This is a genomic window from Spiroplasma endosymbiont of Halictus nicosiae, from assembly GCF_978018445.1.
The window spans coordinates 1326444-1557129 of record NZ_OZ389573.1 but is presented as its reverse complement, the minus strand read 5'-3'; the positions used below and the strand labels follow the sequence as shown (position 1 = coordinate 1557129).

Annotated in this window: 271 protein-coding genes, 7 pseudogenes and 1 riboswitch (1 of these 279 running past the window's edge); of the genes and pseudogenes, 148 read left to right on the top strand and 130 right to left on the bottom strand. The window is 25.2% G+C overall.

The window, feature by feature from the left end; genetic code table 4:
* The 8 genes in view from ACZ91P_RS10610 to ACZ91P_RS10575 are tightly spaced (at most 36 nt apart) and all read right to left on the bottom strand, a layout consistent with a single transcriptional unit that may run on beyond the window.
* Positions 1 to 262 carry the 5' portion of a hypothetical protein gene (locus ACZ91P_RS10610; protein ID WP_465155836.1) on the bottom strand. The gene continues 8 nt to the left of window position 1, outside the view, so only the first 262 of its 270 coding nucleotides appear in the window; its start codon is at positions 260 to 262; its stop codon lies beyond the left edge, outside the window.
* Positions 263 to 277: 15 nt separating this feature from the next.
* Positions 278 to 1213, bottom strand: a complete 936-nt coding sequence (locus tag ACZ91P_RS10605; RefSeq protein ID WP_465155834.1) for a hypothetical protein — start codon at positions 1211 to 1213, stop codon at positions 278 to 280.
* A gap of 12 nt (positions 1214 to 1225) precedes the next feature.
* Positions 1226 to 2821 (bottom strand): hypothetical protein, encoded by a 1596-nt coding sequence (locus ACZ91P_RS10600; protein WP_465155832.1) that lies wholly within the window; start codon positions 2819 to 2821, stop codon positions 1226 to 1228.
* Between the two features lie 36 nt (positions 2822 to 2857).
* Complete coding sequence (locus tag ACZ91P_RS10595; protein ID WP_465155830.1) at positions 2858 to 4084, bottom strand: hypothetical protein; 1227 nt, start codon at positions 4082 to 4084, stop codon at positions 2858 to 2860.
* A 17-nt stretch (positions 4085 to 4101) separates the two neighbouring features.
* Positions 4102 to 4560 (bottom strand): hypothetical protein, encoded by a 459-nt coding sequence (locus tag ACZ91P_RS10590; RefSeq protein WP_465155828.1) that lies wholly within the window; start codon positions 4558 to 4560, stop codon positions 4102 to 4104.
* 11 nt (positions 4561 to 4571) lie between these two features.
* Positions 4572 to 4970 (bottom strand): hypothetical protein, encoded by a 399-nt coding sequence (locus tag ACZ91P_RS10585; protein WP_465155826.1) that lies wholly within the window; start codon positions 4968 to 4970, stop codon positions 4572 to 4574.
* Entirely contained in the window at positions 4951 to 5442 is a 492-nt protein-coding gene (locus tag ACZ91P_RS10580; protein ID WP_465155824.1) for a hypothetical protein, read from the bottom strand. The genes ACZ91P_RS10585 and ACZ91P_RS10580 overlap by 20 nt, the downstream gene beginning before the upstream one ends.
* Entirely contained in the window at positions 5397 to 5681 is a 285-nt protein-coding gene (locus ACZ91P_RS10575) for a hypothetical protein (RefSeq protein ID WP_465155822.1), read from the bottom strand. Before ACZ91P_RS10575 ends, ACZ91P_RS10580 begins: the two co-directional genes overlap by 46 nt.
* Positions 5682 to 6412: 731 nt before the next feature.
* Between ACZ91P_RS10575 and ACZ91P_RS10570 the strand changes: the two genes are divergently transcribed.
* The 19 genes from ACZ91P_RS10570 (at position 6413) to ACZ91P_RS10480 (ending at position 30480) form a co-directional block, all read left to right on the top strand.
* Complete coding sequence (locus ACZ91P_RS10570) at positions 6413 to 6676, top strand: hypothetical protein (protein WP_465155820.1); 264 nt, start codon at positions 6413 to 6415, stop codon at positions 6674 to 6676.
* Positions 6677 to 6834: 158 nt separating this feature from the next.
* Positions 6835 to 9801 (top strand): chromosome segregation protein SMC, encoded by a 2967-nt coding sequence (locus ACZ91P_RS10565; RefSeq protein WP_465155818.1) that lies wholly within the window; start codon positions 6835 to 6837, stop codon positions 9799 to 9801.
* Positions 9802 to 9890: 89 nt separating this feature from the next.
* Positions 9891 to 11213, top strand: a complete 1323-nt coding sequence (ptsS, locus tag ACZ91P_RS10560) for a phosphate ABC transporter substrate-binding protein (RefSeq protein ID WP_465155816.1) — start codon at positions 9891 to 9893, stop codon at positions 11211 to 11213.
* Between the two features lie 50 nt (positions 11214 to 11263).
* On the top strand, positions 11264 to 13303 hold the full coding sequence (pstA, locus tag ACZ91P_RS10555) for a phosphate ABC transporter permease PstA (RefSeq protein ID WP_465155814.1): 2040 nt from the start codon (positions 11264 to 11266) through the stop codon (positions 13301 to 13303).
* Entirely contained in the window at positions 13303 to 14112 is an 810-nt protein-coding gene (pstB, locus tag ACZ91P_RS10550) for a phosphate ABC transporter ATP-binding protein PstB (protein WP_465155812.1), read from the top strand. Before pstA ends, pstB begins: the two co-directional genes overlap by 1 nt.
* Positions 14113 to 14132: 20 nt before the next feature.
* On the top strand, positions 14133 to 14792 hold the full coding sequence (phoU, locus tag ACZ91P_RS10545) for a phosphate signaling complex protein PhoU (protein ID WP_465155810.1): 660 nt from the start codon (positions 14133 to 14135) through the stop codon (positions 14790 to 14792).
* A 521-nt stretch (positions 14793 to 15313) separates the two neighbouring features.
* Positions 15314 to 16990 carry a phospho-sugar mutase gene (locus ACZ91P_RS10540; RefSeq protein WP_465155808.1) on the top strand — a complete coding sequence of 559 codons (1677 nt, stop codon included), beginning with the start codon at positions 15314 to 15316 and terminating at the stop codon, positions 16988 to 16990.
* 42 nt (positions 16991 to 17032) lie between these two features.
* Positions 17033 to 17761 carry a biotin/lipoyl attachment domain-containing protein gene (locus ACZ91P_RS10535; protein ID WP_465155806.1) on the top strand — a complete coding sequence of 243 codons (729 nt, stop codon included), beginning with the start codon at positions 17033 to 17035 and terminating at the stop codon, positions 17759 to 17761.
* Positions 17762 to 17894: 133 nt separating this feature from the next.
* Positions 17895 to 18212 (top strand): hypothetical protein, encoded by a 318-nt coding sequence (locus ACZ91P_RS10530; protein WP_465155804.1) that lies wholly within the window; start codon positions 17895 to 17897, stop codon positions 18210 to 18212.
* 91 nt (positions 18213 to 18303) lie between these two features.
* The gene (locus ACZ91P_RS10525) at positions 18304 to 18792 is read left to right on the top strand and encodes a 2-oxo acid dehydrogenase subunit E2 (protein WP_465158980.1); all 489 of its coding nucleotides are present in this window, start codon (positions 18304 to 18306) and stop codon (positions 18790 to 18792) included.
* 39 nt (positions 18793 to 18831) lie between these two features.
* The gene (locus ACZ91P_RS10520; RefSeq protein ID WP_465155802.1) at positions 18832 to 19773 is read left to right on the top strand and encodes a 3'-5' exoribonuclease YhaM family protein; all 942 of its coding nucleotides are present in this window, start codon (positions 18832 to 18834) and stop codon (positions 19771 to 19773) included.
* Between the two features lie 236 nt (positions 19774 to 20009).
* On the top strand, positions 20010 to 21368 hold the full coding sequence (locus ACZ91P_RS10515; protein WP_465155800.1) for an FAD-dependent oxidoreductase: 1359 nt from the start codon (positions 20010 to 20012) through the stop codon (positions 21366 to 21368).
* A 5-nt stretch (positions 21369 to 21373) separates the two neighbouring features.
* Entirely contained in the window at positions 21374 to 22360 is a 987-nt protein-coding gene (locus tag ACZ91P_RS10510) for a lipoate--protein ligase (RefSeq protein WP_465155798.1), read from the top strand.
* A 37-nt stretch (positions 22361 to 22397) separates the two neighbouring features.
* Entirely contained in the window at positions 22398 to 23501 is a 1104-nt protein-coding gene (gene pdhA, locus ACZ91P_RS10505) for a pyruvate dehydrogenase (acetyl-transferring) E1 component subunit alpha (RefSeq protein ID WP_465155796.1), read from the top strand.
* A complete protein-coding gene (locus ACZ91P_RS10500; RefSeq protein WP_465155794.1) occupies positions 23501 to 24490 on the top strand; it encodes an alpha-ketoacid dehydrogenase subunit beta in 990 nt (329 codons plus the stop codon). The genes pdhA and ACZ91P_RS10500 overlap by 1 nt, the downstream gene beginning before the upstream one ends.
* Positions 24491 to 24509: 19 nt before the next feature.
* Positions 24510 to 25793, top strand: a complete 1284-nt coding sequence (locus ACZ91P_RS10495) for a dihydrolipoamide acetyltransferase family protein (RefSeq protein WP_465155792.1) — start codon at positions 24510 to 24512, stop codon at positions 25791 to 25793.
* A gap of 16 nt (positions 25794 to 25809) precedes the next feature.
* Positions 25810 to 27192 (top strand): dihydrolipoyl dehydrogenase, encoded by a 1383-nt coding sequence (gene lpdA, locus ACZ91P_RS10490; RefSeq protein WP_465155790.1) that lies wholly within the window; start codon positions 25810 to 25812, stop codon positions 27190 to 27192.
* A gap of 145 nt (positions 27193 to 27337) precedes the next feature.
* Positions 27338 to 29380, top strand: coding sequence for a hypothetical protein (locus tag ACZ91P_RS10485; RefSeq protein ID WP_465155788.1), 2043 nt, complete (start codon positions 27338 to 27340; stop codon positions 29378 to 29380).
* A 425-nt stretch (positions 29381 to 29805) separates the two neighbouring features.
* Entirely contained in the window at positions 29806 to 30480 is a 675-nt protein-coding gene (locus ACZ91P_RS10480) for a hypothetical protein (RefSeq protein ID WP_465155786.1), read from the top strand.
* A gap of 374 nt (positions 30481 to 30854) precedes the next feature.
* On the opposite strand, the pseudogene ACZ91P_RS10475 reads toward ACZ91P_RS10480, so the two are convergent.
* A pseudogene (locus ACZ91P_RS10475) lies at positions 30855 to 31897 on the bottom strand (IS30 family transposase).
* Between the two features lie 298 nt (positions 31898 to 32195).
* Here ACZ91P_RS10475 and ACZ91P_RS10470 point away from each other — a divergent pair.
* A complete protein-coding gene (locus ACZ91P_RS10470; protein WP_465155784.1) occupies positions 32196 to 32546 on the top strand; it encodes a hypothetical protein in 351 nt (116 codons plus the stop codon).
* Positions 32547 to 32554: 8 nt separating this feature from the next.
* Positions 32555 to 33055 carry a lipoprotein gene (locus tag ACZ91P_RS10465; RefSeq protein ID WP_465155782.1) on the top strand — a complete coding sequence of 167 codons (501 nt, stop codon included), beginning with the start codon at positions 32555 to 32557 and terminating at the stop codon, positions 33053 to 33055.
* Positions 33056 to 33099: 44 nt separating this feature from the next.
* On the opposite strand, the gene ACZ91P_RS10460 is transcribed toward ACZ91P_RS10465, so the two are convergent.
* The 8 genes from ACZ91P_RS10460 to ACZ91P_RS10425 all read right to left on the bottom strand — a co-directional run bounded on the left by ACZ91P_RS10460 (position 33100) and on the right by ACZ91P_RS10425 (position 41090).
* A complete protein-coding gene (locus ACZ91P_RS10460) occupies positions 33100 to 34140 on the bottom strand; it encodes a hypothetical protein (protein ID WP_465155780.1) in 1041 nt (346 codons plus the stop codon).
* 13 nt (positions 34141 to 34153) lie between these two features.
* On the bottom strand, positions 34154 to 35266 hold the full coding sequence (locus ACZ91P_RS10455) for a hypothetical protein (RefSeq protein WP_465155778.1): 1113 nt from the start codon (positions 35264 to 35266) through the stop codon (positions 34154 to 34156).
* Positions 35266 to 36519, bottom strand: coding sequence for a hypothetical protein (locus ACZ91P_RS10450; RefSeq protein WP_465155776.1), 1254 nt, complete (start codon positions 36517 to 36519; stop codon positions 35266 to 35268). Before ACZ91P_RS10450 ends, ACZ91P_RS10455 begins: the two co-directional genes overlap by 1 nt.
* Before the next feature lie 13 nt (positions 36520 to 36532).
* Positions 36533 to 36715 carry a hypothetical protein gene (locus tag ACZ91P_RS10445; RefSeq protein WP_465155774.1) on the bottom strand — a complete coding sequence of 61 codons (183 nt, stop codon included), beginning with the start codon at positions 36713 to 36715 and terminating at the stop codon, positions 36533 to 36535.
* A gap of 101 nt (positions 36716 to 36816) precedes the next feature.
* A complete protein-coding gene (locus ACZ91P_RS10440; protein ID WP_465155772.1) occupies positions 36817 to 38067 on the bottom strand; it encodes a hypothetical protein in 1251 nt (416 codons plus the stop codon).
* A gap of 12 nt (positions 38068 to 38079) precedes the next feature.
* On the bottom strand, positions 38080 to 38496 hold the full coding sequence (locus ACZ91P_RS10435; RefSeq protein WP_465155770.1) for a hypothetical protein: 417 nt from the start codon (positions 38494 to 38496) through the stop codon (positions 38080 to 38082).
* A 303-nt stretch (positions 38497 to 38799) separates the two neighbouring features.
* On the bottom strand, positions 38800 to 39363 hold the full coding sequence (locus tag ACZ91P_RS10430) for a hypothetical protein (protein ID WP_465155768.1): 564 nt from the start codon (positions 39361 to 39363) through the stop codon (positions 38800 to 38802).
* 386 nt (positions 39364 to 39749) lie between these two features.
* Positions 39750 to 41090, bottom strand: coding sequence for an Mbov_0401 family ICE element transposase-like protein (locus tag ACZ91P_RS10425; RefSeq protein WP_465155766.1), 1341 nt, complete (start codon positions 41088 to 41090; stop codon positions 39750 to 39752).
* A gap of 299 nt (positions 41091 to 41389) precedes the next feature.
* Between ACZ91P_RS10425 and ACZ91P_RS10420 the strand changes: the two genes are divergently transcribed.
* Genes ACZ91P_RS10420 through ACZ91P_RS10400 form a run of 5 tightly spaced genes read left to right on the top strand, consistent with a single transcriptional unit; the run spans position 41390 to position 48152 of the window.
* Entirely contained in the window at positions 41390 to 41788 is a 399-nt protein-coding gene (locus tag ACZ91P_RS10420; protein WP_465155764.1) for a hypothetical protein, read from the top strand.
* A complete protein-coding gene (locus ACZ91P_RS10415) occupies positions 41781 to 43241 on the top strand; it encodes a PBSX family phage terminase large subunit (protein ID WP_465155762.1) in 1461 nt (486 codons plus the stop codon). Before ACZ91P_RS10420 ends, ACZ91P_RS10415 begins: the two co-directional genes overlap by 8 nt.
* Positions 43214 to 43519: a hypothetical protein gene (locus ACZ91P_RS10410; protein WP_465155665.1), complete on the top strand. Its 306-nt coding sequence runs from the start codon at positions 43214 to 43216 to the stop codon at positions 43517 to 43519. Before ACZ91P_RS10415 ends, ACZ91P_RS10410 begins: the two co-directional genes overlap by 28 nt.
* Positions 43512 to 44903 (top strand): hypothetical protein, encoded by a 1392-nt coding sequence (locus tag ACZ91P_RS10405; RefSeq protein ID WP_465155760.1) that lies wholly within the window; start codon positions 43512 to 43514, stop codon positions 44901 to 44903. Before ACZ91P_RS10410 ends, ACZ91P_RS10405 begins: the two co-directional genes overlap by 8 nt.
* Before the next feature lie 3 nt (positions 44904 to 44906).
* Entirely contained in the window at positions 44907 to 48152 is a 3246-nt protein-coding gene (locus ACZ91P_RS10400) for a hypothetical protein (protein ID WP_465155758.1), read from the top strand.
* A 29-nt stretch (positions 48153 to 48181) separates the two neighbouring features.
* Here the strand turns inward: ACZ91P_RS10400 and ACZ91P_RS10395 are convergent, their stop codons facing one another.
* Together ACZ91P_RS10395 and ACZ91P_RS10390 are read right to left on the bottom strand one after the other, a co-directional pair.
* Entirely contained in the window at positions 48182 to 48691 is a 510-nt protein-coding gene (locus ACZ91P_RS10395) for a lipoprotein (protein ID WP_465155756.1), read from the bottom strand.
* 118 nt (positions 48692 to 48809) lie between these two features.
* On the bottom strand, positions 48810 to 49490 hold the full coding sequence (locus ACZ91P_RS10390) for a hypothetical protein (RefSeq protein WP_465155754.1): 681 nt from the start codon (positions 49488 to 49490) through the stop codon (positions 48810 to 48812).
* Positions 49491 to 49976: 486 nt separating this feature from the next.
* Here ACZ91P_RS10390 and ACZ91P_RS10385 point away from each other — a divergent pair, with 486 nt between their 5' ends.
* The 6 genes from ACZ91P_RS10385 to ACZ91P_RS10360 are packed head-to-tail and all read left to right on the top strand — an operon-like array spanning position 49977 to position 54960.
* The gene (locus tag ACZ91P_RS10385; protein WP_465155752.1) at positions 49977 to 50438 is read left to right on the top strand and encodes a hypothetical protein; all 462 of its coding nucleotides are present in this window, start codon (positions 49977 to 49979) and stop codon (positions 50436 to 50438) included.
* Between the two features lie 17 nt (positions 50439 to 50455).
* Positions 50456 to 51556 (top strand): hypothetical protein, encoded by a 1101-nt coding sequence (locus ACZ91P_RS10380; RefSeq protein ID WP_465155750.1) that lies wholly within the window; start codon positions 50456 to 50458, stop codon positions 51554 to 51556.
* Between the two features lie 6 nt (positions 51557 to 51562).
* On the top strand, positions 51563 to 52501 hold the full coding sequence (locus tag ACZ91P_RS10375) for a hypothetical protein (protein ID WP_465155651.1): 939 nt from the start codon (positions 51563 to 51565) through the stop codon (positions 52499 to 52501).
* On the top strand, positions 52491 to 53942 hold the full coding sequence (locus ACZ91P_RS10370; RefSeq protein ID WP_465155748.1) for a hypothetical protein: 1452 nt from the start codon (positions 52491 to 52493) through the stop codon (positions 53940 to 53942). The genes ACZ91P_RS10375 and ACZ91P_RS10370 overlap by 11 nt, the downstream gene beginning before the upstream one ends.
* Positions 53943 to 53965: 23 nt before the next feature.
* A complete protein-coding gene (locus ACZ91P_RS10365) occupies positions 53966 to 54517 on the top strand; it encodes a hypothetical protein (protein ID WP_465155647.1) in 552 nt (183 codons plus the stop codon).
* Positions 54518 to 54561: 44 nt separating this feature from the next.
* Entirely contained in the window at positions 54562 to 54960 is a 399-nt protein-coding gene (locus ACZ91P_RS10360) for a hypothetical protein (protein ID WP_465155645.1), read from the top strand.
* A 24-nt stretch (positions 54961 to 54984) separates the two neighbouring features.
* Here ACZ91P_RS10360 and ACZ91P_RS10355 read toward each other — a convergent pair whose 3' ends face one another.
* From ACZ91P_RS10355 to ACZ91P_RS10275, 17 genes are all read right to left on the bottom strand, one after another.
* Positions 54985 to 55161 (bottom strand): hypothetical protein, encoded by a 177-nt coding sequence (locus tag ACZ91P_RS10355; RefSeq protein ID WP_465155643.1) that lies wholly within the window; start codon positions 55159 to 55161, stop codon positions 54985 to 54987.
* Between the two features lie 4 nt (positions 55162 to 55165).
* Positions 55166 to 55636, bottom strand: coding sequence for a hypothetical protein (locus tag ACZ91P_RS10350; protein ID WP_465155641.1), 471 nt, complete (start codon positions 55634 to 55636; stop codon positions 55166 to 55168).
* The gene (locus ACZ91P_RS10345) at positions 55621 to 56529 is read right to left on the bottom strand and encodes a recombinase RecT (protein WP_465155639.1); all 909 of its coding nucleotides are present in this window, start codon (positions 56527 to 56529) and stop codon (positions 55621 to 55623) included. The genes ACZ91P_RS10350 and ACZ91P_RS10345 overlap by 16 nt, the downstream gene beginning before the upstream one ends.
* A gap of 1 nt (position 56530) precedes the next feature.
* Complete coding sequence (locus ACZ91P_RS10340; protein WP_465155637.1) at positions 56531 to 57232, bottom strand: hypothetical protein; 702 nt, start codon at positions 57230 to 57232, stop codon at positions 56531 to 56533.
* Positions 57233 to 57234: 2 nt separating this feature from the next.
* Positions 57235 to 57372 (bottom strand): hypothetical protein, encoded by a 138-nt coding sequence (locus ACZ91P_RS10335; RefSeq protein ID WP_465155635.1) that lies wholly within the window; start codon positions 57370 to 57372, stop codon positions 57235 to 57237.
* Positions 57373 to 57374: 2 nt separating this feature from the next.
* The gene (locus ACZ91P_RS10330) at positions 57375 to 57539 is read right to left on the bottom strand and encodes a hypothetical protein (protein ID WP_465155633.1); all 165 of its coding nucleotides are present in this window, start codon (positions 57537 to 57539) and stop codon (positions 57375 to 57377) included.
* A complete protein-coding gene (locus ACZ91P_RS10325; RefSeq protein WP_465155631.1) occupies positions 57532 to 57786 on the bottom strand; it encodes a hypothetical protein in 255 nt (84 codons plus the stop codon). The genes ACZ91P_RS10330 and ACZ91P_RS10325 overlap by 8 nt, the downstream gene beginning before the upstream one ends.
* 13 nt (positions 57787 to 57799) lie before the next feature.
* Entirely contained in the window at positions 57800 to 57958 is a 159-nt protein-coding gene (locus ACZ91P_RS10320; RefSeq protein ID WP_465155746.1) for a hypothetical protein, read from the bottom strand.
* 9 nt (positions 57959 to 57967) lie between these two features.
* Entirely contained in the window at positions 57968 to 58252 is a 285-nt protein-coding gene (locus tag ACZ91P_RS10315; RefSeq protein WP_338991147.1) for a hypothetical protein, read from the bottom strand.
* Positions 58253 to 58771: 519 nt separating this feature from the next.
* Positions 58772 to 59011 carry a hypothetical protein gene (locus ACZ91P_RS10310; protein WP_338988931.1) on the bottom strand — a complete coding sequence of 80 codons (240 nt, stop codon included), beginning with the start codon at positions 59009 to 59011 and terminating at the stop codon, positions 58772 to 58774.
* Between the two features lie 468 nt (positions 59012 to 59479).
* Complete coding sequence (locus ACZ91P_RS10305) at positions 59480 to 59860, bottom strand: hypothetical protein (RefSeq protein ID WP_465155744.1); 381 nt, start codon at positions 59858 to 59860, stop codon at positions 59480 to 59482.
* A gap of 29 nt (positions 59861 to 59889) precedes the next feature.
* A complete protein-coding gene (locus tag ACZ91P_RS10300; RefSeq protein ID WP_465155742.1) occupies positions 59890 to 60696 on the bottom strand; it encodes a hypothetical protein in 807 nt (268 codons plus the stop codon).
* 17 nt (positions 60697 to 60713) lie between these two features.
* Complete coding sequence (locus ACZ91P_RS10295; protein ID WP_465155740.1) at positions 60714 to 61172, bottom strand: hypothetical protein; 459 nt, start codon at positions 61170 to 61172, stop codon at positions 60714 to 60716.
* Between the two features lie 141 nt (positions 61173 to 61313).
* A complete protein-coding gene (locus ACZ91P_RS10290; RefSeq protein WP_465155738.1) occupies positions 61314 to 61580 on the bottom strand; it encodes a hypothetical protein in 267 nt (88 codons plus the stop codon).
* Entirely contained in the window at positions 61580 to 61861 is a 282-nt protein-coding gene (locus tag ACZ91P_RS10285) for a hypothetical protein (protein WP_465155736.1), read from the bottom strand. The genes ACZ91P_RS10290 and ACZ91P_RS10285 overlap by 1 nt, the downstream gene beginning before the upstream one ends.
* Complete coding sequence (locus ACZ91P_RS10280) at positions 61839 to 62333, bottom strand: hypothetical protein (protein ID WP_465155734.1); 495 nt, start codon at positions 62331 to 62333, stop codon at positions 61839 to 61841. Before ACZ91P_RS10280 ends, ACZ91P_RS10285 begins: the two co-directional genes overlap by 23 nt.
* Positions 62288 to 62572, bottom strand: coding sequence for a hypothetical protein (locus ACZ91P_RS10275; RefSeq protein ID WP_465155732.1), 285 nt, complete (start codon positions 62570 to 62572; stop codon positions 62288 to 62290). The genes ACZ91P_RS10280 and ACZ91P_RS10275 overlap by 46 nt, the downstream gene beginning before the upstream one ends.
* Positions 62573 to 63523: 951 nt before the next feature.
* On the opposite strand from ACZ91P_RS10275, the gene ACZ91P_RS10270 reads away from it, so the two are divergent.
* The 10 genes from ACZ91P_RS10270 to ACZ91P_RS10225 all read left to right on the top strand — a co-directional run bounded on the left by ACZ91P_RS10270 (position 63524) and on the right by ACZ91P_RS10225 (position 73974).
* Positions 63524 to 63700: a hypothetical protein gene (locus tag ACZ91P_RS10270; protein WP_465155730.1), complete on the top strand. Its 177-nt coding sequence runs from the start codon at positions 63524 to 63526 to the stop codon at positions 63698 to 63700.
* Between the two features lie 44 nt (positions 63701 to 63744).
* Positions 63745 to 64398: a hypothetical protein gene (locus tag ACZ91P_RS10265; protein WP_465155728.1), complete on the top strand. Its 654-nt coding sequence runs from the start codon at positions 63745 to 63747 to the stop codon at positions 64396 to 64398.
* 319 nt (positions 64399 to 64717) lie between these two features.
* Positions 64718 to 65287: a hypothetical protein gene (locus ACZ91P_RS10260; RefSeq protein WP_465155726.1), complete on the top strand. Its 570-nt coding sequence runs from the start codon at positions 64718 to 64720 to the stop codon at positions 65285 to 65287.
* 12 nt (positions 65288 to 65299) lie between these two features.
* Positions 65300 to 66058: a hypothetical protein gene (locus ACZ91P_RS10255; RefSeq protein WP_465155724.1), complete on the top strand. Its 759-nt coding sequence runs from the start codon at positions 65300 to 65302 to the stop codon at positions 66056 to 66058.
* A gap of 14 nt (positions 66059 to 66072) precedes the next feature.
* Positions 66073 to 66804, top strand: a complete 732-nt coding sequence (locus ACZ91P_RS10250) for a hypothetical protein (RefSeq protein WP_465155722.1) — start codon at positions 66073 to 66075, stop codon at positions 66802 to 66804.
* Positions 66805 to 66833: 29 nt separating this feature from the next.
* Complete coding sequence (locus ACZ91P_RS10245; protein ID WP_465155720.1) at positions 66834 to 69575, top strand: hypothetical protein; 2742 nt, start codon at positions 66834 to 66836, stop codon at positions 69573 to 69575.
* A 90-nt stretch (positions 69576 to 69665) separates the two neighbouring features.
* The gene (locus tag ACZ91P_RS10240) at positions 69666 to 70334 is read left to right on the top strand and encodes a hypothetical protein (protein ID WP_465155718.1); all 669 of its coding nucleotides are present in this window, start codon (positions 69666 to 69668) and stop codon (positions 70332 to 70334) included.
* A gap of 13 nt (positions 70335 to 70347) precedes the next feature.
* Positions 70348 to 71889, top strand: a complete 1542-nt coding sequence (locus ACZ91P_RS10235) for an AAA family ATPase (protein WP_465155716.1) — start codon at positions 70348 to 70350, stop codon at positions 71887 to 71889.
* A gap of 26 nt (positions 71890 to 71915) precedes the next feature.
* Positions 71916 to 73475, top strand: coding sequence for a vWA domain-containing protein (locus ACZ91P_RS10230; protein ID WP_465155714.1), 1560 nt, complete (start codon positions 71916 to 71918; stop codon positions 73473 to 73475).
* The gene (locus tag ACZ91P_RS10225) at positions 73465 to 73974 is read left to right on the top strand and encodes a dUTP diphosphatase (RefSeq protein WP_465155712.1); all 510 of its coding nucleotides are present in this window, start codon (positions 73465 to 73467) and stop codon (positions 73972 to 73974) included. Before ACZ91P_RS10230 ends, ACZ91P_RS10225 begins: the two co-directional genes overlap by 11 nt.
* Before the next feature lie 300 nt (positions 73975 to 74274).
* Here ACZ91P_RS10225 and ACZ91P_RS10220 read toward each other — a convergent pair whose 3' ends face one another.
* Positions 74275 to 74931, bottom strand: a complete 657-nt coding sequence (locus tag ACZ91P_RS10220) for an IS30 family transposase (RefSeq protein ID WP_465155710.1) — start codon at positions 74929 to 74931, stop codon at positions 74275 to 74277.
* A 431-nt stretch (positions 74932 to 75362) separates the two neighbouring features.
* On the opposite strand from ACZ91P_RS10220, the gene ACZ91P_RS10215 reads away from it, so the two are divergent.
* From ACZ91P_RS10215 to ACZ91P_RS10200, 4 genes are read left to right on the top strand one after another with little or no spacing between them, the layout of a single operon-like run.
* Positions 75363 to 75557 (top strand): hypothetical protein, encoded by a 195-nt coding sequence (locus ACZ91P_RS10215; protein ID WP_465155708.1) that lies wholly within the window; start codon positions 75363 to 75365, stop codon positions 75555 to 75557.
* On the top strand, positions 75551 to 75847 hold the full coding sequence (locus ACZ91P_RS10210) for a hypothetical protein (protein WP_465155706.1): 297 nt from the start codon (positions 75551 to 75553) through the stop codon (positions 75845 to 75847). The genes ACZ91P_RS10215 and ACZ91P_RS10210 overlap by 7 nt, the downstream gene beginning before the upstream one ends.
* Before the next feature lie 18 nt (positions 75848 to 75865).
* Complete coding sequence (locus ACZ91P_RS10205) at positions 75866 to 76054, top strand: hypothetical protein (protein ID WP_465155704.1); 189 nt, start codon at positions 75866 to 75868, stop codon at positions 76052 to 76054.
* Positions 75996 to 76562 (top strand): hypothetical protein, encoded by a 567-nt coding sequence (locus ACZ91P_RS10200; protein ID WP_465155702.1) that lies wholly within the window; start codon positions 75996 to 75998, stop codon positions 76560 to 76562. The genes ACZ91P_RS10205 and ACZ91P_RS10200 overlap by 59 nt, the downstream gene beginning before the upstream one ends.
* Here the strand turns inward: ACZ91P_RS10200 and ACZ91P_RS10195 are convergent.
* From ACZ91P_RS10195 to ACZ91P_RS10150, 10 genes are all read right to left on the bottom strand, one after another.
* On the bottom strand, positions 76533 to 76622 hold the full coding sequence (locus ACZ91P_RS10195) for a lipoprotein (protein WP_338989387.1): 90 nt from the start codon (positions 76620 to 76622) through the stop codon (positions 76533 to 76535). The genes ACZ91P_RS10200 and ACZ91P_RS10195 overlap by 30 nt on opposite strands.
* A gap of 52 nt (positions 76623 to 76674) precedes the next feature.
* On the bottom strand, positions 76675 to 76869 hold the full coding sequence (locus tag ACZ91P_RS10190) for a hypothetical protein (protein ID WP_465155700.1): 195 nt from the start codon (positions 76867 to 76869) through the stop codon (positions 76675 to 76677).
* Positions 76870 to 77356: 487 nt separating this feature from the next.
* The gene (locus tag ACZ91P_RS10185; protein ID WP_465155698.1) at positions 77357 to 78271 is read right to left on the bottom strand and encodes a recombinase RecT; all 915 of its coding nucleotides are present in this window, start codon (positions 78269 to 78271) and stop codon (positions 77357 to 77359) included.
* 1 nt (position 78272) lies between these two features.
* The gene (locus ACZ91P_RS10180) at positions 78273 to 78965 is read right to left on the bottom strand and encodes a hypothetical protein (RefSeq protein WP_465155696.1); all 693 of its coding nucleotides are present in this window, start codon (positions 78963 to 78965) and stop codon (positions 78273 to 78275) included.
* The gene (locus tag ACZ91P_RS10175; RefSeq protein ID WP_465155694.1) at positions 78965 to 79126 is read right to left on the bottom strand and encodes a hypothetical protein; all 162 of its coding nucleotides are present in this window, start codon (positions 79124 to 79126) and stop codon (positions 78965 to 78967) included. The genes ACZ91P_RS10180 and ACZ91P_RS10175 overlap by 1 nt, the downstream gene beginning before the upstream one ends.
* Positions 79127 to 79312: 186 nt before the next feature.
* Positions 79313 to 79474 (bottom strand): hypothetical protein, encoded by a 162-nt coding sequence (locus ACZ91P_RS10170; protein ID WP_465155692.1) that lies wholly within the window; start codon positions 79472 to 79474, stop codon positions 79313 to 79315.
* A 3-nt stretch (positions 79475 to 79477) separates the two neighbouring features.
* On the bottom strand, positions 79478 to 79666 hold the full coding sequence (locus ACZ91P_RS10165; protein WP_338988976.1) for a hypothetical protein: 189 nt from the start codon (positions 79664 to 79666) through the stop codon (positions 79478 to 79480).
* A gap of 372 nt (positions 79667 to 80038) precedes the next feature.
* Complete coding sequence (locus ACZ91P_RS10160; RefSeq protein WP_465155690.1) at positions 80039 to 80248, bottom strand: hypothetical protein; 210 nt, start codon at positions 80246 to 80248, stop codon at positions 80039 to 80041.
* A 520-nt stretch (positions 80249 to 80768) separates the two neighbouring features.
* A complete protein-coding gene (locus ACZ91P_RS10155; RefSeq protein ID WP_465155688.1) occupies positions 80769 to 81005 on the bottom strand; it encodes a hypothetical protein in 237 nt (78 codons plus the stop codon).
* A 105-nt stretch (positions 81006 to 81110) separates the two neighbouring features.
* Positions 81111 to 81281 (bottom strand): hypothetical protein, encoded by a 171-nt coding sequence (locus ACZ91P_RS10150; protein ID WP_465155686.1) that lies wholly within the window; start codon positions 81279 to 81281, stop codon positions 81111 to 81113.
* A 207-nt stretch (positions 81282 to 81488) separates the two neighbouring features.
* Here ACZ91P_RS10150 and ACZ91P_RS10145 point away from each other — a divergent pair, with 207 nt between their 5' ends.
* The 5 genes from ACZ91P_RS10145 to ACZ91P_RS10125 all read left to right on the top strand — a co-directional run bounded on the left by ACZ91P_RS10145 (position 81489) and on the right by ACZ91P_RS10125 (position 85581).
* The gene (locus ACZ91P_RS10145) at positions 81489 to 82151 is read left to right on the top strand and encodes a hypothetical protein (RefSeq protein ID WP_465155683.1); all 663 of its coding nucleotides are present in this window, start codon (positions 81489 to 81491) and stop codon (positions 82149 to 82151) included.
* A 16-nt stretch (positions 82152 to 82167) separates the two neighbouring features.
* Entirely contained in the window at positions 82168 to 82836 is a 669-nt protein-coding gene (gene cmk / locus ACZ91P_RS10140; protein ID WP_465155681.1) for a (d)CMP kinase, read from the top strand.
* Positions 82837 to 84153, top strand: coding sequence for a ribosome biogenesis GTPase Der (der, locus tag ACZ91P_RS10135; protein WP_465155679.1), 1317 nt, complete (start codon positions 82837 to 82839; stop codon positions 84151 to 84153).
* An 11-nt stretch (positions 84154 to 84164) separates the two neighbouring features.
* The gene (locus ACZ91P_RS10130) at positions 84165 to 85175 is read left to right on the top strand and encodes an NAD(P)H-dependent glycerol-3-phosphate dehydrogenase (RefSeq protein ID WP_465155677.1); all 1011 of its coding nucleotides are present in this window, start codon (positions 84165 to 84167) and stop codon (positions 85173 to 85175) included.
* 88 nt (positions 85176 to 85263) lie between these two features.
* A complete protein-coding gene (locus tag ACZ91P_RS10125) occupies positions 85264 to 85581 on the top strand; it encodes a hypothetical protein (RefSeq protein ID WP_465155675.1) in 318 nt (105 codons plus the stop codon).
* Between the two features lie 126 nt (positions 85582 to 85707).
* Here ACZ91P_RS10125 and ACZ91P_RS10120 read toward each other — a convergent pair whose 3' ends face one another.
* Together ACZ91P_RS10120 and ACZ91P_RS10115 are read right to left on the bottom strand one after the other, a co-directional pair.
* Positions 85708 to 85890 carry a hypothetical protein gene (locus ACZ91P_RS10120; RefSeq protein WP_465155673.1) on the bottom strand — a complete coding sequence of 61 codons (183 nt, stop codon included), beginning with the start codon at positions 85888 to 85890 and terminating at the stop codon, positions 85708 to 85710.
* A 167-nt stretch (positions 85891 to 86057) separates the two neighbouring features.
* Positions 86058 to 87047 (bottom strand): Mbov_0401 family ICE element transposase-like protein, encoded by a 990-nt coding sequence (locus ACZ91P_RS10115; protein WP_465155671.1) that lies wholly within the window; start codon positions 87045 to 87047, stop codon positions 86058 to 86060.
* A gap of 285 nt (positions 87048 to 87332) precedes the next feature.
* On the opposite strand from ACZ91P_RS10115, the gene ACZ91P_RS10110 reads away from it, so the two are divergent.
* From ACZ91P_RS10110 to ACZ91P_RS10090, 5 genes are all read left to right on the top strand, one after another.
* Positions 87333 to 87731 (top strand): hypothetical protein, encoded by a 399-nt coding sequence (locus ACZ91P_RS10110; protein WP_465155669.1) that lies wholly within the window; start codon positions 87333 to 87335, stop codon positions 87729 to 87731.
* On the top strand, positions 87724 to 89007 hold the full coding sequence (locus ACZ91P_RS10105; RefSeq protein WP_465155667.1) for a PBSX family phage terminase large subunit: 1284 nt from the start codon (positions 87724 to 87726) through the stop codon (positions 89005 to 89007). The genes ACZ91P_RS10110 and ACZ91P_RS10105 overlap by 8 nt, the downstream gene beginning before the upstream one ends.
* Before the next feature lie 149 nt (positions 89008 to 89156).
* The gene (locus ACZ91P_RS10100; protein ID WP_465155665.1) at positions 89157 to 89462 is read left to right on the top strand and encodes a hypothetical protein; all 306 of its coding nucleotides are present in this window, start codon (positions 89157 to 89159) and stop codon (positions 89460 to 89462) included.
* A complete protein-coding gene (locus ACZ91P_RS10095; RefSeq protein WP_465155663.1) occupies positions 89455 to 90846 on the top strand; it encodes a hypothetical protein in 1392 nt (463 codons plus the stop codon). Before ACZ91P_RS10100 ends, ACZ91P_RS10095 begins: the two co-directional genes overlap by 8 nt.
* A 4-nt stretch (positions 90847 to 90850) precedes the next feature.
* Positions 90851 to 94078, top strand: coding sequence for a hypothetical protein (locus tag ACZ91P_RS10090; protein WP_465155661.1), 3228 nt, complete (start codon positions 90851 to 90853; stop codon positions 94076 to 94078).
* 30 nt (positions 94079 to 94108) lie between these two features.
* Here the strand turns inward: ACZ91P_RS10090 and ACZ91P_RS10085 are convergent, their stop codons facing one another.
* The gene (locus tag ACZ91P_RS10085; protein WP_465155659.1) at positions 94109 to 94675 is read right to left on the bottom strand and encodes a hypothetical protein; all 567 of its coding nucleotides are present in this window, start codon (positions 94673 to 94675) and stop codon (positions 94109 to 94111) included.
* A gap of 99 nt (positions 94676 to 94774) precedes the next feature.
* A complete protein-coding gene (locus ACZ91P_RS10080; protein ID WP_465155657.1) occupies positions 94775 to 94942 on the bottom strand; it encodes a hypothetical protein in 168 nt (55 codons plus the stop codon).
* Positions 94943 to 95291: 349 nt separating this feature from the next.
* Here ACZ91P_RS10080 and ACZ91P_RS10075 point away from each other — a divergent pair, with 349 nt between their 5' ends.
* Genes ACZ91P_RS10075 through ACZ91P_RS10050 form a run of 6 tightly spaced genes read left to right on the top strand, consistent with a single transcriptional unit; the run spans position 95292 to position 100275 of the window.
* The gene (locus ACZ91P_RS10075; protein WP_465155655.1) at positions 95292 to 95753 is read left to right on the top strand and encodes a hypothetical protein; all 462 of its coding nucleotides are present in this window, start codon (positions 95292 to 95294) and stop codon (positions 95751 to 95753) included.
* A 17-nt stretch (positions 95754 to 95770) separates the two neighbouring features.
* A complete protein-coding gene (locus tag ACZ91P_RS10070) occupies positions 95771 to 96871 on the top strand; it encodes a hypothetical protein (protein ID WP_465155653.1) in 1101 nt (366 codons plus the stop codon).
* Positions 96872 to 96877: 6 nt separating this feature from the next.
* Entirely contained in the window at positions 96878 to 97816 is a 939-nt protein-coding gene (locus ACZ91P_RS10065; RefSeq protein ID WP_465155651.1) for a hypothetical protein, read from the top strand.
* Entirely contained in the window at positions 97806 to 99257 is a 1452-nt protein-coding gene (locus ACZ91P_RS10060; RefSeq protein ID WP_465155649.1) for a hypothetical protein, read from the top strand. The genes ACZ91P_RS10065 and ACZ91P_RS10060 overlap by 11 nt, the downstream gene beginning before the upstream one ends.
* 23 nt (positions 99258 to 99280) lie before the next feature.
* Positions 99281 to 99832 carry a hypothetical protein gene (locus ACZ91P_RS10055; RefSeq protein WP_465155647.1) on the top strand — a complete coding sequence of 184 codons (552 nt, stop codon included), beginning with the start codon at positions 99281 to 99283 and terminating at the stop codon, positions 99830 to 99832.
* Between the two features lie 44 nt (positions 99833 to 99876).
* Complete coding sequence (locus ACZ91P_RS10050) at positions 99877 to 100275, top strand: hypothetical protein (RefSeq protein WP_465155645.1); 399 nt, start codon at positions 99877 to 99879, stop codon at positions 100273 to 100275.
* A 24-nt stretch (positions 100276 to 100299) separates the two neighbouring features.
* On the opposite strand, the gene ACZ91P_RS10045 is transcribed toward ACZ91P_RS10050, so the two are convergent.
* From ACZ91P_RS10045 to ACZ91P_RS10005, 9 genes are all read right to left on the bottom strand, one after another.
* The gene (locus ACZ91P_RS10045) at positions 100300 to 100476 is read right to left on the bottom strand and encodes a hypothetical protein (protein ID WP_465155643.1); all 177 of its coding nucleotides are present in this window, start codon (positions 100474 to 100476) and stop codon (positions 100300 to 100302) included.
* A gap of 4 nt (positions 100477 to 100480) precedes the next feature.
* On the bottom strand, positions 100481 to 100951 hold the full coding sequence (locus tag ACZ91P_RS10040; protein WP_465155641.1) for a hypothetical protein: 471 nt from the start codon (positions 100949 to 100951) through the stop codon (positions 100481 to 100483).
* Positions 100936 to 101844, bottom strand: coding sequence for a recombinase RecT (locus ACZ91P_RS10035; protein ID WP_465155639.1), 909 nt, complete (start codon positions 101842 to 101844; stop codon positions 100936 to 100938). Before ACZ91P_RS10035 ends, ACZ91P_RS10040 begins: the two co-directional genes overlap by 16 nt.
* Before the next feature lies 1 nt (position 101845).
* The gene (locus ACZ91P_RS10030) at positions 101846 to 102547 is read right to left on the bottom strand and encodes a hypothetical protein (protein ID WP_465155637.1); all 702 of its coding nucleotides are present in this window, start codon (positions 102545 to 102547) and stop codon (positions 101846 to 101848) included.
* Positions 102548 to 102549: 2 nt separating this feature from the next.
* On the bottom strand, positions 102550 to 102687 hold the full coding sequence (locus ACZ91P_RS10025) for a hypothetical protein (protein WP_465155635.1): 138 nt from the start codon (positions 102685 to 102687) through the stop codon (positions 102550 to 102552).
* A 2-nt stretch (positions 102688 to 102689) separates the two neighbouring features.
* Positions 102690 to 102854 (bottom strand): hypothetical protein, encoded by a 165-nt coding sequence (locus ACZ91P_RS10020; RefSeq protein WP_465155633.1) that lies wholly within the window; start codon positions 102852 to 102854, stop codon positions 102690 to 102692.
* Positions 102847 to 103101 (bottom strand): hypothetical protein, encoded by a 255-nt coding sequence (locus tag ACZ91P_RS10015; protein WP_465155631.1) that lies wholly within the window; start codon positions 103099 to 103101, stop codon positions 102847 to 102849. Before ACZ91P_RS10015 ends, ACZ91P_RS10020 begins: the two co-directional genes overlap by 8 nt.
* Before the next feature lie 180 nt (positions 103102 to 103281).
* Complete coding sequence (locus tag ACZ91P_RS10010; protein WP_338991147.1) at positions 103282 to 103566, bottom strand: hypothetical protein; 285 nt, start codon at positions 103564 to 103566, stop codon at positions 103282 to 103284.
* Positions 103567 to 104085: 519 nt separating this feature from the next.
* Positions 104086 to 104325 carry a hypothetical protein gene (locus ACZ91P_RS10005; RefSeq protein WP_338988931.1) on the bottom strand — a complete coding sequence of 80 codons (240 nt, stop codon included), beginning with the start codon at positions 104323 to 104325 and terminating at the stop codon, positions 104086 to 104088.
* A 516-nt stretch (positions 104326 to 104841) separates the two neighbouring features.
* On the opposite strand from ACZ91P_RS10005, the gene ACZ91P_RS10000 reads away from it, so the two are divergent.
* The 14 genes and pseudogenes from ACZ91P_RS10000 to ACZ91P_RS09935 all read left to right on the top strand — a co-directional run bounded on the left by ACZ91P_RS10000 (position 104842) and on the right by ACZ91P_RS09935 (position 115195).
* A complete protein-coding gene (locus ACZ91P_RS10000; RefSeq protein WP_465155628.1) occupies positions 104842 to 105204 on the top strand; it encodes a hypothetical protein in 363 nt (120 codons plus the stop codon).
* Positions 105205 to 105413: 209 nt separating this feature from the next.
* The gene (locus ACZ91P_RS09995; protein ID WP_465155625.1) at positions 105414 to 105653 is read left to right on the top strand and encodes an HAD hydrolase family protein; all 240 of its coding nucleotides are present in this window, start codon (positions 105414 to 105416) and stop codon (positions 105651 to 105653) included.
* A gap of 125 nt (positions 105654 to 105778) precedes the next feature.
* Positions 105779 to 106120 (top strand): HAD family hydrolase, encoded by a 342-nt coding sequence (locus ACZ91P_RS09990; protein ID WP_465155623.1) that lies wholly within the window; start codon positions 105779 to 105781, stop codon positions 106118 to 106120.
* A 44-nt stretch (positions 106121 to 106164) separates the two neighbouring features.
* Entirely contained in the window at positions 106165 to 107739 is a 1575-nt protein-coding gene (gene gpmI / locus ACZ91P_RS09985) for a 2,3-bisphosphoglycerate-independent phosphoglycerate mutase (protein ID WP_465155621.1), read from the top strand.
* A 127-nt stretch (positions 107740 to 107866) separates the two neighbouring features.
* The gene (locus tag ACZ91P_RS09980) at positions 107867 to 108826 is read left to right on the top strand and encodes a lysostaphin resistance A-like protein (RefSeq protein ID WP_465155619.1); all 960 of its coding nucleotides are present in this window, start codon (positions 107867 to 107869) and stop codon (positions 108824 to 108826) included.
* 719 nt (positions 108827 to 109545) lie between these two features.
* A complete protein-coding gene (locus ACZ91P_RS09975) occupies positions 109546 to 109770 on the top strand; it encodes a hypothetical protein (RefSeq protein ID WP_465155616.1) in 225 nt (74 codons plus the stop codon).
* Complete coding sequence (locus tag ACZ91P_RS09970) at positions 109694 to 109921, top strand: hypothetical protein (protein WP_465155614.1); 228 nt, start codon at positions 109694 to 109696, stop codon at positions 109919 to 109921. Before ACZ91P_RS09975 ends, ACZ91P_RS09970 begins: the two co-directional genes overlap by 77 nt.
* Positions 109922 to 110176: 255 nt before the next feature.
* Entirely contained in the window at positions 110177 to 110614 is a 438-nt protein-coding gene (locus ACZ91P_RS09965; RefSeq protein WP_465155612.1) for a DUF3627 domain-containing protein, read from the top strand.
* 146 nt (positions 110615 to 110760) lie between these two features.
* The gene (locus ACZ91P_RS09960) at positions 110761 to 110970 is read left to right on the top strand and encodes a DUF2649 family protein (RefSeq protein WP_465158978.1); all 210 of its coding nucleotides are present in this window, start codon (positions 110761 to 110763) and stop codon (positions 110968 to 110970) included.
* On the top strand, positions 110970 to 111971 hold the full coding sequence (locus ACZ91P_RS09955) for a hypothetical protein (protein ID WP_465155609.1): 1002 nt from the start codon (positions 110970 to 110972) through the stop codon (positions 111969 to 111971). The genes ACZ91P_RS09960 and ACZ91P_RS09955 overlap by 1 nt, the downstream gene beginning before the upstream one ends.
* 3 nt (positions 111972 to 111974) lie before the next feature.
* Complete coding sequence (locus ACZ91P_RS09950; protein WP_465155607.1) at positions 111975 to 112409, top strand: hypothetical protein; 435 nt, start codon at positions 111975 to 111977, stop codon at positions 112407 to 112409.
* Positions 112410 to 112427: 18 nt separating this feature from the next.
* On the top strand, positions 112428 to 112664 hold the full coding sequence (locus tag ACZ91P_RS09945; protein ID WP_465155605.1) for a hypothetical protein: 237 nt from the start codon (positions 112428 to 112430) through the stop codon (positions 112662 to 112664).
* 103 nt (positions 112665 to 112767) lie between these two features.
* Positions 112768 to 112983 carry a hypothetical protein gene (locus ACZ91P_RS09940; protein WP_465155603.1) on the top strand — a complete coding sequence of 72 codons (216 nt, stop codon included), beginning with the start codon at positions 112768 to 112770 and terminating at the stop codon, positions 112981 to 112983.
* Positions 112976 to 115195: pseudogene (locus ACZ91P_RS09935) on the top strand (spiroplasma phage ORF1-like family protein). The gene ACZ91P_RS09940 and the pseudogene ACZ91P_RS09935 overlap by 8 nt, the downstream one beginning before the upstream one ends.
* 25 nt (positions 115196 to 115220) lie before the next feature.
* On the opposite strand, the gene ACZ91P_RS09930 reads toward ACZ91P_RS09935, so the two are convergent.
* From ACZ91P_RS09930 to ACZ91P_RS09915, 4 genes are all read right to left on the bottom strand, one after another.
* Entirely contained in the window at positions 115221 to 115661 is a 441-nt protein-coding gene (locus ACZ91P_RS09930) for a spiroplasma phage ORF1-like family protein (protein WP_465155601.1), read from the bottom strand.
* Between the two features lie 20 nt (positions 115662 to 115681).
* The gene (locus ACZ91P_RS09925; protein ID WP_465155599.1) at positions 115682 to 116545 is read right to left on the bottom strand and encodes a hypothetical protein; all 864 of its coding nucleotides are present in this window, start codon (positions 116543 to 116545) and stop codon (positions 115682 to 115684) included.
* An 88-nt stretch (positions 116546 to 116633) separates the two neighbouring features.
* Entirely contained in the window at positions 116634 to 116777 is a 144-nt protein-coding gene (locus tag ACZ91P_RS09920; RefSeq protein WP_465155597.1) for a hypothetical protein, read from the bottom strand.
* 260 nt (positions 116778 to 117037) lie between these two features.
* A complete protein-coding gene (locus ACZ91P_RS09915) occupies positions 117038 to 117961 on the bottom strand; it encodes a ribosome-inactivating family protein (protein WP_465155595.1) in 924 nt (307 codons plus the stop codon).
* Between the two features lie 219 nt (positions 117962 to 118180).
* On the opposite strand from ACZ91P_RS09915, the gene ACZ91P_RS09910 reads away from it, so the two are divergent.
* Together ACZ91P_RS09910 and ACZ91P_RS09905 are read left to right on the top strand one after the other, a co-directional pair.
* Entirely contained in the window at positions 118181 to 118630 is a 450-nt protein-coding gene (locus ACZ91P_RS09910) for a hypothetical protein (protein WP_465155593.1), read from the top strand.
* 116 nt (positions 118631 to 118746) lie between these two features.
* Entirely contained in the window at positions 118747 to 119265 is a 519-nt protein-coding gene (locus tag ACZ91P_RS09905; protein WP_465155589.1) for a DDE-type integrase/transposase/recombinase, read from the top strand.
* 8 nt (positions 119266 to 119273) lie between these two features.
* Here ACZ91P_RS09905 and ACZ91P_RS09900 read toward each other — a convergent pair whose 3' ends face one another.
* Genes ACZ91P_RS09900 through ACZ91P_RS09885 form a run of 4 tightly spaced genes read right to left on the bottom strand, consistent with a single transcriptional unit; the run spans position 119274 to position 122025 of the window.
* A complete protein-coding gene (locus ACZ91P_RS09900) occupies positions 119274 to 119438 on the bottom strand; it encodes a hypothetical protein (protein ID WP_465155587.1) in 165 nt (54 codons plus the stop codon).
* Positions 119439 to 119467: 29 nt separating this feature from the next.
* Entirely contained in the window at positions 119468 to 120367 is a 900-nt protein-coding gene (locus tag ACZ91P_RS09895) for a hypothetical protein (protein ID WP_465155585.1), read from the bottom strand.
* 6 nt (positions 120368 to 120373) lie between these two features.
* On the bottom strand, positions 120374 to 121474 hold the full coding sequence (locus tag ACZ91P_RS09890) for a hypothetical protein (protein WP_465155583.1): 1101 nt from the start codon (positions 121472 to 121474) through the stop codon (positions 120374 to 120376).
* Positions 121475 to 121491: 17 nt separating this feature from the next.
* Positions 121492 to 122025: a hypothetical protein gene (locus ACZ91P_RS09885; RefSeq protein WP_465155581.1), complete on the bottom strand. Its 534-nt coding sequence runs from the start codon at positions 122023 to 122025 to the stop codon at positions 121492 to 121494.
* Between the two features lie 285 nt (positions 122026 to 122310).
* On the opposite strand from ACZ91P_RS09885, the gene ACZ91P_RS09880 reads away from it, so the two are divergent.
* The 3 genes from ACZ91P_RS09880 (at position 122311) to ACZ91P_RS09870 (ending at position 123591) form a co-directional block, all read left to right on the top strand.
* A complete protein-coding gene (locus tag ACZ91P_RS09880; protein WP_465155579.1) occupies positions 122311 to 122736 on the top strand; it encodes a hypothetical protein in 426 nt (141 codons plus the stop codon).
* 185 nt (positions 122737 to 122921) lie between these two features.
* The gene (locus ACZ91P_RS09875) at positions 122922 to 123062 is read left to right on the top strand and encodes a hypothetical protein (RefSeq protein WP_465155577.1); all 141 of its coding nucleotides are present in this window, start codon (positions 122922 to 122924) and stop codon (positions 123060 to 123062) included.
* Between the two features lie 19 nt (positions 123063 to 123081).
* A complete protein-coding gene (locus ACZ91P_RS09870) occupies positions 123082 to 123591 on the top strand; it encodes a lipoprotein (protein ID WP_465155575.1) in 510 nt (169 codons plus the stop codon).
* A gap of 32 nt (positions 123592 to 123623) precedes the next feature.
* On the opposite strand, the gene ACZ91P_RS09865 is transcribed toward ACZ91P_RS09870, so the two are convergent.
* The 9 genes from ACZ91P_RS09865 to ACZ91P_RS09825 all read right to left on the bottom strand — a co-directional run bounded on the left by ACZ91P_RS09865 (position 123624) and on the right by ACZ91P_RS09825 (position 130091).
* Positions 123624 to 125084, bottom strand: a complete 1461-nt coding sequence (locus tag ACZ91P_RS09865) for a hypothetical protein (RefSeq protein ID WP_465155573.1) — start codon at positions 125082 to 125084, stop codon at positions 123624 to 123626.
* Positions 125085 to 125538: 454 nt separating this feature from the next.
* Complete coding sequence (locus ACZ91P_RS09860) at positions 125539 to 126471, bottom strand: hypothetical protein (RefSeq protein ID WP_465155571.1); 933 nt, start codon at positions 126469 to 126471, stop codon at positions 125539 to 125541.
* Between the two features lie 102 nt (positions 126472 to 126573).
* Positions 126574 to 127722, bottom strand: a complete 1149-nt coding sequence (locus tag ACZ91P_RS09855) for a hypothetical protein (protein WP_465155569.1) — start codon at positions 127720 to 127722, stop codon at positions 126574 to 126576.
* 119 nt (positions 127723 to 127841) lie between these two features.
* Entirely contained in the window at positions 127842 to 127967 is a 126-nt protein-coding gene (locus ACZ91P_RS09850) for a hypothetical protein (RefSeq protein ID WP_465155566.1), read from the bottom strand.
* Positions 127968 to 128237: 270 nt separating this feature from the next.
* A complete protein-coding gene (locus ACZ91P_RS09845) occupies positions 128238 to 128930 on the bottom strand; it encodes a PBSX family phage terminase large subunit (protein ID WP_465155564.1) in 693 nt (230 codons plus the stop codon).
* A gap of 9 nt (positions 128931 to 128939) precedes the next feature.
* Positions 128940 to 129098 (bottom strand): hypothetical protein, encoded by a 159-nt coding sequence (locus tag ACZ91P_RS09840; RefSeq protein WP_465155562.1) that lies wholly within the window; start codon positions 129096 to 129098, stop codon positions 128940 to 128942.
* 125 nt (positions 129099 to 129223) lie between these two features.
* On the bottom strand, positions 129224 to 129580 hold the full coding sequence (locus ACZ91P_RS09835; protein ID WP_465155560.1) for a hypothetical protein: 357 nt from the start codon (positions 129578 to 129580) through the stop codon (positions 129224 to 129226).
* Positions 129581 to 129691: 111 nt separating this feature from the next.
* Complete coding sequence (locus tag ACZ91P_RS09830) at positions 129692 to 129865, bottom strand: hypothetical protein (RefSeq protein ID WP_465155558.1); 174 nt, start codon at positions 129863 to 129865, stop codon at positions 129692 to 129694.
* The gene (locus ACZ91P_RS09825; RefSeq protein ID WP_465155556.1) at positions 129843 to 130091 is read right to left on the bottom strand and encodes a hypothetical protein; all 249 of its coding nucleotides are present in this window, start codon (positions 130089 to 130091) and stop codon (positions 129843 to 129845) included. Before ACZ91P_RS09825 ends, ACZ91P_RS09830 begins: the two co-directional genes overlap by 23 nt.
* 368 nt (positions 130092 to 130459) lie before the next feature.
* Between ACZ91P_RS09825 and ACZ91P_RS09820 the strand changes: the two genes are divergently transcribed.
* Together ACZ91P_RS09820 and ACZ91P_RS09815 are read left to right on the top strand one after the other, a co-directional pair.
* Positions 130460 to 130753: a UPF0236 family transposase-like protein gene (locus tag ACZ91P_RS09820; protein WP_465158976.1), complete on the top strand. Its 294-nt coding sequence runs from the start codon at positions 130460 to 130462 to the stop codon at positions 130751 to 130753.
* A gap of 121 nt (positions 130754 to 130874) precedes the next feature.
* Positions 130875 to 131276: pseudogene (locus ACZ91P_RS09815) on the top strand (IS30 family transposase); the annotation flags it as partial.
* 106 nt (positions 131277 to 131382) lie between these two features.
* Here the strand turns inward: ACZ91P_RS09815 and ACZ91P_RS09810 are convergent.
* From ACZ91P_RS09810 to rsmD, 3 genes are read right to left on the bottom strand one after another with little or no spacing between them, the layout of a single operon-like run.
* Complete coding sequence (locus tag ACZ91P_RS09810; protein WP_465155554.1) at positions 131383 to 131679, bottom strand: transcription antitermination factor NusB; 297 nt, start codon at positions 131677 to 131679, stop codon at positions 131383 to 131385.
* Positions 131663 to 132238 carry a guanylate kinase gene (gene gmk / locus ACZ91P_RS09805; protein ID WP_465155552.1) on the bottom strand — a complete coding sequence of 192 codons (576 nt, stop codon included), beginning with the start codon at positions 132236 to 132238 and terminating at the stop codon, positions 131663 to 131665. The genes ACZ91P_RS09810 and gmk overlap by 17 nt, the downstream gene beginning before the upstream one ends.
* A gap of 1 nt (position 132239) precedes the next feature.
* Positions 132240 to 132833: a 16S rRNA (guanine(966)-N(2))-methyltransferase RsmD gene (gene rsmD, locus ACZ91P_RS09800; RefSeq protein ID WP_465158975.1), complete on the bottom strand. Its 594-nt coding sequence runs from the start codon at positions 132831 to 132833 to the stop codon at positions 132240 to 132242.
* Positions 132834 to 132903: 70 nt separating this feature from the next.
* On the opposite strand from rsmD, the gene ACZ91P_RS09795 reads away from it, so the two are divergent.
* Together ACZ91P_RS09795 and ACZ91P_RS09790 are read left to right on the top strand one after the other, a co-directional pair.
* Positions 132904 to 133068 carry a hypothetical protein gene (locus ACZ91P_RS09795; protein ID WP_465155550.1) on the top strand — a complete coding sequence of 55 codons (165 nt, stop codon included), beginning with the start codon at positions 132904 to 132906 and terminating at the stop codon, positions 133066 to 133068.
* 441 nt (positions 133069 to 133509) lie between these two features.
* Positions 133510 to 135115: pseudogene (locus tag ACZ91P_RS09790) on the top strand (ribonuclease J); the annotation flags it as partial.
* Here ACZ91P_RS09790 and ACZ91P_RS09785 read toward each other — a convergent pair.
* Positions 135115 to 135888, bottom strand: a pseudogene (locus ACZ91P_RS09785) (IS30 family transposase); the annotation flags it as partial. The pseudogenes ACZ91P_RS09790 and ACZ91P_RS09785 overlap by 1 nt on opposite strands.
* A gap of 401 nt (positions 135889 to 136289) precedes the next feature.
* Here ACZ91P_RS09785 and ACZ91P_RS09780 point away from each other — a divergent pair.
* From ACZ91P_RS09780 to ACZ91P_RS09770, 3 genes are all read left to right on the top strand, one after another.
* Complete coding sequence (locus ACZ91P_RS09780; protein ID WP_465155548.1) at positions 136290 to 136418, top strand: hypothetical protein; 129 nt, start codon at positions 136290 to 136292, stop codon at positions 136416 to 136418.
* A 66-nt stretch (positions 136419 to 136484) separates the two neighbouring features.
* Complete coding sequence (locus ACZ91P_RS09775; RefSeq protein ID WP_465155546.1) at positions 136485 to 137114, top strand: hypothetical protein; 630 nt, start codon at positions 136485 to 136487, stop codon at positions 137112 to 137114.
* 93 nt (positions 137115 to 137207) lie between these two features.
* Complete coding sequence (locus tag ACZ91P_RS09770) at positions 137208 to 137696, top strand: lipoprotein (RefSeq protein ID WP_465155544.1); 489 nt, start codon at positions 137208 to 137210, stop codon at positions 137694 to 137696.
* A gap of 14 nt (positions 137697 to 137710) precedes the next feature.
* Here the strand turns inward: ACZ91P_RS09770 and ACZ91P_RS09765 are convergent, their stop codons facing one another.
* Positions 137711 to 138163 (bottom strand): hypothetical protein, encoded by a 453-nt coding sequence (locus ACZ91P_RS09765; protein ID WP_465155541.1) that lies wholly within the window; start codon positions 138161 to 138163, stop codon positions 137711 to 137713.
* Positions 138164 to 138227: 64 nt separating this feature from the next.
* Between ACZ91P_RS09765 and ACZ91P_RS09760 the strand changes: the two genes are divergently transcribed.
* The gene (locus ACZ91P_RS09760) at positions 138228 to 138359 is read left to right on the top strand and encodes a hypothetical protein (protein WP_465155538.1); all 132 of its coding nucleotides are present in this window, start codon (positions 138228 to 138230) and stop codon (positions 138357 to 138359) included.
* 7 nt (positions 138360 to 138366) lie between these two features.
* Here ACZ91P_RS09760 and ACZ91P_RS09755 read toward each other — a convergent pair whose 3' ends face one another.
* From ACZ91P_RS09755 to ACZ91P_RS09735, 5 genes are all read right to left on the bottom strand, one after another.
* Positions 138367 to 138957, bottom strand: a complete 591-nt coding sequence (locus ACZ91P_RS09755) for a hypothetical protein (protein ID WP_465155536.1) — start codon at positions 138955 to 138957, stop codon at positions 138367 to 138369.
* Between the two features lie 2 nt (positions 138958 to 138959).
* On the bottom strand, positions 138960 to 139112 hold the full coding sequence (locus ACZ91P_RS09750; protein WP_465155533.1) for a hypothetical protein: 153 nt from the start codon (positions 139110 to 139112) through the stop codon (positions 138960 to 138962).
* A gap of 83 nt (positions 139113 to 139195) precedes the next feature.
* Positions 139196 to 139657, bottom strand: coding sequence for a hypothetical protein (locus ACZ91P_RS09745; RefSeq protein ID WP_465155531.1), 462 nt, complete (start codon positions 139655 to 139657; stop codon positions 139196 to 139198).
* Positions 139624 to 140007 (bottom strand): hypothetical protein, encoded by a 384-nt coding sequence (locus ACZ91P_RS09740; protein WP_465155529.1) that lies wholly within the window; start codon positions 140005 to 140007, stop codon positions 139624 to 139626. The genes ACZ91P_RS09745 and ACZ91P_RS09740 overlap by 34 nt, the downstream gene beginning before the upstream one ends.
* A 730-nt stretch (positions 140008 to 140737) precedes the next feature.
* Positions 140738 to 142474, bottom strand: coding sequence for a hypothetical protein (locus ACZ91P_RS09735; protein ID WP_465155526.1), 1737 nt, complete (start codon positions 142472 to 142474; stop codon positions 140738 to 140740).
* Between the two features lie 66 nt (positions 142475 to 142540).
* Here ACZ91P_RS09735 and ACZ91P_RS09730 point away from each other — a divergent pair.
* The 7 genes and pseudogenes from ACZ91P_RS09730 (at position 142541) to ACZ91P_RS09700 (ending at position 149865) form a co-directional block, all read left to right on the top strand.
* Positions 142541 to 143518: pseudogene (locus ACZ91P_RS09730) on the top strand (IS30 family transposase).
* A gap of 570 nt (positions 143519 to 144088) precedes the next feature.
* Positions 144089 to 144260, top strand: a riboswitch (cobalamin riboswitch).
* A gap of 399 nt (positions 144261 to 144659) precedes the next feature.
* On the top strand, positions 144660 to 145370 hold the full coding sequence (deoD, locus tag ACZ91P_RS09725; protein WP_338988813.1) for a purine-nucleoside phosphorylase: 711 nt from the start codon (positions 144660 to 144662) through the stop codon (positions 145368 to 145370).
* 19 nt (positions 145371 to 145389) lie between these two features.
* Positions 145390 to 146013, top strand: a complete 624-nt coding sequence (locus ACZ91P_RS09720; RefSeq protein ID WP_465155523.1) for a deoxynucleoside kinase — start codon at positions 145390 to 145392, stop codon at positions 146011 to 146013.
* 46 nt (positions 146014 to 146059) lie between these two features.
* Entirely contained in the window at positions 146060 to 148048 is a 1989-nt protein-coding gene (locus ACZ91P_RS09715) for a transketolase family protein (protein WP_465155521.1), read from the top strand.
* Positions 148048 to 148659 carry a bifunctional 4-hydroxy-2-oxoglutarate aldolase/2-dehydro-3-deoxy-phosphogluconate aldolase gene (locus ACZ91P_RS09710; RefSeq protein ID WP_465155518.1) on the top strand — a complete coding sequence of 204 codons (612 nt, stop codon included), beginning with the start codon at positions 148048 to 148050 and terminating at the stop codon, positions 148657 to 148659. Before ACZ91P_RS09715 ends, ACZ91P_RS09710 begins: the two co-directional genes overlap by 1 nt.
* A 13-nt stretch (positions 148660 to 148672) precedes the next feature.
* Positions 148673 to 149260: a nucleoside 2-deoxyribosyltransferase gene (locus ACZ91P_RS09705; protein WP_465155516.1), complete on the top strand. Its 588-nt coding sequence runs from the start codon at positions 148673 to 148675 to the stop codon at positions 149258 to 149260.
* 101 nt (positions 149261 to 149361) lie between these two features.
* Positions 149362 to 149865, top strand: a complete 504-nt coding sequence (locus ACZ91P_RS09700) for a lipoprotein (RefSeq protein ID WP_465155514.1) — start codon at positions 149362 to 149364, stop codon at positions 149863 to 149865.
* A 14-nt stretch (positions 149866 to 149879) separates the two neighbouring features.
* Here ACZ91P_RS09700 and ACZ91P_RS09695 read toward each other — a convergent pair whose 3' ends face one another.
* Positions 149880 to 151655 carry a hypothetical protein gene (locus ACZ91P_RS09695; protein WP_465155512.1) on the bottom strand — a complete coding sequence of 592 codons (1776 nt, stop codon included), beginning with the start codon at positions 151653 to 151655 and terminating at the stop codon, positions 149880 to 149882.
* A gap of 727 nt (positions 151656 to 152382) precedes the next feature.
* Here ACZ91P_RS09695 and ACZ91P_RS09690 point away from each other — a divergent pair.
* The 9 genes from ACZ91P_RS09690 to ACZ91P_RS09650 all read left to right on the top strand — a co-directional run bounded on the left by ACZ91P_RS09690 (position 152383) and on the right by ACZ91P_RS09650 (position 159144).
* Positions 152383 to 152631 (top strand): hypothetical protein, encoded by a 249-nt coding sequence (locus ACZ91P_RS09690; protein WP_465155509.1) that lies wholly within the window; start codon positions 152383 to 152385, stop codon positions 152629 to 152631.
* Between the two features lie 206 nt (positions 152632 to 152837).
* A complete protein-coding gene (locus tag ACZ91P_RS09685; RefSeq protein WP_465155507.1) occupies positions 152838 to 153200 on the top strand; it encodes a hypothetical protein in 363 nt (120 codons plus the stop codon).
* On the top strand, positions 153200 to 153535 hold the full coding sequence (locus ACZ91P_RS09680) for a hypothetical protein (protein WP_465155504.1): 336 nt from the start codon (positions 153200 to 153202) through the stop codon (positions 153533 to 153535). The genes ACZ91P_RS09685 and ACZ91P_RS09680 overlap by 1 nt, the downstream gene beginning before the upstream one ends.
* 86 nt (positions 153536 to 153621) lie before the next feature.
* Positions 153622 to 154056 (top strand): hypothetical protein, encoded by a 435-nt coding sequence (locus ACZ91P_RS09675; RefSeq protein ID WP_465155501.1) that lies wholly within the window; start codon positions 153622 to 153624, stop codon positions 154054 to 154056.
* Positions 154050 to 155024, top strand: coding sequence for a hypothetical protein (locus tag ACZ91P_RS09670; RefSeq protein WP_465155498.1), 975 nt, complete (start codon positions 154050 to 154052; stop codon positions 155022 to 155024). The genes ACZ91P_RS09675 and ACZ91P_RS09670 overlap by 7 nt, the downstream gene beginning before the upstream one ends.
* Before the next feature lie 371 nt (positions 155025 to 155395).
* Positions 155396 to 155665 carry a hypothetical protein gene (locus ACZ91P_RS09665; protein WP_465155496.1) on the top strand — a complete coding sequence of 90 codons (270 nt, stop codon included), beginning with the start codon at positions 155396 to 155398 and terminating at the stop codon, positions 155663 to 155665.
* A gap of 13 nt (positions 155666 to 155678) precedes the next feature.
* Entirely contained in the window at positions 155679 to 156932 is a 1254-nt protein-coding gene (locus tag ACZ91P_RS09660; RefSeq protein ID WP_465155493.1) for a hypothetical protein, read from the top strand.
* A gap of 353 nt (positions 156933 to 157285) precedes the next feature.
* Positions 157286 to 158419 (top strand): hypothetical protein, encoded by a 1134-nt coding sequence (locus ACZ91P_RS09655; protein WP_465155491.1) that lies wholly within the window; start codon positions 157286 to 157288, stop codon positions 158417 to 158419.
* A 422-nt stretch (positions 158420 to 158841) separates the two neighbouring features.
* Entirely contained in the window at positions 158842 to 159144 is a 303-nt protein-coding gene (locus ACZ91P_RS09650) for a hypothetical protein (RefSeq protein WP_465155489.1), read from the top strand.
* A gap of 133 nt (positions 159145 to 159277) precedes the next feature.
* Here ACZ91P_RS09650 and ACZ91P_RS09645 read toward each other — a convergent pair whose 3' ends face one another.
* The 3 genes from ACZ91P_RS09645 to ACZ91P_RS09635 are packed head-to-tail and all read right to left on the bottom strand — an operon-like array spanning position 159278 to position 160328.
* A complete protein-coding gene (locus tag ACZ91P_RS09645) occupies positions 159278 to 159703 on the bottom strand; it encodes a hypothetical protein (protein WP_465155487.1) in 426 nt (141 codons plus the stop codon).
* A complete protein-coding gene (locus ACZ91P_RS09640; RefSeq protein WP_465155484.1) occupies positions 159693 to 159998 on the bottom strand; it encodes a hypothetical protein in 306 nt (101 codons plus the stop codon). Before ACZ91P_RS09640 ends, ACZ91P_RS09645 begins: the two co-directional genes overlap by 11 nt.
* 27 nt (positions 159999 to 160025) lie before the next feature.
* Positions 160026 to 160328 carry a hypothetical protein gene (locus tag ACZ91P_RS09635; RefSeq protein ID WP_465155481.1) on the bottom strand — a complete coding sequence of 101 codons (303 nt, stop codon included), beginning with the start codon at positions 160326 to 160328 and terminating at the stop codon, positions 160026 to 160028.
* Between the two features lie 91 nt (positions 160329 to 160419).
* Here ACZ91P_RS09635 and ACZ91P_RS09630 point away from each other — a divergent pair, with 91 nt between their 5' ends.
* From ACZ91P_RS09630 to ACZ91P_RS09620, 3 genes are all read left to right on the top strand, one after another.
* Positions 160420 to 161142 (top strand): hypothetical protein, encoded by a 723-nt coding sequence (locus ACZ91P_RS09630; protein WP_465155478.1) that lies wholly within the window; start codon positions 160420 to 160422, stop codon positions 161140 to 161142.
* A 210-nt stretch (positions 161143 to 161352) separates the two neighbouring features.
* Positions 161353 to 161685 carry a hypothetical protein gene (locus ACZ91P_RS09625; protein ID WP_465155475.1) on the top strand — a complete coding sequence of 111 codons (333 nt, stop codon included), beginning with the start codon at positions 161353 to 161355 and terminating at the stop codon, positions 161683 to 161685.
* 48 nt (positions 161686 to 161733) lie between these two features.
* Positions 161734 to 161988: a hypothetical protein gene (locus ACZ91P_RS09620; protein WP_465155473.1), complete on the top strand. Its 255-nt coding sequence runs from the start codon at positions 161734 to 161736 to the stop codon at positions 161986 to 161988.
* Between the two features lie 207 nt (positions 161989 to 162195).
* Here the strand turns inward: ACZ91P_RS09620 and ACZ91P_RS09615 are convergent, their stop codons facing one another.
* Positions 162196 to 162522, bottom strand: a complete 327-nt coding sequence (locus tag ACZ91P_RS09615) for a S1 RNA-binding domain-containing protein (protein ID WP_465155471.1) — start codon at positions 162520 to 162522, stop codon at positions 162196 to 162198.
* Between the two features lie 327 nt (positions 162523 to 162849).
* Here ACZ91P_RS09615 and ACZ91P_RS09610 point away from each other — a divergent pair, with 327 nt between their 5' ends.
* Complete coding sequence (locus tag ACZ91P_RS09610; RefSeq protein WP_465155469.1) at positions 162850 to 163221, top strand: hypothetical protein; 372 nt, start codon at positions 162850 to 162852, stop codon at positions 163219 to 163221.
* 98 nt (positions 163222 to 163319) lie between these two features.
* Here the strand turns inward: ACZ91P_RS09610 and ACZ91P_RS09605 are convergent, their stop codons facing one another.
* The 17 genes from ACZ91P_RS09605 to ACZ91P_RS09525 form a co-directional block, all read right to left on the bottom strand.
* Positions 163320 to 164186: a hypothetical protein gene (locus ACZ91P_RS09605; protein ID WP_465155467.1), complete on the bottom strand. Its 867-nt coding sequence runs from the start codon at positions 164184 to 164186 to the stop codon at positions 163320 to 163322.
* Between the two features lie 299 nt (positions 164187 to 164485).
* Positions 164486 to 165058, bottom strand: a complete 573-nt coding sequence (locus tag ACZ91P_RS09600; RefSeq protein WP_465155465.1) for a hypothetical protein — start codon at positions 165056 to 165058, stop codon at positions 164486 to 164488.
* Positions 165058 to 166311 (bottom strand): hypothetical protein, encoded by a 1254-nt coding sequence (locus ACZ91P_RS09595; RefSeq protein ID WP_465155462.1) that lies wholly within the window; start codon positions 166309 to 166311, stop codon positions 165058 to 165060. The genes ACZ91P_RS09600 and ACZ91P_RS09595 overlap by 1 nt, the downstream gene beginning before the upstream one ends.
* 79 nt (positions 166312 to 166390) lie before the next feature.
* Positions 166391 to 166603, bottom strand: coding sequence for a hypothetical protein (locus tag ACZ91P_RS09590; RefSeq protein ID WP_465155459.1), 213 nt, complete (start codon positions 166601 to 166603; stop codon positions 166391 to 166393).
* A 123-nt stretch (positions 166604 to 166726) separates the two neighbouring features.
* Complete coding sequence (locus ACZ91P_RS09585; RefSeq protein ID WP_465155457.1) at positions 166727 to 166885, bottom strand: hypothetical protein; 159 nt, start codon at positions 166883 to 166885, stop codon at positions 166727 to 166729.
* Between the two features lie 125 nt (positions 166886 to 167010).
* The gene (locus ACZ91P_RS09580) at positions 167011 to 167247 is read right to left on the bottom strand and encodes a hypothetical protein (protein ID WP_465155454.1); all 237 of its coding nucleotides are present in this window, start codon (positions 167245 to 167247) and stop codon (positions 167011 to 167013) included.
* Entirely contained in the window at positions 167247 to 167432 is a 186-nt protein-coding gene (locus ACZ91P_RS09575; RefSeq protein WP_465155452.1) for a hypothetical protein, read from the bottom strand. The genes ACZ91P_RS09580 and ACZ91P_RS09575 overlap by 1 nt, the downstream gene beginning before the upstream one ends.
* The gene (locus ACZ91P_RS09570) at positions 167396 to 167854 is read right to left on the bottom strand and encodes a hypothetical protein (protein WP_465155450.1); all 459 of its coding nucleotides are present in this window, start codon (positions 167852 to 167854) and stop codon (positions 167396 to 167398) included. Before ACZ91P_RS09570 ends, ACZ91P_RS09575 begins: the two co-directional genes overlap by 37 nt.
* A 12-nt stretch (positions 167855 to 167866) precedes the next feature.
* Positions 167867 to 169402, bottom strand: a complete 1536-nt coding sequence (locus tag ACZ91P_RS09565) for a hypothetical protein (protein ID WP_465155448.1) — start codon at positions 169400 to 169402, stop codon at positions 167867 to 167869.
* A gap of 98 nt (positions 169403 to 169500) precedes the next feature.
* Positions 169501 to 170727 carry a hypothetical protein gene (locus tag ACZ91P_RS09560; protein WP_465155446.1) on the bottom strand — a complete coding sequence of 409 codons (1227 nt, stop codon included), beginning with the start codon at positions 170725 to 170727 and terminating at the stop codon, positions 169501 to 169503.
* A 352-nt stretch (positions 170728 to 171079) separates the two neighbouring features.
* Complete coding sequence (locus ACZ91P_RS09555) at positions 171080 to 171202, bottom strand: hypothetical protein (RefSeq protein ID WP_465155444.1); 123 nt, start codon at positions 171200 to 171202, stop codon at positions 171080 to 171082.
* An 11-nt stretch (positions 171203 to 171213) separates the two neighbouring features.
* Positions 171214 to 171612: a hypothetical protein gene (locus ACZ91P_RS09550; protein ID WP_465155442.1), complete on the bottom strand. Its 399-nt coding sequence runs from the start codon at positions 171610 to 171612 to the stop codon at positions 171214 to 171216.
* Entirely contained in the window at positions 171612 to 171872 is a 261-nt protein-coding gene (locus tag ACZ91P_RS09545) for a hypothetical protein (protein ID WP_338989308.1), read from the bottom strand. The genes ACZ91P_RS09550 and ACZ91P_RS09545 overlap by 1 nt, the downstream gene beginning before the upstream one ends.
* Before the next feature lie 111 nt (positions 171873 to 171983).
* On the bottom strand, positions 171984 to 172343 hold the full coding sequence (locus tag ACZ91P_RS09540) for a hypothetical protein (protein ID WP_465155440.1): 360 nt from the start codon (positions 172341 to 172343) through the stop codon (positions 171984 to 171986).
* Positions 172298 to 172462: a hypothetical protein gene (locus tag ACZ91P_RS09535; protein WP_465155438.1), complete on the bottom strand. Its 165-nt coding sequence runs from the start codon at positions 172460 to 172462 to the stop codon at positions 172298 to 172300. The genes ACZ91P_RS09540 and ACZ91P_RS09535 overlap by 46 nt, the downstream gene beginning before the upstream one ends.
* A 1022-nt stretch (positions 172463 to 173484) precedes the next feature.
* The gene (locus ACZ91P_RS09530; protein ID WP_465155436.1) at positions 173485 to 174156 is read right to left on the bottom strand and encodes a hypothetical protein; all 672 of its coding nucleotides are present in this window, start codon (positions 174154 to 174156) and stop codon (positions 173485 to 173487) included.
* A gap of 425 nt (positions 174157 to 174581) precedes the next feature.
* Positions 174582 to 175232 (bottom strand): hypothetical protein, encoded by a 651-nt coding sequence (locus ACZ91P_RS09525; RefSeq protein ID WP_465155434.1) that lies wholly within the window; start codon positions 175230 to 175232, stop codon positions 174582 to 174584.
* Between the two features lie 405 nt (positions 175233 to 175637).
* Between ACZ91P_RS09525 and ACZ91P_RS09520 the strand changes: the two are divergent.
* From ACZ91P_RS09520 to ACZ91P_RS09420, 21 genes and pseudogenes are all read left to right on the top strand, one after another.
* Positions 175638 to 176630 (top strand): annotated as a pseudogene (locus ACZ91P_RS09520) (IS30 family transposase).
* A gap of 402 nt (positions 176631 to 177032) precedes the next feature.
* The gene (locus ACZ91P_RS09515; protein WP_465155432.1) at positions 177033 to 177329 is read left to right on the top strand and encodes a Holliday junction DNA helicase RuvB C-terminal domain-containing protein; all 297 of its coding nucleotides are present in this window, start codon (positions 177033 to 177035) and stop codon (positions 177327 to 177329) included.
* A 65-nt stretch (positions 177330 to 177394) separates the two neighbouring features.
* Complete coding sequence (locus tag ACZ91P_RS09510) at positions 177395 to 177685, top strand: hypothetical protein (protein WP_114565089.1); 291 nt, start codon at positions 177395 to 177397, stop codon at positions 177683 to 177685.
* A 65-nt stretch (positions 177686 to 177750) separates the two neighbouring features.
* Positions 177751 to 180927 carry a protein translocase SecDF, variant type gene (locus tag ACZ91P_RS09505; protein ID WP_465155430.1) on the top strand — a complete coding sequence of 1059 codons (3177 nt, stop codon included), beginning with the start codon at positions 177751 to 177753 and terminating at the stop codon, positions 180925 to 180927.
* A 25-nt stretch (positions 180928 to 180952) separates the two neighbouring features.
* Positions 180953 to 181234, top strand: a complete 282-nt coding sequence (locus tag ACZ91P_RS09500) for a type I phosphoribosyltransferase (RefSeq protein ID WP_465155428.1) — start codon at positions 180953 to 180955, stop codon at positions 181232 to 181234.
* Positions 181235 to 181295: 61 nt separating this feature from the next.
* On the top strand, positions 181296 to 181469 hold the full coding sequence (locus tag ACZ91P_RS09495; protein WP_465155426.1) for a phosphoribosyltransferase family protein: 174 nt from the start codon (positions 181296 to 181298) through the stop codon (positions 181467 to 181469).
* Positions 181470 to 181520: 51 nt separating this feature from the next.
* Positions 181521 to 183770, top strand: coding sequence for a RelA/SpoT family protein (locus ACZ91P_RS09490; protein WP_465155424.1), 2250 nt, complete (start codon positions 181521 to 181523; stop codon positions 183768 to 183770).
* Between the two features lie 93 nt (positions 183771 to 183863).
* Positions 183864 to 185093, top strand: a complete 1230-nt coding sequence (scm1, locus tag ACZ91P_RS09485) for a motility-associated protein Scm1 (protein WP_465155422.1) — start codon at positions 183864 to 183866, stop codon at positions 185091 to 185093.
* A 95-nt stretch (positions 185094 to 185188) separates the two neighbouring features.
* Positions 185189 to 187945 (top strand): alanine--tRNA ligase, encoded by a 2757-nt coding sequence (gene alaS, locus ACZ91P_RS09480; protein ID WP_465155420.1) that lies wholly within the window; start codon positions 185189 to 185191, stop codon positions 187943 to 187945.
* A complete protein-coding gene (gene ruvX / locus ACZ91P_RS09475) occupies positions 187938 to 188357 on the top strand; it encodes a Holliday junction resolvase RuvX (RefSeq protein ID WP_465155418.1) in 420 nt (139 codons plus the stop codon). Before alaS ends, ruvX begins: the two co-directional genes overlap by 8 nt.
* 130 nt (positions 188358 to 188487) lie before the next feature.
* The gene (locus ACZ91P_RS09470; protein ID WP_465155415.1) at positions 188488 to 188844 is read left to right on the top strand and encodes a hypothetical protein; all 357 of its coding nucleotides are present in this window, start codon (positions 188488 to 188490) and stop codon (positions 188842 to 188844) included.
* Between the two features lie 206 nt (positions 188845 to 189050).
* Positions 189051 to 189620, top strand: coding sequence for a hypothetical protein (locus ACZ91P_RS09465; protein WP_465155411.1), 570 nt, complete (start codon positions 189051 to 189053; stop codon positions 189618 to 189620).
* Positions 189614 to 189787: a hypothetical protein gene (locus ACZ91P_RS09460; RefSeq protein ID WP_465155409.1), complete on the top strand. Its 174-nt coding sequence runs from the start codon at positions 189614 to 189616 to the stop codon at positions 189785 to 189787. Before ACZ91P_RS09465 ends, ACZ91P_RS09460 begins: the two co-directional genes overlap by 7 nt.
* 100 nt (positions 189788 to 189887) lie before the next feature.
* A complete protein-coding gene (locus tag ACZ91P_RS09455) occupies positions 189888 to 190115 on the top strand; it encodes a hypothetical protein (protein ID WP_465155407.1) in 228 nt (75 codons plus the stop codon).
* 142 nt (positions 190116 to 190257) lie between these two features.
* Positions 190258 to 190473, top strand: a complete 216-nt coding sequence (locus ACZ91P_RS09450) for a hypothetical protein (protein WP_465155404.1) — start codon at positions 190258 to 190260, stop codon at positions 190471 to 190473.
* Positions 190474 to 190545: 72 nt separating this feature from the next.
* On the top strand, positions 190546 to 190854 hold the full coding sequence (locus ACZ91P_RS09445; protein WP_465155402.1) for a hypothetical protein: 309 nt from the start codon (positions 190546 to 190548) through the stop codon (positions 190852 to 190854).
* 147 nt (positions 190855 to 191001) lie between these two features.
* Entirely contained in the window at positions 191002 to 192435 is a 1434-nt protein-coding gene (locus ACZ91P_RS09440; protein WP_465155400.1) for a hypothetical protein, read from the top strand.
* Positions 192426 to 192647 (top strand): hypothetical protein, encoded by a 222-nt coding sequence (locus ACZ91P_RS09435; RefSeq protein WP_465155398.1) that lies wholly within the window; start codon positions 192426 to 192428, stop codon positions 192645 to 192647. Before ACZ91P_RS09440 ends, ACZ91P_RS09435 begins: the two co-directional genes overlap by 10 nt.
* A gap of 135 nt (positions 192648 to 192782) precedes the next feature.
* On the top strand, positions 192783 to 193178 hold the full coding sequence (locus tag ACZ91P_RS09430; protein ID WP_465155396.1) for a hypothetical protein: 396 nt from the start codon (positions 192783 to 192785) through the stop codon (positions 193176 to 193178).
* Between the two features lie 184 nt (positions 193179 to 193362).
* The gene (locus ACZ91P_RS09425) at positions 193363 to 193719 is read left to right on the top strand and encodes a hypothetical protein (protein WP_465155394.1); all 357 of its coding nucleotides are present in this window, start codon (positions 193363 to 193365) and stop codon (positions 193717 to 193719) included.
* Positions 193720 to 193894: 175 nt separating this feature from the next.
* On the top strand, positions 193895 to 194275 hold the full coding sequence (locus ACZ91P_RS09420) for a transcription antitermination factor NusB (RefSeq protein ID WP_465155376.1): 381 nt from the start codon (positions 193895 to 193897) through the stop codon (positions 194273 to 194275).
* A gap of 208 nt (positions 194276 to 194483) precedes the next feature.
* On the opposite strand, the gene ACZ91P_RS09415 is transcribed toward ACZ91P_RS09420, so the two are convergent.
* Genes ACZ91P_RS09415 through ACZ91P_RS09405 form a run of 3 tightly spaced genes read right to left on the bottom strand, consistent with a single transcriptional unit; the run spans position 194484 to position 195803 of the window.
* Positions 194484 to 194621: a hypothetical protein gene (locus ACZ91P_RS09415; RefSeq protein ID WP_465155374.1), complete on the bottom strand. Its 138-nt coding sequence runs from the start codon at positions 194619 to 194621 to the stop codon at positions 194484 to 194486.
* Positions 194615 to 195040, bottom strand: a complete 426-nt coding sequence (locus ACZ91P_RS09410; RefSeq protein WP_465155372.1) for a hypothetical protein — start codon at positions 195038 to 195040, stop codon at positions 194615 to 194617. The genes ACZ91P_RS09415 and ACZ91P_RS09410 overlap by 7 nt, the downstream gene beginning before the upstream one ends.
* Before the next feature lie 43 nt (positions 195041 to 195083).
* Positions 195084 to 195803 (bottom strand): UPF0236 family transposase-like protein, encoded by a 720-nt coding sequence (locus ACZ91P_RS09405; protein ID WP_465155370.1) that lies wholly within the window; start codon positions 195801 to 195803, stop codon positions 195084 to 195086.
* Positions 195804 to 195894: 91 nt separating this feature from the next.
* On the opposite strand from ACZ91P_RS09405, the gene ACZ91P_RS09400 reads away from it, so the two are divergent.
* Positions 195895 to 196749 carry a hypothetical protein gene (locus tag ACZ91P_RS09400; RefSeq protein WP_465155368.1) on the top strand — a complete coding sequence of 285 codons (855 nt, stop codon included), beginning with the start codon at positions 195895 to 195897 and terminating at the stop codon, positions 196747 to 196749.
* A gap of 126 nt (positions 196750 to 196875) precedes the next feature.
* On the opposite strand, the gene ACZ91P_RS09395 is transcribed toward ACZ91P_RS09400, so the two are convergent.
* The 3 genes from ACZ91P_RS09395 to ACZ91P_RS09385 form a co-directional block, all read right to left on the bottom strand.
* The gene (locus ACZ91P_RS09395; protein WP_465155366.1) at positions 196876 to 197001 is read right to left on the bottom strand and encodes a hypothetical protein; all 126 of its coding nucleotides are present in this window, start codon (positions 196999 to 197001) and stop codon (positions 196876 to 196878) included.
* An 8-nt stretch (positions 197002 to 197009) separates the two neighbouring features.
* Complete coding sequence (locus tag ACZ91P_RS09390; protein ID WP_465155364.1) at positions 197010 to 197810, bottom strand: UPF0236 family transposase-like protein; 801 nt, start codon at positions 197808 to 197810, stop codon at positions 197010 to 197012.
* Positions 197811 to 198101: 291 nt separating this feature from the next.
* Complete coding sequence (locus tag ACZ91P_RS09385; protein ID WP_465155362.1) at positions 198102 to 199079, bottom strand: IS30 family transposase; 978 nt, start codon at positions 199077 to 199079, stop codon at positions 198102 to 198104.
* Positions 199080 to 199497: 418 nt separating this feature from the next.
* Here ACZ91P_RS09385 and ACZ91P_RS09380 point away from each other — a divergent pair, with 418 nt between their 5' ends.
* On the top strand, positions 199498 to 200394 hold the full coding sequence (locus ACZ91P_RS09380; RefSeq protein WP_465155360.1) for a hypothetical protein: 897 nt from the start codon (positions 199498 to 199500) through the stop codon (positions 200392 to 200394).
* Positions 200395 to 200406: 12 nt separating this feature from the next.
* Positions 200407 to 200937, top strand: coding sequence for a hypothetical protein (locus ACZ91P_RS09375; RefSeq protein WP_465155358.1), 531 nt, complete (start codon positions 200407 to 200409; stop codon positions 200935 to 200937).
* A 30-nt stretch (positions 200938 to 200967) separates the two neighbouring features.
* On the opposite strand, the gene ACZ91P_RS09370 is transcribed toward ACZ91P_RS09375, so the two are convergent.
* From ACZ91P_RS09370 to ACZ91P_RS09325, 10 genes are read right to left on the bottom strand one after another with little or no spacing between them, the layout of a single operon-like run.
* Positions 200968 to 203412: a hypothetical protein gene (locus ACZ91P_RS09370; RefSeq protein ID WP_465155356.1), complete on the bottom strand. Its 2445-nt coding sequence runs from the start codon at positions 203410 to 203412 to the stop codon at positions 200968 to 200970.
* On the bottom strand, positions 203412 to 204665 hold the full coding sequence (locus ACZ91P_RS09365) for a hypothetical protein (protein ID WP_465155354.1): 1254 nt from the start codon (positions 204663 to 204665) through the stop codon (positions 203412 to 203414). The genes ACZ91P_RS09370 and ACZ91P_RS09365 overlap by 1 nt, the downstream gene beginning before the upstream one ends.
* Before the next feature lie 13 nt (positions 204666 to 204678).
* Positions 204679 to 204948 (bottom strand): hypothetical protein, encoded by a 270-nt coding sequence (locus ACZ91P_RS09360; RefSeq protein ID WP_465155352.1) that lies wholly within the window; start codon positions 204946 to 204948, stop codon positions 204679 to 204681.
* 15 nt (positions 204949 to 204963) lie between these two features.
* Entirely contained in the window at positions 204964 to 206292 is a 1329-nt protein-coding gene (locus ACZ91P_RS09355) for a hypothetical protein (protein ID WP_465155349.1), read from the bottom strand.
* Positions 206293 to 206304: 12 nt separating this feature from the next.
* A complete protein-coding gene (locus ACZ91P_RS09350) occupies positions 206305 to 207900 on the bottom strand; it encodes a hypothetical protein (protein ID WP_465155347.1) in 1596 nt (531 codons plus the stop codon).
* A 36-nt stretch (positions 207901 to 207936) separates the two neighbouring features.
* The gene (locus ACZ91P_RS09345) at positions 207937 to 209163 is read right to left on the bottom strand and encodes a hypothetical protein (RefSeq protein ID WP_338992628.1); all 1227 of its coding nucleotides are present in this window, start codon (positions 209161 to 209163) and stop codon (positions 207937 to 207939) included.
* A gap of 17 nt (positions 209164 to 209180) precedes the next feature.
* A complete protein-coding gene (locus tag ACZ91P_RS09340; RefSeq protein WP_465155345.1) occupies positions 209181 to 209639 on the bottom strand; it encodes a hypothetical protein in 459 nt (152 codons plus the stop codon).
* A gap of 11 nt (positions 209640 to 209650) precedes the next feature.
* Complete coding sequence (locus ACZ91P_RS09335) at positions 209651 to 210049, bottom strand: hypothetical protein (RefSeq protein WP_465155343.1); 399 nt, start codon at positions 210047 to 210049, stop codon at positions 209651 to 209653.
* Positions 210030 to 210521: a hypothetical protein gene (locus ACZ91P_RS09330; RefSeq protein ID WP_465155341.1), complete on the bottom strand. Its 492-nt coding sequence runs from the start codon at positions 210519 to 210521 to the stop codon at positions 210030 to 210032. Before ACZ91P_RS09330 ends, ACZ91P_RS09335 begins: the two co-directional genes overlap by 20 nt.
* Positions 210476 to 210760, bottom strand: coding sequence for a hypothetical protein (locus tag ACZ91P_RS09325; RefSeq protein WP_338988664.1), 285 nt, complete (start codon positions 210758 to 210760; stop codon positions 210476 to 210478). The genes ACZ91P_RS09330 and ACZ91P_RS09325 overlap by 46 nt, the downstream gene beginning before the upstream one ends.
* Positions 210761 to 211809: 1049 nt before the next feature.
* Between ACZ91P_RS09325 and ACZ91P_RS09320 the strand changes: the two genes are divergently transcribed.
* From ACZ91P_RS09320 to ACZ91P_RS09295, 6 genes are read left to right on the top strand one after another with little or no spacing between them, the layout of a single operon-like run.
* Positions 211810 to 212010 (top strand): hypothetical protein, encoded by a 201-nt coding sequence (locus ACZ91P_RS09320; RefSeq protein ID WP_465155339.1) that lies wholly within the window; start codon positions 211810 to 211812, stop codon positions 212008 to 212010.
* 20 nt (positions 212011 to 212030) lie between these two features.
* Positions 212031 to 212207, top strand: a complete 177-nt coding sequence (locus tag ACZ91P_RS09315; RefSeq protein WP_465155337.1) for a hypothetical protein — start codon at positions 212031 to 212033, stop codon at positions 212205 to 212207.
* Complete coding sequence (locus ACZ91P_RS09310) at positions 212200 to 213660, top strand: PBSX family phage terminase large subunit (protein WP_465155335.1); 1461 nt, start codon at positions 212200 to 212202, stop codon at positions 213658 to 213660. The genes ACZ91P_RS09315 and ACZ91P_RS09310 overlap by 8 nt, the downstream gene beginning before the upstream one ends.
* The gene (locus ACZ91P_RS09305) at positions 213633 to 213938 is read left to right on the top strand and encodes a hypothetical protein (RefSeq protein ID WP_465155333.1); all 306 of its coding nucleotides are present in this window, start codon (positions 213633 to 213635) and stop codon (positions 213936 to 213938) included. Before ACZ91P_RS09310 ends, ACZ91P_RS09305 begins: the two co-directional genes overlap by 28 nt.
* Positions 213931 to 215322, top strand: a complete 1392-nt coding sequence (locus ACZ91P_RS09300; protein WP_465155331.1) for a hypothetical protein — start codon at positions 213931 to 213933, stop codon at positions 215320 to 215322. The genes ACZ91P_RS09305 and ACZ91P_RS09300 overlap by 8 nt, the downstream gene beginning before the upstream one ends.
* A gap of 3 nt (positions 215323 to 215325) precedes the next feature.
* Complete coding sequence (locus ACZ91P_RS09295; RefSeq protein WP_465155329.1) at positions 215326 to 218553, top strand: hypothetical protein; 3228 nt, start codon at positions 215326 to 215328, stop codon at positions 218551 to 218553.
* Positions 218554 to 218584: 31 nt separating this feature from the next.
* Here the strand turns inward: ACZ91P_RS09295 and ACZ91P_RS09290 are convergent, their stop codons facing one another.
* Both ACZ91P_RS09290 and ACZ91P_RS09285 read right to left on the bottom strand, forming a co-directional pair.
* Positions 218585 to 219088 (bottom strand): lipoprotein, encoded by a 504-nt coding sequence (locus ACZ91P_RS09290; RefSeq protein ID WP_465155327.1) that lies wholly within the window; start codon positions 219086 to 219088, stop codon positions 218585 to 218587.
* Positions 219089 to 219093: 5 nt separating this feature from the next.
* A complete protein-coding gene (locus ACZ91P_RS09285) occupies positions 219094 to 220692 on the bottom strand; it encodes a DUF6242 domain-containing protein (protein WP_465155325.1) in 1599 nt (532 codons plus the stop codon).
* Positions 220693 to 221018: 326 nt separating this feature from the next.
* Between ACZ91P_RS09285 and ACZ91P_RS09280 the strand changes: the two genes are divergently transcribed.
* The 5 genes from ACZ91P_RS09280 to ACZ91P_RS09260 are packed head-to-tail and all read left to right on the top strand — an operon-like array spanning position 221019 to position 224789.
* Positions 221019 to 221552 (top strand): hypothetical protein, encoded by a 534-nt coding sequence (locus ACZ91P_RS09280; protein ID WP_465155322.1) that lies wholly within the window; start codon positions 221019 to 221021, stop codon positions 221550 to 221552.
* A gap of 17 nt (positions 221553 to 221569) precedes the next feature.
* The gene (locus ACZ91P_RS09275; RefSeq protein WP_465155320.1) at positions 221570 to 222250 is read left to right on the top strand and encodes a hypothetical protein; all 681 of its coding nucleotides are present in this window, start codon (positions 221570 to 221572) and stop codon (positions 222248 to 222250) included.
* Positions 222251 to 222259: 9 nt separating this feature from the next.
* The gene (locus tag ACZ91P_RS09270) at positions 222260 to 222670 is read left to right on the top strand and encodes a hypothetical protein (RefSeq protein ID WP_465155318.1); all 411 of its coding nucleotides are present in this window, start codon (positions 222260 to 222262) and stop codon (positions 222668 to 222670) included.
* A gap of 6 nt (positions 222671 to 222676) precedes the next feature.
* Positions 222677 to 223615 (top strand): hypothetical protein, encoded by a 939-nt coding sequence (locus tag ACZ91P_RS09265; RefSeq protein WP_465155316.1) that lies wholly within the window; start codon positions 222677 to 222679, stop codon positions 223613 to 223615.
* Positions 223605 to 224789, top strand: coding sequence for a hypothetical protein (locus ACZ91P_RS09260; protein WP_465155314.1), 1185 nt, complete (start codon positions 223605 to 223607; stop codon positions 224787 to 224789). The genes ACZ91P_RS09265 and ACZ91P_RS09260 overlap by 11 nt, the downstream gene beginning before the upstream one ends.
* Positions 224790 to 224947: 158 nt before the next feature.
* Here ACZ91P_RS09260 and ACZ91P_RS09255 read toward each other — a convergent pair whose 3' ends face one another.
* Positions 224948 to 225910, bottom strand: a complete 963-nt coding sequence (locus tag ACZ91P_RS09255; RefSeq protein ID WP_465155312.1) for an IS30 family transposase — start codon at positions 225908 to 225910, stop codon at positions 224948 to 224950.
* Between the two features lie 398 nt (positions 225911 to 226308).
* On the opposite strand from ACZ91P_RS09255, the gene ACZ91P_RS09250 reads away from it, so the two are divergent.
* The gene (locus tag ACZ91P_RS09250) at positions 226309 to 226488 is read left to right on the top strand and encodes a hypothetical protein (protein WP_465155310.1); all 180 of its coding nucleotides are present in this window, start codon (positions 226309 to 226311) and stop codon (positions 226486 to 226488) included.
* Positions 226489 to 226500: 12 nt separating this feature from the next.
* Entirely contained in the window at positions 226501 to 226989 is a 489-nt protein-coding gene (locus ACZ91P_RS09245; RefSeq protein ID WP_465155308.1) for a hypothetical protein, read from the top strand.
* A 57-nt stretch (positions 226990 to 227046) separates the two neighbouring features.
* On the opposite strand, the gene ACZ91P_RS09240 is transcribed toward ACZ91P_RS09245, so the two are convergent.
* Positions 227047 to 228219: a lipoprotein gene (locus ACZ91P_RS09240; protein ID WP_465155306.1), complete on the bottom strand. Its 1173-nt coding sequence runs from the start codon at positions 228217 to 228219 to the stop codon at positions 227047 to 227049.
* Positions 228220 to 228248: 29 nt separating this feature from the next.
* A complete protein-coding gene (locus ACZ91P_RS09235; protein ID WP_465155304.1) occupies positions 228249 to 228644 on the bottom strand; it encodes a hypothetical protein in 396 nt (131 codons plus the stop codon).
* Between the two features lie 244 nt (positions 228645 to 228888).
* On the opposite strand from ACZ91P_RS09235, the gene ACZ91P_RS09230 reads away from it, so the two are divergent.
* Together ACZ91P_RS09230 and ACZ91P_RS09225 are read left to right on the top strand one after the other, a co-directional pair.
* Positions 228889 to 229866, top strand: a complete 978-nt coding sequence (locus ACZ91P_RS09230) for an IS30 family transposase (RefSeq protein WP_465155301.1) — start codon at positions 228889 to 228891, stop codon at positions 229864 to 229866.
* A gap of 228 nt (positions 229867 to 230094) precedes the next feature.
* The gene (locus ACZ91P_RS09225) at positions 230095 to 230667 is read left to right on the top strand and encodes a hypothetical protein (protein ID WP_465155299.1); all 573 of its coding nucleotides are present in this window, start codon (positions 230095 to 230097) and stop codon (positions 230665 to 230667) included.
* Positions 230668 to 230686: the final 19 nt, after the last annotated feature.

Genomic DNA, 230686 nt, shown 5'->3' with positions numbered 1-230686 from the left:
TTTCTTCTTTTTTAATAACATCTTCAATACTATCTTGTTTTTGTTGTTTGTTATGTGTTTTGATAAATCTAATTGTTTCAATAATCAAAACTATAATTCCAGCTCCGATAAGCATTGCTGAAACAATAACATATGCTGGTCAAGAAATACCTAATGTTTTTTCTCCTATAAAACAAATAATAATTCCTGCGATAAAAAACAATAATGAAACTCCAAAGATTTTCAAAAACATAATTACATCTTTAATATTTACTTTTGGCATAAAATCATCTCCTTTCTAACTTACTTTTTTTCTTTCAATAAACACAAATCCCAAAGGTCTAAATGTTGCTGGACCATTGACTCCAATATTAATCAATCCATCAGGATTAATAGATAATGCTAAACATGCACTATTAACACCTATTTGATCATATATAACACCTATTGTTTGTATAAAACTATGCCTTGTTTGCAACATCCCTTGACTCTCTAAATCTCCTTTGATATTTTTTCCTGAGGCTCAAATTCTATAAATATAATTTTCTTTATCAAAATTAGGAATAGTATATCCTTTTTGACCAACTTTAAAATCACTAGTATCAACAATTTCTCAATCTGGAACATTTGGTATAACAATTGATTTTTTTAATTCATCTAAAATTTCTTCTTTTATTTTTGCAAGTTTTTCATCTTTAATTTTTTCTATAACAAGTTTATCTAATAAAGCATCAATTTCTAATTGAGTATAATATGCTTCTAAATCAATCATTGTTAAATCAATACCTTCTTCTTGAAAAGTACGAAACATTTTCTTTAAAGTTGTTAAATTAGCCAATGATTTTGCATAGGTAGGCAATAGACCTTGCCATGTTGCCATAGGGTCATTTTGTGAAGAATAATTAATATCACCAACACTCATATTTGCTGAAGTAAAAAACTCAATTGGAATACGATTAAATGTTCAATGCTCAATCGTAATAAACACCATATTAATACAAATTTTCTTTAATAACGGGTCTTTAAATGTTTCAAACTTTAATTTTGAAAATGGATAGTTTAAGTAAGAATTAATCATATTTTGGGATCTTAAAGCAAATGTTTTAAATCATAATTCTACATCACCTTTAAAGAACTTATTATAACGAACTAAAATTTGTGTAATTTTACCTGTCATTGGATTAAAATTATTATAATTTTCCAAAGTAACATTTTGTCATAATTCATTTAACATTTAATCATCTCCTTATCATTTACTTTTTTTAGAATATATTTTCTTTAATATAAATTTTTTACTATTTAGTAATGTTTTTGTTTTAATTGTTTTGTTTAAATTTTGTTTTGTTATTAGTTGCTTGTATGTTTGAAATACTAGTCCATTACCCAATAAACTAGTAACCACACTATCTTCTAGCGTATTTAACAATTTATCTTTATTAAAGTTATTTTTAAATTGTTCTTGCAACTTTAATATCTTAGCAATTGTTCGATATATTTTAAAACTATCTTTTACTATTTGTTGATAAGCAATCGGGGCAAAAGAAACTAAATTAAACAAACTTGTTTTTTTAAATCCCCAGCCAACAAATCACTCACTGTTCATATATAATTTAAACGGTTCAGGAGCCAAAACAAACTGCTCTGCTTTGATTAAGGTTGTCATAACGACAATAGGGGCATATTTGGGGTTTTTATAATATATTGTTAAAGCAACTTCGCCCGCAACTGATAAAGGAACAATTTTTACTGCTAAAAAAACATCAGAACCATAAGCAAAAGGTAATAATTGGCCTTTTTTAATAGCCTTAGTTTCAAATTTAGACAATATTTTTTTAGTTTTATCAGTAATTTTATTAATTACTTTTTGTTTAATGGCAATTATTTGTTTTTCAATTGGGGCTAATAATTTTTTAGTTACTTTTTGAATATAAAAATTTGGGTTTAAATGATTCAAAATTTTATTTAATTTAATTGGTGTTTGATGCAAAATATTTAATAATTTATTATTATATATTTTACTGCCCCGCATTAAATTAGCATTTAATAGTAGATTTTTACCAACACCTTTTTTATGAAGATTAGTCATAATGTTGTATCATTTATTAGTACTAATTTTGCTTATTTTATCAATATTTAATCCATATTCAGACAATCATTTATTAGCATTTTTTTCATTTACGCGTGGTATTTTTTGAACTAATTTAGGGCTTATTTTTTGAATATTTTTTTCAATTTTTAATAAATTATTAATTGTGTTTATTTTAGAAACTTTAAAACCTTTATAAAAATCATTTCGAGCTAATTTTCCAATTGTATATAATAAAGTTTCATTATTAGCCTGCTTTGTAAAATCAAATATTAATTTATCAGATAAAATTTTTTTACCTGTAACTTGCCTTACAATATCTTCTAAATTATTAGCAGTTATTACACCTAATTTTTCAAGTAGTTTAGTTTCTTTTGCTAATTTTAAAATTCTAGTTGTCCGAGAAGCACGCGTTAATTTACCAATTCAGCCAATTGCCGGTAACAAATTTAAGGTGGTACTTTTTGCTGTTACTTCTGATGTTAAACTATCATATATTTGATTTACGGCAAAATCGGTTGCTGTTTCTACTCCAAATGAAATAAATGCTGCAGCGAAATTAGATAAGCCAGCACCCAACCCAACAGCAGAAGCAAGACCACCAGTCAAAACCGATAAACCGAGGGCTAAAACTTGAATTCCTAAAAATTCTAATAATTGTAAACCAAAATTTTTTTCTTGTTGTTGGATTGACAATCTAGTTGGATTTTTTTTAACAGCATAAATAAGGGCTGTTTTAGATGTTCCAATTGGCATATCTATTAAACGAAAAAGTACTATTTTTTAGTACTATTAAGAATTTTTAATTTTAACATCAATCGGATTTGTTTGACCAATAGCGTTGTTTTTAGCTTCAATTTGAACTGCAACAGTTTTATCATTTGTAATATTAATTGGTCAATCTTCACCTTTACTTTCAATAAAGTAATCAAAATCATTTTCAGTTAAAGAACTATCTACTGCTTTTACCGCTTTTAAAACAACATCTTTAAATTGTGGTTTTAACTGTTCGGCCGTTGCTTTTGTTGGGTCTGCAACATGAATAGTTGGTTTATCTAATTTATTAATTTTACTAATATCAATTTTTGCAATAATATGTTTAATAATTCCCTTAGGTTCAACTATTGCTCCACCTAAATATAAAACTCTTTCCATAATTAAAGTATTACCCATACCAGTACCTAACGCAGCAGCACCAACTCTTAACGGAGTATGGTCTTTTTTGCGTAAAATAAGGGGGTCATATTTTTTACTAAATTTAAAGGCAATTGCATTAACTCCATTTGGTAATAATTCAATTGTTCCTTCTGAACCATCTTTATTAATAATTGGTAATTTTTTAGGAACCATATAGTATGTTGTTCCTTCAACAGTTTTCATTGCTCCGCTCGTTGTTATTACACTATTTATTTGGTCGTTTGCTCCAAGTTGTAACTGTAATTTATTACGAATTTCACGAATAAAATCAGCCGAACCTAAAACAACAGTTTCTGATGGAGTAAAGCCATTTTCATATATTTTATCCATAATTTCATCGTGGATTTGTAAAGCATTTGTATCATCCGCTTTTTTTCCTTGAATAGTTGTAACTGTTCCTTTATTAATAATTTCTAAAATTTTATTGCGTTTATAAGCAACCTCAGTATCCATCGCTTGTTCAATATCAGCAGCCCAAAGATTAGGATTAAAATCACTTTCTACGGGATCTAATTTACGAGCAAAAGTTAAAATTGTATCTAATTCAACAATTCCATCTTCAAATTCCACTGTTGAATATTTTAATAAATTATCATCCGTATTAAATACTTGTCCATCTTTTCCCAAACCTTCATTATATTTAATATTTTTCTTTCTTTTATATGTTAAACCAAATTTATTTGCTTCTTTTCACGCAAATAAAGCTTCTCAACTAAATTTTTGTTGATAAGTTTGTAAATATCATTGTTCAAATGTTTCTAGGTCTTGTTTTGTTGCTTGATTAGCAATATCTCCGAAAATTCTTTGTGGGTTTTGTGACATAATTTATTTCCTTCTTTCTATTTATTAAATACATTGTCTGTATCTAAAATATTATTTTCTTTGCTTTTTACTTTTGGTACACCACCAGTATTAACTGTTTGTACCTTAATTAATTCATCATAGACACTTTGTAAGTGTGTTTTAATTACTTCAATATCATCATTAATATCATAAGACTTTAATAAAACATTTTTAAATTCTTCATTATCAGTTAAAGAATTAATAAAGTCAATTGCTTCAATTTGTTTTAATTGAATTGTTTGTTGTTCAATTTGTGAAGTTAATTCAGTATTTTTTGTTTGTAGTTCGTTGATTTGCTGATTATTATTTTCTAAATTACTTGCATTAAATTTTTCAACTTTAGCAGTATTTTCTAAAATAATTTCAGCAGTTTTAATATCTAAACCACCATCTTCATTTTTAATAGGTTCATTATTTTCATCAATAAGAACATATTTTACATTTTTTAATGCCATTATTTTTCCTCCTATTTTTTAATATTTGTATTTGTTCTTTTTCTAATTGCTTTTTGTATAATTTCGAAACTATCGACTCGAAAAGATAAAAAATAGCGTTTAGTTTTTATATTTAACTGATTAAATACTGAGCCTTTAATTTTTATCTCATCATCTTTTTTTAATTTCAAAAACTCGGTTAAAATAGATGGGCTATATATTGATAATGTTGAATAATTTAATCCGTCTCATTGACATTTAGCAGAGCAAGCATCAACTTCAACACCACCAGCAACCAATGCCTTAATTTTAGTTTTAATAGGATTTTCATGTAATCTAACAGTTAATTCTAATTTATTAACTCTTTTATTTTTCATTTTAGGTTTATTGGTTATTGATTTTTTAGGTAAATTACTTTTTGTTTGTGCCATTTTTATCAACTCCTTTTGCTAAAAAATATTGTAAATGTTTCCAAGCATCGTGTTCGTGCTCTGTCATTTTAATATTTCCTTTATAAACATAATTTTTTTTAACAACTGGCGATTGTAAAACATAATTTAAATTAAATAGATATTTGCATAAAACTTTTAAACCACCAATAAATTTAGGAGTAGATAATGGAGTTTTTATTTTTAAACCCTTATGAAGTTGATAATCTTCAATTATTACAATAACTTTATTTAAATAAGAACAAATGTTATTTTTAAATTTATTTAATATTAAATAAATATTATTTATTGCTTCTTCTTCATTTTTGGAATTAAAAGTAATATTATTAATTATTTTCTTTTGCAAAATATTATAAATAATAATGCCAGTTTGTCCAATTCCAGCAGGGTCAATTGCAATAATATATTTTAATTTATTTGGTTTATTTTTTTCTCAATTTGTAATATTTTTCAACCATCTGATGCTAAATCTAAAATATCGTTAATTTTGTAATATTGCATATAAGAAGCAATAACATCTCATTTATCTGCAAATAAATTTAAATACATTTTTGCTCATTCTAAACATTGTAAATCATAATGCTTTTTATGATGTGAAATACGACAGTCAATTGGTTTACAATTAACTCAATCAAATGAAGTTCTTATTTCATTTCAAGTTTTATTGATATATTTACTTTTATATTCTTGCATAATATTTTTTCCTTTCTTTTTATTTATTTTTTAAATAAACAAAAAATTCCTTTGTTGGTTAATGTTTTGATATTTAGTAAATAATGTATTGGATTTTAGTATTTATTTCACCGCCCGCTTCACTCCGGTGGTGAGCGGGGGCGGTAATATTATTTAGACAGAGTTTATCCCCCAAGGAAGTAAAACAGTTTTACCCAGTTATTAATTACGCTTCATCCATCCCTAGACAACTTTATACAAAGAAAATAACCTTTTGGAGCTCCAACCCTCTTGTTTTTTTAGTGTCCGATATTGTTTTTTTCGGTTTAACAGCACTCTTTTTATGAAAACAAGCCAAAAAACACATGCTCTGACATTTCACAAGTGATTAATCTTGTCGAGAATTAAAGAAATAAATAGGAGAGTAAATCCAATCGCCTTCACAATTTCTTTAAGGCTTCGTGCCATAGATGAGTTATCCATCTTTAAGCATCAAAATATTAAGTTTTAGATTGCATTATTCATCGGATAATACCTTTATTTAAAAGGAAATTTATAAAAATATCGTTTATTTTGTGTAGGGAAAACAGAATAATATCTGTTTTATGATAAAAATTCTAAATTTAAAGATACTATCCGATGAATAATGCAAATAAATTTTTGTTTTTTAATATAAAAATAAAAAAACAATTTAACAAGAATTGTTTTTTGCCGGTTCATCGTACAGGACGCCTTAAATTGATTATACAAATATGAAAAATGTTTTTGTAACAGCAATTATGTTAGTGTTAGGCTTAGGAGGGGCGGTTTTTAATTTTAATTTAGGGACTGGTAATTTACAATTTACAGGTGTTGCACTAGCAGCATTTACTGGAATTTTCTTAAATTTATTGTTACCAGATCATCAAAATAATGGTTTTCAATGATGAGAAAAATTAAAGTTATTTATTAAAACACAAAAAGAACAAAAAAGAGAAAAAAAGAGAAAAAAAATAAGAAAAAGTAAGTACTTATAAATGAAAATAAAATAAGAATAAATTTTACTCTCATTTTTCATTAGGAAACTTTATTTTGATGTTTTTATTAATTTTAGTTGCAAATAATAAACTTTTATAGAATAATTATTAAAGAATAATTTGGTTGTTAATTTTGAGATTTAAGGAAGTGATGAGTAGTGTTATTTTTAAAAAAATTAGAGGCATTTGGTTTTAAATCATTTGCTGATCCATTAATAGTCAATTTTGATCATGAAATGATAGGAATTGTAGGACCAAATGGGAGCGGAAAATCAAATATTAATGATGCAATTCGTTGATGCTTAGGTGAACAATCAATTAAATCACTTCGTGGAAATAATAGTGAAGATGTTATTTTTAATGGGTCAGAAACAAAACCAGCATTAAATATGGCAGAAGTTAAACTAATTTTTGATAATACAAACCGGATTTTTGCAATGGACTATGATGAAATCGAAATTATTCGTCGTGTTTTTCGAGGAACTGGTGAAAATGAATATTTTATTAATAAACAACGAGTTCGTTTAAAAGACATTCAGGATTTTGCAATGGATAGTGGTTTAACAAAGTCATCATTAGCAATTATTTCACAAGGAAATATTAATGCTTTTGCAGAAGCAAAACCATTAGAACGACGTGCTTTATTTGAAGAAGCTGCTGGGGTTGCAAAATATAAACGCCGTAAATTAGAAGCTTTAAAAAAATTGGACCGTTCAAATGAAAATTTAGCACGTTTAAAAGATATTTTAAATGAAATCGAACGTAAATTATCAAGTTTGAAACGACAAAGTGAAAAAGCAATCAAATATACAACATTAAAAGATAAATTAAATCAAATTGAATTAGCTGTTTTAGTAAAAGATATTACTTTTTTTAATGACAAATTATTAGAATTACGTTCACAGCAGAAAAAAATTATTAGTACAAAACAAGATGCTGATCGAGAATTAAAAAATAAAGAAATTGAATATAATGAATTAAACAAAGAAAACTTTAATTTGGATAGTAAAATTAATGTTTTAACTAAAGAATTTCAAAGTTTAGTTTCAGAAATTAGTGATTTAAAAGTACATAAAATTGAATTAGATAATAAAGAAGCAGCTTTAAAAATGTCTAATAATGATATTACTATTACTAATATGGTTAATGATTATAATGAATTAACCGTTAACTTACAAAATGAACGTGAAAAATTGGCAACATTAGAAACACAGCAACAAGAATATCGTGCTCAACGTGAAACTTTTAATACAAAGCAAGCTGGGCTAAATGAGCAATTAGGAGCAATTAATAAAACAATTATTCGTTTAGAAAGTGAATTAGAACGTACACAACATAATTTTGAAAATCAGGATAATTTACATGAAGGTGTTAAAAATATTATTAATAATAAAAATGTTTTGCCTGGAATTATGGGATTAGTTCAAGATATTATTAATGTTGATGAAAAATATGAGCAAGCAATTGTGACTTCTTTAAGTGGGCGTTTACAAGATATTTTAGTTAAAAATGTTGATAGTGCAAAACGAGCAATTTCATATTTAAAACAAAACCGTGCTGGACGAGCAACATTTATTCCGTTAGATGTAATATCGCCACGCTATCTTAACAGTGATGAAGAATTTGTAATTAAATCAGTGCAAGGATATTTAGGCTTAGGAAATAATTTAGTTAAAGTAAAAAAAGAATTTTGAATTGCAGTTGATTATTTACTAAGTCGTTATTTGATTTGTACTGATTTTGATAGTGCACAAGAAATTGGAAAGTTAACAAAATATCGTTATAATATTGTTACATTAGATGGCGAAATTGTTCGCCCGCAAGGAGCTGTTACAGGGGGTTCTCGACGAACACGGATGACCATTGTTAATCCAGAAAAAGAATTAAGAATTCTTAATGAAAAATTAGCAATGCAAACTAAAGAATATCATCATATTTTAAAACAATTAAATATGCTTCGACGACAATTAGATGAAATTAATGAAGTTATTGCTGAAAATCAAGCTTCAATTGGGGCAGGGAAACGACAAATTGAAATTATTATGTATGACCAAACAAAGTTGCAAAATGAATATCAGTTACTAACATCAAAAAATATTAATGAAACAAAAATAGTTAAAAATGAAGCAGTGCTTAATATTACAGATCAAATTAAACAAAAAGAACTTTTAAAAACAAAAATTGAACAACAATTAAATGTTGCCCGTAGTTTAAAAGATAAGCAGTCATTAGTAATCAATGAGCTTAATAATCAAATTGGAGAAAAACGATATTATATTTCAGCTTTGCAAGAACAAATTAGCAAAATGAATACTGATTTATCGATTATTAATGTTAAAATTCAGCAAAATCTAACAAGACTAACAGAAGAATATCAAATGACATATGACCATGCTAAGACATTGGAATTAAAGGTAATTGATAATGAAGATTTAATTCGTGATGAAATTAAACAGTTACGAAGTGACTTATCTCAAATTGGCAATGTTAATTTAGAAGCAATTGAAGAATATAAAGAGGAAAATGCTCGTTTTCAATTTATGAATAATGAATATAACGATGCAAATGATTCGGTTAAAAACTTGTTAAAGTCAATTGATGAAATGAATAGTATTATGAAAGAACAATTTGATAAAACAATTAAAGAAGTAAATGAGAATTTACCATCAACTTTTGAAGTATTATTTGGGGGTGGTTCAGCAAGAATTATTTATACTGAACCAGAAAATTTATTAGAAACAGGAGTTGATATTAAAGTATCACCACCAGGGAAAAATATTACTAATTTAAATTTATTATCTGGAGGAGAAAAATCATTGGTTGCTTTATCAGTTCTTTTTGCGATTTTAAAAGTCCGACCAATTCCATTAGTAATTTTAGATGAAGCAGAAGCACCATTAGACCCAGCAAATGTTGAGCGATTTGCTAAGTATATTCGTAGTTTTGTTGATACCACTCAATTTATTGTTGTTACCCATCGCGTTGGAACAATGGAACATTGTGATGTATTATATGGGGCAACAATGCAACAAAAAGGAGTTACAAAAATTGTTGGAATTAAATTACAACAAGCTGCTGAAATGATTAAAGAATTTGAGAATAAACTTGAAAATAAAAAAGCATAAATTATTTATGATTTTTTATTTTTTTGATACAATTAGTATAAATAAGTTTTAAAGAAATAAAACCATATAAAGGGGAGGAAACTTAACGAATGAAGCCAAACGAATCTACTAAGGCTGTTAAGGAAAAGAAAGAAAAAAAACATTTTCTTAAGAGTGTAGTAGGAGAGATTAGCCATCATAAAATGTTTACTTTAGTTGGTTCTGCTTTGATATTAGTAATATCAATTATTATTTGAACAATTGCATCGGCGAGTAATGTAATTGTTGCTGGAGGGAGTACATCAGTTGCCCAAGTAATGGCAAATATTACGGAACAATATAAACGTGATAATAAAGAAGATATTTTATATAATTCATTAGGAAGTGCTGCTGCCTTAGTTGGTGTAAAAAATGGTAGTTATGCTTTTGGTTTTTTATCAAAAGATGTTAATTCAACGCCTAAACCAGGGGATAACCGCTCTAATGCTCAACAACTATGAGCAGATTATCATACTGGTCGTTTTGTTTTTGCCCGTGATTATATTATCTTGGTATATCATTTACCAAATGGTTGTCAAATTAAACCACACCAAGATTCGTTACAATTTCAAAGTTTTTTTGGTGGAGAAGGAACTGAATTAATTCGTAAGATTTATACTAATCCAAATTTTACTTGACAACAAGCTTTTGGTTCGCAATTAGTTTGTAGTAGTGGTAGCAATAAATTTTATACTTTAACACGTGAGTCTGGAAGTGGGACAAGAGATTTTTTTGAATCAGCAGTAATTAAAAGCAAAAAATATGAAACAAATCAAGTAGCTTCATCAAATGGTTCAATGTATCAAGCAATTTTAACTACTCCTGGGTCAATTGGTTATATTTCTTTTTGATATATTAAAAGAATTATTAGCAATGAAGATTTAGGGGCAAAAGCAATTGCTAGTGTTATTAGTAAAGGAAGTACAGAACCAGAATTACCATATAAAGTTATTGATAATAATTATGAATTTAATCCAGCTTATTCTTTAACAAGACCCTTTACTGGAATTATTAATTATCAAGGAAAACAATTCAATAATGCCTTACCTTTTATTGCATGAATGTTAGATCCATTACCATATTCAAAAACAAAATCAAAACTACGAAATGGGAAAGATAATCCTTATTATGACTCAAATTTTAAGTTAAGTCCACATGATGCTGCATATTGATATATGGAAGAAGGCGAAAAACCATTATCAATTGATGACTTTTTCTTCCGAAAGTATAATAATAATACAACTTTTGCAAAAAGTGGAAGAACAACTGATAGTGAAAAAGTAGCTTGAAATTTTAAATCAGATTATCAAAGTATTTGAGATATTATTGTGAAAAAATTTCCCGAAAAATATCAAGCATATTTTGAATATGAATATAACGGAATGGAGAATTAACTATGGCCAAGAAAGAAGTCACGAAAGAAAAACAACCGTTTTCCCAAAAAATGACATTATGAAAAATTCGTTTTACAAATAATTTTCGCGGACGAAAACAAATTATTGATTTTACTTCAAAAATTATTATTTATTGTTTTGCGATTTTAACAATTTTAATTTTATTAACTCTAGTTGGTTTTATCATTTATAAATCAATTTATTTCTTCCAACATTATTCTGGTGGTTTTTGAGGCTTTTTATCAGGTAATACTTGAAATGCTAATAATAGTCAATTTGGTATTTGACGAATTATTATTGCAACATTTTTTGTCTTATTAATTGCTTTACTATTTGCAATTCCATTAACTATTTTTTCATCATTATATATTTCAGAATATTTAAGTCCAAGGATTAAACGTAAAGTGATTGGTATTATCCAATTGCTAGCTGGAATTCCATCTGTTGTTTTTGGATTATTTGCTTTAGCAATTTTAGGACCGCTTTTCATGTTAATGGGCGCTCCTTCAACCTCAAACTTATTAGTAACATCAATTACTTTAGCTTTTATGGGTTTACCAATTATGATTTCATTATCAATCAATGCTTTAGAAAATGTTCCTGATTCATATCGCTTTGGTTCATTAGCATTAGGATTAAGTAAAACCCATACAAATTATCGTATTGTTTTACGTTCAGCTTGATTTAAAATTATTACTGCTATTATGATGGGAGTTGCACGGATTATTGGAGAAACAATGGCGGTGATGATGATTGCTGGAAACGCACCAGATGGTTTAAAACTTGGAAATGGTTTTATTAATTTTATTTTTTCATCAATAGCAACTTTAGCATCAACAATTGGATTAGAAATGTTGGAAAATTCAGGGCCAATGCATGAATCAGCATTATATGCAATTGGACTAGTATTATTTATTATCGTCTGTATTATTAATATTTTTATTATTTCATCACAAGCATTTCATAATCGAAAACGAAACTATCATGCTCGTAAAACAACAAAAGGTTTACGATTAAGTAAATCATATAATGCTAATAAAATTAATAAGTTATTTTATGAACATATTGAAAAAACAAGGGGTTTGAAAAAGTTTAAAGATGGAATCGGAATGTTCTTTTTAATCTCTTCAACTGTAATTGTTGTATCATTTACATTAGTTATTTTAGCTACAATTATTTGAAAAGGATTATTTGGAATGGTATGAAGTGATCTAATTTCAACATCAACCTTTGATGGCGGAGTAGGAATTCTTTCAACATTTTTAGTTACTCTGTTATTAGTTATTTGTTCAATAATTTTTGCGATACCATTATCATTAATGGTTGCCATTTATTTAAATGAATATGCCCGTCCAAATAGCATTTTTGCAAAAGTGGTGCGTTTTGCAATTGATGTTTTATCATCAACACCAAGTATTATTTATGGAACTTTTGGATTAGCTTTCTTTATTGGTATTTGTCGTTTACCATTATCCATTTTAAGTTCTGCTTTAACCTTAACAATTGTTATTTTACCAATTATGATTCGTAGTATTGAGGATGCTTTATCAGGTGTTGAAAACTCATTGCGACATGCCTCGTTAGCATTAGGAGCTAACAAAACATCAACAATGCTGAAAGTTGTTTTACCAAATGCGATGCCAGGTATTATTACTGCCATTATTTTAGCAATTGGGCGTGTTATTGGTGAATCAGCGCCAGTTTATTTAACATTAGGAACCGCGGTACGGTTACCAATTGCTGGATTTATGTCACCAGGGGCAAGTATGACAACACAAATTCTAATGCTCTCGAAAGAAGGAGCAACAGCAGGAGCAATGCGAATTATGTTTGAATTAGCTTTTGCGATTATGGTTTTAATTTGGTTATCAAATAGTTTGACCCATATTTTAGGGAAGAAATTTGCACCAAATTATGTTAATATTGGATTTAGAGCGAAGTGAAAAAATCGAATTAATAACTTGAAATTTTTCTTTTCAAAAGAAAATTATCTTCATCAAAAACAAAGTTTTAATAATTTTTGAAAAAAATTTGTACCAAAGAAAAAACAACGCCATGAAGAAAATAAGACGAAGAAGGGGGAAAAATAATGGATCCAAAAGTAATTATTAAGAATCCAACATTTGATTCATCAGATAATAATCCAGATTTAATTAAAGTAAAAAATGTTGACTTTTTTTATAAAGGAAACAAGAAGGCTCTTTTTAATATTTCAATGAAAATTAAAGAACATACTGTTACTGCTTTTATTGGTTCCTCAGGATCAGGAAAATCAACATTATTGCGTTTATTTAATCGAATGAATGATGTTGAGCCAAAGTCAATTTTTAAAGGTGAAATTTTAATTAATGGGAAGAATATTTATAGTCCTGAAACAGATATTGTTAAATTACGAACAGACATTGGGATGGTATTTCAAAAACCTTCACCTTTTCCAATGTCAATTTATGATAATGTTGCTTATGGACCACGGAATCAAGGAGTTCGTGATCGAAAATTAGTTAATAGTATTGTTGTTGAAAGTTTAAAACGAGCAGCATTATGAGATGAAGTAAAAGATAATTTACGAGATTCTGCTTTTGCATTATCGGGGGGACAACAACAACGTTTATGTATTGCCCGAGCAATTGCGATGAAACCTAAAATTTTGTTAATGGATGAACCAACCAGTGCATTAGATCCAATTTCAACATCAAAAATTGAGGAATTAATTACCCAACTAAAAAAAGATTTTACAATTGTTTTAGTAACCCACCATATGCAACAAGCCGCACGAGTTGCTGATTATACTGCTTTTTTTGCAAAAGGGAAATTAATTGAATATAATAAAACTAAGATTATTTTCTCTCGCCCGGCTAATAAAAAAACAGAAGATTATATTACTGGGCGTTTTGAATAACGAAAGGAGGGGGACAAAATATGAGCATAAAAATTGAAAATGATTTAGCACAAACAAAACAAATGATTATTGATATGATTGCAATGACAAAAAAACAATATGATGATATGGTTAAATGTTTAGAAACAAATGATGTTGAGCTTGCTCAAAGTGTTATTTCCGCTGATGAAACAATTAATAAAATGCAAGAGGCTTTCATTGAAGTTTCACTATGAAAAATTGCAAAACAACAAATGGTTGCAAAAGATTTACGACGAATAGTTGGTTTCATTTTGATTGTTAAGGAAGTTGAACGTATTGCAGATTATGCAAAAAGTATTTGTCGTTATTATATCAAATATAAACCTTCAACAAAGTTAATTAATTTTTTAAAAAAATTAGTTGCAAAAGTCATTGAAATGTTAACAAAAGTGTCAAATATTTTTGAGGAAGAACGAATTGAGTCAGCATATAATATTTTAAAATATGATACTGAATTAGACAATATTTATAAAGTTGAAAATGATGCTTTAATTGAAAAAATTCGTGAAGCAAAATCAAAAGAAGAAATTAAAGTTATTACTTTAACAATGCAACAATTACGTTCAATTGAACGTGCTGGAACACATATCATTAATATTGCTGAAACATTAATTTATATTATTGAAGGAAAAATTTATGATTTTGAATTACCAATTTAATATTGTCTTCATGATGAAGATCATTTTTAATGCAAAATTATCAATGAATTTTTACTACTTGTAGTTTTATATTTAATATAATTAAATTTATTACTAAATAGTTAAAAATAAAAGTATAATTTATAATGAATATAAAAAAATAAAAAAGGTGACAAAAAGATATGAAAATTTGTAATAAATACAGTGAAATGTTGAAAATGAAGAATTTCACTTAATGAAATTGTTAATAGGAAATGAACAAATTAACAATCCTTGTAAAGATTGTTTTAATTAAAAAAAGAAAATAATATTGAATTATAGTTGGTATTTAATTATTGTTTCAATAGTAATAAGTACTAATTTAAGTATCTATAAAATTCTATGGAGAAAATATCTCATTAAATAATATGAAGACAATAAAATAGATAAAATCAAAATAAAAAAATTTACTATATAAGGTGAAAATTATTGGTTGTAGCAAACAAGAATGTATTATGGTTAAAACCAAAAACTTTGTTGCTTGTTAAAAAAGGAGAATTAAGATGTCATATTTAGATAATTTAAAATTATGGAAAGATGCTAAAAATTTAGATCCAACATTAGCCGCTGAATTTCAACAAATGTCTGAAGCAAATTTAATTGCTGCTTTTTCAGATGATTTAGAATTTGGAACTGCTGGATTGCGAGGATTATTAGGTCCAGGAACCGGAAAAATGAATTTATATACAATTCGAAGAGCAACATTAGCTTTTATGCAATATTTAAAAACAATTTATTCTGCAACAGATTTAAAATCAAAAGGAATTGTAATTGGGCATGATAACCGTCATTTTTCAGCTGAATTTGCACAAGAAGTAGCAAATATTTTTGCTAGTAATAATATTAAAGCAATTTTATTTACTAATAATGACCTTCGCCCAACGCCAATGGTTTCTTATACCATTCGGAAAATAAAAGCGGTAGCGGGTGTTATTATTACAGCAAGTCATAATTCGCGTGAATATAATGGTTATAAAATTTATGATCATAATGGCTCACAGTTTTTGCCAGTCGCAACTGATGTCATTGGTGAAAATTACTTAAAAATTAAAGGAGAAGTTTTTACTTTAACTTTAAATCCAGATTCAACTTTAATTAGATATGTTGCAAAAGAAGTCGAGGATAATTATGTCAGCGATGTTAAAGCAATGCAGTTTTATCCAAATCAAAAACGTAATATTAAGATTGTTTTTTCTAATTTGCATGGAACAAGTAAAGAATGAACTCCACGAATTTTAAAAGAATGTGGCTATAATGTTACGATTGTAGAAGAGCAATTTGATAATGATCCTAATTTTACTTTTGCCCCTAATCCGAATCCAGAATTAACAGAATGTTATCATTTAGCATTAAAATATGCGAAAAAAATTAATGCTGACGTTATTATTTTAAATGACCCTGATGCTGATCGTTTAGGAATTGGTGTTAAAATCAAAGATCATGAGTATTATTTAATGACTGGAAATGAAACAGCTCCGGTATTAATTGAGTATTTATTTTCCCATTATCAACGTCAAAAAACATTACCTAAAAATGGGGTTATGTATAATACTTTTGTTACTGGAAATTTATCAGATAAAGTAGCTGAAAGTTATGGTGTTCAAGTTATTAAAACATTAACTGGTTTTAAATGAATTGGGGATCAAATGAGCAAAGCAACAGATAAAGGGTTAGAATTTTTATTTGGATTTGAAGAAGCATATGGTTATGTTTTAAAAGACATAACTCGTGATAAAGATGGAATTCAATCATCATTAGTCTTAGCAGAAGCTTGTTGGTATTATCATAATCAAGGAAAAACATTATATGATGTTTTAGTTGAACAATATAATAAATTTGGTTATTTTTATTGTAAAACAGTTAATTTAGTTCGTGATGGAATTGATGGCAAAAAAATTATTAATAATATGTTAAAAAAATTACGACAAGAAACAATTACTAGTTTAGATAAAATTAAATGTATTAAAAAAGAAGATTATTTGCATGGTTTATATGAAATGCCAGGCCAAGACTTACTAAAGTTTTATTTTGCAGATGGTAGTTGATTTGCAGTTCGTGCAAGTGGAACAGAACCAAAAATAAAATTCTATTTTGTTTGTGTTGATAAAACAAATGAAGAAGCAAAAAGAAAAATGGAAGCAATGTACCAAGAATTAGAAACTAATTATTTAAAAGAATAAAAGTTATGCTAATATATAGTTAGAAAATAGGGGGGTTTGGGTATGGCAAAAATTATTTTTGAAGCTGATGATAATCGCAAAGGAATTCTTGATAAAATTTTTGTTACAAATAAACAAGTTGTCCAAAAGGGGGATAAACTTGCTAACATTATTACACAAAATAAAGTTTATGAAATTAAAGCGCCAATTACTGGCGAAGTGTTAAATCTTATTGTTTATGAAAATAAAGTTATTAATAGTGGTGATGTTTTATTAGATTTATTACCATTTGAGGCAACCTTTAATGAACATGACAATAATTTTGAGCAACCCTATAATACTATTTCTTTTAATGGTTTTGGAAAATATAATGTACAAAATCGGCCACCAATTGATGTTAAAAAATCAGAAACAGAAATTTTTCGCGAAGAATTAATTGAAACATTACTAGCGCGTGAAGTAGCTGGTGAAAATCCACAAGATGATTTTGAAGATTCAATTGAAATTGATTTACCAGAAGAAAATATAGCACAAGATTCAACCCCATTTTTTAGCCAAAATAATGATTCAAAGACATTTCTGCTTAAAGATAAAGTTGAAAATGTTCTTGAGAATATTCCTAGTGAAGAAAATATTGAAACATTGCAAAAAGATTTGGGTGATTTAAAAGAAGATTTGGCAATTGTTAAAGATGATTTAGCAACAATGACAATTGAAGAAGAAGTTATTGAAGAACTTGAAAATTTAGAACGTGATTTAGCATTTACAGCAGAAATGGCTGCGAGAAAATAAGTTGATGATAAAAAACTAGACCCCTTTACATCATCAACCCTTTGATAGAGAAGAATACAAACAAGAAAATTATACAAAAGAAGAATTAAAAAGTAATTTTGCTCAAAGTATAAATAATGTTGATGATTCAAAAATGGAACCTATTATAAATTTAGAACAAGATAAATTAGTGGAAAATAAGTCGAAGGAGCATCATAGTGAACATTCAAAGTCACATTCGACGGTTCATTCGTCTGTTTCCTCTCATCTTAAAAAGCATAAGTCAGAAGATGCAACGTCAAGGGAACATTCCGCTTCTTCAGAACATAAAATAAAAGAAAATCCACAAACTTTGCAAGTTGACAAGGTAAAATTAAATCAAGAAGCAATTATTCGTGCAAAAGAAATTATGGAAAGTAAAAAAATATTGTCCATGGTTTTATTGATGTTGAAGTTGATGTTAGTGAGTTAGTTAGTTTATTGTCAATTATGCGTGAAGCATATTCACAAAATGATATTGAATTAACATTATTGCCTTTTTATGTTAAAGCAGTCTATGATGGATTAAAAAATTCCCTGTTTTAAATGCATCCTTTATTAGTCAAAAAAATGAAATTTTATTAAAATGATTTTATAATATTGCTTTTAGTGTAGATAGTGATACTGCAGTAAAAATGCCTGTTTTATATAATTTAAAAAATGTTTCAATTAAAGAAATTGCTTCAAAGGTAACAAAATTAATAAGTAAAAGTATTAGTAATGAATTAAAAGAAAAGAACTGTCAAGATGCCTCATTTTCAATTATAAATTATGGGGAATATGTAATAACACAGGGAACATTTACAATTCCAGATGATAATGTTGCCGGAATTGCAATGGGTATTATTTTTAAAAAACCTGTTGTGGTTGAAAAAAATGATATTGCAATTCGTAATATTATGGTAATTACATTGGGGTATAATGAAGCTGCAATTGATATTACTGAAGCAAGTAAATTTATCCATTATGTTGCATATTTATTATCAAATCCAGGGCTTTTTATTATAAGATAAAAAGTCATTACTCACTTTTTTATTTCTAGGAGGGGAAAAATGAATATTAAAGATTTAACAAAAGAAGTTAATAATGTAAAATTAATCGTAATTGCTGATAAGGTGACCCAAGGAACAGCATCTAATGGCAGCACTTATTTATCAATAACCTTGAAAGATCGTTCTGGAACAATTGAAGCAAGGTTATGAGATGCTCGTCCTGCTGACATTGAAAGTTGAATTAAAGGTAATTGTTACAAAGTAAATATTAATATTATTGAGTATCGAAAAGTTTTACAAGCAAAAATTAATAGTTATAATATTGTTGATAATGCCAGTATTAATCTAGATGATTTTATTGAAGTTGCGCCGCTTCCAGCAAATGCAATGTATGATGAAATTATTACAACAGTAAAAAAAATGAAAACAACTGAATATCGTGAAATTATGACTTTAATTTTAGCAAAATATGCTGAGCAATTTAAAATTTGACCAGCTGCTATTCGTAATCATCATGAAATTAAATCAGGTTTAATTTGGCATAGTTTAACTATGCTGCAAATGGCAAAAAATGTTGTCAATGTTTATCATGATCGTTTAATTGATGCGGAACTATTATATTGTGGTGTTATTTTACATGATTTAGGAAAAGTTATTGAAATTACAAGTGGTGCTACAAATGATTTTTCATTTGAAGGAAAATTACTTGGTCATATTTCAATTATGGCAAATGAATTAAATCATCTTGCCCAAAGTAATAATTTAAATTCAGAAAAAATTGTTTTATTAGAACATATGATTTTAGCTAGCCATGGTCGATTGGAATATGGTTCACCTGTTGAACCACACTTATTAGAAGCAGAAATCTTATCATTTTTAGATAATTTAGATGCACGAATTTACCGTATTGATAAAGAACTAGAAAAAACATTGCTTAATGAGCAAACACAACGCTTGTTATCTGTTGAAGGCCGTTGATTTTTAAAACATTTTGAAAAATAATGATTAATTTAATTTTAAAAAGTTTAAAATTTTTTTAAAATTTTATATTTTTTGCAATTTTTTTCTGTTTTTCATTTGATTTTTCTTTTTTATTTTTTGTAACAGGTATATAATAAGATTACGGTATGATTTAATTTTCAGGAATAAATGCCATAACAAAATAACTATTGGCACATTTAGTTAGTTATATCGAAAGAACTATTAATACTACTAAGAATAGAAAAGGAGAATATAACATGAAGATTATTGTAGTTGGAACTAACCATGCAGGTACAACTGCTGTTAGAACCTTAAGACGATTAGATCCGAAAGCAGAAATTGTTACTTATGATAAAAACAACAATATCTCATTTTTAGGATGCGGAATTGCACTATGAGTTTCAGGAGAGGTAAAAGATCCAAACGGTTTATTTTATGCTTCACCAGAAGTATTAAAAAATGAAGGTATTAAAGTAAACATGGAGCATGAAGTATTATCAATTGATAATAAAAATCAAAAAATTCGTGTAAAAGATCTAAAATCAGGAAATGAATTTGATGATAATTATGATAAATTGATTTTAGCGATTGGTTCTTGACCAATTATTCCACCAATTGAAGGAATTAAGCAGGAAGGTGTTCATATTGTTAAATGATTCCAACATGGGGAATTAGTAAAAAAAGCAAATGATGACAAAAATATTCAAAATGTTGTTGTATGTGGGGCAGGATACATTGGCGTTGAATTAGTTGATGCTTTTCATCAAAAAGGAAAAAATGTTACTTTAGTTGATATTTCAAATCGTATTATGCCACGTTATTACGATAAACCTTTTACTGATAAAGTTGAAGCAGCAATGCGTAAAGCGGGTGTTAATTTACGTGGTGGCGAAAAAGTTATTAAATTTGAGGGTAACAATAATAAAGTAACAAAAGTAGTAACAGATAAAGGTTCATATGATGCTGATTTAGTAATTTGGTCAGTTGGTTTTAAACCTGCAACAGAAATTTTAAATGGTGTTATTGATTTAGACAAAAATGCAGCCATTAAAGTTGATCAATATATGCAAACATCAGACCCAAATATTTTTGCAATTGGTGATTGTGTTGAAGTTTATGATAATGCTAAGAAACAGCCAGCATATATTGCTTTAGCAACAAATGCTGTCCGAACAGGAGTTATTGCAGCTGTTAATGCCTTAAAACCAGCAGGTTTAGCATCACCAGGATTCCAAGGTTCAAATGCAATTAATGTTTTTGGTTGAGCGCTAGCTTCAACAGGAATGACAGAAACGGTGGCAAAAGATTTAGAATTTGATTACGATCAAATTACATTTACGGATAATGATCGTCCAGAATTTATGGATACATATCAAGAAGTTTTAATTAAAATTCTTTGAGACAAAAAAACAAGAAAAATTATTGGTGCACAAGTAGCTTCAGATGCTAATCATACCGAAGTTATGTATATGTTTTCATTAGCAATTATGAAGGGAGTTACAATTGATGAACTACCATTAATTGATATTTTCTTCTTGCCACATTTTAATAAACCATATAACTTTATTACTTTGCCAGGCTTAGAAGTATTAGGATTAAATTACTTTAAAAAATAAGAAAAATGATTTGTTTTGAAAATTCTTCTACAGATGTTTATTTTAATTTGGCTTTAGATGAGTATCTTTTAAAAAGTGATATTAAAGATAACATTTTCTTTTTGTGAAAAAATTTTAATACAATTGTTATTGGTCGAAATCAAAATACGATTGAAGAAATTAATTTACAAGCGGTTGAAACTGATAAGGTGAATGTTGCTCGTCGAATAACAGGTGGTGGGGCTGTTTATCAAGATGATGGTAATTTGTGTTTTTCCATTATTGTTAATAAAGATGATAAAATAGCGCAAAATTATGAAAGTATTTTACAACCTATTATTAATGTTTTACAAAAACTTGCTTTAAATGCTAAGTTTGCTGGTAAAAATGATATTGAAATTGATGGCAAAAAAATCTCTGGTAATGCACAAATAAAGTATAAAAATCGGTTGCTACACCATGGAACATTTTTATTTGATGTTGATTTAAGTAAAATGCAAAAATACTTAAATGTTAATCAAGATAAAATTATTTCAAAAGGAATTAAATCAATTCCGGCACGAGTGACTAATATTCGACCATTATTAACAAATGATATTACAATTGATGAATTTATGCTATTTATTACTAATGAGTTTTTAGCACAAGGAACACCAGTCTTAGATTTACCACCAGATATTATTGCGGCAGTTAATAAACTAGCTAATGAAAAATATCGAACATGGGAATGAAACTTTGGTAATTCATCTGAATTTAGTTATCAGAATAAAATTCGATATGAAGGAAAAGGTACCGTTGATGTGCGTTTAAATGTTAATGAAGGAAAAATTACGAACATTAAATTTTTTGGTGATTTTTTAGGTTCTGGTGGAACAGAGCCACTTGAAACTCTTTTAACAGGTTGTAAATATAATCTGGATAAAATTAAAACAAAATTATTAGAAATTAATATTAAAGATATTTTTGGAGATAAATTTGAACTACAAGAAATTTTAGATGTTATTTTTTCCTAAAAATATTAAAAAAACAGGAAAGGCAGGAATCAAAAAGATGTATTTTAACAAATTTGATTCGTTAAAAAATGAAATGCTTCAAATTATGGATGCAACGGGAAAGATTGTTAAACCAGATTTGATGCCAAAAATTAGTGACGATGAAGTTTTAACAGCGTATAAATTAATGTGCTTATCACGTCGCCAAGATGATTTTCAAAATAAAATTCAAAGACAAGGAAGAATGCTATCATTTCTTTCATCAACTGGGCAAGAAGCAACTGAAGTAGCATATGGAATGCAAATTATTAAAGGAAAAGACTGATTTTCCTCAGCATATCGAAATAATGCTGCTTGATTAGCAACAGGTGTTCCAATGCGCAATATTATGTTATATTGATGTGGAAATGAAATGGGAAGTTATATGCCAGAAGGAATTAATACTTTACCAATTAATATTCCAATTGCAACACAATATTCGCATGCAACTGGGTTAGCATTTTCTGAAAAATATAATAAACGTGATGGTGTTGTTATTACAACAACTGGTGATGGTGGTTCTTCTGAAGGAGAATTTTATGAAGCAATGAACTTTGCGAAGTTACATGAAGTTCCAGCAATTTTTATTGTGGAAAATAATCAGTATGCAATTTCAACTCCGCGTCGTAAAGCAACGAAAGCAATAAACTTTGCAGTAAAAGGAATTGCGGTTGGAATGCGAAATATTTTAGTTGATGGGAATGATTTTTTTGCAGTTTATGCTGCTGTGCAAGAAGCTATTAAATTTGCTCGTAAAGGTGAAGGACCATCATTAATTGAATGTAATACTTATCGAATTGGGGCGCATTCATCAGCTGATGACCCCAAGGTTTATCGTGATGAAAAATTACATCAAGAGGCATTAAAAAAAGACCCTTTAATTTGTTTAAAAGCTTATTTAATTAAACAAAAAAAATGATCAGAAAAAGAACAAGATAAATTAGATGCTGAACAAGATAAATTTATTAAAGATGAATTTGCATGAGTTGAAGCAAACAATACTGTTTCAATTTATGATATTTTTGCTTACAATTATGCTGAAATACCAAAATTTTTAGAAAAACAATATCAAGAAGCAGAAGCATTTTTTGCAAAATATCCAAGTAAAGGAGGACACCACTAATGCCAGTTGTAAATAATATCCAAGCATTAACTCATGCTTTAGATTTAGCAATGGTAAAACACCAAAATATTGTGATTTATGGTGAGGATGTTGGTTTTGAAGGAGGAGTCTTTCGTGCTACTCTTGGTCTACAAGCAAAATATGGAGAAAACCGTTGTTTTGATGCGCCAATTGCCGAAGCAACATTAGTTGGAACAGCAGTGGGGATGGCCATTAACGGAATGAAACCAATTGTTGAAATGCAATTTGAAGGATTTTCATATCCAGCATTTCAGCAACTTTTTACCCATGTTGCTCGATTACGTAATCGCTCACGCGGTCGTTTTACTTGTCCATTAATTGTTCGTATGCCAATGGGTGGTGGAATTCGTGCGTTAGAACATCATTCTGAAGCAGTTGAAGCAATGTTTGCACATAATCCAGGTCTAAAAGTAGTTATTCCTTCAACTCCATATGATACCAAAGGATTATTATTAGCAGCTGTTGAATCACCTGATCCAGTTATCTTTTTAGAACCAACGAAGATATATCGCGCTTTTAAACAAGAAATTCCTGATGAATATTATACTTTACCAATTGGTGAAGGTTATAAAATTCAAGAAGGAGATGATTTAACAATTGTTACTTATGGAGCACAAGTTAGTGAATGTGAAAAAGCTTTAGCACAATTAAAAGAAGAAAGTTTTTCTGTTAATGCTGATTTAATTGATTTACGAACAATTCAACCATGAGATCGTGAAATCGTTATTGAATCTGTTAAAAAAACAGGACGAATTTTAGTTGTTCATGAAGCTGTTCGTTCATTTTCAGTCGCATCCGAAGTTATTACAACTGTTAATGAAAAATGTTTTGAATATTTAAAAGCCCCAGCGGGACGAGTAACTGGTTATGATATTATTATTCCATTTGATCGTGGTGAACATTATCATCAACCATCAGTTCAAAAAATTGTAGTTAAAATTAAAGAATTAGTTAACTACCAATTTTAGATAGGAGTTGAAAGTAAAAATGGTAAAATTTAAATTCGCCGACATCGGTGAAGGATTAACAGAAGGAAAAGTAGCCAACGTTATGATTAAAGTTGGTGACAAAATTAAAGATGGAGATGAAATGTTTGCCGTTGAAACTGATAAAGTTAATACGGAAATTTTTGCACCATGTGATGGTATTGTTAGCAAAATTAATATGAAAGTTGGCGATACAATTTATGTTGGTGATGTAGTAGTTGAAATTGATGATGGTACTGCTGGCGATAGTCCAGCACCAGCAGTTCCCGAACAGCCAACAGTAGCACCAGTTGAAGAAGAAAAAGCAGCAGGAGTAGTTGGAGCAGTTCCTATTTCTAATACCGTTTTAGCACCACGTCATTTACCAAGTAATGGTAATACTAATGTTGATCATAATAAAAATGTGTTATCAACACCAATTGTGCGAAAAATGGCAGCTGATTTAAAAATTGATTTAACACAAATTCAAGGTTCAGGACCAAACGGTAAAATTATGAAAGCTGATTTAGACCAAAGGGCGAAAAGGGCAGTAATTGGTTCTACTTTATCAACATTGCCAATTGATATTCCGCAAATTAATGCAACTGGTGCTGTTCGCCGCGAAGCAATGTCACCAATTCGGAAAGCAATTGCAAAACAAATGACTTTATCAAAAACTGTTATTGCTGAGACAACATTAATGAAAAATATTGATGTAACAAAATTAATTGAAATTAGAACACAATTAAAAGGTCAAGCAGAACAACAAGGAATCAAGTTAACATATATGCCTTTTTTTTTGAAAGCTTGTGCAATTGCTTTAAAAGATTTTCCAATTTTAAATGCGTCATATGATCAAGACCAACAAGAAATTATTTTTAAAGACTATTATAATATTGGAATGGCAACTGATACACCGACTGGTTTAATGGTTCCTGTTGTTAAAGGGGTTGATCAGTTAAATATTCTGCAAATTGCAAAAATGATTAATGATTTAGCAGCAAAAACACGTGAACGTAAATTAAAACCTGATGAAATGAAAGATGGAACCTTCACAATTACTAATTTTGGGTCAGCGGGCATTGAATTTGCCACACCAGTAATTAATTTCCCAGAGGTAGCAATCTTAGGGGTTGGAATTATTAAAAAAGCACCAGTTATTAATAAAAATAATGAAATAGAAATAAGTTCAATCTTACCATTATCGTTAACGATTGATCATCGTTTAATTGATGGTGCAGATGGTGGTCGCTTTTTAGCACGAGTAACAGCGTTACTAGAATCACCAGCTTTATTATTATTGTAAGAGAAGAGGTTATGAAATGGAAAACAAATATGATGTAATTATTGTTGGAGCAGGTCCAGGTGGTTATGTTACAGCGATTAAAGCAGCACAAGAAGGTTTAAAGACACTAATTATTGAAAAAGAATATTATGGTGGTGTTTGTTTAAATGTTGGTTGTATTCCAACAAAAGCGTTATTAAAAAGTAGTAAAGTATATGATATGATGAAACATGCTGACAATTATGGGATTGATGTCGCAAAAGCAGCAGTAGCGCCAAATTGAGTAAAAATGCAAGAACAAAAAGCAAAAGTAGTAACGCAATTAACAAAAGGGGTTGAATTTTTATTGAAAAAAAATAAAGTTGATCTAGTTAAAGGCGAAGCAAAAGCAATTGACAAAAATACTGTTGAAGTTGCTGGTAAACGTTATTTATGTACTAATTTAATTATTGCAACTGGAAGTGTTTCACGTGGATTACCATTACCAGGGTTTGAGCAAGCTAAAAAATCTGGTTATGTTATATCATCAACAGAAGCTTTAGCATTACCAGTAATTCCAAAAAAATTAATTATTATTGGTGGTGGTGTAATTGGAATTGAATTTGCTTGCTTATATCATCGTTTAGGAACCGAAGTAACAATTTTGCAAGGTTTAGACACTATTTTAGAGTTATTGGATAAAGATATTCGTGAAGAATTAACAAAATTGTTGATTAAAAATAAGGTAAAAATTGAGACTTCAATGAAAATTAAAGCAATTAAAGGTAAATCAGTAATTTATGATAATAGTGATGGTAAAGAAGTAAAACTAACATCAGATTATTGTTTAGTTTCAGTTGGTCGAACACCAGTAACAACTGGTTTTGAAAACATTGGGTTAAAAATCGGAGAAAGAAAAAACATTGAAGTTGATGAGCAATATAAAACAAACTTGCCAGGTGTTTATGCAATTGGAGATGTTGTGGAACGTGCGATGCTGGCTCATGTTGCTTCAGCACAAGGAATTTTAGTAATTGATAGTATTAAAGGAAAAAATGTAAAAATAAATTATAATCGAATTCCTTCGTGTATTTACTCATTCCCAGAGGTAGCAACAGTTGGAATTACTGAAGAACAAGCAATTAAAGCTAAAATTGCTTATAAAGCATTTAAATTTCCGTTATCAGCAAATGGTAAAGCAATAGCTGATGGTGAAACTGATGGTTTTGTTAAAATCTTATGTGACCCAAAATATGGCGAAATTTTAGGAGCGCATATTGTTGCTGCAACAGCAACAGATATGATTTCTGGAATTACTGCTTGTATGGAAACAGAAGGAACAATTCATGAATTGGCAAAAACAGTTCACCCACATCCAACCCTATCAGAAATTATTATGGAAGTTGCTCATGGTTTAGAAGGCCATGCAATTCATATTTAAAGTTACAGAAGTAACTTTTTTTATTTAAAAAGAACAATTAAAAAGCTTAATTTTGTTCAAAAAGGTTGCTTTGCATTTAATATTAATTTTGTTATAATAAATCCATTCAATAGGTCTATTATTAAGCTTACTAAAGGAGATTTCAATGGCAAGAAAACCAGGTAGTTGACATAAACTTAATAACTTAACAAAGAATGTTACTGTAGCATGACGTAAAAAAGGTTGACTTTCCGCAATTTGTGCTGTGTTATATCTTGGTGCTTTAATTCCCTCTGCTTATTTTGGTGTGTCATTTTTAGCAAATATTTTAAACTATGGTGAAATTGAAACTGATGGACCCTTGCCTGATGTTAATGATGGGGATTATTTTGAAGTTAACTTTGCAAAAACAAAACTACGCGATAATACAACAACAACTCCGGTTTTTGAAACTTATGAAATTCCTTCTGACCCTAATACTGGGGAAGTTGCACAAACTCGCGCTCGTGCGAGATCATTACGATTAGAATATGTTTATAATTTAATTTTTGAAAAAGCACCTAGTTTATACATTACAAACAATATCTTTTTTAAGAATAAATACAAAGATCCTAAGCAAATTCAAATTTTAGATATTTATACTGATTCATGAGGGACACAACAGTTAAGTCTTGCTGATGTGCAACAAAACCAATTTAATTTGATGAAAAATTTATTATTTTTAAAAATCAAATACGAAGACGTAATCCAAAAAAATCTGGTTTGAATGCCAACCCTATTTGTTGGAAATGAAGGATTTTTATCAAACTTTTTAAGTTTTAAATTAGGAGAAACAAGAAACAAAGATGATTTAAAACCAACAATTTGAGAAAAACAAACAAATGTTCTAGGTGAACAAGCTAATAATATTATGATTAATGGTACTAATGATAGTTTGGCGTTAGCAGATCAAGTTTATGCTGCCTATAAAGAACGTTTTGCTTCTTTTTATACAGAAAATAAAGGAAATGATAAAGAATTTATTGGTGATTATAATCCATATAGTAATTTTGTTATTTCAAGTGTTAATCAAAATGATCAACTGTTTCCAGGAACTGCTATTGATAGTACGCATTACATGCTTGATATTAATCGAGTAATTCAGTCAGCATATAAAAAGGGTGATTCAGAGCAAAGTTTTGCAAAAACAGATACTCAAATTAATGGTAAATATATTCCACAATTATTAATTTTTTTAATTAATATTTTAGAAATATCACAAAATCGTGGTTTAGTTTTACCAAAAGAACTTGTACCAACCGAATGACAATTTTGATATCAATATCTTCAACCAAAACGTTTAAATGTTAACCAACCAGAGCAATTTTACTTTATGTTTTTACCGCAAGGTAAAACAATTCAAAATGTGATTGCAAATCGATTGGGAGAGCAAATTAAAGATGTTTTAAATGGAAAATATTCGTTAGCAACAGCAATTAGAGAATTACAAGAAGATGTTTTGAGTAACCCTAATAGTTCAAAATATAAATGAGTTTATGATTGAAATATTTTACCATTTCAATCATATGGAATAATTGAAAAAGCAGATTATACTGTTGTTAAAAGAACGATTCAAGAAAATGGTGATTTAACAATTAGTTTTAATAATAATCAAATGGCAAAAACAAACTATGTAATAATTGATCAACCATCATTACATTCAATTACTAATTTAGTTAATCCTGGTGATCATGATGCCTATTTAATTAATGATAAACAAAAACGAAATACTTTATTTGCAAAATATTGAAGTGCTAATTTATATGGAGTACAAAAACCATTAAATTACATTGATATTGATGTTCGAAATATTCCACATGATGTAACTTCATTTAAAACAATGCTACAAAAACAAATTGTTAATCGTACATGGGAATTTATACAAAATATTAGTCAAATGGTAGGAAACAATTTAAACATTAGTGATAATGTATCACAAATAGATTATGCTAATGGAATTGCAAAAGATATTATCACATTTACACCTTTAAATAATTATCATAATAGTGCTGCTACTTTTAATGATTGATTTTATGCATTACAAATTAGCAGTGAAGAAAGATATAGTAATTTAACTGTTCTTGATATTAAATTAGAATTAAAAGCAAAAGAAAATGTTCCAGACTATCTTCAAGCAATTACTTTCCGTTTTAACATTAATTATATTTAAAATTTATGTATAAAATATGAAAATGTGTAGAAACCACATACATTTTGTATTTTTGTGGTATTTACATTTTTACAAAATAAATTTTATTAATATTTTAAATAAGGAGTTAAAATTATGCAAACAAAGCAATATTTAATTTTGCGGTCATTAGTGAAAAAGTATGGTAAAGATATTGTTATTAATACTGTTAATAAGATTGTAAAAGATATTGAAATTAAAAAGTAAAAGAATAAATTATTTTGCGTAATTTATTAGCGGATAATTTATTCAATAATGTTTTTAAGTGGAGCGAAGCGACAACGAGCAGAGCGAGTTTGCAAATTTCAATTTTTTAATTTATGAAAGGTTCACGGTCAAATTAAAATGGTTAATAAGCCAATTGAAGAACCCCCGTAGTTGATTTATCCTATAAAACTTATCAATTTGTGCCAAGAAAACAAAGTAGTTCGGACAACCAAGTGCCATATTTAGCTCATCAAATTTGAGGCGATATTATTAAAAATTCAATATTTATTGATAAAGATAAACCAACTTTTGGGCTTTCTAAAATTCAAACGGATTGAAACTACTTTGAGTCAATTTGTCAACAACTAGATGAAGTGATTAATAAATATGATGTAAGTAGTAGTGATAATAAAATTCCTTTAGAGTTGCAGTTTTCATCTAAAAATAATGCTATTTTTACAGGTCAAGTTACTCTTAAATTAAATTTAACCCCAACTGTCCCAATTAAGTTTAATCTTGATTTAACAAGTTCAATGTTACCAATCTTTATTCGTAGTTTACCAAGAACATTAGCAGATAAAAAAGAATTAGTAAAAAATATGGTTAATGCAATCCTATATGATGGAATCATAAAAAATCCAAGTTTAAAAGGACAACAGCCAAATATTTTATGAGAATTATTATCTTATGATACAGAATCAGAAGAATTCATTGAACAATTTAATTTCCCAACAGAAAATAATCCACAACAAGAATTGATTATTAAGGTTAAAACATCAACTGGCCAATTCTCTAATGGTACATTTATGTTAAAAATAAACTTAATTTATCAGCCTTGAAACTCTTCAAAAAAGAAGAGTTTTTTCTTTTATTAGATTTAGAATAAAAGTTAAATAGTTCCTAATATTAGAAAACCAGCTGTCTATGCACTAATTTCTTATGCATAAAATAAATTTGGTAAATCAAAAATTAGTGAATCTGTAGGTTTAGATATACTATTTGAAAGTGACAAAACTAAAAATTTTTCAAAGTCAGTTTCAAACCTAAATAGATTTAGATAGAATATTCAAGATTTTTTATCTAAATTTTAGACCAAATGATTATTTTATTATGTTAATTTTTAAGAAAAATTTAACAGATATTAAAACTACAAAAAGGTATTTTTATCATATTTTTTAATGTTGAAATAGATATGATAAACTACCTAATTATGATACAATTTTGCATATAAAAATAATTATATTAATTATTAGTTTATTAAAATAATAACAACTAAATAGAAAAAATAAAAAGTTAGTAAATATTTAAAATTAATTTTGTGAATTATGGAAGGAAGATATAAAACTTCTTTTGAAGATAGTCAATGTAAAGATTTTTTAAGTTTATAGTTTATTATATTGGCAACTTCTTGATAATAATTTCTTGAATAAATACTTAAATCAATTCCTTTGGAAAATCAATGTCTAAAATAACGAATTGCTCTTTCAACTTTGGTTTTTGAGTTGGAGTTCCAGCGTCACAAAAATATACTTTAGCATTTGTTATTTTTTCAATTTTTTCTCAATCAGCAAATTCTTTGCCTTGATCTGTTATTATTCCTTTGCATCTATCTTTAAAAAATCTATTAGAAAAAATTCGTTTTAATGCCTTTGCAACTTCTTTTGTTGTTTTTTTTAATGGTTCAATGATTTTAAATTGCGTTAATTCTTCGATTAAAAATAAACAAACACTATTGTTTTTACCAACCATAGTGTCTATTTAAAATCAACCAAATTCATATTTATCATGTTTTGCTTCTTCAATAGTTCTAAAATTTCTTATTTTCCCGCGATTATCAATCCTATTTTTTGTTTTATATTTTCTACCGTGAAAATACAAATTATCTTTCTTGAAATTTAAAAATCCCAAATGAATATATTTATATAAAGTTTTAAAACATATGGGAAATTTAACACCAAACTCTTTTTCATATTTTTTACAGATTTGTTCTGGTGAATCATGAAATTTGTTATATTTTTCATCTAGTCATTCTAAAATATTTAGCAATAATGATGATTTTTTAAAACATTTTTGTCGTTTTTGTAAATAATCTTCGTGTGCTAATTTAGCGTCATATTCATTATCATTTAACCTTTTTATTTCTCGTCTAATTGTATTGCGATTTTTATGCAATATTTTTGCTATTTTAGATATATTGGATTTACCATTTTTTCTTTTTAAAGAATTAAGTTCTAATAAATCTTTTAACATTACTCTTTCTTTAAAAGTAAAATGATGCTTTGTTTTACCCATTTTAAAAAATCCTTTCTTTTATATACAAAGTTAATTTATAGTTTTTTGAGTTTTTGGGCGAGCGGTTGATTTTCTTAAATTTTTGTGATAAAATCATTTACAAGCTAAAAAAAGTTTTGAGATTCTTTCAAACAAATTTGGGAACCTTTATAAAATTCTTCGCTTAACGCTTAATAATCACAATAATAATCATTTAAATAACTACCTTTCTCAAATATGCTTTAAAAGTGCTTATATATATAATTGTCAATAGATCTTGAAAAAAATTTTCAAGATTAAAGAAAGGAAATTATATAAAATGAAAAAACTTTTAAGTTTATTAAGTGTATTAACAATTAGTGGAATTTCTGTGCCAATAACAATTGCTTCTACTCCTTATCATAATAAAATATATATTCAGAATGAAATAAATACAATTGAACATAAATTATTTCTTTTAAATTATGATATTAGGAAGAAAGAAATAGAATTTTCAGATGCAAAAGAATATTATGAAAAATATTCAAAATTATACGCAGAAACTTATGATACAGGATATCTAAGATATAGTCATGTTTATAGAGAACAAATGAGATTTTTTAGAAAACATTTAAATAATATGGAAAATACAAAAACTTTTTATTTTGAACGTATTAATTATTTAAATTAGCAAAAATAATGAGAAAAATTTTAAATATTATTGGAGCAATATCATTAGTAGGAACAAGTACAACAACTTTAGTTTCTTGTAATACACCACAAGAAAAAGAGTATACGCCTGAAGAATTGAAACATTTAAAAAAAGAAAACCAAATAGATACAACAAATGAAACTATTAAAAACAATTTAGAATGAATAACCTCGCAAGAAAAACCTTTTAATCCAACGGGAGATTATAAATATTATATAATTATATGGCGTGGTGATGAAAATGATAATTGAACAATTAAAAAGTATAAAAATACATATGAAGAAGTTGGGAGAATTGATACATCATATAGTGGTGCAGCATTATATAGAAATAGCGATGATTTAGTTGCAAATAAAACAAGAGAGCACGCTACTTGAATTACAGATAATGATACTTATTTTAAAGCAGTTTATCGTTGAAGTTTAGATATAATACCCCCCGATTTAATTATTGATGATTACGGTAATATAAAAGTTAAAGAAGATTAGACCGATACTGATAAATATAAAAACTCATTTTAATAAATGAGTTTTTATATTTCTAGTGTAATTAATGATAGTTTTTCATTATTTTTATTAAATAGTTGTAAATTATTAATATTAATTTCTTCTTTTTCAGTAAAAATTTTAATATCATAATTTCCATAACCTCATATTCCAGATAATTCAATTTGATTTAAAATAAATAGTTTTTGATGGTTATAAAAAGATATTTTAATATTATCTTCAACTAAATTTTTAGTTATACTTGTCCAAACTGCTTTTGAATAAAGTAATCTATATAATTGAGAAAAATAGTTTAAATATTCTTCTATTTTGTCATTAGAAACAATTAAATTAGTTAAATACTTGCCATATTCACCATCTGATAGCTTAATTTCAGCGGGAATAAGGGAAGGTATATTATTTGTTTCTAATTCATTTGTTATTGATAATCAATTAAAAAAATTTGCTTCTAATTGATAAATAGGGTTTTTTGAAATATCTTTATTTTTAACAGTTACTTTAATTTCATCATTGTTATTTATATTATTTTTATTTTTTAAATTTCAATCTATAATTTGTCCAGTATTTGAATTAATAATTGGAGTATTTGGATCATTATTATTATCTCAACGATAAACTGCTTTAAAATAAGTACCATTATCTGTAATTCAAGTAACGTGCTCTCTTGTTTTATTTGCAACTAAATCATCGCTATTTCTATATAATGCTGCACCACTATATGATGTATCAATTCTCCCAACTTCTTCATATGTATTTTTATACTTTTTAATTGTTCAATTATCATTTTCATCACCACGCCATATAATTATATAATATTTATAATCTCCCGTTGGATTAAAAAGTTTTTCGCTTGCATAAACTTTATTTCAATAATTTTGTGGAGGTATACCAATAAATTCAAAATATGATGATATTAATTGTACTTTACAATTTTGAAATTCTCAATATCCATTGTCTATTTTATTTGGCTTTGATACTAGTTTTAAATAATAAGGGGTAATTAATTTAACATCATCATTATAACCTTTATTAATTGCATATTTACTATATGTATAATTTGATAACATATATATAATTTGTTTAAATTTTTTTTACAGAATTATCATCTAAAGACGTAGAATTATCTAATTTTCAGTTTTCAAATAAACCATCAATTACATTTTCGGGTTTTTGACCTTCAAATTTTTGGCGTAGTTCAGCCGCTTTATTGGTAGGATTACCTTTTTCATCGTATTTTGCACCTTCAAATTTTCTATCATAATTATATCGATATGTTAAATAATTTAATAAAACTTTTTCTAAATCATTATTTTTTATTAAACCTAAAATATCTTCTACTTGAAGATATTTTTTTGATATATTTCATGGTAAAAAACTTTCACTAAATCAATATTGAAATATTCTTAAATTAGGATTTGTTTCAATAGGCATTGATAACAAATGCACTAAACTAGCATTTTCAATATTTGATGATGGATAAGAATAAACACCATTAATATTCCCTCAACATTTAATATTTCCAAATAGCATAGATTTAGGATATTTAATTTCAATACCAGTAAATGCTGTATCTTCAGGCAATGGTTTTTGTAAAACTAAATGAATACTATTTTGGTTTTTTCATTTAAAGTCAGTTATTTTAACTAAATGCGTAGATTTAATAATGTCAACACCATCGGGTGAATAGGGGCGTTTATATTCTTCAATGATATAACATTCATTTTTATTGTTTTCACTAATTGGTTCATTAATAGATACTATTTTTAAATCTAATGCTTCTAAAAATTCTTTGTCTTGTTTTGAAATATTATTAATTAAAATATCTTTTTCATTAATCATGACATAACTAGTACTATTATCTTGAACTGTGGTGTTTTGTTGAACTTGTAATTTAAAATTAAAGTCACTAATTTCATAACCAGTTATTTTAATATATTCATCTTTGTCATTAAAACCGATTTTAACACTATTTTGTGAGTAGTTTAAAGTAGGTTTTTGCTTTGTCTTAACAAGATTATTAATTTTATAAATATATAAGGTTCTGGCGCGGTCTTCACTAAATAATTGTGCTAAATCAGGATCGCTGTACTGCAATTGATTAGCAAAATCTAACGGAATACTATCAATTGAATAGTCAATTGGTTCATCATTTTCTGCTAATTGTGCTAACATTTTTTCAGATGTTTTTAGCATTATTTTTGTTCTCCTTTTTCATTGGGCATATTGATAATAGTTTCATTATTTTTTAATTGTCTGTTTAAAGTTGCATTTACTGGTAAGCGAACATCAACAATTAAATTATCAATATTTTTAATATTAAATGTTCTACTATTTAAAATAGCATTATCATATTTAATTAACTTAATAATGAATTCAGTTAATTTAATTTCTCTGATATATATCATTTGTTCATACGAAGCGTTTGTTTGAATATTTACATCAGCAACTTCCGCTTGTGTTTGTTGAGTCCCCTTAGCGATTGCGGGAACATGGTGGCGATTTATTTTATAGTAATTAGTTAATAATCAATCATATATTTTGGTTAATTGCTCACCTTTAAAATTATCAGCAATATAGTCTACTGGTTGAAAATTACTATCGGGGTCTCCTTCAACTAATAACAAGTCATTTTCAATAAACGAAGCTAACATTTTACTAATTTCTTGGTCAACAACACCAGTAACTCCATTAGTATTAATGGTAAATTTACCACTATTTAATAATGGGTCTAACATAATCTTTTCCGCAATAATATCTAAAATACTAGCAAATTGTTTACCATAACGAGTAGAAGGTTCAAAATTAGGGTTATTAGGAATAATTTCAATCGGAATAAAATTAAGTGGCAATATTTCCTCTCTTTGTAATGTTGTATAGTTATTTCATTTAGTATCATCAATATATAAGTCAATAATAGTACTATATAATCGTGTTTTTAACTTTCTAATAACTTTTACTTGTTTAGTTACATAATTAATTTCTAATTTTTCAGTATTAAAAACACTCTGGTCATTTTTAAGATAAGGGTCATAATCAAAAGTATACGAAACTAAATTACCTAATTCGTGATATTGGTCATTGTAAAAATCAATCGTAATAAAATTAAGTTTTGAATTATTAGCAAAAATAAAATATGCACCTTTACCATTCTTATTAATTTTATATTCGTTATATCAATTCTTATTAGTAAAGTCTTGCATTTTTAAAAAGTTATTAATTAATTTAGTATCTATCTGTTTATTATTAATTGGATTATAAATGCTAATTTCTAAATCACGTGGATTTAAAAAATTAGCATTATCTTCACAAATTCTTTTTTCTAAAATTTCATTATGTTTTTGAACAGTAACATTTTTACGATTAGTAATCGTTAATGCTAAATTAAGATAATAACTATCAATATCATATTCTTTTTTTAATTTCTTTTTTGCTGGTAACAATCCCATTTATATCACCTCTTTATTTTGTATCTTCTTTTTTAATAACATCTTCAATACTATCTTGTTTTTGTTGTTTGTTATGAGTTTTGATAAATCTAATAGTTTCAATAATTAAAACTATAATTCCTGCTCCAATAAGCATTGCTGAAACAATAACATATGCTGGTCAAAAAATACCCAATGTTTTTTTCCGATAAAACAAATAATAATTCCGGCAATAAAAAACAATGATGAAACTCCAAAGATTTTCAAAAACATAATCATATCTTTAATAGTTACTTTTGGCATAATACAATCTCCTTCCTAACTTACTTTTTTTCTTTCAATATACAATCCTTTAATTTCAACACTATTTGATATTGATGATAATTTAAACTCACCGTCGGAAAATAATTGAATGGTAATTCAACTACTTGGATTATTTCCATATGATATTTCACTTGCTAATTGACCTTTAAAGTTTATATGCGTAATTATATATAGTTCTATCTCAAGCGTTGTATAACACCATAAACGATAATAATATTCTGACTTATTAAAATTTTTAATTTTATATCCTTTAGAATCTTGAACAAAATCACTAGTATCAACAACTTTTCAATCATTTGATATTTTAGGTAAATCTTTTTTCTGTAAATAAAATTTATCTAAATATTTAGTAGTACCAAATGTATCATCAGTACTTTCAATTCCCGCAACTGTACTATCAATAATCATATAATCAGCAGTATTTTTACCACCTTCAAAACTAGGGTCTCAAATTCTTAATTCCCCGTTTTCAGCATTAAAATCAGCATTAACATGATCACTACTATTAGGTAATAAAGTTATTTTATTTTGTTTTAAATCTGAAACCATTAATTCATCAGCAGTATTTTTAATAATTGTTTTATTATCAATTTTAATATTACTACCGCCACTTTGTTTTGCTTTTCAGACACCATTTTTTTCATAAATAGTATTATTATCAAAGGGAACATTTATTTCATTATTGTTATTTTTAACAATAGTTTTATTGTCAATCTTAGTTTTTTCTTTTTCTAATAAAGCATCAACTTCTAATTGAGTATAATATGCTTCTAAATCAATCATTGTTAAATCAATACCTTCTTCTTGAAAAGTACGAAATATTTTCTTTAAAGTTGTTAAATTAGCCAATGATTTTGCATAAGTAGGCAATAGACCTTGTCAAGTAATCATAGGGTCATTTTTCGATGAATAATTAATATCACCAACACTCATATTTGCCGAAGTAAAAAATTCAATTGGAATGCGGTTAAATGCTCAATGCTCAATCGTAATAAACACCATATTAATACAAATTTTCTTTAATAATGGATCTTTAAATGTTTCAAACTTTAGTTTTGAAAATGGATAGTTTAAGTAAGAATTAATCATATTTTGGGCTCTTAAAGCAAATGTTTTAAATCATAATTCTACATCACCTTTTAAAAACTTATTATAACGAACTGGAACTTGTGTAATTTTACCTGTCATTGGAATAAAATTATTATAATTTTCCAAAGTAATATTTTGTAATAATTCATTTAACATTTAATCATCTCCTTATCATTTTCTTTTTTTAGAATATATTTTCTTTAATATAAATTTTTTACTATTTAGTAATGTTTTTGTTTTAATTGTTTTGTTTAAATCTTGTTTTGTTCTGAGTTGTTTATATGCTTGAAATACTAGTCCATTACCTAACAAACTAGTAACCGCACTATCTTCTAGCGTATTTAACAATTTATATTTATTAAAGTTATTTTTAAATTGTTCTTGCATTTTTAATATCTTAGCAATTGTCCGATATATTTTAAAACTATATTTTACTACTTGCTGATAAACAAGTGGGGCAAAAGAAACTAAATTAAACAAACTTGTTTTTTTAAATCCCCAACCAATAAACCACTCACTGTTCATATAGAATTTAAACGGTTCAGGAGCCAAAACAAACTGTTCTGCTTTGATTAAAGTTGTCATAACGACAATAGGGACATATTTAGAATTTTTATAATATATTGTTAAAGCAACTTCGCCCGCAACTGATAAAGAAACAATTTTAACTGCTAAAAAAACATCAGAACCATAAGCAAAAGGTAATAATTGACCTTTTTAATAGCCTTAGTTTCAAATTTAGATAATATTTTTTTAGTTTTATCAGTAATTTTACTAATTACTTTTTGTTTAATTGTAATTATTTGTTTTTCAATTGGGGCTAATAATTTTTTAGTTACTTTTTGAATATAAAAATTTGGGTTTAAATGATTTAAAATTTTATTTAATTTAATTGGTGTTTGATGAAAAATATTTAATAATTTTATTATATATTTTACTGCCCCGCATTAAATTAGCATTTAATAGTAGATTTTTACCAACACCTTTTTTATGAAGATTAGTCATAATTTTATATCACTCATTAGTATTAATTTTACTTATTTTATCAATATTTAATCCATATTCAGACAATCATTTATTAGCATTTTTTTCATTCACGCGTGGTATTTTTTGAACTAATTTAGGACTTATTTTTTGAATATTTTTCTCAATTTTTAATAAATTATTAATTGTTTCTAAATTAGAAACTTTAAAACCTTTATAAAAATCATTTCGGGCTAATTTTCCAATTGTATATAATAAAGTTTCATTATTAGCCTGCTTTGTAAAATCAAATATTAATTTATCAGATAAAATCTTTTTACCTGTAACTTGCCTTACAACATCTTTTAAATTATTAGCAGTTATTACACCTAATTTTTCAAGTAGTTTAGTTTCTTTTGCTAATTTTAAAATTCTAGTTATTCGAACAGCACGCGTTAATTTACCAATTCCACCAATTGCTGGTAACAAATTTAAGGCAGTACTTTTTGCTGTTACTTCTGCTGTTAATTTATCATATATTTGATTTACGGCAAAATCGGTTGCTGTTTCTACTCCAAACGAGATAAATGCTGCGGCAAAATTAGATAATCCCGCACCAAGACCAACAGCCGAAGCAATACCACCAGTTAAAACTGATAAACCAAGAGCTAAAACTTGAATTCCTAAAAATTCTAGGTTGTATGTATTATTTAAGGATTTTAATTAATATCTTAGAAATTGTGGAATAAAAATACCACTTACTTATTTAAATTATATTACTTTTAATTTTATTGTCAACAATATTTTAACATTTTTTAAATTTTTCCATGACAAAAATATATGTTTATTAAAGTTATTTAATTTATTAGATAAAATTAATAAAAATATAAGTTTGGTTGTAAATTATTATTTACAAAATTATTAACTGAATAATTAATTCTATTTTCTTCTAATGGTTCATTAGTATTAAATAAATTAATTTTATTTTTAAAATTCATCATACTAGTATTTAATTTATTTTTAAGAGTTTTTTCATGATAAGTTGCTTTTTTAACCAAAACACCTTTACAGTAATGTGATATATCACCCTCAATATGACAACCAATATTATTTCATAATGTTTGATTTCTGACACCTTCTTCATTATTTTTAATTAATTTAATTGTTTCTTTTAAGAATTTCATTTTTGATTCTTTTATAAAAGAAGCACTGTTTTCTAAACATTCTAATAATTCTTCATATTTAGCATTAAAAAAATAATCGACTGCTTTATGGTATGTTTCTCTGTTTTCTTTGTTTTTACTTTGATAAGGATATAATTTTTTAAATCTATTTGTAAGGTGGAATTTATCTATCGTGTAATGTACTTTATTTTTAGGAAAATATTCTTGAATAAATTTTACAATATTTTTAATTCAAAGTGCGCCATCTCCTAATACCATAAATTCAATATTGTCATTAACATCATAATAACTTGTAATTAATGTAAGTAATTTATTAACAAAATTAGTTAATTTACTATTTTTTTTAATATATTCTGGAATATTATCTAGCTCTATAACACCTAATTTATCTTGAATTACAGGTCTTTTTTTCGTTGATTTTACCTTATCAAAACCAGTATGAACAGTTGAAAATATACTATGTTTTTTTATTTTTTCTTTTCCTTTTTTCTTTTCATTTCACATTTTTAAATAAGTCCCATCAATTTGAATATATAAAGTATGAGGTATCTTTATTTTTTTATCAGTTTTATTAAGGTAATATTCTTTATCAGTTTTTGCATTTTTCATAATATTTGAAATTGTTTTTATACAAATTTTTACATGTTCCATAGTATCTAAAATATCTTGATATGTTTTTTTCTTGCCAATAAATGATAATATTTTTTCTTTAACAGAATTATCTGTTCTTTGTCATTTTTCAATTCCTAAAAGTTTATCCAAAGGAAAAATATATTCTTCTTTGCCTGTTTCTGGATTAATTTTATAATATTTTCTTCTTTTAAAAGTTATTTTACCATTTAAAATATTTAATGTTCTTGGTTTTATTTCTTTTACTTTATAATCTTTAAATTCTTTTAAAGTTTCATCAATATTTTTATTTTTAAAAATTCATTCATCAGAATTTTCTAAATTTTGTTGAATAATTTCAATACTTTGTATATATAACAAATTATTAAAATTATTAAAAAAGTTTTTATCAACATTTATCATTTTTTTACCCTCTTTACTATAGTTAAGGACTCTATCACAAAAATAATGAAAATGAAAAAATTCAAAAAAAAGATAATATTTTTTATTTATTGTGTTATAATTTATTTGTTAATTATTAGCAAATTAATTTAACTGAAAAAAGTAAATTACTTTACTTTTTTTTATTTTGATGTAAAATATAGATAATAAAAAAAGAACTTGTGAAAGTTCTTTTATACATTTTAATACAGTTTATTACTCTTTTATTTAATCATATTGTTTAAATAATAGCAATTTTAATATGCAAAAAGGAGTAAAAAATGAAAGAATTTAATCCAAAAACAGCAAGTTTGGCAACTTTTTATCGTAAAATAGAACAATTTTGAGAAAATAAATCACCTAATAAACCATATACTTTGAATGATTTAACCAATGAATTCAATCTTTCTCGCAAGTGAAGATATGATACTTATGCGAGCGAAAAGATAGTTCCTTTGCTTGAAAAACAAGTTGATAGAATTGAAAGTGAAATAATTAATTTTATGATGAAATCACCTGATGGTGCTAAATTATATTGACAACGAGCATTTAATTATAAATATTCACTGCAAGAAAAACAGTTGGAACAAGAATTAAACTTAAATAATCAAGAACCAATAATAGTTAATTTACAAACGGATATTAGAGATATTAAAAAAGAAAGTGATAATAATGCTTAATCATTTTACTTATTTGTTAGAAACGCCTTATTGGTTGTTACAAAATAGTAGTATTGGTAATAAATATCCATTTGCTAAGAAATATGAATTAGTTAATGAAATTAATCAAATTGGGACGCGATATAGTGGTAAAACTATATCAAATATTAAAATGTTTGGTGAATTATTAAAAATTAGTTTATTAATTAAAGAACCAATTTGTATCATTGCTAGTATGTATTGGAGTAAAGATTTAAAAGATAGTGTATTTCAAAATATCTGAAATATGTTAGATGAAAATAATATACCTTATACTATTAATTTATCAAATTTTACTTTTACTTTATCAAATGGGAGCAAAATATATTGTAAAGGATTGCATTCACCAAGTCGGAAAGAAAAATTAAAAGCCTTTGCTGATTTGAATAAATATAAATTAGTTATTGATTGACGAGAAGAATGTGACCAATTTCAACAAAAAGATTTAAGTGATTTAGAATTTGCTATTCGTGGTTATCAAAATAAAATAACAATTAATACATGTAATCCTGAAAGTTTAAAAAGATATATTGTTGGTTATTGTAATGAATTATTACCTTTTAATGAAGAAATAATGCGTAGTAAATATGAGCAAATTAAGTATATTGAAAAATGAAATATGAAAATTATTATTCATTATTCTAGTTGAAGATTAAATTATGAATTACCACAAGATAAAGTTAATGAACAATTAAGATTAGAACAATTAGATATTGAAAGAGCAAGAGTATGGAGTTGAGGACTTCCTGGCAATACTAGTGGATCAATCTTTGCAAGATATATTGATATTATGAAAGCAACAGATATTATTCAACCAACTAAATTATTAGGTGGTGTTGATATTGCTAATGCTACTAGTCCTAAAGGACATACAACAGCGGCTAGTTTTTGAATATATAACTCATTTGATAAAAAAGCCTATAAAGTTGCTGAATATACTCATTCAAATGCTACACAACAATTTAAAACTGAATTAGAACAAGTTAAAGATATTTTAGATTTTTATAACAATCAATTAAATCAATACTTTAATTTAATACAACAAGGAATATCAATTAATGTTGATGATAGTGCTTATTCAACATTGCAAAGTTTAAACCGAGAAAAATATAATTATTCTTTTGGTCAATATATGACATTTAAACCAGCACAAAAACAAAAATTTAAAGTAAGACATCGTGTAGAGGCATTCACAATGTTAATAAATACTAATCAATTAAAATGATTATGAGAAAAATGTCCTGTAAGTAAAACCCAATATGAATTAATACAATGAGAAGATAAGCCTGAAGCAAGAGAAGAAAAAGTATTAGACTTATATGATGATACATTTGATAGTGATTTTTATGCTTTACATTTTAAATTAATACCAATGGTTAAGCATAATAGTTCAGCAGATTATAAATTATGACAACAAAGGGAGTGAATAAATTAATGAAAAAAGATATTTATGTAATACATGATGAGCGTGTAATAAATGCAAAAAGACCTTATATGTCTGTTTGTGGACAAGTTAAAAAAAGACTTTGTCAAGAATTAAAAAAAGATAATATCGCAATATGTAAATTAAATTTATATAATGAATATATTAAAAAATATCGAAAAGTTAAAGTATGTGTTCAAGTTTTGGCAAATGAACCAAATTTATTAACAGTAAATATTATTAATTATGCACTTATCTTAAAATTAAAGGAGCAAAATAACAATGCATAATACTTTCCCTAGTTTACCAAACTTAAATGATATTAATAGTGTTTTAAAATTTTATAATTATGATTGAACAATTAATTTGGCCAATATTATTGCTCGCCATCAAATGCGATTAGTAAATGGTAAAGATATTTTATTTAAATCTCATCGTAAAGATATTTTAGAAAAACTAAATTGATGATATGAAACTTATAAAATAAAAGAAAAATTAGATAAGAATGAATTAACAGCAAGTTTAATGGGTAAAACTATTTTTGGGTTATTAGAAACTAGTGATGGTAATATTGATTTATGAATTAACCCTTTTAACTTTACATCACGCGTAAGTAAAATAAATGAAATTGAACAAGGTGCTGATATTTGATTAAATTATCATCAATCAGACAGTGGTTTTATTTTAAATTTAATTTGTACCAAAGATAAAATAGTTATTAAAGGTTGACCTAAAAATAATGAAGTAGTTGTTGGACAAAGTAAAACACAAATTAAAGATGATGTTAAACCTGTTTTAGTACAAGAATTTAAAAATAAATTATGTATAGTCCCTTTTTGAGAAATGATTAATGAACCTAATCCGTTGTTCTTATCAACATCAACCACTTTAAATCCATGACCAACTATGGCAAATTGTTATAAATTACAATTTGATTTAGAAGATAGTCTTAATATTAAATCAAAAGAAAGATATGCAAATCGTACGCATTGATATGGGATACTAAGTGATGATTTAATGACTGCTTATAACAAAGGCAATAAAAAAGTACTACAAGATGTATTTGATGATATTTTTGTTCAATCAAGTTCATCAACAGTAGATGGTCAATTATCCCAATCTTTACAAGTAGTACAAGGTACACCAACATTAGAAACATATACCGAAGACCAAAAATCAATTATTGAACAAGTATACTTAGCATGTCATTTTTCTAGTCCATTTGGTGATAAATCAGATAATGATCAAAATAAAACACAGTCATTATTAACTAAAACAAAAGATTTAGAAAAACAAGCATATTTACAAGCATATCGTAAACAATATTATACTAAAATGTTTGATACAGTTTTAAAATATTATGATTTATGAGATGGAAATGGTGAACGCCCTTATGGATTTGATTTTGTTAGTGCTAGTTTAGTAGATCAAATTCGACAAAATGAATTAATTACTGCTAGATTAGATAATGGTACAATGGAACCAATAAGAGCAATTACTGAATATGATAATATTGATGAATTAGAAGCAACCAAATATTTTGAAAAAGTAGAAGCATGACAAGATAAAATGCAAGCCAAAGAAATAGAACATAATAATAAATTACTAGAATATGATGAAACTGGTAATAATCAAAATGCCTTACAAGGTAGAACAGAAATTAAGGAGAATTAATAAATGAGTAGAATTAACCCAGGTGTTATGGAAGAATTAAGAAGACAAGCCCATGATACTTTAATAGATATCAGAGAAAATATAAGAGATAACAGACATTGAATGGTATTTCCTTTTAATGTTTATAGTTCATATATCCCTGATACTGAAACAGGTTGAAAACCTAATAATGCAAAACCAAGTGACTATGGTAGTTATTCACGAATATTTGATAATATGGAAAGTACTATTGCACAATGACAAGGTAGTTTAAAAATAGTCCAAAAATATAAAGGTGAAGAAATTACTATCTTAACGATTGATGATTTTAATAAACAACCTATTAATTCAACAATATGAGCAAATAATGAAACACCTTTTGCTATAAAATTAAAAGATGAAAATAATAATGTTTATTGAAAATTGATTGATGGTGAAAATATTTATGATATTAATAGAATGTTGGAATACTTAAACCAATATAAATTAAGTTATTTTATTAATAATGATAATAAAGCTGATAACTTTTATACAAAAGAGGTTAAAGTTGGTAAATATTGAGATGCTTATATGATTGATGATAGAAGTTCAATCCAATTCGGTGAAGCTAAATTCGAACAAGTATTTACTCAACAATCAACTGAAAGACAATATACTTTATTAATTTTAGATGAAGATGTCGATAAATTAAATATTAATGATTATTATAATTTTTATACAGTCTTTAATGACCGTGGATTAAATATTGGTGGTGGTGATATTAATTCTGCACCCCAAGATAGACAATGATTATATCCATCAAATGTTATTAATTATTATTCACCTTATGATGGTAGTTTTTTATGACAAGAAATTACCTTTTCAAGTATTAATGACAAAATTAGTAATAGTGGTTTATCAGTACGACAATTTATACAAACAAGTGCCCCAGGGGAAGGTTATTGTTTTCCTAAAATAACTTATGATGAAAAACTAAATAAAGGAATTGTTGAATTAGATGAGATTTTATTAAAAGACCCCGGTGTTAGAGCAATGGCAGTTAAAATTTATGGTAATCCAATCTTTTTTGATATGCCAGTTATTGGTCGACCAATTATTAAAGGTCAATTTAATAAAAAAGTAATGAATTCAAGAGACTTATTAATGTATAACATGTTTCCTGCACCACCTGATAAAATAAATACTTATGCATCACCCGAAGTAAGTTGATATAACATTCAAGGGATACAACCAACTATGATAACTGGTTATGAAGACTGAAAAAAAGATATGGAAAGTAGATATGACTTTTGAAAACAGAAAAATAGTGAAGGTATTGTTATAACTGACCCTACCACTACATCAGCAACTAACTCTACTGTTGGTCGAAATATTCATAAAGAAGATAAGGATTCTAAGTTTTATTGGTCTAAAGATTGAAAAATAACACCACCAAGCAAAATAAAAACAAACGGTGGTACAGTTGATAATATCATTAGTACCCAAGCATCATCATATTTTAGAAGAAAAGATGAATTTGGTAATACTGTCGGACAAGTTCAAATTGAATATAATAAAATGGGTAAATGTAATGTTTGAGATATTTTAAATATGAATAATTTTATTAATCGCCAAATTACTGTATTACCTTTAAACTATACACAAAAATTAGTATTTAATCCTTTTACGATACCAGGTGGAGTTGGTAAATTCTTAAACTTTATTTCATTTGGTATTCCATGAGGATGAGTAATTAATCAAAATGAAAAAACCTGACCTAATTTTCAATGACTTAATGGCTTTATGAGTGCTAATATTTATAGTTTTTATAATGATGCATTTTGGTCTGAAAAATCAAAAGGTAAAGGTTATTTACCATTTGAAATATTTAGAGAACAAGGAAATGATAAAGTTGGTGCTATTTTTGGAGCTAATGCTACTAGTTTTAGTTTTACAACTTTATTAACAGATAAATTAAAAGGTACTGTTTTAAATAAAGATGGTAAACCAACAGAAGAATTAGTTTATTCAACTTACAATTTAAAACAATTAAATGAAAAAACTAACAGAGTTTACTTAATTAATGAGCAAACCAAAACAGTAGATGCTCAAACACCAGTTAGCGACAGTGAAAAAGATAATGATTTAAAATTCTTACAAACACCCGATGGGACAAATTGTAGTTATATAATTGATATGTTTTCAATTCAAGCTTTATATAAAGGTAATTTTGAAATTATCTTTTATGCTGATAACCCATATACCAATAATGAAGAAGATTATTTGCGCTTATCAGTATGGAGTTTTCGTGGTAAAACAAAAAGTGTATTAAATAATTATTTGCGCGATATAACAACTAATTATAAAACTAGTTTCTTATTGCCTCATGACTATGAAATACCAATATTTAATTACCCACAATATGTATTACCGCCAGTTCCGTATAACTATCCAGAGTATACCAAAGATATTATTCCTGCTAATGCAAAATTACCTATATTATTTAATGCAATTCAATCAGGACAATGTAAAAAAACAACACCACCGTATAATATTGCACATAATAATTTTTTTGATGAAAATACAGAATATTTTGGATATTCTGAAATAGAACTTGACTTAAAAAAAATTGACCCAACAATTCAAAGTATTGATAAATTTATTAGTTCTTATAAAACAATAGAAATAAGTAATTTAGGTAATTTGCAAGTAGAATGTGGACCACCTAATATAGAAAATTTTATTCCTAATAGAAATGTTGAAATTTTAGTTGGTAGAACAGGATGTTCAGATTATTTAGGTAATTTGGATGGTGTAAAAATAGATACACAAGGAATGGAACAAATTGATAAAGTTAATTTTGAAAATACAATTATTTTATATACTGATAATATAATAATAAATGATATTCAAACAGTTGCTACTGTTTATACTAATGGATTAATAAATAAAGAATATAGAACTAAATATAAAACTAAGTTAGGTGAAGCGTTTATTTATTTATTGTTGCAAATAACAAAATTATATAATAATGATAACGAAAAAATTAAAGAAACTAAACTTCAAGTATATTATACTAATAATATGAAATTAAAAATTAGAATATCAAAAAGTATGATTCCTAAATTATTGGGGGTTGAGGGATATGGAGATATTTTATATTGAGGTACAACTGAATATGAAACCCCCATTTCAGATGGAAGTATAAAATTTAATATAAATAATCCAAATGTTTTGGGAATTAGAAATAGTAGCAATAACCCTGTTAAAATAACAATTAAACCAAGGTAAAATAAAAAAGAGATTTAATTATCTCTTTTTTATACATCAACTTTTATTATATTTCCTTTATGATCAATAATTAAATCAGGTTCCTTAGTATCTAAATTTCAACGATAAACTGATTTAAAATAATCATCATTTTTATTTTTTCAATAATGAAACTTAGTTTCTTTTCCTTGATAAGTTTCATATATATATAACAAATTCAAATCAACGTCTAATCTTAAATAAAAGTGGTTAGTACCGTCATTAATTATTGGTTCATCTTTGTGCATAATATTTTTAAATTTGTTTAAATGATATTTATTTTCACCTTTTCATACTACATAATATCATTTATTATCCACTTGATTAAATGGTTTTTCTTGTGGTTCTATTCATTCTAAATTTTCTCTGATTTCTTGGTTAACAGTATTTATTTTATTCTTTTCTTTTAGTTCTTTTAATTCTTTGGTTGTATATTCTTGTAGTGTATTACAAGCCACTAAACTTGTTGTACTTGTTCCAACTAAAGTGATTGTGCTTAAAAGACTTAATATTTTTTTCATTTTTTTATCTTTTTGTTTTTTAATAGTTTAATTAAAAATGGAAATAAAATTAATTACTTCTATAATTTTTTTTATTTCTGTAAATTGTACTATGAAGTGTAGCATTTTTTATAAAAAATTAACTTATATAATAGCAAGAAATTGCTGTAATTGTTGCACCAGCAACTCCTCCAAATGTACCAACAGCAGCACAGCCAGCAGTAATTATAATTTTTTTAAGTTTATTATAAAAACTAGAATCATCAATACTGTCAGGAAGACGTGATGATAAAATAACAAAATTATCAGAATTACTTAAAGTAGACAAAGAAAACCAATTATAATTATTGTTTATTTGAATAAATTCATCTATTTTTGTATAATTTTGAAAAATAACATTAATTAATGAATTAACTTCTCGAACATATCCATTAGCCTGAAAAAAACCAGTAACACTTGAATCTAAAGTAGTAATATTTGTTTTTTCAAAAATATTTTCTTTAATATAATTTGAAAAAACTTCCCAACTATTGTCAATGCCATGACTATCAAAATGATGTTCATTATGTATTTTTTGAGCTTGAAATTTTATATCATTCCATGTGTTTTTATTAAAAGTATAATAAATAACATCATTTTTAGATTTTAAAATATCAAGAGATCTTTTGTTTCTAATTAAATTTTCTAAATTATTTGTTTGTGAAGAATTAATTTCACTATTTAACGCTTCTTCATTTTGATAAGGACTAACGGCAATTGTTGTTGGTACAGTAGTTCCACTAATTGTTAATACACTTAATAAACTAAGTAATTTTTTCATACTTGTTTTTCTCCTTTTCTTAATCTTGAAACTTTTTATTTTTTATTTATCAAGATTTACCCTCATTATATATATATATATATATATATACAAGGAAAATTAGGAATTATTTTAATAATTTTATCTTGTTAAATACCCATTATTACGCGTTTTAAGGGGTAAATTAGGAATTAAATATATTAAGTTTAGATTTTTTTGTATATATAAAAAGTATTGTATTGGTAAAATAGTATGATATTATTACTTTAGTTAAATAAAAAAGATAATGACCCGACATCATTCTTGCTTTATATTATATATCAATAAATAATTATTTCAATTTCATTATAACACTTTTATCTTATTTGTTTAGTATTTGTATACAAAATATATTGCATTTGTGAACTATTGGTATATAATTAGAAACATAGGTTTAATCTTTTTCCGTAAAAAAGAGTTATGCTGACTTGTTAATCGGACAAGGATAAAAAAAGAGGAGTTTATAAAATGGCACTTACAAAAGAACAATTAATCGAACAAGGTTTAAGTGAAGAAATTGCTGAAAATATTTTAAATCAGTTTAATAATGAAGCAAAGCAAATTAGAGAAAGTGTGCAAAAACGCGAAGATGTTATATCAAAAGAAGACTTTATTAAATTATCTAATGAATTAAATGAATTAAAAGCATTTAAAGATGTTCCATCTACTAAAATTGAAGATATTAAAACTAATTTAGATAAAGTTAATGGTAATTCTTTATCTGAAAAAATGCAAACTTTAAAAGAATTAAAACCTGATTTGTTTGTTGAAGAGCAACCATCAGTTTCACCAACTAATTTTATTAAAGATATGATTGAAAAATCGGTTGAAAATAAAAATGATGAAATTGAAACTATTAAAGAAAAAGGAGCATATACTCCTGATGAAATTAAAAAAATAACTGATTATACACTTAAAAACCTTAGATAATAAGGGAGTGAAATATTATGGCAACAATTAATTTGCCACAAGTACCTTTTACATTACAAGGTAATACAACAGGCCAAAAAGCGTATGTTGATATGGTTAATGCTTTATTGCGTGGACCTTTATATAATGAATATGCAAGTATTATGCAGTATGCAACAGCAACCGCAGAACAAGTTGCTTGATTACCTAATGCTGGTCAAGCACTATATAATTTAACTCATCGTGTGGTATGACAAGATGATTATTCATTGCCAAATGGTGGGACAACTCAAACAATGGGATTAACAAGAATTCCAGTTCCTATTGATAAAAGATTTAATTTAAAATTAATGAATGAGGCTTTTGACTTAGCATTAATAGAACAAAATATTAAAAATGGCGTTATTGCTGATGCTATTTCTAGTGTTGTACAGAATAAATTTGTTAATTTAGAATGTGAATTAATTCAGGCTATTTATGATTATTGTTTAGCAGATGGTCAATATGAAGTAATTCCATTTCGTAGTTATACAGCAGAAAATGCAGATGATGCAAATAAAGCATTCTTTACATTAAATGAAACTTTGATTGAATTAACAAATCAAATTAGTAATTTATATTTTGGTTTACCAACAGATAAAATGTTTATGGTTTTAGGTCGAAGATCATATTTAGGATTAACACCTGCTTTTTTAAAAGTAATTGGTTCACAAGCACAACTAAAATCGATGGTTAATGGTGAATTATATGAAAATACAGCAATGGGTATTCCAGTATCAAAAAGCTTTCATTTAGAAAAAACATATACAAAAGGACAAGTTAACCGTGATAAAGGTTATAATTTTACTAATGTAAATGGTTTAATTATTAATAAACAAGTATGAGCTTATCCAATTAATATGGATACTATTCAACAAGTTTTAGATAATGATACTGCTAATCCTAAATGAATTGGTAAAGTTCAATATGCAACACCAACTATTTTATATCCTAAAACATGTAAAATTATTTTGGAAAAACAACCAAGCCAAGATGAAATTACTGCCGCTAAAAGTAATCTAAATAAAACTTTTAGAGTTCCAGTTGATTATCTAATTTCAGCATCAAAACCAGAATCAAAACCAAATAATCAAGGTTAATATAAAATGAATTTACTAATATTACGCGTTTTAACTTTATTAGTATCTAATTTAGAAAATAAACCTTTAATAAGTAAATTTGTAAATTTAATTAATAGAGTTAATCAAGTTAAAAATAAAATATTAAAGCCAATTAATTATATTAGTGATAAATATAATAAAATTACAAATAAAGTTGAAGATATTTATCAGTGATTAAATCCATTTACTTATTTAGATTTAATTAAAAAAGGTCATAAAAAAGAAATTCAACAAATATTAAGTCAATTAGAAAAAGATAATAATATTAAAAATAGAAAACAATTTAAAAATGAAAATTATTTAAATACTAATTGACAACCTTTAAATAGTAGTTGACTTGATAGTGGTATGTTTAATATTACAAATAAATTAACTTTAACAGGTAATTTAACTATTTTAATATATACAAAAACAGCAAAACATCCGAAATTTTATGGACCTTATGTTTATCCTAGTGTTCCAGTTGAAATATGAAAATTATTAAGTAATGCTGTATCTAATGCAGGATCTTTATTTTGGCGTTATTGATTAAGAAAATGATTACCTAATCATTTAAGATATTATATTAAAAAACGATTACCACAAGCATTAAAAGAAAAATATCCCAAAGGAACTACTAAATTAACATTACCAACAGTTCAAAAATTACAACAAATTAAAAAGTTTATTAATAATTTAAAAATTGGACATTTTAATTTTAATTTTGCTGGTGAAATTAATAATAAAAAATGATATCGTGAACGCCGAAGTGATGTTAAAAATATTAAGAATTTATATAAAACACCAGTTAAAAATATTTTTTACAAAACTAATCAAACTATTAAAAAAATTAAGAAAGCAAAAGCAAGAGTTAATAGTTATAAGCCAAGTAATTTAAAAAATAAATATCGTAATAAATTAAGAGGTGTATTATATGAAAAATAATTTAAATAATTTATTATTTATAACAGTTGAAGATGTTAAAGAAAGTAAACTTTGACAACCTATTAATGAAAGAAAACAATCTGCTTATAATGATAATTTAATTTATAATGCTATTTTAAAAACTAGTTTATGAATGGATAGATTATCAGGTGGAACAATTTCCGATAAGATTAATAAAAAAGAATTATTTCCATGAGTAAAAAAAGATAATACTGGTTTAATTGAATATGATAAATGATTAAGTTATATTCAATCTGCTTGTTTATTAGCAGTTATTAATTGATATTTACCAAAAGGAGTAAATGATTTAACTGGTAGTGCATCATTTTCACAAGGTGGAGTTGCTTATTCACAAACTAATGACCCTGAAGCAAATGAAAATATTACCAGAGATGTTAAAAATGCTTTAAAATTAGCAGGTGAAATAATTGATATTATATCTAGTAAAACAGTATCTAGACCATATAATTATAGTTTAGATAATTATGCTCATTCATGAGAAGAAGAATATAAACATATTAGTAAAAAAACTTTTTATCCAACATTATTATTTTGATTAAAAGAACGATTGCAAACAGATAATTCAATAAATATTTTTTATCCAACTGTTAATGATTTTTCTAAAATTGATTATAACGAATATATTAAACTTATTGTTCCATTTGATAATGATAGTATTTATTATGAAAATAATGTCTGAAAAGCAAAACAAAGTGGCGATATTCCAACAGATATTATTAAAGATAGTGATTTAAATAAAAATTATATTGAAAAAGTTGATGGTAAATATATTGTAAAAACATCACAAGATATTAATCTTAAACAAGATAAATTAGTAAGCGGTACAAATATTAAAACTATTAATGGTTCTTCATTATTAGGCAGTGGTGATATATCTATTAGTGGTGGCAATGATTGAGAATTAATTAATTATCCAGAAGCAAACGAAAAATTAACATTTAAAATTCCAAATTATGATTTAACAAAATATTACTATAAAATATCAATTTCAATAACAGATTATGCATCTGCTGATAAATTTGTAACATATTATTTTGAAACAATATCACAAAAATCAATTTTTTTATTTTTAGCAGCTAATTCTTATGAAAGAATAACAATTAAGCAAGATGGCTCAATTTCAAATTACACAAATAATATTGTTATTAAAGATTTAACAATTAAAAGAAAATTAATAAATAATAGCGAATTAAGGGCAGATGAACCACATTCTATTTATAAGCGTGATATGGATACTGATTTTTCAAAAGAAACATCGGATTCTTATGATATATTGATAAGAAAAATAAATAGTGCAACAACTATTAATGAATTAAACTTACTTGAAAAACACCCAGTATGAAGAATTATTTCAAATAATAGAAATGATATTAAAGAATTATTTAACAAAAAATGATTAGAATTAAATAAAAATGAATAAAAAATTAAATGAGGTAAATAATTATGAAACAAGATAAAATGACTTGATTAAAGGGTGTCTTACCTTGAAATTGATTTAAAAAAGACCCTATTCCGACTTATAATTGAACTCATAAAGATATTAGAGAATGAGAAAGGAAATATAAAATTCGTAGTTGAGTAGTTAGTTTTTATACATTGATATTTTTAGCATTAAATTGTTGATTAGAATATGGCATGATTAATGCAATAAAAGATAATATTAATTGATATAATTATGGTCAATATTGAGGTAATGGAATTGCCATATTATTAACCCCTTTATTTACACACGGAATTCAGGGTATATTTGTTGCTAGTAGTAAACCAAAAGTAGATATGAAAATTGATATACCACGATTAAAAATATCTAAAATGGGATTAGTATTTACAATATTACCTTTAATTACTTTAATAATTTCTTTAATTATTATTTGAATTGATAAATCAAAATGAAAAAAAGACCATTTAAGACATTGTTTAGAATGTCGAATTAATCCGCGTGTTATTCAACCAAGAATAGCAAAACAATGAAATAATTTAGATGGTATAACATAAGAAAATAACAAAGAATTAAATTTAAAATAGACTATATATTAGGGGTGGTTGATATTTTTGGGTGGTTATATAGTTTAATTTATAAATTATTTTGTTTTGAAAAAATAGATGGCCACTGTTTGAGTAAGGATAAGAAAGGAAATATTAAAATGGAAATTAGTAATGAAATAGTAATTGCTTTACTTGTATTAGCAGGTGCAGGCGGAATGGGTAGTCTTGGTATTCTTGGATTATCTGCTAAAAAAATTAAAAAATATAAAGCAGAAATTAGAGAATTAAGAACTGCTGTTATTGCCCACGAAAAACATTTACGAGGGCCTGATTATGCAACAGAATTAGCATTAAAAACAGGTCAAATTAAAAATGTTAAAAAACAAGTTAAAGTAAATGACAAAAAACAACAACAAAAAGATGCTATTAGACAACTAACAAATAGCATTTAAAAAATAACCAATTAAGGTTATTTTTTATTTTTCTTTATTGTGTTTTATATAAAAATTAATAAGATGTTCTATTCGTTGTGAATAAGTAAGGCCATTAAATTCATTTCAAACTTTTTCTTCATTTTCATTTAAGTAAATATTAACATTACGAATTAATTTAGAATAATATTTTTCTGTTTTTTGATTATATGAATTTTTCATAATATTAACCTTCATAATTAGCAATAATAATGGCATCTCGTAAATGATTACTTATTTTCTCATTATTATAGAATCAACCTTTACCATATTGATAAGTTAAATTATTATCTTTATCATATTTTCATATACAACTATCATTATATTTACTTAAATTTTCCATATTTTTAACAACTGATTTAGTATGTTTTGGTGATACTCAATTAACATTATTTAATTCGTGTGTATCATATTTAATTACTCCAATTATTTTTAATAAATCATCACGGTCTTTTGAACCATTAGCATTTGTATATAAACAATCTTCAATATTAATAATTGCATCTTGTTTTAACTTATCTAAAATAATATCGGTTTGTGTAATTCAATAATGATTTGTATATTCAGATTTATCAATTAATTTATTATCTTCAAAAATAGCAACGGCCGTAGTGCCAGTTCCTGATGGGTCAATACCTATTTTTATCAAGTCGCTCATTCCTCATCGTTGTTAACTGTTGGTAATACATTTGATATATCTTCTTCTTTTACTACATTATTATCTGTCAATCTTTCATTTGATTCATGTAATAAATTATTATTTGATATATTTTCGTTGCTAATTTGACTCTTATTTATGTTTATATTATTATCATTATCAATATAAATCTTTTCATCATTAGTTGTAATAACTGCTTGGTCTGATTTATAAGCTTGTTGTAATTCGACTGACATAATACCTCATTTTCGCAATAAACTAGTTAATACTGTTTTAAGTGCCATTTCATCAAAACTAGCAATATAAAATGATTTATTTTTAGCATAAGTTTTAGAATATTTCATAAAATGATTTTCCATTTGTTCTTTTGTCATATATAATGTTTTTTCAAAACCATTAACCATTTTAAAATATGCTACATAACCTATAATTGGTAATTTTTCTCTTTCATCTTCATTTTGTATTCAATTAAAACTAGTTCCTTTTAATCTATCATAATTTACTAATTCATTTTCTCTGACGTCTGATACTGACATATCTAAATATTGACCGCTTCTTTGAGCTAATTGAATATAACCTTTATAACCCATTTGAAATTGTGCTTGATTAATTCATTCTTGGATTTCACGACCATTAATAATTCTTGTTATTTTAGTATTATATGGAACGACATAAGCATATCCGAATTGCTTTTCCATAGGTAAATTTAATAAAACACCTTGATAACAAGCGGTCATAATTGTTTTTGGGTCTGCTTTTTGTAATAATTCATTACTGTTTGATATTGAAACTATATTACTCTTAAATCTTGCAATTTCATTTTCATTTGAAAATTTACTTTTTATTCATTCTGTTGCTTTATCTGTTCTTAAAAATTCAACAATATTTGCCATATTATTTTTCTCCTTTATTTATTTTAAAATTAATACCTTTAATACCAATTAAATTAATATCTTTATTACTATCTCATTGTTCTTTAATTTCATTTTTAACAATTTGTTCATCAACAATTAAATAGTTTTTAATAAGATTAATAAGTTCTAATTTATCAGCTTTTTGTAAAAAATCATCATTAATACCTATAACTTCAATATCTTTAACTAATAATTTTTCTTTACGAAAATTACTAGTAATAATTTTTAATTCTTGCATTTGTTTTGCTACACTTTTAATTTCTAAAAATTGTTCTTTTTTGTGATTTTCAATAATTTCATTTTGTTTTTGAAATTGAATATTAATAACACTATTTTTAAAAGAATCATGATTACTTTTAATATTATTTTCTAAATTCAAAATATCTTTTCTAATAAAATTTAATTCATCTTTAAAATTTTTTATTAATTCTAATGGTTCTCTAAAAATATAATCAATTTTTGAAACTACTAGTTTTAAATCTTTTAGTGATTGTGATTTATATTCTCCATTTATTAATCAAGCTTGTTGTCGATATATAAATTCTGCTAATTCTTGCCCATTTTCATCAATTCATTTTTTAATTGTTAATGCTTTTAAACTTAATTCTTTAAAATCATTTCCTTTTAAATAAAATGGATAAGTAATATTTTTAACTTCATTATTTAATTTTAAGTCTTCCATAATTAAATTTCCTCCAAATTCATATTCATAATTAAATTATCAATATACTCATAAGCACCGTCTTCTGAGTGACATTCTTCTAATGCTATATTAAATAAGTCTTCTTCGGTATAAACCTTACCATCTTCATCTTTTCACATATTTACTCACATCCTTGTCATTTAATATTTTTGTTTTCTAAATCAATAATTGTAGTTTTACAATAATTTAAATTTTCAGAATAAATTCTTGCCTCATCAAATGTATAAAAATATGTAGTATTTAAGCTATATTTATCTTTTGTTACTAATAAGTATCTTTTATTCATAATTTATCACCTCATAATCTGCTTCTTCATCTGCTAAATAATCACTAATTAAACTTTTAACTTCATCAATTTCATATCATTTGCAATTTAAGTCAAAATTTGTTGGCAATGAAATATTACCCACATGTCGTTCCTCATCACCAAATTTAAGATATAAATTTAACTCTAAATTATCTGAATAATCACTATCAATTTGTGCATAAATAATATCTTTATTGGTAATTTTTAATGCTTTATTACATATCATTTTTTATTTCCTCCTAATTTTGTTTTCCTAATGCTCAATGTTCATCAGTCATATCTTCAAATGATACTGAATAACTTTTAAGCATTAATTCATTTAATTTATTTTCTTGATTACATTTAAAGCAATAACCTCAATATCTTTTTTTAAGACAAATTTTATTTAACTTTTTCATATAAACCTCCTAAATTATTCCTTTGATTTTTTGGTCAATTTGTAATATTTTTCAACCATCAGAAGCTAAATCTAAAATATCGTTAATTTTGTAATATTGCATATAAGAAGCAATAACATCTCATTTATCTTTAAATAAATTTAAGTACATTTTGGCTCATTCTAAACATTGCAAATCATAATGTTTTTTATGATGTGAAATACGACAATTAATAGGTTGACAATTAACTCAATAAAATGATGTTGTTATTTCATTTCAAGTTTTATTAATATATTTACTTTTATATTCTGTCATTTATTTTTTCCTCCTAGTTTTAACTCGCTGGCACTCACTCCCAAGTGAAAGTGCCAAGCGAGAATTAGTTATATAAGTATTTATCTATTTACTTACTACGCCATCCGCCTCACTGGGGGTGAGCGGTGGCGATATGTTAATTGTTTGAATGTTTAATAATCCACAGTTGTTTTTTTAATATTGACGCCAGACATATATATGTCTTCCTTTATCCGTGCCCATTTGTGCTTTTGCTCTGGGATTTGACGTTCAGTTTTTAAATTAAAAATTCACTCGCATTTTAAAGGACCAAATGCTATAAAACTCCAACCAACCACACTTTTCGCAAATTTAATTGTAAAGTCACTATCTCTATTTTTATTGTCGTTTGATATTAACCTTGGACTTATCACGACTATCGCTTAGTTCTAATGAACCAGCGCCGATTTACATTTTTCCTCATACACTATTTCAGTACTTGCCTCGGCCGGCTGTGGAATAAAAACACTTAGTTATTTAAAATAACCGTTTCGCTCTGCATTAAGTTGTTTTATAAAATTTAAGTTTTAATAAACCAGTTTCATAATCAAAGATAATTTTTGAATTTTCTAGGCGTTTATAAAACCGCTTTTGTGTTTTATCTTTTACTTTATTCAATAAATCTTTATGTTTTTCACAAGTTCATAAAACTTTATTTGATAAAAATTCTTCGGTAATGAATGATATTGCTTTATAGCAATTATCAACATCACATATTGTTTGTTGCTTATTAATTTTCATTACCTACTCCTTCCTTTATTAAGTTTTTTTATTAGCAAATTAATTAACTGAAACAGAGAAAGGACAACACCTTAAAATTGGAGAAAAAACAGGTACACTTTATAAAGATTTCTAAGATATTTAATAAATGTGTAAACAACTTAAAGAGGGTATCAAAAAGTTGTAATAAAAAGTTTCTATTTTAAGAATTTAAGATGCTGTCCTTTCTCTGAATCAATTAATAATTTTGGTTTTACAAATAAAAAAACCATTTTAGTAAATGGTTTATTATTTTTATTCAATTTCTATGTATTTGTTAAAACCCTTCTTTTTTACATGCGACCAAATTCTAATAACTGTAAACCAAAATTTTTTTCTTGTTGTTGGATTGACAATCTAGTTGGATTTTTTTAACAGCATAAATAAGGGCTGTTTTAGATGTTCCAATTGGCTATATATCAAACTAAAAAGTACTATTTTTTAGTACTATTAAGAATTTTTAATTTTAACATCAATCGGATTTGTTTGACCAGTAGCGTTGTTTTTACCTTTAATTTGGACAAAAACCTTGGTATCATTTGTAATATTTATTGGTCAATCAACACCAGCACTTTCAATAAAGTAATCAAAATCACTTTCAGTTAAAGAACTATTTACTGCTTTTACTGCTTTTAAAACAACATCTTTAAATTGTGGTTTTAACTGTTTGGCTGTTGCTTTTGTTGGGTCTGCAACATGAATAGTTGGTTTATCTAATTTATTAATTTTACTAATATCAATTTTTGAAACAATATGTTTAATAATTCCTTTTGGTTCAACCACTGCTCCACCTAAATATAAAACTCTTTCCATAATCAAAGTATTACCCATTCCAGTACCTAACGCAGCAGCACCAACTCTTAACGGAGTATGATCTTTTTTGTGTAAAATAAGAGGGTCATATTTTTTGCTAAACTTAAAGGCAATTGCATTAACACCATCTGGTAATAATTCAATTGTTCCTTCTGAACCATCTTTATTAATTGGTAATTTTTAGGAACCATATAGTATGTTGTTCCTTCAACAGTTTTCATTGCTCCACTTGTTGTGATTACACTATTTATTTGGTCGTTTGCTCCAAGTTGTAACTGTAATTTATTACGAATTCCACGAATAAAATCAGCCGAACCTAAAACAATTGTTTCTGATGGAGTAAAGCTGTTTTCATATATTTTATCCATAATTTCATCATGAATTTGTAAAGCATTTGTATCATCTGCTTTTTTGCCTTGAATAGTTGTAAGTGTTCCTTTATTAATAATTTCTAAAATTTTATTGCGTTTATAAGCAACCTCAGTATCCAATGCTTGCTCAATATCGGCAGCCCAAAGATTAGGATTAAAATCATTTTCTACAGGGTCTAATTTACGAGCAAAAGTTAAAATTGTATCTAATTCAAGAACTCCATCTTCAAATTCTACTGTTGAATATTTTAGAAGATTATCATCGGTATTAAATACTTGTCCATCTTTTCCCAAACCTTCATTATATTTAATATTTTTCTTTCTTTTATATGTTAAACCAAATTTATTTGCTTCTTTTCACGCAAATAATGCCTCTCAGCTAAATTTTTGTTGATAAGTTTGTAAATATAATTGTTCAAATGTTTCTAGCTCTCTTTGTGTTGCTTGATTAGCAATATCGCCAAAAATTGTTTTTGGATCCATATTTTTATTCCTTCTTTCTATTTATTAAATACATTGTCTGTATCTAAAATATTGTTTTCTTTGTTTACTACTTTTGGTACGCCACCAGTATTAACTGTTTGTACCTTAATTAATTCATCATAAACACTTTGCAATTGTGTTTTAATGATTTCAATATCATCAGTAATATCATAAGATTTTAATAAAACATTTTTAAAATCTTTATTATCAGTTGAAGAATTAATAAAATCAATTACTTCAATTTGTTTTAGTTGAATTGTTTGTTGTTCAATTTGTGAAGTTAACTCAGTATTTTTTGCTTGTAGTTCGTTGATTTGCTGATTATTATTTTCTAAATTACTTGAATTAAATTCTTCAACTTCAGCAGTATTTTTTAAAATAATTTCAGCAGTTTTAATATCTAAACTATCATCTTCATTTTTAATAGGTTCATTATTTTCTTTTATAAGAACATATTTTACATTTTTTAATGCCATTGTTTTTGCTCCTATTTTTTAATATTTGTATTTGTTCTTTTTCTAATCGCTTTTTGTATAATTTCAAAACTATCTCTCTAAAAGACAAAAAATAGCGTTTAGTTTTTATATTTAACTGATTAAATACTGAGCCTTTAATTTTTATCTCATCATCTTTTTTAATTTCAAAAACTCATTTAAAACAGATGGGTTATATATTGATAATGTTGAGTAATTTAATCCTTCTCACTGACATTTAGCTGAACAAGCATCAACTTCAACACCACCAGCAACAAGAGCCTTAATTTTTGTTTTAATAGGATTTTCATGTAATCTAACAGTTAATTCTAACTTATTAACTTTTTTATTTTTTATTTTAGGTTTATTAGTTATTGATTTTTTAGGTAAATTACTTTTTGTTTGAGACATTATTTAACATCCTTATTAGATAATTTGTCATATTTTAAACTGTCAACTAATATTCAATCGATAGAACCTGTTGAATATGGATTTTTGTAAAAATCTTCTTTATATAATTGTTGTTGTTTTAATTCTTCAATTTCACTACCTAAATTTTGATTAAAATTATGTGCCATATCTATTTGTTGTTTAAAACTATTTATTTCTTGTTCTTTTTCAGCGAGTTCTTTTTTAAGTGTTTCATTTTCTTCTTTAAGTTTGTTAAATTTAATTGATTCTGTTATTGTCATTATTTGTCACTTCCTTTTTTAAAAAATATTGTAAATGTTTTCAAGCATCTAATTCGTGCTCTGTCATTTTAATATTTCCTTTATAAATATAATTTTTCTTAACAACTGGTGATTGTAAAACATAATTTAAATTAAATAGATATTTGCATAAAACTTTTAAACCACCAATGAATTTAGGAGTAGATAATGGATTTTTTATTTTTAAACCTTTGTAAAGTTGAAAATCTTCAATTATTACAATAACTTTATTTAAATAAGAACAAATTTTATTTTTAAACTCATTTAATATTAAATACATATTATTTATTGCTTCTTCTTCATTTTTGGAATTAAAAGTAATATTATTAATTATTTTATTTTGTAAAACATTATAAATAATAATACCAGTTTGACCAATTCCAGCAGGGTCAATTGCAATAATATATTTTAATTTATCTGGTTTATTTTTTTGTCAATTTGTAATATTTTTCATCCATCGGATGCTAAATCTAAAATATCGTTAATTTTGTGATGTTGCATATAAGAAGCAATAATATCTCACTTGTTTTCAAATAAAATTAAGTACATTTTTGCTCATTCTAAACATTGCAAATCATAATGCTTTTTATGATGTGAAATACTGCAATTAATAGGTTGACAATTAACTCAATCAAATGATGTTGTTATTTCATTTCAAGTTTTATTAATATATTTACTTTTATATTCTGTCATTTATCTATACTCCTTAATTCTTTTTATTTGTTGCTCAAATTTCATCATTAATATCATTTACTGTTACCAGATAAGCTTGTATCATTAATTCTTGTAATTTATTTTTAATTTTTTTTTTTTTTTTCATTTTTTCATCAAATATTTTTCTTTCTGTAAAAAAACATAATATTCCTTTATTGGTTAATATTTTGATATTTAGTAAATAATTTATTTTAATATTTAATTACTTTGCCGCCCGCTCCACTTTGAAGGTGAGCGGGGGCGGATAGGATATTTTGATAGAGTTTACCCCCACACGGAAATAAACAAAAAACAGTTTACCCAGTTATTAATTACGCTTCATCCATCCCTACACAACTTTATATAAAGAAAATAACCTTTTGGAGTTCCAACCCTCTTGTTTTTTTAGTGTACGATATTGTTTTTTTCGGTTTAACAACACTCTTTTTATGAAAACAAGCCAAAAAACACATGCTCTGACATTTCGGAAGTGATTAATCTTGCCGAGAATTAAAGAAATAAATAGGAGTAGTAAATCCAATCGCTTTCACACTTTCTTTAAGGCTTCGTGCCATAGATCAGTTATCCATCTTTAAGCATCAAAAAATATTAAGTTTTAAAGATTGAATTTTGGATTAATCGTTAGATAGTATCTTTATTTTTTTATCTCATTATCTTTTTTAATTCTTTGTTTATTAAATATATTTTTTAGTAATTATATTTAACAATTAACTAACAACTAAATAAAACAATTATTCAAAATTTTTTAAGAAAAGAAAAAATGGATTTTTCTGAAAAAACATATTTTATTAAGTGTAAAAGATACTATCTAACGATTAATCCAATAAATATAAGTATTTTTTACAAAATAAAAAGCACTTTATTCTTTTTCAATAAAGTACTACATTTGCATTTACAATTTACAATTTAGAATCAAAATTTAAAATAAACTTGGTCAAAACAGAAGCAGAAACAGCAGAATTAAAGTATAAAACAGATGAGTCGGAATTAGTTAAAATAAGGAAAAAATATAATAGTTTACTAGAAAAAATAAGAGTTACAGAAGAAAAAATTCAAAAAATAAAATTAGAAATAAACAAAAAAATAGAGAATATGCAGGAGAATTAATTTTTTTCTCACTAATTAATGAGATTGAAAAAAACAATGATGAATTGTGATTAACAATAACTGAAAGTACTTGAAAAATAATAGTTTCATTATTTAAAGATAATCCAAAAGAAGTATTTTTAATTGAATTAAAAAATCAAATTACTAGTTTTCATAAGAATGAGTATTTGGAATATTCAATTACTAATGCGGATATAAGTTCTTTGGCATATTTAATTTGAGATCATTTTAGTTATTACTATAATTTAACATGGGACTTAGGTGTTAATCAAGCAATAGAAATTACTTCCTATTCTGGATATGACCATGGATATTGAGACCCTGCTGATCCTTCTAGAAAAAATAGAGTTTTTGGTGAAAATACATCGGAAATATTTGGTGAAGAAGAAGAAAAACTTGAAATAAAAACATCTTTTCATAGTTCAAAGCAAGAATATGAAAAGGCACAACCAGAATATAAACCAGCAGCAGAAAAATATATAAAAACAGCGGAAAAATATAATGAAGAAAAAGACAAATTTATGATAAAAACATTTGATTATGAAATCTTTTTAGGAAAAGAAAAGAATAGTTATACAATAAAAGATAAAAATGTTACAAAACAAAAACTTAATTATGAAAAAGTAAAATTAGAAGAAGTAAAAAAAGAATTTGATTTAGTAGAAGAAGACCTTAAAAAAATACAAGAAGAATTATAAAAAAATCAGTTAAATAATATAAGGCATATAGTGATTTTTCTGATAAACTTGGTCCTAATTTTTCATGATATTTTGTTTGATATTCTCATAAAATTTATTCTGATAATCAACGTAACTTTAATTTTTGTCTAATATAGTTTATATCTTCAAGATTAATGATTATTTTCTGGTGGCATTTTAATCGTTTAATCTTGCTTTTTATCTATAGCCGGTACCTAAAACTTTATTCTAATCTTTTATTAAGAAAGATAGTATTTTTAAAAGAAAATGCTATAATCATTGTAAACAAGGGAGAAATTATTAAATTAGGTGATTATTGATGGAGAAAGCAACACAAGATTTTCAAAAAAATGATGTTCGGTTAACAAGAATGTATTTTACTACACCAATGGAAGTTATTGCTAGAATTATGATTTTAATTGGACAAGCGGTTATGCTAGGAGTAATTATTATTGTATCAGCTTCTTTAGCAATGATTGCAACTAGTAAATTACCAATTCCTGCCGTTTTTAATAATTTTGGTTTAGCTGATGGTGTTTTTCGTGGTCTTACCATTGTTATTGCTCTGTTTGGGATTATCTTTTCTTTAATATTTGTAGTTCCAACATTAATTGTTCGTAATATTAACCTTTTAAAGGTAACTGGAATTATTTTTAATACAGTCGGATGCATCTTTGTTTTACTAATGTTAGGATTAAGCATTATTGCATATCTTTATATTCCTGTTCGGCTAAATTTACCAGGGGTAATTATGGCTGGACTTTGTATGTTAATGTTATTTTGAGGCAGTTTTTTATTATGATTCTCAGCAATTCGTCAGCAGAAACGAATTAACCTTGCTGTTGCTGAAAGTTTAGATTTTAGTTCTAAATTAAACATAGTTGAATAGGAAGGTGCTTTAATGAAAAAAACAGAAAATAGTAAAACAATAAATCAAGAACAATCAGCAAAAGTAGTAAAAAAAATACAGTTTGTTGTTGATAATCCTCCGCCAGTTTTAAAAAATTTAGATAAAACTGTTATTGATCACACCGTAAAATCATTAGGGAAATATGAATTAAATCGAAAACAACAAATTCGTCCGTTACCTTATCAATACAACATTGAAGCAAGTAAGTATTATTTTTCTACTAAAAGTGAAACAATAGCGAGAACTTTAATTGTCTTTTCACAATTATTGTTAATTGTAGTTGCTCTAATATATATTCCAACGTTAGGGCAGGTAGGAGCACAATTTATTATTTCTTTATTATCCAAATTTAAAACTCCATTTACTGATCAAATTGTAGCAATTGGTCAACCAATTGTAATTGGAATAATTATTTTATTAGCTATTTTATGGATTACAACATTCTTTTTTATAATAATTCCAATTTTAATTACTAAAACATTAAAAACTGTTAATATTTGAATAATTATTGTTAATATTGTTGGTAATATTAACTGTTCTTCAATTCTTGGATTAGCTATTTTACAATTTATTTATGCTAAAAATTCAGTTGCTGGATTAAATATTAACCCATTTGTGTTGCCTTCAATTGTAATTGTTGCTTTTTGTTGTTTTATATTGGGGTGCTTATTTTTAAAAAGTGATCGTAAAAAATATCAAACCAAATTAGAAAATAAAATATCAAACCAAATTAGAGCACTAAGAGAGTAAGGAGAAAAACTATTATGTTAACAAAAATTAGTTCAAAACGAGATGAATTAGCACTCCAATGAAATACACGAATTGAAGTTGCAGCACGTTTATTAGTTATTAGTTTTTCAATTTTAGGAACTTTTATGGGTTATTTTATTAATGCTGGTTGTGCAATGGCTTATAATAATATTAAAAATTTAACAGGTGTTATTTCCCATCGAACTTATGAATTACATTATATTATTGCTGGTATTGTTGGTCTAGTTTGTGCTTGTTTTTTCTTTTGTTTTATTGGTTTGCCATATATAAAATTAAAAAAAGCAGCTAGTTTTAAAAGTTGAATTATTATTTCAAGTATTTTTGCAATAATATATTATACAACATGTTTTATCTTAGCAGTAATTTTTATGAATATGTTTAACACTATGAATAATTATTTTATTATGGGTTTTACTTTGCTTATTATTTGTTTTTTAGTAATTTTTTTATCATATTTTTTATTATGACGTGAAGTAAAAAAACAATGAATTTTACGAAAAAAATTTGAGTATTTAGCAGATGAAGAACAAATGAAACAAGTAGAAACAAAATTAGCAACTTTAGAATTACGACGTCAGCGCCTTGTTGAATTAGAAACAATTAAGTATAATAAAGAAAAGTATAGTTTAAATCATTTAAAGGAAAAAAAGAAAAATATTTATGTACAAAAACCTGTTTTAGAAGAGAAAGAACAGGAAGTTTTAAAATCATCTAAGCAAGAATAATATAATAAATATTAGAGGAGACTGTATTAATGAATAAAGAAGATAACAATAATAATGTGGTGAAATTAACAACTCAACCAGTTCGTCGAAAAATTTCTCGGAAAGCAAATTTAAATCTTTTTGCTATTATTGCAATAATAGCAATTACTGCTGGGTTAGGTGGAGTTATTTACTCAATTATTGCTGCTTCTTTTTATCATGATAAAAATCCGTGAGCAAATGCTATTTTGTTAGATGATAAAATTACAAAAAAGGTTAATTCACAATTGTCAAAAGCATTAGTTGATTCTAATGGGGTTGCAAAACCAGATCATTTAACTAGTTATGTTTGGTTTAATGCTGGTGAAAAAGATGGAATTGATATTTATGCTAATCTAACTAATATTCAAATTATTCAAGATATTTTTGCAAAAAATAATTGAATTGAAAATAATTTAAGTATTGTTGAAACAATGCTAAAAGGAACAGGGGCTAGTTTATCAGGAACCAAAGTAATTTATCAAAATAATCTTTTGAATTTAGTTTTGCGACCAAAAATTTTATCTTATCCATATAATGATGGTGATGATAAATATGGTTTAGTAACAATTTTCCCAGTGGATTATCAACAAGGACTCTTTACATATAAAGTTCGTTTTGCTTTGCAATTAATTGCAACTGATTTTGCTGGTTATTATATTGATTTAAAGAAAACATTTGATTATACATATGATACAACAGAGGGTGCTTATCCAGTTGCTTTAACATTAAGTCAGCTTTTAAATTTAATTAGCAACCAAAAAATTATTAATTTAGTTCAGAAATATCATATTAGATTAGATAGCGACAATGAAGTAATTTTAAATAGTTTTTTAAGTGAATATTATCCAATTGCAAAACCAGATAATAGTATTCTTATTAATGAAGAAATTGCAAACAAAGATGGTGTTCCTTTTGCACCAATTGTTAAAACACCGTCGGGAAGTGACTTAACATTAAATATTAAGTATGATTCTAAAAAATTTAGTTCATTGCACCAATTTGGTGCTAATCTTTTTAATTATCATGATAAAAATTATTCAGCAATTGCTAATATTTTTACTAAAATTGGAGTTACAATGCCAACATTTGAAAATGTTAAAAATAGTTATGATTTATATGATCGAAACAGTGAAGATACTTTTCTTGCTGATGGAATGATTGACCAACGAGTAAACTCTTATCGAGGATTTATTAAGGAAATGGGGATTGATTTCGATAATATTACTGATAGCTTTAATTATGTTACTAATGATAATAGCCAGTATGTTTGAGGCTCAGAACATCAAATTTTTTATAATGAAGTTAAAATTAAATTTTTAAATATTAATAACAATTTAGGAAATAATATTTATCGAAGTCCAACTAAAATTTACTATGATCAACAACGTTATACAAATACTTCAATTAATTTCCAAGCATTTGATTTATCGGCAAATGTTAAAGATGTTATTGAAAAAGTTCAATATGATGATTCTGCAGTAGAAATTGATCGTCGTTTAACAAATCAAAGTGAAATTATTAAAACTAATTTAAAAGATTATTTATTAAAGCAATTAAATAATCCTTATATTAAAATTAATAATATTGTAAAAGAGATTACTGTTGGTGTTACAAATAATGTTTCTACAATTGAAGGAACCGTTTTTGTAAAACAGTCACCTATTAATGGAACTTTGCGTGGGAATGATAATAAAGTATATCAAGATAAATTGTTAACTTTACCAAAAATTGATATTACAGTACGTTTTTCTTATGATGGTACTAACAGTAACACCTATAATTTATCTTATCAATATGATGTTGCATCTAAAGTAGTTAAAGATTGACGTGGTGTTGATAAAAATAATCTCAGTCTTTTACAAAGTGATTTTAACTTTTTTGAAAATTATACAACCCTTGATAAAATAACAAGTTTAGAAAATGATTATTGTGAGGAAATAATTGGTGTTGCTAATATATGAAAAAATAATAATCCATTGGGAGCAGGAAATAAAGATAATAATTATCCCGTTGAATTTTCAAATCGAAATTCGTTTGCAATTAAGTTAAATCAAGTTAATGTTGGACGGAATAATAACAATAATTTACGAGTTGGAACCTATAATGCTAGTGTGACAGCAACAAAAGGATCACTAAATTATCAAGGAACATTCACAACTAATTCAATTTATGTAAAAGCAGCGCCAATTGAACATCTTACAGTACCATCATTGTTTGCAGATAGTTCATGGACACAGCAACAAGCTTATCGACAAATTAAAACTAGTATTTTAAGTCAAGCTGCAAGATATGGTTTAAATTTAACAGATAGTGATTTTAGAATTAGTGGAATTTTAGAAAATAATGTTGAAAAATTACCAACTGGGAATAAAGCAATTACCATTACTGCTGTGGGAAATGATAATGTTGTTACTGGAACAGCAGTTGTTGATTTAATTGTAAATTCAGTTAATATTAGAAAATATAATAGTGCACTTAAACTAGGCTTTCAAAAAGTAAATGATTCAATTGGTGAAACAATAAACAGTATTTTTGCACAATTACAACAAGTAGTTAATAAAGATGGATATAACATTGTAAATTTCCGTGAATATTTTAATGTTATTATTTTGACTGAAGATAATCGTGAATTAGATGCTAATGATGTCTTTTTAGAAGAAGGTAATTATTGATATTATATTAAAGTAACAAGTTTTGGAGCAAAATATTTTGAGGGAACAATATCAAATATTTTCATTGCTAAAAAATAGGAAAAAAATAATTTAATTGCCTAAATTTAGGGAAAATGTTAAAATGTTTATACAAATTAAAATAGGGTTAAATACCAAAGGGGGAACAAAATGTTTAAAAATAAGCCAACATATGGAAGTAAATTTCCAGATTTAGAGTTGCTTGATACTGAAGAAGAACGCCGAAAATATGAGGAGGAAGTTAAAGAATTATCTAAACAGGAGCAGAAACGTTTTAGTTATTTGTCTCCAACTCAGCACAATGATTTTTCACAACGACGAATGTTTTGGGATAGTCCACTTGAACGAGTAGGGCGAAGTTTTATTATTTTTGGACAGTTAGTAGCAATTGTTTTAGCTTATTTTATTGGTCAAAAGACAATTTTAGTTGCTTTAAGTAATTATCTTGATCCAAATATTAAAGTTTTTGCTGAGATTTATGTTAAAGACCTTTTAAGTTATGGGTTCTTATTTCTTAGTTTATTATTTAGTTTATTATATTTTATTCCGATGACAATGGTCCGAACTGCGGGTGCTATTTATGGATGAGGTATTTCTTATATTATGTTAGCAATTTTATATTTTTTATTTGTTGAAATTTTATGTGCAATTTTATTGATTCTAGGAAGTATAAAAGGAAATCCCACTGAACCAATTAATATTTGATTATTAGTTTTTATTGTTTTGGTTCTAATAATTACTTCTATTTGAATTGTTGGAGCATGCCTCTTAATTGTTAAATCAGATGATGTTAAACGAAGAATTAATTTAGAAGTTTAGGAGAAAAAAGAAAATGATGACACTTACAGAAAGATTAGAAGAATTAACCAAACAATTACAACAAAATGTTTATGAAAAAGAAGAAATTTTTAATTTAGCAATGTTAGCCATGCTAAGTGGTGAATCAATTTTTCTTTTAGGAAAACCCGGAATTGCTAAATCGTTAGTTTCACGTCGTTTAAAGCATGCTTTTAAAAATGGTACTATTTTTGAATATTTAATGAATCGTTTTTCAACACCAGAAGAAATTTTTGGACCAATTTCAATTGAGGATTTACAAAAAGGAGTGTATAAGCGCTTAATTGATAAATATTTACCAACGGCTGAAATTGTATTTTTAGATGAAATTTGAAAAGCAGGACCATCAATTCAAAATACTTTATTAACAATTATTAATGAAAAGATTTTTCGTAATGCTGGAGTAGATATAAAAGTGCCAATGAAATTATTAATTTCAGCGTCGAATGAGTTGCCAGCAGAAGGACAAGGTCTTGAAGCTTTATATGACCGTTTTATTATTCGTTATATTGCACAAGGGTTAAAAGACGAAGAAAACTTTAATGATATGATTGCTGGAGTAACTGAATTGGATGCAAAAGTTGATGAAGCTTTACAAATTACACATGAAGAATATGATACATGACGAAAAGAAATTAATAAGATTAAAATAACACCAGTAACTTTTGATTTTATTTCTCGATTTCGAAAAGCAATGTATATTGCGACTGAAGGTGAATATTATATTTCAGATCGTCGTTGAAAGAAGATTGCTCATTTAATGAAAGCTTCATCATTTTATAATGGTCGTGATACAGTTGATAAAGCTGATTGGTTAGTCATTCCATATTGTATTTGAGATGATGAACAACAAGAAAAAACATATAATGCTATTTTTAATGAATTTTATTTAGATGCTTTAACGTATGATGTTCGTGAAAAAAAGAATCGTTTAAGCAAAGAATTAGAAGAATTATCAGCTCAGTATGAAGATATCCAAGAAGTTAATAGTCGCAAAAGTGAATATTTGGATGTTTTTGATGGAAAATTACAAGGAACATTTCATCGAATTTTTTGAAAAAATCAACAGTATCCAATTTGTTTTATTCGTGTTGAAGATTTTATTGATGCTCGTCATAATAAGACACAACCCATATTAATTGAATTATATTATGGTGAAGATTTAGATAATATGGCAGATGTTTTGCAAACAGAGATTAGTTATGTTAATGATAGTACTTTTAAAATTATTAAAACAAATGAAGAAATTAAAATTGAAATTAAGAATTCAAAAGTGGATAATAATTCAAAACTTGAAAAAAGAATTTTAGCTGTTGAACGAGAAATTGATAGTTTAACAACTTCTTTTCCGGATGAAAAAGAACGATTATTATCTTTAAATTGCCTTTTTTTTAAAGAACGTTTTATGTTGGCAGTTAATAATGCCTTTAGTGATAATAAAATAAATTTTAATGAAAATTGGTTAGAATTAGAACAATTTTCAAATTCAGAGCAAAAAATAAATAATAGTAATTTTGAACAATTAACAAAAAATTAAATGAGTAAAACAAGGGAGGATTTAATGTGAATCCATATTTAGAGCAAAAAGTGGGAGTTCAACTAGCTAGTAAGTTAACAGCATTAAAAAATACGGATTTAGTTAATCCAAGGTTTGCTCTGATGAAAACAACGAACCGGTGATTAAGTGAAATGTTTGACCAAGCTGTTAATAATTTTTATGATCATCAAATTGAAAATGAAATTATGAAAATTAAGTTAGATTTAAATATCAAAAAAGAAATTTATTTATTTCATTGGATTAAAGTTAATGGTTATGATGGTTTAAAAAAGAATTATGCTTCAACACAAGATTTTTTATTTAAAGTTAATTCACCATTTTATGATCGGCTAAATTATTATCGTTATGAATTTAATAAAAAACAAAACAATAATCCAAATATGTTATTTCGTGATTTTATTGGAATTTGAGAATCCATTTTAATTAAAAGAATTAATGATTATCGTTTTGCAAAAATTGAAGAATTAAGAACAAAGTTTATGCAAGATTTATATAATAAAGTGGAAATTTATAATAAAGCTAATAGTTTATTAAAAACAGTATGAAACTTTTTTTGCAAAATATGAAATCCAGTAGAACTAAAAAAAGGTGTTAATATGTCAGCCGTTGATAAATTTGCAAAATTTTTGGAAACTAATCCAGCAATTATGGAAATTGCAACATTATTAGGGCGTTTTCAAGGTGAAAGTAATTTAATTGAACAACGAATTTTAGAAGAAATTGTAATGGATTATGAATGAAAACCAATTGGTTCTTCACCAGAAGAAATTATTGGAGCAACTGAATCTAAAGATTTAGAACATATGTTTCCCGCCGAATTAGTTTTATTAAAAGATCCAGTTTTAAAATATATTTTTTATAAAAAATATATTGAGGGCAAATTAACAACATTTGAATTTTTATCACAAGATAAAGTTCCCAAAGAACAAATTAAATTACGAACAATTGAAACATATGTTCCTGAAGAAAAAGGACCAATCATTTTATCAATTGATACCTCTTCTTCAATGCGAGGTAGTCCCGAACAAATTGCCAAAGCTCTTGCTTTAGCAATTGCAAAAATTGCTTTAGCAGAGCATCGCCCTTGCTACATGATTAATTTTTCTAAAAGTTTAGATGTTTATAATTTATCTTCTTTAAAAGATTCACTACCAAAATTAATTGAATTTTTGTCAAAAAGTTTTGCTGGGGATACAGATTTTGAGCCAGCATTAGAACATACTTTAACAGTAATGGATAGTAATGAATATTTTAATGCTGATTTGTTATTAATTAGTGATTTTTTAACTTCTGATTTATCACCTGATTTAATAACAAAGATAAATTTATTAAAACAGCGTCGGAATCGCTTTCATGCTATTGTTATTGGGACAATAAGTGCAGAAAATGTAGAAACAATTTTTAATAATACTTGAATTTATGACCCACGTGATCCATTTGCTTCAGAACGAATAATTGCTTCGTTAACAGGGCAAATTGTAAAGAAATATGATAAAGTTCCTAATGCAAAAGCAATTTTAGGACAAATGAGAACTGCAAAGGAGATTAGCAAAAATGTTAAGTAACAATACTTTTAATTATTTGTTAGAAAACCAAAAAAAATTAGATAAGCATATTTTAACAAAATTTAACTTAAATGATAATGAAACATTTGAGAAACGAATTTTGGCTTTTTTAATTGAGTTAGCAGAATTTATTAATGAACAACGTGATTTTAAATATTGAAGTGTCAAACCGGCTTCAGCAAAAGATATTTTATTAGAAGAATATATTGATGGAATTCATTTTTTAATTAGTATTGGTAATAGTTTAACCGTTGACTTTAAAACATATCAATATCATAATGAATATTGTCAGGAAAATATTAATTTGACAAAACTTTATTTAGATTGTTTTGCAGTTGCAACAGAACTAATTAAAAATCAAACATCAGAAGTTTATTTTAAAGTTTTAAATCAGTATTTAATAATTGCTGAACAGTTAAAATTTACTGAAGATGATTTACTTACCGCTTATAATAAAAAAAATAAAATTAATTTTACTCGCCAAGAAAATAATTATTAAAAAAATGTTTTATAAAATGTATAGTGTAAATGTAAATGCAATTAGTTATTTCCTACTCTTATTAATTAAAATAATAGCACTTAAAAATAAGTTTGCAAGTATTTTTAAATTATTTTTTTAATTTATTTAAAATTAGTATATTTGGGCACACTAAAAAATAATTTATTAAGTTTTTTTATTTAATAAATTTATTTAATATATTTATTAAATAACTGTGTTGGTGTTTCTCAATTTAAAGAAGGTCTTATCTTATCATTAATTGTATTAATTATTCAATCTATTTTATCTTGTTTAATAATTCTAAAATCAGTACTTTTTTGGTAATTCTCGCCTTATATCTCTATTCATTCTTTCTACAATTGGTTTTTGTGTAGGACTACCTTTATCACAAAAATATACATTTGTTTTAAGATGTTTTTCAATATCTTTTCAATTTCAAAATTCTTTTTTTTGATCAGTTATAATTCCCTTTAAATGTTTTTTTAAAAGTTTATTTTTAAAAATTTGTTTTAAAGTTTCTAATACTTCTGTTGAATTTTTTTCTTTTAATTTTTTTAAAAAGGTAAATTTAGTTAATTCTTCTGTTAATGTTAAACATGCTAATTTCTTATCTTTTCCAACAATAGTATCCATTTGAAATCAACCAAAAGTACCTTTTTCATGTTTTGCTTGTTTAATAGTTTTAAAATCATTGCTTAAATTACCACGTTTATATTTTTTCCCTTTATGTATTTTTTTTACTATGAAAATACAAATTACGTTTATTTGTTTAGGTATATAATAAAATTTATTAAATTTTTCATCTAATCATAATAATTGTTTAAAAGTTAAAGTAGTTTTCTTTTTACAATTTTTACGATTTTCTAAATATCGTTTATCTTCTTGCATAGGATGATATCGTTTAATATGTTTATAATGTTTTAAGTGATATTTAATAGTACTTTTACTACGACCCATATATCTTGCTATTTTTGATATATTAAGAGTGCCATTTTTTTCTTAAAAATATCAGATTCTAACGCTTCTTTTAAATTACATCTTTCAATAAAACTTAAATGTTTAAACTTTTTCATTTTTTCCTACCCTTTCTTAAAATATTTACATAATACAATAAAAAAAATAAAAGTAAATTATTGACATTAAATTTAATGATGATAAGATAATATTGTAAATCTAAAAAGGCAGAATTTTTCTACTCTTAACCTGTTTTAGAAAATTACAAAAATATAGACTTGCAAAAGTCTTTTTTATGTAAAATATAGATAATAAAAAAAGAACTTGTGAGAGTTCTTTTATACATTAATACAGTTTTTTACTCTTTTATTTAATCATATTGTTTAAATAATAGCAATTTTAATATGCAAAAAGGAGCAAAAAATGGCCAAAAAATGCCAAATTATAAAAGAAAGGTATTAGCAAGATTTAAAAAAGATAAAAATGGTGATTTAGTAAGAAAAATGCAAGGTGATTGACTAGTGCAATTATGTATTAGTCATTTTAAAGAGTTTCAAATTAAAATGAATGAAACTATTTTATATATGGAACAAAAAAAGAGTATAAAGATATTATTAACACAATGTTAGAAAATGAATTATATTTAAAAAATTTTACAGATAAAGATAAAAAGATTATTTCTTCGTTAATTAATAATGATGAATATAAAGATTTATCTAAACAAGAAAGAATAAACAAAATAGCAGAAGAATATAATATTAATTCAGTAGATGGTACTGTTCATGGTGGGTCAGTTATTGACCAAATGCTAAAAAGAAGTGAAGAAATTAAATCTAATCGTTTAGAAGAAATTAAGAAAAATGGTGCTAAAACTGACCAAGATATTATTGATTATGTTAAAAGTTTAACATGACAATAATAAGGAGGATAATAACCTATGGCAAAAGTAGGTGGAAAATTAAGTATTGCATTATCAACAGTTTTTCAAGTTGATGGTAATACTGCAACAGAAAAAGCAATTGGGGATGTTGCTGTTTTACAAATTAAAAAGATTTTAGAAAGTGTCTATGGCAGAAGGTTTTGAAGCAGGACAATATGTATTCCCAGAGCGTATGGTTTGGGGTAATGATTATGATAAAGATTCTGGAATGGAACAACAATCCGTAGCAGTGCGAAGAGCAACTGTTATGATGGATCAAATGTTAACATTTAAATATGATGTTCCTACATTTGATGTTGTTCGTTTTATGGAATCACCAGTTGAAGTACGAACTACTACAATTGGAGAGTGAATGAGAACAATTACTCGTAATTGATATTCAAATATAAATGCAATTTATTTACAAGGTGCTGTAGATTTATGTATTGCAACAGGTCAATTTATTAAATTACCTATTCCAAAAGATACTGATACAGCACAAAAAACATTTTATAAAATTAATGATATTTCAATTAATTTAGTACAAAAAGTAAATGCTTTAATGTTTGGTACTAAAAAAGATGATTTAATGGTACATGTTGCAATGCCAGCATTTGCTCAATTTACAAAAGCATATACTAAAATTTTAGACCAAATAGGAGCAGATACATTAGCAACTGGTCAATTATGGAAAAAAATGATTGTAAGCAATTAAACTTGTTGTACTTGTTGCTACTAATGAAATTGTTCCTATTATACTTAATAATTTTTTCATTCCAATTAACCCTCTTTCTATTAATTTCTTGCATTATATATACAAGGTTAAGTTAGTTAGAATTATTATCTTTATCACTTTTGTTGTGACTTATATAAAAATTAATAAGATATTCGATTCGTTCTAAATAAGTAAAGTCATTAAATTTATTTCAAACTTTTTCTTGGTTTTCATTTAAGTAAATATTAACATTACGAATTAATTTAGAATAATATTTTCCTGTTTTTTGATTAAATGAATGTTTCATAATATTAACCCTTATAATTAGCAATAATAATGGCATCTCGTAAATGATTACTAATTTTGTCATTATTATATTTTCAACCTTTACCATATTGATAAGTTAAATTACTATCAATTCCTTAATAAATTTTATTTCCATAATACTTACTTTCATTTTCTATATTTTTAACAACTTATTTACTATGGCGTGGTGAAACATTAGCAATATATCCTTGTGTTTCTAACGAACCTAATAATTTCAATAAATCATCTCTATCTTTTGAGCCATTGGCATTTGTATATAAACAATTTTTTATAAAAACTAAATATTCTAGTTTATGATTATTTGATAATATTTTTCCAAATGGTTTTTCATTTTTTAAATAATTTATAATAAATTTAGAATGTTTTTTTTCAATCTTTATTTATAAACTCTTGTTTATCTAATAAGATATTATTTTCAAAAACAACAATAGCCGTAGTACCAGATCCAGAAGGGTTAATACCTATTTTTATCATGCGTATACATCCTCATCATTGTTAATTGCTGGTACTACATTAGAGATATCTTCTTCTTTAAGTACATTATCATTTGTGTACGCTATTTCATCATTACATGGGCTAAAATTTATATTATTTGATAATGATTCATGGCTCATATGCCCCTGATTTTTAACGATATTACTATCATTATCAATATAAATCTTTTCATCATTAGGTGTAATAACTGCTTGATCTGATTTATATGCTTGTTGTAATTCAACTGACATAATACCTCATTTTCTTAATAATGATTTTAATACTGTTTTTAATGCCATTTCATCAAAAGTAGCAATCATAAACTTTTTATTTTTAGCATAAGTTTTAGAATATTTCATAAAATTATTTTCCATTTGTTCTCTTGTCATATATAAAGTTTTTTCAAAACCATTAACCATTTTAAAATATGCTGCATAACCTATAATTGGTAATTTTTCTCGTTCATCTTCATTTTGTATTCAATTAAAACTAGTTCCTTTTAAACGATCATAATTTATTAATTCACCATCTTTGACATCAGATACTGACATATCTAAATATTGACCGCTTCTTTGGGCTAATTGAATATAACCTTTATAACCCATTTGAAATTGTGCTTGAATAACTCATTCTTGTATTTCGCGACCATTAATAATTCTTGTTATTTTAGTATTATATGGAACTACATAAGCATATCCAAATTGTTTTTCCATCGGTAAGTTTAATAATACTCCTTGATAACAAGCAGTCATAATTGTTTTTGGATCTGCTTTTTGTAACAATTCATTACTATTTGTTATTGCTATCAAATTACTTTTAAATCTTACAATTTCATTTTCATTTGAAAATTTACTTTTAATTCAATCATTTGCTACATCTGTTCTTAAAAATTCTACTATATTTGCCATTTTATTTCACTCCTTTAATTTGAATATTTATTCCTTTAATACCAATTACTTTATTTTCTGTATTTATATATCATTGTGCTTTAATTATGTTTTTAACTAACTTTTCATCAATAATTAAATATTTAATTAGTTGTTTTAATTCATATTGATTAGCATTTTTTACAAAATCATCATCAATTCCAATTATTTCAATATCTTTAACTAATAATTTTTCTTTACGAAAATTACTAGTAATAATTTTTAATTCTTGCACTTTTTTTGCTACACTTTTAATTTCTAAAAATTGTTCTTTTTTATGATTTTCAATAATTTCATTTTGTTTTTGAAATTGAATATTAATAACACTATTTTTAAAAGAATCATGATTACTTTTAATATTATTTTCTAAATTCAAAATATCTTTTCTAATAAAATTTAATTCATTTTTAAAATTTTTTATTAATTCTAATGGTTCTCTAAAAATATAATCAATTTTTGAAACTACTAATTTTAAATCTTTTAATGATTGTGATTTATATTCTCCATTTATTAATCAAGCTTGTTGTCGATATATAAATTTTGCTAATTCTTGTCCATTTTCATCAATTCATTTTTTAATTGTTAATGCTTTTAAACTTAATTCTTTAAAATCAGAACCTTTTATATAAAACGGAAATGTAATATTATTTACTGTATTTTTTACAATATCACTCATTATTTATCCTCCTTACTAGGTAATTTGTCATATTTTGAACTGTCAACTAATATTCAATCGATAGAACCTGTTGAATATGGATTTTTGTAAAAATCTTCTTTATATAATTGTTGTTGATCAATTTTTTTATCTTTTTCAGCAAGTTTTTTTAAATGTTTCATTTTTTTCTTTTAGTTTGTCAAATTTAATTGATTCTGTTATAGTCATTTTAAAGTTCCTCCAAATTCTTTTCTTTAATTAAAGTATCAATATATTCATAAGCACTTTCTTCTGAATGACATTATTCTAATGCTTCATTAAATAAATCTTCTTCGGTATAAACCTTATCATCTTCATTTTTTCACATATTATTCACATCCTTTTCATTTAATATTTTCATTTTCTAAATCAATAATTACTGTTGGATAATACTTTTCATTTTTAGCAGTTATTTTTGCTTCTTCAAAAGAATAAAATGAATATGTAGTTAAATATTCATTTTTAATAATTAATAAGTATCTTTTAGTCATAATTTATTCCTCCGAATTCTTTTTATTTACAATTAAATTTTCTAATTGATAAATTTTTAATCAATGTTCTTCACATAATATAATTTCTTTTTTATAACCTAAATTTCACTCTAATTTATCACCAATTTTTTCAATATAATTATTTCCAAAATAAGCATTTTTATTATTACAATTAATTTTTTGACATTTCATAGGTTAGTTTCTCCTAATTTTGTTTTCCTAATGCTCAATGCTCATCAGTCATATCTTCAAATGATACTGGATAACTTTAAAGCATTAATTCTTGTAATTTATTTTTTTGATCGCATTTTGAACAATAACCTCAATATCTTTGTTTAAGACAAGTTTTATTTAACTTTTTCATATTTATTTAATTCCTTGCTATTTTCTATTCTTGCTCTTTCATTAGCACGCTCAATTTTTTTCTTATGTAATTGCTTTTTACTTAAAAACTTTCAAGGTTTTTTATTTAACTTTTTTATATAAACCCCCTAAATTACTCCTTTAATTTTTTTGTCAATTTGTAATATTTTTCATCCATCTGATGCTAAATCTAAAATATCGTTAATTTTGTAATGTTGCATATAAGAAGCAATAATATCTCACTTGTTTTCAAAAAATTAAGTACATTTTTGCTCATTCTAAACATTGCAAATCATAATGCTTTTTATGATGTGAAATACGATAATTAATAGGTTGACAATTAACTCAAAGAAAAGATGTTGTTATTTCATTCCAAGTTTTATTAATATATTTACTTTTATATTCTGTCATTATAATTCCTCCTAGTTTTAACTCGCTGGCACTCACTCCCAAGTGAAAGTGCCAAGCGAGAATTAGTTATATAAGTATTTATCTATTTATTTACTACGCCATCCGCTTCACTGGGGGTGAGCGGTGGCAGTATGTTAATTATTTAAATGTTTAATAATACACAGTTGTTTTTTTAATATTGACGCCAGACATATATATGTCTTCCTTTATCCGTGCCCATTTGTGCTTTCGCTCTGGGATTTGACGCTCAGTTTTTAAAATTAAATTTACTCGCACCCATGCAAAGGACCGAATGCTAAACGCAAATTTAATTGTTTGTGTCATCATCTCAATATTTATTGTCGTTTGATGTTAGCCTTGGACACAACACGACTATCGCTTAGTTCTAATGAACCAGCGTCGATTTACATATTTCCTCATACACTGTTTCAGTACTCGCCTCGGCTGGCTGTGAGAATTAGTATAAACTCATGTTCTTATGGAAGCACTTAGTTATTTAAAATAACCGTCCCACTCTGCATTAAGTTGTTTTGTAAAATTTAAGTTTTAAAAACCCAGTTTCTCAATCAAAGATAATTTTTGAATTTTCTAAACGTTTATAAAACCGCTTTTGTGTTTTATCTTTTACTTTATTCAATAAATCTTTATGTTTTTTACAAGTTCATAAAAATTTATTTGATAAAAATTCTTCGATAATGAATGATATTACTTTATAACAATCATTAACATGACATATTTTTTGTTGCTTAATTATCATTACCTCCTTTTAGGAGTTGTTTTATTTCAAATAAAAAAACAACCCTTTAATAAGAGTTGTTTTGTTCTAATTGGTTTACACTATACAAAATTATAAAACATTTTTTTAATCAGTATCAAGACTACTTTTCCGATTTTCTTTAAATTCTTCTAATGTTTTAATAAAAATTACTGCTGTTGGACACACCATTTGTGCTTCCACTAACTCCTTATCATTATCAATGGTATTTGCAAAACCATCATCATCCATAAAAAATGTTTCAGTTTCATCAATCATAATACAGCTACCACAAGAAATAGATAAGTCAGTATTTACATATGTTCTTTTTTGATATATCACTATTTACCATATTTATCACTCCATTATTTATTTACTATAATAATAACAAAAATTTTAATAATAATATATAATTTTAATGTAGTTTAAAAAAGTTGGAGGTTTAACATGGAAACTAGAATGGAGAAATTTGCCCAGCTACGTGAAATGATTAAGAAAGAGATTGAGATTGATCAAGAAATTAATCAAACCAGTCAAGTCATTAATAGTTACATGGCGAAGTTAAACGCTATTGATGATAATTTTTTTGGTAGTGTTAAATCAGATTTTGAACAAGAATTTAGTTGAGAAAAAGTATATTTGGATAAAAACCCAGATGAACAACCATACTCATCTGATTTTAAATATGATTTGAAACAATTGCTAGAACAAGTTGTTAATACAACTAAAGCAACAATTCAAACTAATCAAAAAAATGACCAAGATGCTGGTGATGTTATGCATAATATTTTAATTGCTGAAACATTGTTAAATAAATCAACATATCAAAAATATCAAGCAATTTTAGAAAGTATTTTAGCAGAAAAAATTACTTATCATCGAGTAAGTGATAAAATTCAAGCAGAAAATAGTGATTTTAAAATTAATTCAGCTAATATTGAATTTAGTACAATTGCACATATGCGTAAAAATGATCAACGATCAACAGCAGAAATGCTAAAAGAATCAAGCGCTCTTTTAGAAGAAAAACATAATAATGTATTAGTTGTTTATCGAAAAATAAAACCAGGTTATAAAATGTTATTTAGTACTATGCTTTTGCTTGTTGTTTTATTAGTTATTTGTTTAGTTTTAATCTTTATGTTATAGAAAATAGGAGTAGATGATGAAAATAAATATTGCGATTGATGGCCCCGCTGGTAGTGGAAAATCTTCTGCTGGTTATGAATTGGCCAAAAAACTAAATTATCAGTTTATTGATACTGGATTAACTTACCGTGCTTTTACTTATTTTTGTGTAAAAGTTGGAGTTGATTTTGCAAATCATCATCAGTTACAAGCACAATTAACAAACTTTAAGTATCAAGTGATTAATAACCGTGTTTATGTCAATGGGAAAGATATTACTGATAAGTTGCAAACTGATCTTGTTCTGGATAATATCAACAAAATTACTGGACTTGATTTTATTCGAGCAGCAATGGTTTGCCTGCAACAAAAATTAGTGATTAAAAAAGGTAATGTTGTTGTTGGACGAGATATTACTACTGTTGTTCTTCCTAATGCTGAAGTGAAAATTTACTTAACAGCGAGTATTACAGCGCGAGCTAACCGCCGATGAAATCAAAATCAAGAAAACCATATTGTTCCGAATAATTTGGCAGAAATTACTGCTAAATTAAAAGAACGAGATTATCTTGACACAACCCGAGCGGTTGGACCATTAAAAATTGCTCCTGATGCAGTTATTGTGGATAGTAGTAAGTTAACATTTGAAGAAACGGTAACTAAAATTTATGAAATAGTATGTAATTATAAGAAAGCAGGAAAATAAATGGCACAAAAAGGAACTGTTGCAATTGTAGGGCGTCCAAATGTTGGAAAATCAACATTATTTAATCGTGTTATTAAAAATCGCCTTGCAATTGTTGAAGATACTCCTGGTGTAACACGCGATCGAATTTATGCTTTCTCAGAATGATTAACAAGAGAATTTTTAATAATTGATACGGGCGGAATTACATTAAATAATACGGCAATGTTTGCACAAGAGATTAAAATGCAAGCAGAAATTGCAATTGCAGAAGCTGATATTATTATTTTTGTTTTATCGTACAAAGAAGGAATTACCCCAGATGATGAAATGGTTGCAAAAATACTATATCGTGCTAAAAAACCGGTTCTTTTAGTTGTTAATAAATATGATAAGCAAGAAAAAGAAAGTGAATTGTATGAATATATGACATTAGGATTTGGTGAGCCAATTGCTGTATCTGCTACTCATGGAATTGGAATTGGTGATTTATTAGACCAAGTAATTTCTCATTTAGATCAAATTCCAGTTCAACCAAAAACAGAAGGAATTCATTTTTCTTTAATCGGTAAACCAAATGTTGGAAAATCTTCTTTAACAAATGCTATTTTAGGTGAAGAACGAGTCATTGTATCACCAATTGCAGGAACAACAACAGATTCAATTGATACATCATTTAAACGGAATAATCAACTTTATACTGTGATTGATACTGCTGGAATTCGTAGAAAAGGGAAAGTTTATGAAAAATTAGAGAAATATAGTGTTCTTCGTGCTGTTAGTGCAATCGAACGAAGTGATCTTGTTTTATTAATTATTGATGGGACAGTTCCTATTACTGACCAAGATACAAATATTGCTGGTATTGCATTTGAACAAAATAAACCAATTATTTTGGTAGTTAATAAGTGAGATGCGGTAATGGAAAAAGATGAACGGTCAATGAAAAAAAATGAACAAAGTATTCGTGGATATTTTAAATATCTAAATTATGCGAAAATGGTTTTTGTTTCTGCTTTAGAAAAAAAACGATTACATATTTTATTTCAAACAATTGATGAAGTTTATGTTGGTTTAACGCAGCGAGTAAAAACTAGTGTTCTAAATGAAATTTTAGTAAAAGCACAATTGTTAAATCCACCACCAGATTTTAATGGTGGGCGTTTAAAAATTTATTATGCTACTCAGTCTGAAGATGTTATGCCGACTTTTATTATGTTTTGTAATAATCCAAAATATCTTCATTTTTCTTATAAAAGGTTTCTTGAAAATCAACTTCGAGAATATTTTGGATTTGAGGGAGTACCAATTAAAATATTATTTAGAGAGAGAAAGTAACGAGGAAAATTATGATGAAAAAAACACAAAAAAATATTACTGTTATTGGAACAGGAGCATATGGGACAGTTTTAGCAAATGTTTTGACAGATAATGATCATAACGTTATTATGTATGGAATTGATAAGAAAGAAGTTAATGATATTAACAACGAACATTTAAATCGTCATTTTTTTGGTAATTTAAAAATTAATAAAGAAATTAAGGCCACAACAAATTTTGCTGAAGCAGTTGAAGATGCTGAATATATTATTTTAGGAATTCCTGTTGTTGCTATTAAATTAATAATTGAGAAAATCAATCAAACAGTAACAAAACCAGTTGTTATCATTAATGTTGCTAAAGGATTAGATCCTGAAACACACGAAGTTTTATCAAAATCAATTATAAAATTAATAAATCCAAAAATTTTAAAAGCATATGCAGGTATTTATGGTCCAAGCATTGCAAAAGAAGTTTTACAACGAAAACCAACGTGTATTATGGCAGTTTCACAGGATTTAGTAATTGCGCAAGAAGTTCGTGATTTGTTTAATAATGAATATTTTGTTACTTTTTCTAATACGGATGTGATTGGTAGTGAATATGCGGTTGCTTTAAAAAATGCAGTAGCAATTGCCTCAGGAATTTTTAATGGTCTTTATGAATCTGATAATGCTAAAGCATCATTAATTACAATGGGGTTAAATGAGATTCAACTTTTTGCCAAAACAAAAGGAGCTCAAATTGAAACTTTTTTTAATTTTGCAGGATTAGCTGATTTAATTTTAACAACTACCTCAAGTAAATCACGGAATTATTCGCTTGGTTTTGCAATTTCTCAAGTTGATGATGCTCAAAAAGTTTTATCAGAGCAAGTAAAAACAGTAGAAGGTGTTTTAACTTGTAAAACAATTGTGTTAGATGCGCGTGCAAATAATATTACATTACCTTTATTTGAAGTTTTATATGATATTTTATATCATAATAAACGACCAAGTGTAATTATTAATAATGTTTTTACAAAAGCAATATTATCCTAAAATTGCGGCCATTTTTATGTTATAATTACTATACGAAGTATGCAAAAATAAAGAGTATGTAATTATTGATGAAATGGAAGGGCATAAAATGAATTTTAAACATTCTTTTTACAATGGTTCAGGCAACAAGCCAGAAAGTAACCAACAGCAAACTTCTCTTAACCAGGGAAATAATTTTAATGTTTTACAACAAAATTATCAACAAAAAGGACCTAATCAAAATTATAATCCAGTAACATCTGGACAGGTCGGACAAAATATTTCGCAACAACAATATTCATCAACAAGAAATATTGGTTCACAACAATATCAACAACAAAATGGCAATAGTCAAAATTATAATCAACTTAGTGGCTGTATGTATTATTTAAGGGTTTTAATTAATATCTTAGAAATTGTGGAATAAAAATACCACTTACTTATTTAAATTATATTACTTTTAATTTTATTGTCAACAACATTTTAACATTTTTTAAATTTTTCCACAACAAAAATACATGTTTATTAAAGTTATTTAATTTATTAGATAAAATTAATAAAAATATAAGTTTGGTTGTAAATTATTATTTACAAAATTATTAACTAAATAATTAATTCTATTTTCTTCTAATGGTTCATTAGTATTAAATAAATTAATTTTATTTTTAAAATTCATCATACTAGTATTTAATTTATTTTTAAGAGTTTTTTCATGATAAGTTGCTTTTTTAACCAAAACACCTTTACAGTAATGTGATATATCACCCTCAATATGACAACCAATATTATTTCATAATGTTTGATTTATGACACCTTCTTCATTATTTTTAATTAATTTAATTGTCTCTTTTAAGAATTTTATTTTTGATTCTTTTATAAAAGAAGCACTGTTTTCTAAACATTCTAATAATTCTTCATATTTAGCATTAAAAAAATAATCGACTGCTTTATGGTATGTTTCTCTGTTTTTTTGTTTTTACTTTGATAAGGATATAATTTTTTAAATCTACTTGTAAGGTGAAATTTATCTATCGTGTAATGCACTTTATTTTTAGGAAAATATTCTTGAATAAATTTTACAATATTTTTAATTCAAGATGCGCCATCTCCTAATACCATAAATTCAATATTGTCATTAACATCATAATAACTTGTAATTAATGTAAGTAATTTATTAACAAAATTAGTTAATTTACTATTTTTTTTAATATATTCTGGAATATTATCTAGCTCTATAACACCTAATTTATCTTGAATTACAGGTCTTTTTTTCGTTGATTTTGCCTTATCAAAACCAGTATGAACAGTTGAAAATATACTATGTTTTTTTATTTTTTCTTTTCCTTTTTTCTTTTCATTTCACATTTTTAAATAAGTTCCATCAATTTGAATATATAAAGTATGAGGTACCTTTATTTTTTTATCAGTTTTATTAATATAATATTCTTTATAAATTTTTGCATTTTTCATAATATTTGAAATTGTTTTTATACAAATTTTTACATGTTCCATAGTATCTAAAATATCTTGATATGTTTTTTTATTACCAATAAATGATGATATTTTTTCTTTAACAGTATTATCTATTCTTTGTCATTTTTTAATGCCTAAAAGTTTATCCAAAGGAAAAATATATTCTTTTTTACCTGTTTCTGGATTAATTTTATAATATTTTCTTCTTTTAAAAGTTATTTTTCCATTTAAAATAGTTAATGTTCTTGGTTTTATTTCTTTTACTTTATAATCTTTAAATTCTTTTAAAGTTTCATCAATTTTATAATTTTTAAAAATTCATTCATCAGAATTTTCTAAATTTTGTTGAATAATTTCAATACTTTGTATATATAACAAATTATTAAAATTATTAAAAAAGTTTTCATCAATATTTATCATTTTTTACCCTCTTTCTTAATTTCACACATTAACATAAAAATAATAAAAATGCAAAAAAGATAGCAATTTTTATTTAGTATGTTATAATTTAAGTGTTAATTATTAGCAAATTAATTTAACTGAAAAAAGTAAATTACTTTACTTTTTTTTATTTTGATGTAAAATATAAATAATAAAAAAGAACTTGTGAGAGTTCTTTTGTATATTTAACAGGACTTTTTTACTCTTTTATTTAATCATATTCGTTAAATAATAGCAATTTTAATATGCAAAAAGGAGTAAAAAATGAAAGAATTTAATCCAAAAACAGCAAGTTTAAGCACATTTAAGCGTAAAATAGAAGAATTTTGAGCCGATAAGAAACCCAATATTCCCTATACTTTGAATGATTTAACCAATAAATTCAACCTTTCTAGCAGATGAAGACATGAAACTTACAAGAGCGAAAAGATAATACCTTTAATACAACGACAAGTTGATAAAATTGAAAGTGAACTTATTAAACAAATGGTTAAAACGCCAGATGGAGTAAAAACATATTGACAGCGTGCATTTAATTATAAATATTCAATACAAGAAAAACAGTTAGAACAAGAATTAAACTTAAATAATCAACAACCAATAATAGTTAATTTACAAACTGATATTAGAGATATTAAAAAAGAAAGTGATAATAATGCTTAATCATTTTACTTATTTATTAGAAATGCCTTATTGGTTATTACAAAATAGTAGTATTGGTAATAAATACCCCTTTGCTAAGAAATATGAGTTAGTTAATGAAATTAATCAAATTGGAACACGATATAGTGGTAAGACTATATCAAATATTAAAATGTTTGGTGAATTATTAAAAATTAGTTTATTAATTAAAGAATCAATTTGTATCATTGCTAGTATGTATTGGAGTAAAGATTTAAAAGATAGTGTATTTCAAAATATATGAAATATTTTAGATGAAAATAATATACCTTATACTATTAATTTATCAAATTTTACTTTTACTTTATCAAATGGTAGCAAAATATATTGTAAAGGTTTACATTCACCAAGTCGGAAAGAAAAATTAAAAGCCTTTGCTGATTTGAATAAATATAAATTAGTTATTGATTGAAGAGAAGAATGTGATCAATTTCAACAAAAAGATTTAAGTGATTTAGAATTTGCTATTCGTGGTTATCAAAATAAAATAACAATTAATACATGTAATCCTGAAAGTTTAAAAAGATATATTGTTGGTTATTGTAATGAATTATTACCTTTTAATGAAGAAATAATGCGTAGTAAATATGAGCAAATTAAGTATATTGAAAAATGAAATATGAAAATTATTATTCATTATTCTAGTTGAAGATTAAATTATGAATTACCACAAGATAAAGTTAATGAACAATTAAGATTAGAACAATTAGATATTGAAAGAGCAAGAGTATGGAGTTGAGGACTTCCTGGCAATACTAGTGGATCAATCTTTGCAAGATATATTGATATTATGAAAGCAACAGATATTATTCAACCAACTAAATTATTAGGTGGTGTTGATATTGCTAATGCTACTAGTCCTAAAGGACATACAACAGCGGCTAGTTTTTGAATATATAACTCATTTGATAAAAAAGCCTATAAAGTTGCTGAATATACTCATTCAAATGCTACACAACAATTTAAAACTGAATTAGAACAAGTTAAAGATATTTTAGATTTTTATAACAATCAATTAAATCAATACTTTAATTTAATACAACAAGGAATATCAATTAATGTTGATGATAGTGCTTATTCAACATTGCAAAGTTTAAACCGAGAAAAATATAATTATTCTTTTGGTCAATATATGACATTTAAACCAGCACAAAAACAAAAATTTAAAGTAAGACATCGTGTAGAGGCATTCACAATGTTAATAAATACTAATCAATTAAAATGATTATGAGAAAAATGTCCTGTAAGTAAAACCTAATATGAATTAATACAATGAGAAGATAAGCCTGAAGCAAGAGAAGAAAAAGTATTAGACTTATATGATGATACATTTGATAGTGATTTTTATGCTTTACATTTTAAATTAATACCAATGGTTAAGCATAATAGTTCAGCAGATTATAAATTATGACAACAAAGGGAGTGAATAAATTAATGAAAAAAGATATTTATGTAATACATGATGAGCGTGTAATAAATGCAAAAAGACCTTATATGTCTGTTTGTGGACAAGTTAAAAAAAGACTTTGTCAAGAATTAAAAAAAGATAATATCGCAATATGTAAATTAAATTTATATAATGAATATATTAAAAAATATCGAAAAGTTAAAGTATGTGTTCAAGTTTTGGCAAATGAACCAAATTTATTAACAGTAAATATTATTAATTATGCACTTATCTTAAAATTAAAGGAGCAAAATAACAATGCATAATACTTTCCCTAGTTTACCAAACTTAAATGATATTAATAGTGTTTTAAAATTTTATAATTATGATTGAACAATTAATTTGGCCAATATTATTGCTCGCCATCAAATGCGATTAGTAAATGGTAAAGATATTTTATTTAAATCTCATCGTAAAGATATTTTAAAAAAATTAAATTGATGATATGAAACTTATAAAATAAAAGAAAAATTAGATAAAAATGAATTAACAGCAAGTTTAATGGGTAAAACTATCTTTGGTTTATTAGAAACTAGTGATGGCAATATTGATTTATGAATTAACCCTTTTAACTTTACATCTCGTGTAAGTAAAATAAATGAAATTGAACAAGGTGCTGATATTTGATTAAATTATCATCAATCAGATAGTGGTTTTATTTTAAATTTAATTTGTACCAAAGATAAAATAGTTATTAAAGGTTGACCTAAAAATAATGAAGTAGTTGTTGGTCAAAGTAAAACACAAATTAAAGATGATGTTAGACCTGTTTTAGTACAAGAATTTAAAAATAAATTAGGTATTGTACCTTTTTGAGAAATGATTAATGAATCTAATCCTTTATTTTTATCAACATCAACAACTTTAAATCCATGACCTACAATGGCAAATTGTTATAAATTACAATTTGATTTAGAAGATAGTTTTAATATTAAATCAAAAGAAAGATATGCAAATCGTACGCATTGATATGGGATACTAAGTGATGATTTAATGACTGCTTATAACAAAGGCAATAAAAAAGTACTACAAGATGTATTTGATGATATTTTTGTTCAATCAAGTTCATCAACAGTAGATGGTCAATTATCCCAATCTTTACAAGTGGTACAAGGTACACCAACCTTAGAAACATATACTGAAGACCAAAAATCTATTATTGAACAAGTATATTTAGCATGTCATTTTTCTAGTCCTTTTGGTGATAAATCAGATAATGATCAAAATAAAACACAGTCATTATTAACTAAAACAAAAGACTTAGAAAAACAAGCATATTTACAGGCATATCGTAAACAATATTATACCAAGATGTTTGATACTGTTTTAAAATATTATGATTTATGAGATGGTAGCGGTGAACGCCCTTATGGATTTGATTTTATTAGTGCTAGTTTAGTTGATCAAATGCGACAAAATGAATTAATTATCGCTAGATTAGATAATGGAACAATGGAACCAATAAGAGCCATAACTGAATATGATAACGTTGACGAATTAGAAGCAACAAAATATTTTGAAAAAGTAGAACAATGACAAGATAAAATGCAAGCTAAAGAAATCGAACATAATAATAAATTACTAGAATATGATGAAACTGGTAATAATCAAAATGCCTTACAAGGGAGAACAGAAATTAAGGAGAATTAAAAAAATGAGTAGAATTAATCCAGGGGTTATGGAAGAATTAAGAAGACAAGCCCATGATACTTTAATAGATATCAGAGAAAACATAAGAGATAATAGACATTGAATGGTATTTCCTTTTAATGTTTATAGTTCATATATACCTGATACTGAAACAGGATGAAAACCTAATAATGCAAAACCAAGTGACTATGGTAGTTATTCACGAATATTTGATAATATGGAAAGTACTATTGCACAATGACAAGGTAGTTTAAAAATAGTCCAAAAATATAAAGGTGAAGAAATTACTATCTTAACGATTGATGATTTTAATAAACAATCTATTAATTCAACAATATGAGCAAATAATGAAACACCTTTTGCAATAAAATTAAAAGATGAAAATAATAATGTTTATTGAAAATTAATTGCTGGTGAAAACATTTATGATATTAATAGAATGTTAGAATACTTAAAGCAATACAAATTAAGTTATTTTGTTAATAATGATAATAAAGCAGATAATTTTTATACAAAAGAAGTTAAAGTTGGTAAATATTGAGATGCTTATATGATTGATGATAGAAGTTCAATCCAATTCGGTGAAGCTAAATTCGAACAAGTATTTACTCAACAATCAACCGAAAGACAATATACTTTATTAATTTTAGATGAAGATGCTGATAAATTAAATATTAATGATTATTATAATTTTTATACAGTATTTAATGATCGTGGTTTAAATATTGGTGGTGGTGATATTAATTCTGCACCCCAAGATAGACAATGATTATATCCATCAAATGTTATTAATTATTATTCACCTTATGATGGTAGTTTTTTATGACAAGAAATTACCTTTTCAAGTATTAATGACAAAATTAGTAATAGTGGTTTATCAGTACGACAATTTATACAAACAAGTGCCCCAGGTGAAGGTTATTGTTTTCCTAAAATAACTTATGATGAAAAACTAAATAAAGGTATTGTTGAATTAGATGAGATTTTATTAAAAGACCCAGGGGTTATAGCAGTGGCAGTTAAATTTTATGGTAATCCTATCTTTTTTGATATGCCAGTTATTGGCCGACCAATTATTAAAGGTCAATTTAATAAAAAAGTAATGAATTCAAGAGATTTATTAATGTATAACATGTTTCCTGCACCACCTGATAAAGTAAATACTTATGCATCACCCGAAGTAAGTTGATATAACATTCAAGGAATACAACCAACAATAATAACTGGTTATAAAGACTGAAAAACAGATATGGAAAGCAGATACGACTTTTGAAAACAGAAAAATAGTGAGGGTATTGTTATAACTGACCCCGCCACTACATCAGCAACTAATTCTACTGTTGGTAGAAATATTCATAAAGAAGATAAAGATTCTAAATTTTACTGGTCTAAAGATTGAAAAATAACACCACCAGCAAAAATAAAAACAAACAGTGGTACAGTTGATAATATTATTACTACCCAGGCATCATCTTATTTTAGAAGAAAAGATGAATTCGGTAATACCGTTGGTCAAGTTCAAATTGAATATAATAAAATGAGCGCATGTAATGTTTGAGATATTTTAAATATGAATAATTTTATTAATCGCCAAATTACAGTATTACCTTTAAACTATACACAAAAATTAGTTTTTAATCCTTTTACGATACCAGGTGGAGTTGGTAAATTCTTAAACTTTATTTCATTTGGTATTCCATGAGGATGAGTAATTAATCAAAATGAAAAAACTTGACCTAATTTCCAATGACTTAATGGCTTTATGAGTGCTAATGTTTATAGTTTTTATAATGATGCATTTTGAGGTGATAAGGCTGCTGGTAAAGGTTATTTACCATTTGAAATATTTAGAGAACAAGGAAATGATAAAATTGGTGCTATGATTGGTGCTAATGCTACTAGTTTTAGTTTTACTACTTTATTAACTGATAAAATACAAGGCAATGTTTTTGAAAAAGATGGTAAACCAACAGAACGAATAACTTATTCAACTTACAATTTAAAACAATTAAACCCTAAAACTAATCGCATATATTTAATTAATGAATTAGTAAGATCAGTAGATGCTCAAACACCAGTTAGTGATAGTGAAAAAGATAATGATTGCGAATTCTTACAAACACCTGATGGGACAAATTGTAGTTATATAATTGATATGTTTTCTATTCAAGCATTATATAAAGGTAATTTTGAAATTATCTTTTATGCAGATAACCCATATACAAATAATGAAGAAGATTATTTACGCTTATCAGTATGAAGTTTTCGTGGAAAAACAAAAAGCGTATTAAATAATTATTTACGCGATATGACAACTAACTATAAAACTAGTTTCTTACTACCACATGACTATGAAATACCAACATTTAATTACCCACAATATGTATTACCACCAGTTTTATATAATTACAAAGAATATACAAAAAATATATGAGATGCTAATACAGCAAAACCATTATTAACTAAAATTACTATACCAACACAGTGTTCTAATACTCTTTCAATAATTAGAGGAAATAATTTTTATAATTTATTTAATAATAATTATTTTAATGGATATTCTGAAATAGAACTTGACTTAAAAAAAATTGACCCAACAATTCAAAGTATTGATAAATTTATTAGTTCTTATAAAACAATTGAAATAAGTAATCTAAGTAATTTACAAGTTGAATGTGAACCACCCGATATAGAGAATTTTATTCCTAATAGAAATGTTAATATTTTAGGTGGTGTTGATAGTTGTAAAAATAATTTTAAAACATTAACCGATGTAAGTTTACGTTCCACAGGTCTCTCACAAAGTGATAATGTTAATTTTGAGAATACAATAACTTTATATACTGATAATATAAAAGTAAATGATATTCAAACATTCGCTATCGGTTATACTAATGGTTTAATAAAGAATTTGTATGAAAGTACCTATGAACTTTATGGTGCAACTTTATTATTTTTATTACAAATAACATCACTGTCTAATAAAGTTAATGATAAAATCAAAGAAACTTATTTACAAGCATATTATACAAATGATATGAAATTAAAAATTAGATTTTCAAAAGTATTATATTTAGAATTATCGCCATTTTATCTTAATTATAGTACTATGAATTTTTATAAATATTTTGGTAATAATCAAAATATTACAATAAATGTTAATAATCCCAATGTACTAGGTATTAAAAATAAAAGTGATAATCCAGTTAAAATTACAATAAAACCAAGATAAAAATAAAAGAGATTTATAATAATCTCTTTTTTATTCACCGTTAACTATTACATTGTCATTTTCGTCTAAAATTAAATCAGGTTCATTAGTATCTAAATTTCAACGATAAACTGATTTAAAAACTTTTTTACTAGCAGGTTGACTAAATTTTCAAGTAAATGATGAGTTTCATTGAACTGTTATATCTTTTGGAAATTCTATTTCTTTATTTCCAATAAATCCTTTTTCTTCTTTCAATATAAATAATTTTTCTACACCATTTTCATTAACAATTATTCTTTTTCCATTTTCTTTTGATGTTTTTGTATCATTTTTAAATTTTGTAATTCTTCAATTTTCACTTGAATTACTGTGTCATACTACATAATAATATTTATTATCTACATTATTAAATGATTTTTCTTGTGGCGCTATTCACTCTAAATTGTTTTTAATATTTTTATTCGTTGTATTTATTTGGTTTTCTTTTTTTAAATATTTTAATTCTTCTGGTGTGTATTCTGCTATGTTATTACAAGCAACTAAACTTGTTGTACTTGTTGCTGTTAAAGTGACTGTTACTAAAATACCTAATATTTTTTTAATTTTAGTACCCACCCCTTCTTAAAATATTTTTACATTAATAATATATATAAACTACATATATTTAATATAACTAATTTATAGTATTTAAACTAAAATATAATTGATTATATTTTAATAACATTCATTAATTAAATCTACAACAGAATAAGATGTGCCAACTCCAGTGCCTAATACAACACCAATAAATCCACCAACTAAAGTACCAATAACTGGAACAAAACTACCAACTACTGCACCCGTCAAAAGCCCACCAACACTTCCGATAGAAGAATCTTTCAAAAGTATATTAGCTTTTTAGTTTGTTTCACAAACTTTTTTAAAGTCTCATCCGTGTAAATTTAAATGATATTTTAAGTTATTTGTTTTAAGAAAAACACTTCCTAAGTAATTTTTTCATACTTGTTTTTCTCCTTTTCTTAATCTTGAAACTTTTTATCAAGATCTACCTGCATTATATATATATATATATATATATGCAAGCAAAGATATTAAGTTTAGGGGTTATATAAAAAGTATTGTATTAGTAAAATATTAATATATAATAAAAGCATAGGTTTAATCTTTTTCCGTAAAAAGAGTTATGCTGACTTGTTAATCGAACAAGGATAAAAAAAGAGGAGTTTATAAAATGGCACTTACAAAAGAACAATTAATAGAACAAGGTTTAAGTGAAGAGATTGCGGAAAATATCTTAAATCAGTTTAATAATGAAGCAAAGCAAATTAGAGAAAGTGTGCAAAAACGCGAAGATGTTATATCAAAAGAAGACTTTATTAAATTATCTAATGAATTAGATGAATTAAAAGCATTTAAAGATGTTCCATCTACTAAAATTGAAGATATTAAAACTAATTTAGATAAAGTTAGTGGTAATTCTTTATCTGAAAAAATGCAAACTTTAAAAGAATTAAAACCTGATTTGTTTGTTGAAGAACAACCATCAGTTTCACCAACTAATTTTATTAAAGATATGATTGAAAAATCTAGTGAAAATAAAAATGAAGAAATTGAAACTATTAAAGAAAAAGGAGCATATACTCCTGATGAAATTAAAAAAATAACTGATTATACACTTAAAAACCTTAGATAATAAGGGAGTGAAATATTATGGCAACAATTAACTTGCCACAAGTACCTTTTATATTACAAGGTAATACAACAGACCAAAAAGCGTATGTTGATATGGTTAATGCTTTATTGCGTGGACCTTTATATAATGAATATGCAAGTATTATGCAGTATGCTACTGCAACCGCAGAACAAGTTGCTTGATTACCAAATGCAGGACAAGCACTATATAATTTAACTCATCGTGTGGTATGACAAGATGATTATTCATTACCAAATGGTGGGACAACTCAAACAATGGGATTAACAAGAATTTCAGTTCCTATTGATAAAAGATTTAATTTAAAATTAATGAATGAAGCTTTTGACTTAGCATTAATAGAACAAAATATTAAAAATGGTGTTATTGCTGATGCTATTTCTAGTGTTGTACAGAATAAATTTGTTAATTTAGAATGTGAATTAATTCAGGCTATTTATGATTATTGTTTAGCAGATGGTCAATATGAAGTAATTCCATTTCGTAGTTATACAGCAGAAAATGCAGATGATGCAAATAAAGCATTCTTTACATTAAATGAAACTTTGATTGAATTAACAAATCAAATTAGTAATTTATATTTTGGTTTACCAACAGATAAAATGTTTATGGTTTTAGGTCGAAGATCATATTTAGGATTAACACCTGCTTTTTTAAAAGTAATTGGTTCACAAGCACAACTAAAATCGATGGTTAATGGTGAATTATATGAAAATACAGCAATGGGTATTCCAGTATCAAAAAGCTTTCATTTAGAAAAAACATATACAAAAGGACAAGTTAACCGTGATAAAGGTTATAATTTTACTAATGTAAATGGTTTAATTATTAATAAACAAGTATGAGCTTATCCAATTAATATGGATACTATTCAACAAGTTTTAGATAATGATACTGCTAATCCTAAATGAATTGGTAAAGTTCAATATGCAACACCAACTATTTTATATCCTAAAACATGTAAAATTATTTTGGAAAAACAACCAAGCCAAGATGAAATTACTGCCGCTAAAAGTAATCTAAATAAAACTTTTAGAGTTCCAGTTGATTATCTAATTTCAGCATCAAAACCAGAATCAAAACCAAATAATCAAGGTTAATATAAAATGAATTTACTAATATTACGCGTTTTAACTTTATTAGTATCTAATTTAGAAAATAAACCTTTAATAAGTAAATTTGTAAATTTAATTAATAGAGTTAATCAAGTTAAAAATAAAATATTAAAGCCAATTAATTATATTAGTGATAAATATAATAAAATTACAAATAAAGTTGAAGATATTTATCAGTGATTAAATCCATTTACTTATTTAGATTTAATTAAAAAAGGTCATAAAAAAGAAATTCAACAAATATTAAGTCAATTAGAAAAAGATAATAATATTAAAAATAGAAAACAATTTAAAAATGAAAATTATTTAAATACTAATTGACAACCTTTAAATAGTAGTTGACTTGATAGTGGTATGTTTAATATTACAAATAAATTAACTTTAACAGGTAATTTAACTATTTTAATATATACAAAAACAGCAAAACATCCGAAATTTTATGGACCTTATGTTTATCCTAGTGTTCCAGTTGAAATATGAAAATTATTAAGTAATGCTGTATCTAATGCAGGATCTTTATTTTGGCGTTATTGATTAAGAAAATGATTACCTAATCATTTAAGATATTATATTAAAAAACGATTACCACAAGCATTAAAAGAAAAATATCCCAAAGGAACTACTAAATTAACATTACCAACAGTTCAAAAATTACAACAAATTAAAAAGTTTATTAATAATTTAAAAATTGGACATTTTAATTTTAATTTTGCTGGTGAAATTAATAATAAAAAATGATATCGTGAACGCCGAAGTGATGTTAAAAATATTAAGAATTTATATAAAACACCAGTTAAAAATATTTTTTACAAAACTAATCAAACTATTAAAAAAATTAAGAAAGCAAAAGCAAGAGTTAATAGTTATAAGCCAAGTAATTTAAAAAATAAATATCGTAATAAATTAAGAGGTGTATTATATGAAAAATAATTTAAATAATTTATTATTTATAACAGTTGAAGATGTTAAAGAAAGTAAACTTTGACAACCTATTAATGAAAGAAAACAATCTGCTTATAATGATAATTTAATTTATAATGCTATTTTAAAAACTAGTTTATGAATGGATAGATTATCAGGTGGAACAATTTCCGATAAGATTAATAAAAAAGAATTATTTCCATGAGTAAAAAAAGATAATACTGGTTTAATTGAATATGATAAATGATTAAGTTATATTCAATCTGCTTGTTTATTAGCAGTTATTAATTGATATTTACCAAAAGGAGTAAATGATTTAACTGGTAGTGCATCATTTTCACAAGGTGGAGTTGCTTATTCACAAACTAATGACCCTGAAGCAAATGAAAATATTACCAGAGATGTTAAAAATGCTTTAAAATTAGCAGGTGAAATAATTGATATTATATCTAGTAAAACAGTATCTAGACCATATAATTATAGTTTAGATAATTATGCTCATTCATGAGAAGAAGAATATAAACATATTAGTAAAAAAACTTTTTATCCAACATTATTATTTTGATTAAAAGAACGATTGCAAACAGATAATTCAATAAATATTTTTTATCCAACTGTTAATGATTTTTCTAAAATTGATTATAACGAATATATTAAACTTATTGTTCCATTTGATAATGATAGTATTTATTATGAAAATAATGTCTGAAAAGCAAAACAAAGTGGCGATATTCCAACAGATATTATTAAAGATAGTGATTTAAATAAAAATTATATTGAAAAAGTTGATGGTAAATATATTGTAAAAACATCACAAGATATTAATCTTAAACAAGATAAATTAGTAAGCGGTACAAATATTAAAACTATTAATGGTTCTTCATTATTAGGCAGTGGTGATATATCTATTAGTGGTGGCAATGATTGAGAATTAATTAATTATCCAGAAGCAAACGAAAAATTAACATTTAAAATTCCAAATTATGATTTAACAAAATATTACTATAAAATATCAATTTCAATAACAGATTATGCATCTGCTAATAAATTTGTAACATATTATTTTGAAACAATATCACAAAAATCAATTTTTACATTTTTAGCAGATAATTCATATGAAAGAATAACAATTAAGCAAGACGGCTCAATTTCAAATTACACAAATAATATTGTTATTAAAGATTTAACAATTAAAAGAAAATTAATAAATAATAGCGAATTAAGGGCAGATGAACCACATTCTATTTATAAGCGTGATATGGATACTGATTTTTCAAAAGAAACATCGGATTCTTATGATATATTGATAAGAAAAATAAATAGTGCAACAACTATTAATGAATTAAACTTACTTGAAAAACACCCAGTATGAAGAATTATTTCAAATAATAGAAATGATATTAAAGAATTATTTAACAAAAAATGATTAGAATTAAATAAAAATGAATAAAAAATTAAATGAGGTAAATAATTATGAAACAAGATAAAATGACTTGATTAAAGGGTGTCTTACCTTGAAATTGATTTAAAAAAGACCCTATTCCGACTTATAATTGAACTCATAAAGATATTAGAGAATGAGAAAGGAAATATAAAATTCGTAGTTGAGTAGTTAGTTTTTATACATTGATATTTTTAGCATTAAATTGTTGATTAGAATATGGCATGATTAATGCAATAAAAGATAATATTAATTGATATAATTATGGTCAATATTGAGGTAATGGAATTGCCATATTATTAACCCCTTTATTTACACACGGAATTCAGGGTATATTTGTTGCTAGTAGTAAACCAAAAGTAGATATGAAAATTGATATACCACGATTAAAAATATCTAAAATGGGATTAGTATTTACAATATTACCTTTAATTACTTTAATAATTTCTTTAATTATTATTTGAATTGATAAATCAAAATGAAAAAAAGACCATTTAAGACATTGTTTAGAATGTCGAATTAATCCGCGTGTTATTCAACCAAGAATAGCAAAACAATGAAATAATTTAGATGGTATAACATAAGAAAATAACAAAGAATTAAATTTAAAATAGACTATATATTAGGGGTGGTTGATATTTTTGGGTGGTTATATAGTTTAATTTATAAATTATTTTGTTTTGAAAAAATAGATGGCCACTGTTTGAGTAAGGATAAGAAAGGAAATATTAAAATGGAAATTAGTAATGAAATAGTAATTGCTTTACTTGTATTAGCAGGTGCAGGCGGAATGGGTAGTCTTGGTATTCTTGGATTATCTGCTAAAAAAATTAAAAAATATAAAGCAGAAATTAGAGAATTAAGAACTGCTGTTATTGCCCACGAAAAACATTTACGAGGGCCTGATTATGCAACAGAATTAGCATTAAAAACAGGTCAAATTAAAAATGTTAAAAAACAAGTTAAAGTAAATGACAAAAAACAACAACAAAAAGATGCTATTAGACAACTAACAAATAGCATTTAAAAAATAACCAATTAAGGTTATTTTTTATTTTTCTTTATTGTGTTTTATATAAAAATTAATAAGATGTTCTATTCGTTGTGAATAAGTAAGGCCATTAAATTCATTTCAAACTTTTTCTTCATTTTCATTTAAGTAAATATTAACATTACGAATTAATTTAGAATAATATTTTTCTGTTTTTTGATTATATGAATTTTTCATAATATTAACCTTCATAATTAGCAATAATAATGGCATCTCGTAAATGATTACTTATTTTCTCATTATTATAGAATCAACCTTTACCATATTGATAAGTTAAATTATTATCTTTATCATATTTTCATATACAACTATCATTATATTTACTTAAATTTTCCATATTTTTAACAACTGATTTAGTATGTTTTGGTGATACTCAATTAACATTATTTAATTCGTGTGTATCATATTTAATTACTCCAATTATTTTTAATAAATCATCACGGTCTTTTGAACCATTAGCATTTGTATATAAACAATCTTCAATATTAATAATTGCATCTTGTTTTAACTTATCTAAAATAATATCGGTTTGTGTAATTCAATAATGATTTGTATATTCAGATTTATCAATTAATTTATTATCTTCAAAAATAGCAACGGCCGTAGTGCCAGTTCCTGATGGGTCAATACCTATTTTTATCAAGTCGCTCATTCCTCATCGTTGTTAACTGTTGGTAATACATTTGATATATCTTCTTCTTTTACTACATTATTATCTGTCAATCTTTCATTTGATTCATGTAATAAATTATTATTTGATATATTTTCGTTGCTAATTTGACTCTTATTTATGTTTATATTATTATCATTATCAATATAAATCTTTTCATCATTAGTTGTAATAACTGCTTGGTCTGATTTATAAGCTTGTTGTAATTCGACTGACATAATACCTCATTTTCGCAATAAACTAGTTAATACTGTTTTAAGTGCCATTTCATCAAAACTAGCAATATAAAATGATTTATTTTTAGCATAAGTTTTAGAATATTTCATAAAATGATTTTCCATTTGTTCTTTTGTCATATATAATGTTTTTTCAAAACCATTAACCATTTTAAAATATGCTACATAACCTATAATTGGTAATTTTTCTCTTTCATCTTCATTTTGTATTCAATTAAAACTAGTTCCTTTTAATCTATCATAATTTACTAATTCATTTTCTCTGACGTCTGATACTGACATATCTAAATATTGACCGCTTCTTTGAGCTAATTGAATATAACCTTTATAACCCATTTGAAATTGTGCTTGATTAATTCATTCTTGGATTTCACGACCATTAATAATTCTTGTTATTTTAGTATTATATGGAACGACATAAGCATATCCGAATTGCTTTTCCATAGGTAAATTTAATAAAACACCTTGATAACAAGCGGTCATAATTGTTTTTGGGTCTGCTTTTTGTAATAATTCATTACTGTTTGATATTGAAACTATATTACTCTTAAATCTTGCAATTTCATTTTCATTTGAAAATTTACTTTTTATTCATTCTGTTGCTTTATCTGTTCTTAAAAATTCAACAATATTTGCCATATTATTTTTCTCCTTTATTTATTTTAAAATTAATACCTTTAATACCAATTAAATTAATATCTTTATTACTATCTCATTGTTCTTTAATTTCATTTTTAACAATTTGTTCATCAACAATTAAATAGTTTTTAATAAGATTAATAAGTTCTAATTTATCAGCTTTTTGTAAAAAATCATCATTAATACCTATAACTTCAATATCTTTAACTAATAATTTTTCTTTACGAAAATTACTAGTAATAATTTTTAATTCTTGCATTTGTTTTGCTACACTTTTAATTTCTAAAAATTGTTCTTTTTTGTGATTTTCAATAATTTCATTTTGTTTTTGAAATTGAATATTAATAACACTATTTTTAAAAGAATCATGATTACTTTTAATATTATTTTCTAAATTCAAAATATCTTTTCTAATAAAATTTAATTCATCTTTAAAATTTTTTATTAATTCTAATGGTTCTCTAAAAATATAATCAATTTTTGAAACTACTAGTTTTAAATCTTTTAGTGATTGTGATTTATATTCTCCATTTATTAATCAAGCTTGTTGTCGATATATAAATTCTGCTAATTCTTGCCCATTTTCATCAATTCATTTTTTAATTGTTAATGCTTTTAAACTTAATTCTTTAAAATCATTTCCTTTTAAATAAAATGGATAAGTAATATTTTTAACTTCATTATTTAATTTTAAGTCTTCCATAATTAAATTTCCTCCAAATTCATATTCATAATTAAATTATCAATATACTCATAAGCACCGTCTTCTGAGTGACATTCTTCTAATGCTATATTAAATAAGTCTTCTTCGGTATAAACCTTACCATCTTCATCTTTTCACATATTTACTCACATCCTTGTCATTTAATATTTTTGTTTTCTAAATCAATAATTGTAGTTTTACAATAATTTAAATTTTCAGAATAAATTCTTGCCTCATCAAATGTATAAAAATATGTAGTATTTAAGCTATATTTATCTTTTGTTACTAATAAGTATCTTTTATTCATAATTTATCACCTCATAATCTGCTTCTTCATCTGCTAAATAATCACTAATTAAACTTTTAACTTCATCAATTTCATATCATTTGCAATTTAAGTCAAAATTTGTTGGCAATGAAATATTACCCACATGTCGTTCCTCATCACCAAATTTAAGATATAAATTTAACTCTAAATTATCTGAATAATCACTATCAATTTGTGCATAAATAATATCTTTATTGGTAATTTTTAATGCTTTATTACATATCATTTTTTATTTCCTCCTAATTTTGTTTTCCTAATGCTCAATGTTCATCAGTCATATCTTCAAATGATACTGAATAACTTTTAAGCATTAATTCATTTAATTTATTTTCTTGATTACATTTAAAGCAATAACTCAATATCTTTTTTTAAGACAAATTTTATTTAACTTTTTCATATAAACCTCCTAAATTATTCCTTTGATTTTTTGGTCAATTTGTAATATTTTTCAACCATCAGAAGCTAAATCTAAAATATCGTTAATTTTGTAATATTGCATATAAGAAGCAATAACATCTCATTTATCTTTAAATAAATTTAAGTACATTTTGGCTCATTCTAAACATTGCAAATCATAATGTTTTTTATGATGTGAAATACGACAATTAATAGGTTGACAATTAACTCAATAAAATGATGTTGTTATTTCATTTCAAGTTTTATTAATATATTTACTTTTATATTCTGTCATTTATTTTTTCCTCCTAGTTTTAACTCGCTGGCACTCACTCCCAAGTGAAAGTGCCAAGCGAGAATTAGTTATATAAGTATTTATCTATTTACTTACTACGCCATCCGCCTCACTGGGGGTGAGCGGTGGCGATATGTTAATTGTTTGAATGTTTAATAATCCACAGTTGTTTTTTTAATATTGACGCCAGACATATATATGTCTTCCTTTATCCGTGCCCATTTGTGCTTTTGCTCTGGGATTTGACGTTCAGTTTTTAAATTAAAAATTCACTCGCATTTTAAAGGACCAAATGCTATAAAACTCCAACCAACCACACTTTTCGCAAATTTAATTGTAAAGTCACTATCTCTATTTTTATTGTCGTTTGATATTAACCTTGGACTTATCACGACTATCGCTTAGTTCTAATGAACCAGCGCCGATTTACATTTTTCCTCATACACTATTTCAGTACTTGCCTCGGCCGGCTGTGGAATAAAAACACTTAGTTATTTAAAATAACCGTTTCGCTCTGCATTAAGTTGTTTTATAAAATTTAAGTTTTAATAAACCAGTTTCATAATCAAAGATAATTTTTGAATTTTCTAGGCGTTTATAAAACCGCTTTTGTGTTTTATCTTTTACTTTATTCAATAAATCTTTATGTTTTTCACAAGTTCATAAAACTTTATTTGATAAAAATTCTTCGGTAATGAATGATATTGCTTTATAGCAATTATCAACATCACATATTGTTTGTTGCTTATTAATTTTCATTACCTACTCCTTCCTTTATTAAGTTTTTTTATTAGCAAATTAATTAACTGAAACAGAGAAAGGACAACACCTTAAAATTGGAGAAAAAACAGGTACACTTTATAAAGATTTCTAAGATATTTAATAAATGTGTAAACAACTTAAAGAGGGTATCAAAAAGTTGTAATAAAAAGTTTCTATTTTAAGAATTTAAGATGCTGTCCTTTCTCTGAATCAATTAATAATTTTGGTTTTACAAATAAAAAAACCATTTTAGTAAATGGTTTATTATTTTTATTCAATTTCTATGTATTTGTTAAAACCCTTCTTTTTTACATGCGACCAACTTAGTACTAACCAAGGGGCTCAATCAGCGCCGAAATATCAACAACAAAATGTGAATCAACAATATTTTCTCCTAATGTTAGTAATTGAGGACAACAAAATAACCAACAAATAAATACTATACAAGAAAATTCACAACAATTATCGGTACAAGGAACTCAACCTCAAACGATTGCTGAACGAATTACTAATATGCAAAATCGTACTTTAATTAAACCATCAGATTTCTTAAATGCCCCAATTGATCCAAATATTAAAGTTGGACTTGGCCAAAATATGAATATTGGAGTACCAGGACCACCCGATTTATTTGATGATAAGCAGCAAAAAGGAACTAATAGCAAAAAACATCAAGCAAATATTGAAAAAATTCAATGTCAATGTAAAAATTGTGCAAAGAAAATACGTCCTTGATTAACTGTTTTTATTACTATTTTAATTGTTTTAGCAATTTTAGGTGGTTGTGTAGGTGCTATTTATGGTTTTCGTCCGCAATTAAGAGATTGACTTTTGAAAAATGAAGTAGCAACTGAAAATGCAAATGCAGTTGTTTAAGGGATAATTCTTGTTTGAGAATTTAGTTTTTAAACCATATTTTTAAATATGGTTTTTTCTTTTACAATATAATTATGAGATTTTAATAGAAAGTAGGGAATTATGAATAAAATTAAATTAATTGCATTAGATATGGATGGAACTGCTTGTTCCTTTCATCAAGGGATTCACGAGGCCAATATTATGCCAATTATTAAAGCACAAAAAATGTGGGGGTACAAGTTATTTTTGCAACAGGACGACCAGTATTAACTTTATTATCAGAAGCTATTAAAGTAAAAATGGATTATTTTCATCAATACTTTATTGGTTTTAATGGTACATGTATTTATGATATTAAGACACATACAATTGTTCATCAACAAACCTTGTCTGCTTCTCAAGTTAATTTTTTATTCCAATTGGCAAAAAATATCATAAAAAATTATGATGTTATATTGATGATTTAACCAAAGTTATTGTTAATTTTAATCCTGTTGCTCAAAATAATCCTGAATTAGCATTTTTTGATGGAGAATTTATTCAATATGATTCTGAATTAACAATTCAAAATAAAAGTTATAAATGTATTGTAATGGATGTTCATGAAAACGACGATTTTATTATTGCAGCTCGTGGGCAAAATATTGAAATTGCAATTGATGCCTCAGGAACAGCAGAAATAAATGCTCCAGAGATTAGTAAATTAGCTGGTTTGAAATGAATTTCATCCCAATGGAATATTGCTTTATCAGAAATGATGGCAATTGGTGACAGTATGAATGATTATTGAATGATTAAAAATGTAGGATTGGGAATTGCAATGGAGAATAGTCAAGAACAAATCAAGGCAATAGCAAAAGAAGTAACGACAACGGTTGAAACAGGTGGTGTTGCAAAAATGATTGAAAAATATATTCTCAATAATAGAAAATAATTATATAATTGTTAAGAAAAGAGAAAAAGAGGAGAAATAATAAAATGAAAGTTAAACAATCAATTTTATTGGCAATTCTTGATGGGTGAGGGATTGCACCTGATTCAAAAGGAAATGCTGTAACACAAGGGCATATGGTTAATGTTGAAAAGCTAAAAGCAAAATATCCATGAGTCTCAGCACATGCGGCAGGAGAATGAGTTGGTTTACCAGAAGGACAAATGGGAAATTCTGAAGTTGGACATATTCATTTAGGAGCAGGTCGCATTAAATATGAATCATTAACTTTAATTAATAAAGCAATTAAAGATGGAACATTTAATCAAAATCCAGAACTTTTAGCTGCAATTAATTTTGCAAAAAAAAATAATGGTGCTTTTCATATTATGGGATTATTTTCAGATGGTGGTGTTCATTCACATTTAAACCATATTTTTGCTGCTTATAAATTAGCAGCACAAGAAGGAGAAAAAGAAATTTACTTGCATATTTTTGGTGATGGACGTGATACGAAACCAGAATGTATTAAAATTTATCTTAAACAATTTCAACAATTACAAAACGAATTAAAAGTTGGCGAAATTGCAACCATTGGTAGTCGTTATTACGCAATGGATCGTGATAAAAAATATGACCGAGTGCAGGTTGCTTATGATGTTTTAGTTTCAAGAAAAGGCTCAGAATTTAGTGACCCAATAGAATATATTGACCGTGAATATCAAGCTGGCCGTAATGATGAATTTTTAATGCCAGCATATAATATTAATGCTCCAAGAGGTTATATTAAATCAGGTGATGCTGTCTTTTTTGCTAATTTTCGTCCTGATCGTGCTATTGCAATAGCTTCGGCTTTAACAAATCCTAATTTTCCGGGTAATGATGCACAAACTTATTTTATGCCAAAATTATATGATATTTATTTTGTTTCAATGATGGAATATGCAGAAACAGTTGCTTCTAAACATGTTGCTTTTAAACCAATTGAAGTTATTAATGGTTTAGGAGAATGATTAAGTAAAAAAGGTTACCGTCAATTGCGAATTGCTGAAACAGAAAAAATTGCTCATGTTACATTTTTCTTTGATGGTGGAAAAGATTATTTTAAAAATGGTCTAGCAACACAAGCCGAAATTACATTACCAGGGGCTTCAACAAATTTAATTCCATCACCAAAAGTAGCAACTTATGATTTAAAACCAGAAATGTCAGCGTATGAAATTACTGATAAATTAATTGCTGAACTTAATCGAAATGAATTTGATGTTATTATTTTAAATTTTGCAAATTGTGATATGATTGGGCATACTGGAATCTTACCAGCCGCAATCGAAGCAGTTAAAGCTATTGATGATTGTCTTGGTAAAATTTATGCAGCAATTGAGAAAGTTAACGGAATTATGATTATTACTGCTGACCACGGAAATGCTGAAATTATGATTGATGAAACAGGGGGTCCTAATAAAAAGCATACTTCACAATTGGTTCCAATTATTATTACAAAAGAGGGGTTACAATTACGAAAAGATAATCCGGCAATTGCTGATATTGCTCCGACAATCTTAGATTTATTAGGTGAAGAAATTCCCCCTGAAATGACACAACCATCATTAATTAAATAAAAGACATTGCAAAATATCTTTTTTAATAGATGGATTCAAAATTCTGTACCAAATAATTTTAAATTTTAAATGGATTTTTAACTAATTTATTATATAATAAAATGTAGGATTTAAAGGAGTAATAAAAATGACTAATAATGATAATGTTTATAATCCTAAAAGATCATGATATGAGTTAAAACCAACATTAGTTGATCGTGCTGCTCCCTTTGATTTTAATTTAGTTAAACTTAAAAATACGGGTTATATTTTTTTAGGAACAGCTATTTTTGCTCCCTTTTTTATTAATATTTTAATTTCATATATGTTTACACATAATGAATATGCTTTAGCAGGGATGAACTTTATTAGTTGGATTATTGTTGCAATTGGTTCATATTTTGTTATTAGTGGTGCACAAAATGAAATTATGCGGTCAGGTGCTATTGCCTTTTATTATTTTTATTTTATTCCAAATATTATTGGTTTAGTAATTGGAACCATTGTAAACCAGTTTCATCCATCTGATAGTGTTAAAACAACAATTAATTTATTAACATTAATAATTGCGGGATTGGTGACAATTTTTATTCTTTATCGGTCATCAGCATTAATTTTTGAAAAAATTAAATTAACTTTAAAACAAGATTGCAAACGTCTTTTTGTTGTTTGCTCAATTAGTATTATTGCTGTTTTTTCAATTCATTTATTTTTTGTTTATTTACAATCATTAATAACAGCAACAACTTCAAACAATCAAAATAATTTAATTAAAGGACTAGATAAATGGTGAAATATTGCTTTCTTATTTATCTATACAATTTTAATTGCTCCAGTTGTTGAAGAATTAGCAACTAGACACGGAATTTTTAGTTTAAGTGGTAACAAATGACTTGGATTTGTTGCATCAACAATTTTCTTTGCTGGCATGCATGTCGCTGAAACTGGTGATTGAGAACATTTTATTGGATATATTGGAGCATCATTAACACTAGGAATGCTATTTCTTATTGTTAATGGGAATGTTACATATACCATAATTCCTCATGCTGGTTATAATTGCATTGTTGCCATTTTAATGCTTGCTGCATCAAAATTTTTAGCATAATTAATTTTAAAAAAGCACTAAAGTGTTTTTTATTTTTTTGAAACAAACTTATACAGATATATATTTAATTAGTTATGTTCTAAGACAATGAATGATTTTCTAAAAAAGATTCTTTAGAGATTTATTTATAGCAATATTATTATTAATCATTATATAATCTAATACCGGTTCCAATTCCCATTCATGTTCTACCGCCGATAAATGAATCTGTAACATTTACTCAATGCTGTGTTAAAACTTGAATATAATAGAAGTATTAGAAACTTTAAAACAAATTTTTAAAAATAAACATTTAAAAAAACATTTAAAGGGAATTATAACTGATCAAAAAAAGAATTTTGAAATTGAAAAGATATTGAAAAACATCTTAAAACAAATGTATATTTTTGTGTAGAAACCACATACATTTTGTATTTTTGTGGTATTTACATTTTTACAAAATAAATTTTATTAATATTTTAAATAAGGAGTTAAAATTATGCAAACAAAGCAATATTTAATTTTGCGGTCATTAGTGAAAAAGTATGGTAAAGATATTGTTATTAATACTGTTAATAAGATTGTAAAAGATATTGAAATTAAAAAGTAAAAGAATAAATTATTCCGCGTAATTTATTAGCGGATAATTTATTCAATAATGTTTTTAAGTGGAGCGAAGCGACAACGAGCAGAGCGAGTTTGCAAATTTCAATTTTTTAATTTATGAAAGGAGTTATATCATGCCAGTATGATTAACATGAATATTTAGTATTTTGATTTTGTTAGGTATTTTTGCGTGAATTGGTTTATCAATTTATCAAAAAGTTAGACAAATTCAAGATAAGAAAAAAGAAAAAAAGAATTTGAAAAAAAGGAGGATAGAAAATAATGAATTTATTAACTGAAACAGTTACAAAAATCGGTTTTGGTGATGGAATGAATTCCATTTGAACTGGTTTAGGTAATGCAATGAGTAAAGTAAAAGATGCTGTATATGGTATTTTACCGCAATTAATGACCTTTTTAGGTGATTCGTGAATTATTTTAATTCCATTTGGATTATTTATTATTATTAAGATATTAAACTTTTTCCGTCATATGGTTAAAGGATTTTAATAGAGTATATTACTCTAATATTCAAAGTATTTTAACAAAAACTAAGGTACACTAGTTTATTTATTTTTTATTAATTTATTTTATATAACTATTACTTTAAAACTTAATAGTATTTTTCAGTGTGCCAATTTTTATTATTTTATATATTATGTATAACATTGTTAATAATCAGTGTTTTTATCAAAAATAAGCAATATATAAACATTAAATATAACATTGTTTATTAAACAAATAATTAGTTAGGAGTTGATAAAATTGAATAATTTTTATAAGAAAAATCAGAATATAGCAAATTATTTTATTTCTAAGAAACTTATTGCTTTTGAAATAGATAAAGCAAGTTTTATAAATTTACCTAATCATAATCGTCATATTGGTTTTTGATTGAGTAATAAATTTATTTATCCGAGTGAAAAATACTCAGAACAAGTAGCAATTGGTTTGATTTATGATAATTCTTATCGTATTGTAAAATATGATGAAAATTTAAAACAACACGATTGAAAATATTTAACTGGAACAGAAATAATTGATTTGTATAATCAATATAAACAAAACTATTTTACGCGTATGCATAAAGCATTATTTCAAAATGAACCTAAAAAAGTAAAAATAAATAACAATAATAATTTAACAAATTGAAGTGATGAAAAAGTACAACAATTAATTAATGACTTAGAAAGTTTAAATTAAATGAGTTTATATAATTATTGAGTTCAATTTGTTAGTTATATTATTGGTTCAAATGCCCCTGAATTTTTATATGTCATATCGTTTGTATTATTTATAGTTTTATTTTTTGGAATTTTTTTCAAACTTATTCAAAAAATGTGAAGTTTTTAAAACTTCAAAATGATTGAGAAAAATTAAAAGAGTTTTTTATTCATATATTTTTATTTATAAATAAATCTAATGTTGAAACTATTACAACTTGAAATTTAACACAAAATGAATATTTAACTTTAATGATTGGTGTTTGAATTGTAATTTTGTTTTTAACTTGGTTCTTATTGTGAATGATTTTTAAAATAGTTGGGTATTTTAAGTAATGAAAAAGTTTGTATTTTTTCTAATAAATTTTTGTTTTATTAATAGTTCAATGGTTTTGTTTAGTTTAATTGATTTATTACTTTGAATAATTTCATTAAATTATACTGGTTTAGTATTTTGACTTTTATTTGCTTTGCAGTGTGTTTATTTTGTTTGGTGAATTTGAAAAAATGTTTTTTATCAGTTAAATGTTTTTCGTTTAGTTTACTTTATTTGAGATAATCCGTTATCAGTAATTATTGGTAAATTAGGAACTGGTAAAACATTACTTTTAACTTTTTTATCACAAGTTATGAAACTTTTAACAAAGAAAATTTATAGTAATTATCCAATTGAAGATGATGCAATAAAACTTTTAACTTTTAATAATTTAGATTTTACTGATAGAACTAAATTAGTACCGCCTGACGATAGTTTAATTTTGTTTGATGAAAGTTTTTTATATATTGATAGAACTAGTCCCCACGAAGTTAAAAAAGTTCATGGTGGTAAAAGTGTGTGGATTGTTTTAGCAAGACATTTTAAAAATAGAGCGATTTTTACCGTACAGCGTGAGGGAATGATGTGAAATAATATTCGTCATTTAGCAAGTGATATTATTATTCCGATTTCATTGAAAAAACCCGTTAAATCTAAATTAGGTAATATTTTTAATCGTAGTTTTGTTATGCGAATTGGTATTTTCCAAGATATTACAGATTATAAAATTTGAAAAACAAAATCAGTAGAACGAATAGCAGAAGGTAAAAGAGCAAAACATAAGTCGGATGTTGGATTAGGAATTCGATTTTTTAAAATAATTATTCCGCTTGAATTTGCAAATAAATACGATAGTCATTGATTAAGTTTTGTCCGTGATTTAAAAAATGATGAAGTTGTTAATAAAAAAGAATATTTTTGAAAAGATATATCAAAATTAAATAATAAACAACGCTTAGAATTGTTTGATATTGATATTTTGAAAGAAAATTTAAAAGCAAAAAAGGGAAAGGAAAGATAAAAAATGAGTAATTTATTAAGTGAAAGCGTTAATAACGATAATTGAAATAAGATTTTTAGTTTTATTTTTGATACTTTTTTATTTGTTTTTGATGTAATTTGAAATACTAAATTGCCAATGACAAATATAACGATTGCTTATTTTTTAATCTTTTTTATGGTTATTAAGTTATCAATTTATGCTATTCATGGAACATCAACTAATTATAACGATTTAGGTTCAACAGTTAAAAGTGGTGTTATTAATAGTTCTAAACTATACGGTGCTACTGTTCGGAGTGTTTCTAGTACTAAACAAGGTTTACAAAAACATATTAAAGAATGAAAACAATTTAAAGTTAGTCGCAATAAACAACAGTTATCAAGTTTAGCAAGACAAGCAAAAACAAGAGAACAAGGATTTAAAAGAATTCATAGCACTAAAAGAATAAAAAAATAAGTAAGGAGTTGATTTTATATGATTAAGTTAGTTTTATTGGTAGTGGCAATCGCTATATTCGGTACAGGTTTTATAACAATTATTATAAATCAATTAACATCAGCAAAAAATATTATTATGGATTTATATAATTCTGATACTTGATTATTATCTATTTTTGGTAAAATGGCTATTTTATTTAGTCATCCGTTAATGTTAACAATATCAAGTTTATATATTATTGGTTTTATTATTTCAAAAACATTATATAGTTAGGAGTTGAATTTATGAAAAGTAATGTAGAAAATAAAAAAGAAAAGAAACAAAATGGTTTGTTTATTCTTGGGTTGATTTGATTTTGTATCTTATTATAAGTTTTTTGTTAACGCTTGTATGTATTTTAGATACAGTTTCAACGATTGAAGAATTAAAAGAAAAATATGCTGGTATAAATTTTTATATAATTTATGGTTTATGATTTGATATATTGTGATATATCTTAATAATTCATTATTTTTATGGTTATTTATTTAATGAAATTATTAAATTAATAAAAGAAAATTGTAAAAATAAATTGGTAAAAAATAATGCGTAAGTTTTTAGTATTATTTTCGTTTATACCAATTTTATTGATTTCTTTTTTCTCATTAAGGGCGATGACATTACAACAAAACCATCAATCACAACAAACAGAAGAAAAAGCAAGAACAAAGCGAGGTGTAGAAACTGGTATAAATGAAACTGATTTTATTAATACAATGTTTTTACGCAGTATTTTTTTCGAAAATTGAAGTGATACCAATTATTTTATTAATCCTACTTTAAAAACATCAAAATCATTAATTTATAACGATAAATGATATTTAGATTTTTTAAAGGATAGTTATTCAACTGGTGTTTCTTACACTAAAACTAGTGATAAGTTTATGGATTTATATAAAAATTGAGATACTTATGTTAAACAATATAACATTAATAAATTTTATGATGTTGATAAAAAACAATTTTTAAGAGAATTAACAAATTTTATTTGTTCTTTTACAACTAAATATAATTTAACGCAAATGTTAAATAAATTAAAAACAAATATAAATGATTTACAATCAGTTAATTTAATAGAAGATAATTGAAAATTAATTACTAATTATAATTCATTTGTTTTTAATAAAGAAAATAAATTTTATTTTTTTGTTTTTCAACCTTTTAATGGTGAACAATGAAAAATATTAAAATTTAAACATGATACAGATTTTGCTAAAGAAATAGATGGTATTCCTTTTATTCCTAGTGATATAAAAGTTTATGCTGAAGCAAGTAAATTAAAAGGTCTTTATCGTTGAGATGATAATGGTGAACCACAAATACCAGCAATTAATAAAACCATTGGTGAAATTACAGATTGAAATATTAATAGTCAAAATAAGATTAAAGATTTTTTAAATAATTACTTAGATGTTATTATTCAAGAAAATATTAGAGTACAGCAAGGCGGTAATCCTGATTATGAGATTCCCATTGTTGGAACACAACGAATAATCTTTGATTTTGAAATTATTAATAATTTGGACAAGTCTAGTATTGATACTATTTTAACTAAAAAATCAATTTATCGGATGGTTTTAACAATTGATAAAGATAATAATATTATTGCTGGTAGTTTAGAATTAATACATCTTAAACAATATTGGAATGGATATGATTATAATAGTTATCGATATACTGATGATTTAGGTTTTTTATTTTCTTTTATGAAAGATAAAGAAAATACATTTAATTTTAGTGCTGAAACATATAATTATTATCAGGGTAATACTCCTAATACTGGTAAAGAAGTTTTTGAACAGATGAAAGGTTAAATTGATATTAATAAATTTTTAAAAGCCTTTTTTGCATATGCTTTGGTACCTGTGTTTCAAAATCGTAGTAATTTTATTGAAAGTGGTTATATTGATAATTTACAATATGATACTGTTTTAATTAATTTTTTTGGTTTAAAATTAGTTAATTTTAGAGATGTTTTAATTGATGAAAATAATATTAATAAAAATCGATTTGAAAAATTATTAAATAGTATGTTTACAGTTTCACAAAACTTTTATAAAGATTATTTACGAACAATTTTTGATTTAGAAAATAATACTTATACACAAGGATATAATAAAAAATATGGTTTATTAGCAAATAATGGTTTTAAAATTTATCCTCGTTACTTTTATTTTTCTGATAAATATAAATCATTAGATTTTAAGATGTATTCTGCTTATAAAAATCGATTTTATAACACTAATTATGGAGATGTATTTAATTATGATTTTTCTGTTGCAAATGATTATAATATTAATCAAAATGAGGATTATGTTTTTGAAGGAACTTTAAAAAACAAGTATGGTTTAAAATATAAGAAAATGGAAGAACAAAAAATCGGTTATAATGTTTTTGAATTACAAGCACAAAAAGATAATGATATGTATTATTATTATGATTTTAATTTTGGTATTTATAACTGACAAGAAATTAATAACGGTGGATTATTTCCTGATAGTCAATGATGACAAGCACAATATGAAAGTTGTAGTTGATATAATTTAGCGTGTCATATCAGAAATGCGGCAATTTGAATAGTTAATAATATCCCTGGTATTAAACAAGTAAACGAACTAGCGAGTGGTGTTGGTAAGATTTTTCAAACAATTTATAGTTTTTTTAGTCAAACATTTGAAGTATGAAAATTTAGTCCTGCATTGTATAGTGCAATAACTAATTTATTTTTATTAATTATATTTATGAAATTTGTGCGATTAATTTAAAAAGGAACTTAAAAATAGTTCCTTTTTAACCTTTTCAATCTGTAATTTCACCAATGGTTTTATTAATTGCTGGTATTTGTGGTTCACCATTACCATCTCAACAATAAAGACCTTTTAATTTACTTGCTTCAGCATAAACTTTTATATCACTAGGAATAAAAGGAATACCATCTATTTCTTTAGCAAAATCTCTATCATGTTTAAATTTTAATATTTTTCATTGTTTACCATTGAAAGGTTGAAAAACAAAAAAATAAAATTTATTTTCTTTATTAAAAACAAATGAATTATAATCATTAACTAATTTTCAATTACTATTTTTTGGTGGTTGTTGTGGATTATATGATGGTTCTGGTTTATTGCCCTCCCCGTTTTCACTATTATTTGGTTTTTCACAACTAATTAATGATGTTGTGCTTGTTCCAGTTAAAATGATTGTTCCTAAAAGACTTAATATTTTTTTCATATTTTTAATTCTATAAAATATTAACCAAAATGATAAGAGTCTGTTGTATCTGCGTAAATGGCTTTTTGTCTTTCATCAGAACTTAAATTTGATCAACCATAAGTATTTCGTGTTACAACAAAAATTGATTTATTGTCAGGATTACCACTTTTAACTAGGTTAATCACCTCGTTATGAAATTCAAAAAATCCTGAGTAAATAATATCTACAATATAATTTATATACCCCGTCTCCATATTTTCGGCTGAAAATCTTATTGGTAATTTTGAAATTAATTTAAATAAATATGATTTAAAATCAGACGTACTTCTTTCAAAGAAAATTTTTTCAATAACGCGAGAAGTATTTAATGATAATTTAACTACGAGTCCATTATGACCATAATTTCAAATTATTTTAAAAAAATCATTTTTAGAATCATAATATGGATTTTCATCACTAATTGGTAAACAAGTTAAACTACCATTATCATTAAAACCACTATCTCTTAGTTTTTTATTTTTAAAAATTTCGGTAAGAACTCAGGCAGAACCATCATTATCAACAGTGATTGATTGAATTGGTTCATTTAGGCCAGATACTTTTTTTACTTCATCACTACCATTGCCTTTTCTATAATAAACACCATTTGTTGTTCCAAAATAAGCTGCGTTTGTTTTTAATTCACCAGCACTATCCTTATGTAATAAAGCCATTGAAGTAACATTGTCTGGAATACTTGGTAGCAAATAAGCATCTCTATCTAAAAGATTATAACCAACCCAATATACTTTACCACTTTGTGTGACCCCACTTGATTCTCTTATACTTCTAATATTTTCATTTGAACAATAATTTTGTAATGGAAATGTAATATTACTCATTAATCTATAATCACAATCCATTAATTTTTCTAATTTTAAAACATTCCCATTTTTATTATGGATTAAATACAAGTCCTCAGTGGTTCTGATATAAGCATCTCTAACCTCTCTATCTTACAGCCTTAGTATTTTTATCTAAAATTTGGACTGAAATTATATCTCCCTTAATTTTTGCAATATCTGATTCTAAATCACAAAATTTTTGATTTAAATTATCATTTATATCTCTTTTTGGTTTGATCCATGATGGCATGAGGTAGTTATATAATTAACAGCTATTAAAAATAAAATTCTTAAAGTATGGGAATTATAAATTTCATCTGAAAATACATTTATTGGTGTATAAGATAGTACTTGTTCATAAAATCAATTTCTTCATGTGTTTCTATTATTTCTATTAATAACTCCTATTGGCTGATGATTTTCGTCAAAATAATTACTGTACGGGTGGCTTTGAATACCATAATTTCAACGTTCTCAAGCTAATCTCAAAATACTGCTACCTTGTTGATTTTAGTCCATTGCAATTTTATAAAGATTTTCTTCTGTTTGCTCACCTTTCCCAAAAACAATAGATTGTTTATTTTCAATAACTTTATTGTTAATTTCATTATTTATTTTTCTAAATCGTCAATTCTCTGCAACAACTACAACAATTATCCCTAAAGAATTTCTAATATCTCTATTAATTTCTCCTTGGTAGTTAGATAATGTTTTAAAGGAATTAACAATTGTGCTTCAATTAATATTTAAATTAATTCCATTTCCGTTTCCATCAACGAAAAGATCTCTATAATCAGCTTTAAATTTCAAAGGAGTGGAACTACTAATATTAATATTATCTATAGAATCTATATGTCTTATATCAGCTTCTGAAAAATAATAATATTTATTTTTTACAGTAAACCCCTCCAAATAAAGATCCCTAGTTCTAAAAACTAAATCAATTCTTTGAGATTGTGAATTTTCCTCAATAATAACAGGAACAGTAAAACCGTTGTAGGGTGTGCCTACAAACTTATATGTTGGTTTACCTCTTACTGAACCTTTAAATCTATCTCCCATTTTGGGTGTAGTATTATCTTCAACTTTAAATCTATTTAAGACAACAATCTCACTATTATCATTTATAACAGTACTTGTACTAGGCTGATCATTCTCTATATTAAATATAACACGTAGTATGTCAGCTTGTATTAAAGCACGAAAAACTTTATTATGTCAATTTTTAAAAGAATTAGGATTATTTATGTTAATTCTTATATCTTCTAAATTAACATTAAATAAATTATTGTTTTCTATTTTATTTCTGATTAAATTTTCTAAATTATTTTCTTGCTTTTCATATGTACTTGTAGCTGTACTTGTAGCAATTGTTGTTTGTATTACAGTTCCATTAATTGTTAATATACTTAATAAATTTAAAAGTTTTTTCATTATTTGTATTTTCCCTTTTTTATCTTGAAACTTTTTATCAAGATCTATTGACATTATATATATATATATATATATATATATACAAGCATTTTTAAATATATTTTAGAAACGATACTTACTTATGATTATGATTGTTTAAAAAAGTTTGAAGTTTTATAAAAATTATTTTAAATGATATAACTATACTATATTATTTTTTTAAAAAAATGAGGTGAATTAATGAAATATATTATTAATGATTCTAATTTAAGTGATTTACAAGCAAAATTGCAAGATTTTTTAAGTAAAAATTGTCAAAATAAATATTATAAAAGAATAAAAAAGAAAATATTTGCATATATTAATTTATGTAAGGAGTTTTTTCTTGAAACTAAGTTGTTATTAAAAGATTTAATTAAAAAATATTTTAAAAATAAATTTTCAACTTTTTATTATTGAGCAAATAAAATTTTACTTGCATATGCAAATAATAATTTTGAAGATTTATTATTAAAATCAACAGTTCCTAATAATATTAATTATCAATATGGTGAAGATACTCGAAAAAATATATGTGATTTATATTTTGAGTATTGTAATAAACACGGTGGCGGTGTTTTATCTTTGTTTTATAATTTAAAAAAAGGAATTCACGGCGAAGAATTAAAAAGTAAAGCACCAAAAATTTAAAAACATTTTTTCGTTGACTTAAAAAAGATAAACGTTGATTAAAAATAAAAAATAAAATTAAAGAAATTAAAAGACAACACCCAAGATATGAAGTTAAAGAATTAGGATTATTACAAATGGATGCTAAATATTTTATGCCAAGTAAATTTCCAGTTGATAAAAAGTATTATGTTTATGATTTTATTGATGAAAGAATCAGAGGAGTATTCGGTTATATTTATGATAAATTATGCACTGAGAATGCTATTGATGCTGTTAAAAGAGCAATCCGTGATTTTAAAAAAATATTTGGTATTAAAATAACACGAATTAGAACTGATAACGGTTCTGAATTTATTAATAGTCATCGGAATAATCAAAAAAGTACTGTTAAAGAAAATAATTTTACTCAATTTTTAACAGATAAAAATATTTTACATCAAACAACACCCGTTCGTTCTCCGCAGTCAAACGGTAAAATTGAAAGATTTCATCAAAATTATACTAAGTTATTTGTATTTGATAAAAAAATATTGGATGCAGCTGGTTTACAAAATAAACTAAATGATTATTATTACTTTTATAATTTTGAAAAAGTGCATAAATCTTTGAATTTTCAGACACCATTTGAATTTTTAAATAATTTAACTAAATAATTTTAAATTTATAAAGTTTTATTTAAACTATTTTTTAGTGTGTCAATTTTAGAATTTTTATTTAAATATGTATCATTTTTAATGATGTTTTTATATTTTAAATTATATATTTTATTATTTTTTCTTGTTTTCTTGCAATCTCCAAAATGTGTGTAGTATACTACATTTTCCATATAAAACACCTCTTGATTGATTACGATATTTATTTTTTTAAATTACTTGGCTTATAACTATTAACTCTTGTTTTTGTTTTCTTAATTGTTTTAATAGTTTGATTAGTTTTGTAAAACATATTTTTAACTGGTGTTTTATATAAATTCTTAATATTTTTAACATCACTTCGGCGTTCACGATACCATTTTTTATTATTAATTTCACCAGCAAAATTAAAATTAAAATGTCCAATCTTTAAATTATTAATAAACTTTTTAATTTGATTTAATTTTTGAACTGTTGGTAATGTTAATTTAGTAGTTCCTTTGGGATATTTTTCTTTTAATGCTTGTGGTAATCGCTTTTTAATATAATTTCTTAAATGACTAGGTAATCATTTTCTTAATCAATAAGGTCAAAATAAAGATCCTGCATTAGATACAGCATTACTTAATAATTTTCAAATTTCAACCGGAACACTAGGATAAACATATGGACCATAAAATTTCGGATTTTTTGCTGTTTTTGTATATATTAAAATAGTTAAATTACCTGTTAAAGTTAATTTATTAGTTATATTAAACATACCACTATCAAGTCAACTACTATTTAAAAGTTGTCAATTAGTATTTAAATAATTTTCATTTTTAAATTGTTCTCTATTTTTAATATTATTATCTTTTTCTAATTGACTTAATATTTGTTGTATTTCTTTTTTATGACCTTTTTTAATTAAATCTAAATAAGTAAATGGATTTAATCACTGATAAATATCTTCAACTTTATTTGTAATTTTATTATATTTATCACTAATATAATTAATTGGCTTTAATATTTTATTTTTAACTTGATTAACTCTATTAATTAAATTTACAAATTTACTTATTAAAGGTTTATTTTCTAAATTAGATACTAATAAAGTTAAAACGCGTAATATTAGTAAATTCATTTTATATTAACCTTGATTATTTGGTTTTGATTCTGGTTTTGATGCTGAAATTAGATAATAAACTGGAACTCTAAAAGTTTTATTTAGATTACTTTTAGCGGCAGTAATTTCATCTTGGCTTGGTTGTTTTTCCAAAATAATTTTACATGTTTTTGGATATAAAATTGTTGGTGTTGCATATTGTACTTTACCAATTCATTTAGGGTTAGCAGTATTATTATCTAAAACTTGTTGAATAGTATCCATATTAATTGGATATGCTCATACTTGTTTATTAATAATTAAACCATTTACATTGGTAAAATTATAACCTTTATCTCGGTTAACTTGTCCTTTTGTATATGTTTTTTCTAAATGAAAGCTTTTTGATACTGGAATACCCATTGCTGTATTTTCATATAATTCACCATTAATCATCGATTTTAATTGTACTTGTGAACCAATTACTTTTAAATAGGCAGGTGTTAATCCTAAATAGGCTCTTCGTCCTAAAACCATAAACATTTTATCGGTTGGCAAACCAAAATATAAATTACTAATTTGATTTGTTAATTCAATCAAAGTTTCATTTAATGTAAAGAATGCTTTATTTGCATCATCAGCATTTTCAGCTGTATAACTACGAAATGGAATTACTTCATATTGACCATCTGCTAAACAATAATCATAAATAGCCTGAATTAATTCACATTCTAAATTAACAAATTTATTCTGTACAAGACTAGAAATAGCATCAGCAATAACACCATTTTTAATATTTTGTTCTATTAATGCTAAGTCAAAAGCCTCATTCATTAATTTTAAATTAAATCTTTTATCAATCGGAACTGGAATTCTTGTTAATCCCATTGTTTGAGTTGTCCCACCATTTGGTAAAGTATAATCATTTTGTCATACAATACGATGAGTTAAATTATATAGTGCTTGTCCTGCATTAGGTAACCAAGCAACTTGTTCTGCGGTTGCTGTTGCATACTGAATAATACTTGCATATTCATTATATAAAGGTCCACGCAATAATGCATTAACCATATCAACATAGGCTTTTTGACCTGTTGTATTACCTTGTAATGTAAAAGGTACTTGTGGCAAATTAATTGTTGCCATAATATTTCACTCCCTTATTATCTAAGGTTTTTAAGTGTATAATCAGTTATTTTTTTAATTTCATCAGTAGTATATGCTCCTTTTTCTTTAATAGTTTCAATTTCATCATTCTTATTTTCAGTTGATTTTTCAATCATATCTTTAATAAAATTAGTTGGTGAAATTGCTGGTTGTTCTTGTACAAACAAATCAGGTTTTAATTCTTTTAAAGTTTGCATTTTTTCAGATAAAGAACTACCACTAACTTTTTCTAAATTAGTTTTAATATCTTCAATTTTAGTAGATGGAATATCTTTAAATGCTTTTAATTCATCTAATTCATTAGCAACTTTTAAATAATCTTCTTTTGAAATAGTATCTTTTCGTTTTTGTATACCTTCAATAATTTGTTTTGTTTCATTATAAAATTCATTTAAAATATTATCTGCAATTTCTTTACTTAAACCTTGTTCGATTAATTGTTCTTTTGTAAGTGCCATTTTATAAACCTCTCTTTTTTTATTCTTGTTCGAATAACAAGTCAGCATAAGTCTTTTTAAGGCGGAAAGCATAAACCGTAAATTACTTTTTTGTTAAAAGGATAAACAGTTAACATTATTTTACACTATTATTTTAGTAATACAACTATTAATATAGAGAAGAAAAGAAAAGAAGAAAATATAACTTAATATATTTTACTGCTAATTTAGCCCTTAAAACGCGTAATTAAGAGTATTTTAAAAGATAAATTTATTAAAATAAGCGCTAATTTTGCTTGTATATATATATATATATATATATAATGCAGGTAAATCTTGATAAAAAGTTTCAAGATAAAGAAAAGGAGAAAAACAAGTATGAAAAAATTACTAAGTTTATTAAGTACTTTAACAATTGTAGGAACATCAATACCTAATGTCATTGCCACTAGTAGTTATCAAAAAAAAATTATTAAAGATTTATCTGAATTAAATTGAACAGGTTTAAATATAACTAAAAAAAGAGATACACAAAATAATCAAGATAAACATATATTTAAAACTAATAATGGATTAAACAAGCCAACAGAACAACAAATTAAAGAAGCAATAATAGAATTAAATCCACAGTTAGATACAAAAAACATCAATGTTACAAATATTACTGAAAATAGTGCAGTAATTAGTATAGCCAATTTTAGTGGCCAAAAAACAATTCATTTTAAAGTTGAAACAAATACTAGCAATAATGAACTTTTTGTAAGTAGTCCTAGTCCTAATGCCAGTTCTGATGGGTTTCATTAAATTTTAAAGTAGAAAAAATTAATACACCAGAAAAAATAATTGCTAAAGATGTTAAAAATGTTACAGAAGAAGAATTAATTACAGCATTATTACCAAAAATTTATGAAGAATATGATAGATTAAATCCTAATTTTAATAATAACAGTAAATATCTTTTAAAATACGAAATGGTAAAAATAAAAAATATGAACTTTCCTGTTGATTTATCATCTGAAAAAATAATTAATAATTTTTCTATTAGTGGAAAATTTTATTATTTATTTTTCTGTCCTGTTTTTGATTTAGAAATACCTAATTTTAAATTGCCTGCTGCACAATTAATTTAAATAGAAAGAATTTAAAAAAATGAAAATATTATTAAGTATTATTGGTGCAATTTCATTAGTAGGAACAAGTACAACAAGTTTAGTTGCTTGTAATAAAACACATGAATATACACCAGAAGAATTAAAAGAACTTAAAGAAAAGAATAAAATAGATACAAAAGATGAAACTATTAAAAATAATTTAGAATGAATGGCACCACAAGAAAAACCATTTAATAAAGTTGATAATAAATGATATTTTGTTATATGCCGTATTAATAAAAATGATAATTGAGAAATTTTTAAATTTCAAAATAAAGAAATTAAACCTGGATATATTATGAAAACATCAAATCCTAAAATAAATATTTCATATTGATTAGCATCTAATTATTATACCATTGGGATTAATAAAGATAATGACTGATCAACATTTCAAGGTTGAATAAAAGAAAATAAAAACTTTAATTCAGTTTATCGCTGGAATGGTGAAGAACAAAAATTACCTAATTTAGGTATTGATGAAAATGGTAATATAAAAGTTAATTAAGAATAAAATAAAAAGAGATTTAATTTCTCTTTTTATTTTGGTTTAAATGTAATTTTAATAGGATTATTACTATTGTTTTTAATTCCTAATGTATCTCAGTTAGAAACATTTAATTTTATATCTTGAATATTACCAAAAGAATTAAATGTTGTTTCAAGAAGACCAAATAATAATTTAGGTAGTAATGTTTTTGAAAATCTAATTTTTAATTTTACATCATTAGTATAATATGCCTGTAAATATGTTTCTTTAATTTTATTATTAATATTATTAGACCAAGCAGTTATTTGCAATGAAAATAACATAGTTATTCTTTTTTTATCATCAACATATCGATTTGTATAACTATTGGGTGGCAATCCATTAGTATATGCAGTAGAAAATGTTTGAATATCATTTACTTTTATATTTTTAGTATATAAAGTTATTGTATTTTCAAAATTAACATTATCAACTTGTGGCAGACCCTCCAACCTTGGTACAGAAAAATCTGTTAATGAACATATATTATTACTACAATTATTAATTCCTCCATTTATATTAACATTTTTATTAGGAATAAATCATTGTATCTTGGGTTCAGAACATGAAACTTGTAAATTATTAAGATTACTTATTTCAATTGTTTTATAAGCATCTTGGAATTTACTAATACTTTGAATTGTTGGGTCAATTTGTTTTAAATCAATTTCTATTTCATAATAACCATTATATTTGGCTGTATCATCAAATAAATTAACATCTCATCTATCTTTTTCTTTTTTCTTACATTGTGCTGGTGCTGTAATTTTAGTTAATAATGGTTGAATTGCATTTGCATCTCAAATATCTTTGGTATAAGGTTGATAGTTATATGGAACTGGTGGAAGAACATATTCAGGGTAATTAAATGTTGGTATTTCATAGTCGTGTGGTAATAAGAAACTAGTTTTATAATTAGTTGTCATATCACGTAAATAATTATTTAATACGCTTTTTGTTTTACCACGAAAACTCCATACTGATAAGCGTAAATAATCTTCTTCATTATTAGTATATGGGTTATCTGCATAAAAGATAATTTCAAAATTACCTTTATATAATGCTTGTATTGAAAACATATCAATTATATAATTACAATTTGTACCATCAGGTGTTTGTAAGAATTCGCAATCATTATCTTTTTCACTATCACTAACTGATGTTTGAGCATCTACTGCTCTTACTAATTCATTAATTAAATAAATACGATTAGTTTTAGGGTTTAATTGTTTTAAATTATAAGTTGAATAAGTTATTCGTTCTGTTGGTTTACCATCTTTTTCAAAAACATTGCCTTGTATTTTATCAGTTAATAAAGTAGTAAAACTAAAACTAGTAGCATTAGCACCAATCATAGCACGAATTTTATCATTTCCTTGTTCTCTAAATATTTCAAATGGTAAATAACCTTTACCAGCAGACTTATCACCTCAAAAGGCATCATTATAAAAACTATAAACATTAGCACTCATAAAGCCATTAAGTCATGGGAAATTAGGTCATTTATCATCTTGGGTAATTGTTAAATTACCAATTCAGTCCCAAGGAATACCAAACGAAACAAAGTTTAAAAACTTTCCAATAGCAGGTCGTAAAAGGATTAAATACTAATTTTTGCGTATAGTTTAAAGGTAATACTGTAATTTGGCGATTAATAAAATTAATCATATTTAAAATATCTCAAACATTACATTTACCCATTTTATTATATTCAATTTGAACATTTCCAACTGTATTACTGAATTCATCTTTTCTTCTAAAATATGATGAGGCTTAGGTACTAATAATATTATTAATAGTTCCACTATTTACTTTTACTTTATCTGGTGGAGTAATCATTCAATTTTTAGACCAATAAGGCTTAGAATTTTTGTCTTCTTCCTTAATAGTTGTTCCAACAGTCGGATTGGTTGCTGTTGAACTTGCTTAATCTGTTATTATCATACCCTCATTATTTTTTTCAATTCAAAAATCAGACATTGATTGAATATGTTCTTTTCAATCTTTATATCCAGTATCATAAGTTATTTTAGGAAAACAATAACCTTCACCTGGGGCACTTGTTTGAATAAATTGTCGTACTGATAAACCACTATTACTAATTTTGTCATTAATACTTGAAAAAGTAATTTCTTGTCATAAGAAATCATCATCTTCTACGGAATAATAATTAATAACATTTGATGGATATAATCATTGTCTATCTTGGGGTGCAGAATTAATATCACCACCACCAATATTTAAACCACGGTCATTAAATACAGTATAAAAATTATAATAATCATTAATATTTAATTTAGTAATATCTTCATCTAAAATTAATAAAGTATATTGTCTTTCAGTTGATTGCTGTGTAAATACTTGTTCAAATTTAGCATCACCAAATTTAATAAAACTTACATCATCAACCATATAAGCATCTCAATATTTACCAACTTTAACCTCTTTTGTATAAAAGTTATCAGATTTATTATCATTATTAATAAAATAACTTAATTTATATTGATTTAAGTATTTTAGCATTTTATTAATATCATAAATGTTTTTACCATCAATTAATTTTCAATAAACATTATTATTTTCATCTTTTAATTTTATAGCAAAAGGTGTTTCATTATTGGCTAATATACTGGAATTAATAGGTTGATTTTTAAAATCATCAATCATTAAAATATTAATTTCTTCACCTTTATATTTTTGAACTATTTTTAAACTGCCTTGTCATTGTGCAATAGTACTTTCCATATTATCAAATATTCTTGAATAACTACCATAATCACTTGGTTTAGCATTATTAGGTTTTCAACCTGTCTCAGTATCAAGAATATATGAACTATAAACATTAAAAGGAAATACCATTCAGTGTCTATGTTCTTTTATACTTTCTCTTATATCTATTGCAGTAGCACCTGCTCCTGTTCTTAATCATTACATAGCTGCTGGACTAATTTTTTGCATTTGTTAATTCTCCTTAATTTCTGTTCTACCTTGTAAGGCATTTTGATTATTACCAGTTTTATCATATTCTAGTAATTTATTATTATGTTCTATTTCTTTGGCTTGCATTTTATCTTGTCATGCTTCTACTTTTTCAAAATATTTGGTTGCTTCTAATTCATCAATATTATCATATTCAGTAATTGCTCTTATTGGTTCCATTGTACCATTATCTAATCTAGCAGTAATTAATTCATTTTGTCGAATTTGATCTACTAAACTAGCACTAACAAAATCAAATCCATAAGGGCGTTCACCATTTCCATTTCATAAACCATAATATTTTAAAACTGTATCAAACATTTTAGTATAATATTGTTTACAATATGCTTGTAAATATGCTTGTTTTTCTAAATCTTTTGTTTTTTTTATTAATGATTGGGTTTTATTTTCTTCACTATCTGAGGCATCACCAAAAGGACTAGAAAAATTACATGCTATATATACTTGTTCAATAATTGCTTTTGGGTCTTGTGTATATGTTTCTAAGATTGGTGCCCCTTGTACTACTTGTAAAGATTGGGATAATTGACCATCTACGGCTGATTTACCTGATTGAATAAAAATATCATCAAAAGCATCTTGTAATACTTTTTTATTGCCTTTGTTATAAGCAGTCATTAAATCATCATCTAATACCCCATATCAATGCGTACGATTTGCTCATCTTTCTTTTGATTTAATATTAAAACTATCTTCTAAATCAAATTGTAATTTATAACAATTTGCCATTGTAGGTCATGGATTTAAAGTGGTTGATGTTGATAAAAATAAAGGATTAGGTTCATTTATCATTTCTCAAAAGGGCACTATACCTAATTTGTTTTTAAATTCTTGTACTAAAACAGGTCTAACATCATCTTTAATTTGTGTTTTACTTTGTCCAACAACTACTTCATTATTTTTAGGTCAACCTTTAATAACTATTTTATCTTTGGTACAAATTAAATTTAAAATAAAACCACTATCTGATTGATAATAATTTAATCAAATATCAGCACCTTGTTCAATTTCGTTTATTTTACTTACGCGTGATGTAAAGTTAAAGGGGTTAATTCATAAATAAATATTTCCATCACTAGTTTCTAATAAACTAAAGATAGTTTTACCCATTAAACTTGCTGTTAATTCATTTTTATCTAATTTTTCTTTTATTTTATAAGTTTCATATTATCAATTTAATTTTTCTAAAATATCTTTACAATGCGACTTAAATAAAATATCTTTACCATTTATATTAATCGCATTTGATGACGAGCAATAATATTGGCTAAATTAATAGTTCAATCATAATTATAAAATTTTAAAACACTATTAATATCATTTAAGTTTGGTAAACTAGGGAAAGTATTATTCATAGTTATTTTGCTCCTTTAAATTTAAGATAAGTGCATAATTAATTATATTTACTGTTAATAAACTAGGTTCATTTACTAAAACTTGTACACATACTTTAACTTTTTGATATTTTTTAATATATTCGTTATATAAATTTAATTTACATATTGCGATATTATCTTTTTTTAATTCTTAACAAAGTCTTTTTTTAACTTGTCCACAAACAAACATATATGGTCTTTTTGCATTTATTACACGCTCATCATGTATTACATATATATCTTTTTTCATTAAGTTATTCACTCCCTTTGTTGTCATAATTTATAATCTGCTGAACTATTATATTTAACCATTGGTATTAATTCAAAATGTAAAGCATAAAAATCACTATCAAATGTATCATCGTATAAGTCAAACATTCGTTCTTCTCTGGAATCTGGTTTATCTTCTCATTGAATTAATTTATATTGAGTTTTACTTACAGGACATTTTTCTCATAATCATTTTAATTGATTAGTATTTATTAACATTGTAAATTCTTCTACACGATGTTTTATTTTAAACTTCTGCTTTTGTGCTGGTTTTAAATGCATATATTGACCAAAAAAATAATTATATTTTTTTCTATTTAAACTTTCTAATGTTGCATAAGCACTGTCATCAACATTAATTGATATACCTTGCTGAATTAAATTAAAATATTGGTTTAATTGATTATTATAAAACTCTAAAATATCTTTTACTTGTTCTAATGGTCCTTTAAATTGTTGTGTAGCATTTGAGTGTGTATATTCTGCTACTTTATATGCTTTTTTATTAAATGAATTATATATTCAAAAACTCGCTGCTGTTGTATGTCCTTTGGGACTAGTAGAGTTTGCTAAATCAACACCACCTAATAATTTAGTTGGTTGAATAATATCTGTTGCATGCATAATATCAATATATCGCGCAAAGATTGAACCACTAGTATTACCAGGCAAACCTCAACTTTATACTCTTGATCTTTTAACATCTAATTGCTCTAACCTTAATTGCTTATTAATTTTATCTTGTGGTAATTCATAATTAAGTCTTCAACTAGAATAATGAATAATAATCTTCATATTTCATTTTTCAATATATTTAATTTGTTCATATTTACTACGCATTATTTCTTCATTAAAAGGTAATAATTCATTACAATAACCAACAATATATTTTTTTAAGCTTTCAGGATTACAGGTATTAATTGTTATTTTATTTTGATAACCACGAATAGAAAATTCTAAATCACTTAAATCTTTTTGTTGAAATTGATCACATTCTTCTCTTCAATCAAAATAACTAATTTATATTTATTCAAATCAGCAAAAGCTTTTAATTTTTCTTTCTGACTTGGTGAATGTAAACCTTTACAATATATTTTGCTACCATTTGATAAAGTAAAAGTAAAATTTGATAAATTAATAGTATAAGGTATATTATTTTGATCTAACATATTTCATATATTTTGAAATACACTATCTTTTAAATCTTTACTCCAATACATACTAGCAATAATACAAATTGGTTCTTTAATTAATAAACTAATTTTTAATAATTCACCAAACATTTTTATATTTGAAATAGTCTTACCACTATATCGTGTCACAATTTGATTAATTTCATTAACTAACTCATATTTTTAGCAAATGGATATTTATTACCAATACTACTATTTTGTAATAACCAATAAGGAATTTCTAACAAATAAGTAAAATGATTAAGAATTATTATCACTTTCTTTTTTAATATCTCTAATATCCGTTTGTAAATTAACAATTATTGGTTGTTGATTATTTAAGTTTAATTCTTGTTCAAGTTCTTTTTCTTGGATTGAATACTTATAATTAAACGCTCGTTGTCAATATAATTTAGCACCATCAGGTGATTTCATCATAAACTCTATTATTTCCATTTCTATTTTTTGAATATTTTTTTTCAATTAATGGAATTATGTTTTCGCTCCGGTAATTTTCTTGTCTTCAATGCTTAGAAAGATTGAGTTTATTGGTTAAATGACTAACAGAATATAATTGATTAGGTTTTTTATCGGTTCAAAATTCTTCTATTTTACGCTTAAATGTGCTTAAACTTGCTTTTTTTGGATTAAATTCTTTCATTTTTTACTCCTTTTTGCATATTAAAATTGCTATTATTTAAACAATATGATTAAATAAAAGAGTAATTAATCCTGAAAATATAACAAAAGAACCAACTTGGTTCTTTTTTTATTACCTATATTTTACATCAAAATAAAAAAAGTAAATTATTTTACTTTTTTCAGTTAAATTAATTTGCTAATAATTAACATTTTAATTATAACACAATAAATAAAAAATAATATCTTTTTTTGCATTTTCATTATTTTTGTGCTAAAGTCCTAAACTATAGAAAAGAGGGTATAAAAATGATAAATGTTGATAACAATTTTTAAAAGAATTTTATTAATTTATTAAATATACAAAGTATTGAAATTATTCAATAAAGTTTAGAAGATTGTGATGAATGAATTTTTAAAAATTATAAAATTGATGAAACTTTAAAAGAATTTAAAAATTATAAAGTAAAAGAAATAAAACCAAGAAAATTAACTATTTTAAATGGGAAAATAACTTTTAAAAGAAGAAAATATTATAAAATTAATCAAGAAACAGGTAAAGAAGAATATATTTTTCCTTTGGATAAACTTTTAGGAATTAAAAAATGACAAAGAATAGATAATTCTGTTAAAGAAAAAATATTATCATTTATTGGCAATAAAAAACATATCAAGATATTTTAGATACTATGGAACATGTAAAAATTTGTATAAAAACAATTTCAAATATTATGAAAAATGCAAAAATTGATAAAGAATATTATATTAATAAAACTGATAAAAAAATAAAGGTACCTCATACTTTATAATCGAAGAATTAACGCAATTTAAAATCATTGAACCATTAAAAGAAAAAACAACAAAAGAAGTTACAAACGCATTAAAACGAATTTTTTCTAACAGATTTTTTAAAGATAGATGCAAAGGAATAATAACAGATCAAGGCAAAGAATTTGCTGATTGAGAAAAAATTGAAAAAATAACAAATGCTAAAGTATATTTTTGTGATGCTGGAACTCCAACACAAAAACCCAAAGTTGAAAGAGCAATCCGCGATTTTAGACATTGATTTTCCAAAGGAATTGATTTAAGTATTTATTCAAGAAATTATTATCAAGAAGTTGCTAATATAATAAACTCTAAACTTAAAAAATCTTTACATTGACTATCTTCAAAAGAAGTTTTTATACAAATGTTTAATTTTTAATATAATTACCTATAAAAATTTTAATCATTTTATTTTTCAGTGTGCCAAAATTCATAAATTTAAAACAAAACTACTAAATTTTTTTAAAATAAATTATATTGAACATTTATTTTATTGGTGTTATAATAAAATTAAGTAGAGTGCTACACTTCATAGTACAATTTACAGATTTAATAAATTGATTAGCAATATATTCTAAATACAATTTATTTTTTAAAGTACCATAAACAATTCGATAAATTAAAGTTTTATCTTGGTCAGTAAAATCATCATTTTGATTTACAATATTTGATAATAAATGATTACTAAACTTATTTTTTGCAAAAATTTTTCATAAGATATTTCATGCTATTTCTCTTGCTCTTGCATTTCTTAATCCTTTAAACTTACGAACGATTAGCAATTTCTTGTTCTAAAATTGTTTTAATTTCTGCAACTGCTTGTTCTACAGTGTTATTTACCACAACATAATTATAATTACTTTGCAATGGAAGTTCATCAGCTGCTTTTGCTAATCGTGCTTGTAATACTTCTTCGGATTCACTTTTTCGGCCTCGAATTCGTTTTTTTAATTCCTCTAAACTTGGTGGAATTAAAAAAATTGAAACTGCATCAGTTACTTTCTGTAAAACTTGTGTTGCACCTTGTACTTCAATTTCTAATAAAACATTTTTTCCATTATTAATTTGTTCAATACAATATGATTTTGGCGTACCATAATAATTACCGACAAATTCAGCATATTCTAATAATTCATCATTTTTAATTGCAGCTTCAAATGTTGGTCGATCAACAAAAAAATAATTTACCCCTTCAACTTCATCCTGCCTTTTTGTTCTTGTTGTCATTGAAACTGAATAAGCCAAATTCAACTCCTCATATTTAAAAAGTTCTTGGCATATTGTCCCTTTTCCGACTCCTGATGGGCCAGAAAAAATAATTAAAAAACCCTCTTTCTGCACATTAACGTTCTCCTTTTTCTAATCTTAATATATACAAATACTTTTTTTTATATGTTTTACAACGTAACATAACTAAATTAAATTGATCAAATGACAACATTTGATTTGATTCACAAACTATTATTCCATAGTTATTGATAATATTGTTATTCAATATTATAGTAATAATATCATAATAATACTCAATTTGCTTAAAAGGTGGGTCTAAAAATAAAATATCAATTAATACTTTCTGTTGTATCATTCAATTTAATAAAACTTTATAATCATAATTTAATACCTTTGCATTATTTATTTTTAAGTTATTTAAATTAGTTTCAATAATTTTGGAGGCACCTTGGTGCGAATCATTAAAATAACATTGTTGTAACCCCCGTGATAACCCTTCAATTCCTAATTGACCACTTCCAGAAAAAATATCTAATCCAATTTTATTTTCATAAATAAAATAATTATCTAAAATATTAAATGTATCTTCTTTAACACGTGCCGTCATTGGCCGGGTATTCATTCCATCTAATGTTTTAATTTGATAACCCTTATATTTTCCACTAATTACGCGCATCTTCTTAACCCTTCTCTTTCTTTTTTTTATTATACTAAAACTTTAGAATTTTCTTTAATAATTGCTGAATATGTTATAATTTTTTAAGAGGTGATTTTTAGTGTTGCAAAATGAAATACCAACTAAAGACTGACTAGTATTTGATGATACACCGTCAATTCGACAATCATCAATTGATGTCTCTTTACCATTAGCACCTGAAAATGAACTTGTAATGCAAAAATTAATTGATTTTGTAAGATATTCCCAAGATCCGCAAAAATAGTGGTCATACAATTAGACCAGCTGTTGGTTTAGCCGCTCCTCAAATTGGACATAATCTTAAAATGTATTATATTCGAATTGAAGAGACAGATGACGAAACAGGAGGAAGGTTATGATTATTTAAAACAACAACAAGTAACAATTACTGCCCATGGTCTTGAAGCAATTGTTTTTCAACATGAACAAGGGAAGGGCATTTAGAAGGAAAACTTTATTATGATTTAATTAATAAAACCGAACCTTGAATGAAAAAAGTGATTGAATTATTTTATAAAAATAATATTTAACTTTTTTTAAAACAAAAGTTTTTTTGGTAATCTTACTAATCTTTATGTTATAATTTCTTGGATACTAGTAAATTAATTTTTTTCTTTTTAATAATATCCAATTTAATAAAGAAAAAACTATGCGTTAATTTTAGAATTATGAGGTGATAATTTCAATGAATGAAGAAAAGAAAGAAACAAGTAAAAACAAAGCAATAGTTACAAAACCAACTAGTATAGTAACAAAACAACCAATCCAAAATGTTGTTAAAAATAAAATTCCAACAAAAGTGTTTGCTTTAGTTGGATTAGAAGAAGTTGGAAAAAATACATATTGTATCGAGCATGATGAAGAGTTAATTTTGCTTGATGCAGGAGTTAAATTTCTAAGTTCAACAATGCTTGGAGTTGATGCTGTTATTTTTAATTATAATTATTTAAAAGAAAACCAACGAAAAATAAAAGCATTATTTATTACACACGGCCATGAAGATCATATTGGTGGAATTCCCTATTTATTACGGGAAGTTAATATTTTAATTATTTGTGCACCACGATTAGCAGCTGCTTTAATTCGTGATCGTCTAAAAGAAGCAAAATTGGAACAAACAACAATTGTTAAAGAAGTTGATAATATGAGTGTTATTAAAACAAAAAACTTTAAAATTAACTTTTTTGCTGTTAATCATAGTATTCCTGATGCCTTTGGAATTTCAGTAGTTACTCCAAATGGAAAAGTTGTTTCAACTGGTGATTATAAATTTGACTGAACACCATTAGGACATCGTGCTGATATTGAACGAATGGCAAATATGGAGCAAGAAGGTGTTATGTTATTAATCGCTGATGATAGTACCAATGCTGAAGTTGAGGGTTACACTCAAACTGAAACAAAAATTATTAAAAATATTGGTGAATTATTTGTTAAAGCTAAGGGGCGAATTTTAATTTCAACTTTTGCTTCAAATGTTCATCGAATTCAACATATTGTTGAAATTGCAAATAAATATGGACGAAAAATTTTAGTGTTTGGTCGAAGTTTAGATCGCATTATTAAAATTATTCGTCAAATGGGACATTTAAAAATTTCTGATAAGGCATTTATTAAAGCTAATGATGCTAAAAACTATAAAGATAATGAAATATTAATTATTTGTACTGGAAGCCAAGGTAAACCAATGGCAGCATTATCCCGAATTGCAAATAATCAACATGAACATATTTCTATTATTCCTGGTGATACTGCTATTTTTTCATCATCACCAATTCCCGGCAATCAAGCTGATGTTGAACGAGTTATTAATAAACTAGTTCGTGCTGGTGCTATTGTGCAAGAAAATAGTCCTTTAAATCAAATCCATACGTCTGGTCATGCTTCACAAGAAGAACAAAAATTATTATTTACCCTATTGAAGCCAAAATACTTTATGCCAATGCATGGTGACTATCGTATGCTTCGCCAACATGGTTGAAACAGCAATTAGTGTCAATGTCCCAAAAGATAATGTCTTTATTTGTGCTAATGGTGATCAAATTGAACTATTAAATGGAACAGCAGCAATTGGTAAAAGAATTGAAGCTGAAGCTGTTTATGTTGATAAAAAAGATTTATCAGGGCAAACAACCGCTGTTGTTCGTGACCGTGAAATTTTATCAAAAGATGGGTTAATTGCTGTTGTTATTTCAATTGATTCGCAAAATAATCAATTACTAACACCACCACGCATTATTTCAAGAGGAAGTTTCTATGTTAAAGAATCTGGAAATATTATTAATGAATCAAAATATACTTTAGCATTTGTTATTTTTTCAATTTTTTCTCAATCAGCAAATTCTTTGCCTTGATCTGTTATTGTTCCTTTGCATCTATCTTTAAAAAATCTGTTAGAAAAAATTCATTTTAATGCGTTTGTAACTTCTTTTGTTGTTTTTTCTTTTAATGGTTCAATAATTTTAAATTGGGTTAATTCTTCGATTAAAACTAAACAAATACTATTATTTTTACCAACCATAGTATTCATTTGAAATCAACCAAATTCATTTTTATCATGTTTTGCTTCTTCAATAGTTCTAAAATTTCTTATTTTTCCACGGTTATCAATTCTATTTTTTGTTTTATATTTTCTACCATGAAAATACAAATTATCTTTCTTGAAATTTAAAAATCCCAAATGAATATATTTATATAAAGTTTTAAAACATACCGGGAATTTAATACCAAACTCTTTTTCATATTTTTTACAGATTTGTTCTGGTGAATCATGAAATTTGTTATATTTTTCATCTAGTCATTCTAAAATATTTAGCAATAATGATGATTTTTTAAAACATTTTTGTCGTTTTTGTAAATAATCTTCGTGTGCTAATTTAGCGTCATATTCATTATCTTTTAACCTTTTTATTTCTTGTCTAATTGTATTGCGATTTTTATGCAATATTTTTGCTATTTTAGATATATTCGATTTACCATTTTTTCTTTTTAAAGAATCAAGTTCTAATAAATCTTTTAACATTACTCTTTCTTTAAAAGTAAAATGATGCTTTGTTTTATCCATTTTAAAAAATCCTTTCTTTTATATACAAAGCTAATTATATAGTTTTTTGAGGTTTTGGGCGAGCGGTTGATTTTCTTAAATTTTTGTGATAAAATGACTTACAAGTTAAAAAAGATTTTGAGGTTCTTTCAAACAAATTTGGGAATCTTTATAAAATTCTTCGCTTAACGCTTAGAATTTTTCCCAAGTATTTTGAAAAGCGCGGCAAAAGTTTTTTTAAACTTTAAGGCATTTTTCACAAACTTATAAAAATAACCGCGAGCCCAGATTTAGTACAATATAATCACAATAATAATCATTTGTATAATTTCCTTTCTAAAATATATTTAAAAGTGCTTATATATATAATGTCAATAGATCTTGAAAAAAGTTTCAAGATAAAAGATAGGAAATTATAAAAAATGAAAAAATTACTTAGTTTATTAAGTGTATTAACAATTAGTGGAACTGCTGTACCAACAAAAATTGCCGCTAGTCCTTATCAAAAAGAAGAAACTAAATTAGAAAATAATGAAATTAGTTATTTATAAACAAATAATTTAAAAAATTTAAATAGAGTTAAAAGACAAGAAATAACATATCCAATATTAGAAGATGTGTTAATTGATTTAAGAAAAACTAGCATGAAAAAACCAATGGAATTTCAAATACATGATTGATGATGTGTTATTGCAATTTTAAAAAATATATTTAGTAATAATATTATTATTAATAAAGATCTTAAAGAAATGGAACAAGAAGAAATTGCAAGTTTTTTTCCAAACAATGCAAATGATGGCGCTTCATTATCAAAGGTAATTGAAATATTAAACACAAACCCGATAATTCAGGAAAATTTGGGATTTAATTTAAAGAAAATTGATTTAACTCGATTATTTTGAAATAGATTAAATGATATAGAAAAAAGAATGTGGATAAGACATTTAATATGGAAATCTCTTTCTAGACAATCTCCTATTATGTTTGGTGGTTTATTTGATGACGACGAATATGATGATGAAGGATGTGATAGCTCTTATCATGCTGCATTAATTGTTGGAATCAAACCAAATAAAGAAAATATACTTGAAGATACTTATTATGTTAGAGATCCATGAAGAGACAGTGAAGCTGAATTTATTCCAGATCAAACTACAGAAATTTCAATGACGGGGGAACAAATTTTTAATATTTTATTTAATCAAATAGAAAACGGTATCGTATTAATTCATGAAGATGTTTTTTAATTATTTTGTTAAAAATCTATTAGTATTTTTTCATCAATTTGAGAAATGGCAGAACCAGAATTAATAGCAGCTATAGTATAGTAGAATTAAAATATGAAAAAAATATTAAGTCTTTTGGGAACAATAACTTTAATAAAAACAAGTACAACAAATTTAGTTGCTTGTAATAAACCACAATATAACGAAAAAGAATTAGCAGATTTAAAAGAAAAAAATAATATAAAAACAAAAAATGGTATTTTAGAATGAATAGCATATCAAGAAAAACAATTTAATCAAATTGATAATAAATGATATTTTGTTGTGTGGCGTGTTGATGAAAGTGCTGATTGGCGTATTATTAAGTTTAAAAATAATGAAATGACTATTAAAATTGATAATTCTAATAATCGGCAATTGCAGAAAACTGATTTAGGTATGGGAAGAGATTTATATATTACAAATGATTCAGGGGTTGTTAAATATATAACACATTGAACAGATGATAATGGTTCTTACTTTAAATCAGTTTATCGTTGAAATAATGATAGCGAACCAAAAATATATGTTGAAAATAAATTAAAAAGTTATTTAGATTTATAAATCTAAATAACTTTTTATATTTCTAATGTAATTAATGATAATTTTTCATTATTTTTATTAAATAATTGTAAATTATTAATATTAATTTGTTCTTTTGTGGGTCGATAGGAAAATATTAAACTATTTGATTGTTTTAAAAAATTAAGAACTGTGATATTTGAATATGAGTTTTCATCTTCAATGCCATTTTTATACAAATATCATTCATTATCTTCGATTAATTGTAAATATGTATTTCTGTCTTTTCCACTGACTTTAGTTCCGATAGGACAATTTTTGATTAATTCTAAGTTAATATCTTTTCCTTCAGTAATTTTTTCATTTATTTTTTCAATAAAAATATTTATATCATAATTCCCATAACATCATATGCCAGATATTTCGATTTGATTTAAATTAAATAGTTTTTCGTGTTTTAAAAAAGTTATTTTAATACTGTCCTCAACTAAATTTTTAGTTATACTCACTCAATTTGATTTAGAATAAAGTAATTTATTTCATTGAGAAAAATAGTTTAAATAATCTTTTATTTTGTCATTAGAAACAATTAAATTAGTTAAATATTTGCCATATTCACCATCAGATAGTTTAATTTCAGCAGGAATAAGAGAAGGTATATTATTTGTTTCTAATTCACTTGTTATGGATAATCAATTAAAGTAATTTGCTTCTATTGATAAATATAGTTTTCTGAAATATCTTTGTTTTTAACAGTTACTTTAATTTCATAATTTTTATTAATATTATTTTGATTTTTTAAATTTCAATCTGTAATTTGTCCTGTTTTAGGTAAAATAAACAGTGTATTTGGTTCGCTATCATTATTTCAACGATAAACTGATTTAAAGTAAGAACCATTATCATCTGTTCAATGTGTTATATATTTAACAACCCCTGAATCATTTGTAATATATAAATCTCTTCCCATACCTAAATCAGTTTTCTGCAATTGCCGATTATTAGAATTATCAATTTTAATAGTCATTTCATTATTTTTAAACTTAATAATACACCAATCAGCATTTTTATAACCACGCCATACAGCAAAATATCATTTATTATCAATTTGATTAAATTGTTTTTCTTGATATGCTATTCATTCTAAAATACCATCTTTTGTATTTATTTTATTCTTTTCTTTTAGTTCTTTTAATTGTTCTTCGGTGTATTGTAGTGCTATATTTGTATTACAAGCAACTAAACTAATTGTACTTGTTCCAATTAAAGTGATTGTACATAAAAAAGTTAATATATTTTTCATTTTTATAAATTAACTATTTTTGTTTCACTGCTAAAATCTTGTTCAAAACCACAAGTATATTTTGTTACAATTTTTCCTGTTCACGTAATTGAATTATCTTGATTATTTATAGTAATTTCTTTTGGCAAAAGATCATTTTTTTTCAATAAAATCATAATTTCTTTAATAGAAATATTTAATGTTTCATAATTATTATTTTTATTAATTAATACACTAATTGAACCATTAATTTTTTTTGTTAAATTTCAAACATCTTCACAATTATACTTATAAATTTTACTATTATAAATAAGTTTTTTATTAGGGGCAATTGAAATTTGTTGAGATTTAATTGTTTTTTTACTAATTCCTTTTTTTCTTCTTTTCTTATATTTGAAGAATTAAAACGATTTTCTAATGTTATTTCTGTAAAATAAGAACTTTCATTTGAAAAACTATAATCTGTTCTAGTTTCACCAGATAATCTAAATCCACTTCCAAAAAATTTTGCTTCAGCTTTTAATCCAATAGTTATTCCAAAACTGCCTGTATTTCCTGTTGTTTTAGTTGTTGTTTCTGATTTTCCCTGTGTAATACTTAATCCCTTTTGAATTTCAATTGATTTTGTAATTTCTTCACTTATCTCATTGTCTGGAGAATTATAAATTATTTCCTTTTCTGAGGTATTTAATTTTTCTTCGTGATAATTATGAAAGGGCAATAATATTTTTTTTGTTGTTTTGAAAGTGTTTTAATTGCTTTTGTTTCGATATAATTTAAATTATCTAAATTTATACTAGAAATATTTTTAATATTAGAGTTAATATTTTGTTTTTTATAATATATATATGATCCTATTCTTATTTGTTCTTGCAAATTAATAATATCAGACTCAATTAATTCTAATGGATCATATTCATAAACATTATTATCTGATGAACCAAAGTACACTTTATTATTTAAGACAACACCAGAAGAAACAACACTTCTATTTGTATTAATAACTATTTTTTGTTGTCCGATTGCTGGATTATATTCATAAACATTATTATCTCATGAACCAAAGTACACTTTATTATTTAAGACAACACCAGAAGAATCAACACCCCTATTTGTTGTAATTACAATTTTTGTTATTCCAGTAATTTTATTTTCATTATTTTGTCTTTTATTTCTAATTATTAAATTTTCTAAATTATTTTCTTTTTTTTGATAAGGATTAGCGGCAATTGTTGTGGGTACAGTACTTACGCTAATTGTAAATACACTTAATAAACTTAAAAGTTTTTTTATTTAATATAATTTCCTTTCTTATCTTGAAACTTTTTTATCAAGATCCATTGACATTATATATATATATATATATATATACAAGAACTTTTTTTAAATATATTTTAGAAAGGAGGTTAAATATGATTATTATCCTAGTTATATTACACTAATCTGGGCTCGCGGTGATTTTCATAAGTTTGTGAAAAATGCCTTAAAGTTTAAAAAAACTTTTGCCGCACTTTTCAAAATACTTGGGAAAAATTCTAAGCGTTAAGCAAAGAATTTTATAAAGGTTCCCAAATTTGTTTGAAAGAATCTCAAAAACTTTTTTAACTTGTAAGTCATTTTATCACAAAAATTTAAGAAAATCAACCGCTCGCCCAAAACCTAAAAAAATCTGCTATTTCAGATTTAATAAACATATAGATAAAAGTTAAGTGAAATATTCTTTAATTTTATTTCAATAATATTATAATATATTTTAAAATAGTTTTTTTAAAATTTATTTAATAATTTTAAAAAAACTATTTTATATTCCCATTTTAAAACGATATGGATACGAACCATAAAATAAAGCGTCATATGGGTCATGGTACATTTTACTATCGGGTGTGTTTGTTTTGGTGTCACTAAATTTTAATTCACTAATGCACTTATCTAAAAATGGGAAGTTATCTAATATGCCATATATTTTGCCTTGAACAAACATTTTTCTTATTCAGGTTACGCGATTGATTATACCTGCTTCTTTATTAAGAGATGTCTGATGTTTTTTGGCTTTAAACATTTTAATTTTATAGCCTAAATAAGGGTAAATATCTTCTTGTAATTTTTGCATAAAGTCGTGGGCATTAATATCATAATGAAATGTAGCATATTCAAAACCATCAAATTTATCAAATGTATTAATTATTCATTGTCCGTAATATTCAACTATTTCATTTAAATTCATTGCGTTTTTTGGGGTAACAACATTTTCTTCAATTAAATATTTATCATATTCATTATTTTCATTAATTTTATAACCACTAAATAAAAACACTGTATGGTCTTCACTACCATTAGCATAATCCACACCAATTGAATAACTATCAAATTGATATTGTTTTGTATTTGGATTATAAAAATCTTGTAAATTATATTCTTTAATATATTTACGATAATTTCGTAAAACATAAATACTGGGGTCATTATCGTTATATTCAAATCCGTAGTATTCAAGTTCAAATAAATCAGGCCGTTCTTCTTTGTTTGTTAAAACAAGTTTTTTAGTAATATTAGGTATTTTATTTCAAACAGCACCCATTGTTAATCGTAAATTAAAAATACCCAAACCATTAAATGCTTGTTTGTTTTCTGAATATACTTGATTGTGTTCTTTTAAAATATTTTTAATCCTTTCATTTAAAGGTAAATATGGCGTTACAAATTTTTCATAAAAGACATGGTATTTATCAAAAGGATTAAAAGTAAATTGATTAGAATATGTTTTATGAAAATATGTTGTTACTATTATGTATTGTTTTGCTATGTTGTCTCATTCTTGAAATGTCCAAGATAATTCTTTTACTGGAATAGGATTATCTAAATTATATTGTTCATTATCATTTTCATCAGCATATTTTTCATAAGATACTTTTAAACTTTTAGAACGAAACATTGAAACTCTTAAATTATTATATCTTTTATCTAGTTCTTTATCAGTTAAAATTTCTTTTTCTTCAGCATGTATCATTTCATCTGTCCATGCTGATATAATACCACTCCCTTTACCAACTTTTCCCATAATTTTATTACCATTAGCATAACCCGCAAAAGCAATGCGAACACCACTAGGAAAAACAATTTCACCACCTTCTTTAACGTTTTTAGGTCAAACAATACCATTTTCATTGTCGGGTCCTATATCAATCCCATATTTATCATATAAATAGTTACAGACATTAATTGTATCGCCAAATGTAGTATCTTCGTGGGTGTTGGCATATCTTCGTAAAATATTAGATGAAGCATCAGTAAAATTACAAGCAAAAAATAATTTTTCTGCTAGGTGATTTCATGTCTTATTAGTACCACGCCCCGCTGAGACAAACTTAAAAAAACTTGGTGAAGTAAAATATCGGGCATAACTATCACCAACAAAATCTTTAAATATTTCTCAATCAAAACCAAAATTATAGTCACTAAAATTTAAATCATATTTTTTATTTAAATGTTCATAACTAGTAATTCGTTTTTTATTATTAATTTTACTAAATTCTTTCATATTTATTGACCTCTTTATTTTATATATAATACATTATAAGAAAAAATGAAAGGAATTTGTATAAAAATGAGAAAATTTAAACATTTAATATTTGATGAACGAGATTTATTTAAGGATTTATTATTATCTGATACTTGCAAAAAGAAAAATGGCACAATTAATTTATCTGAAATATCAAGACAAATGGGACGCGGAATTAATACCATTAAAAGAGAAATAAATCGATTTAAAAATATACAAGATTATAATCCATATCAAGCACAAAAAGATTATAAGAAAAAGCGTAAAAAATGTATTAAAAAACTACCTGAATTTACAAAAGAGCAATTAGATTTTATTAAAATAAGATTTAATAAATACCACGATACACCCGAACAATTAATTTATCGTTATTTCTTGGAGTTTGGTGTTAAATTTTCTGCTTGTGTTAAAACGTTGTATAAATGAATTCGCTTAGGCGAATTTGGATTAAAAAAAGAAAATACCCCATCGTGGTAAAAAATATAAAACAAAAGGAAAACCTGATAATCGTGGTAAATTAACTAACTTTAAATCAATTTGAGATATTGAAAATAAAGTTTCTAATGTTGGATGATTTGAAATGGATACTGTTGTAGGAAAAGACCATCAATCTAGTAATTTAGTTTTAGTAGAACAATCAAGTAAAAATTATTTTGTAATGAAATTAAAAAATAATACCGCTAATGAAGTTTTAGAAAAATTTAAAGATATTGTTAAAAATAATAATTTAATTGGGAAAATTAAAGGAATAATAACTGATAGAGGAAAAGAATTTAGTAAATGAAAAGAAATGGAAATATTTGCTGAAACACAATTTTATTTTTGTGACCCCGGTAACCACAACAAAAACCATTAATTGAGCATATGAACGGTGAATTTAGATATTGACTTTCTAAGGGAATTGATTTTAATAATATTAGTCAAAAAATGATAGATTGAGTAGTTAATGTTATAAATGATAAACTCCGACCATGTTTAAATTGACTAAGTGCAAAGACAATGTTTTTACAAAATTTTAAATAAATTTATTAGTTAAAATTTAATAAATTATTTTTAGTGTGCTTAAATATGGAAAAAATAAGATAAAATTACAAAAATTTAATTTTTTCTGAAAAAGTTGTTGCAATTTATTAAAAATATTTTATTATTAACTTAACAAGATATAAATTTGCCGTTTATATCTACACAGAGCCAGTTTATAAATCTTATTGTGTTGCTGATTACTATTAATAAGGAATATAACAAAATTTAAAACTAAACCTAAATTATTTATTTAATAATACTGCAAATAAATAACTATTTGTTATTGATTGCTTATTATTTGATTTATTATGTTATCTATTATTTTTTATGGTGGGCTAGATTGTTGACTATTTTTTGATTTTATATTGGAATTGAAAGGAGTAAAAATACTTAATAAGGTCCATAAATATTATTTACAATCTTTATTATATGCTTCTAGATTTTTCTGAGAATAATTTCATTTTTAATTATAAAAATATCAACTTTTTCCTAGTTTGTTTTTAGTTGGTAAATAATTTGTTAATTTTAACTTGCATTTTAAAAGCAAACTTTATATTATTATTTTAACAACTTTAAAAAGCAATTTTTGATGTTACGGGAATTAGGTGTGAATCCTAGGCTGTCCCAGCAACTGTAAAGTGGATGAAAGCTAACATCATTTTATTAAGAAAATATTTCTTGAGAAGGAATAGTGAGTAAAGTGAAACTAAGCCAGTAGACCGATCTAAAAAAACATTGGTAAAATATCAATGCTGCACTTATAGTTATTATCTCTGGGGTTAGATGATTAATTATTTATTAGTGAAAACTATTAAATAATAATTTGAAAGACGTCAAAAAGCGTTTTTTAGTTGTTAATTTAAAGCAGTAATCCTATCAAAAGGTATTATTTAAAAAAGATAATAAATAATAAAATTAATTAATAATTAAGTTTAATAGCATTTGATTAAAAATGGTTTTATTTTTGCTATTGTCTTAAATTATTAATTAAAATAATCGTAGAAATTAAACATCATTTATGTGGATATGCAACAATATTCTTTTTCGTGTTGTTTAAATATCCTTACTTTTTAAATAAAAATAGCATTGATAGGTGTATTTATTGGTAATTAAATTAAGCAGAAAAGAGAGGAATAAAAAAATGACACCACATATTAATGCCAAAAAAGAAGAAATTGCAAAAGTTGTTTTAATGCCGGGAGACCCATTACGGGCAAAAACCGTTGCTGAAAAATATTTAACAAATTTAAAATTAGTAAATGAAGTTCGAAATATGTTAATGTATACTGGCAAATATAAAAACATTGAGGTAACAATTGCTGGAAGTGGAATGGGTTGTCCAAGTATTGGAATTTATTCATACGAATTATTTAAGTTTTATGATGTTGATTATATTATTAGAATTGGTTCAGCTGGAAGTTATAATCCAAATATTAAAGTTTATGATATCTTTAATGTTCGTGAAGCATTTGGCGAAAGTAATTATGCAAAAATTGCAGCTAATATTGATAGTAATTTAATTGCTGCAAGTGAAAAATTATTTAATGAAATTGAAACTGTAGCACAAGCAAAAGGAATTAAAACTCACACGGGAATTGCTCATGCAGCAGATGTTTTTTATCGTTATGATGATTCATTAGACTTTACTCATACTCATAAGTTAGATGTTGTTGAAATGGAATCATATGCTTTGTTTACTAATGCAATTGTTACGCAAAAACATGCAGCAACATTATTAACAGTTTCTGACCATCTTGTAACTAAAGAAGTTACTACAGCATTGGAACGCCAAAATAATTTTATGACAATGGTTGAATTAGCATTAGATACTGCTGTTCAATTAATGGGTTAAAAACGAAAGGAGCAATAAAATGAAAATTGCAGTCTTTGGAACCGTTGGAGCAGGAAAAACAAAAGTTAGTGAAGAATTATGTAAACAATTAAACTATAATTTATTTAAAGAACCATTAGAAGAAAATCCATATTTTAAAGATTTTTACCAAGATATGGAAGGATTTGCCTTTAAAATGCAAATTTATATGTTAATAACAAGAATTGAGCAATTTTTCAACATTGATAATTTAGAGGATACTGTTTTTGACCGCACAATTTTAGAAGACCCTGTTTTTGTGCGAGTTTCCCACTTATTAAAAATTATGAATAAAATTGATTTTAAAGTTTATAATCGTTTTTTTCAAAATGTTATTGTTCCAATTTTGAAGAAAAAGTTAGGCTTTGATGTCATTATTTATTTAAAAGTTTCAACTGAAAAAGCGGTTGAACGAATTAAACAACGTGGGCGTCAATTAGAATTAGAAACCCCATATTATTACTGGGAAAAGTTAAATGAACAATATGAAATTTTATATCATGAATTAAAAAATGATTATAAATTTATTGTTATTGATGCTGACAGTGATGATTTTTCAGAAAAAATAAGCATTATTATGCAACATTTATTACCTCTTGATAATAAAGTTCCTTGTTTAATTTAAAAAATAATTATTATTAATATTTTAATTTAATAAGGAGGAAATTAAAATGAAAAGCACAAATAATAATATAGAAACAAAAAGTTTAAGTAATTTAAGAATTTTAGGACTAGATCCTATTATTTATAATAAAACTGGCCATCCAGGGATTGTATTAAGTGCAGCACCACTGATGCAAGCAATTTATTTAAATAATTTAATTGCTAATCCGGCAGTATCTGATTGAATTAATCGTGATCGTTTTGTATTATCTCCAGGACATGCTTCAACTTTACAATATGCGATTTTACATTTAGCTGGTTATAATTTAACAATTGATGATTTAAAAAATTATCGTCATATTAATTCAAAAACGCCAGCTCATCCAGAATATGGTGTTACTCCTGGAGTGGATAATTCTTCTGGTCCCCTAGGACAAGGAGTTGGCTATGGAGTTGGAATGGCATTAGCTGAACAACATTTAGCAGCTAAATTTAATAAACCAGATTATAAAATCATTGACCATTATACTTATGTTTTATGTAGTGATGGTGATTTGCAAGAAGGCGGAGCAATTGAAGCAATCCAATTAGCTGGGGTATGAAAATTAAATAAATTAATTATGTTATATGATTCAAATGATTGCCAATTAGATACAAAATGTGATGCTGTTTTAAAAATTGATTATCAACGTTTTTTTGAAGCACAAAATTGAAATTATATTCGAATTGAAAACGCAGATGAGGATCTACCAGCAATTCAAAAAGCAATTGAACAAGCGCAAAAATCTGATAAACCAACATTAATTGAATGTAAAACAATTATTGGTTATGGGCATCCAAAACAAGGTTCACCTATGCATTCTTCACCATTTACTCCCGAGGAGATGGAACAAGTAAAAGCATTTTATGATTTTAATCATCCACAATTTTATGTTGATAATAATGTTAAAAAACATTGACAAGATACTTTTGCTAAACGAGGAGCAACAAAATATGAAGAATGAAAGAAAAAAATAACTTCTTACAAAGCAACATTTCGAAAGGAATATGAAGAATTATTTGTAATTCCATCGGTTGATTTAAAAGATTTTGAAGCGTTATTAACAGCTGATAAAGATAAAAAAGCAGGAACACGAATTATTATGGGTGATGTGTTTAAATATTATCAACAAAAGTGTTTAAATAATATGTTTGGAGGTAGTGCTGATTTGGGTACTGCAACCAAAATTATTGGTTATAATGGTTCATGAACAACATCAACACCACAAAATAATAATGTTCATTTTGGAGTGCGTGAATTTGCTGCCGGAACAATTAGCATTGGTGTTGAATTACACCAAGGTTTGAAAGGATTTAATTCAACATTTTTAATTTTTGCTGACTATATGAAACCATGTATTCGAATGGCTTGTATTCAAAACTTACCCGTAATTTTTGCTTTTTCACATGATTCAATCGGTGTTGGTTTTGATGGAAAATCACATCAGCCAGTTGAACAATTAGCAATGCTACGAAATTGTCCGAATTTAAATGTGTTTCGTCCAGCGGATATTAAAGAAGCAATTGGGTGTTTTAAAGCAAGCGTAGAAGCAAAAAGTGCTCCATCAGCTTTAATCTTATCGCGACAAGATACCCCATATCAATTAGCAGAAACATGTTGAAAACAAACGTTAAAAGGGGGATATATTGTTGTTGCTGAAGATGAGACAAAACCATTGGAGGCAATTATTATTGCAACAGGAACTGAAGTAGCACCAGCAATTGTTGCAGCTAAGACAATTAAGAAAAATATTCGTATTGTATCAATGCCCTGTGTTGAATTATTTGAACAACAGTCAAAAGCGTATCGGGAAAAAATTGTACCAAATAATATAACAAAAGTAATTGCAATTGAATTTTCAAATGATTATGTTTGATATAAATTTGTTGGTAAAACGGGCTTAATGTTAGGTGTTGATGATTATGGTTTATCGGGAAGTGCGGATGCTGTTATTAAGTGTAAGCAATTAGATCAAATTTCTATTATTAATAGAATTAAATCATATTTAGGAGAATAATGATTACATTAGAAAAACTATTAGAGTATAAAACTTTTTATGTAATTCGAAATCATAATTATGTTGTTGCTCAACAAATTTGTGAACAGTTAATTAATTTACAAGTTAAATGTTTAGAATTAACTTTCACAATTCCTAATGTTGCAGAATTAATTAGTTTTGTTCGTAACAAGTATCCAACAATTTTAGTTGGAGCAGGAACAGTTTTAACATTAGAACAAGCAATGCAAGCAGCAACAGCCGGAGCTCAGTTTTTAGTAGGTCCAGTTTTTAACCAAGCAGTTAGTGAATATTGTCATCAAAATAATTTACTGTATATTCCAGGGGCAATGACACTACAAGAAGTTAATAATATTGTTAATGCTAAATGAGAAATTATTAAAATTTTCCCAGCAACAGCATTTAAATTAAATTTTATTCAAACAATTAAAACATTTTTTCCAACAAAAGTTTATATGGCTTCAGGAGGAATTAATTTAACAAATTACGAAGAAGCAAAAAACTTAGGATATGATTTAGTTGCTGTCGGTGCTTTTATCACTGGTGATATTAATAGTACAGGTCTTGATATGGAAAAATTTAAAACATTTGAAATAATAATTAATCAATAAAGGAGAAAAAAATATGAGAGATAATAAAAAAGTAATTTACAATGCGGGTAGTATGTTTACTGAGGCCCAATGAAACACAAGAAAACGTGAAGGAGATATGTTGCGTGAAATGTTTCCAGACTTTATTATTGGAAATCCAGTTGATTTTGAAACAAATCAAAAAGAACGTCCTACAAATAAAGCAATTTTTGAATTAGATTATGTTGGTTTAACTGAAGCAGATTATGTAATTTTAGAATTAGATGGTTGAGATTCAGGAACTCATATGGAATTTGGTTTAGTAGTTGAACAAGCAATTCATAATAAAAATAAATATTTATTTCCAATTATTTCTGACTTTCGTTTACATCAAGGAATTTTAAAAGGAGAATATCCTGGTTTTGGTTTAAACGAAATGATTACAGGAGCATTATATTATGAACCATTAAATAATGGTGATGTTCCTCAAATGACATTATGTAATTCGCATAAATTAGCTTGTGAAGCAATTAAAACTATTGAAACGGGAAGAATTGAAGAGTATCGAAAAAAATATGATATTAAAGATATTTTTAAAGAAAGAGATGATACTTTATATCATGGTTTTGATTGTTTTATTTAAATTAATTAATAAATTAATGAAGAGTTATATGATTTATAACTCTTTTTATTATGCTGTGAAATTAATAGAAAAGAATTATAAAAAAATTATAAAAAATAAATATGAAAAAAATATTAAGTCTTTTAAGTTCAAGCGTATTAATTGGAACAAGTACAACCAGTTTAGTTGCTTGTAATACACCACAATATACAGAAAAAGAATTATCAGATTTAAAAGAAAAAAATAATATAAAAACAAACGATGGTATTTTAGAATGAATAGCACCACAAGAAAAACCATTTAATCAAATTGATAATAAATATTATTTTGTTATATGACAACATCCAGATTCATTAGAATTTAAAATAACTAAATTTTTAAATAATTCTTTAGATGCATTTAAAAATAATAAAATTATAGATAGTTATAATAATTATAATCTTGTTTTAACACAATCTCCCAATATTTTTCGTATAAATGATTTAGGGGTAAAGGGTTCTTTTTTTAAAAGGTATTTTATTTATAATTTACCTAGAAAATATTTTAAATCTGTTTATCGTTGAAATAATAATAACGAGCCCAATATAAACGTTGAAAATAAATTAAAAAGTTATTTAGATTTATAAATCTAAATAACTTTTTATATTTCTAATGTAAGTAAAGACAATTTTTCATTGTTTTTATTAAATAATTCTAAATTATTAATATTAATTTGTTCTTTTACAGATGGATAGGAAAATATTACACTATTTGATTGTTTTAGGAAAATAACAACTGCGATATTAGAATAAAAGTTTTCATCTTCAATACCGTTTTTATATAAATATCATGTATCATGTTCGATTAATTGCAAATATGTATTTCTATCTTTTCCACTAACTTTAGTTCCAATAGGACAATTTTTGATTAATTCTAAGTTAATATCTTTTCCTTCAATAGTTTTTTCATTTGATTTATCAACATAAATATTTATATCATAATTTCTATAACCCCATATACCAGATATTTCAATTTCATTTAAATTAAATAGTTTTGGATGCTTATCAAAAGTTATTTTAATATTATCTACAACTAAATTTTTAGTTATTCCCCCTCAATCTGCCTTAGAATAAAGCAATTTATATCATTGTGAAAAATAATTTAAATAATCTTCTATTTTGTGATTAGAAACAATTAAATTAGTTAAATACTTACCATATTCTCCATCTGATAGCTTAATTTCAGCAGGAATTAAAGACGGAATGTTATTTGTTTCTAATTCACTTGTTATTGATAGTCAATTAAAATAATTTGCTTCTAATTGATAAATGGAGTTTTCTGAAATATCCTTATTTTTAATAGTTACTTTAATTTTATCATCATTGTTATTATTTTGTTTTTTTAAATTTCAATCTGTAATTTGTCCTGTTTTTGATGATATAAAAGGTGTGTTTGGCTCACTATTATTGTTTCAACAATAAACAGATTTAAAATATTTTCTAGGTAAATTATAAATAAAATACCTTTTAAAAAAAGAACCCTTTACCCCTAAATCATTTATACGAAAAATATTGGGAGATTGTGTTAAAACAAGATTATAATTATTATAACTATCTATAATTTTATTATTTTTAAATGCATCTAAAGAATTATTTAAAAATTTAGTTATTTTAAATTCTAATGAATCTGGATGTTGTCATATAACAAAATAATATTTATTATCAATTTGATTAAATGGTTGATCATCAGGATAGACCTTTTTTCAATAATTTATTGGCGCTGGCGGAATAGAACCACCAGTAAAATTAAAATATGATGAATTTAATTTAACTTTGCAATTTTCAAATTCTCAATATCCAGTTTCTACCTCTCTTGGATTAGATATTAATTCAAAATAATACGGAGAAAATATTTTAACATCATCATTATATCCTTTATTAATGGCATATTTACTATATGTATAATTTGAAAACATATAGATAACTTGTTTAATTCTTTTTACATATGTTTTATGTAATTCACTTGGATTGTCTAATTTTCATTTTTCAAATAAACCATCAATTACATCTTCTGGTTTTTGTCCTTCGAATTTTTGACGTAATTCTGCTGCTTTATTAGTAGGATTACCTTTTTCATCGTATTTTACCCCTTGAAATTTACGGTCATAATTATAACGATATGTTAAATAATTCAATAAAACTTTATCTAAACCATTTTTATTTATTAAATCTAAAATATCTTTACTTTGAATATAGTTTTTTGCAATACTTCATGATAAAAAACTTTCGGTAAATCAATATTGAAATACTCTTAAATTAGGGTTTGTTTCAATTGGGATTGATAATAATGGTACTAAACTAGCATTTTCAACAATTGAAGATGGATAAGAATAAACACCATTCACATTTCCTCAACATTTAATATTTCCAAATAACATAGATTTAGGGTAGTCGGAAAAAAGCTTAGTTTTTATAAAAATTATAAATAAAGTAATTAAATACAAATTAAAGTAATCGCTTATTAGAACGATTTTTTTATTTGCATTATTCATCAGATAGTATCTTTAAAATTAAAAATTAACCTATTTTGCCCTACAAACTAGTTAATTTTTATAATTTCCTTTCTGTGATTTATTATATTTTTTCGGTTTAACAACTAATAATATCATTTTTAATAAAGGTACTATCTGATGAATAATGCAATACTAAAACTTAATATTTTTTGATGCTTAAAGATGGATAACTCATCTATAGCACGAAGTCTTAAAGAAAGTGTGAAAGCGATTGGATTTACTCTCCTATTTATTTCTTTAATTCTCGACAAGATTAATCACTTGTGAAATGTCAGAGCATGTGTTTTTTGGCTTGTTTTCATAAAAAGTGCTGTTAAACCGAAAAAAACAATATCGGACACTAAAAAACAAGAGGGTTGGAACTCCAAAAGGTTATTTTCTTTGTATAAAGTTGTGTAGGGATGGATGAAGCGTAATTAATAACTGGGTAAACTGTTTTTTGTTTATTTCCGTATGGGGGTAAACTCTATCAAAATATCCTATTCGCCCCCGCTCACTCCCCAAAGTGAAGCGGGCGGCGAAGTAATTAAATACTAAAATAAATTACAAGAATTAATGATATGTGCTTATCCAGTAACTGCAAATAATATTAATGATGAAATTTGATCAACAAATAAAAAAATTAAGGAGTATATATAATGACAGAATATATAATGAAGATTTTAAAAATGTTTTATTAAAATCTTATGATATTACTGATGATATTGAAATCATTAAAACACAATTGCAAAGTGTTTATGATGAATTAATTAAGGTACAAACAGTTAATACTGGGGGCGTACCAAAAGTAGAAAACAAAGAAAACAATATTTTAGATACAGACAATGTATTTAATAAATAGAAAGAAGGAATAAAAATATGGATCCAAAAACAATTTTTGGCGATATTGCTAATCAAACAACACAAAGAGACCGAGAAACATTTGAACAATGATATTTACAAACTTATCAATAAAAATTTAGTTGAGAAGCTTTATTTGCATGAAAAGAAGCAAATAAATTTGGTTTAACATATAAAAGAAAGAAAAATATTAAATATAATGAAGGTTTGGGAAAAGATGGACAAGTATTTAATACCGATGATAATCTTCTAAAATATTCAACAGTAGAATTTGAAGATGGAGTTGTTGAATTAGATACAATTTTAACTTTTGCTCGTAAATTAGACCCTGCAGAAAATGATTTTAATCCTAATCTTTGGGCTGCCGATATTGAGCAAGCAATGAATACTGAAATTGCTTATAAACGCAATAAAATTTTAGAAATTATTAATAAAGGAACAGTTACAACCATTCAAGGCAAAAAAGCAGATGATACAAATGCTTTACAAATTCATGATGAAATTATGGATAAAATATATGAAAACGGCTTTACTCCATCAGAAACAATTGTTTTGAGTGATATAACATAATGACTAATCTTCATAAAAAAGGTGTTGGTAAAAACCTAATATTAAATGCTAATTTAATGCGGGACAGTAAAATATATAATAATAAATTATTAAATATTTTTCATCAAACACCAATTAAATTAAATAAAATTTTAAATCATTTAAACCCAAATTTTTATATTCAAAAAGTAACTAAAAAATTATTAGCCCCAATTGAAAAACAAATAATTACTATTAAACAAAAAGTAATTAGTAAAATTACTGATAAAACTAAAAAAATATTATCTAAATTTGAAACTAAGGCTATTAAAAAAGGTCAATTATTACCTTTTGCTTATGGTTCTGATGTTTTTTAGCAGTTAAAATTGTTCCTTTATCAGTTGCGGGTGAAGTTGCTTTAACAATATATTATAAAAATCCTAAATATGTCCCTATTGTCGTTATGACAACTTTAATCAAAGCAGAACAGTTTGTTTTGGCTCCTGAACCGTTTAAATTCTATATGAAGAGTGAGTGGTTTATTGGTTGGGGATTTAAAAAAACAAGTTTGTTTAATTTAGTTTCTTTTGTCCCACTTGCTTATCAGCAAGTAGTAAAAGATAGTTTTAAAATATATCGGACAATTGCTAAGATATTAAAAATGCAAGAACAATTTAAAAATAACTTTAATAAAGATAAATTGTTAAATACGCTAGAAGATAGTGCGGTTACTAGTTTGTTAGGTAATGGACTAGTATTTCAAGCATATAAACAACTCAGAACAAAACAAGATTTAAACAAAACAATTAAAACAAAAACATTACTAAATAGTAAAAAATTTATATTAAAGAAAATATATTCTAAAAAAGTAAATGATAAGGAGATGATTAAATGTTAAATGAATTATGACAAAATGTTACTTTGGAAAATTATAATAATTTTATTCCAATGACAGGTAAAATTACACAAGTTCCAGTTCATTATAATAAGTTTTTTAAAGGTGATGTAGAATTATGATTTAAAACATTTGCTTTAAGAGCCCAAAATATGATTAATTCTTACTTAAACTATCCATTTTCAAAACTAAAGTTTGAACCATTTAAAGATCCATTATTAAAGAAAATTTGTATTAATATGGTGTTTATTACGATTGAGCATTGAACATTTAACCGCATTCGCATTCCAATTGAATTTTTTACTTCGACAAATATGAGTGTTGGTGATATTAATTATTCATCGCAAAATGACCCTATGATTACTTGACAAGGTCTATTGCCTATCTATGCAAAATCATTGGCTAATTTAACAACTTTAAAGAAAATGTTTCGTACTTTTCAAGAAGAAGGTATTGATTTAACAATGATTGATTTAGAAGCATATTATACTCAATTAGAAGTTGATGCTTTAATAGAAAAAGAAAAAACTAAGATTGACAATAAAACTATTGTTAAAAATAACAATAATGAAATAAATGTTCCCTTTGATAATGATACTATTTTTTATGATAAAACTAATAAAGTTTGAAAATCTAATACTGCTAATATTATTAATCCAGATTCTATAATGAAAACATTAAATCATAATGATTTTGTTATTACTGAGGGTGGTAATAATAAAGGTAAAATATCTGTAACAAACGGTTACAATGATGAATTAGCAATTGATGATCCAACTAGTGGCGGTGAGTTTGTTAATTATATGAGAACACGACAAATTGGAATTAAATTAATGCCTACTCAAAGTGGTAAAGCGAATGCTTTATTTAATCAAAAAACAGGTGAATTAGAAATTTGAGACCCTTCATTTAAAAATAATAATATAATTGCTAACTTTGAAATTATTAAAAAAGTACAACATCAGAATTAAAAATAACTGATGACACATTACCAACTACAAAATATATTAATGAACATTATCAAATTAAAAGTAGTAATTGAGAAATTCTAGATATTACTGATTGAACTCCTAATGTTAGTGAATATCAAATAAAAGATTAAGATAAAAATAAATATAAATATAAAGTATGAGTTAATAATCAATTTTTAAATAGTTTTTATTTATCAACTTATAAAGGATTTACAGGAAATATATCAAGTGGAATAACAACTACTGATAATAAAAATCAAATTGCACAATTAAGAAATAATGGAAAAATTATAATATATTCAAAAAATGCTGCTGCTAAAATGACTAAATTATATATTGAAAAAAAAGCAAGTTAGAAAGGAGATGATTTTATGCCAAAAGTAAATATTAAAGATGTAATTATGTTTTTGAAAATCTTTGGAGTTTCATCATTGTTTTTTGTCACAGGAATTATTATTTGTTTTATAGGAGAAAAAACATTAGGTATTTCTTGACTAGCATATGTTATTGTTTCAGCAATGCTTATAGGAGCTGGAATTATAGTTTTGATTATTGAAACAATTAGATTTATCAAAACACATAACAAAAAACAAAAAGAAGATAGTATTGAAGATGTTATTAAAAAAGAAGATACAAAATAAAGAGGTGATATAAATGGGATTATTACCAGCAAAAAAAAAAAAAAAAAAAGAATATGATATTGATAGTTATTATCTTAATTTAGCATCAAGGATTACTAATCGTAAAAATGTTACTGTTCAAAAACATAATGAGATTTTAGAAAAAAGAATTTGTGAAGATAATGCTAATTTTTTAAATCCGCGAGATTTAGAAATTAGCATTTATAATCCACTTACTAATCAAAAAATAGATACTAAATTAATTAATAGCTTTTTAAAAATGCAGGACTTTACCAATAAGAATTGATATAACGAATATAAAATTAATAAGAATGGTAAAGGTGCATATTTTATTTTTGCTAATAATTCAAAACTTAATTTTATTACTATTGATTTTTACAATGACCAGTATGATGAATTAGGTAATTTAGTATCTTGTACTTTTGATTATGACCCTTATATTAAAAATGACCAGAGTATTTTTATTACTGAAAAATTAGAAATTAATTATGTAACTAAACAAGTAAAAGTTATTAGAAAGTTAAAAACACGATTATACAGTACTATTACCGACTTATATATTGATGATGCTAAATGAAATAACTATACAACATTACAAAAAGAAGAAATATTACCACTTAATTTTATTCCAATTGAAATTATTCCTAATAACCCTAATTTTGAGCCTTCTGCTCATTATGGTAAACAATTTGTTAGTATTTTAGATATTATTGCTGAAAAGATAATGTTAGATTCATTATTAAATAGTGGTAAATTTACTATTAATACTAATGGACTTACTGGTGTGGTTGACCAAGAAATTAGTAAAATGCTGGCATCATTTATTGAAAATGACTTGTTATTAGTTGAAGGAGACCCTGATAGTAATTTTCAACCAGTAGACTATATTGCTGGTAATTTTAAAGGTGAGCAATTAACTAAAATATATGATTGATTATTAACAAATTACTATAAAATAAATCGACATCATGTTCCCGCCATTGCTAAGGGCGCACAACAAACTCAGGCAGAAGTTGCTGGTGTAAATATTCAAACAAACGCATCATACGAACAAATGATATATATTAGAGAAATTAAATTAACTGAATTTATTATTAAGTTAATTAAATATGATAATGCTATTTTAAACAGTAGAACATTCAATATTAAAAATATTGACGAGTTAATTGTTGATGATTGCTTACCAGTAAATGCTACTTTAAACAGACAATTAAAAAACAACGAAACTATTATCAATATGCCTAATAAAGAAGGAGAACAAGAATAATGTTAAAACTATCTGAAAAAATGTTAGCACAATTAGCAGAAAATGATGAACCAATTGATTATTCAATTGATAGTATTCCGTTAGATTTTGCTAGTCAATCGTAGTACAGCGACCTTGATTTAGAACAATTATTTACAGAAGCCCGTGCAAGAACCTTATATATTTATAAAATTAATAATCTTGTTAAGACAAAGCAAAAATCAACCTTAAACTATTCTCAAAATAGCGTTAAAATAGGTTTTATTGACAAAGATGAATATATTAAAATAACTGGTTATGAAATTAGTGATTTTAATTTTAAATTACAAATTCAACAAAACACCACAGTCCAAGATAATAGCACAAGTTATGTAATGATTGATGAAAAAGATATTTTAATTAATGATATTTCAAAACAAGACAAAGAATTTTTAGAAACATTAGACTTAAAAATAGTATCTATTAATGAACCAATTATCGAAGACAATAAAAATGAATCTTATATTATCAAAGAATATAAACGCCCTTATTTACCTGATGGTCAAAATAGTATTCATTTAGTATTACAAAAATCATTGCCCGAAGACACAGTATTTACTGGAATTGAAATTAAATACCCTAAATCAATGTTATTTGGCAATATTAAGTGTTGAGGTAATGTCAATGGTGTTTATTCTTATCCATCTTCAATTGTTGAAAATGATGGTTTAGTATCCTTGTTATCAATGCCCATTGAAACAAATCCTAATTTAAGAGTATTTCAATATTGATTTACCGAAAGTTTTTTACCGTGAAACATTGCCAAAAACTATATTCAAGGAAAAGATATTTTAGATTTATTAGATATTAAAGAATTAAATATTGTTTTGTTAAATTATTTAACATATCGTTATAACTATGATCGAAAATTTCAAGAGGCAAAATACGATGAAAAAGGTAACCCCACTAATAAAGCTGCGCAATTACGCCAAAAATTCGAAGGACAAAAAGCCAAAGATGTTATTGATGGTTTATTTGAAAACTGAAAATTAGATAATTATAAATCTTTAAATGATAATGCTGTTAAAAGATTTAAACAAATTATCTATATGTTATCAAACTACACATATAGTAAAAACGCAATTAATAAAGGTTATAATGATGATATTAAATTATTTTCTCCGTATTATTTTGAATTAATGTCTAACCCAAGAGAGGTAGAAACCGGCTATTGAGAATTTGAACATTGTAAAGTTAAATTAAATTCATCATATTTTAATTTTACTGGCGGGTCTATTCCACCAATACCAATAAATTATTGAGAAGAGGTCTATTCTAATGCTAAACCATTTAAAAAAGTTGATAATAAATATTATTTTGTTGTTTGGCGTGGTAATGAAAATAATGATTGACACATTATTAAATTTAAACATTTTGAACAAAAAGAAAAAGTTTTAGATAAGTATGATAAATATGAACTTAAAACATCACATTTTGGCGGTGATTTATTTATAAAAATGGATTTGTAAGTTATGATTGAAATAAAGATAATGGAACTTATTTTAAATCAGTTTATCGTTGAAATAATGACGATGAACCAAATACACCTTTTATTTGACCAAAAACAGGACAAATTACAGATTGAAATTTAAAAAATCAAAATAATATCAACAACAATGATGATGAAATTAAAGTAACTGTTAAAAACAAAGATATTTCAGAAAACCCTATTTATCAATTAGAAGCAAACTATTTTAATTGATTATCCATAACAAATGAATTAGAAACAAATAATATTCCTTCACTTATTCCAGCAGAAATTAAATTATCAGATGGAGAATATGGCAAGTACTTAACTAATTTAATTATATCTAATGATAAAATAGAAGAATATTTAAACTATTTTTCGCAATGATATAGATTACTTTATTCTAAGGGAATTTGAGCAAATATGACTAAAGATTTAGTTGAAGATACTATTAAAATAACTTATGATAAAAAAGTATTTATTTTAAATCAAATTGAAATATCTGGAATATGGGGTTATGGTAATTATGATATAAATATTTTTATTGAAAAACCAAATGAAAAAATTATTGAAGGAAAAGATATTAACTTAGAATTAATTAAAAGTTGTCCTATTGGAACTAAAATCAGTGGAAAAGATAGAAATACATATTTGCAATTAATGGAAGATGATACATGATATTTATATAAAAATGGTATTGAAGATGAAAAACTCTTATTTAAATAAAGCGGTTGTTGATTTTTAAAACAATCAAATAGTGTAATATTTTCCTATCCACCAACAAAAGAACAAATTAATATTAATAATTTAGAATTATTTAATGTGATACATCACCTTCAACATGACAACCAATATTATATTATAACGCTTGATTTTCAATTCCTTTTTTATTATTTTTAATTAATTCAATAGTCTCTAATAAAAATTTCTTTTTATTATCAATAACATATGGTAAATGACATATTAAAAAATCTAATAATAATTTATAATTTCCAGTAAAGAAATATATTTTTGCTAATTTATATTTTATTCTATGAATTTTGATTCTATTTCGATTTGGGAATAATTGTTTAAATCTATTTGATAAATGAAATTTATCTAAACTATATGATACAGTGTTATTTTTATATTTTGCTTTTACTGCTCTATAAATTTTTTTAATTTGTTTTTCACCATCACTTAATATTAATATTTTAGTATTTTCATTAATATCATAAGTATCCATTGATTTAAAAATTTTATCAATAAAATTATCAATATTAGATTTATCATTTTTATTCATCATTTGAAAAACGCCTTTTTTCTTTTTCATTTTTTTCTGGTTTTTGTTGACTTTTCTTCATCAACATCAACATGCATAGTTGAAAGAAATATTTTATTTTCAACTCTGGTTCAAAAGCCCCGTCAACTTGAATATATAAAACATTATTTGGAATTTTAATTTTATTGTTATTTTTATTACTAATGTAATCGGTTTCTTCTAAATCTACATTTTTAAAAATATTAGATATTGTTCTTTCACTAAGATTAGCGTTTTCAACAGTATCTAAAATATCTTTATATCTTTTTCCATCACCCATAAATGAAGTAATTTTATTTATTAAATTTTATTCATTTCTTTGGTATTTTTTTAAACCTAATTCTTGATCCAAAGGATAGCGATTTATATATTCATTTTTTTCTTCATCATATTTAACATATCTTCTTCTTTTTAAAGGTATATCTCCATCTTCTGTTCTAATTGTTTTTTGATACAACCTTATATCTTGGTATTCTTGTAATATTTGTCCTTGTTGATATAATTTAAATATCTCATTATCTCTTTCAATCAAGAAATTTTTAGTTTCATTTTTTGTTTCTATTCTTTTATTTTCTTTATAATTTCCTAATAAATTTTGTTTTAATTCCATTTTATAATTTTCTTTCGTAATTAAACAATTTTTTAAATTATTATATTTAATACTTCAAATAATTTTATCAAAAAAAGGAGGCTAATTAAAAATGAAAGATTTTACTAAAATTAATAACAAAAAACGAATTACTAGTTATGAACATTTAAATAAAAAATATGATTTAAATTTCAGTGACTATAATTTTGGCTTTGATTGAAAAGTATTTAAAGATTTTGTTGGTGATAGTTATGCCCGATATTTTACTTCGCCAACTTTTTTTAAGTTTGTTTCAGCGGGGCGTGGTACTAATAAGACATGAAATCACATAGCAGAAAAATTATTTTTTGCTTGTAATTTTACCGATGCTTCTTCTAATATTCTACGAAGATATGCCAACACTCACGAAGATACTACATTTGGCGATACAATTAATGTCTGTAACTATTTATATGATAAATATGGGATTGATATAGGACCCGACAATGAAAATGGCATTGTTTGACATAAAAATGTTAAAGAAGGTGGAGAAATTGTTTTTCCTAGTGGTGTTCGCATTGCTTTTGCGGGTTATGCTAATGGTAATAAAATTATGGGAAAAGTTGGTAAAGGTAGTGGTATTATATCGGCGTGAACAGATGAAATGATACATGCTGAAGAAAAAGAAATTTTAACGGACAAAGAACTAGATAAAAGATATAATAATTTAAGAGTTTCAATGTTTCGTTCAAAAAGTTTAAAAGTATCTTATGAAAAATATATAGACGAAAATGATAATGAACAATATAATTTAGATAATCCTATTCCAGTAACAGAATTATCTTGAACATTTTAAGAATGAGACAACATAGCAAAACAATACATAACAGTAACAACATATTTTCATAAAACATATTCTAATCAATTTACTTTTAATCCTTTTGATAAATACCATGTCTTTTATGAAAAATTTGTAACCCCATATTTACCCTTAAATGAAAGAATTAAAAATATTTTAAAAGAACACAATCAAGTATATTCAGAAAACAAAAAAGCATTTAATGGTTTGGGTATTTTTAATTTACGATTAACAATGGGTGCTGTTTGAAATAAAATACCTAATATTACTAAAAAACTTGTTTTAACAAACAAACAAGAGCGACCTGATTTATTTGAACTTGAATACTACGGTTTTGAATATAAGGATAATGACCCCAGTATTTATGTTTTACGAAATTATCGTAAATATATTAAAGAGTATAATTTACAAGATTTTTATAATTCCAATACAAAACAGTATCAATTTGATAGTTATTCAATTGGTGTGGATTATGCTAATGGTAGTGAAGACCACACGGTGTTTTTATTTAGTGGTTATAAAATTAATGAAAATAATTAATATGATAAATATTTAATTGAAGAAAATGTTGTTACCCCAAAAAACGCAATGAATTTAAATGAAATAGTTGAACATTACGGACAATGAATAATCAATACTTTTGATAAATTTTATGGTTTTGAATATGCTACATTTCATTATGATATTAATGCCCACGATTTTATGCAAAAATTGCAAGAAGATATTTACCCTTATTTGGGTTATAAAATTAAAATGTTTAAAGCTAAAAAACATCAAACTTCGTTGAATAAAGAAGCGGGTATAATCAATCGTGTAAGATGAATAAGAAAAATGTTTGTCTAAGGCAAAATATATGGCATTTTAAATAATTTTCCATTTTTAGATAAGTGCATTAGTGAACTAAGATTTAGTGATACCAAAACAAACACACCCGATAGTAAAATGTACCATGGCCCATATGATGCTTTGTTTTATGGTTCTTATCCATATCGTTTTAAAATGGGAATATAAAAAAGGTTTTAAAAACCTTCTAAAATTTATAAATTTTATTTACTTTTTATTTATTAAATAATTAGTATTTAATGATTTTTCTAAACTAGGTGATTTTTCTTGTATTTTATTACCATCATCATTTTTCAATAGTTCAGGATGACAATTTTTATAACTTAATTTAAGATGTTTTCTAACTGAATTAAAATCTAGTATCTCAACTTCAATTTCATCACCAACATCAAAAAAATCTCTAATATCTCTAACAAAGTAATCTGAAATCTCACTAATATGAATTAAACCATCAGCCTTTTCTGCTCTACAAAAAGCACCATAAGGTGTAATGTTTGTTATTTTAACATTAACTTTATTTCCTTTTTTATACATAAAATTAAATATACCTCCTTTCTTTAAATGCTTTAATTATATCATTAAGACTATAAAAATCATTTGCAGGAATTGGGCGAGCGGTTGATTTTCTTAAATTTTTGTGATAAAATAATTTATAAGTTAAAAAAGATTTTGAGATTCTTTCAAATAAATTTGGGAACCTTTATAAAATTCTTCGCTTAACGCTTATAATTTTTCCCAAGTATTTTGAAAAGCACGGCAAAAGTTTTTTTAAACTTTAAGGCATTTTTCGCAAAACTTATGGAAATCACCGCGAGCCCAGATTGATTAAAAACTTTAAATAATATTGAAAGGATAATTATTATGAAGTTGTTGAAATTAGTTAAAAAACATAAAATAATATCAATATATATAATATTATCTACTATTTTCATTTTATGCATAATTGTATTAGTTACACTTACTGCAATTACTCATGAAAAAGACAAAAAATATAGAACTTTTTTTGAAAGAGATAATACTACAATAGTTTGTAATAAAGGTGAAAAAATTGGAAAAATGAAAATAAGATACAAAACAAAAGATAATAAAAATTTACAAAAATATACAATAAAACTTTATTGTACAAACAATCCAATTGTTGAAGGAAGTTATACTGATAAATTATATTCTATTGCCTTAGGAGGATTTTTCAATAAATTTGAAAAAAAATGAATTTATATAGTTTTAATATAGATACATGAAATTCAGATGTTTATTCAAAAGAATGAGATAGAAAATATCCTGATGATTATTTCATAAATTAAAAAAGTCATTTTAATAAATGACTTTTTTTACATTTCTATTGTAACTAATGATAATTTTTCATTGTTTTTATTAAATAATTCTAAATTATTAATATTAATTTGTTCTTTTTCAGTAAAAATTGTAATATTATAATCTCCATAACCTCATATTCCTGATATTTCAATTTTGCTTAAAAAATTAATATTTTGTGAAAAAAGTATTTTAATATTATTTTGAACAAAATTATTAATTAAATTTAATCATTCTAATTTTGAATATATAATGCTTTCTTTATGAAAATCAAATAGTTTTTCTAAACATATTTCTAATTTATTATTAGAAATAATTAACTTAGTTAAGTATTTGCCATATTTTCCATCTGATAGTTTAATTTCTGTCGGAATAAGTGAAGGAATATTATTTGTTTCTAATTCGTTTCTTATTGATAATCAATTAAAAAAATTTGTTTCTAATTGATAAACTTTATTTTCTCAAGTATTATTATTTATATTTTTTAAATTATTTAATTTTATATTTTCTATATTAATATTTTTTAAATCAGAAAAATTAAAATATGATGATTTTAATTTAACTCTGCAATCTTCAAATATTCAGTAATCTTTTTCTGATTCATTTGGTATTGAAACTAGTTCAAAATAATACGGAGCAATTAATTTAATATCATCATTATAACCTTTATTTACTGCCATATTACTATATACATAATTTGACAACATGTATACAATTTGTTTAAATCTTTTTACTGCCCTATCATATAAACCATCAATAACATTTTCTGGTTTTTGTCCTTCAAATTTTTGGCGTAATTCAGCAATTTTATTTATAGGATTTCCTTTTTCATCATATTTAGCACCTTCAAATTTTCTATCATAATTATATCTATAAGTTAGCATTTTTTTCAATACATCTGCTAAATTACCTTTTACAGGTGCTTGTTTAAATTCTAAAACAACATTACCATAATTATTATCATTATTATTTCCAATTGTTGATACTCATTTTGCAACATCACGAGTACCAATACCAATACCTAATGAATAATTTGCTACTTGAACATAATCATTATCTTTTATAGTTATTTGATTACCTTCTGGTCAGTTTGGTTTTGGGGCTTCTGAAGAAAATGTTGTACTAGTTCCAGCAAAATTTATTTTTCCACTAGAAATTCTAAATGAATACTATTTTGATTTTTTTATTTAAAGTCAGTTATTTTAACTAAATGAGTAGATTTAATAATATCAACACCATCAGGTGAATAAGGGCGTTTGTATTCTTCAATGATATAACATTCATTTTTGTTGTCTTCGGTAATTGGTTCATTAATAGATACTATTTTTAAGTCATAGGATTTTAAAAATTTTTTGTCTTTTTTTGAAATATCATTAATTAAAATATCTTTTTCATCAATCATTACATAACTTGTGCTATTATCTTGGACTGTGGTATTTTGTTGAATTTGTAATTTAAAATTAAAATCACTAATTTCATAACCAGTTATTTTAATATATTCATCTTTGTCAATAAAACCTATTTTAACGCTATTTTGAGAGTAGTTTAAGATTGGTTTTTGCTTTGTCTTAACAAGATTATTAATTTTATAAATATAAAGGGTTCTAGCACGGTCTTCACTAAATAATTGTTCTAAATCAAGGTCGCTATACTGTGATTGAATAGCAAAATCTAACGGAATACTATCAATTGAATAATCAATTGGTTCATCATTTTCTGCTAATTTTGCTAACATTTTTTCAGATGGTTTTAACATTATTCTTGTTCTCCTTCTTCATTAGGAATATTGATAATAGTTTCGTTGTTTTTTAATTGTCTGTTTAAAATAGCATTTACTGGTAAGCGAACATCAACAATTAACTCATCAATATTTTTAATATTGAATGTTCTACTATTTAAAACAGCATTATCATATTTAATTAACTTAATAATAAATTCAGTTAATTTAATCTCTCTAATGTATATAATTTGTTCGTATGATGCATTTGTTTGAATATTTACACCAGCAACTTCTGCTTGCATTTGTTGGGCTCCCTTGGCGATTGCGGGAACATGATGGCGATTTATTTTATAGTAATTAGTTAATAATCAATCATATATTTTGGTTAATTGTTCACCTTTAAAATTACCAGCAATATAGTCTACTGGTTGAAAATTACTATCAGGGTCTCCTTCAACTAATAACAAGTCATTTTCAATAAATGATGCCAGCATTTTACTAATTTCTTGGTCAACCACACCAGTAACTCCATTAGTATTAATGGTAAATTTACCACTATTTAACAATGGGTCTAACATTATCTTTTCAGCAATAATATCTAAAATACTAGCAAATTGCTTACCATAGCGAGCAGAAGGTTCAAAATTAGGGTTATTAGGAATTATTTCAATTGGAATAAAATTAAGTGGCAATATTTCTTCCCTTTGTAAAGTTGTATAGTTATTTCATTTAACATCATCAATATATAAGTCGGTAATAGTACTATATAATCGTGTTTTTAACTTTCTAATAACTTTTACTTGTTTAGTTACAGAATCAATCTCTAATTTTTCAGTAATAAAAATACTCTGGTCATTTTTAATATAAGGGTCATAATCAAAAGTGCAAGATACTAAATTACCTAATTCATCATACTGGTTATTGTAAAAATCAATAGTAATAAAATTAAGTTTTGAATTATTAGCAAAAATAAAATATGCACCCTTACCATTTTTATTAATTTTATATTCGTTATATCAATTCTTATTAGTAAAGTCTTGCATTTTTAAAAAGATATTAATTAATTTAGAGTTTATTTGTTGATTAGTAATAGGATTATAAATGCTAATTTCTAAATCTCGTGGATTTAAAAAATTAGCATTATCTTCACAAATTCTTTTTTCTAAAATCTCATTATGTTTTTGAACAGTAACATTTTTACGATTAGTAATTGTTGATGCTAAATTAAGATAATAACTATCAATATCATATTCTTTTTTAAATTTCTTTTTGGCTGGTAACAATCCCATTTATAACACCTCTTTATTTTGTTTCTTCTTTTTTAATAACATCTTCAATACTATCTTGTTTTTTATCTTTCTTAAAAAATTAAAAAATTTTATCAATTAAATAGACTAAAACACCACTAATAAGTAATGATAAACCAATATAAAAATATTCTGGTCATGAAATTTCAATTACTTTAAATGCTTTGCAAAAAAATAACACAATTGCACTTATTATTAAAATTGCCCCTAATCCCCAAATAAATATTTTACGAATTAATAATAAAATTTCTGATTTATAATCTTTTAAATTCATTTATAACACTCTACTTTCTTTCTAAATTATTTTTTTATTTTAATAAATTAGCATTAATTTGTAATTAATTCATTATTATTTTTAATTGTAATATTTTTATTAAACATAATTATCTTCGTTAATTTATTGTAACTCTTCTAATTTTAGAATTGTTGGCGAATATTCATGACCCCTCATTGAAATTACTACTTTATGATTATTAGAAGAATTATCTACATTTAAAAAACCAATTCTTGTTGCCCCGCCTTTTCCCAAGGCCAAACTAGTTGAAATAGTTTGCAAACCACCACCATTATTTTTACATTCAAAACAAGTTATTATAACAAAATCTGCGGTTGGTCGTTCTCAAATAAAATGAACTTTATATTTTTTCCCTAAAATAAATTTATATTTAATTACTTTTTTGTTTACTCTTTCTCCAACTTCTTTTCACTGCTCAATACTTTTTTTAAAGCATAATGTTCATTAATGTATTTAGTAGTTGGTAATGTGTTATCTGTTGCTTCTAGTCCGGGCGTTTTGTTTGTTTTAACAACACTAAAATCTGCAACTTGGTCATTATTTTGGAAGCTTGGGTCTCATATTTTTAATTCACCAGTTTCAGCACTAAAATCAGCATTATTACGCTTACTAACATTTAGCATTAAAGTAATTTTATTTTTTTTAAATCTGAAACCGCAATTTCTCCATTATTATTTTTAATAATACTTTTATTATCAATCTTAGTTTTTTCTTTTTCTATTAAAACATCAACTTCAAATTGGGTATAATATGCTTCTAAATCTATCATTGTTAAATCAATACCTTCTTTTTGAAAAGTACGAAACATTTTTTAAAAGTTGTTAGATTAGCCAATGATTTTGCATAGCTAGGCAATAGACCTTGTCATGTTGCCATAGGGTCATTTTGTGAAGAATAATTAATATCACCAACACTCATATTTGCCGAAGTAAAAAATTCAATTAGAATGCGATTAAATGTTCAATGTTCAATCGTAATAAACACCATATTAATACAAATTTTCTTTAATAATGGGTCTTTAAATGTTTCAAATTTTAGCTTTGAAAATGGATAGTTTAAGTAAGAATTAATAATATTTTGGGCTCTTAAAGCAAATGTTTTAAATCATAATTCTACATCACCTTTAAAGAACTTATTATAACGAACTGGAACTTTTGTAATTTTACCTGTCATTGGAATAAAATTATTATAATTTTCCAAAGTAACATTTTCTCATAATTCATTTAACATTTAATCATCTCCTTATCATTTATTTCTTTTTGATTTGATTTTATTTAAGATAAACTTTTTACTACTTGATAGTGTTTTTGTTTTAATTGTTTTGTTTAAATCTTGTTTTGTTCTGAGTTGTTTATATGCTTGAAATACTAGTCCATTACCCAATAAACTAGTAATTGCACTATCTTCTAGCGTATTTAACAATTTATCTTTATTAAAGTTATTTTTAAATTGTTCTTGCATTTTTAATATCTTAGCAATTGTCCTATATATTTTAAAACTATCTTTTACTACTTGCTGATAAGCAAGTGGGGCAATAGAAACTAAATTAAACAAACTTGTTTTTTTAAATCCCCAACCAATAAACCACTCACTGTTTATATAGAATTTAAACGATTCAGGAGCCAAAACAAACTGTTCTGCTTTGATTAAAGTTGTCATAACGACAATAGGGACATATTTAGAATTTTTATAATATATTGTTAAAGCAACTTCACCCGCAACTGATAAAGGAACAATTTTAACTGCTAAAAAAAGATCAGAACCATAAGCAAAAGGTAATAATTGACCTTTTTTAATAGCCTTAGTTTCAAATTTAGATAATATTTTTTTAGTTTTATCAGTAATTTTACTAATTACTTTTTGTTTAATAGTAATTATTTGTTTTTCAATAGGGGCTAATAATTTTTTAGTTACTTTTTGAATATAAAAATTTGGGTTTAAATGATTTAAAATTTTATTTAATTTAATTGGTGTTTGATGAAAAATATTTAATAATTTATTATTATATATTTTACTGCCCCTCATTAAATTAGCATTTAATAGTAGATTTTTACCAACACCTTTTTTATGAAGATTAGTCATAATGTTATATCACTCATTAGTATTAATTTTACTTATTTTATCAATATTTAATCCATATTCAGACAATCATTTATTAGCATTTTTTTCATTCACGCGTGGTATTTTTTGAACTAATTTAGGACTTATTTTTTGAATATTTTTCTCAATTTTTAATAAATTATTAATTGTTTTTAAATTAGAAACTTTAAAACCTTTATAAAAATCATTTCGGGCTAATTTTCCAATTGTATATAATAAAGTTTCATTATTAGCCTGCTTTGTAAAATCAAATATTAATTTAGAAGATAAAATCTTTTTATCTATAACTTGCCTTACAACATCTTCTAAATTATTAGCAGTTATTACACCTAATTTTTCAAGTAGTTTAGTTTCTTTTGCTAATTTTAAAATTCTAGTTGTTCGAACAGCACGCGTTAATTTATCAATTCCACCAATTGCTGGTAACAAATTTAAGGCGGTACTTTTTGCTGTTACTTCTGATGTTAATTTATCATATATTTGATTTACGGCAAAATCGGTTGCTGTTTCTACTCCAAAGGAGATAAATGCTGCGGCAAAATTAGATAATCCCGCACCAAGACCAACAGCCGAAGCAATACCACCAGTTAAAACTGATAAACCAAGAGCTAAAACTTGAATTCCTAAAAATTCTAATAACTGTAAACCAAAACTTTTTTCTTGTTGTTGGATTGACAATCTAGTTGGATTTTTTTAACAGTATAAATAAGGGTTGTTTTAGATGTTCCAATTGGCATATCATTTATCAAACGAAAAAGTACTATTTTTTAGTACTATTAAGAATTTTTAATTTTAACATCAATCGGATTTGTTTGACCAGTAGCGTTGTTTTTACCTTCAATTTGAACTGCAACTGTTTTATCATTTGTAATATTAATTGGTCAGTCTTCACCTTTACTTTCAATAAAGTAATCAAAATCACTTTCAGTTAAAGAACTATTTACTGCTTTTACTGCTTTTAAAACAACATCTTTAAATTGTGGTTTTAACTGTTCGGCTGTTGCTTTTGTTGGGTCTGTAACATGTATAGTTGGTTTATCTATTTTATTAATTTTACTAATATCAATTTTTGCAACAATATGTTTAATAATTCCCTTAGGTTCAACTACTGCTCCACCTAAATATAAAACTCTTTCCATAATCAAAGTATTACCCATTCCAGTACCTAAGGCAGCAGCACCAACTCTTAACGGAGTATGGTCTTTTTTGCGTAAAATAAGAGGGTCATATTTTTTGCTAAACTTAAAGGCAATTGCATTAACTCCATTTGGTAATAATTCAATTGTTCCTTCTGAACCATCTTTATTAATAATTGGTGATTTTTTAGGAACCATATAGTATGTTGTTCCTTTAACAGTTTTCATTGCTCCACTTGTTGTGATTACACTATTTATTTGGTCGTTTGCTCCAAGTTGTAACTGTAATTTATTACGAATTCCACGAATAAAATCAGCCGAACCTAAAACAATTGTTTCTGATGGAGTAAAGCCGTTTTCATATATTTTATCCATAATTTCATCATGAATTTGTAAAGCATTTGTATCATCTGCTTTTTTGCCTTGAATAGTTGTAACTGTTCCTTTATTAATAATTTCTAAAATTTTATTAGATTTATAAGCAACTTCAGTATCCATTGCTTGTTCAATATCAGCTGCTCAAAGATTATGATTAAAATCACTTTCTATGGGATCTAATTTACGAGCAAAAGTTAAAATTGTATCTAATTCAACAATTCCATCTTCAAATTCCACTGTTGAATATTTTAGTAGGTTATCATCAGTATTAAATACTTGACCGTTTGCTCCCAAACCTTCATTATATTTAATATTTTTCTTTCTTTTATATGTTAAACCAAATTTATTTGCTTCTTTTCACGCAAATAAAGCTTCTCAACTAAATTTTTGTTGATAAGTTTGTAAATATCATTGTTCAAATGTTTCTCTATCATTAACTGTTGCTTGGTTAACAATATCTCCGAAAATTTTTTGTGGGTTTTGTGCCATAATTTACTTTCTTCTTTCTATTTATTAAATACATTGTCTGTATCTAAAATATTGTTTTCTTTGTTTTCTACTTTTGGTACGCCCCAGTATTAACTGTTTGTACCTTAATTAATTCATAATAAACACTTTGCAATTGTGCTTTAATGATTTCAATATCATCAGTAATATCATAAGACTTTAATAAAACATTTTTAAATTCTTCATTATCAGTTAAAGAATTAATAAAGTCAATTATTTCAATTTGTTTTAATTGAATTGTTTGTTGTTCAATTTGTGAAGTTAATTCAGTATTTTTTGTTTGTAGTTCGTTGATTTGCTGATTATTATTTTCTAAATTACTTGCATTAAATTCTTAAACTTCAGCAGTATTTTCTAAAATAATTTCAGCAGTTTTAATATCTAAACTACCATCTTCATTTTTAATAGGTTCACTATTTTCATCAATAAGAACATATTTTACATTTTTTAATGCCATTGTTTTTCCTCCTATTTTTTAATATTTGTATTTATTCTTTTTCTAATCGCTTTTTGTATAATTTCAAAACTATTTACTCTAAAAGACAAAAAATAGCGCTTAGTTTTTATATTTAACTGATTAAATACTGAGCCTTTAATTTTTATCTCATCATCTTTTTTTAATTTCAAAAACTCAGTTAAAACAGATGGGTTATATATTGATAATGTTGAGTAATTTAATCCTTCTCACTGACATTTAGCCGAACAAGCATCAACTTCAACACCACCAGCAACAAGAGCCTTAATTTTTGTTTTAATAGGATTTTCATGTAATCTAACAGTTAATTCTAACTTATTAACTTTTTTATTTTTTATTTTAGGTTTACAGTTATTAGAATTTTTAAGTAAATTACTTTTTGTTTGAGACATTATTTAACATCCTTATTAGATAATTTGTCATATTTTGAACTGTCAACTAATATTCAATCGATAGAACCTGTTGAATATGGATTTTTGTAAAAATCTTCTTTATATAATTGTTTTGCTTCTAAAGTATATTGATTACATTCTAAATCTGCCACATCTTGTTTTAATTTAGATATTTCTTTATCTTTTTCAGCAAGTTCTTTTTTAAGTGTTTCATTTTCTTCTTTAATTTTGTTAAATTTAATTGATTCTGTTATAGTCATTATTTATCACTTCCTTTTTTAAAAAATATTGTAAATGTTTTCAAGCATCTAATTCGTGCTCTGACATTTTAATATTTCTTTTATAAATATATTTTTTTTAACAACTGGCGATTATAAAACATATTTTAAATTAAATAGATATTTACATAAAACTTTTAAACCACCAATGAATTTAGGAGTAGATAATGGATTTTTTATTTTTAAACCTTTATTAAGTTGATAATCTTCAATTATTACAATAACTTTATTTAAATAAGAACAAATTTTATTTTTAAACTCATTTAATATTAAATACATATTATTTATTGCTTCTTCTTCATTTTTAGAATTAAAAGTAATATTATTAATTATTTTCTTTTGCAAAACATTATAAATAATAATACCAGTTTGACCAACTCCAGCAGGGTCAATTGCAATAATATATTTTAATTTATTTGTTTTATTTTTTTGTCAATTTGTAATATTTTTCATACATCGGATGCTAAATCTAAAATATCGTTAATTTTATAATATTGCATATATGAAACAATAAGATCTCACTTGTTTTTAAATAAATTTAAGTACATTTTGGCTCATTCTAAACATTGCAAATCATAATGCTTTTTATGATGTGAAATACGACAATTAATAGGTTGACAATTAACTCAATAAAATTATGTTGTTATTTCATTTCAAGTTTTATTAATATATTTGCTTTTATATTCTGTCATTTTATCTATACTCCTTAATTCTTTTTATTTGTTGCTCAAATTTCATCATTAATATCATTTACCGTTACTGGATAAGCTCGTATCATTAATTCTTGTAATTTATTTTTAATTTTTTTATTTCATTTTTTCATCAAATATTTTTCCTTCTGTAAAAAAACATAATATTCCTTTATTGGTTAATATTTTGATATTTAGTAAATAATTTATTTTAGTATTTAATTACTTCGCCGCCCGCTTCACTTTGGGGAGTGAGAGGGGGCGGATAGGATATTTTGATAGAGTTTACTCCCATACGGAAATAAACAAAAAACAGTTTACCCAGTTATTAATTACGCTTCATCCATCCCTACACAACTTTATATAAAGAAAATAACCTTTTGGAGTTCCAACCCTCTTGTTTTTTAGTGTCCGATATTGTTTTTTTCGGTTTAACAGCACTTTTTTATGAAAACAAGCCAAAAAAAACATGCTCTGACATTTCGCAAGTGATTAATCTTGCCGAGAATTAAAGAAATAAATAGGAGTAGTAAATCCAATCGCTTTCACACTTTCTTTAAGGCTTCGTGCCATAGATGAGTTATCCATCTTTAAGCATCAAAAAATATTAAGTTTTAGATTGCATTATTCATCAGATAGTATCTTTATTAAAAATGATATTATTAGTTGTTAAACCGAAAAAATATAATAAATCACAGAAAGGAAATTATAAAAATTAACTAATTTGTAGGGAAAAAATAGGTTAATTTTTAATTTTAAAGATACTATCTGATGAATAATGCAAATAAAAAAATCGCTCTAATAAGCGATTACTTTAATTTGTATTTAATTACTTTATTTATAATTTTTATAAAACCTCAACTTTTTTCCGACTACCTAAAAAAGTTAATATTTTTTTCATATTTTTATTCTTCTTCAATTATAAAATAACTGCCCACAGTATTTGAAATAATTTTTCAACCATGATTATGATTAAATAAAAAATGATTATTTATTTCTTGAAAATGATTGTAAAGAATATTGATTAAAGTATTAATATCATTATCAGTAATTGATCCGCCTCAGCCGCTATGATCTTCTTTATGAAAATTACTAATTTTTGATTTGATTTTATTTTTAAATTGTTGATAATTATTTGCATTTTCTTGATAAATTTGTTTAATTTTATTTCATTCATTGATATTAATATCTAATTTTAGTTGATCATGAGCTAAAAATTTATAGTATTTTTCAATTTCATTATATTGATTATGTGATTCATGTTTAACTATTGTATAATTAGAATTAATTCATCAAAAAATAGCAGTTCCTGCAATTACTAATCCCCCAATTATTAATGATAAACCTAAAGTTTCGGGAGCTAATACTGCCGCAGCACCAGCTTCTGTTCCAATAACTGCCCCTTCAGTGACGACAACTGCGGATTCTTCTGCAACTGATAAAGTTTCAGCCGCTGTTAAACCTTCTGCTACAGTACTTTCTGATAAAAGTGGGGTCATTTCTACTGCTTCCCCCGTTTCTGATGAAACAACAGTACGAGTGATTGATAAGCCTTTTATTGGTGATATTCCGGTCATTTTTTAAATACCTAAAATTCCAGCACCAGAAATTCCAGTAGAGGTAAGTCCTAAACCAACATCTCTTAATTTATCTTTAAATGCTTTTTGTTCATTTTTGGGTAATGATTGATAATTTTGATTGATTTCATTTAATTTTTTTGTTTAGATTGTTTTGATAAATTATTAAATTTATTAATAATATCTTTTATTTTTTGATTGTTATTTGAATTTGAATCATTATCTTTTTCATTATCACTAATTTTAATTAAATTTTTTTATCTTTATAATTTAAAGTAAAGAAAACTTCTAAATTTCCTATATATCTAGAATTTTGATTAGGTATTATTATTGCTGATGTAGTTGTTATATTTGAAATTGAAATTTGATTTCTATTTATATTAACATTTAATTCAATAAAACGATTTAAAATAGTATCTGATAAATTATCTTGTAATTCACCTAAATTTGTATTTAATAAAAGATTGTTTAAATTTCTTGGTGGCTTTGGGGGCAACATTACTTTTAATATTTCTTTGACTTTTAGGTAAAACTGTTGCATATAAAGGTTCTTTTGTTTTAGTTGGCGGAGTTGGTAGTGCTATTTTTGGTCTTTGTATTTTTTTATTTTTCTGAGTTGTTATTCCACTATTATCAACTTGTTCGATATTTGAATTATCAAAAAATCTTGAATTTCCAACTATTTTAGTACCAACAGAAGAAGCAAGTTGAAAACCAACTCACATATAATCATCAGAATTTTCATTATTATTCCATATAACTCTTGCACTAATTTCTGAAATATTAGTAATCTTTATATTTCTTTTTTGTATTTTTTTATTTAATTCACAAATTTTATTTAAAATTGTTTCTTTATCATTTTTATTTAAAATACCTAAAAATCAAGTTTTTAATAAATCATTTAGTTTTTTATCATTTTCTCCTTTATTTCTAATTATTTTTTTTAAATTAATTTTTTGTGAATAATTAATATTATCAACACTTAATTTTTCTTTTTTGTAATGACTAGTGGCAATTGTTGTTGTAGCACTTCCACCAATAGTTAATACACTTAATAAACTAAGTAATTTTTTCATACTTGTTTTTCTCCTTTTCTTAATATTGAAACTTTTTATCAAGATCTATTGACATTTTTTTATATATAAGCGCTTTTAAATATATTTTAGAAAGGAGATGAATTATAATGGTTATTATTTTGATTATATTGTACTAAATCTGGGCTTGCGGGATTTTCATAAGTTTGTGAAAAATTACTTGAAGTTTAAAAAAACTTTTGCCGCGTTTTTCAAAATACTTTGGAAAAATTCTAAGCGTTAAGCGAAGAATTTTATAAAGGTTCCCAAATTTGTTTGAAAGAACCTCAAAATCTTTTTTAATTTGTAAGTTATTTTATCACAAAAATTTAAGAAAATCAACTGCTCGCCCAAAACCTTAAAAAACTATATAATTAGCTTTGTATATAAAAGAAAGGATTTTTTAAAATGGATAAAACAAAGCATCATTTTACTTTTAAAGAAAGAGTAATGTTAAAAGATTTATTAGAACTTGATTCTTTAAAAAGAAAAAATGGTAAATCCAATATATCTAAAATAGCAAAAATATTGCATAAAAATCGCAATACAATTAGACGAGAAATAAAAAGGTTAAAAGATAATGAATATGAGGCTAAATTAGCACACGAAGATTATTTACAAAAACGACAAAAATGTTTTAAAAAATCATCATTATTGCTAAATATTTTAGAATTACTAGATGAAAAATATAACAAATTTCATGATTCACCAGAACAAATTTGTAAAAAATATGAAAAAGAATTTGGTATTAAATTTCCGGTATGTTTTAAAACTTTATATAAATATATTCATTTGGGATTTTTAAATTTCAAGAAAGATAATTTGTATTTTCATGGTAGAAAATACAAAACAAAAAATAGAATTGATAACCGTGGAAAAATAAGAAATTTTAGAACTATTGAAGAAGCAAAACATGATAAATATGAATTTGGTTGATTTTAAATGGATACTATGCTTGGTAAAAACAATAGTGTTTGTTTAGTTTTAATCGAAGAATTAACCAAATTCAAAATTATTGAACCATTAAAATAAAAAACAACAAAAGAAGTTGCAAACGCAGTAGAACGAATTTTTTCTAACAGATTTTTCAAAGATAGATGCAAAGGAATAATAACAGATCAAGGCAAAGAATTTGCTGATTGAGAAAAAATTGAAAAAATAACAAATGCTAAAGTATATTTTTGTGATGCTGGAACTCCAACACAAAAACCCAAAGTTGAAAGAGCAATCCGCGATTTTAGACATTGATTTTCTAAAGGAATTGATTTAAGTATTTATTCAAAAAATTATTATCAAGAAGTTGCTAATATAATAAACTCTAAACTTAAAAAATCTTTACATTGACTATCTTCAAAAGAAGTTTTTATACAAATGTTTAATTTTTGATATAATTACCTATAAAAATTTTAATCATTTTATTTTTCAGTGTGCCAAAATTCATAAATTTAAAACAAAACTACTAAATTTTTTTAAAATAAATTATATTGAACATTTATTTTATTGGTGTTATAATAAAATAAAGTAGAGTACTACACTTCATAGTACAATTTACAATTTACAAATTAAAAAAATAATTTAAAAATACTTGCAAACTTATTTTTAAGTGCTATTATTTTAATTAATAAGAGTAGGAAATAACTAATTGCATTTACACTATACATTTTTGAAATTCAACAAATTTTAAATAATTTATTTTTACAAGTTGGATTAGTTTTACCAGCTAATGAATTACAATTACTAACAAGTTATACTCGTAATAATCCCCGCACCACTTTGCGGTTATTTTATCGAGTATATGACTATTTGGTTGTTAATTCTCGTTCAATTGATCTTGACTTTTTAACAGAAATTTTAACTAATTTAAAAGTATTTCAAGATGGGTTAAAATGAAATGAAGTTAATTATTTAAAACATATTTATAATCTTTTCCAACAAAAACCAGTTGGTTTAGGAACATTATGCCAAATTTTAAATGAACCGCTTTTAACAATTACCAATAATTTAGAACCATTTTTATTAAAAAAGGGCTATTTGTTAAAAACCCCACGGGGGCGGGTATTAACATCAAAAGCAATTGAATTTTTAAAAAAATTAACATAAATTGCTTAATTTTTTAAATAACTTAGTTATAATAATAGTTGGAACTAAGGTAAGGTGTAAATATAATGCAAAATCATCAAAAAGAACAACAACAAATTGCTAATTATGTTTTAAAAATGATTAGTTTAAAAACAGTAGATTTAAAGTTATTAAATCGAAATATTACTGAACAGGATGTTATTAATTATTTATTAAAAATAATTTTAGTTGATAAAAAAATTATTGATGTTAGTGATGCTGCTTATTATATTTTTAATATTAAACTTAACCGGATAATTGAATTTATGAATAATCAAAAAATTACTGATCCAGATTTATCGTTAGATGATTTTAAAGATATGTTTATTAAATCATAGGATTAGATAAGAAATAGTGTACAATATATAAAGAAAAGTTGAAAAGTAGAATAGTGGTGTCAAGCGTGGGAAAGAAAGAACAAGTTAAAATAATTAAAGAGCCAAAAGATAAAAGAGCAATAAGTCGATTAATTATCCGAATCGGAACGTTAATTGTTTTAGTTATTGCTATGATTGTTGGTGCGCTTTTTTCAGCGGATAGTTTTCGTTATTCATATCAAACAGGAATTGCTTATTCAGGAGGATATCAAGTTCAAATTGATGTTTTTGACAAAAGAGACCCTAATTATTCACCGGATACTCCAAATGGAGATAGCAAAAAAGGTTTAGAATTATTACGAAATAAATTAGATCCTTTATCAAACCAAAATTTATATTTACAAACATTAGGTCGTAATTCGGTTGAAGTTATTGTTGGAAAAGATAGGTTTAAATCTTATAATGACTTAAGTAAAATAATTCAACGATTAGGAGCAATTTACTTAACTGATAATAAGGGAAAAGATTTATTAATTAGTGATAATAATGGAACAAAAGAACGAACACCATTAAGTGATGTTATCTCTGGTTCAACAACAGGAGTTGACCAAGCACGTCGACCAATTATTACCTTACAAATTAAAAAACAACAAAAATGAGATAGCATTATTAATAGTTTAAAACCAGCAGAAGGAGGCGGACAAGCACAATCATTATATATTTGAACTGATATTGGTCAAATGATTGATGATTTACGCCATGATATTGATAATATAAAAGCAATTGCAACTTTGTTTAGTGTTGATATTCGTAGTAAGGTTTCTTCAACAGATTGAACAAATATTTATCATATTTTTGATGTAGAATATTATGATACAGGGACTGCTCGAATTCAGCATGGAAATTTGTTAGATTTAGCATTACGTTATCCAATTTCACAAATTAGAACATGAATGGAAGATAGTCGTTTTCGTTTTACAACAGTACCGACAAATCGTTTATTAATTGATCCAAATGATAAAAGTGCTACAACAAATGCATATATTGATCCATTGCGACCATATTTACAAACAATTATTGAATATAATAGTGTTTTGACCGAAGCATATAAAAAATATATTATTAATTGAAATTCAATTAAAATTGGAACTGGTGCAGCCGAAAATTCAAATCAAATTACAACATCAACCGAAACAGAAGCTCGTCAAATTAGTAACTTGGTTAATGGGGGGCTAAGTGGACTAGAATTTACTATTCGCGGTTATCGTGAAATCCCACCAGTTGTTTCAGCAAATGTGTTTAAAATTTCAATGATTATTTTAGGTGTTCTAGTTTTAGTTATTTTTATTGTATTATTAGTTTATTATCGTTTATTTGGATTAATTGTCGTCTTAACTTTATTGTTTACAATTATTTCAACCTTATATTTCTCATCTTTATTAAAGGTTGAAATTTCACCAGAAAGTATTGCTGCCTTAATTATTGCTTTTGGATTATCATTAGAAGGAAACTTGTTGTTCTTTTCACGGTATAAACGTGAGCGGTATGAAAATAACATCCCATTTGAACCAGCAATGAAAATTGCTAATAAACAAACAATTGCTGTTTTTATCGATGCTTTAGTTGTTTTAGTAATATTAGGACTGTCGCTATTTTGAACAGGAACTAATAATATTAAATCATTTGCCACAATTTTATTAGTTGGTTTAATTATTGCAATTATTATGGTTTTTGCCGTAGCGCGGTTAATGTATTGAATTGTCATTAAGTTACATTGACAAGAAAAATATCGTTGGTTAGATGTTTCACGATTTTCATTATGAACCTGATTGTTTAAGAAACAATCAAAAAAACTAGCTACGGATGTTAAAATAGTGGATTCTTCAACAACTGAGATTCCATCTGATGTTGAGGTAAACCTGCCTGCTAATGCTGAAACAGAATTATTTGCTTCAGCCCCTGTAGAAAATAAAAAGCGTAAACAATTAAAACATGGCAAATGAACCTTTTATAATATTACAAAATGAACCCCAATTATTGGAATCATTTTATTAATAATTGCCTTAGCAATTGGTTTTGCTGGAAAAGCAAATGTTGCTAATACAATTAAACCAGGAATTAATATTACAGTTAATGAAGACTTGTGAGGAACAGATGGGTCTAAACAAGTTCCAGATGAAGTTGTAATTGCCAAGTTAAATACGCAAATTGAAGAGTATCGGCAAATAACACGTTATAATTTTAGTTTTAATATTTATGTGATTAAACGACAAGATAGTGGTAATAGTAACCGTATTTTAGTTGTTAGTACAAATATTACGAAGGGTACTTTTGAACGTGAATTGTTATCAAGCATTGCTTCATTTTATGGTGCTAGCCCGAGTGATACATCATTAGCCTTACAACAAACTGATCCAGTTATGGAAGGTTATATCTTAAAAATTGCGGTAATTAGCCTGGCAATTGGTTTAGCATGTATTTTTGTTTATACATTATTCCGCTTAGATTGAGCACAATTTGTTGGAATGGTGTTAGCCGCAATCTTTACATTAATTGTTACTATTGCAATTGCAATTATTACGCAGTTGTTAATTACCTTTGAAATGTCAATTGCGTTCTTAACGATTTTTGGGTTTGCAATTGCTTTTGGAACAATGATAATGGTGCGTGCAAAACAAAATAAAAAAGCAATTAATATTCGTGAGTATGAAATATTCTTTGCCTATATGTCAGAACATCGTGCTCAAATTAAACGTTTACGTCGTGCTCATAAAGTTTATTATCAAAAGGAATTAAAAAAACTAGCAGTTAAAAATCCAGATTTAAAATTAAAAGAATTGAAAAAACAATATCGTGACCAATTGCACCGGGTAGAATTGGTGGCAAAAGATATTAAAAGTAAAAACCATAAAATCATCCGAGAAATTCAAAAAGAGTTTCGGATCTATAATTATGAACATAACTTTTTACAAAAAGTTGCTAATATTACAATTAAACAAATGTTACAGCACTGTTTAACATTAGGAATTATGTTTGCAATTTTATTAATTACTTTAGCGGCTTTTTCAGGAACATGATTTGGCTTTAATGTTGTTATTTTAATTGGTTTAATTATTGGGATGTTTGCGACATTATTTGTTGCAATCCCAATTTGAGTAGCATTAGAAAAATATCGTGCGTTAAATAAAATCCGTGTTAAAAATTACTTAGATTTACAACGTGTTGAAGTTGATGAACAAGTTGTTGTTGGAATTAATGATTAATTAACCAAGAAAGGAATTTTTAAAAATGGATCTAAAAAAGTTTATTGTTGATATTCCTAATTTTCGAGAACCGGGGGTTATTTTTCGTGATATTACTCCGTTATTAAATAACGCTTTGGCTTTTAAAACAGTAATTAAGAAATTAGCAGCGTATGCTGCTGTTGCTCAAAAAGCAACAGTAATTATTGCTCCTGAAGCACGTGGTTTTTTGTTTGGCCCAGCTGTTAGTTATGCTACCAATTTACGGTTTATTCCTGTACGAAAAACGGGAAAATTTACCCCGCGCAGTTATTGATGTAAAATATAGTTAAGAATATGCGGCAAATCAATTAGAGATTCATGCCGGAGATTTACAACCAAATGATCGTGTGTTGATTGTTGATGATGTTTTAGCATCGGGAGGAACAGCATGCGCAATGTGTCAATTAGTTAAGCAAGAACAAGCAACAATTGCTGGTTTAGCTTTTGTGATTGATTTAACATATTTAAATGGTAAAAAAGATTTAGGTTCATATCCAATTAAAACCCTGATTAAATATTAATGCTAAACGCGATATAATTATAATTATTATAAGAAAAAGGGGTTGTTTATAATGGATCGAGATATTAAATACGAAGAAGTCTTAGTCCAAATTAAGTTGTATATTAAAGATGAAGCAACATTAAAGGAAATTCACAAAACATATGAGTATGCTGAAGAAAAACACCATGGGCAAGTTCGCAATAGCGGAGCAGCGTATATTATCCATCCATTATGAACAACCTTTTTTTTGGCACAATGGCGAATGGGACCAAAAACTTTAATTGCTGGGTTATTACATGATGTTTTAGAGGATACTCCGGCTACCTTTGAAGAATTACAAGAATTATTTGGGATTGAAATTGCTAATTTAGTTGAAGGGGTAACCAAAGTTAGTTATTTTGCAAAAGAAAATCGGACACAAATCAAAGCACAATATTTACGAAAGTTATATTTATCAATGGCAAAAGATATTCGCGTAATTATTGTCAAGTTAGCTGATCGTTTACATAATTTAAAAACAATTGGTTATTTAAAACCAGAACGTCAACAAATTATTGCACGAGAAAGTTTAGAAATTTATTCAGCAATTGCTCATCGCTTAGGAATGAAAGCTGTTAAACAAGAAATTGAAGATATTAGTTTTAAAATTGTTAACCCTGTGCAATACAATAAAATTGTTTCATTATTAGAATCAAGTAATAAAGAGCGAGAAAATACTATTAATCAAAAAATTGAAGAATTAAAACAAATTTTAATTACTAAGAAAAAGATGTCTGTAAAAGTATATGGACGTAGTAAATCAATTTATTCAATTTATCGTAAACTGAATCAGTTTGGTAAAAATTTTGATGATATTCATGATATTTTAGCTGTTCGTATTATTACAAATAGTGTTGATGATTGTTATAAGGTGTTAGGTTTTGTCCATCAGCATTATACGCCATTAAATAATCGCTTTAAAGATTATATTGCTACGCCAAAACATAATTTATATCAATCTTTGCATACTACAATTGCGGCTGATGATGGTCTTATTTTTGAAATTCAAATTCGAACTGAAGAAATGGATGAATTAGCAGAACAAGGGGTAGCAGCGCATTGACGTTATAAAGAAGGGGAAAATTATGATATTGCAAAAAAACAAAAAGATATTGATGAACGATTAGATATTTTTAAACGGATTTTAGATTTAGAAAATATTTCAGTACAAGAACGAGATGAAATTCAACAAGAAGTTTATAAACCAGATCATTTAATGGAACAAATTATTCAAAATGATATTTTTTCTTCGTTAATTTATGTTTTAACACCAAATGGGAAGGTTGTAACATTACCATTTGGTTCAACTGTTCTGGACTTTGCTTATAAAATTCATTCTGAAATTGGAGAAAAAACAATTGGAGCAAAAATTAATGGTTTATTTTCACCAATTTCAACTGTTTTAAAATCAGGGGATGTGGTTGATATTAAAACAGCAGCAACCCAAAAACCAAATCATTCATGATTAGTTGTCGCCAAAACATCATCGGCGTTACAAAAAATTAAGAAGTATTTGAAAAAAGAATTAGTTGAAGTAACTAGTGATGCAAAATCAGTTAATTTAGAGAAAATTAAACAAACAAAGGCACAAATTGAAGAATATATTGCAAAAAAAGATTTAAAATGAAAATTAGTTGGTTCAGAAACACAATTAGAACGATTACATGCAATTAATTTTAATAATATTGAAGATTTTTTGTTAGATGTTGGTAATGATGAATATTCTTTAGAAGAAGCAATTAATTTAGTTTATTTAGATCACGAAACAAGTCAAAATGAAAAAATTTTAAAAAAATTACAAGATAAACAATATAAAAAAGCACAATTAAAAGATGATATCATTGTCCAAGGTATTTCAAGCATTAAAGTTATTATTTCACAATGTTGTTTGCCAATTCCATATGAAGACATCACTGGTTATGTTTCTAAAGCTGAAGGGATTAAAGTTCATTTAAAAACTTGTCGTAATATTCAAAGCGGTGATAAGCAAGACCGCCAAGTTGAAGTTAGTTGAAATGAAGCAGTTTGTAAAAATAAACAATATGATTGTGCAATTCGGATTGAAGCAATTGATCGACCAGCCTTACTAGTTGATGTGACAAAAGTATTAAGTCATTTAAATGCATCCGTTCAAATGATGAGTGCTAATGTTTCTGGTGATTTAATGAATTTAACAATTAAAACAATTATTAAGGTTAGTAATGCTGACCGCTTGCAACAAATTCGGTCATCATTATTAGCCATTCCAGATATTAAAGTAGTAGAACGAGTTATGATGTAATTTGTTAATCACTTCAGAATAAATAAAAAATATCATCTTCCTTGTTTTCTTGGTATAATATACCTATAATTATTTAGAAACATGGAGGAGACTATGGCATTAAAGTCTTGACTAAAATTTAGTACTATATGATTTTTAGCAGGAATTGTAATTATTATAGCTGGAGCAGTTGTTCCAACATTAAATCAACAAGTAACAGCCTTAAAACAAGAAATTATTAATTCATTAAGCGTTAAAGGATTAAACCTTAATCCATTAGAAACTTTGCAGGGAGATAGTGCTTATAATATTTTAAATTTTTTATTATCATATGGTTCTTTTCAAGCAGTTTTTAGTTTAAATGGATTTGCTCTTTTTAAATTTTGAGTAATTGATTTATATATTTTTGTTCCTATTTTTACATTAATTGCAGTTGGAACAGCAATTTTTGTTATTGTCTTACTAACAAATATAACAGTAGCACATTGAAAATGAAATGTTCGTTTATTAGTTGGTAAATGAATGACAAGAATTGGTGGCTTTACTCTATATCTATCCTTATTTTTAGGATTATTTTTCATTGCCATTGCTGATGGTTTTTCTTTTGTACTGCGTGAAAAACTTTATTGATATAATTTAACTAATGGTCAAGGATTGGCAACTTGAATAAACAATGTACAATATCAACCAAATGTGTTTTCAATATTAGGTTTAATAATTAATCAAGATGGCTTAGAAACGCTTTTTGCACAAGCACCAACAATTATGCAAGCAGGAGCAGTATTAATTATTTTTGTGATGCCCCTTGCTGTTGCTAATGTTGTGATTGGATTATCAATTCGCATTGCAATTGAATTATTATTACCATCATCAGCAGGACACCGTGGTGGATTTGTAACTCATTTTATACAATGATTAGGATACATTAATATTTCTTCTCTTCGGGAACTTCGTCAACGCTTAGGAAGCAACATTGGAATGATTTTATTAATGATTGGTTTTATTGTAATTATGATTTTCCCTGCTTTCACATCAACAACGGGGTATGTTAGAGCTAACTTAATTCTTTTAGTAGTTGTGATAGGATTAATGATCATTAGTTTTATTCCCCTTTATTTTATGTTGTTTTGTTTAGCACGTTTACAAGAATTTTCATATAATTTATTAATGTTTGTTCAAATGCTAACATGATTAGTAATTGGTTTACTTTGACAAACCTTAATGTGAACAATATTTCGCCAATATTTTCAATATCCAGCCGTTGTGCCAGTAATTACGACTTTCTTCTTTGTTAATATTTTATTAGTTTCGTTTTATTTATTGGTTCGAGGATATCGAAAATAGACTTTTAGTAAGAACTTCTTTGAAATAAAAAAGTTTTTTTCATTTGGTATGCTATAATCCTATTAATTAATTATGAAAGAGAAGGGAATATTAAAATGACAAAATTTACAGCAAATGCAATTCGAAGAATGTGGTTAGATTTTTTTCGCAGTAAGGATCATTATGAATTACCTTCAGTATCATTGATTCCTGTTGATGATCCGTCATTATTATGAATTAACTCTGGTGTGGCGACGTTAAAGCCATATTTTGATGGGCGAAAAACACCACCATCACCACGCTTGACAAATTCACAAAAATCAATTCGAACTAATGATATTGAAAATGTTGGTTATACAGCACGTCATCATACTTTGTTTGAAATGCTTGGTAATTTTTCAATTGGTGATTACTTTAAAAAAGAAGCAATTATGTATGCTTGAGAATTTTTAACTGATAAAAAATGAATTGGGTTTGATCCTGCCAAATTATATGTCACAATTTATAAAGATGATCAAGAAGCTTATGAAATTTGACGCAATGTAATTGGTTTAAGTGATGAACGAATTATTAAAGGTGATAAGGATACTAATTTTTGAGAAATTGGGGCCGGACCATGTGGACCTAATACCGAAATTTTTTATGACCGTGGGGAAAAATATGATCCTGAGCAATTAGGATTAAAGTTATTGCAAGATGATTTAGAAAATGATCGTTATTTGGAAGTTTGAAATATTGTTTTTTCACAATATAATAATAATGGTGATGGGACATATACTGACTTACCACGAAAAAATATTGATACTGGTGCTGGATTAGAACGAATTACTTCAATTATTCAAGAAACACCAACTAATTTTGAAACTGATTTGTTTATGCCGATTATTAAAGCGGTTGAAAAATTAGTAAATGGAAAATTTCATTATGATGAAACAGCATTGTTTAACAATGATTCAGAACAATTAAAAATTAATACTGCATTTGAAGTAATTGCTGATCATATTCGGGCAGTTACTTTTGCAATTGCTGATGGTGCTTTTCCGGGGAATAAAGATCGCGGTTATGTTATTCGACGTTTAATTCGTCGTGCTAGTTTATATGGGAAAAAAATTGATTTAACAGAACCATTTTTATTTAAATTAGTGGAAACAGTAGTTAACATTATGCAAGAATATTATTCTTATCTAGTTGAAAAACAACCAATTGTTGAACAAGCTGTATTAGATGAAGAAAATAAATTTTTGAGAACATTAAAACAAGGAAACAAACTTTTTAATGAAGTTAAAAGAAAATATGATATGATTTCAAAAGAACATGCCTTTTGTTTACTTGAAAGTTATGGTTTCCCAATTGAATTAATTGAAGAAAAAGCACACGAAGCAGGGATTAGTGTTGATCGTGTTGGTTTTGATGAATTATTAGAAAATGCGAAAACAATTTCACGTACTAATCGAAAAGATATTAAAGCAATTCATTTACAAAGCGAACTTTTTACCAAGTTAGATGTTGCTAGTCAATTTGTTGGTTATGAACATGAACAAGTTAATAATACAGAAATTGTCTTTATGTTTGCTGATGATAAACCAGTCACAAAATTAACTAATACAACAGGATATATCATTTTAAAAGAGACACCATTTTATTCTGAAAAAGGGGGACAAGCTGCTGATCACGGATTAATTTTAAAAGACAATACGACAGCTTATGTTCTCGATGTACAACAAGGGCCAAATAAACAGCATTTACATTTTGTCAAAGTTAAAGGGACACTTAAGATTGGAGATTTGGTCAATGCATCAATTGACAGTGATCGTCGTTTTTATACGCGGAAAAATCATTCAGGAACACATTTAATTCATGCTGCTTTACGAGAAGTGTTAGGAAACCATGTTATGCAAACTGGTTCTTATAACGATGATGAACGTTTACGAATTGATATTACACATAATCAAGCAATTACACCAGCGGAAATTACAGATGTAGAAGCTTCTGTTACAAAAGCAATTAAGGCTGCAATTCCTTGTGAAGTTATTTTTACTGATATGCAAACAGCATTAGATGTGCATCATGCTTTAGCTTTTTTTACAGAAAAATATGATGCTGAGGTTCGAATTGTTAAATTTGGTACTTATTCTTGTGAACTTTGTGGAGGAACCCATGTGACTAATTCACAAGATGTTGAAGATTTACTAGTAACTGGTTTGGAATCAAAAGGAGTTGGAACATTTCGAATTCATGCTATTACCTCAAATAAAACAATTGCTAGTTATCTAAATGAACAATTTTTAAAAGAAAAAACTGAAGCAATTAATTATTTTGATAAGTATAATCAAGGTAAGAAAGCATTACTTGACCAACGTTTAGAGCAAACTTGAGAACAAATTAGAAATTTAACTGTTTCAAAAACAAACTGAAAACAGTTAAAAGAGTTAGTAGTACAATTTAAAGAAGATTTTAAATATTGACAAAAACAATATGATAATATTTTAATTCAACAATTTGTCAAACAATATAATACCTTGTTACCACAAACTAAAAATGGAATTAATGTTTTAACTCATCAATTTACAACAAAAGTTGATATTAATGCTTTAAAAGTGTTAATTGATGATTATAAAGTTCGATATCAAAACTTACTAATTTTCTTCGTTGATGTTAGTGATGAAAAACAAGCCACATTAATTGTTGGTGTTAGTGATGATTTAGATGATCGTTATCAAGCTGGAAAAATTATTCAACAATTAAATCCATTATTAGGTGGTAAAGGTGGCGGCAATAATAGTGTTGCTCAAAGTGGTTTTAACAATAAAGACAAAACTTTACTTGTTAAATTATTTGCTAACCCGCTAGAATTTTTAAAACATCATGGCTAAGTATTATTTAGGAGTTGATGTTGGTAGTAAAACACTAGGGTTAGCAACAAGTCGGGGACTGATTGCGACTGGGTATGGTGTTTATCGTTTTCCAGAAAATGATTTTGCACAAGCAGCAGAATATTTAGCAGAGTTAATTACAACGAACCAATTTAGTGATATTATTATTGGCTATCCAAAAAATATGAATAATACAATTGGACCTCGTGTTTTAATGGTTAATGATTTTGTTGATATTTTAAAACCATTATTAGAAGCAACGATAACAATTCACTTAGTTGATGAACGGTTAACAACACATCAAGCTCATCAAATAATGTTAGAAGCAAATTTTTCGCGCCAAAAACGAAAACAAAAAAAAGATAGTTTAGCAGCGCAATTAATTTTAGAAGCATATTTACAACAGAAATAAAAGAGTCATTCTCTTTTATTTTTTTAATATTTAATTATACAAGTATTGATATCAAAAACAAGAAAAAAATGATATAATCTTAGAAAAAGAATTTATTGACGGTTATAATTTAAAAATTTGAGGTAAAATGATGGCTAGTAAGAAATTGAATGAAACAAAACAATTACAAGAAGTTAATAATAATTTAAAAATAAATGTTAATGAAACAATGCTTATTAAAATGTTAACTAAGTCTTGAAAAAAGTCAGAACCATATTTAAAGTTAATGGAAGAATATCAAAATTTAAATTCAAATAGTGCAATTGATTGAAATCAACGTTATGAAAAAGAATATGAAAAATTTGTTAAATTATTATTAGGAGAAAATGCCAATTTAAAAAAACCCCAAGTAAAAAATCATCATTATTTAAAAAAAGAATTGGCAAAAAATGCAACGAGTAGCAAGAAAACAATGGGACTAAATCCTAGGTTGTTAAGAATGAACTAATCTTAGACGAGAATATAAAGTCTGATAAAGTATTTCCTTCATCAGAAGAAACTGAAAATATTATTAGTAAGTTAAATCCAAATCAGCAACGATTAATCCGACAATGCAATGAACATTATGGACGATTCCAAAGTCAAACACAAGGTTCAAAAAATGACAGTCAAAACGAGGAAACAATTGAATCATTAAAAGGATTTAATGAACAAGTGAAAGAACATGCAAATAATTGAGGATTAAATCAAAATCAATTACAATTGTTATCATGACGAGATAATACTAAACATGATTTTAATCCATATTCAAATCGAGCGCAAGAAGGTTATCATCCAGAAGAAGATTATTCTTTATCAAATCGGGATCTTAAATCACGGTCATTAGATGAAATTAAAGATCAAATGAATTTAAGTAAAAATCAATTAGAATTGTTGTCACGTCGGAATTCACATCCTTCAGAGTGAAAACAACATATGCAGCAAATCACACATAAAAAAGATAAAAATGAGACACCAATTGTGATTAATCCGGAACATGTTATTAAAAAACGTGATCAAATGGTCAAAGAATCATTATCCCGTAGTTTAGGAAAAACTAAGAAACAAATTGGTGGTAAATATATTCGTAATTTTATAAAAGAAGAACCAAAACGAAAACCAATTTTTAAAACTGATCTTTATTTAGAACCTGATATTACTAGACAAATTAATCCATTAATGATAAAACCATCAAAGAAGATTAAGTCAAAATTATCAATAGAAAAAATGAAGCAATTGTGATAAATTTAACTTTCACAAATGCAATTAGTAGTAAGCAAAAGCAACCATTTTTGAATGGAACTAGTCAAAATAGTGTACCTACTAAAACAATAGGGGCTAGCAATAATAAAACATTAATTGAACAAACACAAAAAATAAAAATGATATGGAAATGATTATGAAAAAAATAATGATAAAGTTTCTAATTTAAAAATAACAAAAAAACAATCTAATTTGATAGCAGAAGTAAATAATCAAACATTTATTCCTACTAAAAGAAAAGACGCAGATTTGACTTTATATACACGGAAAGAATTAAAAGATTATCAAATTGATTATGCTGATTCCACAAAAACACATGATTTAACAGTTGATTTAACGGAAAATCAATATATTTATGCAGGATATCATCCTCGTGAAATTTGTGAAATTCATCGGCGTCAGTTAAAAGAAAAATTAATTCAAAAAAATATGCGTAAAGAACGGCGTTATCAAAAAAACTTAATAATAAAAAAGTAAAACCTAAACCATTACCACAAATTTTAATTGAAAAATATCCTGATGAAGGAAAAAAAGTTATTGATGGCTTTTTAGTTGAAAACTCTAATAATGAAAAGAGTGAAACAATAAGTAGTAACAATAAAGTGGTGAAGAATTAACAATGGAAAATAAAAAAATTTCAACAGCCGAATTAATTCGTAAATATTTTGATGAAGTTGTGACATCAAGTGGCATTGATCCTCAGAAAAGACCTGATGTGGCTTTACAATGAGCGCGAGAGAAAGAATTATGAGCGCAAGAGGCAGATGCTATTGTTCAAAAACAATTATTACAAGCATTAGCAAATAATAATAAAATTCAAATACAAAAAGTATAACGTCAACAAGAGTTAGCGCTTCGTGATTTACAACAAATTAGATTAAATGAATTAAAAAAACGAGAAGAATATTTGGCTACATTATCAAAGCCAGTTAAATTACCAAAGATAAATAAAAAAATATTAAATAGTGAAGTTACTGGATTAGAATTGCAAGCAAAGCCAGTATTTAAAAATAGAAATGACATTAATAAAATTTCAACAGCAGAAGATAATTATGGCACTATTTTTATGCGAGAAATTGGTCGTGCATTGTTAGATGAATATAATATGTATCATCAACCACAAGAACAAGAATCTTTGCTGCTATCAACTGAAAAATCAATAAAAAGTAAGAGGCAGCGTTATCTTCACAAAAAAGGCCCAAAATCACGCTGATAATCTTTAAGTTAAAAAAGATATATTATTATAAATAATTTATTAAAAAAAGCAAGGTTTTTAGTAAAAAAAATTTAAAAAAGTGCAAAAATTTTATATAATATATGTAAGTATCAAAAAACGAGAAAATAGATAAAAGAGGAATAGAAAATGGCAAAAGAAAAAGACTCAGAATCTGTCGTAACTTCTCGTGTCAATTATGGAAACATTATTGATTCTGATCGAGATACAACAGAACTAATGGATAAAAAATTAACGCCAGCAACAATCAAGGTTTTATTGGGACAATTAGATGAAAATAGTGTCGAATACCAAGCGTTAAAACAAAAATATGTTAACGAAGTTGTTAGAACTAAAAAAACAGGTGTTATTCGTTTAAAGGATAAAAAAAGAAATACTTGAGAAGAGCAAAGAGCTAAAAGTAAATTTATTGATTATAGTTATCGGGTTGAAAAAGAAATTCCTGTTTTGCAAAGATTAAAGAATCATAAAGCAAAACAAGCAGTTAGTAAGAAAGCAGAGTCAAAATCAAAGCCTTTCTTACCACAATTTTCACCAGTAATGTCATTAACAGAAGAAATAACAATTACTACCGAGCAAACGAGTATGCCGAAGAAAATGTCTGTTAAAAATGCCAATTCTAAAAGAGAAAATTTAATGAAACCGCCATCAAAAGATAGTGAGCATATTAATGACCAGTTTTCTACTTTCTTAACCTGAAATCATTTTGATGCTAATCAGGTTAAAAATAAATTAGAATTATCAAACTCGTTTGAAGACAAACCTAAAACAATTATTTGTCGAAAAGAAACAGAAGAAGTAACAACAATTCGTCGTGATTTACGACCAATCTTGGCACAACAAATTTCTCAAATTAAACGGAATGGTTTATCAATTGTTGATTTTGTTGTTGATCCAAATGATAAAATTGAAATTGAAAAAGGAGATGATGAAATTCTTGTTCGTTTAATTAAACAATCACCAGTTGAAATTAGTTTAAATGAATTTGCTGAAAAAGATATTACTCCGCTAAAACCAAAGCCAGTTAAAATAATTCAGACAACAGAAGATCCATTATCAATTGAAGAACGATTAATTTTACGATTAGAAAATAAAAGTCGTTTTCAGAAATTGACTGATGCAGAGCAAACGCAATTAGAACAATTAAAAGCAACTTTTGCTACAAAACTAAATTATAAACAAAGAAAAAAAGATCGAGAAACTGCAAAAGCAAAGAAAGCGATTAATAATCAAACAAACGAAGTAATAACTGATGAACAAGAATTATTGTTTGATGAAGATCTTTACAAAAAAACAAATTATAATCATCGTTATGATGAAACAAAACGGCCAAATATTGAAGAACGATTAGTTTATGATCAAAAAATGACGGAATATTTTTTTGAAGTTCGACGTCAATATGAACAAGGATATAATCGTCAAATTTCTCAAGAATTAGCTGATTTTAATCGAGCTATTAACTTATCACGAGCAATTAAAACTAATGATGAAGAATTAAGCAATGCAACTTTAAAAACCGTAGTGAATCAATTTCCCTATTACGTAAGCATGTTATGCTATTAAACCAAAAGCAATATGCTGAAATTAAATTGCTAAATAAACAAGTGCTTAAATATAAAGATACAAAAGAAAACCTTGAAGAGTTTATTAAACGTCAAAAGGAATTCCGACGGTTATTAAGAATTCGCGATGAAGTTAAAGAAAATCGACAACTTTTAATTGAATCATTACGAGTGCAAGCAAAACTAATGCAAGACGTATGTAATAGAAAATAGTGTATTAATTATTAATTATCACCTCGTTAAGTATTAACCAAATATTTATAAACCTTAAGGAGATAGGAGGTAACGAGAAATGATAGGAGATATAAAAACAGGGCATCTTTACTTTTTACGCAATGGAAAAATCATTTGCATTGATCAGATGGACCCCAATGAAATTTTTTTGCAGGTAATGCACAAGATAAAAATCATTTTCTTAGTTATAATGTTTATACTGAAAATAATGTTACAGAAGCATGTAATAAAAAGGAATATATTTTATTAAGAAATGCTAAATTACATGGGAAATTACTGTATTTACATGCAAAAAAAATTAGATTTTTAAAGTTGGCAGAAATTAAAGCTCCATTACTAGTAGATGGGATTCATGTTCGGGTACAAGAAAAAATCTTTGATTATCAAGAAGCTTTAGCACGTCGATATAATGAAGAATTAGTTGAAAAATTAACAGAAAAAGATGAAATTCAATATCGATATGCGCATCAAAAACGAACTAATCATTTTTGAGATCGTAAGAAACCATAGGTTTCTTTTTTACTTAATTTAAAGAAGGGAAAAATAGGATGTTAACATTTAAAAAATGACGTTATTTAGTTAAAATTCGACAGGAGCTTGGTTTACCACCGTTGAATTGAAAACAAGAGTTATATTCTGAACATATTATGGCTTTGATAAGATTATTGAACGATATGTTCGGACTGTTAATTATATGTGATATTTTAAAAATGTTGCTTTTTATGATGATTTTAGCCGTATTACATATTATTTTCCACGCTTAATTTTAACGCGAAAAAATCTTTATTTTTTAAAAATCAAAACATTATCTGAACCAGTAACAATAACATTAACAACTCCAATGTGAGAGCAAAGGAAAGGTTTAATTACTTCGCCAATTGTAACACAACAATTTATGATTAATCGGATGGTTAAATTACTTGATGCAAAACAATTTTTACGTACTGCTATAATTAATTTGGTTGTGATTAATAGTAAAGAACCATTTATTGTTACTGACTTGGTGCCTTATAATAATATTCAAATAATTAATCAGCAAGAAATGCATTAAAGTGATATAATAAAATATATTGAAAAAAACGATGATTTAACGATTGATCTTTTTGCCGATAAAACAATTTTAATGTTACATCATTTGTTAAGCGAGCATAGTCATCGCCATAATTATCGGTTACAAAAAAGTAGTTTATTTTGTTTATATTATTATATTTAAAGGAGTATGACACGTGTCAAAACGCCAAGAACGCATTAATATTATTAATTTGTTATATCGTCACTTTGTTTTACAACATGATGTTTTAACAACAAAACAAGAAGCATATGATTTCTCACAAATGGTAACAACTTCTACGGAAACAATTCAAGTTGAGGAAATATTAGCAAATCTATCAGATATTATTGCGAAAATTAATCAACATTTAAAACCAGGATGAAATTTTGCTCGTTTAAGTAATTATCATAAGGCTGTTTTAGTATATGGAGTTTATGAAATTTGTTATCAACAATTAGCAAAGGCAATTGTCATTAATGAAAGTTTAGAAATTTTAAAATTATATGGCGAAGATACTGATTTTAGTTACATTAATTCAGTCTTAGATCAAGGGTAGTATACATTATTTTGAGGTTTTTAATAAAATTAAGTAATTAGAAACAAATTAAGTTTCGCTTATGACTAAATGATAACAAAATTTATAAAAAATTCAACTTTTTTTAAAAATATAATTTTTAATTGAAGAAATAATTTATAAAATTATGAATTTTGACACACTAAAAAATACTTTTTAAAGTTATTACTAATTTTAAAAGGTTTTTTTTTTATAAAGATAAAAATTGATTTTGAGATTGATTTAAATTAAATATATTAAATTTAATTTTTTCTTTATTTTTATTATTTTTATCAATTTTTTCTTCATTGGTTTTACTATTAAGTCTTAACATAGAAGCAATTAACATATTGATAAATATTTCTTTACAATATATTTTGCACCACGCCCTTTAATAGCCTTAATATAATGTGATACATCACCTTCAACATGACAACCAATATTATATTCTAACGCTTGATTTTCAATTCCTTCTTTATTATTTTTAATTAATTCAATAGTTTTTAATAAAAATTTCTTTTTATTATCAATAACATAAGGCAAATGACACATTAAAAAATCTAATAATAATTTATAATTTCCAGTAAAGAAATATATTTTTGCTAATTTATATTTTATTTTATGAATTTTGATTCTATTTCGATTTGGGAATAACTGTTTAAATCTATTTGATAAATAAAATTTATCTAAACTATATGATACAGTATTATTTTTATATATTGCTTTTATTGCTTTGTAAATTTTTTTAATTTTTTTTCACCATCACAAGATATTAATATTTTAGTATCTTCATTAATATCATAAGTATCCATTAATTTAAAAATTTTATCAATAAAATTATCAATATTAGATTTGTCATTTTTATTCTTATGATTTTTATTCATCATTTGAAAAACGCCTTTTTTCTTTTTCATTTTTTTCTGGTTTTTGTTGACTTTTCTTCATCAACACCAACATGCATAGTCGCAAGAAATATTTTATTTTCAACTCTTTTTTTATTTTCTCTCATAGGTTCAAAAGCCCCATCAATTTGAATGTATAAAATATTATTTGGAATTTTAATTTTATTGTTATTTTTATTACTAATATAATCAGTTTCTTCTAAATCGTCATTTTTAAAAATATTAGATATTGTTCTTTCACTAATATTTGCATTCTCTGTTGTATGTAAAATATCTTTATATCTTTTTCCATCACCCAAAAAAGATAAATATTTATCTTTTAAATTTTTTTCAATTCTTTCGTATTTTTTTAAACCTAATTCTTCATCCAAAGGATAGCGGTTTATATATTCATTTTTTTCTTCATCATATTTAAAATATCTTCGTCTTTTTAAAGTGTTATCCCCATATTCTGTTTTAAATGTTTTTGGTATTTTTGATACAACCTTATATCCTTGTAATATTCCCCCTTGTTGATATAATTTAAATATCTCATTATCTCTTTCAATTAAGAAATTTTTAACTTCATTGTTTGTTTCTATTATTTTATCTTTTTTATAATCTTCTAATAAATTTTGTTTTAATTCCATTTTATAATTTCCTTTCGTAATTAAACAATTTTTTTAAATTATGATACTTAATACTTCACATAATCTTATCAAAAAAGGAGGCTATTTAAAAATGCAAGACTTTACTAAAATTAATAACAAAAAACGGATTACTAGTTATGAACATTTAAATAAAAAATATGATTTAAATTTTAGTGACTATAATTTTGGTTTTGATTGAGAAGTATTTAAAGATTTTGTTGGTAATAGTTATGCCCGATATTTTACTTCGCCAAGTTTTTTTAAATTTGTTTCAGCTGGTCGTGGTACTAATAAAACATGAAATCATTTAGCCGAAAAATTATTTTTTGCTTGTAATTTTACCGATGCTTCATCTAATATCTTACGAAGATATGCCAATAGCCATGAAGATACTACATTTGGCGATACAATTAATGTATGTAATTATTTATATGATAAATATGGGATTGATATAGGGCCCGACAATGAAAATGGAATTGTTTGACCTAAAAATGTTAAAGAAGGTGGAGAAATTGTTTTTCCTAGTGGTGTTCGCATTGCTTTTGCTGGTTATGCTAATGGTAATAAAATTATGGGAAAAGTTGGTAAAGGTAGTGGTATTATATCGGCGTGAACAGATGAAATGATACATGCTGAAGAAAAAGAAATTTTAACTGATAAAAAACTAGATAAAAGATATAATAATTTAAGAGTTTCAATGTTTCGTTCTAAAAGTTTAAAAGTATCTTATGAAAAATACACGGATGAAAATGATAATGAACAATATAATTTAAATAATCCTATTCCAGTAAAAGAATTATATTGGACATTTCAAGAATGAGACAACATAGCAAAACAATACATAAACGTAACAACATATTTTCATAAAACATATTCTAATCAATTTACTTTTGGTTGTATGTATTATTTAAGGATTATAATTAATATCTTAGAAATTGTGGAATAAAAATACCACTTACTTATTTAAGTTATATTACTTTTAATTTTATTGTCAACAATATTTTAACATTTTTTAAATTTTTCAATGACAAAAATATATGTTTATTAAAGTTATTTAATTTATTAGATAAAATTAATAAAAATATAAGTTTGGTTGTAAATTATTATTTACAAAATTATTAACTGAATAATTAATTCTATTTTCTTCTAATGGTTCATTAGTATTAAATAAATTAATTTTATTTTTAAAATTCATCATACTAGTATTTAATTTATTTTTAAGAGTTTTTTCATGATAAGTTGCTTTTTTAACCAAAACACCTTTACAGTAATTAATGTAAGTAATTTATTAACAAAATTAGTTAATTTACTATTTTTTTTAATATATTCTGGAATATTATCTAGCTCTATAACACCTAATTTATCTTGAATTACAGGTCTTTTTTTCGTTGATTTTACCTTATCAAAACCAGTATGAACAGTTGAAAATATACTATGTTTTTTTATTTTTTCTTTTCCTTTTTTCTTTTCATTTCACATTTTTAAATAAGTCCCATCAATTTGAATATATAAAGTATGAGGTATCTTTATTTTTTTATCAGTTTTATTAAGGTAATATTCTTTATCAGTTTTTGCATTTTTCATAATATTTGAAATTGTTTTTATACAAATTTTTACATGTTCCATAGTATCTAAAATATCTTGATATGTTTTTTTCTTGCCAATAAATGATAATATTTTTTCTTTAACAGAATTATTTATTCTTTGTCATTTTTCAATTCCTAAAAGTTTATCCAAAGGAAAAATATATTCTTCTTTACCTGTTTCTGGATTAATTTTATAATATTTTCTTCTTTTAAAAGTTATTTTCCCATTTAAAATAGTTAATGTTCTTGGTTTTATTTCTTTTACTTTATAATCTTTAAATTTTTTTAAAGTTTCATCAATTTTATAATTTTTAAAAATTCATTCATCACAATCTTCTAAATTTTGTTGAATAATTTCAATACTTTGTATATATAACAAATTATTAAAATTCTTAAAAAAATTGTTATCAATATTTATCATTTTTTTACCCTCTTTCCTTAGTTCTACACATTAACACAAAAATAATAAAAATGCAAAAAAAGATATTATTTTTTATTTATTGTGTTATAATTTAATTGTTAATTATTAGCAAATTAATTTAACTTGTAAATTGTACTATGAAGTGTAGCACTCTACTTAATTTTATTATAACATCAATAAAATAAATGTTCAATATAATTTATTTTAAAAAAATTTAGTAGTTTTGTTTTAAATTTATGAATTTTGGCACACTAAAAAATAAAATGATTAAAATTTTTATAGGTAATTATATTAAAAATTAAACATTTGTATAAAAACTTCTTTTGAAGATAGTCAATGTAAAGTTTTTTTAAGTTTAGAGTTTATTATATTAGCAACTTCTTGATAATAATTTCTTGAATAAATACTTAAATCAATTCCTTTGGAAAATCAATGTCTAAAATCACGAATTGCTCTTTCAACTTTGGGTTTTTGTGTTGGAGTTCCAGCATCACAAAAATATACTTTAGCATTTGTTATTTTTTCAATTTTTTCTCAATCAGCAAATTCTTTGCCTTGATCTGTTATTATTCCTTTGCATCTATCTTTAAAAAATCTGTTAGAAAAAATTCGTTTTAATGCGTTTGTAACTTCTTTTGTTGTTTTTTCTTTTAATGGTTCAATGATTTTAAATTGCGTTAATTCTTCGATTAAAACTAAACAAACACTATTGTTTTTACCAACCATAGTGTCCATTTGAAATCAACCAAATTCATTTTTATCATGTTTTGCTTCTTCAATAGTTCTAAAATTTCTTATTTTTCCACGGTTATCAATTCTATTTTTTGTTTTATATTTTCTACCATGAAAATACAAATTATCTTTCTTGAAATTTAAAAATCCCAAATGAATATATTTATATAAAGTTTTAAAACATACCGGAAATTTAATACCAAACTCTTTTTCATATTTTTTACAGATTTGTTCTGGTGAATCATGAAATTTGTTATATTTTTCATCTAGTCATTCTAAAATATTTAGCAATAATGATGATTTTTTAAAACATTTTTGTCGTTTTTGTAAATAATCTTCGTGTGCTAATTTAGCGTCATATTCATTATCTTTTAACCTTTTTATTTCTTGTCTAATTGTATTGCGATTTTTATGCAATATTTTTGCTATTTTAGATATATTCGATTTACCATTTTTTCTTTTTAAAGAATCAAGTTCTAATAAATCTTTTAACATTACTCTTTCTTTAAAAGTAAAATGATGCTTTGTTTTATCCATTTTAAAAAATCCTTTCTTTTATATACAAAGCTAATTATATAGTTTTTTGAGGTTTTGGGCGAGCGGTTGATTTTCTTAAATTTTTGTGATAAAATGACTTACAAGTTAAAAAAGATTTTGAGGTTCTTTCAAACAAATTTGGGAACCTTTATAAAATTCTTCGCTTAACGCTTAGAATTTTTCCCAAGTATTTTGAAAAGCGCGGCAAAAGTTTTTTTAAACTTTAAGGCATTTTTCACAAACTTATGAAAATTCCGCGAGCCCAGATTTAGTACAATATAATCAAAATAATAACCATTATAATTCATCTCCTTTCTAAAATATATTTAAAAGCGCTTGTATATATATATATATATATATATAATGTCAATAGATCTTGATAAAAAGTTTCAAGATTAAAGAAAGGAAATTATACAAAATGAAAAAACTTTTAAGTTTATTAAGTGTATTAATTATTAGTGGAACTGCTGTCCCAACAACAATTGCCGCTAGTCCTTATCAAAAAGAAGAAAATATAATTAGTGATATTAGTTATTTACAAACAAATAATTTAAAAAATTTAAATAGAGTTAAAAGACAAGAAATAACATATCCAATATTAGAAGATGTGTTAATTGATTTAAGAAAAACTAGCATGAAAAAACCAATGCAATTTCAAACAACTAATGCATGATGTGTTATTGCAGTTTTAAAAAATATATTTGATAATAATATTCTTAATAATAAAGATCTTAAAGAAATGGAACAAGAAGAAATTATAAGTTTTTTTTCAGACATTATTGATGGGGGTGTTTCGTTATCAAATGTAATTGAATTATTTAACACAAACCCGATAATTAAGGAAAGTTTGGGATATAATTTAAAGGAAATTGATTTAACTCGATTATTTTGAAATAGATTAAATGATATAGAAAAAAGAATGTGGATAAGATATTTAATATGGGAATCTCTTTCTAGACAATCTCCTGTTATGTTTGGTGGTTTTTTTGAATTAGAACATTATGGCCGAATATTTAATAACTCTTCTCATTCTGCATTAATTGTTGGAATCAAACCAAATAAAGAAAATATACTTGAAGATATTTATTATGTTAGAGATCCATGAAGAGACAGTGAAGGTGAATTTATTCCAGATCAAACTACAGAAATTTCAATTACGGGGGAAAAAATTTTTAATATTTTATTTAATCAAATAGAAAACGGTGAATTATTAATACATGAAGATGTTTTTCAATTATTTTATGAAAAAGCTATTAGTATTTTTTCATCAATTTGAGAAATGGCAGAACCAGAACTAATGGCAGCTATAGTATAATAGAATTAAAATATGAAAAAGATATTAAGTATTTTGGTAACAACCATCTTAATGGTAACAAGCACAACCAGTTTAGTTGCTTGTAATAGTAATACACCACAAGAAAAAGAATATACAACTGAAGAATTAACAAAATTAAAAGAAAAAAACAAAATAAATACTGATAACCAAGAAATTAAAAACAACTTAGAATGAATGGTACCACAAGAAAAACCGTTTAATGAAGTTGATAATAAATATTATTTTGTTGTGTGAAAGGGCAAAACAGAATGATATATAACAAAGTTTCTTAATAATGAAAAAAAAAATCAACATGGCAGAAAAGTATTAAAAGAAGAAGACGGATATGAGATTGGTTTATATCGTTATAGTAATTTTAAATATGAAGTTGATTTATTTAATTATGAACCATCTAAAATGACAAACTGACCTTGAAGAATTGACAAAGGAACTTATTTTAAATCTGTTTATCGTTGAAATGGTGATGAACAAAATTTACCTGATTTAGTTGTTAATAATGATGGTAATATAAAAGTTAATTAATAATAAAAAGTCATTTTAATAAATGACTTTTTATATTTCTAATGTAATTAATGATAGTTTTTCATTGTTTTTATTAAATAATTCTAAATTATTAATATTAATTTCTTCTTTTATGGGTGGATAAAAAAATATTATATTATTTGATTTTTTTAAAAAATCAGCAACCGCAATATTTGAATATGATTTTTCATCTTCAACACCATTTTTTCAAAGATATCAGACTTCATCTTCTATTAACTGAAGATATGTATTTCTATCTTTACCACTAACTTTGGTTCCAATAGGACAACTTTTAATTAATTTTAAATTTATATCTTTTCCTTCAATAGTTTTTTCATTTGATTTATCAACATAAATATTTATATCATAATTTCCATAACCCCATATACCAGATATTTCAATTTCATTTAAATTAAATAGTTTTGGATGCTTATCAAAAGTTATTTTAATATTATCTACAACTAATTTTTTAGTTATTCCCCCTCAATCTGCCTTAGAATAAAGCAATTTATATCATTGTGAAAAATAATTTAAATAATCTTCTATTTTTTGATTAGAAACAATTAAATTGGTTAAATACTTACCATATTCGCCATCTGATAATTTAATTTCTGCCGGAATAAGAGAAGGAATGTTATTAGTTTCTAATTCATTTGTTATGGATAATCAATTAAAATAGTTTGCTTCTAATTGATAAATGGAGTTTTCTGAAATATCTTTATTTTTTATAATTGCTTTAATTTCATCATTTTTGTTGTTATTATTCTGATGTTTTAAATTTCATTCTATAATTTGTCCTGTTGTTGGGTCAATACTTGGTATATTTGGTTCACCCTTTATTTCACAACGATAAACAGATTTAAAATAAGTTCCTTTGTCAATTCTTCAAGGTCAGTTTGTCATTTTAGATGGTTCATAATTAAATAAATCAACTTCATATTTAAAATTACTATAACGATATAAACCAATCTCATATCCGTCTTCTTCTTTTAATACTTTTCTGCCATGTTGATTTATTTTTTCATTATTAAGAAACTTTGTTATATATCATTCTGTTTTGCCCTTTCACACAACAAAATAATATTTATTATCAACTTCATTAAACGGTTTACCATCTGCATAAACTTTTTCTCAATAATTTAATGGCGATGGTGGAATTGGACCACCATAAAAATTAAAATACAATGAATTTAACTCAATTATACATTTTTTAAATTTTCAATAATTTTCATCTTTTTTATCAGGTTCAGGTATTGATAATAATTCAAAATAATAGGGGGCAATTAACTTAATATCATCATTATAGCCTTTATTAATTGCATATTTGCTATATGTATAATTTGAAAGCATATAAATAATTTGTTTAAATATTTTTATAACTTTATCATTAATAAGAGTTGGGTTTTTGAATTTTCATTCTTCAAATAGACCATCAATAACATCTTCGGGTTTTTGTCCTTCGAATTTTTGGCGTAATTCAGCCGCTTTATTGGTAGGATTTCCTTTTTCATCGTATTTTGCCCCTTGAAATTTTCGATCATAATTATAACGATATGTTAAAAAATTTAATAAAACTTTTTCTAAACCATTTTTATTTATTAAACCTAAAATATCAGCACCTTGAATATAGTTTTTAGCGATACTTCATGGCAAAAAACTTTCCGTAAATCAATATTGAAATATTCGTACATTAGGGTTGGTTTCTATTGGCATTGATAGTAAAGGTACTAAACTAGCATTTTCAACTATTGATGAAGGATAAGAATAAACACCATTAATATTACCTCAACATTTAATATTTCCAAATAACATTGATTTAGGATATTTAATCTCAATTCCAGTAAATACTGTATCTTCTGGCAATGATTTTTGTAATACTAAATGAATACTATTTTGGTTTTTCCATTTAAAATCAGTTATTTTAACTAAATGCATAGATTTAATAATATCAACACCATCGGGTGTATAAGGTCGTTTGTATTCTTCAATAATATAACATTCATTTTTATTATCTTCACTAATTGGCTCATTAATAGATACTATTTTTAAGTCATAGGATTCTAAAAATTCTTTGTCTTGTTTTGAAATATCATTAATTAAAATATCTTTTTCATCAATCATTACATAACTTGTGCTATTATCTTGGACTGTGGTATTTTGTTGAATTTGTAATTTAAAATTAAAATCACTGATTTCATAACCAATAATCTTAATATATTCATCTTTATCAATAAAACCAATTTTAACGCTATTTTGAGAGTAATTTAAGATTGGTTTTTGCTTTATCTTAACAAGATTATTAATTTTATAAATATATAAGGTTCTAGCACGGTCTTCAGTAAATAATTGTTCTAAATCAGGGTCGCTGTACTGCGATTGACTAGCAAAATCTAATGGAATACTATCAATTGAATAGTCAATTGGTTCATCATTTTCTGCTAATTGTGCTAACATTTTTTCAGATGGTTTTAACATTATTCTTGTTCTCCTTCTTCATTAGGTATATTGATAATAGTTTCGTTGTTTTTTAATTGTCTGTTTAAAGTAGCATTTACTGGTAAGCGAACATCAACAATTAACTCGTCAATATTTTTAATATTGAATGTTCTATTGTTTAAAATAGCATTATCATATTTAATTAACTTAATAATAAATTCAGTTAATTTAATTTCTCTAATATATATCATTTGTTCGTATGATGCGTTTGTTTGAATATTAACTCCCGCAACTTCCGCCTGAGTTTGTTGGGCTCCCTTAGCGATTGCGGGAACATGATGGCGATTTATTTTATAGTAATTTGTTAATAATCAATCATATATTTTAGTTAATTGCTCACCTTTAAAATTACCCGCAATATAGTCTACTGGTTGAAAATTACTATCAGGGTCTCCTTCAACTAATAACAAGTCATTTTCAATAAATGATGCCAGCATTTTACTAATTTCTTGGTCAACTACACCAGTCACGCCGTTAGTATTAATAGTAAATTTACCACTATTTAATAATGGATCTAACATTATCTTTTCGGCAATAATATCTAAAATACTAGCAAATTGTTTACCATAACGAGCAGAATGCTCAAAATTAGGGTTATTAGGAATAATTTGAATTGGAATAAAATTAAGTGGTAATATTTCTTCTCTTTGTAAAGTTGTATAGTTATTTCATTTTGCATCATCAATATATAAATCGGTAATAGTACTATATAATCGTGTTTTTAACTTTCTAATAACTTTAACTTGTTTAGTTACAGCATCAATCTCTAATTTTTCAGTAATAAAAATACTCTGGTCATTTTTAATATAAGGGTCATAATCAAAAGTGCAAGATACTAAATTACCTAATTCATCATACTGGTCATTGTAAAAATCAATAGTAATAAAATTAAGTTTTGAATTATTAGCAAAAATAAAATATGCACCTTTACCATTCTTATTAATTTTATATTCGTTATATCAATTCTTATTGGTAAAGTCCTGCATTTTTAAAAAGCTATTAATTAATTTAGTATCTATTTTTTGATTAGTAAGTGGATTATAAATGCTAATTTCTAAATCTCGCGGATTTAAAAAATTAGCATTATCTTCACAAATTCTTTTTTCTAAAATCTCATTATGTTTTTGAACAGTAACATTTTTACGATTAGTAATCGTTGATGCTAAATTAAGATAATAACTATCAATATCATATTCTTTTTTTAATTTCTTTTTTGCTGGCAACAATCCCATTTATAACACCTCTTTATTTTGTTTCTTCTTTTTTAATAACATCTTCAATACTATCTTGTTTTTGTTGTTTGTTATGAGTTTTGATAAATCTAATAGTTTCAATAATTAAAACTATAATTCCTGCTCCAATAAGCATTGCTGAAACAATAACATATGCTGGTCAAGAAATACCTAATGTTTTTTCTCCTATAAAACAAATAATAATTCCTGCGATAAAAAACAATGATGAAACTCCAAAGATTTTCAAAAACATAATTACATCTTTAATATTTACTTTTGGCATAAAATCATCTCCTTTCTAACTTACTTTTTTTCTTTCAATATATAATTTAGTCATTTTAGCAGCAGCATTTTTTGAATATATTATAATTTTTCCATTATTTCTTAATTGTGCAATTTGATTTTCATTACCAGTAGTTGTTATTCCACTTGATATATTTCCTGTAAATCCTTTATAAGTTGATAAATAAAAACTATTTAAAAATTGATTATCAACTCATACTTTATATTTATATTTATTTTTATCTCAATCTTTTATTTGATATTCACTAACATTAGGAGTTCAATCAGTAATATCTACAATTTCTCAATCACTACTTTTAATTTGATAATGTTCATTAATATATTTTGTAGTTGGTAATGTGTCATCAGTTATTTTTAATTCTGATGTTGTACTTTTTTTAATAATTTCAAAGTTAGCAGTTATATCATTATTTTTAAATGAAGGGTCTCAAATTTCTAATTCACCTGTTTTTTGATTAAATGAAGCATTCGCTTTACCACTTTGAGTAGGCATTAATTTAATTCCAATTTGTCGTGTTCTCATATAATTAACAAACTCACCGCCACTAGTTGGATCATCAATTGCTAATTCATCATTGTAACCGTTTGTTACAGATATTTTACCTTTATTATTACCACCCTCAGTAATAACAAAATCATTATGATTTAATGTTTTCATTATAGAATCTGGATTAATAATATTAGCAGTATTAGATTTTCAAACTTTATTAGTTTTATCATAAAAAATAGTATCATTATCAAAGGGAACATTTATTTCATTATTGTTATTTTTAACAATAGTTTTATTGTCAATCTTAGTTTTTTCTTTTTCTATTAAAGCATCAACTTCTAATTGAGTATAATATGCTTCTAAATCAATCGTTGTTAAATCAATACCTTCTTCTTGAAAAGTACGAAACATTTTCTTTAAAGTTGTTAAATTAGCCAATGATTTTGCATAGGTAGGCAATAGACCTTGTCAAGTAATCATAGGGTCATTTTGCGATGAATAATTAATATCACCAACACTCATATTTGCCGAAGTAAAAAATTCAATTGGAATGCGGTTAAATGTTCAATGCTCAATCGTAATAAACACCATATTAATACAAATTTTCTTTAATAATGGATCTTTAAATGTTTCAAACTTTAGTTTTGAAAATGGATAGTTTAAGTAAGAATTAATCATATTTTGGGCTCTTAAAGCAAATGTTTTAAATCATAATTCTACATCACCTTTAAAAAACTTATTATAACGAACTGGAACTTGTGTAATTTTACCTGTCATTGGAATAAAATTATTATAATTTTCCAAAGTAACATTTTGTCATAATTCATTTAACATTTAATCATCTCCTTATCATTTACTTTTTTTAGAATATATTTTCTTTAATATAAATTTTTTACTATTTAGTAATGTTTTTGTTTTAATTGTTTTGTTTAAATCTTGTTTTGTTCTGAGTTGTTTATATGCTTGAAATACTAGTCCATTACCTAACAAACTAGTAACCGCACTATCTTCTAGCGTATTTAACAATTTATATTTATTAAAGTTATTTTTAAATTGTTCTTGCATTTTTAATATCTTAGCAATTGTCCGATATATTTTAAAACTATCTTTTACTACTCGCCGATAAACAAGTGGGGCAAAAGAAACTAAATTAAACAAACTTGTTTTTTTAAATCCCCAACCAATAAACCATTCACTGTTCATATAGAATTTAAACGGTTCAGGAGCTAAAACAAACTGTTCTGCTTTGATTAAAGTTGTCATAACGACAATAGGGGCATATTTAGGATTTTTATAATATATTGTTAAAGCAACTTCACCCGCAACTGATAATGGAACAATTTTTACTGCTAAAAAAACATCAGAACCATAAGCAAAAGGTAATAATTGACCTTTTTTAATAGCCTTAGTTTCAAATTTAGATAATATTTTTTTAGTTTTATCAGTAATTTTACTAATTACTTTTTGTTTAATAGTAATTATTTGTTTTTCAATTGGGGCTAATAATTTTTTAGTTACTTTTTGAATATAAAAATTTGGGTTTAAATGATTTAAAATTTTATTTAATTTAATTGGTGTTTGATGAAAAATATTTAATAATTTATTATTATATATTTTACTGCTCCGCATTAAATTAGCATTTAATATTAGGTTTTTACCAACACCTTTTTTATGAAGATTAGTCATTATGTTATATCACTCATTAGTATTAATTTTGCTTATTTTATCAATATTTAATCCATATTCAGACAATCATTTATTAGCATTTATTTCATTTATGCGTGGTATTTTTTGAACTAATGTAGGACTTATTTTTTGAATATTTTTTTCAATTTTTAATAAATTATTAATTGTTTCTAATTTAGAAACTTTAAAACCATTATAAAAATCATTTCGGGCTAATTTTCCAATTGTATATAATAAAGTTTCATTATTAGCTTGTTTTGTAAAATCAAATATTAATTTATCAGATAAAATCTTTTTACCTCTAACTTGTCTTACAACATCTTCTAAATTATTAGCAGTTATTACACCTAATTTTTCAAGTAGTTTAGTTTCTTTCGCTAATTTTAAAATTCTAGTTGTGCGAGCAGCACGCGTTAATTTTCCAATACCACCAATTGCTGGTAGCAAATTTAAGGCAGTACTTTTTACTGTCACTTCTGATGTTAATTTATCGTATATTTGATTTACGGCAAAATCGGTTGCTGTTTCTACTCCAAATGAGATAAATGCTGCGGCAAAATTAGATAATCCCGCACCAAGACCAACAGCCGAAGCAATACCACCAGTTAAAACTGATAAACCAAGTGCTAAAACTTGAATTCCTAAAAATTCTAATAACTGTAAACCAAAATTTTTTTCTTGTTGTTGGATTGACAATCTAGTTGGATTTTTTTTAACAGCATAAATAAGGGCTGTTTTAGATGTTCCAATTGGCATATATATCAAACGAAAAAGTACTATTTTTTAGTACTATTAAGAATTTTTAATTTTAACATCAATCGGATTTGTTTGACCAGTAGCGTTGTTTTTACCTTCAATTTGAACTTCAACAGTTTTATCATTTGTAATATTAATTGGTCAGTCTTCACCTTTACTTTCAATAAAGTAATCAAAATCACTTTCAGTTAAAGAACTATTTACTGCTTTTACTGCTTTTAAAACAACATCTTTAAATTGTGATTTTAACTGTTCGGCTGTTGCTTTTGTTGGGTCTGTAACATGAATATTTGGTTTATCTATTTTATTAATTTTACTAATATCAATTTTTGAAACAATATGTTTAATAATTCCCTTAGGTTCAACTACTGCCCCACCTAAATATAAAACTCTTTCCATAATCAAAGTATTACCCATTCCAGTACCCAATGCAGCTGCACCAACTCTTAATGGAGTATGGTCTTTTTTGCGTAAGATAAGAGGGTCATATTTTTTACTAAATTTAAAGGCAATTGCATTAACACCATCTGGTAATAGAGTAATTGTTCCTTCTGAACCATCTTTATTAATAATTGGTAATTTTTTAGGAACCATATAATATGTTGTTCCTTCAACAGTTTTCATTGCTCCGCTTGTTTCAATTACATTGTTTATTTGGTCATTTGCTCCAAGTTGTAACTGTAATTTATTACGAATTCCACGAATAAAATCAGCCGAACCCAAGACAACTGTTTCTGATGGGGTAAATCCATTTTCATATATTTTATCCATAATTTCATCGTGAATTTGTAAAGCATTAGTATCATCTGCTTTTTGGCCTTGAATGGTTGTAACTACTCCTTTATTAATAATTTCTAAAATTTTATTACGTTTATAAGCAACCTCAGTATCCATTGCTTGTTCAATATCAGCAGCCCAAAGATTAGGGTTAAAATCACTTTCTACAGGGTCTAATTTACGAGCAAAAGTTAAAATTGTATCTAATTCAACAATTCCATCATCAAATTCTACTTCTGAATAATTTAATAATTTATCATCAGTATTAAATACTTTCCCATCTTTACCAGAACCTTCATTATATTTAATATTTTTCTTTCTTTTATATGCTAAACTAAATTTACTTGCATCTTTTCATGCAAATAATGCTTCTCAACTAAATTTTTGTTGATAAGTTTGTAAATATCATTGTTCAAATGTTTCTCGATCTCGTTTTGTTGCTTGATTAGCAATATCTCCGAAAATTCTTTGTGGGTTTTGTGCCATAATTTACTTCCTTCCTTCTATTTATTAAATACATTGTCTGTATCTAAAATATTGTTTTCTTTGTTTTCTACTTTTGGTACGCCACCAGTATTAACTGTTTGTACCTTAATTAATTCATCATAAACACTTTGCAATTGTGTTTTAATGATTTCAATATCATCAGTAATATCATAAGATTTTAATAAAACATTTTTAAAATCTTCATTATCAGTTAAAGAATTAATAAAGTCAATTACTTCAATTTGTTTTAATTGAATTGTTTGTTGTTCAATTTGTGAAGTTAATTCAGTATTTTTTGTTTGTAGTTCGTTGATTTGCTGATTACTATTTTCTAAATTAATTGCATTAAATTCTTCAACTTCAGCAGTATTTTCTAAAATAATTTCAGCAGTTTTAATATCTAAACTACCATCTTCATTTTTAATAGGTTCACTATTTTCATTAATAAGAACATATTTTACATTTTTTAATGCCATTGTTTTTCCTCCTATTTTTTAATATTTGTATTTGTTCTTTTTCTAATCGCTTTTTGTATAATTTCAAAACTGTCTACTCTAAAAGACAAAAAATAGCGTTTAGTTTTTATATTTAACTGATTAAATACTGAGCCTTTAATTTTTATCTCATCATCTTTTTTTAATTTCAAAAACTCAGTTAAAATAGATGGGTTATATATTGATAATGTTGAGTAATTTAATCCTTCTCACTGACATTTAGCCGAACAAGCATCAACTTCAACACCACCAGCAACCAGTGTCTTAATCTTAGTTTTAATCGGATTTTCATGTAATCTAACAGTTAATTCTAACTTATTAACTTTTTTATTTTTTATTTTAGGTTTATTAGTTATTGATTTTTTAGGTAAATTACTTTTTGTTTGTGCCATTTTTATCAACTCCTTTTGCTAAAAAATACTGTAAATGTTTTCAAGCATCGTGTTCGTGCTCTGACATTTTAATATTTCCTTTATAAATATAATTTTTCTTAATGACTGGTGATTGTAAAATATATTTTAAATTAAATAGATATTTGCATAAAACTTTTAAACCACCAATAAATTTAGGAGTAGATAATGGATTTTTTATTTTTAAACCCTTATGAAGTTGATAATCTTCAATTATTACAATAACTTTATTTAAATAAGAACAAATTTTATTTTTAAACTCATTTAATATTAAATACATATTATTTATTGCTTCTTCTTCATTTTTGGAATTAAAAGTAATATTATTAATTATTTTCTTTTGCAAAACATGATAAATAATAATACCAGTTTGTCCAATTCCAGCAGGGTCAATTGCAATAATATATTTTAATTTATTTGTTTTATTTTTTTGTCAATTTGTAATATTTTTCATCCATCGGATGCTAAATCTAAAATATCGTTAATTTTATAATATTGCATATATGAAACAATAACATCTCACTTGTCTTTAAATAAATTTAAGTACATTTTGGCTCATTCTAAACATTGCAAATCATAATGCTTTTTATGATGTGAAATACGACAATTAATAGGTTGACAATTAACTCAATCAAATGATGTTGTTATTTCATTTCAAGTTTTATTAATATATTTACTTTTATATTCTGTCATTTATCTATACTCCTTAATTCTTTTTATTTGTTGCTCAAATTTCATCATTAATATCATTTACTGTTACCAGATAAGCTCGTATCATTAATTCTTGTAATTTATTTTTAATTTTTTTATTTCATTTTTTCATCAAATATTTTCCTTTCTGTAAAAAAACATAATATTCCTTTATTGGTTAATATTTTGATATTTAGTAAATAATTTATTTTAATATTTAATTACTTCGCCGCCCGCTCCACTTTGAAGGTGAGCGGGGGCGGATAGGATATTTTGATAGAGTTTACCCCCATACGGAAATAAACAAAAAACAGTTTACCCAGTTATTAATTACGCTTCATCCATCCCTACACAACTTTATATAAAGAAAATAACCTTTTGGAGTTCCAACCCTCTTGTTTTTTTAGTGTCCGATATTGTTTTTTTCGGTTTAACAACACTCTTTTTATGAAAACAAGCCAAAAAACACATGCTCTGACATTTCACAAGTGATTAATCTTGTCGAGAATTAAAGAAATAAATAGGAGAGTAAATCCGATCGCTTTCACACTTTCTTTAAGACTTCGTGCCATAGATGAGTTATCCAACTTTAAGCATCAAAAAATATTAAGTTTTAAAGATTGAATTTTGGATTAATCGTTAGATAGTATCTTTATTTTTTTATCTCATTATCTTTTTTAATTCTTTGTTTATTAAATATATTTTTTAGTAATTATATTTAACAATTAACTAACAACTAAATAAAACAATTATTCAAAATTTTTTAAGAAAAGAAAGGATGGATTTTTCTGAAAAAACATATTTTATTAAGTGTAAAAGATACTATCTAACGATTAATCCAATAAATATAAGTATTTTTTACAAAATAAAAAGCACTTTATTCTTTTTCAATAAAGTGCTACATTTGCATTTACAATTTACAACTGAAAAAAGTAAATTACTTTACTTTTTTTATTTTGATGTAAAATTATAAATAATAAAAAAAGAACCGTGTCAAGTTCTTCAGTACATGTTTTTCTCTACTTATATTTAACCATATAAAGGAGTAAAAAATGAAAGAATTTAATCCAAAAACAGCAAGTTTACGAACATTTTATCGTAAAATAGATGAATTTTGGCAAAATAAATCACCTAATAAACCATATACTTTGAACAATTTAACCAATGAATTCAATCTTTCTCGCAAGTGAAGATATGATACTTATGCGAGCGAAAAGATAGTTCCTTTGCTTGAAAAAAAGTTGATAGAATAGAAAGTGAAATAATTAACTTTATGATGAAATCACCTGATGGTGCTAAATTATATTGACAACGAGCATTTAATTATAAATATTCACTGCAAGAAAAACAGTTGGAACAAGAATTAAACTTAAATAATCAAGAACCAATAATAGTTAATTTACAAACGGATATTAGAGATATTAAAAAAGAAAGTGATAATAATGCTTAATCATTTTACTTATTTGTTAGAAACGCCTTATTGGTTGTTACAAAATAGTAGTATTGATAATAAATATCCATTTGCTAAGAAATATGAATTAGTTAATGAAATTAATCAAATTGGGACGCGATATAGTGGTAAAACTATATCAAATATTAAAATGTTTGGTGAATTATTAAAAATTAGTTTATTAATTAAAGAACCAATTTGTATCATTGCTAGTATGTATTGGAGTAAAGATTTAAAAGATAGTGTATTTCAAAATATCTGAAATATGTTAGATGAAAATAATATACCTTATACTATTAATTTATCAAATTTTACTTTTACTTTATCAAATGGGAGCAAAATATATTGTAAAGGATTGCATTCACCAAGTCGGAAAGAAAAATTAAAAGCCTTTGCTGATTTGAATAAATATAAATTAGTTATTGATTGACGAGAAGAATGTGACCAATTTCAACAAAAAGATTTAAGTGATTTAGAATTTGCTATTCGTGGTTATCAAAATAAAATAACAATTAATACATGTAATCCTGAAAGTTTAAAAAGATATATTGTTGGTTATTGTAATGAATTATTACCTTTTAATGAAGAAATAATGCGTAGTAAATATGAGCAAATTAAATATATTGAAAAATGAAATATGAAAATTATTATTCATTATTCTAGTTGAAGATTAAATTATGAATTACCACAAGATAAAGTTAATGAACAATTAAGATTAGAACAGTTAGATATTGAAAGAGCAAGAGTATGGAGTTGAGGATTGCCTGGCAATACAAGTGGGTCAATTTTTGATAGATATATTGATATTATGCAAGCAACAGATATTATTCAACCAACTAAATTATTATGTGGTGTTGATATTGCTAATGCTACTAGTCCTAAAGGACATACAACAGCGGCTAGTTTTTGAATATATAACTCATTTGATAAAAAAGCCTATAAAGTTGCTGAATATACTCATTCAAATGCTACACAACAATTTAAAACTGAATTAGAACAAGTTAAAGATATTTTAGATTTTTATAACAATCAATTAAATCAATACTTTAATTTAATACAACAAGGAATATCAATTAATGTTGATGATAGTGCTTATTCAACATTGCAAAGTTTAAACCGAGAAAAATATAATTATTCTTTTGGTCAATATATGACATTTAAACCAGCACAAAAACAAAAATTTAAAGTAAGACATCGTGTAGAGGCATTCACAATGTTAATAAATACTAATCAATTAAAATGATTATGAGAAAAATGTCCTGTAAGTAAAACCCAATATGAATTAATACAATGAGAAGATAAGCCTGAAGCAAGAGAAGAAAAAGTATTAGACTTATACGATGATATATTTGATAGTGATTTTTATGCTTTACATTTTGAATTAATACCAATGGTTAAGCATAATAGTTCAGCAGATTATAAATTATGACAAGAAAGGGAGTGAATAAATTAATGAAAAAAGATATTTATGTAATACATGATGAGCGTGTAATAAATGCAAAAAGACCTTATATGTCTGTTTGTGGACAAGTTAAAAAAAGACTTTGTCAAGAATTAAAAAAAGATAATATAGCAATGTGTAAATTAAATTTATATAACGAATATATTAAAAAATATCAAAAAGTTAAAGTATGTGTACAAGTTTTAGCAAATGAACCTAGTTTATTAACAGTAAATATTATTAATTATGCACTTATCTTAAAATTAAAGGAGCAAAATAACCATGAATAATACCTATCCATCTTTACCAAACTTAAATGATATTAATAGTGTTTTAAAATTTTATAATTATGATTGAACTATTAATTTAGCAAATATTATTGCTCGCCATCAAATGCGATTAATAAATGGTAAAGATATTTTATTTAAGTCGCATCGTAAAGACATTTTAGAAAAATTAAATTGATGATATGAAACTTATAAAATAAAAGAAAAATTAGATAAGAATGAATTAACAGCAAGTTTAATGGGTAAAACTATCTTTGGTTTATTAGAAACTAGTGATGGCAATATTGATTTATGAATTAACCCTTTTAACTTTACATCTCGTGTAAGTAAAATAAATGAAATTGAACACGGTGCTGATATTTGATTAAATTATCATCAATCAGATAGTGGTTTTATTTTAAATTTAATTTGTACCAAAGATAAAATAGTCATTAAAGGTTGACCCAAAAATAATGAAGTAGTTGTTGGTCAAAGTAAAACACAAATTAAAGATGATGTTAGACCTGTTTTAGTACAAGAATTTAAAAATAAATTAGGTATAGTCCCTTTTTGAGAAATGATAAATGAACCTAATCCTTTATTTTTTTCAACATCAACCACTTTAAATCCATGACCAACTATGGCAAATTGTTATAAATTACAATTTGATTTAGAAGATAGTTTTAATATTAAATCAAAAGAAAGATATGCAAATCGTACGCATTGATATGGGATACTAAGTGATGATTTAATGACTGCTTATAACAAAGGCAATAAAAAAGTGCTACAAGATGTATTTGATGATATTTTTGTTCAATCAAGTTCATCAACAGTAGATGGTCAATTATCCCAATCTTTACAAGTAGTACAAGGTACACCAACCTTAGAAACATATACCGAAGACCAAAAATCTATTATTGAACAAGTATACTTAGCATGTCATTTTTCTAGTCCTTTTGGTGATAAATCAGATAATGACCAAAATAAAACACAATCATTATTAACTAAAACCAAAGATTTAGAAAAACAAGCATATTTACAAGCATATCGTAAACAATATTATACTAAGATGTTTGATACTGTTTTAAAATATTATGGTTTATGAGATGGAAATGGTGAACGCCCTTATGGATTTGATTTTGTTAGTGCTAGTTTAGTAGATCAAATGCGACAAAATGAATTAATTACTGCTAGATTAAAAAATGGCACAATGGAGCCAATAAGAGCAATAACTGAATATGATAATATTGATGAATTAGAAGCAACCAAATATTTTGAAAAAGTAGAAAAATGACAAGATAAAATGCAAGCCAAAGAAATTGAACATAATAATAAATTACTAGAATATGATGAAACTGGTAATAATCAAAATGCCGTACAAGGTAGAACAGAAATTAAGGAGAATTAATAAATGCAAAAAATTAGTCCAGCAGCTATGCAATGATTAAGAACAGGAGCAGGTGCTACTGCAATAGATATAAGAGAAAGTATAAAAGAACATAGACATTGAATGGTATTTCCTTTTAATGTTTATAGTTCATATATTCCTGATACTGAAACAGGTTGAAAACCTAATAATGCTAAACCAAGTGATTATGGTAGTTATTCAAGAATATTTGATAATATGGAAAGTACGATTGCTCAATGACAAGGTAGTTTAAAAATAGTCCAAAAATATAAAGGTGAAGAAATTACTATCTTAACGATTGATGATTTTAATAAAGAACCTATTAATTCAACAATATGAGCAAATAATGAAACACCTTTTGCTATAAAATTAAAAGATGAAAATAATAATGTTTATTGAAAATTAATTGATGGTGAAAATATTTATGATATTAATAGAATGTTAGAATACTTAAATCAATATAAATTAAGTTATTTTATGAATAATGATAATAAAGCCAATAACTTTTATACAAAAGAGGTAAAAGTTGGTAAATATTGAGATGCTTATATGGTTGATGATGTAAGTTCTATTAAATTTGGTGATGCTAAATTTGAACAAGTATTTACTCAACAATCAACAGAACGACAATATACTTTATTAATTTTAGATGAAGATATTACTAAATTAAATATTAATGATTATTATAATTTTTATATTGTATTTAATGACCGTGGTTTAAATATTGGTGGTGGTGATATTAATTCTGCACCCCAAGATAGACAATGATTATATCCATCAAATGTTATTAATTATTATTCCGTAGAAGATGGTGATTTCTTATGACAAGAAATTACTTTTTCAAGTATTAATGACAAAATTAGTAATAGTGGTTTATCAGTACGACAATTTATTCAAACAAGTGCCCCAGGTGAAGGTTATTGTTTTCCTAAAATAACTTATGATGAAAAACTAAATAAAGGTATTGTTGAATTAGATGAGATTTTATTAAAAGACCCAGGTGTTAGAGCAATGGCAGTTAAATTTTATGGTAATCCAATCTTTTTTGATATGCCAGTTATTGGCCGACCAATTATTAAAGGTCAATTTAATAAAAAAGTAATGAATTCAAGAGATTTATTAATGTATAACATGTTTCCTGCACCACCTGATAAAATAAATACTTATGCTTCACCCGAAGTAAGTTGATATAACATTCAAGGAATACAACCAACTATTATTACTGGATATAAAGATTGAAAAGAACATATTCAATCAATGTCTGATTTTTGAATTGAAAAAAATAATGAGGGTATGATAATAACAGATAAAGCAAGTTCAACAGCAACCAATCCGACTGTTGGAACAACTATTAAGGAAGAAGACAAAAATTCTAAGCCTTATTGGTCTAAAAATTGAATGATTACTCCACCAGATAAAGTAAAAGTAAATAGTGGAACTATTAATAATATTATTAGTACCCAAGCCTCATCATATTTTAGAAGAAAAGATGAATTCGGTAATACAGTTGGTAATGTTCAAATTGAATATAATAAAATGGGTGCATGTAATGTTTGAGATATTTTAAATATGAATAATTTTATTAATCGCCAAATTACAGTATTACCTTTAAACTATACGCAAAAACTAGTATTTAATCCTTTTACTATACCTGCTATTGGAAAGTTTTTAAACTTTGTTTCGTTTGGCATTCCTTGGGACTGAATTGGAAATTTAACAATTACCCAAGATGATAAATGACCTAATTTCCCATGACTTAATGGTTTTATGAGTGCTAATGTTTATAGTTTTTATAATGATGCCTTTTGAGGTGATAAAGCTGCTGGAAAAGGTTATTTACCATTTGAAATATTTAGAGAACAAGGGAATGATAAAATTGGTGCTATGATTGGTGCTAATGCTACTAGTTTTAGTTTTACTACTTTATTAACCGATAAAATACAAGGCAATGTTTTTGAAAAAGATAATAAACCAACTGAACGAATAACTTATTCAACTTATAATTTAAAACAATTAAATCCTAAAACTAATCGTATATATTTAATTAATGAATTAGTAAGAGCAGTAGATGCTCAAACACCAGTTAGTGATAGTGAAAAAGATAATGATTGTGAATTCTTACAAACACCCGATGGAACAAATTGTAGTTATATTATTGATATGTTTTCAATACAAGCATTATATAAAGGTAATTTTGAAATTATCTTTTATGCTGATAACCCATATACTAATAATGAAGAAGATTATTTAAAATTATCAGTATGGAGTTTCAGAGGTAAAACAAAAAGTGTATTAAATAATTATTTACGTGATATGACAACTAATTACAAAACTAGTTTCTTATTACCACATGATTATGAAATACCAACCTTTAATTACCCTGAATATGTATTGCCACCAGTACCATATAACTATAAACCATATACCAAAGATATTATGCCTTCCGATGTAGTACTACCATTAAAAACTAGATTTAATTCAGAAATAAAATGTAAACAAGTAGATAGTAATTCAATAAATTTTTTTGCAGATGAATTTAATTATGGTTATTATGAGGTAGAAATTGACTTAAAACAAATTGACCCAACTATTCAAAGTATTAGTAAATTTCAAGATGCTTATAAAACTATTGAAATAAGTAATCTTAATAATATACAAGTTGAATGTGGACAAGCAAATATAGAGAATTTTATTCCCGATAGAAATGTTGATTTATATGGAGCAGTTGATAATTGTAATAATAAATTATTTTCATTATCAGAGGTAAAATTATTAGAAGATGGTTATTCACAAGTTGATAAAGTTAATTTTAAATTTGATATTGATAATTTAATTGTATTAAATACTAATGAAATACCAATAAATGATATTAAAACATTTAAAACTGGTTATACTAATGGTTTACCAAGTGAAAAAAAATATTATAATAGATATGAAGCACCAAATAATATATTTGAAATATATTTTTCATTACAAATAACATCACGGTCTAATAAAGTTAATGATAAAATTAAAGAAACTTATTTACAAGCATATTATACTAATGATTTAAAATTAAAAATTAGATTTTCAAAAACATTAATTGGTAATTTATCAGCAAAAATATTAAAAAGTACCAGATGATTTTGGGGTAATAAAGATTATATTGTATTAAATATTAATAATCCCAATATATTAGGTATTCGCAATAAAAGTGATAATCCAGTTAAAATTACATTTAAACCGAGATAAAAAAAGAGATTTACATCTCTTTTTTCTATTTTTACTTAACTTTTATATTACCATTTTCATCAATATCTAATAAATCAGATATATTAGTATCTAAATTTCAACGATAAACTGATTTAAATCTTGTAGCAGGTCAATCACTTATAACGCTATAAGAACGAATAACAATTGTAACCATCGGTGATTTTCATTCTAAATTTAAAGTATAATTTTCATCTTCATTCTTTTTATCAATTTCAATACTTGGATGAGTTCTATCTATTAGATTATTATTTTTAAACTTAGTAATATTTCAATTTTGACCTTTTCATACAATATAATATCACTTGTTATTAACCGTATTAAATGGTTTTTCTTGTGGTGCTATTCATTCTAAATTATCTCTGATAGTTTGATTTTTTGTATTTATTTTGTTTTCTTCTTTTAGTTCTTTAAGTTCTTCGGGTGTATATTCTTGTGGTTTATTACAAGCAACCAAACTTGTTGTGCTTGTTCCAATTAAAGTGATTGTTTCTAAAAGACTTAATATTTTTTTCATAAAATTTAATTTATATAAATACTATTATTTGGATTAGTATTATCGAAATATCCAATAGTATTTGTTTCAATAATAATTGATTTATTATTATTTAAAGAAAGTCTTTTTTCATTAAAATAACTATAATGTTCTCAAATAAATATTGCTATTACATTAACATCATCATTAGTAATTGATCCACCAGCTTCAGAATGATCTGATTTTGAAATATTAGTAATTATTAATTTTAATTTGTTTATAGATTCTTCTTTTTTATTATTATTTAAAATATCTTTAATCTTATTGATAGTATCAAAATTAAACTTAACTTTTAATTTATCATGTTCTAAAGGTTCATATCATTTTTCAAAAATTTCATTTGTTAATAATTGATTATTAATGTTTATATAATATAAGCTTTTATCTGTTTTAATATATAAAATTTTTTCATTAGAAGAAAAATTAATATTTCATGCAATATCCTCTACTTCAGCTCCAATTATTTTTTCAAAATTATTACCATCTGTTGATTTGTATATTTCTCTATTTAAACCAGCATAAACAGCACCATTTGATGAAACTATAATAGAAGCCACACCTTTTTCTTCAGGAATACCATTTACTTTATTGAATGATTTGCCATTATCTTGACTTTTATATATAGCGCTGATATATGATAGTCCTCCCGGTCTTGTTCCAATATAAATATCTCCATTAGGTTCAACTGCAAAAGATTCTACTCAAATATTACTTGGTAAAGTTGTGACTTCACTAAAATTAAATGAATCGCTGCTTTTATATAATTTACTGACAATTTCCACGCCGCTTGGACCGCCACCTCAAATATTTCCGTATCTATTTTGAATGTCTACATTTATATAAATATCTCCATTAGATGCAAATCTCAAAAATTTTATTTCATTAGAAACTGTGCCCGCAGGAATACCATTTACTTCAACAAAAGAATTCCCATCATTTGATTTATATAAATTTGCTCTATTAAAAAAACCCGAACTTCTTATTACAAATAAAGAGCCGTTTTTAGGGTGTATATCAATACTTCAATACTGTGTTTCTTTAGATGGTATATTTAGTTTATTGAATGAAACTCCATTATCGTCACTTTTATATAATCCATTTTCTCAAGTTCCTACATAAATAACATTATACTTAGTAATTTTTATAAGTCTTATATTTTCATTTCCAATAATACCACTTACTTTATTAAAAGTAATTCCATCTGTACTTTTATAAAGACCATTTATTGTAGTCCCCACAAATAATGTTCCATTTGGCGCAATCGCAATAGCGCTTATATTTTTATAGTCATTAAATTTATTATTAATGTCTTTTCCTATACGATTAAATGTAATTAGATCATTTGATTTATATAATTTATTACCAACTCCAACATAAACAGTATCATTTGATAAAACTTCAAGAGGCCCTAAATATTCATTTTCAGGAAGTCCATTAACTTTTTTAGCAAAAGATGTATTTGTTAAAACATTCCTTTTGATTATATCTAATTTTTCTTCTTTTTGATAAGGACTAGCGACAATTGTTGTTGGTACAGCAGTTCCGCTAATTGTTAATACGCTTAATAAACTAAGTAACTTTTTCATACTTGTTTTTCTCCTTTTCTTAACCTTGAAACTTTTTATCAAGTTCTACCTGAATTATATATATATATATATATATATACAAGCAAAATTAGCGTTTATTTTAATAAATTTATCTTGTTAAATAACCCTTATTACGCGTTTTAAGGGCTAAATTAGCAATCAAAGATATTAAGTTTAGAAAAATAATAATAATATATATAATATATAATAAATAATAATATTATTTATATATAAATATATAAAATATAAAGTGTTGCATTTGTGAACTATTAGTGTAAAATACTTATAATGGTTTATCCTTTTAACAAAAAAGTAATTTACGGTTTATGCTTTCCGCCTTAAAAAGACTTATGCTGACTTGTTATTCGAACAAGAATAAAAAAAGAGAGGTTTATAAAATGGCACTTACAAAAGAACAATTAATCGAACAAGGTTTAAGTGAAGAAATTGCAGATAATATTTTAAATGAATTTCATAATGAAACAAAACAAATTATTGAAGGTATACAAAAACGAAAAGATACTATTTCAAAAGAAGATTATTTAAAAGTTTCTAATGAATTAGATGAATTAAAAGCATTTAAAGATGTTCCATCTACTAAAATTGAAGATATTAAAACTAATTTAGAAAAAGTTAGTTGTAGTTCTTTATCTGAAAAAATGCAAACTTTAAAAGAATTAAAACCTGATTTGTTTGTACAAGAACAACCAGCAGTTTCACCAACTAATTTTATTAAAGATATGATTGAAAAATCAACTGAAAATAAGAATGATGAAATTGAAACTATTAAAGAAAAAGGAGCATATACTCCTGATGAAATTAAAAAAATAACTGATTATACACTTAAAAACCTTAGATAATAAGGGAGTGAAATATTATGGCAACAATTAATTTGCCACAAGTACCTTTTGCATTACAAGGTAATACAACAGGCCAAAAAGCGTATGTTGATATGGTTAATGCTTTATTGCGTGGACCTTTATATAATGAATATGCAAGTATTATGCAGTATGCTACTGCAACCGCAGAACAAGTTGCTTGATTACCAAATGCTGGTCAAGCACTATATAATTTAACTCATCGTGTGGTATGACAAAATGATTATTCATTACCAAATGGTGGGACAACTCAAACAATGGGATTAACAAGAATTCCAGTTCCTATTGATAAAAGATTTAATTTAAAATTAATGAATGAAGCTTTTGACTTAGCATTAATAGAACAAAATATTAAAAATGGCGTTATTGCTGATGCTATTTCTAGTGTTGTACAGAATAAATTTGTTAATTTAGAATGTGAATTAATTCAGGCTATTTATGATTATTGTTTAGCAGATGGTCAATATGAAGTAATTCCATTTCGTAGTTATACAGCTGAAAATGCTGATGATGCAAATAAAGCATTCTTTACATTAAATGAAAATTTGATTGAATTAACAAATCAAATTAGTAATTTATATTTTGGTTTACCAACTGATAAAATGTTTATGGTTTTAGGTCGTAGGGCGTATTTAGGATTAACACCTGCTTATTTAAAAGTAATTGGTTCACAAGCTTAATTAAAAGCAATGGTTAATGGTGAATTATATGAAAATACTGCAATGGGTATTCCTGTGTCTAAAAGTTTTCATTTAGAAAAAATATATACAAAAGGACAAGTTAATCGTGATAAAGGTTATAATTTTACTAATGTAAATGGTTTAATTATTAATAAACAAGTATGAGCATATCTAATTAATATGGATACTATTCAACAAGTTTTAGATAATGATACTGCTAATCCTAAATGAATTGGTAAAGTACAATATGCAACACCAACAATTTTATATCCAAAAACATGTAAAATTATTTTGGAAAAACAACCAAGCCAAGATGAAATTACTGCCGCTAAAAGTAATCTAAATAAAACTTTTAGAGTTCCAGTTGATTATCTAATTTCAGCATCAAAACCAGAATCAAAACCAAATAATCAAGGTTAATATAAAATGAATTTACTAATATTACGCGTTTTAACTTTATTAGTATCTAATTTAGAAAATAAACCTTTAATAAGTAAATTTGTAAATTTAATTAATAGAGTTAATCAAGTTAAAAATAAAATATTAAAGCCAATTAATTATATTAGTGATAAATATAATAAAATTACAAATAAAGTTGAAGATATTTATCAGTGATTAAATCCATTTACTTATTTAGATTTAATTAAAAAAGGTCATAAAAAAGAAATACAACAAATATTAAGTCAATTAGAAAAAGATAATAATATTAAAAATAGAGAACAATTTAAAAATGAAAATTATTTAAATACTAATTGACAACCTTTAAATAGTAGTTGACTTGATAGTGGTATGTTTAATATTACAAATAAGTTAACTTTAACAGGTAATTTAACTATTTTAATATATAGAAAAACAGCAAAACATCCGAAATTTTATGGTCCATATGTTTATCCTAGTGTTCCAGTTGAAATATGAAAATTATTAAGTAATGCTGTATCTAATGCAGGGACTTTATTTTGACGTTATTGATTAAGAAAATGATTACCTAGTCATTTAAGAAATTATATTAAAAAACAATTACCGCAAGCATTAAAAGAAAAATACCCAAAAGGAACTACTAAATTAACATTACCAACAGTTCAAAAATTACAACAAATTAAAAACTTTATTAATAATTTAAAGATTGGACATTTTAATTTTAATTTTGCTGGTGAAATTAATAATAAAAAATGGTATCGTGAACGTCGAAGTGATGTTAAAAATATTAAGAATTTATATAAAACACCAGTTAAAAATATGTTTTACAAAACTAATCAAACTATTAAAACAATTAAGAAAACAAGAACAAGAATTAATAGTTATAAGCCAAGTAATTTAAAAAATAAATATCGTAATCAATTAAGAGGTGTATTATATGGAAAATAATTTAAGTAATTTATTATTTATAACAGTTGAAGATGTTAAAGAAAGTAAACTTTGACAACCTATTAATGAAAGAAAACAATCTGCTTATAATGATAATTTAATTTATAATGCTATTTTAAAAACTAGTTTATGAATGGATAGATTATCAGGCGGGACAATTTCCGATAAGATTAATAAAAAAGAATTATTTCCATGAGTAAAAAAAGATAATACTGGTTTAATTGAATATGATAAATGATTAAGTTATATTCAATCTGCTTGTTTATTAGCAGTTATTAATTGATATTTACCAAAAGGAGTTAATGATTTAACTGGTAGTGCATCATTTTCACAAGGTGGTGTTGCTTATTCACAAACTAATGACCCTGAAGCAAATGAAAATATTACTCGTGATGTTAAAAATGCTTTAAAATTAGCGGGTGAAATAATTGATATTATATCTAGTAAAACAGTATTTAGACCTTATAATTATAATTTAGATAATTATGCTCATTCATGAGAAGAAGAATATAAACATATTAGTAAAAAAACTTTTTATCCAACATTATTATTTTGATTAAAAAATAGAATTGTTAAAGATAATAGTATTAATATTAGTTATCCTGCAAAAAATGATTTTAGTAAAATTGATTATAATGAATATATTAAATTAGTAGTTCCGTTTGATAATGATACTATTTATGAAGAAAATGGTGTTTGAAAAGCAAAACAAAGTGGTGAAAATCCATCGGATGTTATTAAAGATAGTGATTTAAATAAAAATTATATTGAAAAAGTTGATGATAAATATATTGTAAAAACATCACAAGATATTAATACTAAACAAGATAAATTAGTAAGCGGTACAAATATTAAAACTATTAATGGTTCTTCATTATTAGGCAGTGGTGATATATCTATTAGTGGTGGCAATGATTGAGAATTAATTAATTATCCAGAAGCAAACGAAAAATTAACATTTAAAATTCCAAATTATGATTTAACAAAATATTACTATAAAATATCAATTTCAATAACAGATTATGCATCTGCTAATAAATTTGTAACATATTATTTTGAAACAATATCACAAAAATCAATTTTTACATTTTTAGCAGATAATTCATATGAAAGAATAACAATTAAGCAAGATGGCTCAATAAAAAATGATTGTAAATTGTACTATGAAGTGTAGCACTCTACTTAATTTTATTATAACACCAATAAAATAAATGTTTAATATAATTTATTTTAAAAAAATTTAGTAGTTTTGTTTTAAATTTATGAATTTTGGCACACTGAAAAATAAAATGATTAAAATTTTTATAGGTAATTATATTAAAAATTAAACATTTATATAAAAACTTCTTTTGAAAATAGTCAATGTAAAGATTTTTTAAGTTTAGAGTATATTATATTAGCAACTTCTTGATAATAATTTCTTGAATAAATACTTAAATCAATTCCTTTGGAAAATCAATGTCTAAAATCACGAATTGCTATTTCAACTTTGGGTTTTTGAGTTGGAGTTCCAGCATCACAAAAATATACTTTAGCATTTGTTATTTTTTCAATTTTTTCTCAATCAGCAAATTCTTTGCCTTGATCTGTTATTGTTCCTTTGCATCTATCTTTAAAAAATCTGTTAGAAAAAATTCGTTTTAATGCGTTTGTAACTTCTTTTGTTGTTTTTTCTTTTAATGATTCAATAATTTTAAATTGGGTTAATTCTTCGATTAAAACTAAACAAACACTATTATTTTTACCAACCATAGTATCCATTTGAAATCAACCAAATTCATTTTTATCATGTTTTGCTTCTTCAATAGTTCTAAAATTTCTTATTTTTCCACGGTTATCAATTCTATTTTTTGTTTTATATTTTCTACCATGAAAATACAAATTATCTTTCTTGAAATTTAAAAATCCCAAATGAATATATTTATATAAAGTTTTAAAACATACCGGAAATTTAATACCAAACTCTTTTTCATATTTTTTACAGATTTGTTCTGGTGAATCATGAAATTTGTTATATTTTTCATCTAGTCATTCTAAAATATTTAGCAATAATGATGATTTTTTAAAACATTTTTGTCGTTTTTGTAAATAATCTTCGTGTGCTAATTTAGCGTCATATTCATTATCTTTTAACCTTTTTATTTCTTGTCTAATTGTATTGCGATTTTTATGCAATATTTTTGCTATTTTAGATATATTCGATTTACCATTTTTTCTTTTTAAAGAATCAAGTTCTAATAAATATTTTAACATTACTCTTTCTTTAAAAGTAAAATGATGCTTTGTTTTATCCATTTTAAAAAATCCTTTCTTTTATATACAAAGCTAATTATATAGTTTTTTGAGGTTTTGGGCGAGCGGTTGATTTTCTTAAATTTTTGTGATAAAATGATTTATAAGTTAAAAAAGATTTTGAGATTCTTTCAAACAAATTTGGGAACCTTTATAAAATTCTTCGCTTAACGCTTAGAATTTTTCCCAAGTATTTTGAAAAGCGTGGCAAAAGTTTTTTTAAACTTTAAGGAATTTTTCACAAACTTATGAAAATTCCGCGAGCCCAGATTTAGTACAATATAATCACAATAATAATCATTTGTATAATTTCCTTTCTAAAATATATTTAAAAGTGCTTATATATAATGTCAATAGATCTTGAAAAAAGTTTCAAGATAAAAGATAGGAAATTATAAAAAATGAAAAAATTACTTAGTTTACTAAGTGTATTAATTTTTAATATTTTATTTAATCAAATAGAAAACGGTATCGTATTAATTCATGAAGATGTTTTTCAATTATTTTGTGAAAAAGCTATTAGTATTTTTTCATCAATTTGAGAAATGGCAGAACCAGAATTAATAGCAGCTATAGTATAGTAGAATTAAAATATGAAAAAAATATTAAGTCTTTTGAGAACAAACACTTTAATTGGAACAAGTACAACAAATTTAGTTGCTTTTAATAAACCACAATATAGCAAAAAAGAATTAGCAGATTTAAAAGAAAAAAATAATATAAAAACAAAAAATGGTATTTTAGAATGAATAGCATATCAAGAAAAACCATTTAATCAAATTGATAATAAATGATATTTTGTTGTGTGGCGTATTGATGAAAGTGCTGATTGGCGTATTATTAAGTTTAAAAATAATGAAATGACTATTAAAATTGATAATTCTAATAATCGGCAATTGCAGAAAACTGATTTAGGTATGGGAAGAGATTTATATATTACAAATAATTCAGGGTTTGTTAAATATGTGACACATTGAACAGATGATAATGGTTCTTACTTTAAATCAGTTTATCGTTGAAATAATGATAGCGAACCAAAAATATATGTTGAAAATAAATTAAAAAGTTATTTAGATTTATAAATCTAAATAACTTTTTATATTTCTAATGTAATTAATGATAATTTTTCATTATTTTTATTAAATAAATTGTAAATTATTAATATTAATTTGTTCTTTTGTGGGTGGATAGGAAAATATTAAACTATTTGATTGTTTTAAAAAATTAAAAACTGTGATATTTGAATATGAGTTTTCATCTTCAATGCCATTTTTATACAAATATCATTCATTATCTTCGATTAATTGTAAATATGTATTTCTGTCTTTTCCATTGACTTTAGTTCCGATAGGACAATTTTTGATTAATTCTAAGTTAATATCTTTTCCTTCAGTAATTTTTTCATTTATTTTTTCAATAAAAATATTTATATCATAATTCCCATAACATCATATGCCAGATATTTCGATTTGATTTAAATTAAATAGTTTTTCGTGTTTTAAAAAAGTTATTTTAATACTGTCCTCAACTAAATTTTTAGTTATACTCACTCAATTTGATTTAGAATAAAGTAATTTATTTCATTGAGAAAAATAGTTTAAATAATCTTTTATTTTGTCATTAGAAACAATTAAATTAGTTAAATATTTGCCATATTCACCATCAGATAGTTTAATTTCAGCAGGAATAAGAGAAGGTATATTATTTGTTTCTAATTCACTTGTTATGGATAATCAATTAAAGTAATTTGCTTCTAATTGATAAATATAGTTTTCTGAAATATCTTTGTTTTTAACAGTTACTTTAATTTCATCATTTTTATTAATATTATTTTGATTTTTTAAATTTCAATCTGTAATTTGTCCTGTTTTAGGTAAAATAAACGGTGTATTTGGTTCGCTATCATTATTTCAACGATAAACTGATTTAAAGTAAGAACCATTATCATCTGTTCAATGTGTCAGATATTTAACAACTCCTGAATTATTTGTAATATATAAATCTCTTCCCATACCTAAATTAGTTTTCTGCAATTGCCGATTATTAGAATTATCAATTTTAATAGTCATTTCATTATTTTTAAACTTAATAATACGCCAATCAGCATTTTTATCACCACGCCATACAGCAAAATATCATTTATTATCAATTTGATTAAATGGTTTTTCTTGATATGCTATTCATTCTAAAATACCATTTTTTGTTTTTATTAATTCTTTTTCGCTATATTGTGGTGTATTACAAGCAACTAAATTTGTTGTACTTGTTCCAATTAAAGTGATTGTTCCCAAAAGACTTAATATTTTTTTCATATTTTAATTCTACTATACTATAGCTGCTATTAATTCTGGTTCTGCCATTTCTCAAATTGATGAAAAAATACTAATAGCTTTTTCACAAAATAATTGAAAAACATATCTTCATGAATTAATACGATACCGTTTTCTATTTGATTAAATAAAATATTAAAAATTTGTTCCCCCGTCATTGAAATTTCTGTAGTTTGATCTGGAATAAATTCAGCTTCACTGTCTCTTCATGGATCTCTAACATAATAAGTATCTTCAAGTATATTTTCTTTATTTGGTTTGATTCCAACAATTAATGCAGCATGATAAGAGCTATCACATCCTTCATCATCATATTCGTCGTCATCAAATAAACCACCAAACATAATAGGAGATTGTCTAGAAAGAGATTCCCATATCTTGAAACTTTTTTCAAGATCTATTGACATTATATATGTGAAAATGCCTTAAAGTTTAAAAAACTTTTGCCGCGCTTTTCAAAATACTTGGGAAAAATTCTAAGCGTTAAGCGAAGAATTTTATAAAGGTTCCCAAATTTGTTTGAAAGAACCTCAAAATCTTTTTTAACTTATAAATCATTTTATCACAAAAATTTAAGAAAATCAACCGCTCGCCCAAAACCTCAAAAAACTATATAATTAGCTTTGTATATAAAAGAAAGGATTTTTTAAAATGAATAAAACAAAGCATCATTTTACTTTTAAAGAAAGAGTAATGTTAAAAGATTTATTAGAACTTGATTCTTTAAAAAGAAAAAATGGTAAATCGAATATATCTAAAATAGCAAAAATATTGCATAAAAATCGCAATACAATTAGACAAGAAATAAAAAGGTTAAAAGATAATGAATATGACGCTAAATTAGCACACGAAGATTATTTACAAAAACGACAAAAATGTTTTAAAAAATCATCATTATTGCTAAATATTTTAGAATGACTAGATAAAAAATATAACAAATTTCATGATTCACCAGAACAAATCTGTAAAAAATATGAAAAAGAGTTTGGTATTAAATTTCCGGTATGTTTTAAAACTTTATATAAATATATTCATTTGGGATTTTTAAATTTCAAGAAAGATAATTTGTATTTTCATGGTAGAAAATATAAAACAAAAAATAGAATTGATAACCGTGGAAAAATAAGAAATTTTAGAACTATTGAAGAAGCAAAACATGATAAAAATGAATTTGGTTGATTTCAAATGGATACTATGGTTGGTAAAAATAATAGTGTTTGTTTAGTTTTAATCGAAGAATTAACCCAATTTAAAATTATTGAACCATTAAAAGAAAAAACAACAAAAGAAGTTACAAACGCATTAAAACGAATTTTTTCTAACAGATTTTTTAAAGATAGATGCAAAGGAACAAAAACAGATCAAGGCAAAGAATTTGCTGATTGAGAAAAAAATGAAAAAATAACAAATGCTAAAGTATATTTTTGTGATGCTGGAACTCCAACTCAAAAACCCAAAGTTGAAAGAGCAATTCGTGATTTTAGACATTGATTTTCCAAAGGAATTGATTTAAGTATTTATTCAAGAAATTATTATCAAGAAGTTGCTAATATAATAAACTCTAAACTTAAAAAATCTTTACATTGACTATCTTCAAAAGAAGTTTTTATACAAATATTTAATTTTTAATATAATTACCTATAAAAATTTTAATCATTTTATTTTTCAGTGTGCCAAAATTCATAAATTTAAAACAAAACTACTAAATTTTTTTAAAATAAATTATATTGAACATTTATTTTATTGGTGTTATAATAAAATTAAATAGGGTGCTACACTTCATAGTACAATTTACAAATTAATACGATAAGATTTAAATATATCAATTAAAAACATAGAGAGAAAGGAAAATTATTAATGAAAAAAAGTACATTATGACTAATTTTAGTTGGTATTATTAATATCGGTTCGTTATTAATAAATGTCCATTTTATGAGTCAAGACAACCAAGGAAATGTAGCAAATAATGTTAAACAAGAAACTAGGGTTAAAAGAAGTTTCAATGATAATCAAGATGAAATTGAAGCGTCATTAGAAAGTATTTTTACAGATACTAAAATTTTATATGCTTCATTTCGACCAATATTATGAACTCAAATTATTATTTATCGTACTATTGTACAAACAAAAAAAGAGTTTATTATTTTTTTTATTGCAGAGATATTTTCTAAAGCAAGAAATGTTTCCATTGATGGAAGAATTAGAAGATTAGAATATATGTCATCATTCGCTAATTTGATTTGAAATAATTGAAATAAAATTAATGCGATTTGAAATGATAGTGACAAAAAACATCGTATACGAATTGTTGCAAAAATATTACCAAACATTATTGTTTGAGAAACTTATCATGGAAAACATGAAAAATGAATCTTATCCGAGTATCTTTCAACTAATATTAGATATGATGAAGGTGAAATGGTTTATTAAAATAAAATTAGCAAAAAGT